Annotated in this window: 211 protein-coding genes, 2 pseudogenes and 1 riboswitch (1 of these 214 cut by a window edge); of the genes and pseudogenes, 106 read left to right on the forward strand and 107 right to left on the reverse strand. The window is 66.8% G+C overall.

All coding sequences use genetic code 11. The features are described 5' to 3' along the window. Both ACODSM_RS00005 and pobA read right to left on the reverse strand, forming a co-directional pair. Positions 1-288 (reverse strand): AAA family ATPase (locus ACODSM_RS00005; protein ID WP_488803903.1); only part of this gene is annotated, 288 nt, incomplete at its 3' end. Between the two features lie 581 nt (positions 289-869). Next, positions 870-2042: a 4-hydroxybenzoate 3-monooxygenase gene (gene pobA, locus ACODSM_RS00010; RefSeq protein ID WP_488803904.1), complete on the reverse strand. Its 1173-nt coding sequence runs from the start codon at positions 2040-2042 to the stop codon at positions 870-872. Positions 2043-2145: 103 nt separating this feature from the next. Between pobA and ACODSM_RS00015 the strand changes: the two genes are divergently transcribed. From ACODSM_RS00015 to ACODSM_RS00025, 3 genes are all read left to right on the forward strand, one after another. Continuing rightward, positions 2146-3027, forward strand: coding sequence for a helix-turn-helix domain-containing protein (locus ACODSM_RS00015; RefSeq protein ID WP_488803905.1), 882 nt, complete (start codon positions 2146-2148; stop codon positions 3025-3027). 99 nt (positions 3028-3126) lie between these two features. Continuing rightward, entirely contained in the window at positions 3127-3504 is a 378-nt protein-coding gene (locus tag ACODSM_RS00020) for a VOC family protein (protein WP_343734223.1), read from the forward strand. A 37-nt stretch (positions 3505-3541) separates the two neighbouring features. After that, positions 3542-3970, forward strand: a complete 429-nt coding sequence (locus ACODSM_RS00025) for a VOC family protein (protein ID WP_343734222.1) — start codon at positions 3542-3544, stop codon at positions 3968-3970. 8 nt (positions 3971-3978) lie between these two features. Here ACODSM_RS00025 and ACODSM_RS00030 read toward each other — a convergent pair whose 3' ends face one another. After that, positions 3979-4428, reverse strand: a complete 450-nt coding sequence (locus tag ACODSM_RS00030) for an Lrp/AsnC family transcriptional regulator (RefSeq protein WP_488803906.1) — start codon at positions 4426-4428, stop codon at positions 3979-3981. Between the two features lie 101 nt (positions 4429-4529). Between ACODSM_RS00030 and ACODSM_RS00035 the strand changes: the two genes are divergently transcribed. Both ACODSM_RS00035 and ACODSM_RS00040 read left to right on the forward strand, forming a co-directional pair. Beyond that, on the forward strand, positions 4530-5150 hold the full coding sequence (locus ACODSM_RS00035) for a LysE family transporter (RefSeq protein ID WP_488803907.1): 621 nt from the start codon (positions 4530-4532) through the stop codon (positions 5148-5150). A gap of 99 nt (positions 5151-5249) precedes the next feature. Further along, the gene (locus ACODSM_RS00040; RefSeq protein WP_488803908.1) at positions 5250-5789 is read left to right on the forward strand and encodes an EVE domain-containing protein; all 540 of its coding nucleotides are present in this window, start codon (positions 5250-5252) and stop codon (positions 5787-5789) included. A gap of 405 nt (positions 5790-6194) precedes the next feature. Here the strand turns inward: ACODSM_RS00040 and ACODSM_RS00045 are convergent, their stop codons facing one another. The 12 genes from ACODSM_RS00045 to ACODSM_RS00100 form a co-directional block, all read right to left on the reverse strand. Next, complete coding sequence (locus ACODSM_RS00045; protein WP_488803909.1) at positions 6195-6905, reverse strand: hypothetical protein; 711 nt, start codon at positions 6903-6905, stop codon at positions 6195-6197. 126 nt (positions 6906-7031) lie between these two features. Then, positions 7032-10784: a molybdopterin cofactor-binding domain-containing protein gene (locus ACODSM_RS00050; RefSeq protein WP_488803910.1), complete on the reverse strand. Its 3753-nt coding sequence runs from the start codon at positions 10782-10784 to the stop codon at positions 7032-7034. Continuing rightward, positions 10781-11287, reverse strand: coding sequence for a (2Fe-2S)-binding protein (locus ACODSM_RS00055; RefSeq protein WP_488803911.1), 507 nt, complete (start codon positions 11285-11287; stop codon positions 10781-10783). The genes ACODSM_RS00050 and ACODSM_RS00055 overlap by 4 nt, the downstream gene beginning before the upstream one ends. A 21-nt stretch (positions 11288-11308) precedes the next feature. Next, the gene (locus ACODSM_RS00060) at positions 11309-12481 is read right to left on the reverse strand and encodes an ABC transporter substrate-binding protein (RefSeq protein WP_488803912.1); all 1173 of its coding nucleotides are present in this window, start codon (positions 12479-12481) and stop codon (positions 11309-11311) included. 130 nt (positions 12482-12611) lie between these two features. Further along, positions 12612-13355 carry an ABC transporter ATP-binding protein gene (locus ACODSM_RS00065; protein ID WP_116750242.1) on the reverse strand — a complete coding sequence of 248 codons (744 nt, stop codon included), beginning with the start codon at positions 13353-13355 and terminating at the stop codon, positions 12612-12614. 2 nt (positions 13356-13357) lie between these two features. Further along, positions 13358-14143, reverse strand: a complete 786-nt coding sequence (locus ACODSM_RS00070) for an ABC transporter ATP-binding protein (RefSeq protein WP_056643242.1) — start codon at positions 14141-14143, stop codon at positions 13358-13360. Next, a complete protein-coding gene (locus tag ACODSM_RS00075; protein ID WP_488803913.1) occupies positions 14140-16047 on the reverse strand; it encodes an ABC transporter permease in 1908 nt (635 codons plus the stop codon). Before ACODSM_RS00075 ends, ACODSM_RS00070 begins: the two co-directional genes overlap by 4 nt. A 167-nt stretch (positions 16048-16214) precedes the next feature. Continuing rightward, a complete protein-coding gene (locus tag ACODSM_RS00080; RefSeq protein ID WP_488803914.1) occupies positions 16215-17426 on the reverse strand; it encodes an ABC transporter substrate-binding protein in 1212 nt (403 codons plus the stop codon). 80 nt (positions 17427-17506) lie between these two features. Continuing rightward, a complete protein-coding gene (locus ACODSM_RS00085) occupies positions 17507-18091 on the reverse strand; it encodes an amino acid synthesis family protein (RefSeq protein WP_110960507.1) in 585 nt (194 codons plus the stop codon). Positions 18092-18146: 55 nt separating this feature from the next. After that, on the reverse strand, positions 18147-18788 hold the full coding sequence (locus tag ACODSM_RS00090) for an amino acid synthesis family protein (RefSeq protein ID WP_488803915.1): 642 nt from the start codon (positions 18786-18788) through the stop codon (positions 18147-18149). Between the two features lie 21 nt (positions 18789-18809). Beyond that, positions 18810-19730 carry a UPF0280 family protein gene (locus ACODSM_RS00095; RefSeq protein WP_488803916.1) on the reverse strand — a complete coding sequence of 307 codons (921 nt, stop codon included), beginning with the start codon at positions 19728-19730 and terminating at the stop codon, positions 18810-18812. Between the two features lie 12 nt (positions 19731-19742). Continuing rightward, positions 19743-21362: a 6-hydroxynicotinate reductase gene (locus tag ACODSM_RS00100; RefSeq protein WP_488803917.1), complete on the reverse strand. Its 1620-nt coding sequence runs from the start codon at positions 21360-21362 to the stop codon at positions 19743-19745. A gap of 175 nt (positions 21363-21537) precedes the next feature. Between ACODSM_RS00100 and fdxA the strand changes: the two genes are divergently transcribed. From fdxA to ACODSM_RS00120, 4 genes are all read left to right on the forward strand, one after another. Next, positions 21538-21867 (forward strand): ferredoxin FdxA, encoded by a 330-nt coding sequence (gene fdxA / locus ACODSM_RS00105; protein ID WP_488803918.1) that lies wholly within the window; start codon positions 21538-21540, stop codon positions 21865-21867. 76 nt (positions 21868-21943) lie between these two features. After that, entirely contained in the window at positions 21944-22720 is a 777-nt protein-coding gene (locus ACODSM_RS00110; RefSeq protein ID WP_015012048.1) for a ferredoxin--NADP reductase, read from the forward strand. Between the two features lie 50 nt (positions 22721-22770). After that, positions 22771-23493 carry a TetR/AcrR family transcriptional regulator gene (locus ACODSM_RS00115; RefSeq protein WP_309827493.1) on the forward strand — a complete coding sequence of 241 codons (723 nt, stop codon included), beginning with the start codon at positions 22771-22773 and terminating at the stop codon, positions 23491-23493. A 130-nt stretch (positions 23494-23623) separates the two neighbouring features. Further along, positions 23624-24811 carry an amidohydrolase family protein gene (locus tag ACODSM_RS00120; protein ID WP_488803919.1) on the forward strand — a complete coding sequence of 396 codons (1188 nt, stop codon included), beginning with the start codon at positions 23624-23626 and terminating at the stop codon, positions 24809-24811. An 84-nt stretch (positions 24812-24895) separates the two neighbouring features. Here the strand turns inward: ACODSM_RS00120 and ACODSM_RS00125 are convergent, their stop codons facing one another. Together ACODSM_RS00125 and ACODSM_RS00130 are read right to left on the reverse strand one after the other, a co-directional pair. Continuing rightward, positions 24896-25693 carry an outer membrane lipoprotein gene (locus ACODSM_RS00125; RefSeq protein ID WP_488803920.1) on the reverse strand — a complete coding sequence of 266 codons (798 nt, stop codon included), beginning with the start codon at positions 25691-25693 and terminating at the stop codon, positions 24896-24898. Positions 25694-26011: 318 nt separating this feature from the next. After that, the gene (locus ACODSM_RS00130; RefSeq protein ID WP_488803921.1) at positions 26012-27016 is read right to left on the reverse strand and encodes a YihY/virulence factor BrkB family protein; all 1005 of its coding nucleotides are present in this window, start codon (positions 27014-27016) and stop codon (positions 26012-26014) included. 300 nt (positions 27017-27316) lie between these two features. Here ACODSM_RS00130 and ACODSM_RS00135 point away from each other — a divergent pair, with 300 nt between their 5' ends. The 4 genes from ACODSM_RS00135 (at position 27317) to ACODSM_RS00150 (ending at position 32095) form a co-directional block, all read left to right on the forward strand. Beyond that, the gene (locus ACODSM_RS00135) at positions 27317-28090 is read left to right on the forward strand and encodes an SDR family oxidoreductase (RefSeq protein ID WP_056057149.1); all 774 of its coding nucleotides are present in this window, start codon (positions 27317-27319) and stop codon (positions 28088-28090) included. A gap of 172 nt (positions 28091-28262) precedes the next feature. After that, positions 28263-29954: a long-chain fatty acid--CoA ligase gene (locus ACODSM_RS00140; RefSeq protein ID WP_488803922.1), complete on the forward strand. Its 1692-nt coding sequence runs from the start codon at positions 28263-28265 to the stop codon at positions 29952-29954. Positions 29955-30061: 107 nt separating this feature from the next. After that, complete coding sequence (locus ACODSM_RS00145; protein ID WP_343734202.1) at positions 30062-31231, forward strand: serine hydrolase domain-containing protein; 1170 nt, start codon at positions 30062-30064, stop codon at positions 31229-31231. Positions 31232-31552: 321 nt separating this feature from the next. Further along, entirely contained in the window at positions 31553-32095 is a 543-nt protein-coding gene (locus ACODSM_RS00150) for a shikimate kinase (RefSeq protein ID WP_422848353.1), read from the forward strand. Positions 32096-32163: 68 nt separating this feature from the next. On the opposite strand, the gene ACODSM_RS00155 is transcribed toward ACODSM_RS00150, so the two are convergent. Both ACODSM_RS00155 and ACODSM_RS00160 read right to left on the reverse strand, forming a co-directional pair. After that, the gene (locus tag ACODSM_RS00155) at positions 32164-32541 is read right to left on the reverse strand and encodes a hypothetical protein (protein WP_488803923.1); all 378 of its coding nucleotides are present in this window, start codon (positions 32539-32541) and stop codon (positions 32164-32166) included. Positions 32542-32705: 164 nt separating this feature from the next. After that, entirely contained in the window at positions 32706-33635 is a 930-nt protein-coding gene (locus ACODSM_RS00160; protein WP_476016441.1) for a LysR family transcriptional regulator, read from the reverse strand. A gap of 158 nt (positions 33636-33793) precedes the next feature. Between ACODSM_RS00160 and ACODSM_RS00165 the strand changes: the two genes are divergently transcribed. Further along, the gene (locus ACODSM_RS00165; RefSeq protein WP_488803924.1) at positions 33794-34195 is read left to right on the forward strand and encodes a RidA family protein; all 402 of its coding nucleotides are present in this window, start codon (positions 33794-33796) and stop codon (positions 34193-34195) included. Between the two features lie 72 nt (positions 34196-34267). On the opposite strand, the gene metH is transcribed toward ACODSM_RS00165, so the two are convergent. The 3 genes from metH to ACODSM_RS00180 form a co-directional block, all read right to left on the reverse strand. Further along, on the reverse strand, positions 34268-37018 hold the full coding sequence (metH, locus tag ACODSM_RS00170; protein ID WP_488803925.1) for a methionine synthase: 2751 nt from the start codon (positions 37016-37018) through the stop codon (positions 34268-34270). A gap of 20 nt (positions 37019-37038) precedes the next feature. Next, a riboswitch (S-adenosyl-L-homocysteine riboswitch) is annotated at positions 37039-37140 on the reverse strand. Between the two features lie 42 nt (positions 37141-37182). Further along, positions 37183-37881, reverse strand: coding sequence for a hypothetical protein (locus tag ACODSM_RS00175; protein ID WP_488804233.1), 699 nt, complete (start codon positions 37879-37881; stop codon positions 37183-37185). A gap of 151 nt (positions 37882-38032) precedes the next feature. After that, positions 38033-38488 carry a PACE efflux transporter gene (locus ACODSM_RS00180; protein WP_015012034.1) on the reverse strand — a complete coding sequence of 152 codons (456 nt, stop codon included), beginning with the start codon at positions 38486-38488 and terminating at the stop codon, positions 38033-38035. Between the two features lie 74 nt (positions 38489-38562). Here ACODSM_RS00180 and ACODSM_RS00185 point away from each other — a divergent pair, with 74 nt between their 5' ends. Next, positions 38563-39504 (forward strand): LysR family transcriptional regulator, encoded by a 942-nt coding sequence (locus ACODSM_RS00185; RefSeq protein WP_488803926.1) that lies wholly within the window; start codon positions 38563-38565, stop codon positions 39502-39504. A 34-nt stretch (positions 39505-39538) separates the two neighbouring features. Here ACODSM_RS00185 and ACODSM_RS00190 read toward each other — a convergent pair whose 3' ends face one another. Then, positions 39539-40375, reverse strand: coding sequence for an MBL fold metallo-hydrolase (locus tag ACODSM_RS00190; protein ID WP_488803927.1), 837 nt, complete (start codon positions 40373-40375; stop codon positions 39539-39541). 98 nt (positions 40376-40473) lie between these two features. Between ACODSM_RS00190 and ACODSM_RS00195 the strand changes: the two genes are divergently transcribed. Both ACODSM_RS00195 and ACODSM_RS00200 read left to right on the forward strand, forming a co-directional pair. Continuing rightward, on the forward strand, positions 40474-41463 hold the full coding sequence (locus ACODSM_RS00195) for a GlxA family transcriptional regulator (RefSeq protein WP_488803928.1): 990 nt from the start codon (positions 40474-40476) through the stop codon (positions 41461-41463). Positions 41464-41613: 150 nt separating this feature from the next. After that, the gene (locus tag ACODSM_RS00200; RefSeq protein ID WP_488803929.1) at positions 41614-42525 is read left to right on the forward strand and encodes a PPK2 family polyphosphate kinase; all 912 of its coding nucleotides are present in this window, start codon (positions 41614-41616) and stop codon (positions 42523-42525) included. A 57-nt stretch (positions 42526-42582) separates the two neighbouring features. On the opposite strand, the gene ACODSM_RS00205 is transcribed toward ACODSM_RS00200, so the two are convergent. Then, the gene (locus ACODSM_RS00205; RefSeq protein ID WP_488803930.1) at positions 42583-43329 is read right to left on the reverse strand and encodes a hypothetical protein; all 747 of its coding nucleotides are present in this window, start codon (positions 43327-43329) and stop codon (positions 42583-42585) included. A 277-nt stretch (positions 43330-43606) separates the two neighbouring features. Between ACODSM_RS00205 and ACODSM_RS00210 the strand changes: the two genes are divergently transcribed. From ACODSM_RS00210 to ACODSM_RS00220, 3 genes are all read left to right on the forward strand, one after another. Next, complete coding sequence (locus ACODSM_RS00210; RefSeq protein WP_488803931.1) at positions 43607-44914, forward strand: Glu/Leu/Phe/Val family dehydrogenase; 1308 nt, start codon at positions 43607-43609, stop codon at positions 44912-44914. Between the two features lie 301 nt (positions 44915-45215). Then, positions 45216-46904 (forward strand): class I adenylate-forming enzyme family protein, encoded by a 1689-nt coding sequence (locus ACODSM_RS00215; protein WP_488803932.1) that lies wholly within the window; start codon positions 45216-45218, stop codon positions 46902-46904. 8 nt (positions 46905-46912) lie between these two features. Further along, positions 46913-48427, forward strand: coding sequence for an MFS transporter (locus ACODSM_RS00220; RefSeq protein ID WP_488803933.1), 1515 nt, complete (start codon positions 46913-46915; stop codon positions 48425-48427). A 192-nt stretch (positions 48428-48619) separates the two neighbouring features. On the opposite strand, the gene ACODSM_RS00225 is transcribed toward ACODSM_RS00220, so the two are convergent. Continuing rightward, positions 48620-49789: a hypothetical protein gene (locus ACODSM_RS00225; RefSeq protein WP_488803934.1), complete on the reverse strand. Its 1170-nt coding sequence runs from the start codon at positions 49787-49789 to the stop codon at positions 48620-48622. 172 nt (positions 49790-49961) lie between these two features. Between ACODSM_RS00225 and ACODSM_RS00230 the strand changes: the two genes are divergently transcribed. After that, positions 49962-50498: a HEPN domain-containing protein gene (locus ACODSM_RS00230; RefSeq protein WP_488803935.1), complete on the forward strand. Its 537-nt coding sequence runs from the start codon at positions 49962-49964 to the stop codon at positions 50496-50498. Between the two features lie 9 nt (positions 50499-50507). Here the strand turns inward: ACODSM_RS00230 and trhP are convergent, their stop codons facing one another. The 3 genes from trhP to ACODSM_RS00245 form a co-directional block, all read right to left on the reverse strand. Further along, entirely contained in the window at positions 50508-51947 is a 1440-nt protein-coding gene (gene trhP, locus ACODSM_RS00235) for a prephenate-dependent tRNA uridine(34) hydroxylase TrhP (RefSeq protein WP_488803936.1), read from the reverse strand. Positions 51948-51983: 36 nt separating this feature from the next. Next, positions 51984-52871, reverse strand: coding sequence for a tRNA 2-thiocytidine(32) synthetase TtcA (gene ttcA / locus ACODSM_RS00240; RefSeq protein ID WP_488804234.1), 888 nt, complete (start codon positions 52869-52871; stop codon positions 51984-51986). Positions 52872-53106: 235 nt separating this feature from the next. Next, a complete protein-coding gene (locus tag ACODSM_RS00245; RefSeq protein WP_291443351.1) occupies positions 53107-54171 on the reverse strand; it encodes a homocysteine S-methyltransferase family protein in 1065 nt (354 codons plus the stop codon). A gap of 185 nt (positions 54172-54356) precedes the next feature. Between ACODSM_RS00245 and recQ the strand changes: the two genes are divergently transcribed. After that, on the forward strand, positions 54357-56216 hold the full coding sequence (gene recQ / locus ACODSM_RS00250) for a DNA helicase RecQ (protein ID WP_309828985.1): 1860 nt from the start codon (positions 54357-54359) through the stop codon (positions 56214-56216). Between the two features lie 121 nt (positions 56217-56337). Here the strand turns inward: recQ and ACODSM_RS00255 are convergent, their stop codons facing one another. Together ACODSM_RS00255 and ACODSM_RS00260 are read right to left on the reverse strand one after the other, a co-directional pair. Continuing rightward, positions 56338-56766: a hemerythrin domain-containing protein gene (locus ACODSM_RS00255; protein WP_291443353.1), complete on the reverse strand. Its 429-nt coding sequence runs from the start codon at positions 56764-56766 to the stop codon at positions 56338-56340. A gap of 71 nt (positions 56767-56837) precedes the next feature. Then, a complete protein-coding gene (locus ACODSM_RS00260) occupies positions 56838-59120 on the reverse strand; it encodes a nitric-oxide reductase large subunit (protein WP_488803937.1) in 2283 nt (760 codons plus the stop codon). A 278-nt stretch (positions 59121-59398) separates the two neighbouring features. On the opposite strand from ACODSM_RS00260, the gene norR reads away from it, so the two are divergent. The 5 genes from norR to ACODSM_RS00285 all read left to right on the forward strand — a co-directional run bounded on the left by norR (position 59399) and on the right by ACODSM_RS00285 (position 65518). Then, positions 59399-60976 carry a nitric oxide reductase transcriptional regulator NorR gene (norR, locus tag ACODSM_RS00265; protein ID WP_488803938.1) on the forward strand — a complete coding sequence of 526 codons (1578 nt, stop codon included), beginning with the start codon at positions 59399-59401 and terminating at the stop codon, positions 60974-60976. 121 nt (positions 60977-61097) lie between these two features. Further along, positions 61098-62297 (forward strand): threonine ammonia-lyase, encoded by a 1200-nt coding sequence (locus ACODSM_RS00270; RefSeq protein WP_488803939.1) that lies wholly within the window; start codon positions 61098-61100, stop codon positions 62295-62297. Positions 62298-62385: 88 nt separating this feature from the next. Beyond that, positions 62386-62532, forward strand: coding sequence for a hypothetical protein (locus tag ACODSM_RS00275; RefSeq protein ID WP_203422270.1), 147 nt, complete (start codon positions 62386-62388; stop codon positions 62530-62532). A gap of 95 nt (positions 62533-62627) precedes the next feature. Continuing rightward, positions 62628-63338, forward strand: coding sequence for a 7-cyano-7-deazaguanine synthase QueC (gene queC, locus ACODSM_RS00280; RefSeq protein ID WP_488803940.1), 711 nt, complete (start codon positions 62628-62630; stop codon positions 63336-63338). Between the two features lie 308 nt (positions 63339-63646). Beyond that, on the forward strand, positions 63647-65518 hold the full coding sequence (locus tag ACODSM_RS00285) for a phosphoenolpyruvate carboxykinase (GTP) (protein ID WP_488803941.1): 1872 nt from the start codon (positions 63647-63649) through the stop codon (positions 65516-65518). A 215-nt stretch (positions 65519-65733) separates the two neighbouring features. Here ACODSM_RS00285 and ACODSM_RS00290 read toward each other — a convergent pair whose 3' ends face one another. Further along, entirely contained in the window at positions 65734-66174 is a 441-nt protein-coding gene (locus ACODSM_RS00290; RefSeq protein WP_015012002.1) for a hypothetical protein, read from the reverse strand. Positions 66175-66311: 137 nt separating this feature from the next. On the opposite strand from ACODSM_RS00290, the gene ACODSM_RS00295 reads away from it, so the two are divergent. The 5 genes from ACODSM_RS00295 to ACODSM_RS00315 all read left to right on the forward strand — a co-directional run bounded on the left by ACODSM_RS00295 (position 66312) and on the right by ACODSM_RS00315 (position 70334). After that, the gene (locus ACODSM_RS00295) at positions 66312-67289 is read left to right on the forward strand and encodes a LysR family transcriptional regulator (RefSeq protein ID WP_488803942.1); all 978 of its coding nucleotides are present in this window, start codon (positions 66312-66314) and stop codon (positions 67287-67289) included. A 25-nt stretch (positions 67290-67314) separates the two neighbouring features. Further along, complete coding sequence (locus ACODSM_RS00300) at positions 67315-68160, forward strand: metallophosphoesterase (protein WP_015012000.1); 846 nt, start codon at positions 67315-67317, stop codon at positions 68158-68160. Between the two features lie 113 nt (positions 68161-68273). Continuing rightward, positions 68274-68696, forward strand: coding sequence for a universal stress protein (locus tag ACODSM_RS00305; RefSeq protein WP_015011999.1), 423 nt, complete (start codon positions 68274-68276; stop codon positions 68694-68696). A 188-nt stretch (positions 68697-68884) separates the two neighbouring features. Further along, the gene (locus ACODSM_RS00310; protein ID WP_015011998.1) at positions 68885-69340 is read left to right on the forward strand and encodes a fasciclin domain-containing protein; all 456 of its coding nucleotides are present in this window, start codon (positions 68885-68887) and stop codon (positions 69338-69340) included. Positions 69341-69395: 55 nt separating this feature from the next. Further along, on the forward strand, positions 69396-70334 hold the full coding sequence (locus ACODSM_RS00315; RefSeq protein ID WP_488803943.1) for a fasciclin domain-containing protein: 939 nt from the start codon (positions 69396-69398) through the stop codon (positions 70332-70334). Positions 70335-70436: 102 nt separating this feature from the next. Here ACODSM_RS00315 and ACODSM_RS00320 read toward each other — a convergent pair whose 3' ends face one another. Together ACODSM_RS00320 and ACODSM_RS00325 are read right to left on the reverse strand one after the other, a co-directional pair. Continuing rightward, positions 70437-71060 (reverse strand): TetR/AcrR family transcriptional regulator, encoded by a 624-nt coding sequence (locus tag ACODSM_RS00320; protein WP_108626237.1) that lies wholly within the window; start codon positions 71058-71060, stop codon positions 70437-70439. Positions 71061-71189: 129 nt separating this feature from the next. Continuing rightward, positions 71190-72101, reverse strand: a complete 912-nt coding sequence (locus tag ACODSM_RS00325; RefSeq protein WP_108627198.1) for a LysR family transcriptional regulator ArgP — start codon at positions 72099-72101, stop codon at positions 71190-71192. A gap of 176 nt (positions 72102-72277) precedes the next feature. Here ACODSM_RS00325 and ACODSM_RS00330 point away from each other — a divergent pair, with 176 nt between their 5' ends. Together ACODSM_RS00330 and ACODSM_RS00335 are read left to right on the forward strand one after the other, a co-directional pair. Then, positions 72278-73615 carry a D-amino acid dehydrogenase gene (locus tag ACODSM_RS00330; RefSeq protein ID WP_488803944.1) on the forward strand — a complete coding sequence of 446 codons (1338 nt, stop codon included), beginning with the start codon at positions 72278-72280 and terminating at the stop codon, positions 73613-73615. Positions 73616-73682: 67 nt separating this feature from the next. Continuing rightward, complete coding sequence (locus ACODSM_RS00335) at positions 73683-74258, forward strand: flavodoxin family protein (protein WP_488803945.1); 576 nt, start codon at positions 73683-73685, stop codon at positions 74256-74258. A 2-nt stretch (positions 74259-74260) separates the two neighbouring features. On the opposite strand, the gene ACODSM_RS00340 is transcribed toward ACODSM_RS00335, so the two are convergent. Together ACODSM_RS00340 and ACODSM_RS00345 are read right to left on the reverse strand one after the other, a co-directional pair. After that, a complete protein-coding gene (locus tag ACODSM_RS00340) occupies positions 74261-75019 on the reverse strand; it encodes a YdcF family protein (protein ID WP_488803946.1) in 759 nt (252 codons plus the stop codon). Positions 75020-75080: 61 nt separating this feature from the next. After that, positions 75081-75872 (reverse strand): alpha/beta fold hydrolase, encoded by a 792-nt coding sequence (locus tag ACODSM_RS00345; RefSeq protein WP_309827568.1) that lies wholly within the window; start codon positions 75870-75872, stop codon positions 75081-75083. A gap of 104 nt (positions 75873-75976) precedes the next feature. Between ACODSM_RS00345 and ACODSM_RS00350 the strand changes: the two genes are divergently transcribed. Continuing rightward, complete coding sequence (locus ACODSM_RS00350; protein ID WP_015011990.1) at positions 75977-76498, forward strand: flavin reductase family protein; 522 nt, start codon at positions 75977-75979, stop codon at positions 76496-76498. Then, positions 76495-77085: an MOSC domain-containing protein gene (locus tag ACODSM_RS00355; RefSeq protein ID WP_488803947.1), complete on the forward strand. Its 591-nt coding sequence runs from the start codon at positions 76495-76497 to the stop codon at positions 77083-77085. The genes ACODSM_RS00350 and ACODSM_RS00355 overlap by 4 nt, the downstream gene beginning before the upstream one ends. Positions 77086-77125: 40 nt before the next feature. Here ACODSM_RS00355 and yccS read toward each other — a convergent pair whose 3' ends face one another. The 4 genes from yccS to minC form a co-directional block, all read right to left on the reverse strand. After that, positions 77126-79324, reverse strand: coding sequence for a YccS family putative transporter (gene yccS, locus ACODSM_RS00360; protein ID WP_488803948.1), 2199 nt, complete (start codon positions 79322-79324; stop codon positions 77126-77128). A gap of 169 nt (positions 79325-79493) precedes the next feature. Continuing rightward, a complete protein-coding gene (gene minE, locus ACODSM_RS00365; protein WP_015011987.1) occupies positions 79494-79760 on the reverse strand; it encodes a cell division topological specificity factor MinE in 267 nt (88 codons plus the stop codon). A 2-nt stretch (positions 79761-79762) separates the two neighbouring features. Beyond that, on the reverse strand, positions 79763-80578 hold the full coding sequence (gene minD, locus ACODSM_RS00370; protein ID WP_015011986.1) for a septum site-determining protein MinD: 816 nt from the start codon (positions 80576-80578) through the stop codon (positions 79763-79765). 43 nt (positions 80579-80621) lie between these two features. Continuing rightward, entirely contained in the window at positions 80622-81398 is a 777-nt protein-coding gene (gene minC, locus ACODSM_RS00375; protein ID WP_110960550.1) for a septum site-determining protein MinC, read from the reverse strand. 170 nt (positions 81399-81568) lie between these two features. Here minC and ACODSM_RS00380 point away from each other — a divergent pair, with 170 nt between their 5' ends. Beyond that, positions 81569-82489: a DMT family transporter gene (locus ACODSM_RS00380; RefSeq protein WP_488803949.1), complete on the forward strand. Its 921-nt coding sequence runs from the start codon at positions 81569-81571 to the stop codon at positions 82487-82489. A gap of 24 nt (positions 82490-82513) precedes the next feature. Here ACODSM_RS00380 and ACODSM_RS00385 read toward each other — a convergent pair whose 3' ends face one another. Next, positions 82514-83677 carry a GGDEF domain-containing protein gene (locus ACODSM_RS00385; protein WP_291433234.1) on the reverse strand — a complete coding sequence of 388 codons (1164 nt, stop codon included), beginning with the start codon at positions 83675-83677 and terminating at the stop codon, positions 82514-82516. 182 nt (positions 83678-83859) lie between these two features. Between ACODSM_RS00385 and ACODSM_RS00390 the strand changes: the two genes are divergently transcribed. Beyond that, positions 83860-84741 carry a LysR substrate-binding domain-containing protein gene (locus tag ACODSM_RS00390; RefSeq protein ID WP_488803950.1) on the forward strand — a complete coding sequence of 294 codons (882 nt, stop codon included), beginning with the start codon at positions 83860-83862 and terminating at the stop codon, positions 84739-84741. A gap of 120 nt (positions 84742-84861) precedes the next feature. Here ACODSM_RS00390 and ACODSM_RS00395 read toward each other — a convergent pair whose 3' ends face one another. Together ACODSM_RS00395 and pssA are read right to left on the reverse strand one after the other, a co-directional pair. Next, a complete protein-coding gene (locus ACODSM_RS00395) occupies positions 84862-85704 on the reverse strand; it encodes a PhzF family phenazine biosynthesis protein (RefSeq protein WP_488803951.1) in 843 nt (280 codons plus the stop codon). A 42-nt stretch (positions 85705-85746) separates the two neighbouring features. Further along, positions 85747-86373: a CDP-diacylglycerol--serine O-phosphatidyltransferase gene (gene pssA, locus ACODSM_RS00400; RefSeq protein ID WP_488803952.1), complete on the reverse strand. Its 627-nt coding sequence runs from the start codon at positions 86371-86373 to the stop codon at positions 85747-85749. A gap of 232 nt (positions 86374-86605) precedes the next feature. Between pssA and ACODSM_RS00405 the strand changes: the two genes are divergently transcribed. Both ACODSM_RS00405 and ACODSM_RS00410 read left to right on the forward strand, forming a co-directional pair. Then, positions 86606-88555 carry an acyl-CoA synthetase gene (locus tag ACODSM_RS00405; RefSeq protein WP_488803953.1) on the forward strand — a complete coding sequence of 650 codons (1950 nt, stop codon included), beginning with the start codon at positions 86606-86608 and terminating at the stop codon, positions 88553-88555. Between the two features lie 90 nt (positions 88556-88645). Next, the gene (locus tag ACODSM_RS00410) at positions 88646-89647 is read left to right on the forward strand and encodes a Bug family tripartite tricarboxylate transporter substrate binding protein (RefSeq protein WP_110960556.1); all 1002 of its coding nucleotides are present in this window, start codon (positions 88646-88648) and stop codon (positions 89645-89647) included. Positions 89648-89736: 89 nt separating this feature from the next. On the opposite strand, the gene ACODSM_RS00415 is transcribed toward ACODSM_RS00410, so the two are convergent. Continuing rightward, positions 89737-91809 (reverse strand): acetoacetate--CoA ligase, encoded by a 2073-nt coding sequence (locus tag ACODSM_RS00415; protein WP_488803954.1) that lies wholly within the window; start codon positions 91807-91809, stop codon positions 89737-89739. Between the two features lie 507 nt (positions 91810-92316). Between ACODSM_RS00415 and ACODSM_RS00420 the strand changes: the two genes are divergently transcribed. The 3 genes from ACODSM_RS00420 (at position 92317) to ubiM (ending at position 95924) form a co-directional block, all read left to right on the forward strand. Next, positions 92317-93897, forward strand: a complete 1581-nt coding sequence (locus ACODSM_RS00420) for a BCCT family transporter (protein WP_488803955.1) — start codon at positions 92317-92319, stop codon at positions 93895-93897. Between the two features lie 144 nt (positions 93898-94041). Beyond that, positions 94042-94473 (forward strand): hypothetical protein, encoded by a 432-nt coding sequence (locus tag ACODSM_RS00425; RefSeq protein WP_488803956.1) that lies wholly within the window; start codon positions 94042-94044, stop codon positions 94471-94473. Between the two features lie 179 nt (positions 94474-94652). After that, a complete protein-coding gene (ubiM, locus tag ACODSM_RS00430; protein WP_488803957.1) occupies positions 94653-95924 on the forward strand; it encodes a 5-demethoxyubiquinol-8 5-hydroxylase UbiM in 1272 nt (423 codons plus the stop codon). A gap of 80 nt (positions 95925-96004) precedes the next feature. On the opposite strand, the gene ACODSM_RS00435 is transcribed toward ubiM, so the two are convergent. Together ACODSM_RS00435 and ACODSM_RS00440 are read right to left on the reverse strand one after the other, a co-directional pair. Beyond that, the gene (locus ACODSM_RS00435; protein WP_488803958.1) at positions 96005-96916 is read right to left on the reverse strand and encodes a class I SAM-dependent methyltransferase; all 912 of its coding nucleotides are present in this window, start codon (positions 96914-96916) and stop codon (positions 96005-96007) included. Between the two features lie 175 nt (positions 96917-97091). Continuing rightward, positions 97092-97838, reverse strand: a complete 747-nt coding sequence (locus ACODSM_RS00440) for a zf-TFIIB domain-containing protein (RefSeq protein WP_488803959.1) — start codon at positions 97836-97838, stop codon at positions 97092-97094. Between the two features lie 151 nt (positions 97839-97989). Here ACODSM_RS00440 and ACODSM_RS00445 point away from each other — a divergent pair, with 151 nt between their 5' ends. The 5 genes from ACODSM_RS00445 (at position 97990) to ACODSM_RS00465 (ending at position 102815) form a co-directional block, all read left to right on the forward strand. Continuing rightward, positions 97990-99279 (forward strand): solute carrier family 23 protein, encoded by a 1290-nt coding sequence (locus ACODSM_RS00445; protein ID WP_309827597.1) that lies wholly within the window; start codon positions 97990-97992, stop codon positions 99277-99279. 142 nt (positions 99280-99421) lie between these two features. Then, positions 99422-100963 carry a succinyl-CoA:acetate CoA-transferase ScpC gene (gene scpC / locus ACODSM_RS00450; RefSeq protein WP_309827599.1) on the forward strand — a complete coding sequence of 514 codons (1542 nt, stop codon included), beginning with the start codon at positions 99422-99424 and terminating at the stop codon, positions 100961-100963. Positions 100964-101184: 221 nt separating this feature from the next. Further along, the gene (locus tag ACODSM_RS00455) at positions 101185-102048 is read left to right on the forward strand and encodes an ABC transporter substrate-binding protein (protein ID WP_488803960.1); all 864 of its coding nucleotides are present in this window, start codon (positions 101185-101187) and stop codon (positions 102046-102048) included. Positions 102049-102054: 6 nt separating this feature from the next. Then, a complete protein-coding gene (locus tag ACODSM_RS00460) occupies positions 102055-102306 on the forward strand; it encodes a hypothetical protein (RefSeq protein WP_488803961.1) in 252 nt (83 codons plus the stop codon). A gap of 86 nt (positions 102307-102392) precedes the next feature. Continuing rightward, positions 102393-102815 (forward strand): hotdog fold thioesterase, encoded by a 423-nt coding sequence (locus ACODSM_RS00465; protein WP_015011965.1) that lies wholly within the window; start codon positions 102393-102395, stop codon positions 102813-102815. A 199-nt stretch (positions 102816-103014) separates the two neighbouring features. Here ACODSM_RS00465 and ACODSM_RS00470 read toward each other — a convergent pair whose 3' ends face one another. Both ACODSM_RS00470 and ACODSM_RS00475 read right to left on the reverse strand, forming a co-directional pair. Further along, positions 103015-103584, reverse strand: coding sequence for a cob(I)yrinic acid a,c-diamide adenosyltransferase (locus ACODSM_RS00470; RefSeq protein WP_309827603.1), 570 nt, complete (start codon positions 103582-103584; stop codon positions 103015-103017). Positions 103585-103770: 186 nt separating this feature from the next. Further along, a complete protein-coding gene (locus ACODSM_RS00475) occupies positions 103771-104211 on the reverse strand; it encodes a hypothetical protein (RefSeq protein ID WP_295942699.1) in 441 nt (146 codons plus the stop codon). A 331-nt stretch (positions 104212-104542) separates the two neighbouring features. Here ACODSM_RS00475 and ACODSM_RS00480 point away from each other — a divergent pair, with 331 nt between their 5' ends. Next, complete coding sequence (locus tag ACODSM_RS00480; protein WP_488803962.1) at positions 104543-104911, forward strand: EF-hand domain-containing protein; 369 nt, start codon at positions 104543-104545, stop codon at positions 104909-104911. Positions 104912-105042: 131 nt separating this feature from the next. Here the strand turns inward: ACODSM_RS00480 and ACODSM_RS00485 are convergent, their stop codons facing one another. From ACODSM_RS00485 to ACODSM_RS00530, 10 genes are all read right to left on the reverse strand, one after another. Continuing rightward, complete coding sequence (locus ACODSM_RS00485) at positions 105043-105837, reverse strand: amino acid ABC transporter ATP-binding protein (protein WP_488803963.1); 795 nt, start codon at positions 105835-105837, stop codon at positions 105043-105045. Then, complete coding sequence (locus ACODSM_RS00490) at positions 105821-106474, reverse strand: amino acid ABC transporter permease (RefSeq protein ID WP_488803964.1); 654 nt, start codon at positions 106472-106474, stop codon at positions 105821-105823. The genes ACODSM_RS00485 and ACODSM_RS00490 overlap by 17 nt, the downstream gene beginning before the upstream one ends. Before the next feature lie 6 nt (positions 106475-106480). Next, on the reverse strand, positions 106481-107155 hold the full coding sequence (locus ACODSM_RS00495; RefSeq protein WP_488803965.1) for an amino acid ABC transporter permease: 675 nt from the start codon (positions 107153-107155) through the stop codon (positions 106481-106483). Positions 107156-107223: 68 nt separating this feature from the next. Then, the gene (locus ACODSM_RS00500; protein ID WP_309827613.1) at positions 107224-108045 is read right to left on the reverse strand and encodes a transporter substrate-binding domain-containing protein; all 822 of its coding nucleotides are present in this window, start codon (positions 108043-108045) and stop codon (positions 107224-107226) included. Further along, entirely contained in the window at positions 108042-108836 is a 795-nt protein-coding gene (locus ACODSM_RS00505; protein WP_488803966.1) for a GntR family transcriptional regulator, read from the reverse strand. Before ACODSM_RS00505 ends, ACODSM_RS00500 begins: the two co-directional genes overlap by 4 nt. Positions 108837-109105: 269 nt before the next feature. Next, entirely contained in the window at positions 109106-109570 is a 465-nt protein-coding gene (locus ACODSM_RS00510) for a DUF2752 domain-containing protein (protein ID WP_488803967.1), read from the reverse strand. Then, the gene (locus ACODSM_RS00515) at positions 109542-110114 is read right to left on the reverse strand and encodes a hypothetical protein (RefSeq protein ID WP_015011955.1); all 573 of its coding nucleotides are present in this window, start codon (positions 110112-110114) and stop codon (positions 109542-109544) included. Before ACODSM_RS00515 ends, ACODSM_RS00510 begins: the two co-directional genes overlap by 29 nt. A gap of 109 nt (positions 110115-110223) precedes the next feature. Continuing rightward, positions 110224-111732: a carboxylesterase/lipase family protein gene (locus ACODSM_RS00520; protein WP_488803968.1), complete on the reverse strand. Its 1509-nt coding sequence runs from the start codon at positions 111730-111732 to the stop codon at positions 110224-110226. Further along, complete coding sequence (locus ACODSM_RS00525; RefSeq protein ID WP_488803969.1) at positions 111729-112727, reverse strand: Bug family tripartite tricarboxylate transporter substrate binding protein; 999 nt, start codon at positions 112725-112727, stop codon at positions 111729-111731. The genes ACODSM_RS00520 and ACODSM_RS00525 overlap by 4 nt, the downstream gene beginning before the upstream one ends. Positions 112728-112823: 96 nt before the next feature. Further along, a complete protein-coding gene (locus tag ACODSM_RS00530; RefSeq protein WP_488803970.1) occupies positions 112824-113498 on the reverse strand; it encodes a TetR/AcrR family transcriptional regulator in 675 nt (224 codons plus the stop codon). A gap of 170 nt (positions 113499-113668) precedes the next feature. On the opposite strand from ACODSM_RS00530, the gene ACODSM_RS00535 reads away from it, so the two are divergent. The 3 genes from ACODSM_RS00535 (at position 113669) to ACODSM_RS00545 (ending at position 116377) form a co-directional block, all read left to right on the forward strand. After that, entirely contained in the window at positions 113669-115093 is a 1425-nt protein-coding gene (locus tag ACODSM_RS00535) for an FAD-binding oxidoreductase (RefSeq protein WP_488803971.1), read from the forward strand. Between the two features lie 118 nt (positions 115094-115211). After that, positions 115212-116003 (forward strand): hypothetical protein, encoded by a 792-nt coding sequence (locus ACODSM_RS00540; protein WP_488803972.1) that lies wholly within the window; start codon positions 115212-115214, stop codon positions 116001-116003. Between the two features lie 68 nt (positions 116004-116071). Next, positions 116072-116377: a hypothetical protein gene (locus tag ACODSM_RS00545; protein ID WP_488803973.1), complete on the forward strand. Its 306-nt coding sequence runs from the start codon at positions 116072-116074 to the stop codon at positions 116375-116377. Between the two features lie 142 nt (positions 116378-116519). Here the strand turns inward: ACODSM_RS00545 and ACODSM_RS00550 are convergent, their stop codons facing one another. Both ACODSM_RS00550 and ACODSM_RS00555 read right to left on the reverse strand, forming a co-directional pair. Beyond that, complete coding sequence (locus tag ACODSM_RS00550; RefSeq protein WP_488803974.1) at positions 116520-116876, reverse strand: antibiotic biosynthesis monooxygenase family protein; 357 nt, start codon at positions 116874-116876, stop codon at positions 116520-116522. Then, complete coding sequence (locus ACODSM_RS00555) at positions 116873-117217, reverse strand: NIPSNAP family protein (protein WP_488803975.1); 345 nt, start codon at positions 117215-117217, stop codon at positions 116873-116875. The genes ACODSM_RS00550 and ACODSM_RS00555 overlap by 4 nt, the downstream gene beginning before the upstream one ends. A 79-nt stretch (positions 117218-117296) precedes the next feature. On the opposite strand from ACODSM_RS00555, the gene ACODSM_RS00560 reads away from it, so the two are divergent. Together ACODSM_RS00560 and ACODSM_RS00565 are read left to right on the forward strand one after the other, a co-directional pair. Beyond that, positions 117297-118025: an ArsR/SmtB family transcription factor gene (locus tag ACODSM_RS00560; RefSeq protein WP_488803976.1), complete on the forward strand. Its 729-nt coding sequence runs from the start codon at positions 117297-117299 to the stop codon at positions 118023-118025. Beyond that, positions 118019-118345 (forward strand): YnfA family protein, encoded by a 327-nt coding sequence (locus ACODSM_RS00565; protein ID WP_488803977.1) that lies wholly within the window; start codon positions 118019-118021, stop codon positions 118343-118345. The genes ACODSM_RS00560 and ACODSM_RS00565 overlap by 7 nt, the downstream gene beginning before the upstream one ends. 50 nt (positions 118346-118395) lie before the next feature. On the opposite strand, the gene ACODSM_RS00570 is transcribed toward ACODSM_RS00565, so the two are convergent. Then, positions 118396-119985: an ABC transporter substrate-binding protein gene (locus tag ACODSM_RS00570; protein WP_488803978.1), complete on the reverse strand. Its 1590-nt coding sequence runs from the start codon at positions 119983-119985 to the stop codon at positions 118396-118398. A gap of 165 nt (positions 119986-120150) precedes the next feature. Further along, positions 120151-120690, reverse strand: coding sequence for a BON domain-containing protein (locus tag ACODSM_RS00575; protein WP_476016500.1), 540 nt, complete (start codon positions 120688-120690; stop codon positions 120151-120153). Between the two features lie 314 nt (positions 120691-121004). Here ACODSM_RS00575 and ACODSM_RS00580 point away from each other — a divergent pair, with 314 nt between their 5' ends. From ACODSM_RS00580 to ACODSM_RS00600, 5 genes are all read left to right on the forward strand, one after another. Continuing rightward, the gene (locus ACODSM_RS00580) at positions 121005-122066 is read left to right on the forward strand and encodes a ligase-associated DNA damage response exonuclease (protein ID WP_488803979.1); all 1062 of its coding nucleotides are present in this window, start codon (positions 121005-121007) and stop codon (positions 122064-122066) included. Next, the gene (locus ACODSM_RS00585) at positions 122063-123760 is read left to right on the forward strand and encodes an ATP-dependent DNA ligase (RefSeq protein ID WP_488803980.1); all 1698 of its coding nucleotides are present in this window, start codon (positions 122063-122065) and stop codon (positions 123758-123760) included. Before ACODSM_RS00580 ends, ACODSM_RS00585 begins: the two co-directional genes overlap by 4 nt. Next, positions 123757-126477: a ligase-associated DNA damage response DEXH box helicase gene (locus tag ACODSM_RS00590; protein WP_488803981.1), complete on the forward strand. Its 2721-nt coding sequence runs from the start codon at positions 123757-123759 to the stop codon at positions 126475-126477. The genes ACODSM_RS00585 and ACODSM_RS00590 overlap by 4 nt, the downstream gene beginning before the upstream one ends. Positions 126478-126482: 5 nt before the next feature. Next, positions 126483-127220 carry a ligase-associated DNA damage response endonuclease PdeM gene (gene pdeM / locus ACODSM_RS00595; RefSeq protein ID WP_488803982.1) on the forward strand — a complete coding sequence of 246 codons (738 nt, stop codon included), beginning with the start codon at positions 126483-126485 and terminating at the stop codon, positions 127218-127220. A gap of 241 nt (positions 127221-127461) precedes the next feature. Next, positions 127462-129696: an NADP-dependent isocitrate dehydrogenase gene (locus ACODSM_RS00600; RefSeq protein WP_110960585.1), complete on the forward strand. Its 2235-nt coding sequence runs from the start codon at positions 127462-127464 to the stop codon at positions 129694-129696. A 139-nt stretch (positions 129697-129835) separates the two neighbouring features. Here the strand turns inward: ACODSM_RS00600 and ACODSM_RS00605 are convergent, their stop codons facing one another. The 3 genes from ACODSM_RS00605 to ACODSM_RS00615 form a co-directional block, all read right to left on the reverse strand. Further along, positions 129836-131227, reverse strand: a complete 1392-nt coding sequence (locus ACODSM_RS00605; protein ID WP_488803983.1) for a hypothetical protein — start codon at positions 131225-131227, stop codon at positions 129836-129838. A gap of 176 nt (positions 131228-131403) precedes the next feature. Next, entirely contained in the window at positions 131404-131916 is a 513-nt protein-coding gene (locus tag ACODSM_RS00610; RefSeq protein ID WP_488803984.1) for a DUF1993 domain-containing protein, read from the reverse strand. A gap of 306 nt (positions 131917-132222) precedes the next feature. Further along, entirely contained in the window at positions 132223-133491 is a 1269-nt protein-coding gene (locus ACODSM_RS00615) for an MFS transporter (RefSeq protein ID WP_488803985.1), read from the reverse strand. A 65-nt stretch (positions 133492-133556) separates the two neighbouring features. Between ACODSM_RS00615 and ACODSM_RS00620 the strand changes: the two genes are divergently transcribed. From ACODSM_RS00620 to ACODSM_RS00630, 3 genes are all read left to right on the forward strand, one after another. Continuing rightward, positions 133557-134498, forward strand: coding sequence for an AraC family transcriptional regulator (locus tag ACODSM_RS00620; protein ID WP_488803986.1), 942 nt, complete (start codon positions 133557-133559; stop codon positions 134496-134498). Between the two features lie 84 nt (positions 134499-134582). Next, positions 134583-136127, forward strand: a complete 1545-nt coding sequence (locus ACODSM_RS00625; protein ID WP_488803987.1) for a hypothetical protein — start codon at positions 134583-134585, stop codon at positions 136125-136127. Between the two features lie 157 nt (positions 136128-136284). Next, on the forward strand, positions 136285-136920 hold the full coding sequence (locus ACODSM_RS00630) for a flavin reductase family protein (protein WP_488803988.1): 636 nt from the start codon (positions 136285-136287) through the stop codon (positions 136918-136920). Here ACODSM_RS00630 and ACODSM_RS00635 read toward each other — a convergent pair. The 15 genes from ACODSM_RS00635 to mnmG form a co-directional block, all read right to left on the reverse strand. Next, positions 136898-138007: an alpha/beta hydrolase gene (locus tag ACODSM_RS00635; RefSeq protein ID WP_488803989.1), complete on the reverse strand. Its 1110-nt coding sequence runs from the start codon at positions 138005-138007 to the stop codon at positions 136898-136900. The genes ACODSM_RS00630 and ACODSM_RS00635 overlap by 23 nt on opposite strands. A 6-nt stretch (positions 138008-138013) precedes the next feature. Then, positions 138014-138976 (reverse strand): hypothetical protein, encoded by a 963-nt coding sequence (locus ACODSM_RS00640; protein WP_056056992.1) that lies wholly within the window; start codon positions 138974-138976, stop codon positions 138014-138016. Between the two features lie 20 nt (positions 138977-138996). Then, positions 138997-139614: a penicillin-binding protein activator LpoB gene (gene lpoB, locus ACODSM_RS00645; protein ID WP_488803990.1), complete on the reverse strand. Its 618-nt coding sequence runs from the start codon at positions 139612-139614 to the stop codon at positions 138997-138999. A gap of 40 nt (positions 139615-139654) precedes the next feature. After that, positions 139655-140062: a YcfL family putative periplasmic lipoprotein gene (locus ACODSM_RS00650; protein ID WP_488803991.1), complete on the reverse strand. Its 408-nt coding sequence runs from the start codon at positions 140060-140062 to the stop codon at positions 139655-139657. Positions 140063-140097: 35 nt separating this feature from the next. Then, positions 140098-141639 carry a COG3014 family protein gene (locus ACODSM_RS00655; protein ID WP_488803992.1) on the reverse strand — a complete coding sequence of 514 codons (1542 nt, stop codon included), beginning with the start codon at positions 141637-141639 and terminating at the stop codon, positions 140098-140100. 333 nt (positions 141640-141972) lie between these two features. After that, positions 141973-142716, reverse strand: coding sequence for a class I SAM-dependent methyltransferase (locus ACODSM_RS00660; protein WP_060984339.1), 744 nt, complete (start codon positions 142714-142716; stop codon positions 141973-141975). Between the two features lie 12 nt (positions 142717-142728). Beyond that, positions 142729-144084: a hypothetical protein gene (locus tag ACODSM_RS00665; RefSeq protein WP_488803993.1), complete on the reverse strand. Its 1356-nt coding sequence runs from the start codon at positions 144082-144084 to the stop codon at positions 142729-142731. A gap of 237 nt (positions 144085-144321) precedes the next feature. After that, complete coding sequence (locus tag ACODSM_RS00670) at positions 144322-145239, reverse strand: ParB/RepB/Spo0J family partition protein (protein ID WP_110960593.1); 918 nt, start codon at positions 145237-145239, stop codon at positions 144322-144324. Between the two features lie 40 nt (positions 145240-145279). Beyond that, positions 145280-145576, reverse strand: a complete 297-nt coding sequence (locus ACODSM_RS00675; protein ID WP_116748482.1) for a cupin domain-containing protein — start codon at positions 145574-145576, stop codon at positions 145280-145282. Positions 145577-145601: 25 nt separating this feature from the next. After that, the gene (locus tag ACODSM_RS00680) at positions 145602-145871 is read right to left on the reverse strand and encodes a hypothetical protein (RefSeq protein ID WP_110960595.1); all 270 of its coding nucleotides are present in this window, start codon (positions 145869-145871) and stop codon (positions 145602-145604) included. Next, positions 145868-146410 carry an RBBP9/YdeN family alpha/beta hydrolase gene (locus ACODSM_RS00685; RefSeq protein ID WP_343734109.1) on the reverse strand — a complete coding sequence of 181 codons (543 nt, stop codon included), beginning with the start codon at positions 146408-146410 and terminating at the stop codon, positions 145868-145870. The genes ACODSM_RS00680 and ACODSM_RS00685 overlap by 4 nt, the downstream gene beginning before the upstream one ends. 34 nt (positions 146411-146444) lie before the next feature. Further along, entirely contained in the window at positions 146445-147257 is an 813-nt protein-coding gene (locus ACODSM_RS00690) for a ParA family protein (protein ID WP_488803994.1), read from the reverse strand. 36 nt (positions 147258-147293) lie between these two features. Continuing rightward, positions 147294-147908, reverse strand: a complete 615-nt coding sequence (locus tag ACODSM_RS00695) for a LysE family transporter (RefSeq protein ID WP_291471770.1) — start codon at positions 147906-147908, stop codon at positions 147294-147296. A gap of 118 nt (positions 147909-148026) precedes the next feature. Further along, positions 148027-148707: a 16S rRNA (guanine(527)-N(7))-methyltransferase RsmG gene (gene rsmG / locus ACODSM_RS00700; protein WP_488803995.1), complete on the reverse strand. Its 681-nt coding sequence runs from the start codon at positions 148705-148707 to the stop codon at positions 148027-148029. Further along, positions 148704-150689: a tRNA uridine-5-carboxymethylaminomethyl(34) synthesis enzyme MnmG gene (gene mnmG / locus ACODSM_RS00705; RefSeq protein ID WP_488803996.1), complete on the reverse strand. Its 1986-nt coding sequence runs from the start codon at positions 150687-150689 to the stop codon at positions 148704-148706. The genes rsmG and mnmG overlap by 4 nt, the downstream gene beginning before the upstream one ends. A gap of 327 nt (positions 150690-151016) precedes the next feature. Here mnmG and ACODSM_RS00710 point away from each other — a divergent pair, with 327 nt between their 5' ends. The 6 genes from ACODSM_RS00710 (at position 151017) to gstA (ending at position 155523) form a co-directional block, all read left to right on the forward strand. After that, entirely contained in the window at positions 151017-151613 is a 597-nt protein-coding gene (locus tag ACODSM_RS00710; protein WP_295940915.1) for an NADPH-dependent FMN reductase, read from the forward strand. 12 nt (positions 151614-151625) lie between these two features. After that, positions 151626-151892: a YkgJ family cysteine cluster protein gene (locus ACODSM_RS00715; protein ID WP_116748475.1), complete on the forward strand. Its 267-nt coding sequence runs from the start codon at positions 151626-151628 to the stop codon at positions 151890-151892. 175 nt (positions 151893-152067) lie between these two features. After that, complete coding sequence (locus ACODSM_RS00720; protein WP_116748474.1) at positions 152068-152943, forward strand: RNA polymerase sigma-70 factor; 876 nt, start codon at positions 152068-152070, stop codon at positions 152941-152943. A gap of 229 nt (positions 152944-153172) precedes the next feature. Further along, on the forward strand, positions 153173-153628 hold the full coding sequence (locus tag ACODSM_RS00725; RefSeq protein WP_015011913.1) for a carboxymuconolactone decarboxylase family protein: 456 nt from the start codon (positions 153173-153175) through the stop codon (positions 153626-153628). A gap of 246 nt (positions 153629-153874) precedes the next feature. After that, positions 153875-154648 (forward strand): class II aldolase/adducin family protein, encoded by a 774-nt coding sequence (locus ACODSM_RS00730; protein ID WP_488803997.1) that lies wholly within the window; start codon positions 153875-153877, stop codon positions 154646-154648. 266 nt (positions 154649-154914) lie between these two features. Further along, a complete protein-coding gene (gstA, locus tag ACODSM_RS00735) occupies positions 154915-155523 on the forward strand; it encodes a glutathione transferase GstA (protein ID WP_056643538.1) in 609 nt (202 codons plus the stop codon). Between the two features lie 8 nt (positions 155524-155531). On the opposite strand, the gene ACODSM_RS00740 is transcribed toward gstA, so the two are convergent. Then, positions 155532-156758, reverse strand: a complete 1227-nt coding sequence (locus ACODSM_RS00740) for a YbfB/YjiJ family MFS transporter (RefSeq protein ID WP_488803998.1) — start codon at positions 156756-156758, stop codon at positions 155532-155534. A gap of 173 nt (positions 156759-156931) precedes the next feature. On the opposite strand from ACODSM_RS00740, the gene ACODSM_RS00745 reads away from it, so the two are divergent. After that, positions 156932-158035, forward strand: a complete 1104-nt coding sequence (locus tag ACODSM_RS00745; RefSeq protein ID WP_110960607.1) for an alkene reductase — start codon at positions 156932-156934, stop codon at positions 158033-158035. A gap of 24 nt (positions 158036-158059) precedes the next feature. Here ACODSM_RS00745 and ACODSM_RS00750 read toward each other — a convergent pair whose 3' ends face one another. The 3 genes from ACODSM_RS00750 to ACODSM_RS00760 all read right to left on the reverse strand — a co-directional run bounded on the left by ACODSM_RS00750 (position 158060) and on the right by ACODSM_RS00760 (position 162930). Next, the gene (locus tag ACODSM_RS00750) at positions 158060-158647 is read right to left on the reverse strand and encodes a hemerythrin domain-containing protein (RefSeq protein WP_488803999.1); all 588 of its coding nucleotides are present in this window, start codon (positions 158645-158647) and stop codon (positions 158060-158062) included. Between the two features lie 154 nt (positions 158648-158801). Continuing rightward, entirely contained in the window at positions 158802-160469 is a 1668-nt protein-coding gene (locus ACODSM_RS00755) for a methyl-accepting chemotaxis protein (protein ID WP_110960609.1), read from the reverse strand. Between the two features lie 118 nt (positions 160470-160587). Continuing rightward, the gene (locus ACODSM_RS00760; RefSeq protein WP_488804000.1) at positions 160588-162930 is read right to left on the reverse strand and encodes a heavy metal translocating P-type ATPase; all 2343 of its coding nucleotides are present in this window, start codon (positions 162928-162930) and stop codon (positions 160588-160590) included. 167 nt (positions 162931-163097) lie between these two features. Between ACODSM_RS00760 and ACODSM_RS00765 the strand changes: the two genes are divergently transcribed. Both ACODSM_RS00765 and cueR read left to right on the forward strand, forming a co-directional pair. Beyond that, complete coding sequence (locus ACODSM_RS00765) at positions 163098-163304, forward strand: heavy-metal-associated domain-containing protein (RefSeq protein WP_056742486.1); 207 nt, start codon at positions 163098-163100, stop codon at positions 163302-163304. 57 nt (positions 163305-163361) lie between these two features. Beyond that, complete coding sequence (gene cueR / locus ACODSM_RS00770; RefSeq protein WP_488804001.1) at positions 163362-163880, forward strand: Cu(I)-responsive transcriptional regulator; 519 nt, start codon at positions 163362-163364, stop codon at positions 163878-163880. 65 nt (positions 163881-163945) lie between these two features. Here cueR and ACODSM_RS00775 read toward each other — a convergent pair whose 3' ends face one another. Then, the gene (locus tag ACODSM_RS00775) at positions 163946-164827 is read right to left on the reverse strand and encodes a TetR/AcrR family transcriptional regulator (RefSeq protein ID WP_488804002.1); all 882 of its coding nucleotides are present in this window, start codon (positions 164825-164827) and stop codon (positions 163946-163948) included. Between the two features lie 155 nt (positions 164828-164982). On the opposite strand from ACODSM_RS00775, the gene ACODSM_RS00780 reads away from it, so the two are divergent. The 10 genes from ACODSM_RS00780 (at position 164983) to ACODSM_RS00825 (ending at position 174795) form a co-directional block, all read left to right on the forward strand. Then, positions 164983-165825: an ABC transporter ATP-binding protein gene (locus ACODSM_RS00780; protein WP_488804003.1), complete on the forward strand. Its 843-nt coding sequence runs from the start codon at positions 164983-164985 to the stop codon at positions 165823-165825. Then, positions 165822-166712 (forward strand): branched-chain amino acid ABC transporter permease, encoded by an 891-nt coding sequence (locus tag ACODSM_RS00785; RefSeq protein WP_488804004.1) that lies wholly within the window; start codon positions 165822-165824, stop codon positions 166710-166712. The genes ACODSM_RS00780 and ACODSM_RS00785 overlap by 4 nt, the downstream gene beginning before the upstream one ends. Positions 166713-166722: 10 nt before the next feature. Then, the gene (locus tag ACODSM_RS00790) at positions 166723-167760 is read left to right on the forward strand and encodes a branched-chain amino acid ABC transporter permease (protein ID WP_488804005.1); all 1038 of its coding nucleotides are present in this window, start codon (positions 166723-166725) and stop codon (positions 167758-167760) included. A 17-nt stretch (positions 167761-167777) separates the two neighbouring features. Continuing rightward, the gene (locus ACODSM_RS00795; protein ID WP_488804006.1) at positions 167778-168959 is read left to right on the forward strand and encodes an ABC transporter substrate-binding protein; all 1182 of its coding nucleotides are present in this window, start codon (positions 167778-167780) and stop codon (positions 168957-168959) included. Positions 168960-168972: 13 nt separating this feature from the next. Continuing rightward, positions 168973-169791 carry an ABC transporter ATP-binding protein gene (locus ACODSM_RS00800; RefSeq protein ID WP_488804007.1) on the forward strand — a complete coding sequence of 273 codons (819 nt, stop codon included), beginning with the start codon at positions 168973-168975 and terminating at the stop codon, positions 169789-169791. Then, complete coding sequence (locus ACODSM_RS00805; RefSeq protein ID WP_488804008.1) at positions 169788-171587, forward strand: AMP-dependent synthetase/ligase; 1800 nt, start codon at positions 169788-169790, stop codon at positions 171585-171587. Before ACODSM_RS00800 ends, ACODSM_RS00805 begins: the two co-directional genes overlap by 4 nt. An 86-nt stretch (positions 171588-171673) precedes the next feature. Next, positions 171674-172507 (forward strand): enoyl-CoA hydratase/isomerase family protein, encoded by an 834-nt coding sequence (locus ACODSM_RS00810; RefSeq protein ID WP_488804009.1) that lies wholly within the window; start codon positions 171674-171676, stop codon positions 172505-172507. An 86-nt stretch (positions 172508-172593) separates the two neighbouring features. Then, on the forward strand, positions 172594-173001 hold the full coding sequence (locus ACODSM_RS00815) for a hypothetical protein (RefSeq protein WP_488804010.1): 408 nt from the start codon (positions 172594-172596) through the stop codon (positions 172999-173001). Between the two features lie 232 nt (positions 173002-173233). Then, positions 173234-174007 (forward strand): pirin family protein, encoded by a 774-nt coding sequence (locus tag ACODSM_RS00820; protein WP_488804011.1) that lies wholly within the window; start codon positions 173234-173236, stop codon positions 174005-174007. 32 nt (positions 174008-174039) lie between these two features. Further along, complete coding sequence (locus ACODSM_RS00825) at positions 174040-174795, forward strand: gamma-glutamylcyclotransferase (protein WP_488804012.1); 756 nt, start codon at positions 174040-174042, stop codon at positions 174793-174795. 28 nt (positions 174796-174823) lie between these two features. Here the strand turns inward: ACODSM_RS00825 and ACODSM_RS00830 are convergent, their stop codons facing one another. Then, the gene (locus ACODSM_RS00830) at positions 174824-175894 is read right to left on the reverse strand and encodes a recombination-associated protein RdgC (protein ID WP_488804013.1); all 1071 of its coding nucleotides are present in this window, start codon (positions 175892-175894) and stop codon (positions 174824-174826) included. 334 nt (positions 175895-176228) lie between these two features. Between ACODSM_RS00830 and ACODSM_RS00835 the strand changes: the two genes are divergently transcribed. Further along, positions 176229-176810 carry a Spy/CpxP family protein refolding chaperone gene (locus ACODSM_RS00835; RefSeq protein ID WP_488804014.1) on the forward strand — a complete coding sequence of 194 codons (582 nt, stop codon included), beginning with the start codon at positions 176229-176231 and terminating at the stop codon, positions 176808-176810. A 1317-nt stretch (positions 176811-178127) separates the two neighbouring features. Here the strand turns inward: ACODSM_RS00835 and ACODSM_RS00840 are convergent. Beyond that, entirely contained in the window at positions 178128-183020 is a 4893-nt protein-coding gene (locus tag ACODSM_RS00840) for an EAL domain-containing protein (protein ID WP_488804015.1), read from the reverse strand. Positions 183021-183330: 310 nt separating this feature from the next. On the opposite strand from ACODSM_RS00840, the gene ACODSM_RS00845 reads away from it, so the two are divergent. After that, positions 183331-183789 carry a MerR family DNA-binding transcriptional regulator gene (locus ACODSM_RS00845; RefSeq protein ID WP_488804016.1) on the forward strand — a complete coding sequence of 153 codons (459 nt, stop codon included), beginning with the start codon at positions 183331-183333 and terminating at the stop codon, positions 183787-183789. A gap of 101 nt (positions 183790-183890) precedes the next feature. After that, a complete protein-coding gene (locus ACODSM_RS00850) occupies positions 183891-184322 on the forward strand; it encodes a PaaI family thioesterase (RefSeq protein ID WP_488804235.1) in 432 nt (143 codons plus the stop codon). An 18-nt stretch (positions 184323-184340) separates the two neighbouring features. On the opposite strand, the gene ACODSM_RS00855 is transcribed toward ACODSM_RS00850, so the two are convergent. The 4 genes from ACODSM_RS00855 to leuA form a co-directional block, all read right to left on the reverse strand. Further along, entirely contained in the window at positions 184341-185441 is a 1101-nt protein-coding gene (locus ACODSM_RS00855) for a 3-deoxy-7-phosphoheptulonate synthase (RefSeq protein WP_488804017.1), read from the reverse strand. A 187-nt stretch (positions 185442-185628) separates the two neighbouring features. Next, on the reverse strand, positions 185629-186135 hold the full coding sequence (locus ACODSM_RS00860) for a C40 family peptidase (RefSeq protein ID WP_488804018.1): 507 nt from the start codon (positions 186133-186135) through the stop codon (positions 185629-185631). 122 nt (positions 186136-186257) lie between these two features. Continuing rightward, positions 186258-186761, reverse strand: a complete 504-nt coding sequence (locus ACODSM_RS00865) for a GNAT family N-acetyltransferase (RefSeq protein ID WP_488804019.1) — start codon at positions 186759-186761, stop codon at positions 186258-186260. 11 nt (positions 186762-186772) lie between these two features. Continuing rightward, the gene (gene leuA / locus ACODSM_RS00870; protein WP_488804236.1) at positions 186773-188461 is read right to left on the reverse strand and encodes a 2-isopropylmalate synthase; all 1689 of its coding nucleotides are present in this window, start codon (positions 188459-188461) and stop codon (positions 186773-186775) included. A 449-nt stretch (positions 188462-188910) separates the two neighbouring features. On the opposite strand from leuA, the gene ACODSM_RS00875 reads away from it, so the two are divergent. From ACODSM_RS00875 to ACODSM_RS00905, 7 genes and pseudogenes are all read left to right on the forward strand, one after another. Beyond that, complete coding sequence (locus ACODSM_RS00875) at positions 188911-189264, forward strand: YciI family protein (RefSeq protein ID WP_488804020.1); 354 nt, start codon at positions 188911-188913, stop codon at positions 189262-189264. Positions 189265-189435: 171 nt separating this feature from the next. After that, positions 189436-189852, forward strand: a complete 417-nt coding sequence (locus tag ACODSM_RS00880; RefSeq protein WP_488804021.1) for a YciI family protein — start codon at positions 189436-189438, stop codon at positions 189850-189852. A 23-nt stretch (positions 189853-189875) separates the two neighbouring features. Continuing rightward, a pseudogene (locus ACODSM_RS00885) lies at positions 189876-190025 on the forward strand (polyketide cyclase); the annotation flags it as partial. A gap of 249 nt (positions 190026-190274) precedes the next feature. Next, positions 190275-190658: pseudogene (locus ACODSM_RS00890) on the forward strand (SRPBCC family protein); the annotation flags it as partial. Positions 190659-190734: 76 nt separating this feature from the next. Then, positions 190735-191142 carry a VOC family protein gene (locus ACODSM_RS00895; RefSeq protein ID WP_488804022.1) on the forward strand — a complete coding sequence of 136 codons (408 nt, stop codon included), beginning with the start codon at positions 190735-190737 and terminating at the stop codon, positions 191140-191142. A 6-nt stretch (positions 191143-191148) separates the two neighbouring features. After that, positions 191149-192441: an RNA polymerase sigma factor gene (locus ACODSM_RS00900; protein WP_488804023.1), complete on the forward strand. Its 1293-nt coding sequence runs from the start codon at positions 191149-191151 to the stop codon at positions 192439-192441. Between the two features lie 48 nt (positions 192442-192489). Then, a complete protein-coding gene (locus ACODSM_RS00905) occupies positions 192490-193017 on the forward strand; it encodes a GFA family protein (RefSeq protein WP_309827742.1) in 528 nt (175 codons plus the stop codon). A 21-nt stretch (positions 193018-193038) separates the two neighbouring features. On the opposite strand, the gene ACODSM_RS00910 is transcribed toward ACODSM_RS00905, so the two are convergent. The 4 genes from ACODSM_RS00910 to ACODSM_RS00925 all read right to left on the reverse strand — a co-directional run bounded on the left by ACODSM_RS00910 (position 193039) and on the right by ACODSM_RS00925 (position 195353). Further along, positions 193039-193536, reverse strand: coding sequence for a ribonuclease HI family protein (locus ACODSM_RS00910; protein WP_108497116.1), 498 nt, complete (start codon positions 193534-193536; stop codon positions 193039-193041). Continuing rightward, positions 193533-193796, reverse strand: coding sequence for a DUF3297 family protein (locus ACODSM_RS00915; RefSeq protein WP_056742544.1), 264 nt, complete (start codon positions 193794-193796; stop codon positions 193533-193535). The genes ACODSM_RS00910 and ACODSM_RS00915 overlap by 4 nt, the downstream gene beginning before the upstream one ends. Positions 193797-193874: 78 nt before the next feature. Continuing rightward, the gene (locus tag ACODSM_RS00920) at positions 193875-194456 is read right to left on the reverse strand and encodes an NnrU family protein (RefSeq protein WP_108499866.1); all 582 of its coding nucleotides are present in this window, start codon (positions 194454-194456) and stop codon (positions 193875-193877) included. A 285-nt stretch (positions 194457-194741) separates the two neighbouring features. After that, positions 194742-195353, reverse strand: a complete 612-nt coding sequence (locus ACODSM_RS00925) for a 3'-5' exonuclease (RefSeq protein ID WP_488804024.1) — start codon at positions 195351-195353, stop codon at positions 194742-194744. A 145-nt stretch (positions 195354-195498) separates the two neighbouring features. On the opposite strand from ACODSM_RS00925, the gene ACODSM_RS00930 reads away from it, so the two are divergent. Next, a complete protein-coding gene (locus ACODSM_RS00930; protein ID WP_488804025.1) occupies positions 195499-196908 on the forward strand; it encodes a serine hydrolase domain-containing protein in 1410 nt (469 codons plus the stop codon). 157 nt (positions 196909-197065) lie between these two features. Here the strand turns inward: ACODSM_RS00930 and ACODSM_RS00935 are convergent, their stop codons facing one another. The 3 genes from ACODSM_RS00935 to dinG form a co-directional block, all read right to left on the reverse strand. Next, positions 197066-197569, reverse strand: a complete 504-nt coding sequence (locus ACODSM_RS00935) for a pyridoxamine 5'-phosphate oxidase family protein (protein WP_015011857.1) — start codon at positions 197567-197569, stop codon at positions 197066-197068. A 162-nt stretch (positions 197570-197731) separates the two neighbouring features. Beyond that, positions 197732-198100 carry a zinc ribbon domain-containing protein YjdM gene (locus tag ACODSM_RS00940; RefSeq protein ID WP_476016547.1) on the reverse strand — a complete coding sequence of 123 codons (369 nt, stop codon included), beginning with the start codon at positions 198098-198100 and terminating at the stop codon, positions 197732-197734. Between the two features lie 62 nt (positions 198101-198162). Then, positions 198163-200325 carry an ATP-dependent DNA helicase DinG gene (dinG, locus tag ACODSM_RS00945; protein ID WP_488804026.1) on the reverse strand — a complete coding sequence of 721 codons (2163 nt, stop codon included), beginning with the start codon at positions 200323-200325 and terminating at the stop codon, positions 198163-198165. Between the two features lie 165 nt (positions 200326-200490). Here dinG and ACODSM_RS00950 point away from each other — a divergent pair, with 165 nt between their 5' ends. Further along, positions 200491-200790 carry a hypothetical protein gene (locus tag ACODSM_RS00950; RefSeq protein WP_291443576.1) on the forward strand — a complete coding sequence of 100 codons (300 nt, stop codon included), beginning with the start codon at positions 200491-200493 and terminating at the stop codon, positions 200788-200790. Positions 200791-200891: 101 nt separating this feature from the next. Here ACODSM_RS00950 and ACODSM_RS00955 read toward each other — a convergent pair whose 3' ends face one another. From ACODSM_RS00955 to ACODSM_RS00965, 3 genes are all read right to left on the reverse strand, one after another. Next, entirely contained in the window at positions 200892-202760 is a 1869-nt protein-coding gene (locus tag ACODSM_RS00955; RefSeq protein WP_488804237.1) for a B12-binding domain-containing radical SAM protein, read from the reverse strand. Positions 202761-202890: 130 nt separating this feature from the next. Next, positions 202891-203469 (reverse strand): gamma carbonic anhydrase family protein, encoded by a 579-nt coding sequence (locus ACODSM_RS00960; RefSeq protein WP_488804027.1) that lies wholly within the window; start codon positions 203467-203469, stop codon positions 202891-202893. Positions 203470-203591: 122 nt separating this feature from the next. Continuing rightward, entirely contained in the window at positions 203592-204263 is a 672-nt protein-coding gene (locus ACODSM_RS00965) for a TetR/AcrR family transcriptional regulator (RefSeq protein ID WP_488804028.1), read from the reverse strand. Positions 204264-204436: 173 nt separating this feature from the next. On the opposite strand from ACODSM_RS00965, the gene ACODSM_RS00970 reads away from it, so the two are divergent. Genes ACODSM_RS00970 through ACODSM_RS00990 form a run of 5 tightly spaced genes read left to right on the forward strand, consistent with a single transcriptional unit; the run spans position 204437 to position 210308 of the window. Further along, positions 204437-205681: a branched-chain amino acid ABC transporter substrate-binding protein gene (locus ACODSM_RS00970; protein ID WP_488804029.1), complete on the forward strand. Its 1245-nt coding sequence runs from the start codon at positions 204437-204439 to the stop codon at positions 205679-205681. Between the two features lie 40 nt (positions 205682-205721). Then, a complete protein-coding gene (locus ACODSM_RS00975) occupies positions 205722-206507 on the forward strand; it encodes an SDR family NAD(P)-dependent oxidoreductase (protein WP_488804030.1) in 786 nt (261 codons plus the stop codon). Positions 206508-206535: 28 nt separating this feature from the next. After that, entirely contained in the window at positions 206536-207354 is an 819-nt protein-coding gene (locus ACODSM_RS00980; protein WP_488804031.1) for an SDR family NAD(P)-dependent oxidoreductase, read from the forward strand. A 51-nt stretch (positions 207355-207405) separates the two neighbouring features. Further along, positions 207406-209061, forward strand: a complete 1656-nt coding sequence (locus ACODSM_RS00985) for a class I adenylate-forming enzyme family protein (RefSeq protein WP_488804032.1) — start codon at positions 207406-207408, stop codon at positions 209059-209061. Positions 209062-209075: 14 nt separating this feature from the next. Next, positions 209076-210308 carry an acetyl-CoA acetyltransferase gene (locus ACODSM_RS00990; protein ID WP_488804033.1) on the forward strand — a complete coding sequence of 411 codons (1233 nt, stop codon included), beginning with the start codon at positions 209076-209078 and terminating at the stop codon, positions 210306-210308. A 24-nt stretch (positions 210309-210332) separates the two neighbouring features. On the opposite strand, the gene pdxR is transcribed toward ACODSM_RS00990, so the two are convergent. After that, positions 210333-211769 (reverse strand): MocR-like pyridoxine biosynthesis transcription factor PdxR, encoded by a 1437-nt coding sequence (gene pdxR, locus ACODSM_RS00995; RefSeq protein ID WP_488804034.1) that lies wholly within the window; start codon positions 211767-211769, stop codon positions 210333-210335. A 99-nt stretch (positions 211770-211868) separates the two neighbouring features. Here pdxR and ACODSM_RS01000 point away from each other — a divergent pair, with 99 nt between their 5' ends. Together ACODSM_RS01000 and ACODSM_RS01005 are read left to right on the forward strand one after the other, a co-directional pair. Next, on the forward strand, positions 211869-212348 hold the full coding sequence (locus ACODSM_RS01000; protein WP_015011844.1) for an OsmC family protein: 480 nt from the start codon (positions 211869-211871) through the stop codon (positions 212346-212348). Between the two features lies 1 nt (position 212349). After that, entirely contained in the window at positions 212350-212985 is a 636-nt protein-coding gene (locus ACODSM_RS01005) for an FMN-binding negative transcriptional regulator (protein WP_488804035.1), read from the forward strand. A gap of 112 nt (positions 212986-213097) precedes the next feature. Here the strand turns inward: ACODSM_RS01005 and ACODSM_RS01010 are convergent, their stop codons facing one another. From ACODSM_RS01010 to ACODSM_RS01020, 3 genes are all read right to left on the reverse strand, one after another. Continuing rightward, positions 213098-214489, reverse strand: a complete 1392-nt coding sequence (locus ACODSM_RS01010; protein ID WP_488804036.1) for a homoserine dehydrogenase — start codon at positions 214487-214489, stop codon at positions 213098-213100. A gap of 122 nt (positions 214490-214611) precedes the next feature. Next, positions 214612-214761 (reverse strand): hypothetical protein, encoded by a 150-nt coding sequence (locus ACODSM_RS01015; protein ID WP_295940959.1) that lies wholly within the window; start codon positions 214759-214761, stop codon positions 214612-214614. An 81-nt stretch (positions 214762-214842) separates the two neighbouring features. After that, positions 214843-215088, reverse strand: a complete 246-nt coding sequence (locus ACODSM_RS01020; RefSeq protein ID WP_488804037.1) for an ATP-binding protein — start codon at positions 215086-215088, stop codon at positions 214843-214845. A 68-nt stretch (positions 215089-215156) separates the two neighbouring features. On the opposite strand from ACODSM_RS01020, the gene ACODSM_RS01025 reads away from it, so the two are divergent. Then, on the forward strand, positions 215157-215459 hold the full coding sequence (locus tag ACODSM_RS01025; RefSeq protein ID WP_488804038.1) for an acylphosphatase: 303 nt from the start codon (positions 215157-215159) through the stop codon (positions 215457-215459). On the opposite strand, the gene ACODSM_RS01030 is transcribed toward ACODSM_RS01025, so the two are convergent. The 3 genes from ACODSM_RS01030 to ACODSM_RS01040 form a co-directional block, all read right to left on the reverse strand. Continuing rightward, positions 215437-216249, reverse strand: a complete 813-nt coding sequence (locus ACODSM_RS01030) for a DUF72 domain-containing protein (RefSeq protein WP_488804039.1) — start codon at positions 216247-216249, stop codon at positions 215437-215439. The two genes, ACODSM_RS01025 and ACODSM_RS01030, sit on opposite strands and share 23 nt — an antisense overlap. Before the next feature lie 61 nt (positions 216250-216310). Beyond that, complete coding sequence (locus tag ACODSM_RS01035; RefSeq protein WP_488804040.1) at positions 216311-217630, reverse strand: ATP-binding protein; 1320 nt, start codon at positions 217628-217630, stop codon at positions 216311-216313. Continuing rightward, a complete protein-coding gene (locus ACODSM_RS01040) occupies positions 217627-218394 on the reverse strand; it encodes a response regulator (RefSeq protein WP_488804041.1) in 768 nt (255 codons plus the stop codon). Before ACODSM_RS01040 ends, ACODSM_RS01035 begins: the two co-directional genes overlap by 4 nt. Before the next feature lie 179 nt (positions 218395-218573). On the opposite strand from ACODSM_RS01040, the gene ACODSM_RS01045 reads away from it, so the two are divergent. From ACODSM_RS01045 to ACODSM_RS01065, 5 genes are all read left to right on the forward strand, one after another. Then, positions 218574-219086, forward strand: a complete 513-nt coding sequence (locus ACODSM_RS01045; RefSeq protein ID WP_488804042.1) for a DUF2147 domain-containing protein — start codon at positions 218574-218576, stop codon at positions 219084-219086. After that, a complete protein-coding gene (locus tag ACODSM_RS01050; RefSeq protein ID WP_488804043.1) occupies positions 219083-219805 on the forward strand; it encodes a cytochrome c biogenesis CcdA family protein in 723 nt (240 codons plus the stop codon). Before ACODSM_RS01045 ends, ACODSM_RS01050 begins: the two co-directional genes overlap by 4 nt. Before the next feature lie 37 nt (positions 219806-219842). Next, positions 219843-220415, forward strand: coding sequence for a thioredoxin family protein (locus ACODSM_RS01055; protein WP_488804044.1), 573 nt, complete (start codon positions 219843-219845; stop codon positions 220413-220415). A 71-nt stretch (positions 220416-220486) separates the two neighbouring features. Beyond that, the gene (locus ACODSM_RS01060; RefSeq protein ID WP_488804045.1) at positions 220487-221809 is read left to right on the forward strand and encodes a serine hydrolase domain-containing protein; all 1323 of its coding nucleotides are present in this window, start codon (positions 220487-220489) and stop codon (positions 221807-221809) included. A gap of 47 nt (positions 221810-221856) precedes the next feature. Next, on the forward strand, positions 221857-222742 hold the 5' portion of the coding sequence (locus ACODSM_RS01065; RefSeq protein WP_488804046.1) for an AMP-binding protein. Its footprint extends 755 nt past the window's final position; 886 of the gene's 1641 nt are visible here — the first part of the coding sequence; it begins with the start codon at positions 221857-221859; its stop codon lies beyond the right edge, outside the window.

The raw sequence follows: 222742 nt of genomic DNA on the forward strand, positions 1-222742 counted from the left end.
ATTCATGCTCCTTGTTGACATGCTATGCCTTACACACAAAGTTTCTGACAGGCTCCTAAAAACAATTGAATCGTTCGCGACAGTGCTGACGAAGTCGAAAGTGCCGTTCGCCTTCTTTCCACGGAAAGCAGCTTGCAGGATTGATACGCCTAGCTGTGCAGCCTGGAGCGCACTGCTCTTTCCGCTGGTGTTTCCCCCCACCAAAGCAGTGATAGGTTGGAGATCTATTTCAAGGGTCTCGATACGTTTGAAGTTGTTTACGGTGAACTTATCCAACCGGAATTTCATGCCTACCCCCCTGCGAGTTCGAATTTTTTCGATCGTAGCTGACATCTAACGATGTCCCACTGCGCGGCACCTCAAAACTATCACAGGGCATTAGCCCTACTCCGACGCGCCCGGCTTGCGCTCAGCAGCCCTTGGCGTTCTGCTAGTTTCTTTCGCCTTCTTCCCTTGGTCGTAATGCCACTTGATGGCGAAGAACATGCCGGTGCCAAACACGGCCACCTTGAAGACAATGAAGACTATCGGGACCCAATCCATCTTTGAGATTTTCCTGGCTGTTGATTGGCACTGTCGAGTGTGAAGTGCACTGCCTCAAAACGCTGCGTCGGCAGCTTCATCGTGTTCAAGCCATCGTCGAATCGCACATCGACAGCACTGGGCAAATGATCTGAAAACTTGGTGCGATGCTATCGGGCCTGCTGTGCGGGCGTAAGCATCAGTTCCGCCTAAATTTTGCGTAGCAGATGGAGACCGCTGCCCAACGCGACTGCCTGCACTGAGCGCCGATCTGGGCGCAAAAAAAGGCTTGCAGGAGGAAACCCCATGCAAGCCTTTGACTGGCTAGCAGTGCTACCGCAGGGTGCTCAGAACGGCAACCCCACGTAGTTCTCTGCCAGCGAGCCCAGCGCCTTTTCGGACGAGAACAGATACGCCAGGTCCGTGTCCTGTAGCTTCTGGTCGTAGGCCAGCGACTCGGGGAAGGTGTGCAGCATGGTCGTCATCCACCACGAGAAGCGCTGGGCCTTCCACACGCGGGCCAGGGACTTTTCGGAGTATTTGTCGAGGCCGGTGCTGTCGCCATCCTTGTAGTGCGCCACCATGGCGTGGTACAGGTAGTAGATGTCGGATGCGGCGCTGTTCAGGCCCCGTGCGCCGGTGGGCGGCACGATGTGGGCGGCGTCGCCGGCCAGGAACAGGTTGCCGTAGCGCATGGGCTCGGCCACAAAGGAGCGCAGGGGGGCGATGGACTTTTCGATGGATGCGCCCGTAATCAGCTTGTCGGCCACCTCGGCGGGCAGGCGGCGCTTTAGTTCGTCCCAGAAGGCCTCGTCGGACCAGTCTTCCACGTTGTCGGTCAGCGGCACCTGAATGTAGTAACGGCTCAGCACCTGCGAGCGCAGCGAGCACAGCGCAAAGCCGCGCTCGTGCTTGGCGTAGATCAGCTCGGGCGAGACGGGCTTGGTGCGCGAGAGCACGCCCAGCCAGCCGAAGGGGTAGACCTTTTCATATTCCTTGAGCACGTCGCGCGGGATGGACTTGCGGCTCACGCCGTGGAAGCCGTCGGCGCCGATGACGAAGTCGCAGTCGATGCGCACCACCTCGTCGCCACTGCGGTAGGTCACATACGGGTTGGCGCTTTTCAGGTCGTGCGGCTGCACGTCTTCGGCGTTGTGGATGACGACGCCCTTCATGCGGTCGCGCGCTTCGTACAGGTCGCGTGTCAGTTCGGTCTGGCCGTAGACCACTACGGAGCTGCCGCCGCTGTACTTGTGCAAATCGACCCGGTCCATTTGGCCGTCGTGGGCAATGATGAAGCCGTCGTGGATCTCGCCTTCCTTGTCCATGCGCTCGCCGCACTGGGCCTCGCGCATGAGTGCGGCAAAGCCGTGCTCCAGCACGCCGGCGCGAATGCGGCCCAGCACGTACTCGCGGCTTTGGCGCTCCAGCACGATGGTGTCGATGCCCTTGAGGTGCAAGAGCTGCGAGAGCATGAGGCCCGAGGGGCCTCCGCCAATGATGCAAACCTGGGTTTTCATAGCGTCTCCAGTAGTGGTTGGTGTGTTCATGACATGGGTCAAACGGACCACCCAAAGATACGTGGCACAGTCGCCGCGTTGAATGGACGGATGGAGCCAGAACATGCACTTTTCGAACATCGATGGCATCCGCTCTTACAGCCTGTTCGGCGAGTCGCAGCACCTGCCCGATGTGCTGCACTGCGAGACGATTGCCGAGCGGTCGGCGCTGCACGACTGGGAGCTGGCGCCGCACCGGCACACGCGGCTGCACCAGGTGCTGCTGATCACGTCGGGCGGGGGCGTGGCGCACCTGGACGGCGAGCGGGTGCCGCTGTTTGCGGGGGCGCTCATCAACGTGCCGCAAGGGCATGTGCACGCGTTTCGCTTTACGCAGCACACGCAGGGCTGGGTGGCCACGCTGGCGGATGAATTGATGGACGAGATTTTTGTGCGCGTGGGCGATGTGCGGCGCGACCTGGCGCGGCCTGCCGTGGCGCCTGCGCCGCCACAGCTGCACCAGGCCATGGCCCAGGTCTGGCAGGAGTTCTCGGGCCGCGCCAAGGCGCGTGCGCTGGTGCTGCGGGGCCTGAGCGCCACGCTGCTGGGCTGGGTGGCGCGCGCGATGGAAGACCACAGCCCGGACGACACCCACGCGCCAGAGTCCAGCCTGGTGCAGCGGCTGGAGGCGCTGATCGAGGCGCATTTTCTGGAGCACTGGCAGGTGGCCGACTACGCGCGGGCGCTGGCCGTGTCGCCCACGCACCTGAGCCGCGTGGCGCGGGCTGCCACGGGCGTGTCGGCCCAGCGGCTGATTGAGGCACGGCTGATGCGCGAGGCGCGGCGCAACCTGGCCTACACGCACCTGGGTGTGGCCACCATTGCCTACACGCTGGGCTATGCCGACCCGGCGTACTTCACCCGCGCTTTCACGCGCGATGCGGGGCTGTCACCGCGCGCGTTTCGGGCGCAGGTGGCGGCGTCGGCGCCCGCCCCGGCGATGTGATGCCGCGTGACAGGCTGCTGACACGCCGCTGTCAGCAGCCCCCGCTCACCATCGGGGCTTCTTTCTTTCCATCACCCATTGAACGACAAGGAGCCTTTCATGAAAAACGCCATCGCCTGGTTTGAGATCCCCACCACCCAGTTGGACCGCGCCCAGGCCTTTTACGAAGCCGTGCTGGGCCAGCCCATGCGCCGCGAGAACATGGGCCCGAGCGAAGGCGCCGTGTTTGCCTACGACCCTGATGCCGATGGTGCAGGCGGTGCGCTGATGATGGGCCCCACGGCGCCCCAGGTGTCGGGCAGCGGCACACTGGTGTACCTGGATGCATCGCCCTCGCTCGACGCCGCGCTGGAGCGCGCGGTGGCCCACGGCGGCCGTGTAGCGCTGCCGCGCCAGGCGCTGCCACCGGGCATGGGGTTCTTTGCGCACATCCACGACCTGGATGGCAACCGTGTCGGGCTGCATGCCCCCGATTGAGACCTGGCACCGATCCCTCTCACCGAAAGGAGACTCCATGGAAGCACAGGAACTGCACCGAGGCCGGCTGATCGACCACATCCAGCTCGTGGTGCGCGACCTCGCCGCCAGCCGCAGGTTCTACACGGCCGTGTTCGACGCACTGAACGTGCCCATGGGCGGCACGGCCGAGGACTACTTCTGGGCGGATGAGCTGTTTGTCTCCACCGTCGACAGCGTGGCCGCGCAGGGGCACCTGACAGGCCGGCACCACCTGGCCTTTCAGGCGCAAGACCGGGCGATGGTGGATGCGTTCTACAAGGCGGCCGTGGCCCATGGCGGTACCGACAACGGCGCACCGGGTGAGCGGGCTTACCACCCCGGCTACTACGCGGCGTTTGTGCTGGACCCGGACGGCAACAACATCGAGGCCGTGTTCCATGGCGACGCACAGCGCAGTGCGGCGTCGGTGAAGATCACGTTCTGAGAGGTGGGTCAGCCCGCCTCCGGGCGGGCCAGGCCACGCAGCGGGATGGGCGTGGAGAACACGACGGACGTGCGTGTTTCACCATAGCCGTTGATGTCGCCCAGAAAGCGCTCCAGATCGGGCAGGTCGCGCGCCACGACCTGCATCACATACGAGTCGTTGCCGCTCACGTGGTGGCATTCAAGCACCTGGGGCGACTGGCGCAGCTTGTCGATCAGCGCCTTCTTGCCGGGCTGCGGCACATTGATGCCCACCACCGCGCGCACGCCGTAGCCGACCTTGGCGGGGTCGATGTCGGCATGCACGCCGCGCACCACGCCCGCCTCTTGCAGACGGCGCAGGCGCTCCAGCGTGGCGGGCACCGACAGGCCCACGGCCTCGGCCAGTTCCTTGAGCGAGGCGCGGCCATCGGCCTGCAGCGCGCTGATGAGGCGCCAGGCTTTGTCATCGATATCCATACAAGCCTTTATCGATTGGCACAGAAAAAAGCGAAGCCCAATGCGGGATTCGCCGAATTTTCTGCATTCTCTACCGCCCACCGCCGCCCTAGCATCGGTGCATGGACTTCACTTCAATCACCGTGTTTCTGCAAGCCGCCGTCATCGGCGTGCTCATTGCGGCCCCTGTGGGCCCCATTGGCCTGTTGACCATGCAACGCACCCTGGAGCGCGGCCTGGCGGCCGGGCTGGCCACCGGCCTGGGCGCCGCTGCGGCCGATGCGGTGTATGGCGCCGTGGGCGCCTTCAGCGTGCGCTGGCTCATCGATGGGCTGACGCAGGCCAAGACGCCGCTGGCGCTGGGCGGCGGCGCACTGCTGCTGGTGCTGGCCTGGCGCACCTGGCACGCGCCGGTGGCCCACACCGCCGCACCAGCCCGCGATGCGCGGGGGCTGCTGGGCCTGGCGGCCGGCACGTTTGCGCTGACGCTAGCCAACCCGGCCACCATCGTGTCGTTCATTGCGGTGTTTGGCTCGCTGGGCGGCGGGCGGCCCAGCCTGCCGTCGCCGCTGTGGATGGTGGCGGGCGTGCTGGTGGGCTCTGCCGCCTGGTGGCTGCTGCTGACCAGCGCGATTGCCTACCAGCGCCAGCGCTTTACGCCCGCGTGGCGCCAGCGCATCAGCCGGGCGTCGGCCCTGCTGCTGGGCGGGTTTGCGCTGTGGCAGTGGGGGCAGCTGGTCTGAGGTGTTGCGTTACGCACAGGGATGCTGCAAAGGTACTGACACTGCGGTGTCAGCAGCAGGCCCGCACCATCGGTGGCTTCTTTGACCAGGAGCTTTTTCATGACCGACGCCGTGCTGCAACACCCCCTTTGGCCGGATACCGAGCCTGCGCGCAGCGACATGCCTGTGTCGGCAGCTGCCTCTGCGGCCACCACGCGCCGCAACTGGATCGCCGTGGCCTGCGCCCAGCACGCCCGCCGGGGCTGCGCCACGCCGGGCGCTGGTTACATGCAGGTGTGCCATGGCAAGGTGGCGCCTCTGCAGCGCATACGCCCCGGCGACCGCGTGGCGTACTACGCGCCGACGGTGACCATGGGGGGCAAGGACCGGCTGCAGGCGTTTGTCTCCATCGGCATCGTGTTGCCGGGTGCGCCGTATGCGTTTGACATGGGCGGCGGGTTTGTGCCGTCGCGGCGGGATGTGGCCTATGTGCCAGCACGTGAGGCGGCGATTGCGCCGCTGCTGGACGCGCTGGAGTTTGTGGACGACCGCCAGCGCTGGGGCAGCAAGTTCCGCTTTGGGCTGTTTGCCATCAGCGACCACGACATGCGCCTGATTGCGCAGTTGATGCAGGCCGAACTGCAGTTACTACATTTTTGATAGCAACTTAGGCAATCTGCACTAGCGCATCCGGCCCATAAAGCTTCAAAGGGCTCCGAACAGCCCGCAGGCAGCTGTCAGCACACCGCCATCAGCGTGTCCACCACCCGGCGTTGGGCGGCGGTCAGGGCGGCATAGCCTTCGCGCAGCAGTCGCAGCACGATCGTGTGGATTTCAATTTCGCTAGCGGGCATGGTCTTCTCCTTGAACGGCAACAGTGGGCGGCCGCCGCGTGGCGGGCCGATGACATGGGCACCTGCCACGACACAAAGAGGCGGGCGCCCGGGCCTGCCCCACCATGGACCAAGCCCCGATGCCACTGTGCCGAGGTGGCAACGCAGGCGGTAGCGCGATAAACGGGGAAGTTCGCGGCTTTTTTCGCGCGCCGCTCTGCAACCAAGGGGCTTATGGAGAGGTGGCCCCGGGCACGTAGGCGTCGATGACCGGCGGCTCGCTGTCCCCCGCTGCGGTGCGGGCCAGCTTGAACCAGGTCCAGGTCTCCACATCGGGCGCGTCGTAGCTTCCGTAGGACTGCCCGCCCCACGAAAAGTACGAGCCCTTGTTGCCCGTGGTGAGGGTGCGCTTGCCCACCGCCAGGCCGCCGTCTTTGAGCAGCGCCAGCCGGAACCCCTGCAGCTTGCCAGAGGTCCCCGGCTCGTTGCCGGACGGCGCGGTCTGCGGAGCCAGGTCGAGCATACCGGAGCTGCAGCGGGCCTGCGCGCCGCTGTAGGTGACCAGGCTCCACTGCCGGGTGAGCGAGGTGCGCACGTTGCGCGCGCGGTTGATGGTGCGCGTGCGCAGCGTGGTTTCGCCGCGCTGCTGCTGCACCCAGACCTGCATCTCGGCCGAGCCGGTAAAAAACGGCAGGCTGCCCCGCACGCCACCGGGCTCCACCGGCGGCCAGGCGTACACCCCTTGCAGGGACGGGCAGCCAAACCAGCTGCTCTGCACGGGGCCAAACGCCGGGGGCGGCTTGGGCGACCCCTGCACCTCCGGCCCGCAGGCCGTGAGGGCCAGGCAACACAGGGCCAGCGTTGCGGCGCCGCCTGTGCGCTGCACGCGCCGGTGCGGGGTGCGCAAGGCGCTGTGCGATGGCAAGGGAGCGGCATCTGTCATGGTGTCTGGGCGGTGGTGCAGCCCGATTGTCGGGCTGAACACGTTGCCTGTAATTGCTGCATTTTTGATAGCAGCTTGCGCTTATCCCACCTGCACTATAGCCTCAAAAGTCTCTAAAAGACTGTGCTAAGGATGCGCAGGCCCCGCCCGCACTCGCGCCAACGCCTCGGGCACATCGCGCCACGCCGGGCGGCCGGGGGCGTAGCGCTGGCGCATGTAGCCCGCCAGCTCGGTGATCTGCGCATCGCTGAGCGCGTGGCCGAAGCCGGGCATGAAGCCGATGTCCCGCGCGGCGGGCTCGCGGATGCCGTGCACGATGACCTGCAGCAGGTTGTCGGGCCGGTCGCTGTGCAGGTTGCTGTTGAGCGCCAGGGGCACGTTCACGCCCAGCAGCTTGGGGCCATCGCCGTCGTGGTGGCAGGCGGCGCAGGCACCGTCGAACAGGCGCTGGGCCTGACCGGGCTGCGGGGCCAGCGCGGCGGCCTGGGCCACGGCGGTTTGGGCGCGCTGCTGCGGATCAGACACAGGCAGTGTGGCTGGCTGGGTAGCCGCTTCCGCATCGGTGAACGAGGCCAGGTAACTCGCCATGGCGCGGATGTCGTCGTCGGGCAAGTGGGCCAGCTCGCGTACCACGGGCGCCATGGGGCCGGAGGCGCTGCCGTGCTGCGGGCTGTGGCCGTGGCGCAGGTAGCCATACAGCGCATCGGCCGTCCAGGGCACGGGCGCTTTTGAGAGGCCCGTGAGTGCAGGTGCCTCCCAGCCATCAATCATGGCGCCTGACAGAAACGCAGCCCCGCCCAACTCGGCCCCCAGCGCATTGCGCGGCGTGTGGCAGGCGCCGCAGTGGCCCACGCCCTGCACCAGGTAGGCACCCCGGTTCCATTCGGGAGGCCGTGACGGGTCCGGCTTGAACGGCGTGGCGTCGTGGAACAGCGCGTTCCAGCCTGCCATGAGGGGGCGCACGCTGAACGGGAAGGCCAGCTCGGTCTTCGGCACCTCGGCCCGCACCGCGGGCTGTGCCATCAGGTAGGCGTACAGCGCGGTCAGGTCGTCGTCGCTCATCTTGGCGAACGAGGTGTAGGGGAACGCGGGGTACAGATGTTTGCCGTCGCGCGAGATGCCTTCGCGCATGGCGCGCTGGAAGGCGCTGAAGGACCACTGGCCGATACCCGTCTCTGCGTCGGGCGTGAGGTTGGTGGTGTAGACCTTGCCGAACGGCGTTTCCATCGCGCGGCCGCCCGTGTTGGGCGTGCCGCCTGGGGCGGTGTGGCACACCACGCAGTCGCCCGCAGCGGCCAGCAGGCGGCCGCGCTCGATGGTGGCGGCGTTGTATACCGAGGCACCCGCCGTCTGCACCACGGGCGCGATGGAGGGGCGCCAGCCCAGCAGCGCTGCACCCATGGCGATGCCACCAGCGGCCAGGGCCAAGGCGCGCGCCCAGGGGCTGCGTTTTGCGGGCCATGTGGCGCTGGCGGGCACGGTGGACAAACTGGGGGATGGCAGCTCCAGCGTGGGCAAGACCTCGGCGGGCTCGGTGGGTGGGGTCCCGTCTGCAGCCGCCTCGCCTGCGCCACCAGGCAAGGGGTTGAGCCCAGCGCGCACCACCTCGGGCGTGAACGGCGGCGCGCGAAAGCGCACACCCGTCGCATCAAAGATCGCATTGGCAATCGCCGCTGTGCCCGGCACAGAAGACGACTCGCCCGAGCCCAGCGGCGCCTCATCCTGCCGGGGCATGTGCATGACCTCGATGACCGGCACTTCGCGGAAGCTCAGGATGGGGTAGCTGCCCCATTCGCGGTTGTCCACCGCCTGCTTGACGGGCTCGAACGTCACCTGCTCCTTGAGCGCGCGGCTCGTGGTCTGCAGCACGTTGCCGTGCACCTGCTGCTCCACGCCGGCGGGGTTCACCATCAGGCCCGCGTCGTGCCCCACGACCACGCGGCGCACATGCACCTCGCCGGTCTTTTTGTTGACCTCTACATCGGCCACCCACGCGGCCCAGGCCGCGCCAAAGCCAGGCCATTTGCTGTGGATGTAGCGGGCGTAGGCAAAGCCCTGGCCTTGGACCCAGTCACCGTTGAGCTCGCGCTGCTGCGGGCCGGTGCGTCGAATCCAGCCCGCCTTTTCGGCCGTGGCCTGCACCAGCTCGGCCGCGCGCGGGTCGTTCAGCAGTTGCAGGCGAAACTGCACCGGGTCCACACCCGCCGCCGTGGCCAGCTCGTCCACATAGGACTCGTGCGCAAACGAGTTGGGCAGGGCAGACACGCCCCGCAGCCACGATGCACGCACGATGGGCGGCATGTCGTTGACGGCCACGCGCAGGTTGTCGTACTGGTAGGGCGGCCGGGCTGTGCGGTCGCCCATTTCGTAGGCCTGGGCCACGGGCTCGATGGTGCGGGTGAGCAGCAGGGCCAGCGTGGGCGCGCCGTTGGATGGGTAGGACGTTTCAAAGTCGTACGCCGCCACAGTGCCATCGGCCTTGAGCCCGCCGCGCACCTGCATGAGCTGCGCCGTGCCCTTGGGCTCCCACAAATGCTCCTGCTCGCGCGTGAGCTGCACGCGCACCGGGGCGCCCACGGCGCGCGAGAGCAGTGCCGCATCGGCCGCCACATCGTCGGCACCGTTGCGGCCATAGCAGCCTGCGGCCTCCATGCGGATGAGGTCGATGTCCACATCGGCCAGGCCCATCAGCCGGGCCAGGTCAGCGCGCAGCACATGGGGGTTTTGCGTGCCCGCCCACACGGTCATGCGTGGGCGGCCCGTGCTGTCATCACCGCGCCATTCGGCCACCGCGCACGACGGGCCGATGGAGCCATGCATCTGGTACGGCCACACGTAGGTGCGCGGCATGGGCTGGCCGTCGGCAGACAGCGCGGCCAGGGCGCCCTCCACATCGCCCTCGTCCACCAGGCGGCGCTGGGTGGCGGGGTTGGCGCGGATGGCTTGTTCCAGCGCCTCGGCGCTGTCCTGGCGCGGAAAGCCGGGCCAGTCCTTCCAGCGTACTTTCAGCTCGCGCAGGGCCTGCTCGGCCTGTTCCTCACGCTCGGCCACGATGCCCACAAAGTCGCGGATCACCACCACAGCGCGGATGCCGGGGATGTCGGCGATGGACTGCTGGTCTACCGATTCGAGCGTGTTGCCGATGAAGTCGCCATGGTCGGCCCCCGCATACGGCGGGCGCACCACGCGGCCGTGCAGCATGCCGGGCACACGCATGTCGTGCACAAACACCAGCTCGCCACTGACCTTGGCGGGGATGTCCACGCGCGGTACGGACTGGCCGACCACGGTGTAGTCAGCGGCGGCCTTGGTGGGTGTGGCGTCCATCAGCTCCAGCGTGGTGTGTGCGCCCGCCAGCAGCGCGCCGTAAGCCAGTTGGCGCGACGGGTTGGCCGTGACCTGCACCACCCCCGCGCGCACCTGCAGTGCCTCCACCGGCACACCCAGCCGCTCTGCGGCCCGGGCCACCAGCCAGTGGCGGGCCTGCGCGGCGGCGGTGCGCAGGGGCTTGGCGTGGATCTGGATGGACGCACTGGCGATGGTGGCGCCCTGGTTGGGCGCGCGGGTGGTGTCGCCCAGCACCATGTTCACCTGCGCCAGCGGCACATCGAGTTCTTCGGCCACGATCTGTGCGAGCGCGGTGCGGATGCCGGTGCCCAGGTCCACATGGCCGTTGAGCGCGGTCACGCTGCCGCCGTCCCACACGGCGATCAGTATCTCCACGCCCTCGGCCGGGTTGCCTGCCACCAGCGCGGGCTGGCCCTTGACGGGCGGTGGCGCGGGCGGTGGGTTGCGCACCACCAGCAGCACGCCCTGGGCGGCATGGAAGTCGGCGCGGGTGAGCGGGCTATGGGCGCGCAGGGATGGAGGCGTGTTCATGCCTGGGCCTCGCGCATCAGCTGGGCCGCGCGCAGCACAGCGCGGATGATTTCGACATGCGTGCCGCAGCGGCACAGGTTGCCCGACAGCTCGCGGCGCACTGCCGCTTCGTCGGGGTCAGGATTGCGCTCCAGCAAGGCCACGGCCATCATCACCATGCCGTTCAGGCAGTAGCCACATTGCGCGGCCTGCTCATCCACAAAGGCTTGCTGCACCGGGTGAAGTCCTGCGGTGCGGCTGCAGCGCCCGGGCAGCCCCTCCAGCGTCGTCACCTCACGGCCTGCCACGCCCTGCGCCGGGATCACGCAGGCCCGCGCGGCAATGCCATCGACCAGCACCGTGCAGGCGCCGCACTGCCCCAGGCCGCAGCCGTATTTGGGGCCGTTGAGGGCCAGGTCGTTGCGCAGCACGTGCAGCAGCGTGGCGCTGGCCAAGGTGCTTTGCGGCACGGCAAACGGGCGGCCATTGACGACGACCGGGGAGGGTGAAGCGGGCGCGTGCATGTCTCGGTGGGTTGTTCTCAGTCAGCGTCGCAGCGACCCGCTGCGCGTGTACATCTCCAGGTCCACAAAGTTGGAGCCATTGTGGTTGCCCGGGCCATACACCAGCGGAAAGTCGCCGATCTTGGTGGTGCCCATGTCTTCCATGGCCTTGATGAAACCTTCGCGCGTGAGCGCTTTGCCTGCGCGCTTGACCCCCTCTACAAACACGCGCGCGGCGATGTAGCCCTCCAGCATGGTGTAGCTGTCGATCTTCTCGCCCGCGTCCGCGCGGTCCTTGCGGTAGTCGGCGACGATGGCCAGGCGGCTGGCCTGCGGCGAGGGCACGATGCTGGCCGTGACCAGCCCTTCGATGCCGCCGTTCAGCCGCTGCGCGGAGCCCGGTGCGTCGGTGATGCCCACCGAGATGGTGTACAGCGGCGATGCCGCACCCGCCGCCCGGTAATCGCGCAGGAACACCTCCACCATCTTGCCCGCCATGATCATCACCACCGCGCCCGGCTGGGCCTTGGTGAGCTGCGCGACCTGGGGCTTGGCGTCGGTCGCGGCGATCTCCATCGGCACGGAATCGACCACCTTGACCTTCAGGCCCTGGGCGATCTGCAGGCAGGTGTCGAGGTTGGATTTGCCGAACGCGCTGTTCTGGTAGATGACGGCGATGTTGTTGATGCCCAGCGTGGCGAGGTGCCCCACGATCTTGCGCAGCTCGGTCTCGTAGCTGGCGCGCACGTGGAACAGGTAGCGGTTGTGCGTGGTGCGGAAGGACGTGGTGCCCACCAGCGGCGCGAACATGGGCACGCCGGCCTTCTCTGCAAGGGGCATGGCGGCGATGAGGTTGCCGGTGGCCACGTAGCCGATCAGGGTAAAGACCTTGTCTTCGTCAATGAGCTTGGCCGTGTTTTCGGCCGTCTTCTTGGGTTCGTAGGCATCGTCGTGCGACACCAGCTCCAGCGTGCGCCCGTTCACGCCGCCGGTCTTGTTGACCTTGTCGAACGCCAGCGCAATGCCGGCCTTGTAGTCCACCCCGAAATCCTTGGCCGGGCCGGTGAACACGGCCGACTGCCCCACCTTGATGCGGGTGTCGGTCACACCCGTTTCGGCAGCCGCTGTGCCTGCCCAGGCCATCCCTGCCGCCGCCAGGCCCACCATGGCGCTGCGGCGGTCGATGCATCCATCCTCCACTCCTCGACACTTCATGTAGTGCTCCTTACATCAAAAGCCAAAGTTTCCGTGCGAGGGCAAACATCGTGCAAGTGCTTGTAGAGGTGTTTTTTGTAACCAACGGCACACGTGGGCCACACACCACACGCGCGCGTTGACAGCGGGTTCAGACGCTGAGGTAGGCGCGGCGCACCTCTTCGTTGGCGGCCAGCTCTTCCATGCTGGCCTGGTAGCGGATCTGGCCCTTTTCGAGCACATAGGCGCGGTCGGACACCAGTTCGGCAAAGTGCATGTTCTGCTCGGACAGCAGAATGCTGACGCCCTGCTCCTTCAGCTCCAGAATCATGTGCGCCATCTGCTCCACGATGACAGGGGCCACGCCTTCGGAGGGCTCGTCCAGCAGCACCAGATACGGATTGCCCATGAGCGTGCGGGCCACCGTGAGCATCTGCTGCTCACCGCCACTCATGCGGCCGCCGGGGCGCTGTGGCATCTCGCCCAGGTTGGGGAAGAGCTTGAACAGGCGCTCGGGCGTCCACACCGGGGCAGCCGTGCCGTCGGGCCAAGTGCGGGCGGGCTGGCGGCCCACTTCCAGGTTCTCCATCACCGTGAGGTCGGTGAACACGCGGCGGTCTTCGGGCACAAAGCCCAAGCCCAGGCGCGCGGCGTCGTGCGGGTCGGTTTTGGAGATGTCGCGGCCCATGAACTGGATGCTGCCCTTGCGCTTGGCCAGCATGCCCATCAACGTCTTGAGCGTGGTGGACTTGCCCGCGCCATTTCGGCCCATCAGCGCCACGACTTCGCCACGGCGCACGTCCAAGTCCACGTCGTAAAGGATTTGCGCGGCACCGTACCAGGCCTGCAGGCCCTTGGCCTGGAGCAGCAGTTCTTTGGGGTTGTGGGTCGTCATGGTCATGCGGCCTCTACAGCAGCGGCTGCCGCTTTCTTCTCGAAGGTCTTACCAGTGCCGAAGTAGACCTCCTGCACCTTGGGATGGTCGCGCAGCTCCAGCGGCTTACCCTCGGCAATCAGGCGCCCGCGCGCCAGCACGATCATGCGGTCGGCATAGGCAAACACCACGTCCATGCTGTGTTCGGTAAAGAGCACGGCCATGTGGCGGTCGATCACCAGCTGCTTGGTCAGCGCCATGAGTTCGTTGCGCTCCTTGGGCGCCATGCCGGCGGTGGGCTCGTCCATGAGCAGCAGCTTGGGCGAGTTGGCCATGGCAATCGCCAGCTCCACACGCTTCACATCGCCATAGGCCAGCACGCTGCAGGGGCGGTCGGCCTGCGACTTCATGCCCACTTGGTCGAGCAGCGCCAGGGCTTCGTCGCGTTTGTGGTCGGCAGCCCTGCGCCACATCGAGAACAGCAGACCGTCGTTGGAGATCAGCGCCATCTGCACGTTCTCCACCACCGTCAGCGACGCAAAGGTTTCAGCGATCTGAAAGGTGCGGCCCACGCCCATGCGCCAGATGTCGCGCGGCTTGCGGCCCACCAGCTCCTGGCCATTGAGCTGGATGGAGCCTGCATCGGCAGGCAGCTGGCCGTTGACCATGTTGAAGGTGGTGGACTTGCCCGCGCCGTTGGGGCCGATGAGCGCCAGCAGCTCACCCGCAGCGAGTTCGAAGTGGATGCCATCCACCGCCTTCACGCCGCCGAACGATTTACCCAAACCGGAGACTTTGAGGAGGCTCATGCCGTGCCCTCCTTGATGTTCTTGGCGTTGCGCATGTTGTCAAAAATCTGCTTGATGGTGCCCGCGATGCCCTGCGGAAACAGCAGCACCAGGATGAGGATGATGGCGCCCAGCATGGCGCGCCAGTAGTCGGTGTTGCGCGCCACGGTGTCGTGCAGCCAGGTGAAGGTGACCGCGCCCACCACGGGGCCCGCCAGCGTCTGGATGCCGCCCAGCAGCACCATCACCAGCCCGTCCACCGATTTGCCCACGGACAGCGACTCTGGCGAAATACTGCCCTTGGAGAACGCATACAGCGCCCCTGCCAGCCCTGCCGCCGTCCCCGCCACCACAAACGCTGCCCACTGCATGCGCTTGACGTCAATGCCAATGGCATCGGCCCGCAGCACAGAGTCGCGCCCCGCGCGCAGCGCATAGCCAAACGGCGAGAACAGCACGCGGCGCAGCCACCACACCCCTGCCCCCACCAACGCCAGCGTGAGCCAGTAATACATGCGCTTGTCTGCCAGCCAGGCCGCAGGCCACACGCCTGTGAGGCCGTTGCTGCCCCCCGTGAAACTGTCCCACTGGTAGGTAATGGCCCAGGTGATCTGGGCGAAGGCCAGCGTCAGCATGGCCAGGTACACCCCCGACAGCCGCACTGCAAACCAGCCGTAGACAAACGCCCCGGCGGCGGCCACCAGCGGCGCCACCACCAATGCGAGCTCCATGGGCAGCCCGAGCGAGCGCACCAACAGGGCCGCGCCATAGGCGCCCAGCCCGAAGTAGGCGGCATGGCCGAAGGAGTGCATGCCCGCTGGCCCCATGATGAAGTGAAGGCTGGCCGCAAACAGCGCTGCGATCAGCAGGTCGATCAGCAGCACCGTGGTGTACGGCGACTGCGCCGTGAGCACCGGTGCTGCTGCCAGCAGCAGGCCCAGCACGGCAGCCGCCACCAAGTAGGCCTTACCTGGCCGACGCAGCGGCTCCTCCTGCATGCCCACGTAGCGGCTGGGTGCCTGCGGCCGGCCGAACAGGCCCCACGGGCGCCAGACCAGCACCACCGCCATCACCAGAAAATCCACCACCAGCGTCAGCTTGGAAAACGAAACACTCAGGCCGAACACATCGACCACACCCAGCCAGATGCAGATGGCCTTGATCTCGGAGATCAGCAGGGCTGCGGCGTACGCGCCCGGGATGGAACCCATGCCGCCCACCACCACCACCACGAAGGCGGCACCGATGGTGTGCAGGTCCATCTCCAGCGTGGCGGGCTCGCGCGGCAGCTGCAGTGCGCCACCCAGCCCAGCCAGCATCGCGCCCAGCGCGAACACGGCCGTGAACAACCAGGCCTGGTTGACGCCCAGGGCGCTCACCATCTCGCGGTCTTGTGTAGCGGCGCGCACCAGCGTGCCAAACCGGGTGCGCGTGAGCAGCAGCCAGACGGCGCCCAGCACCAGCGGACCGACCACGATGAGGAACAGGTCGTAGCTGGGGAACTGCCGCCCCAGCAGGCTCACGGACCCCGACAGGCCCGGCGCGCGCGGGCCCAGCAGTTCGTCAGGGCCCCAAAGCCACAGCACCGCGTCCTTGATGACCAGCACCAGGGCAAACGTGGCCAGCAGCTGGAACAGCTCGGGCGCCTTGTAGATGCGGCGCAGCAGCACCACTTCGATCAGCGCCCCGAGCACGCCGACGATCAGCGCGGCGAGTGGCAAAGCCACCCAGAAGCCCAGGGCACCGCTCAGGCGCTCGACCAGCGAATACGCGACGTAGATGCCCACCATGAAGAACGAGCCATGGGCAAAGTTCACGATGCGCGTCACGCCAAAGATCAGCGACAGACCCGCCGCCACGAGGAACAGCGACGACGCGCTCGCCAACCCGTTGATGAGCTGGACGATGAAACCCGAAAAACTCATGTTCGAAAAACCCTCAAGTCATCACCACCCGTGTTGCGCATCACTCGCAGCACATGAAAGAAGCCAGGCGCGCCCCCGCCAGCGCCACCAGAATTCCGGCTGTGCCGGACGGCCGGTAGCGTCTGCCGGGACCGAGGCGCGGCGGGCGCCTCAGACCTCAGAGGGAATCAATCAGCGCTTCGCGACTTCTTCACGTCGGCAGCGGACGGCTGGTACTTGGCGTCGGCGCCGTCCATGTACACATAGTCCACCATCACGCCCTTGCCCCCTTCGTTCTTGGTGCGGCCGACAAACGCGCCCATGGTGGCCTGGTGGTCTTCAGGACGGTAGGTGATCTTGCCGAACGGGGTGTCTACCTGCAGACCCTTGAAGGCTGCGACCAGCTTGTCGGTGTCGGTGCTCTTGGCTTTGGTAATTCCGGCCGCAGCCGACTTGATCATGCTGTAGCCCACCACCGAGCCCAGGCGCGGGTAGTCCTTGAACTTGGCCTGGTAGGCCTGCTCGAACGCCTTGTGTGCGGGGGTGTTGATGCCATACCAGGGATAGCCGGTCACCAGCCAGCCGTTGGGGGCCTCGTCTTTCAGGGGGTCCATGTATTCGGGCTCGCCCGTCAACACGCTGACCACCTCGATGCCCTTGAAGAGGCCGCGCGTGTTGCCTTCGCGCACGAACTTCGACAAGTCTGCGCCAAACAGCACGTTGAAGACCGCGTCGGGCTTGGCATCCGACAGCGCTTGCACGACGCTGCCGGCGTCCACCCGGCCCAGCGGCGTGGCTTGTTCGGCCACAAACTCCACGTCGGGCTGGGCTGCCTTGAGCAGTTGTTTGAAGGCCGCCACGGCAGACTGCCCGTATTCGTAGTTGGGGTAGACCACAGCCCAGCGCTTTTTCTTCATCTTGGCGGCCTCAGGCACCAGCATGGCGGCCTGCATGTAGGTGCCAGGGCGCAGGCGGAAGGTGTATTGGTTGCCTCCTTGCCAGGTCATCTTGTCGGTCAGCGGCTCGCCCGCCAGGAAGAAAAACTTCTTCTGCTTGGCGAAGTCGGCCACCGCCAAGCCGGTGTTCGACAGGAAGGTGCCCGCCAGCACATCGACCTTCTCGCGCGACACCAGCTCTTCGGCCACGCGAACGGCGTCGCCGGGGTTGGCGTTGTCGTCGCGCGTGATCAGTTCGATCTTCTTGCCATTGACGCCGCCCGCAGCGTTGATCTCATCGACCGCCAGCTCCATGCCTTTCTTGTAGGGCTCCAGGAAAGCAGGCTGCGCCTTGTAGCTGTTGACCTCGCCAATCTTGATCACGCCCTGGGCAAACACAGGGGCCAGGGTGAGGGCCAATGCAGCCGCAGCCGTGGCACGCATGAGGTTTCGTCGCATCGTCATGGGGAGACTCCTGAAGGATGGTTGGAGAGAGATCGAACGGGGGTAAGACAGGACAGGTGTGTGTTGTGCGCGCGCCGGGCTCAGCGCAGGCCGTCAACACCCTTGATTTCAGAGGCCGTGAGGCCGCCGACACGTGGTAACGGCCGCCCGCTGTCCGTCACGACAACGGCCACCACGATTTCATTGGCCCGTGGGGCATCGGCCACACGGGCTTCCATGGCGTCGAAATGGCTGCGCACATAGGCTGCGTCCTTGTGGCCCAGGGGAACGTCGATGGCCGTGCCCAGGCCTCCCATCTTCTTGCTGGATGGGACCAGAGCGGCGCCCTTCTCGACCGCCACACGCAGGGGGGCGCCCAGCTTGGGGTGCAGGATAGCGGCGGCGTGCTCCAGCTCGCCCGCCTCGCCCACGATGGCGGCCTTGCCGTAGCTCTGGGCCTGGCCGGGTTCAATGCCCAGGGCCTGCACGCAGCGAGCGCCCAGAAGGCCGCCCAGCTCCTCACCGATGGCGATGAGTTCGTCCAGGTTTTCCACATAACGTCCGGCAAAGGGGTTCTCGATCACGGCCATGGCCAGCGCCTTGCGCACCGGGGGTTGAACGTCACGCCCCATTTCCACACGGACTTCGTCGGTCTGGACGATGATCTTTCGAATCTTGGCTGGCATTTTTTGGCTCCTTGGGATCTTGTCTTGTTCGAGGGTGTGCGGGCTGGCGTGCGGCTCAGCGCAGGCCGTTCCACTGGCTGATGTCTGCCGCCTTGAGCCCACCGACGCGAGCGTGGATGCGCGGGCCCGTGGTCATGGCGAGTATGAACACGATCTCATCGGCAGAGGGCGCGCCCGGAACACGCACTTCGATCGCGTCGAAATGGCTGCGCACATAACTGGCGTTGATATGGGTCAGGGGCACATCCAGCGCCGCGCCGGGGCCGCCCACTTTCTTGGTGGAGGGCACGATGGACAACGCGTTGGCGGGCTGCCCCGTCTTCTCCTCGGACTGGCCTTTGGCGTAGGCGTTGCGGTCACCTTTCCAGCCCAGCAGCTCACGCATGGCGTAGCCACCGGGCACATGCCACAGCGCGCCGTGTTCCAGCTCACCCGCCGCGCCCACAATGGCACCCTTGCCATAGGTCTCGATGCGCTCGGCCGGCACCGCCATGGCCTTCAGGAGGCGCTGGGCCATGTCCAGCCCCACATCCTGCAGCGCGTCCATCATGGGGAGGATGTCGGGCTCGTACCGACCCGCAAACGGGTTGGTCAGCACCGCGCCGATGGCACCACGCAGCAGCGGCACATCGGCCACCGGCCCGAATTCGTGCTGGATTTCCTCAAGATGGGTGAAAACGCGTCGTATCTGGATCATTTTGGAGACCTGTGCAATTCGTTAAGCAAATACTGAACCAACTTCCGATTCCGCCACCGCATTCCGGGGCCACACCGCGTTCGCCAGCGTCTGGGGTGCCGAGGTCGCCACAAACTGCCCCTGACAGGCCAGCAGTGCAAACCACAGCAGGCCGCTGGACTGCAATTCTTGCGCTTTTTGCAGCCCCTGGTGCAAGGCCCGGCGCACCGACTCTTCAGGCAAAGCAGGAACATCCACCGTGACGGGAATGGCCCCCAGGTCACTGTCGTCCCGCATCTGGTATGCCGGCCTGCGGACAATCCGCGCATCGGCCACATTCACCGCGTTGGCCACGATGGTCGCCGCTGCATCCGCCTGCGCCGCCGTGCGCGCCAGCACCGTCACGCTGTCGGCAATGCCGAGCGACTGGCTGCGCCCCCGCCAGCCGCTGGTGGCCACACCGCGCACCGGCATGGCGCTGTCGATGCGGATCTGTCCATCCAGTACCAGGCCGTTGCGCAACTGTGCAGCATTTAGTGCAGCAATGTCAGCGTACACCCCCACCGTGACCGACTGGCCCAGCGCCAGGTGCAGCGCAATGTCGCCGCCGTTGTTGACCCAGGCGCGGTCTATGCCCGGCTGCTCGTAGCAAGCCAGAATCTCCTGCGCCACCGCGCCCGCCACCGCCGCCATCGATGTGATGAAACCTGCGCGATAAGGGTTGCAGGCGGCCCACATGCGGCGCGCCACCACGCCCTGCAACGCGCAGTGCGCACCCACCGGCGCCCGCAGGCCGGGGAGTTCATTCACCAGCTCCTGGAGCAGCCCTTCAAAGCGCTGCCACGCGCGCTCATGCGCCAGGGCCACGGCGTCTCGCGCCCCTTCGGCCTGGAGGATAAGGTCCATCGGGCCATGCTGGAAATGCCAGCGGCCATCGGACAGGGGATTGCGGCAAGCGTTCACGGCGCGATCCACTTAACCCAGCAGAGGTGGGCGACCCAGCGGCCACGGGTTGGCCGCGGGCAAGGTTTGCCACACGCGCGTCTGCGGAGCACCGTCGTTGTGCCACGCGCCGCGCTCCAGCACTTCGCGCAGGCTACGGATCTGCTCGCTGTGGCCGCCCAGCGCTTCGTAGTCTGCACGGCGCATGCTGAACTCGATGGGCGCCACGATGGCGGGCGTGGGCACGGTGCCAAAGCTGTTGTCGGGCATGCGCAGCACGTCGGCCATCACGGTGATACCGCCGCCCGGCCACACATAGGCGGGGGCACCGCCACAGGTCACATTGACCAGCGCGTTCTTGATGGAACGCGTGAGCAGCACCGGGTTCTCTGTCACCCCTGCGCGCAGGCTGCCGCCTGCACCGCCGAGGAACAGCACGGAGGCCAGCGAGGGCTCGCAGTTTTCGCCGATGCGGTCCACGATGCGACGCACTTCGGCGGGCATCTCGGCCTCCACCGGATGGAGTTGCGCGTCCAGCACGTACCAGGACGCATGCTCCCCGGTGGTGGAGGTCATCAACAGGCGCAGCCCCGGCCAGGCGACAGATTCGTCCCAGCCCTCGATGATGGACAGCGGGTCGGCAATGTCGGTACCGCCCCAGCCGGTGCCCGGGTTGGCCACCTGAAAGTAGCGGCCCGGCGTGGACTTGCGCCCGCGCATCTGGATGCCCGAGGGCTTCATGTCCAGGCAGCGGCCCGCCTGGTGCTCGGTGAGCACGCCGGTGATGTGGTCGTCCACCACCACCACCTCGTCTGCATGGCCAAAGAACTGGCGCGCAAAGATGCCGATGGCCGCAGAACCGCAGCCCACGCGCATGCGCTGCTCGGCCACACCGTTGACGATGGGCGCGCGGCCGGCCTGGATCACGAGCTGCGAGCCACCGTCGATGGTGAACTCCACCGCCTGCTTGTTGCCCAGCGCCTGCATCATCTCGGCGGTGATGCGGCCTTCCTTCTTGGTGCCACCCGTGAGGTGGTGCACGCCACCCAGCGACAGCATCTGCGAGCCGTATTCGGCCGTGGTCACATGGCCCACCACCTCGCCCTTGCAGCGCACGTTGGCCTGTTCGGAGCCGAGGAAGCGGTCGGTGTCGATCTTCACCTTGAAGCTGCAGTAGCTGAAGATGCCCTCGGTCACCACGGTGACCATGTCCACGCCATCGGTTTTGGAGCCCACGATGAAGGGCGCGGGCTTGTAGTCCGGGTAGGTGGTAGACGAGCCCACGCCTGTCACAAACACCTCTTCCGACAGCAGCAGGTCGCCGTTCCATGCGGGTTCAGGAGCCACCTCCGTCCCTGCACCTTCTGCAGCCTCAGCGCGGCCCGCAAAGGGCACCAGCGTGGCCTCGCCTGCCTCCAGCGTCTTGCGCAGCAACACCACCGGGTCCAGCCGCACCAGCACGCCCGCCTGGTTGGCGTAGCGGTCGCAAGCGCCTGCGCGGCCTTCGGAAATCTGGCACAGCACCGGACACGCATTGCACTCGACCTTGGCAGCGTTCATGCGCTCGTTGCGCGGCCGGGCGCGCTCCAGCACCTGCGGCAACTCTGGCGCATCCATACCCGGCAGCCCATCGGTCTTGGTGTGTTCAGTCATCGTGGCGACCCATTCATTGCATTGTTGCAAGTGCTTGTACGCGCATTGCATTTTGTGTAGCATTCACTTAACTTAAATGTTGTGAACACTACATTTCGTGTCAATGTAGCGGAATCAACCAGACTCTGCAATGGTGTTTTCGCACCCCCAAAAACGGTGCACGAGGAGCCCCAAAATGACGCACGTTGTGACGGACGCATGCATTCGGTGCAAGTACACCGACTGCGTCGATATGTGCCCGGTCGATTGCTTCAAGGAGGGGCCGGAATATCTGGTCATTGACCCAGACGAGTGCATCGACTGCGCGGTGTGCATTCCAGAGTGCCCGGCCAATGCCATCTATGCCGAAGACGATCTGCCCGAAGGCATGGAAATCTTTCTGCAGTTCAACAAAAAGCTGGCGCCCACGCTACCCACAATCACCAAAAGAAAAGCGGCTTTGCGAGATGCGGAACAATGGAGGGTTGTGAGCCACAAGCTTTCAGGCCTGAACATTGCGCTGTAGAGCGCATGGGGCCCCGAATCTGAGCCAGCTTCAGCCAAATTCCTTATTTGCTTCCAACTTTTCCATCTAACGCACCATGAGCGCCTTTCTTGACGAACGCGTCCTGACGGTCCACCACTGGACGGACCGCCTTTTCTCCTTCACCACCACGCGCGACACCGCGCTGCGCTTCTCCAACGGCCATTTCACGATGATTGGCCTGCGCGGTGAGAACGGCAAGCCCCTGCTGCGCGCCTACAGCATCGTGAGCCCCAACTACGAAGAGCACCTGGAGTTCCTGTCCATCAAGGTGCCCGATGGCCCGTTGACCTCGCGCCTGCAGCACATCAAGGTGGGTGACACCATCGTGGTCGGCAAAAAACCCACGGGCACGCTGCTGATCGACTACCTGCTGCCTGCCAAGCGCCTGTACATGCTCTCCACCGGCACGGGTGTGGCACCGTTCCTGAGCCTGATCCGCGACCCCGAGACCTACGAGAAGTTCGAGGAAGTCATCCTGGTGCACGGCGTGCGCGAGGTGAAGGAGCTGGCCTACCACGACTACATCACCGAAGAACTGCCCAAGCACGAGTTCTTGGGCGAGATGGTCAGCAAGCAGCTCAAGTACTACCCCACCGTGACGCGCGAGGCCTTCAAGCACCAGGGCCGCGTCACCACGATCATTGAGAACGGCCAGCTGGCGCGCGACCTGGGCCTGCCCGCGCTCAACCCCGCCGAAGACCGCGTGATGATCTGCGGCAGCCCCGAGATGCTGCGCGACCTCAAGCACATGATGGAAGAGCGCGGCTTCAATGAAGGCAACACCACGAAGCCGGGCGACTTCGTGATCGAACGCGCGTTCGCAGAGCAGTGATCCCCGGCGGGCCCCACTCCCGGGGCCCGCGTCATCCACCAGGACCCGCCATGTCTGCCACCCCCACCAAGACCCGGACCGCGTCCCCCCGCGCAGCCTCTGCCCGCAAGACGGGCGTGCGCGAGCAGGCCGCACAGACCACGCGCGACAACATCCTGAAGGCGGCGACCAAGGTGTTCGCCCGCTACGGCTACGAAGGAGGCAGCGTGGAGAAGATCTCTAAGGCGGCCAAGTCCTTCGACCGGATGATCTACTACTACTTCGGCAGCAAGGAAGGCCTGTTCATCGAGGTGCTGGAGGAAACCTACCGGCGCATGAACGATGCGGAATCAAAATTGGACCTGGACACCGCCAAACCGGTCGAGGCACTTCAGGCCGTGATCCGCTTTGTGGTGGGCTACTACCGCAAGAACCCCGAGTTCATCACGTTGCTCAACACCGAGAACCTGCACAAGGGCAAGCACATTTCCAAGTCGATGCGCGCCCGTGAATACTCGTCGCCCGCCATCGAGGTGATCCGCCGCGTGCTCGAAAGCGGCCAGGCGCAGGGCCTGTTCCGCAAGGACGTATCGGCGCGCGATGTGTACCTGCTGATCGCCGCCACGGGCTACTTCTACATGTCCAACCGGCACACGCTGTCGGCCTTCCTGGGCGAAGACCTGGAAACGCCTGACGCGCTGGCGCACTGGGAGTCGTTCGTCATCGACACCGTGCTGCGCACCGTGGCGCCAGGCCCCCACCTGCCCAAGGGCAAGGCGGCAGCAGCGGCCTGAATCGACAAGATCAATAAGAACGTGTTTACGATCTTTGCAGGGCCCCGAAAAGATCGTCAACACGTTCTAAGAGATTTTTCCCTGCGGAGTGCCGCGTGGCACCCCGCCCACCACCCCACGAGGAGAATCCATGGCAGAAGCAGCAGCAGGCGGCAAATCGGGCAAGGTCGTCATCCATAACATCGGTCTTTTGTTATCGGGCGACCTGGACCGCCCCATCCTCGACGCCGACACCATCGTGGTGAACGACGGCCTCATCGTGGCCGTGGGCCGCTACAAGGACTGCGATACCGACCACGCCAACACCGTGATCGACGCACGCCAGACCTGTGTGGCGCCGGGCCTCATCGACAGCCACGTGCATCCAGTGTTTGGCGACTGGACGCCGCGCCAGAACCAGATCGGCTGGATCGACTCGACCATGAACGGCGGCGTCACCACCATGGTGTCGGCCGGCGAAGTGCACCTGCCCGGCCGCCCCAAGGACATCGTGGGCCTGAAGGCCCTGGCCATCACCGCGCAGCGCGCATTCGACAACTTCCGCCCGGGCGGGGTGAAGGTGATTGCAGGCGCCCCGGTCATCGAGAAGGGCATGACCGAGCAGGATTTCAAGGACATGGCCGATGCGGGCGTGACCCTGCTGGGCGAAGTGGGCCTGGGCTCCGTCAAGGCGGGCTACGAGGCCCAGCAAATGGTGGCGTGGGCGCGCAAGCACGGCATCCAGAGCACCATCCACACGGGCGGCCCGTCCATCCCGGGCTCGGGCCTGATCGATAAGGACGTGGTGCTGGAGGCCGATGCCGACGTGATCGGCCACATCAACGGCGGCCACACCTCGCTGCCCTGGAAGCATGTGTGCGAGCTGTGCGAGAAGTCGTCCCGCGCGATCGAGCTGGTGCACAACGGCAACGAGAAGATCGCCATCCAGGCCGCGCGCGCGGCCATCGAACTCAAGTGCCCGCACCGCGTGATTTTGGGCACCGACGGCCCGGCCGGCTCGGGCGTGCAGCCGCTGGGCATGCTGCGCATGATTGCGCTGATCTCGAGCTTTGCCGACATCCCGGCAGAGCTGGTGTTCTGCTTTGCCACCGGCAACACGGCGCGCATCCGCAACCTCAACTGCGGCCTGATCGAAGTGGGCCGCGCGGCCGACTTTGTGTTCATGGACCGTGCCCAGCACACCGCAGGGGCCACGCTGCTGGAGAGCGTGCAGCTGGGCGACATCCCGGGCATTGGCATGGTGATGATCGATGGCCTGGTGCGCTGTGGACGCAGCCGCAACACGCCGCCTGCGACCGAGATCCCGGTGGTGCTGTAACCCGCCAACCAGCCACCAGCAACCAACAGCGACAAAAACAAAAGCCCGCATTGGCGGGCTTTTGTTTGGAGGGAAGCAACGGGCTCAGTAGGTGTCCGACACCCGCACCGCACCTGGCTGGGGCTGTGGCTGCGCATAGGGGTCTGCCGCCCGGGCCGAGCCGCCCTGGTCCACGCGGAAGCCCTTGCCCTGCAGCACCACGGGCGTGCCCACTGCCGTGGGTTCTGCGCGCTGGAAGTGGCGCAGCGAGCCGTCTTCCATGCGCACCGCCACCTGGTACACCGTGTGGGTGCGGGTGCGCTCTTCGACCTTGTGGCCCACGTAACCACCGCCCACTGCGCCCAGCACGGTGGCGGCGGTGCGGCCGCTGCCCTTGCCGATCTGGTTGCCCACCACGGCACCCAGCACGCCACCAGCCACAGCGCCTACGCCCGTGGCGGGCGCGGCTTGCTGAACGGCCTGGACCGATTCAACGCGGCCACAGCTGCGGCACACGGGCGCCGCCGCACGCACGGGCTGGGCCACACCCCCGGGGGCCATGCCGCCCGCCATGTCGCCGGATCGGCCTGTGCTGCCGCCCGGTTGCGGACGGTAGTTTGCTCCGCTATTCATAGCATTCTGGGTAGGTGCGACCGGCGCTTGGGCGCGTTTTTCTTCAATGATCTCGGCCTCAGGCGTGCGAGGGGCCGCTGCCAGGGTGGCGGGGGCTGCCGCATCGGCTGCCGCCGGTGCCCGGTTTTGCATCACCAGGGTGGCGCCCAGGGCCAGCACGCTCAAGCCCAATACACCAATGGCTGCCCACATCCATTTCAGGGCCGGGCCGGCGGTGGCCGCAGCAGGGATCGACGCAGGCGGGGTGGGAGAAGAAACCGTCAGGTTCATGGTCATTTCCTTGTTCGTATCGGAGAAATCCGCAGGGGGCGGGTGTGCAGAGAAAACGCTGTGCGCCCGCTACGGGATGGAGCCGTGATGTTTCAACGGACCAGATGAGCGAAAGGTACACAGCGCCGGACGCTGCGGTGTGGCCGGTTTGTAAGCGGCAGTAAGCAGCGGTAAACCCCTTTTGACCGCATTTGTGCCAAAGGGCTTGGCGCAGAACCCCTGCTGCCCCAGCCTGACAGCGCACCGGGCGCCGTCGCGACAGTGGCCTCGACGAGGCCCGTGCCAACCCATCTGTGTAGTGGGCGCTGTTGCCAACATTTACAGCTCCTGCACCCGTGCCCGGGCAGATGCCGCCCAGCGCGCCAAGGCCGCTGGCCGGCGGGGGCCGGAACGCAAGGCATCCTCCAGCGCCTGCGCACAACTCGCGGAAAGCAGCAGGATGGCCGACGAAAAATAGATCCACATCAGCAACACCACCAGCGAGCCCGCCGCCCCGTAGGCCGACACCACAGCGGCGGTGGACAGGTACCAGGCCAGCAGCTGCTTGCCCACCGTGAACAGCGAGGCCCCCACCACGGCGCCCATCACCAGATAGCGCAGCGACGGCTTGGGGCCCGCGCCGATGCGCATGAGCCCCACAAACAGCGCCACGGCCAGCCCGAAGGCAATGGCTTCGTTGACAAGCTGCAGCAGCGGCGCCAGGGGCGCCAAAACAGGCAGGTGGCCCGCGGCCAAATGCTGCCCGGCCCAGCCCGCCAGCAGGTGGATCAGGGTGGACAGTGCCAGCGACACCAGCAGCAAGAACCCCAGCGCGAGCACATAGGCCAGCCCCCGCAACCGCAGCGACGCCATGCGCCACCACGCGGCGCGCTGGGGCGGCGTGTCATCGTCGCGGCGCCAAAGCCGCTCCAGCGCGGACTGCAGCTCCACAAACACCCCGGTGGCGCCCGAGACCAGCACCACAAATCCGATGACCGATGCCAGCCGCCCCTCTGACGGCGCCTGCGCGCTGGCCAGGGCCTGGCGCACCACGTCGGCCACCTGCTGGCCCATTACCGATTGCACCTGCGCGACCAGGCTGCTCTCCAGGTAGCCGCGGTCCACCCACCAGCCCAGCACGCCCACCAGCAACAGCAGCAGGGGCGCCAGGCTCAGCATGCCGTAGAACGACATGGCCGCACTCATGCGCAGCCCGTCGGCGTCCAGCCACATCTGCGCCGCACGCCAGAACGGCTGCACCAGGCGCCACAGCGGCTGCAGGGGCTGGGCCATGCGGGCAAGCCAGGGGGTGGTTGTCGCCAGGGGCGGGGAAGACTCGTTCATCCCTGCGAGCCTAGGGCCAGGGCGCGCATCCGTCCATCCGCCGTGGCCGCAAGTGCGGGTAGGCGCCATCCCACACGCGGCGGGGAAGGCGGCAGCGCGCAGAGTTTCAAAGGTGACAGCGGCGGTTTTACACCGGGCGGGCGCGGGGCTAGCATGAAGCGCTGACCGACCGGCTTGCACGGCGGCCACCGCCGCCTTCCCTGCACCCCTTCGCCCCACCCGGCGCGCCACGAGCCACCGGGACCCAGGATCGGGCATTCATTCACCTTCACCCTCTCTCTGCACGAAAGCGTTTTCTCCATGAGCGTCAAGCAACTCTTCGATCTCACCGGCCAGGTCGCCCTGGTCACTGGCGGCTCGCGCGGCCTGGGCCTGCAGATGGCCGAAGCCCTGGGCGAAATGGGCGCCAAACTCGCCATCACCGCGCGCAAGGCCGATGAGCTGGCCGAGGCCAAAAAGCACCTGGAAGGCATGGGCTACGAGGTGCTGACCGTGGTGAACGACCTGCAAAAGACCGAGGACATCCCCGGCCTGGTGGACCAGGTGGTCGAACGCTTTGGCACCATCGACATCCTCGTCAACAACGCGGGCGCCACCTGGGGCGCCAAGGCCGAGGACTACCCCGACGCCGCCTGGCACAAGGTGATGGACCTGAACGTGAGCGCGCCATTCTTCCTGTCGCGCGAAGTGGGCAAGCGCTGCATGATCCCGCGCGGCAAGGGCTCGATCATCGTCACGGCCTCGGTGGCCGCGCTCAAGGGCACGCCCCCTGGCATGAACACCATTGCCTACAACACCTCCAAAGCCGCCGCGCTGCACTTTGCGCGCACGCTGGCGTCCGAATGGGGGCACTACGGCGTTCGCGTCAATGCGATCTGCCCCGGCTTCTTCCCCAGCAAGATGGCCAGTGGCCTGATTGAAAAGCTGGGCCCTGCGATGATTGAGCGCACGCCCCTGCGCCGCATTGGCGGCGAAGAGGACCTCAAGGGCGCGGTGGTGTTTCTGGCGTCCAACGCCTCGCGACACATCACGGGTGAGTCCATCGTGGTGGATGGTGGCGCCAGCTTGATTTGAAGCCCCCCTGAGGCGCTGCGCGCCTTCCCCCCCGCTCTCGCTGCGCTGCGCTTGCGGGCAGGGGTACGACGCCCTCGCTGCGGGGCGGCCCTTGCTTGGCGTCCCTCGCCTGGGCCGCGCCAGTTGCATAGCGCAATGCCCGAATCGACCACTGAGAAGAGAGGCCCATCCCATGTCCGACCGCCACCTCGCCCACTGGCCGCCCGGCCTGTCGCGCCACCTCACGCTGCCGCAGACGCACCTGTTCCACAACGCCGAGGTGTCGGCCGCGCGCTACCCAGACAAGCCGTTTCTAGTGTTCTACGACACGCTGGTGACCTTCCGCCAGTTCCAGCAGCAGGCGGAGCACATCGCGGGCTTCTTGCAGCAGGTGTGTGGCGTGAAGGCGGGCGACCGGGTGCTGCTGTACATGCAGAACAGCCCGCAGTGGATTCTGGCGTTCTACGGCATCCTGCGCGCCAACGCGGTGGTGGTGCCGGTGAACCCCATGAACCGCACCGACGAGCTGCGCCACTACGTGCACGACAGCGGCGCGACCGTGGCCTTTGTGCCGCAGGACCTGCATGCGCAGGCCCAGCCTTTGGTGGATGCTGCTGGCGGCGAAGGCAAGCTGAAGCACCTGATCGTGGCCACCTACAGCGACTACCTGCAGGTGCCCACCGACCTGCCCGTGCCCGCTTTCGTCAGCGCTCCGCGCCAGGCGATTGATGCCCCTGGCGTCACGCTGTGGAGCGACATGCTGGCGCAGCAGCGCACCCCGGGCACCATCACCACCGGGCCCGACGACCTGTGCGTGATGCCTTACACCTCGGGCACCACGGGCCACCCCAAGGGCTGCATGCACACGCACCGCAGCGCCATGAGCACGCTGGTGGGCGGCGTGCAGTGGTTTGCGCGCACGCAGGATTCGACCTACCTCGCGGTGCTGCCGCTGTTCCACGTCACCGGCCTGTCGGGCAGCATGAACGGGCCGCTGTTTGTGGGCGCCACCGTGGTCGTGCTGCCGCGCTGGGACCGTGACGCCGCCGCCCAGCTCATCCAGCGCTACCGGGTCACCATCTGGCAGGCCATCTCGACCATGGTGGTGGACTTTCTGGCCAACCCGCGCATCGCCGACTACGACATCAGCAGCATCCAGGCCATACGCGGCGGCGGCGCGGCCATGCCCAAGGCCGTGGCGCAGCAGCTGAAGGACCTAACCGGGCTCGACTACGTGGAGGGCTACGGCATGTCCGAGACCATGGCCGCCACCCACATCAACCCACCCCACCGCCCCAAGCCGCAGTGCCTGGGCATCCCGGTGTTCGACGTGGATGCGCGCGTGGTGGACCCGGCCACGTTCGCCGAACTGCCCCCGGGCGAGATTGGCGAGATCGTGGTGCACGGCCCGCAGGTCATGCAAGGCTACTGGAACAACCCGCAGGCCACCACCGACAGTTTTGTGATGCTGGACGGCAAGCGCTTTCTGCGCACGGGCGACCTGGCGCAGGTGGACGAGGACGGCTACTTCTTCATGGTGGACCGGCTCAAGCGCATGATCAATGCGTCGGGCTTCAAGGTCTGGCCTGCCGAGGTCGAGGCCATGATGTACGCCCACCCCGCCATCCAGGAGGTGTGCGTGATCGCCGCGCACGACGAGCGCCGGGGCGAGACGGTGAAGGCCCTGGTCGTGCTGCGCGACGCCTTCAAGGGCCAGGTGAGCGAGCAGTCCATCATCGACTGGAGCCACGAACACATGGCCGCCTACAAAAGCCCGCGCATCGTGCAGCTGGTGGACAGCCTGCCCAAATCCGGCACGGGCAAGGTGCAGTGGCGCGAGCTGCAGGAGCAGGAGCGCAGCCGCGCCGCCAATGCGACGCCCTGAAGCCACCATGGAAGGCCTGCGTCATACGCTCTGTTTTTGATAGCTACTAGCGCAATGTGCACTAGCGCAACCAGCCAAAATCACCTCAAAACCCACTTCCCACTGCCATGAACCCCACTGCCCTCGCCCGCCTGCGCTCCGTGCTGCAAACCCATGTGGACCAGGGCCTGCTGCCCGGTGCCGTGGCCCTCATCCACCACCAGGGCCACACGGTGCTGCACACGGCGGTGGGCCACCAGCGCCCGCCCAGCGCCGAATCGGCGGTGCCCGCCATGGCGCCGGACACGTTGTTCCGCATTTATTCCATGACCAAGCCCATCGCCTCGCTGGTGGCGATGATGCTCATGGAAGAAGGCCGCCTGCTGCTGTCGCACCCCGTGGCGCACTACCTGCCCGCGTTTGCCGGCCAGCGCGTGTACGACGAAGCCACCGGCACCACCGCCCCCGTGCAGCGCGAGGCCACGGTGCACGACCTGCTGCGCCACACCGCCGGCCTCAGCTACGCGTGGGAGGCGGGCACCGTGCCCGACGCCTACCGCGCCGCCCGCGTCGGCTCGCGCCGCCACAGCAATGCGGACCTGGTCGCGGCACTGGGCCCGTTGCCCCTGGTCCACCAGCCCGGCACCCGCTGGGAATACAGCCGCGCCACCGACGTGCTGGGCGCCGTGCTGGAGGTGATCGAGGGCGAAAGCCTGGGCGCCATCCTGCAGCGCCGCGTGTTCGGCCCGCTGGGCATGCACGACACGGGCTTCTCGGTGCCCGCCGCGCAGCAGCACCGCCTGGCCGAAGCCTTTGAACGCGACCCGCAGACCGGCATCGGCATGCCTCTGATCGACGTGACCGCGCCGCCCGTGTTCGAGTCGGCCGGTGGCGGGCTGGTGTCTACCGCCAGCGACTACGCACGCTTTCTGCAGCTCATGCTGGGCAGGGGCACTGCCCCCGGGCAGGACGGCCCCAGCGGCCTTGGCGCCCCCGTGCACCTGCTGGGCCGCGCCACGGTGGACTTCATGACCGCCGACCACCTGGGCAACCTGCCCGTGGCGGGCGACATCCTGCCCACCGGCTATGGCTTTGGGCTGGGCGTGGCCGTGCGCACCGCCACGGGCCAGGCCACCCGCCCCGGATCGGCCGGGCACTACAGCTGGAGCGGCTTGGGCGGCACCTTCTTCTTTGTGGACCCGGCAGAAGACCTGTTTGCCATCCTGCTCACGCAGGCGCCCGGCCAGCTGCGGTATCTGTGCGAGCTTTATCCGGCGCTGGTGTATGCCGCACTGTGATTCGGACACCCCCCTGAGCGCGCGCCACGGGGCAGCCGCCAGAGGCGGCAGCTCTTCAGGCCGTCCAAGCCTGCGCAGGCAGGCTTGGAGCCGCGGCCCTCAGCCCCCCGCTCTCGCGCTGCGCGCGGGCAGGGGGACGACGCCCTCGCTGCGGGGCGGCCCTTGCTCGGCATCCACTGGTCTGGGTCGCGCCAGTTGCTAAGGCCGTGCCTGAGATGCGGTGCGCGGGGGCAGGCTTACACTCAACGCCCAGTCAAGGCACGCGACACAGCCCCACCCGCAGTGCGCAAGCCCGTCCCCCCAGACCTCTTTCTTGAACCTATGCAGATTCGCTGCGCACTGGTCGGCATGCCCGGCTCGGGCAAATCCACCGTCGGCCGGCAACTGGCCCACCGGGCGGGCGTGCCCTTCATTGACCTGGACCACCGGCTGGAACAGACCCTGGGCACCACCATCCGCAGCTTCTTCGAGGCCGAAGGCGAAGCCCGCTTTCGCGACATCGAATCCCAGGTGCTGGCCGACGTGGCCCGCCAGCCCGGCGGCATGGTCCTGTCCACCGGCGGCGGCGCCGTGCTGCGCCCCGAGAACCGCGAGGTGCTGCGCCAGTTCGGCAACGTGCTGTACCTGCGCGCCTCGCCCGAAGAAATCTTCAAGCGCGTCAAACACGACAAGACCCGCCCCCTGCTGCAAGGCGGCAACCCCATGGACAAGCTGCGCGACCTCTACGCCCAGCGCGACCACCTGTACCGCGAGACCGCCCACTACGTGATCGAGACGGGACGGCCCTCGGTGCATACGCTGGTCAACATGGTGATGATGCAGCTGGAGATGGCGGAGAGTGCGGGTGGGTCGGGGTCGCACTGAGGCGATAACGCCTTGGTCCCACCCTGATCACAGGGCACCGTGCTGAACTGCAAGTCGTCTGGCTTTTCTCAGCAGATGTTGCCCCCGATGCTTTTCCCGTCTTTCAGATCAAAGCCGAAATAGCAGCTGTAGTCGGAAGGGGAATAGCGGATGCACTGAAGTCGGTCCCGGGCTCGTACCCGCGTTTTCGGGTCGGACCCGCACTCAGTCTTCTCATCGGGCCCCATGCGGTCAAACAAGTCGCGGACCGCTTTACCCTGCACATGGAATGACACTTTGGCGTCGTGGGCTGTGGGCGCCGTTGGGTCACCCAAACCTCCAGAATAGATTGCCATTTGCGCATTGACTGGCTTGAATTCAAATGCCCAGTTTGCTGCCATGGCGCATGCCCCCATCCACATCAGCGCTCCCATGAGCACGATTGATTTTCCCGTCCCTTTTTCCATCCCAGCCTTCCCACTCTCTTGTGAATAACGGAGCATAGCCCTCGGCAGAACGCGACATTGATGGACACGCGCTATCAATGCGGTGCGCATGGCGTGTGCAAGCGCCTGCCGGGCAGGCAGTCTCTTCCGGCATTCCATGAACGGTTTCTGTGGTCGAAGGTTTCCTATAGCGTCGTCGAAGTACGCTGAAGCGGCGCATGCAGCGCCATCAACCCCGCCACCCATTCAATGAACACCCGCACCTTGGCGCTCACATGCCGTTGGGGTGGGTAGGCCACGTACAGCGGCATGGGCGCAAGCGTCCAGTCTTGCAGCAGGGGCACCAGCTCGCCGGTGGCCACGTGGGGGCGGGCCATGTAGTCGGGCAGCCAGAGCACGCCCAGGCCCGCCAAGCCTGCGGCCAGGTAGGCGTTGCCGTCGTCCACGGCGCAAACATCGTGGCCCTGGGCGCGCACGTGTTCGGTGCCACGGCGCATCTCGAACGGCAGGGGCTGGCCGGTGCGCGCCCACAAAAAGCCTACGGTGCGGTGGTGCGGGCCTTCCAGCGCCTGCGGATGCGCGGGCGTGCCCGCACGCTGCAGGTAGCTGGGGGCGGCGTACACGCGCAATTGCAGGTCGCCCACATGGCGTGCGACCAGCGCGGGGTTGGTGAGGGCGCCGCCGCGCACCACGCAGTCCACGTTGTCGCCCACCATGTCCACGGGGCGGTCGCTCACCCCCATGTGCAGGAGGATGTCGGGGTACTGCGCGTGGAACGCGGGCAGCGCGGGGATCAGTATCAAGCGGGCCAGCGGGCTGGGCACATCCACCCGCAGGCGGCCCCGGGGCGCGGCGGCGGCGGTGGATACGCTGGCGTCGGCATCGTCCAGATCGGCCAGCAGGCGCACCACGCGCTCGTAGTACGCAGCGCCGTCGGGCGTGACCTGCACGCGCCGGGTGGTGCGGTGCAGGAGCTTCACACGCAGGCGTGCTTCGAGCTGCTGCACCAGCTGGGTGACGGTGGTGCGGCTCAGGTGCAGGGTGAGGGCGGCCTTGGTGAAGCTGCCGGATTCCACAACGCGGGCGAAGGCCTGCAGGGCGTCAAAACGGTCCATGGCGTAGAGGTAGTTGGGGCGTGCCGAAAGGGCGACATGTCCGCCATTGTTTGGCGATCAGGAACAGTGGTGCACAGATTAGCGTGTTTATCAGAACAACGCGCGCTTCTACAGTGCCTGCATCGCAACCCTCTGCCCTGCAGAACGAAAGGATTTCTATGCCCCAACGTGATGTTGTCTTCCCCGCAGGCCGCCAGGCGCTGTACGAGCGCAACCGCTATTCGCCCGCCGTGCGTGCCAACGGTTTCCTGTTTGTCTCCGGCCAGGTGGGCAGCCGCGAAGATGGCTCGCCCGAGCCCGACCTGGCCGCGCAGGTGCGCCTGGCGTTCAGCAACCTCAATGCCGTGCTGCAGGCAGCGGGCTGCACGTTTGATGATGTGGTGGATGTGACGATGTTCGTGGTCAACCCCGAGGCGAACTTCGAGACCGTCTGGGGCGTCGTGCCCGAATTCTGGGGCGAGGCGCCCTACCCCACGCTGACGGGCATCGGGGTGACCTGGCTGTACGGCTTTCAGTTCGAGATCAAGGTGATTGCGAAGCTGCCGGAGAGCGCGGTTTGATGGCCGATTTTTGAATCAAATAGGCCGCTAGCGCTTGTTGGTCAAGCGCTAGCAGCTATTTCATTCATAGCATCACAGATTCGGCGCCAGCAGCCGCTCCAGCACCTTCTCATCCATGCCCCGGCGCTGGGCCATGTCGTGCAGCTGGTCTTCGCCGATCTTGCCGACGTTGAAGTAAACCGCGTCGGGGTGGCCGATGTAGAAGCCGCTCACGCTGGCCGCAGGGGTCATGGCCAGGCTCTCGGTCAGGCCCATGCCGATTTCTTCGGCGTTCAGCACGCGGAACAGGTCGGTCTTGGCGCTGTGGTCCGGGCAGGCGGGGTAGCCGGGCGCGGGGCGGATGCCGCGGTACTTCTCGGCAATCATCTCGTCGTTGCTCAACTGCTCGCCCGCCGCATAGCCCCACAGGTCGGTGCGCACGCGGTGGTGCAAGCATTCGGCAAAGGCTTCGGCCAGGCGGTCGGCCAGGCTCTTGAACATGATGGCGGAGTAATCGTCCAGCGCGTCGATGAAAGCCTTTTCCTTCTTCTCCACACCCAGCCCGGCGGTGACGGCGAACAGACCCGCGTAGTCGGCAATGCCACTCTCCTTGGGGGCCACAAAGTCGGCCAGGCAGCGGCTGGGGCGGGTCACGCCGTCGATGGTGTGCTTCTCGGCCTGTTGGCGCAGGCCATACCAGGTCATGGCCACCTCGGTGCGGGTGTCGTCGGTGTAGAACTCGATGTCGTCGCCCACGCTGTTGGCGGGCAGCAGCGCCATCACGCCGCTGGCCGTGAGCCACCGGCCTTCGATGATCTTTTTCAGCATGGCCTGGCCGTCTGCAAACACGCGCGTGGCTTCCACGCCCACGATCTCGTCCGTAAGGATCGCGGGGTACGGGCCGGCCAGGTCCCAGGTCTGGAAGAACGGACCCCAGTCGATGTACTTGGCCAGCTCGGCCAGGTCGAAGTTCTTGAACACGCGGCGGCCCAGCGCGCGGGGCACGGCAGGCTGGTAGGCCGACCAGTCGATCGGCGTCTTGTTGGCGCGGATCTTGGCCAGGGGCCACAGGGGCGTGGCCTTTTTGTTGGCGTGCTGGGTGCGCACTTTTTCGTAGTCGGCGTTCAGCTCATCCACATAGCTCTGCACACCGTCGCCCAGCAGGCTTTGCGCCACGCTCACGCTGCGGGAGGCGTCGGGCACGTAGACCACGGGGCCTTCGTAGTGCGGCGCGATCTTGACGGCGGTGTGCACGCGGCTGGTGGTGGCGCCGCCAATCAGCAGCGGGATTTTCTTGACGCGGAAGTGGTCGTCCTTCTGCATCTCGCCGGCCACGTACTGCATCTCTTCGAGGCTGGGGGTGATGAGGCCCGACAGGCCCACGATGTCCGCGCCCTCGACCTTGGCCTTGGCCAGGATCTCGTGGCAGGGCACCATCACGCCCATGTTCACCACCTCGAAGTTGTTGCATTGCAAGACGACGGTGACGATGTTCTTGCCGATGTCGTGCACGTCGCCCTTGACGGTGGCAATGACGATCTTGCCCTTGCTGCGCACGTCGCGGCCGGCCAGTTCGTCCTGGCGCTTTTCTTCCTCGATGTAAGGAATCAGGTGGGCTACGGCCTGCTTCATCACGCGAGCGCTCTTGACCACCTGCGGCAGGAACATCTTGCCTGCGCCAAACAGGTCGCCCACCACGTTCATGCCGTCCATGAGCGGGCCTTCGATCACATGCAGCGGACGGCCGCCCTTGGCCAGGATCTCGCGGTAGGCCTCTTCGGTGTCTTCGGTGATGAAGTCGGTGATGCCGTGCACCAGCGCGTGCGACAGGCGCTCGCCCACGGTCTTGGGGTGCTCGGGCGTGCCGCGCCATTCGAGCTTCTTGCTCTCGTCCTTGGCGCCGCTCTTGGCCGTCTCGGCGATCTCCACCAGGCGCTCGCCCGCGTCCGGGCGGCGGTTGAGCACCACGTCCTCCACGCGCTCGCGCAGCGTGGGCTCCAGGTCGTCGTACACGCCCACCATGCCCGCGTTGACGATGCCCATGTCCATGCCGGCCTTGATGGCGTGGTACAGGAACACGGTATGGATGGCCTCGCGCACGGGGTCGTTGCCACGGAAGCTGAACGACACGTTGGACACACCGCCCGACACCTTGGCGCCCGGCAGGTTCTGCTTGATCCAGCGCGTGGCTTCGATGAAATCGACCGCGTAGTTGTTGTGCTCTTCGATGCCCGTGGCCACGGCAAAGATGTTGGGGTCGAAGATGATGTCTTCGGGCGGGAAGCCCACCTCATCCACCAGCACGCGGTAAGCGCGTTCGCAGATCTCGATCTTGCGGGCATAAGTGTCGGCCTGGCCCACCTCGTCAAACGCCATCACCACGGCGGCAGCGCCGTAGCGCTTCACGAGGCGCGCCTCGTGCTTGAACTTCTCCACGCCCTCTTTCATGCTGATGGAGTTGACGATGCCCTTGCCCTGAATGCAGCGCAGCCCGGCCTCGATCACCTCCCACTTGGAGCTGTCCACCATGATGGGCACACGCGCGATGTCGGGCTCGGACGCGATGAGCTGCAGAAACCGCACCATGGCGGCCTTGCTGTCGAGCATGGCCTCGTCCATGTTGATGTCGATGACCTGCGCGCCGTTCTCCACCTGCTGGCGCGCCACGGCCAGGGCTTCTTCGTACTGGCCATTCAGGATCATGCGCGCGAACGCCTTGGAGCCGGTGACGTTGGTGCGCTCGCCGATGTTGACGAACAGCGTGCCCTCGCCAATGGAGACGGGCTCCAGGCCAGACAGCTTCATGGGGGGCAGGGACGGGGCAGACGCGGACATAGGACTCACCTGTGCAGGGGCAGCAGAAAAACAGGTGAGCGTCGTTGCGGTGGGGCTTGAATAGCTTGTGGAGTGCCCAAGCCTGACGGCTTCACCATGGCGGTGGGGCCGCTGCAACGCTCCTTGGGCAAGGGACGGATTTTACCGGGTGATACGAGCAGGCGTTCGCCGCATCAGCGCACGGGCAGGAACTGCAAGAAGGTGCCGCCCACAATGCCCTGCACATAGCTGATGGCCGCGCGGCGGTACTTTTCGGTGGTGAAGGCGGCCAGCAGATCCAGCCGCGCGATGATCTTGCCGAACTCGCGCTCAAAGCTCAGGTTGCGGCCCTGGGCGCCGATCTCGTCGGCCAGCAACAGCGGCTGGCCCTGGGCGTTGCGGCGCTGCGCCAGCAGCCACACGGCGGTCTCGACGTTGCGCGCGGCGTTGTAGAGGTGCTGGGCATCCATGCCGTCGAGCAAGAAGAACTCCGTCTTGCCGCCGTGGGCGGTGATGATCATGTCGGCCGTGGCATGGATGAAGGCCGCCACACGATCGCCCCCGAACTCGGGCGCCAGCGCCAGCGCCATGGCGGCGATGTCGCGGCGGCCCTGCAGCGGGCCCCAGGGCTGGCGCTGCAACACGGCGGCGCGCAGCTGCTCCAGCGCCTGCTCGCGGCTGGTGGCAGTGCCCTTGCGCCATTCGGCGGGGTTGCGGCGGTAGAGCTTGTCGGCCAGGCGCAGCAGGCCTTCCAGGTTCTCTTGCATGGCCAGGGTGGCCATGCGGTTGGCGTCGGACTGGGCCAGCTCGGCGGCATGGGTGGGCGAGCCCTTCACCTCGCCGCGCGGCGTGGGGGCGTTGCTGGCACAGCCTGCCAATACGCAGCAGGACATCGCCACACCGGCCCACCGGCCCGGCAATCCCCGCAGCTGCAACAACAAAAACGGCCCTCTCATGGGGCCGATTATGGGTGGCGGCTGAGCGCCCCTGCCCGCCGGTGAAGGGCGGTTGACATTGTTTGAAGAAGCGGGTCTTGGACCCTTGCTACGACGCCGCCATGGCCGATGCGGGCAGGCCGAACAGGTGGTCAAACACCCAGTTGAAGACAAAGGTGTAGCCAAGGAAGAACACGATGAGCCCCAGGTCCATCACAAACGCGTGCCACAGGCTCACACCGAACCACCAGGCAAACAGCGGCACCAGCGTGAACACCAGGCCGCCCTCGAACCCGATGGCGTGTGCCACACGCCGCGCCACGCTGCGCCCGCGCACGGGCTGGCGCGCCTCCCAGCGCTCGAACGCCCAGTTGAAGACGATGTTCCAGACGATGGCGATCGCCGAAGCTGCCACCGCCACCACGCTCGAATGCCCCGCGCCCTGGCCCGTGAGCAGCGCCAGGCCCACCGTGGCGGCGCCGATGGCGATCAGTTCGTACAGGGTCACGTAGATCACGCGGCGCTTGACGCCTTGCAGGCCAAAAAGAGTGGGTGTCTTGTCCATGGCCGGTACTTTATATTCGCCACACTGACACATAAAGTCAGCTTGTTTCAGTTTTATTGATAGATCAAACCGCCATGGCCTTCAACTCCGACAGCGTGCAGGTGTTTCTGACCGTGCTCGACCACGGCTCGTTCTCGGCCGCCGCTCGGGCGTTGTCGCGTGTGCCGTCGGCCGTGAGCATGACCATTGCCCACCTGGAGGCCGAACTGGATGTGCAGCTGTTTGACCGCAGCGGACGCGAGCCCCGGCCCACCGCCGCCGCCCGCGCGCTGGAGCCCCAGGCCCGGCTGCTGGCGGGGCAGCTGCAGCAGCTCAACGCCCAGGCGCTGGCGCTGACCCAGGGGCTGGAGGAGCGGCTCACGCTGGCCATTGCGCCCGAGCTGCTGGCCTCGCGCTGGACGGACGCGCTGGCGGCACTGGCACAAGAGCACCCGCTGCTGCAGATCGAGGTGCTGGCCGCGCCGCAGGTGGACGCGCTGGCACTGCTGCACAGCGGCCGCGCGCAGCTGGCGCTGGTGTTTGAGCGGCCCAGCATCGACGGGCGCGAGGGCTTTCAGGAAGTGGGCACCGAAACCCTGGTGGCGGTGATGGCGCCGCAGCACCCGGTGCTGGTAGCCGCCCGCGCCGCCGCCCAGGCGCGCGGTGCACCGCCCAAGGACGCCATGCTGCGCGAAGAGCACCTGACCACCACGCGCCAGATCGTGGTGGCCAGCCGCGACCTGGCGCAGACCGACCCGCGCTTTGTGTTTGCCCGCCACCACTGGCGCACCGACAACCACCTGGCCGCGCTGGGCCTCATCGAAGCCGGCCTGGGCTGGGGCTGGCAGCCGCGCGCGCTGGTGCAGTCGCGCATCGAGGCAGGGCGGCTGGTGGAAATGCCGTTCGAGAACCTGAGCAACGGCGCCGCGCTGTGGGTGGACGTGGTGTGGTCCAAGGAGCGGCCGCTGGGCCTGGGCGCTGCGCGGTTTGTGGCGCTGATGCGCGACCAGCGCGCGCTGGAGGCCGAGCTGGCGTGATTTGCGGTCCTTTTTGGGCGGTAGCGCTAGTCGATCATGCCTCTGCAGCTACTGAATTCATAGCGTTGTTTTCAGCGGTGGGCCCGGGGTAATCCCGGCACTCGCCGTCCTCGGGCACCCACAGGCGGTGCGCCCACCCACCGCGCTGCGCCAGGGCGCGCACCTGGGCGCGGGTGGTGGGGCAGTGGTCCAGGGCCTCCAGGTGGTTGACGACCACCGCGCCGGTCGTCAGCGCGGCGGCCTGCGCGACCTCGGCAGCGTCCATCAGGATGTCCGCGCCCAGGTCAAACCGGGCGCCACCGGCGGGCAGTACGGCCACATCGGGCTGCAGGCGCTGCAGGCAGTCGCGCACCGGGGGCGTCAGCACGGTGTCGCCCGCCAGGTACACGCTGGGCTCGCCCGGCAGCTCCAGCAGGTAGCCGTGGCCGTGCTCCATGAAGCGCGCCACCCAGCCCCGGCCGTGGGTGCAGGCCACGGGCGTGACCTGCCCGCCCAGCGCAAAGGGCTGGCGGCCCTCGCCCGGGAGCGGCTGCACCTGCAGGCCGCGCTGCGCCAGGTAGGCGGCGTCGTGTGGCGTGCAGAAGACGGGAATCTGGCGCTCGCGCAGAAACTGCTTGCCCGCGCGGTCCAGGTGGTCAAAGTGCCCGCGCTGGCAATGGGTGATGAGCGCGTGGGTCACGCGCTGCAGCGCGGCGTCGGCCTCGGCGGGCAAATCCACCAGGGGGTTGCGCTGGCGCCGGGTACCCAGGTAGCGCAGCGCGGGCAGGCTGCCCCGGGGCGCGAGCATGGGGTCCACCAGCAGGCCGACGGGGCGGCCCGCGCGCTGGAACTCCAGCAGAACGGTGGCGTTGCGCAATTGAGTGATGAGCATGGGGTGCTTTCAGTGGAATGGAGTGTTGCCATTGTTGAAAAGCAGGCCGCTCACGAAAATGGCGCAGATTGACAATTTCTTGCTTTTTTGTGCCACTCATGATTTCTCCAACCTCCGCACCCCAGCCGCCCCTGCGTGTGGCGCTGCTGCTCTACCCGGGCTGCATGCCGGCGGGTCTGTTTGCGGCGGCAGACATGGCACGCGCCGCCAACCTGCGTGCCCAGACCAGCGTGATGGACATCTGTTGGGCGGGGGTGGACCGGTCGCCCGTGCCCACCTGGCAAGGCCCCGCGCTGACCCCCACCGTGGCGCTGCAGCAGGCCGAGGCCGATGTGGTGCTGGTGCCGGGCCTGTGGCTCTCGTCGCCCGACCAGCTGCAAGCGCCGCTGCAGCAGCTGGCCCCGGTGGTGCAGGCCTTGCGCGCGCTGCCCCGGCGCACCCAGGTGTGGAGCTACTGCGCGGGCGTGGTGCTGGTGGCCGCCAGCGGGCGGCTGCGCGGCCAGGGCGCCACGGCCACCTGGTGGTTGCGCGCCGCGCTGGAGCAGCAGTTTGCGCAGGTGGACTGGCGCTTTGACGAGCCGCTGGTGGCCGGCCCCACCGCCACCACGGCCGCCGGGGCCAACGGTTACCTGCCGCTGATGCTGCACGCGCTGGCCGCCCGCCTGCCACCCCAGGCATTGAACGACCTGCAGGAGCTGCTGATGCTGCCCCGCCCCCGCACGGCGCACCCGGCATTTGCCGGGCACGATCTGATGACGCTGGCAGACGCCGACCTGCGCCGCGCCATGCTGTGGGTGCAGCGCAGCCCCGCCACCAACCTTCGACTGCCCGCGCTGGCCCAGGCGCTGGGCCTCTCGCCCCGCACACTGGCGCGGCGGGTGCAGGCCCACACGGGCCTGACGGCGGCCCTGTGGATGCGCCGCATCAAGCTGCGCCAGGCCAGCGAGGCGCTGTGCGACACGCCGCTGCCGCTCAAGCGCATCGCCGAAGACCTGGGCTTTGCCAGCGAGGCCGGACTGCACCGCGCGTTCCGCCAGGCCACGGGGCAGACGCCGCTGGCCTACCGCATGGCGCATGGGGCGCGCTGAGCGGATTTTGCGGCCAGTTTCAAGCCCCACAGGCCTCAAGCGCTAGTGAATCATGCGCTAACAGCTATGATTTTGGTAGCGTCTGAATTTTGAAGGAAGAGGATACTGCGCCCGCGCCGCTGACGTACGATGGCCTATCGAGGAGCCCGCATGAACCACCCGTTTCACAGCAGCAACAAAGACGTGGCCCAGCGCTGGTCGCAATGGCAGCCGGACGCGCCGCAGCATGACGATGACAAGCGGCCCGACGGCCAGCCCGAGCGGCGCAAGGCCGGCAAACACCGCCGCACGGTGTCGCTCAAGGACTTTGACCCGTCGGCCAAACCTTTTTCGCTGGGCGACAAGCTCAGGGACAAAGCCGTCACCGAGTCCATTGCGCAAGAGCTGGACACACTGCAGAACCTGTTCTACGCCGACAAGCGCTACAAGCTGCTGGTGATCCTGCAGGGCACCGATACATCGGGCAAGGACGGCACCATCCGGGGCGTGTTTGGCCGCATGAGCGCGCTGGGCGTGCACGCCGTGGGCTGGAGTGCCCCCACCGAGGCCGAGCGCGCCCACGACTACCTGTGGCGCATCCACCAGAAGGCGCCCGGTGCGGGCGAGATCACGGTGTTCAACCGCAGCCACTATGAGGACGTGCTGGTGCCCGCCGTCAACGGATGGATCACGCCCGAGCAGCACCACCAGCGCTTTGGGCACATCAACGACTTTGAGCGCATGCTCACGCACACTGGCACCATCGTGCTCAAGTTCATGCTGCACATCAGCGCTGACGAGCAGCGCGAACGCCTGCAGGAGCGCCTGGACGACCCGGCCAAACACTGGAAGTTCTCGATGAGCGACATCGAGGCCCGCAAGCAGTGGAGCCAGTACCAGAAGGCCTACGAAATGCTGCTAGCCGCCACGCACACGCCCTGGGCGCCGTGGACCATCGTGCCCGCCAACTCCAAGACCCACCGCAACCTGATGATCGCCACGCTGGTGCGCGAGGTGCTCACCGGCCTGGACCTGCGCTACCCGCCGGGCGACCCGGCGCTACAAAAGATCCGCATCGAATAGGCCCCGCCCCGCAGCGGGCCCGGCAGTGCGGGGTGCGGAAAAAAACTGCGCGGGCCGTCACTGGCCCGGCGGGCATTCGGGGATGCGGCCCCAGGCGTCGCCGCAGAAGTTCTGCCGCGTGCGGGTGAGGCAGCTCGCGCGCGACAGCTCGTTGTTCATGGCCGCGCACTGGGCCAGCGCGCCGCGCAGGCGGGCCAGGCTGTCGCCGGGCGACGGCACGGGTGCTGCGGGGGGCGGCCAGGGTGCGTCGTCGGCCGGTGCCGTCGTGCGGGGTTTGCCGGTGGCGGGCAACGATGCCGCGTCGGCCACGCGGGGCACGGTGACGGGGGTGAACGGCGGTGCAGAGGCTGCCGCTGCGGCTGCGGGCGAGGGGGCGGCAGTGGCGCTGTCTGGTGCAGATGCAGTGGCCGCCGGGCGTGCGCGTTGGGATTCGATGATTTCTTCCACCGGCTCGGGGCGCGCGGGAGCGGACTCGGCAATGCCCGGGGTGCGAGGCGCGGCTACTGGGGACTCGACAGCCGGGGCCTGCTGCGCGGGCGGCGCAGCATTGGGTCGCCCCAGCAGGTACCAGGCTGCGGCGCCCGCCACGGCCAGCACAGCCACGGCGGCGCCTGCGTAGGCCATGGGTCGCTGGCGCGGCGGGGTGCCGGTGGGGTGCTCGTCGTCATCGAACACAAATTCCATCGGCGCCGGGGCGGCGGGGGGCGCCTCTGCCTCCAGCGGGTGGGCGCACTTCACGCACCAGCGCGCCGTCGGGTGGTTGGGCGCCTGGCATTGCGGGCAGGGGGTCTGGGTCACGCTCATGATTTCCCTCTCTTTTTTCGTGGCCCCCGCTTTCTGGGGGACTTGGCGCAGCGCCCGGTGCTGTGCCAGGCTGGCTGAGTCTAGAGGCAACCGGCGCCGGGCAAGGGCCGGAGCCAGCGGCCGCTATCGCGCCCGCACATTGCCGCACCGCAGCATGGAATGCGTCTTTGTCAAACTATGCATCAGACGCATAACCCACAAACACACCGGCCTTGGACAGTGCCCAAGCCCAGGCATAAGCTTCGCAGCCTGAACTGATCCCACAAGGAAATTCACCATGTCAAACCCCGTCGGCGCCCCCGCCGCACAATCCCACCCCCTGCCCTCGTACCTGCAGGCCGACCACCTCGGCCCCTGGGGCAACTACCTGCAGCAGGTGGACCGCGTCACCCCTTACCTGGGCAGCCTGGCGCGCTGGGTGGAAACGCTCAAGCGGCCCAAGCGCATCCTGATCGTGGACGTGCCGATCGAGCTGGACAACGGCACCATCGCCCACTACGAAGGCTACCGCGTGCAGCACAACCTGAGCCGCGGCCCCGGCAAGGGTGGCGTGCGTTTTCACCAGGACGTGACGCTGTCTGAAGTGATGGCCCTGTCGGCCTGGATGTCGGTGAAGAACGCGGCGGTGAACGTGCCTTACGGCGGCGCCAAGGGCGGCATCCGCGTGGACCCCAAGAAGCTGTCGATGGGTGAGCTGGAGCGCCTCACGCGCCGCTACACCAGCGAAATCGGCCTGCTCATCGGCCCGTCCAAGGACATCCCCGCACCCGACGTGAACACCAACGGCCAGGTCATGGCCTGGATGATGGACACGTACTCGATGAACGTGGGCGCCACCGCCACCGGCGTGGTCACCGGTAAGCCTGTGGACCTGGGCGGCTCGCTGGGCCGTGTGGAAGCCACCGGCCGCGGCGTGTTCACCGTGGGTGTGGAAGCCGCCAAGCTGACCGGCCTGGCGCTGGACGGCGCCCGTGTGGCCGTGCAGGGCTTCGGCAACGTGGGGGGCATTGCCGCCAAGCTGTTTGCCGAAGCCGGTGCCAAGGTGGTGGCTGTGCAGGACCACACCGGCACCATCTTCAACAGCAAGGGCGTGGATGTGCCCGCACTGCTGGCACACGTGAAGTCCCGTGGCGGCGTGGGTGGCTTTGCCGGCGCCGAAGTGATGAAGGCCGAGGAGTTCTGGGGCGTGGACTGCGAGATCCTGATCCCCGCCGCGCTGGAAGGCCAGATCACCAAGGACAACGCGGGCCAGATCAAGGCCAAGCTGGTGATCGAAGGTGCCAACGGCCCCACGACCACCGAGGCCGACGACATCCTGAACGACAAGGGCGTGCTGGTGCTGCCCGACGTGATCGCCAACGCTGGTGGTGTGACGGTGAGCTACTTTGAATGGGTGCAGGACTTCTCCAGCTTCTTCTGGAGCGAGGACGAGATCAACGCCCGCCTGGTGCGCATCATGCAAGAGGCCTTTGCGGGCATCTGGCAAGTGGCGCAAGAGCACAAGGTGAGCCTGCGCACCGCCACCTTCATCGTGGCCTGCCAGCGCATCCTGCACGCCCGCGAAATGCGCGGCCTGTATCCATAAGCCCTCGACGCCCACCCCCTCGACCCCGCCCCTTACCCGGGGCAGGCCGTCAGACCACCGCCAGCCGCTGCGATCCAGCCCTGGCGGTTTTTCTTTGCCCTCACCCCGCCCAACCCCCCGGCGGCTGTTGCGCCGTGGCGACGCGACCATGCCATGCGCCAGCCGTTCAAGAGGCCAAAACGACCGCGCAGCAGCTGCAGAAACCAAAAGATACGTACACATACAAATGGTGATCTTTGCCCCGGACCTTGCGTGAAAAACTGCCTGGACTTCGCATTCACGCCGTCTTCGGGAGATTCCGGTGGCCCTTCCATCCCTGCGCAGCCTGCTGGCGCGCTTTCTGCTCAGCCGCCTGCGCACCGCGCGCTCTGTGGCCCGTCTGGCGTACCGCCTGCACCCCCACAAACCCGCGCTCATCGACCGGCGCGGCACCCTCACCTATGCGCAGTTGCAGGATCGCGTGTACCGCCTGCAGGCCTGGATGCAGGCCCAGGGCGTGAAGAAAGGCGACGTGGTCTTCACCTGGCTGCCCGAAACCGGCGAGCAGTACGAAACCCGGCTGGCCACGTTCGAAAACGGCACCATCTTTGCGAGCTTTCACAAGCACCTGCCGGCCGAGGCAGCGCTCACGACCATGGGCCGCGTCAAGCCCACCGTCTTCATCCACGACCCGCTGCTGAGCGCGCCCATCCTGCAGGCCGTGCGCGAGCAGTTGCCCGGCTTGCGCGTGCTGGCGCTGGGGGATGAATACGAGCGAGCCCTGGCGCAGCAGCCCCCCTCTGCGGGAGCGGCCGACGTGCACGAGGACGATGTGTTTGCGCTGCACATGACCTCGGGCACCACGGGCCTGCCCAAGTCCATCGGCTACAGCAACCGCAAGTACCTGGACAGCGTGCGGTTGATCTCGCGCGCCATCGACTTCAAGCCGCCCGCCAACGGGCCGGACGTGAACATGCTGGGCCTGCCGCTCACCGGCCCGGGCTCGGGCCTGGTGCTGCCTACGCTGCTGGCGGGTGCGGCGCTGGTGATGCCCGAGGACTTTCGTGCCACCACGCTGGCCGGGCTGATCCAGAAGCACCGCGTGTCGCGCGCTTTCCTGTCGCCCTCGGCCATCATCGACCTGCTGGACGAGCCCACGCTGGGCCAGTACGACCTGTCGTCGCTGACCCATGTGCCCTACGGCTCGGAGATGATGCCCGCGCCCAAGATCGCCGAGGCCATCCGCCGCTTCGGGCCCATCTTCCAGCAGGGCTACGGCTGCCTGGAGGCCCTGCCTCCCATCACCTGGTTGCTGCCCCACGAGCACGTGGACGCGCAAGGCCAGCCACTGGGCAACGACATCCTCTCCACCGTCGGCCGCGTGATGCCGGGTGTGGACGTGGTCATCCGCGACGAGCAGTTTGCGCCGCTGCCGCTGGGCCAGATGGGCCTGATCACCGTGCAGACACCGGTGCGGTTTGATGGCTACTGGCTGGACCCGGAAAAGACCAGCGAGACCCTGCGCGACGGCTGGGTGGTGATGGGGGACCTGGGCTACTTCGACGCCGCCGGTTACCTGCATGTGCTGGGCCGCAGCGCCGACCGCGTGGTGCGCAATGGCCACGCGCTGAACCCGCGCGAGATCGAGGAAGTGGCGCACTGCCACCCGGCCGTCAAGGAGGCCTGCCTGGTGCAGCATGGCACCGCCGCCGTGCTGGTGGCCAGCCTGCGGCAAAGCTGGCGCAACGACCGGGGCACCCAGGCCCTGGAGCACGACCTGGCAGAGTTTCTGGTGCAACACCTGCCGCCCGAGATGCGGCCCGACGATGTGCGCCTGGTCACCGAGATTCCGCGCAGCTTCCTCAACAAGATGCTGCGGCGCGAGGTGCGCCTGATGCTGGAGGCCATGCCGCCGCGCAGCAGCGCGGCGCACACGGCACGCGCAGAGCCTGTGGCGGGCTCGATGGCGACTGCTCCCCGGGCCGAAGCAATGGCATCCGCACACCCATGACAGCCCCCATGAACATGCAGCACACCCCACACATCCGGCTGAGCCTGGGCACCAAGCTCGGCTACGCCGTGGGCAACGTCGGCCTGCAGATGCTGATTGCGGCCATGAGCTTCCTGCTCATGATCTTCTACACCGATGTGGCCCTGGTGCCTCCGGCCGTGGCCGGTGCGGCGCTGTTGGTGGGCAAGGTGTGGGACACCATCAACGACCCGTTGTTTGGCTGGCTGACCGACCGCACGCGCTCGCGCCACGGCCGCCACCGCGTGTACCTGATCTACGGCGCCCTGCCCCTGGCGGTGGTGGCTGCCGCCGTGTGGATGGTGCCGCCAGGCCTGAGCCCCTGGGCAGCGTTTGTGTGGATCGCCGTCACCTACACCTTGTTCGACACCGTGATGACGCTGGTGCAGCTGCCCTACCAGGCCATGGCCGCCAACATGACGCAGGACTACGACGAGCGCACCAGCCTCACGGCGTTCGCATCCATGGGCGCCCTGCTGGGCTTTTTTGCGGGCAGCGTGTTCATGCCGCTGCTGGTGCGGGCCGCGCCGGATGCACGCACGGGTTATGCCCTGGCGGGCGCCTGTTTTGGGCTGGCCGCCGGGGTGGCCGTGGCCGTGGTGGCCTGGCGCGTGCACGAGCCCGCCACCACCAGCCACACGCCCGCCACCCCCACCACCGAAGCAGCCGCACCCGGCTGGGCATCGGTCCGCAGCACCCTGCTGGCCACGCTGCGCAACCGTCCGTTTGTGATGCTGGTGAGCGCAGCCGGGCTGGTGCGCCTGGGCCTCACGCTGGTGCAGGCCTCGCTCGCGTATTTCGTCATCTACCAGCTGCAGGGCGACAAGGGCGACCTGCCGCGCTTCATGGGCATCCTGCTTGCGGTGGTGGGCATCTCGCTGTTCGTGTGGAAGCGCGTGGTGGACCGGTGGGAGAAGAACCTGGCCTACATCCTCGGGCTGGTGTTCTGCTGCGCAGGGCTGGTGGCGCTGTACTGGGTGGGTCCGGGCCAGCAGGCCCTGGTGACGGGCATCCTGGTGGTGGTGGGCATCGGCATGGGCGCGCACTGGATCGTGCCGTTTGCCATGGTGCCCGACACCATCGACCACGGCCACATGCAGGCGGGCGAGCGCCAGACCGGCATGTACTACGGCCTGTACGGCCTGGTGGACAAGCTGGCGCGCACCCTGGCCACGGTGCTGGTGGCCGGCATGCTGGAGCTGACAGGCTATGTGCCCAACGTGGCCCAGTCGGCCCAGGCGCTGCAGGGCATCACGACCATGACGGGACTGCTGCCAGCGCTGTGCCTGGTGCTGGCCATTCCGCTGCTGCTGGCCTACCCCATCACCCGCGCCCGCCACGCAGACCTGGTGCGCAGCGTGAGCGCTGCCGCCACGGCCGAGGCGGTCAGTACGACCGCAGTGGCCGCAACCCCTGCCCGCCAGAGCGAACACACCTCCCGCCCTGCGTGGGCGCCCTCTCGCACCCTGCCCAGTGGTGGGCACGACTTCGCACACAGCCGCTAGGGATCCTCTGCACGAATCGAGCGGTAAGTGGGCACTGCGGATCGGGAGGGACGGCAAGGCGCAAAACGCAGCAAAAGCCGTAGCTATTGCGAGGCTTTGCAACGCCGCAGACCGCCCGAGACCGCAGATGCACACGGCGCGGTGATTCGTGCAGAGGGTCCTCAGAGAGTTAGAGAGCTTGCAGACGCGCCCTCAGGCAGATGGCGCTGGCCCCACGGGCTCGGGCGGTAGCACACCGCGCATCGCGAGGCAGAAGGGCTGCACGCACTCGGCCCGCGCGGCGTAAGGGCAGCCCACCGTCTCGCACAGGCCTGACGCGCCATTGCGCGCCTTCTCCTCTTCTCGCGGCACCTGGCCGCTGGCCTGCAGCACGGCCATCTGGGTCCAGGGGTCCAGGCGGCCGGTGGCCTGCTGCAGCATGTCGCGGCCATACACGGTGGCGGCCAGTTGCGGCTGCAGGTCCAGCACCAGCAGCGCGCTGGTGCGCGGCGCGGCAGCATCCATGCCCTGCAACACCAAGGCCATCACCCCCGATTGCAACGCCTGGCCCCCGCCCGCAAAAGGCACCTGCAGCGCACCGCTCGCAGCGGTGGCGCCCGCGCCCAGGCTTGCGCCAGCTGGCACCGTCACCGCGCCCGCAGCGGCGGGCGACGCCTGGGCTGCCAGCCAGGGCACTGGGGCACGCAAGGTGAGCGCCAGCCCGCGAGGCCCCTCAGGCGTCGCCACCACACCCTGGCGCACCAGCCAGGTTTGCAGCGGCGGCTGGTCGGCATCCAGCGCACCACTCTCCAGCGCCTGCGCCATGCCGATGGGCCAGGGCTGCGCGGCCACCACGCGCTGCGGCACCCCGGCCTGCGCGGTGACCTGTGCCACCAGGGCACTCACCATCCGCAGCAGCGGTGCGCTGAGGCCCGACGCAGGCCAGGCGGTACCGCCCGTGGCGGACGCTGCGGACGCCGATGCATTGGCTGGCGCAGCCGTGGGGGCACCACGCGGCAGCAGCGCCGACGCCCCCGCTGACGCGGCCCGCGCGGCGCCCTCGCCCCTTGTGCCCGGCCAATTGCCATCGGCCCCACCCGGCCGGCGCGGGTCAAAGCCCGCCGCCAACTGCTCGCGCGCCTGGGGCGAGATGCTGGCCTGGTCTGCCGGTGTGGGCAGCGGCCCGCCAGGCGGGCTGGGGGACGCGACGAAGGGCGGCGGGGCGCTGGGGTCTGCGGTGTGCAACGGCGCGGGGGCGGTGGGTGCAGCAGGTTTGGGCTTGTCCAGCCCCAGCAACGCCGTCTGCCGCTGCAGCGCCGCCTCGGCCAGAAACTGGGCCACGGGCGGCAGCGGGCCACGAGTGGGGTCGATGGGAAGGGCCATGCGGGATTCTGGAGCGGATCAGACGGGTTGAACAGGCATTCGAGTGCCTGCGCCTCCAATCCATAATCCCTACATCTCGCGCCATGGCTGTATGCCTATGCAGCTTTTCGGATGCTCAATCGATAGGTGCTGCGAGATACTGCAATTTAGGCAACACAAAACATTGCACAGTATGTCCCGCGCCTCAAATACGTTCCTTAGTTCCATCGAGGATGCAACCACGCTTCTCGCTCATTTTGACGCCCTTCACAAGCAGAACGCGGAAACTGCCGAAGTGCTAAAGCGGGCTGGCCTCGTCATGGCACTCACAGCGTGGGAGACCTATGTTGAAGATAGAGTGATAGAGGCTGTTGCAGCGAGGCTCAAGGCAGTGAACGGTAGTCCAATCGGCACCTTTGTCAGCAACAAGCTCAACGAGGAACTGAAACGCTTCCACAACCCAAACGCAGAGAAAACGCGCAAGCTGTTCCTGGACTATTTACAAGTCGATGTCTGCGCTGGCTGGAAGTGGCTGCACCACGATCCGGTCACCGCAAAGAAGACGCTGGATGAACTCATCGGCCGCCGTGGTGATGCGGTCCATCGTTCCAAGCCGATTTCCACTGGAGCGCCAGCGCCACACTTGGTCAAGCGCGACGACTTGGAGAAAGCGATTCGGTTCCTCAAGGGGTTGGTAGAGGCCACTGACCGCGCGCTCGACGGTGAATGACGGAAGCGCTCACGCAACCAAAGTAGGCTTCGCGTGCTCCGCCGAGGGCTGGGCCTCCACCACCCGCGCTAACAACGCCCCCGCATACAGCGCAGGCAACTGAATCCACACACGCACGGGGCTGCCTTGGGCGACCTGCACGGGCTGGCCTTCCACGTTGCGCATTTCGTGCAGGCGCACGGTGGTGTTGCCGCTGGGGTGCACGACCTCGATCAGGTCGCCCACGGCAAAGTGGTTCTTGGTTTCCACCTGCACCCAGTCGCCTTGCAGGCCCACATCCGCCAAGCCCTCGGTGCCCAGCACCTCGCCCACGTACTGGCTGCGCTGGGTGACGGAGTGGCCGCTGATGTAGTTCTGGTAGTCGTTGCTGGGGCGGCGCTCCAGCAGGCCGCCGGTGTAGCCGCGGTTGGAGAGACCTTCCAGCTCGATCAGCAGCTCGGGGTTGAAGGGGCGGCCCGCCACGGCGTCGTCGATGGCGCGGCGGTACACCTGGGCGGTGCGCGCCACGTAGTACAGGCTCTTGGTGCGGCCTTCGATCTTGAGCGAATCCACGCCGATCTGCGTCAGGCGCGCCACATGCTCCACCGCGCGCAGGTCCTTGCTGTTCATGATGTAGGTGCCGTGCTCGTCTTCCATGATGGGCATGAGCTGGCCGGGGCGGCCTGCTTCTTCGATCAGGTACACCTTGTCGGCCTTGGGGTGGCGCTGGCCGCTGCCGGTGGTGGAGGCAAAGGCCTGCTCGGCCTTTTGCTGCGCGGCCTCGAAGTTGAAGTCGCCTTCCATCTTCTGCGCGATGGCTTCGCCGGTGGTGGGGTCGATGTCGGCGTCGTGCGTGGCGTAGTTCCAGCGGCAGGCGTTGGTGCAGGTGCCCTGGTTGGGGTCGCGGTGGTTGAAGTAGCCGCTGAGCAAACACCGGCCCGAGTACGCAATGCACAGCGCGCCGTGCACGAACACTTCCAGCTCCATGTCGGGGCATTCCTGGCGGATTTTTTCGATCTCGTCCAGGGCAAGCTCGCGCGAGAGGATGATGCGAGACACACCCATCTTCTGCCAGAACTTCACCGTGGCCCAGTTGGTGGTGTTGGCCTGCACGGACAGGTGGATCTCCGTCTCCGGCCACTTCTCCTTCACCATCATGATGAGGCCTGGGTCGGCCATGATGAGCGCGTCCGGCTCGCAGTCGATCACGGGCTCGATGTCGCGCAGGTAGGTCCGGATCTTGTCGTTGTGCGCAATCAGGTTGCTGGTCACGAAGAACTTCTTGCCGCGCGCGTGGGCCTCGTCAATGCCTTGCTTGATCTGCTCCAGGCGGAACTCGTTGTTGCGCGCGCGCAGCGAGTAGCGCGGCTGGCCGGCGTACACCGCGTCGGCGCCAAAGTCGTAGGCGGCGCGCATCTTGTCGAGCGAGCCAGCGGGCAAGAGGAGTTCGGGGGCTTTGAGCGTGGTCATGGGGTGGCCCAATCTAAAAATCGTCGGAGGTCGGGTTCAGCGGGGCATCAGGGGCAGGCCGCCGAGCATGCCCACGGCCTGGGCTGGAAACTCTTCGGCATCAAACGCCTTGTCGCCATCGGCGTCCTGCACACCGTTGGGCACCAGGCCCTTGAAGTCGAACTGGCGCGGGTCCATGAAGTGCGAGGGCACCAGGTTGCGCAGCGCCACGGCCATGTTCTCGATGCGGCCGGGGTAGAGCTGTTGCCAGTCGCGCAGCATCTGGCCGATCTGCTTGCGCTGCAGGTTCTCCTGGCTGCCGCACAGGGTGCAGGGGATGATGGGGAAGTTGCGGATCTCGGACCAGCGGGTGAGGTCGTCTTCGGCCACGTAGGCCAGCGGGCGGATGATGAGGTGGTCGCCCCGGTCGCTTTGCACCTTGGGCGGCATGCCCTTGAGCTTGCCGCCAAAGAACATGTTCAAAAAGAAGGTCTGCAGCATGTCGTCGCGGTGGTGGCCCAGCGCGATCTTGGTGGCACCCAGCTCATCGGCCACGCGGTACAGAATGCCCCGACGCAGGCGGCTGCACAGGCTGCACATGGTCTTGCCTTCGGGAATGTGCTCCTTGACGACGCTGTAGGTGTCCTGCGTTTCGATGTGGAAGGGCACGCCCACCTGCGTCAAATACTCGGGCAGCACATGGGCCGGAAAGCCTGGCTGCTTCTGATCGAGGTTGACGGCGATCAGCTCGAACTTGTTGCCGTTGCGCTGCTGCAGCATGCGCAGCACGTCCAGCATTCCATAACTGTCTTTGCCGCCCGACACGCACACCATCACCTTGTCGCCGTCTTCGATCAGGCCAAAGTCGCCAATGGCCTGGGCCACCTGGCGCACCAGGCGCTTTTCGAGCTTGAGCGCTGCGTGCGCGGCAGCCTTGGCGGCCATTGCGGCTGCGTCGTCGCCCTCCACAAAGGAAGAGGCGGGCGGGGTGGCGGTATCAAGCATGGAGTAGACGGACCGGACGGCGAAACGGGAAAGCGCAATGAAGGGGGATTCAAGGTTGCCGCACCCGGCGGCGCCTTGCAATGGGCTGCCGCACTGCGCTGGTACGGCATTCACTACTTTTTTTATAGCTGATCGCGCTTATTGAATAAGCGCTAGAGGCCGATTTGACTCAAATTCAGGCTTCTGCGGGGTAGAACATCTTGCGCGTGGGCACATCGGCTACCGCCTTGGCAATGGCGCCGATGTGGTCTGGCGTGGTGCCGCAGCAGCCGCCCAGGATGTTGACCAGCCCCTCGGCCGCGAACTCGTGCACCAGGCGGCTGGTGATCTCGGGCGTTTCGTCAAAGCCGGTGTCGCTCATCGGGTTGGGCAAGCCGGCGTTGGGGTAGCAGCTGATGAAGGTGTCCTCGGCCACGCGGTTCAGCTCCTGGATGTAGGGGCGCATCAGCGTGGCGCCCAGGGCACAGTTCAGACCAATGGCCAGAGGGCGCGAATGGCGCACGCTGTGCCAGAAAGCCGTCACCGTCTGCCCACTCAGGATGCGGCCGGAGGCATCGGTCACCGTGCCGCTGATGATGAGCGGCAGGCGCTCGCCGCTCTTTTCAAAGAACTCGTCAATCGCGAACAGCGCGGCTTTGGCGTTCAGGGTGTCGAAGATGGTCTCGACCAGCAGCACGTCAGCGCCGCCTTCGACCAGCGCTTCGGTCTGCTCGTAGTAGGCAGCGCGCAGGGTTTCAAAGTCGATGTTGCGCGCACCGGGGTCGTTCACGTCGGGGCTGATGCTGGCCGTCTTGGGCGTGGGGCCCAGGGCGCCGGCCACAAAGCGTGGCTTGTCGGGCGTCGAATACTTGTCGCACGCGGCGCGGGCGAGCTGGGCCGAGCGCAGGTTCATCTCGCGCGCCAGGTGGGCCATGTGGTAGTCCTCCTGCGCCACGGTGGTCGCGCCGAAGGTGTTGGTTTCGATGAGGTCGGCCCCGGCCGCCAGGTAGCGCTCGTGGATGTCGCGGATCACGTCGGGGCGGGTGATGCTGAGCAGCTCGTTGTTGCCCTTCACGTCGTACGCAAAGTCCTTGAACCGGTCGCCCGCGCCATCGGGGCCGGTGTAGCCCTCGCCCCGGTACTGCGCCTCGCCCAGCTTGAAGCGCTGGATCATGGTGCCCATGGCGCCGTCGAGGATGACGATGCGTTGGGCGAGGATGTCGGGCAGTTGCGCGGCGCGCGTGTAGTGGAGGGCTTGCATAGGGCGCTATTGTAGAAAGCCAGCCCCTCGCCCTCTCGCAGCGCACAATATGCGCCTGCCGCGCACGGGGCCAAGCCCGGGCACGGCAAAGGATTTTGGCCTTATTGGCACCAAGCGCTGGATTCGTATGCGCTGGCAGCTATCAATTTCAGAGTATTCGTTTGTCTCCTCGCCTGTCCCCCGCACTGTCCCCTGCCCATGCCGTTTTGCAGGACGTTTTTGGCTACGAGCAGTTTCGCGGTCCCCAGCAGGCCATCGTCGAGCATGTGATCGCGGGCGGCGATGCGCTGGTGCTCATGCCCACGGGTGGCGGCAAGTCGCTGTGCTACCAGGTACCTGCCATCGTGCGCCAGCAGCAGGGGCGTGGGGTCACCATCGTGGTCTCGCCCCTGATTGCGCTGATGCACGACCAGGTGGGCGCGCTGCACGAGGCGGGGGTGTCCGCCGCGTTTCTCAACTCCACGCTGAGCTATGACGAGACGCAGGACGTGGAGCTGCGGCTGCAGACAGGCGACATCACGCTGCTGTATGCCGCGCCCGAGCGGCTGAACACGCCCCGGTTCCTGGGCTTGCTCGACAGTCTGTACCACGGCGGGCACCTGTCGCTGTTTGCCATCGACGAGGCGCACTGCGTGAGCCAGTGGGGCCACGACTTCCGCCCCGAATACCGCGCGCTCACGGTGCTGCACGAGCGTTATGCGGGCGTGCCCCGCATTGCACTCACGGCCACGGCCGATGCGCTGACGCGCGCCGACATCGTGGAGCGGCTGCAGCTGGAGGGCGCGCAGCACTTCGTGAGCAGCTTTGACCGGCCCAACATCCGCTACCGCATCGAAGAAAAGAAGGAGCCGCTGGCGCAGCTGCTGCGCTTCATCGAGCGCGAGCACCCGGACGACGCAGGCGTGGTGTACTGCCAGTCGCGCAAGCGCGTCGAGGAAATGTCGGCCGCGCTGGTGGATGCGGGCCTCAAGTCCCTGCCCTACCACGCAGGCCTGCCCGCCGAGGTGCGCCAGCAGAACCAGGACCGCTTCCTGCGCGAGGAAGGCATCGTGATGGTGGCCACCATCGCGTTCGGCATGGGCATTGACAAACCCGACGTGCGTTTTGTGGCGCATGTGGACATGCCCAAGAACATCGAGGGCTACTACCAGGAGACCGGCCGCGCGGGCCGCGACGGGCTGAACGCCGACGCCTGGATGGCCTACGGCCTGCAGGACGTGGTGAACCAGCGCCGCATGATCGACGAGAGCCCCGCGAGCGAGGAGTTCAAGCAGGTGATGCGCGGCAAGCTCGACGCGCTGCTGGCCCTGGCCGAAGCCACCGATTGCCGGCGCGTGCGGCTGCTGGGCTACTTTGGCGAGCACTCCACGCCCTGCGGCAATTGCGACAACTGCCTGAACCCGCCCGCCGTGTGGGACGGCACGGATGCCGCCCGCAAGCTGCTGTCCACCATCTACCGCGTGCAGCAGGCCAGCGGCCTGAGCTTTGGCACCGGCCACATCATGGACATCGTGCGCGGCAAGGACACCGAGAAGGTGAAGCAGTTCGGGCACGACAAGCTGTCCACTTTCGGCGTGGGCAAGGACTATTCCGAAGCGCAATTGCGCGGCGTGCTGCGCCAGCTGCTGGCCACCGGGGCCGTGGGGCTGCAAAAGGTGATGCTGGAAAGCGGACACAGCTTCGACACGCTGAGCCTCACCGAAGGCTCCCGCCCCGTGCTCAAGGGGGACGTGCCCGTGCTGCTGCGCGAATCCACGGCCAGCGCGCCCGCCAAGCGCACGCGCCGCAGCACGGCACCGCCCGCCGCTGCCGCCAACCTGGGGCCCGATGCCCAGGCACGCTTCATCAACCTCAAGGCCTGGCGCGCCGAGGTGGCACGCGAGCACAACCTGCCCGCATATGTGATCTTTCACGACGCCACACTGGCTGCGATTGCCGAGCGCAACCCCGCGTCCCTGGACGACCTGCAGGGTATCAGCGGCATGGGGGCGAAGAAGCTGGAGGCTTACGGGGCGGAGGTGCTGAGGGTGTGCCAGCAAGGCTGACGCTCTGCGCTAAAGACCGAGTCCGCAACAAAAAAACCGGCCTCTGGGGCCGGTGAAGGGAGGTGCCCTCAGGCCCTACCGATGGATGGGGAACGGCTGGAGCGCCCAGCCATTGGGCCTATCAATGGCAATCAGCGGTTTCTTCCTCTTCGATGCGTGGATAAAAGTCGTGGTCCTCGCGCTGCATGCGTTCAAACACGCGGCGCAGCACCACATTGGCTTCACTGCGAAAGCCCTCGGCATCGCGCCGAACCTGTTCGGCAGTGTTCCAGCGGCGTGCGAAGGCGTCGTAGGCGCTGGCAATGGAGGCCATCTCGCTCTGGTACTGGCGCCCCATGCGCGCCAGGTCTGCATTGCCGCCGCGCTGCAGTGCGGGGTACAGCACCTGGTCTTCCACGGCCAGGTGCAGCTTGATGGTGCCGCTCATTGCAACGATGCCCTGGGCGATGGCCGTGGCGTTGGCCTCCACGCCAGCATGGGCCAAGGCGCGCAAGGTGGCGATGCTGCGCAGGATGTCGGTGTGCTGGTGCTTGAATTTGTCGAGGTTCATGTTCGCTCCTTGTGGGATGAATAAGGGCCTGCGCTGCCGCCGGGGATGGTGAAGGCAGCGCATGGCGCGGGTCAGCGGCGGGTCTCCGCCAGGGTGGCGCCCGCAGGAACGACCGGTGCACGCGAGCCCAACACACCGCTCACCACCTGCCAGGCCACGGCGAGCGCGCCGACGATAAAGACCACGTCGCCGAAGGTGCGCACCCAGCGCAGCGTCTGGATGAAGGGCTGCTGCATGAAGGCCTCGCCCCGGGCGTACCACAGGCCTTCGCTCACGCTGGCGTGGAACTGGAACAGGCCGATGGGCAGCAGGCTGGTGGCAATCATCAGCACCAGGCCCGCGTTGAGCCACCAGAAGCCCGTGGCCATGAGCCGGTCGCTGAATACCAGCTGCGGCCGGATGTAGCGCAGCACCAGCAGCGTGAAGCCCAGCGCCAGGAAGCCGTACACACCGAACAGCGCGGCATGCGCATGCACGGGCGTGGTGTTCAGGCCCTGCACGTAGTACAGCGAGATGGGCGGGTTGATCATGAAGCCAAAGACGCCCGCGCCCAGCATGTTCCAGAAGGCCACGGCGACGAAGCACATGAGCGGCCAGCGCAGCCGAGCCATCCAGGGCGCGCGGTGTTGCAGGCGCCAGTGTTCCCAGGCCTCATGGCCCAGCACGACTAGGGGCACGACTTCGAGCGCGCTGAAGGCCGCGCCCACGGCCATCACCGGCGTGGTGGTGCCGGCAAAGTACAGGTGGTGGAAGGTGCCGGGCACGCCGCCCAGCATGAACAGCGAGGCCGAGGCCAGGCTGGCCGTGGTGGCCATGCGCACCGACACCAGCCCCAGCGTGGAGAAAATGAAGGCCAGTGCCGTAGTGGCGAAGACTTCGAAGAAGCCCTCGACCCACAGGTGCACCACCCACCAGCGCCAGTACTCCATCACCGACAGGTGCGTGCGCTCGCCATAGAAGAAGCCGGCGCCGTAAAACAGGCCGATGGCGATGACCGATGCAGACAGCAGCGCCAGCAGGTTCTTGTCGCCAGGCTGGCGGAACGCGGGCAGGATGCCGCGCAGCATCAGCACCAGCCAGAAGGCCACGCCAGTGAACTTGCCGATCTGCCACAGGCGGCCCAGGTCCACGTATTCATAGCCCTGATGACCCAGCCAGAAGTTCCACTCGGGCGGCATGATCTGCGCAATGGCCAGGTAGTTGCCCGCGAACGAGCCCACCACCACGACCACCAGCGCCCAGAACAGGATGTCCACGCCCAACTTCTGGTACGACGGGTCTTTGCCGCCGTTGATGAGCGGTGCGAGGAACAGGCCGGCCGCCAAAAAGCCCGAGGCGATCCAGAACAGCGCGCTCTGGATGTGCCAGGTGCGCACCAGCGAGTACGGGAACCACTGCGACACGTCGATGCCGTAGAACTGCTGGCCTTCCACCGTGTAGTGCGCCGTGAAACCGCCCAGCAGCACCTGGAAGCTGAACAGCGCGACGATGAGGAACAAATACTTGCCCAGAGCACGCTGCGAGGGCGTTAGCGGCACGCGCGACAGCGGGTCGTGCTGGGGCGGCTCGGGGTCGGCCTCGTCGTGCTTGCGCAGGAAGGCCCAGCCCCAGACGAGAAATCCCACGCCCGCCATCATCACGACCACGCTCATCACCGACCACACCATGTTCTCCGCGGTGGGCTTGTTGCCGATGAGCGGTTCGTGTGGCCAGTTGTTGGTGTACGTTGCTGTCGTACCGGGGCGCTCGGTGGCGGCTGCCCAGGCCGTCCAGAAGAAGAAGCCCATCATCTGCGCGCGACGCTCGGCGCTGGGCAGCGTGTTCTCCTTCATCGCGAAATGCTCGCGGGTCTTGTGCAGCGCGGGTGCATCGCTGAAAAGCTGGTCGTAATACAGCGCCGTTTTTGCGATCGCATCGGCCCGCGTGGACGACACCATGGCCACGCCCGTTTCTGGGTTGTAGGTGTTGGTGCGGTACTCGGTCTTCATGCGGTCGCGCAGCACGGCCTGGGCGGCGGCGTCGATGTCGGCAAACGGTTTGCCGTGCGCGCGCTCGGCCGCGACGTCGAGCCAGTTGAGCAACTCGCGGTGCAGCCAGTCAGCCGTCCAGTCGGGCGCCTGGTAGGCACCATGGCCCCAGATGGAGCCCAGCTGCATGCCGCCCACCGACTGCCAGGCGGTCTGGCCGTCCAGGATGCTGTCGTGGGTGTAGAGGACTTCGCCCCCGGCCGTTTCAATCTTGGCGGGAATGGGCGGTGCGGTGCGGTACACCTCGGCGCCGTAGTAGCCCAGCAGGCTGAAGGTGACGATGAGCACGCCGATCAGCGTGAACCAGAGCTTGCGGTAGTTACCCATGGCGGGCCTCCTGCTTCGATGAAACGGCGAACGGGCGGGGCCAGCGAGGGCGGGCCACAGCGAGACAGGCGGCGTGATGGACCGCCCGGAGGGCCAGGCAGGCCGCAGGTGGACAGGATGTGATGATCATGGTGAGGTAACGAGTGAATCGGTCCACCCCCTATTGCAAGCGCCTGGCCAGCGACAGCTCCCAATAAAATCAAGTGCTTACGAAGTTCATGGTATTTATTACCCCAGCAGATTGGGGTTAAATTCACCCATATGAGGTAAAAAGCACCATGGATCACCAACCCCTGCTGGCCGACCTGTCCACCGATCTGCCGCAGGCCGTGCGCCTGCAGCGGCTGGTAGACCATCTGCGCGCCCGCTTTCACTGCGGTGCTGTGGCACTGTTGCAACTGGAACAGGACCACTTGCGACCCGTCGCCGTGGACGGCCTGGGGCGCGAGGCGCTGGGGCGCCGCTTTGCAGTCAGCCAGCACCCGCGGCTCGCGGCCATCCTGGCGCGGCGGGAGGTGACCTGCTTTGACCACGACAGCACCCTGCCCGACCCCTACGACGGCCTGCTCGACACCCTGGTGGGCGAGCCCCTGCCCGTGCACGACTGCATGGGCGTGAGCCTGCAGGTGGACGGTCAGCCCTGGGGCGTGCTTACGCTCGACGCCCTGCAGACCGGCACCTTTGGCGAGGTCGCACGCGCTGCGCTGGCCGACTGCAAGGTGCTGGTGGAGGCCGCGGTGCGCATCTCACGGCTGGAGCGCGAGGTGCAGGCGCTGCGCAGCGCCCCCCACACCCGTGGTGCAGAGGATGAGCGCCCCACCCGTGCAGGCGAGGGCGACATGGAGATCGTCGGCCAGAGCGAACCCCTGCTGCGCCTGCTGCACGAGCTGGAGGTGGTGGCGGGCTCGGACCTGCCCGTGCTGCTGCTGGGCGAAACCGGCGTGGGCAAGGAGCTGTTTGCGCGCCTGCTGCACCGCCAGTCGCCGCGCGCTGCACGCCCGCTGGTGCATGTGAACTGCGCGGCGCTGCCGGAGTCGCTGGCCGAGAGCGAGCTCTTCGGCCACGTGCGCGGCGCGTTCTCGGGTGCGGTGACCGACCGGCCCGGTCGCTTTGAGGCCGCCGAGGGCGGCACGCTGTTCCTGGACGAGGTGGGCGAGCTGCCGCTGGCCGTGCAGGCCAAGCTGCTGCGCACGCTGCAGAACGGCGAAATCCAGCGCCTGGGCGCCGACCGGCCACGCCGTGTGGACGTGCGGGTGGTCGCCGCCACCAATCGCAACCTTCGCGAGCAGGTGGCTGCGGGCGACTTTCGCGCTGACCTGTACCACCGGCTCTCCGTGTACCCCGTGCCCATCCCGCCGCTGCGCGAGCGGGGCAACGATGTGCTGCTCATTGCGGGCCGGTTTCTGGAGTTGAACCGTGCGCGCCTCGGTCTGCGCAGCCTGCGGCTGTCGGCCAGCGCGCAAGAGGCGCTGCGCCGATACCCTTGGCCCGGCAATATCCGCGAGCTGGAGCATGTGATCAGCCGGGCCGCCCTCAAGGCGCTGAGCCGGGGTGTGAGCCGCACCGACATCGTGACGCTGGAGCCCGTGCTGCTGGACCTGGACGCCCACGCCGCCAGCGCAGCCCCAGCCCCGCTGGACGCGAGTGCTCCCGCTCAGGCCACAGAGCCACCCGCGACTGCCTCCACGACGGACACAGCCGGCAGCCCGCTTCGCGACGCCGTGGATGCTTGCCAGCGGCACGCCATCACCCAGGCGCTAGCGCGCCACCAGGGCAACTGGACCCAGGCCGCGCGTGCGCTGGAGGTGGATGCGAGCAACCTGCACAAGCTGGCGCGCAGGCTGGGTCTCAAATAGATCATCAAAATTGATAGCTGCTAACGCATGATCCTCTAGCGCTTGGAGTACTTTTCACTCCATTTTTCGGCCTGCACCCGCCGCCGCGCTCCAACGGCGCGCATTGCGCCACAATCGGCCCATGCTGACCCTTCAAGACATCCGCGACGCCGCCACCCGCTTACAAGGCCAGGTGCTGGACACCCCCTGTGTCGAATCCAAGACGCTCTCGCAGATCGTGGGCGCGCAGGTGTTCCTCAAGTTCGAGAACCTGCAGTTCACCGCGTCCTTCAAGGAGCGCGGCGCCTGCAACCGGCTCACGCTGCTGACCGACGAGGAGCGTGCGCGCGGCGTGGTGGCCATGAGCGCCGGCAACCATGCCCAGGGCGTGGCCTACCACGCACAGCGCCTGGGCCTGCGCGCAGTCATCGTGATGCCGCGCTTCACGCCCGGCGTGAAGGTGGAGCGCACGCGCGGATTTGGCGCCGAGGTGGTGCTGCATGGCGACACGCTGGAAGAAGCCCGCGCCCATGCCTATGCGCTGGCAGACGCGCAGGGCCTGACCTTTGTGCACCCGTATGACGATGAAGGCGTGGCTGCGGGACAGGGCACGCTGGGCCTGGAGATGCTGCAGGCCGTGCCCGACCTGGACACGCTGGTGATTGCCGTGGGCGGCGGCGGATTGATCTCTGGAGTGGCCACGGCCGCCAAGGCGATCAAGCCGGGCATCGAAATCATCGGTGTGCAGACCGCGCGCTTTCCGGCCATGGTCAACGCCGTCAAGGGCACGCACCACCCGCAGGGCACGTCAACAATAGCCGAGGGCATTGCCGTGGGCACGCCGGGCAAGATCACGCAAGAGATCGTCAAACGCCTGGTGGACGACCTGGTACTGGTGGACGAGGGCGACATCGAGCAGGCGGTGCTGATGCTGCTGGAGATTGAAAAGACCCTGGTCGAAGGCGCAGGGGCTGCTGGCCTGGCCGCTCTGGTACGCTACCCCGAACGCTTCAAGGGCAAGCGCGTGGGCCTGGTGCTGTGCGGCGGCAACATCGACCCGCTGCTGCTGGCGGCCATCATCGAACGCGGCATGGTGCGCTCGGGGCGCCTCGCGCGCATCAAGGTCAGCGCACGCGATGTGCCCGGCGTGTTGGCGCACATCACCGCCACCGTGGCCGACGCGGGTGCCAACATCGAGGAGGTGCACCACCAGCGCGCCTTCACCATGCTGGCCGCGCAGAACGTGGAGATTGAGCTGGTGCTGCAAACCCGGGGCAAGACCCATGTCGATGAGGTGCTGGGACAGCTGCGGGCGGCGGGCATGCAGGCCGACCTGATCTGAGAGCCTGTGCATAGAGACCACAGGGTTTTGCCCCTGCACAGGTTCTCGCGGCTAGAATTGCGCAAGTTTTAAGCATCTGGAGCCCACCATGTCTGACCACAACACTTCGCACGCCTCTGCAACGCCATCGAACGACCCCGTGGAAAACGTCGTTCACGTGGTCCCCGTGGTGCTGCCAGTGGTGGGCGGCATCATGATGTTCCTGCTGGCGTTCATCGCCGTGATGATGGCCTGACCGCTCCGGCAGGCATCACCCCCACAGCCCCGCAGTGCGGGGCTTTTTTTCGTCCAGCCCCCCACATTCCATCCTCGTTTGACCTGGAGAACCCCATGAGACCCGGACACGCACTCGTCCTCTTTTCCGGAGGCCAGGACTCCACCACCTGCCTGGCCTGGGCCCTGGAGCACTTTGCCCATGTGGAAACCATCGGCTTTGACTACGGCCAGCGCCACCACATCGAGCTGCAGGCGAGGCAGACGGTGCTGGCGTCGCTGCGCGCGCAGTTTCCGCAGTGGAACGCCCGGCTGGGCGACGACCACATGCTCGACCTGGCGGTGCTGGGCCACATCAGCGACACCGCGCTGACCAGCGACGCCGAGATCCAGATGACTGCGGCCGGCCTGCCCAACACCTTTGTGCCGGGGCGCAACCTGCTGTTTTTCCAGCTGGCGACCGCCGTGGGTTACCGGCGCGGGCTGCACACCCTGGTGGGCGGCATGTGCGAGACCGACTTCTCCGGCTACCCCGACTGCCGCGACGACACGCTCAAGGCGCTGCAAGTGGCGGTGTCGCTGGGCATGGGCCAGCGGTTCACGTTCGAAACGCCCCTCATGTGGCTGGACAAGGCCGAGACCTGGGAGCTGGCGCGGACCCTGGGTGGGCAAGCACTGGTCGATCTGATCGTGAACGACTCGCACACCTGCTACCACGGCGTGCGCGACACGCTGCATGCCTGGGGCTATGGCTGTGGCACCTGCCCGGCCTGTGCGCTGCGCAAGGCGGGCTTTGAGCGCTGGAGCGGTGCGGCGACCCGTCCCTAGCGCCACAGCCCGGCGCCTGCCGGGCGTCGGATCACATGCATAACCCTATGTTTTTTTTGCATGGTTTTGACCCCTGTCTGACAGACAAATGGGCGGCAGATTCATAAAATTGACATCCCAGCCGACCCGCGGAATCCGTGGAACTAGCCTCCACCCGTGGGGCTGACACACGCTCCCGCCCGCCGACTGAGCACGAAAGCCGTTTTTTCAAAGGCAGCGCTCAGCACCGCAATTGCGCCAGGCCTCGCCGTGACCCGTTCGGTCCGCTTCCTTTGGAAAAACGTTTTTTCAACTTAGGAAGCTCCCCGATGAACGCACCCACGATGCAGGGCCTGAATCTCAACGCCCCCGCTTACGTCAAAAACGCCCGGCTGCTCGCCTGGGTGGCCGACATGGCCGCCCTGTGCAAGCCCGACAGCATCTACTGGTGCGATGGCTCCCAAGAAGAGTACGACCGCCTGTGCCAGCAACTGGTCGATGCCGGCACCTTCAAGAAGCTGAACCCCGCCAAGCGCCCTGGCAGCTTCCTGGCCTGGTCCGACCCATCGGACGTGGCCCGTGTGGAAGACCGCACCTACATCTGCTCGGCCGCCAAGGAAGATGCCGGCCCCACCAACAACTGGATGGACCCCGCTGAAATGCGCGCCACGCTGCAGCCCCTGTTCGACGGCTGCATGAAGGGCCGCACCATGTACGTGGTGCCGTTCAGCATGGGCCCGCTGGGCAGCCACATCGCCCACATCGGCGTGGAACTGACCGACAGCGCCTACGTGGCCGTGAACCAGCGCCTCATGACCCGCATGGGCAAGGCCGTGTACGACGTGCTGGGTGTGGAAGGCGAGTTCGTGCCCTGCATGCACACCGTGGGCGCGCCCCTGGCCGCTGGCGAGAAAGACACCACCAGCTGGCCTTGCAACCCCAAGGTCAAGTACATCGTGCACTACCCCGAAACGCGCGAAATCTGGTCGTACGGCTCGGGCTACGGCGGCAACGCCCTGCTGGGCAAGAAGTGCCTGGCCCTGCGCATCGCCTCCACCATGGGCCGCGACCAGGGCTGGCTGGCCGAGCACATGCTCATCCTGGGCGTCACAAACCCCGAAGGCAAGAAGTACCACGTGGCAGCAGCCTTCCCCAGCGCCTGCGGCAAGACCAACTTCTCCATGCTGGTGCCACCCGAGGCCGGCTTTGCAGGCTGGAAGGTCACGACCATCGGCGACGACATCGCCTGGATCAAGCCCCATGCCGACGGCAAGATGTACGCCATCAACCCCGAAGCGGGCTACTTTGGCGTGGCCCCCGGCACCAACATGCACACCAACCCCAACTGCATGCGCAGCCTGGACAAGGACGTGATCTTCACCAACGTGGCCCTGACGGACGACGGCGACGTGTGGTGGGAAGGCATGGAAAAGGACACCGGCAAGCTGCCCGACCACCTGATCGACTGGCAAGGCAAGGACTGGACGCCCCAGATCGCCAAGGAAACCGGCGCCAAGGCTGCCCATCCGAACTCGCGCTTCACCGTGGCTGCCACCAACAACCCAGCGCTTGACCCCCAGTGGGACGATGCCAATGGCGTAGCCATTGACGCCTTCATTTTCGGCGGCCGCCGCTCCACCACCGTGCCGCTGGTAACCGAAGCCCGCACCTGGACCGAAGGCGTGTACATGGCAGCGACCATGGGTTCCGAAACCACCGCCGCCGCCTTTGGCGCCCAGGGCGTTGTGCGCCGTGACCCCTTCGCCATGCTGCCGTTCTGCGGCTACAACATGAGCGACTACTTCCAGCACTGGCTGAACATGGAAGGCCAAATTGCCGCCACCGGCAAGGCGCTGCCCAAGGTGTTCTGCGTGAACTGGTTCCGCAAGGACGAAGCCGGCAAGTTCGTCTGGCCCGGTTATGGCGACAACATGCGCGTGCTCAAGTGGATGATCGACCGCATCGAAGGCCAGGCCGCCGGCCAGGAAACCATGTTCGGCGTGGCCCCGCAGTACGCCGAGATCAACTGGACCGGTCTGGATTTCAGTGCCCAGAAGTTCGACGCCGTGACCAGCATCGACAAGGCCGCATGGACGGAAGAGTTCAAGCTGCACACCGCCCACTTTGAGCAGCTGGCCTACCACCTGCCCCAAGCGCTGCTCGATACCAAGGCGCAACTGGAAAAGCGCCTGGCGGCCTGATACGCCCATTCGATCCAGGAAGCTCCCCCACTCAAAGCCGTCCCGCCCTCGCGGGGTGGCTTTTTTTCGCCTCCGCGCTGCAGCTACAGCAGCGGCCTGGAGCACCAGGAATGGGGCATGTGGGGCTGACAAACGCAGACACAAAAAAAGCCGTGGCGTCTGCCACGGCTTAAATTCGCTGGATTGCGCAGCGTGTGCTGCGCTAAACCCTCAGTTCAGTAGTACTTGCGAATGCTGTCCACGGTGGGAATGCCCATTGCGTGGTTCAGCTCGGCCATGATGCGGGGGTCCTTCAGGGCGACTTGCCAGGTGCGCTGGTCTTCAGCGGCGCGGCGACGGCTTTCGGCCCAAGCCAGCGCGGAACCGCGCAGCGCCACACCGGCGCGACGGGCAGGGCTGGTCAGCAGGGCCAGCGCGGCGAAGGCCACGAGCCACAGCACCATCCAGGCAGCCAGCAGGTGGCCTTCGGTCCAAGTGTCGATCACCTGGTTGGCAACCACCAGCAGCGCGGAGACCACGGCGGCCAGCAGCAAGGAGGCTGCGCCACGCGCGCCGTCAAAATGGGCGGCAGCGCTCTTCAGGGCGGCGGCAGCGTTTTCGGCGCGGACAACGCCGGGGTGTTCGGTGGGGTACTCAACGTGTGCAAAGGCGGTCATTTCGGTTTCCCTTTTCTAACGCTTGTGGCGAGATTGCCGGGCGATGGGGTGATATTAGGGTTTACCCTTTGCATGTTCAAGTTTATATTTTGAATCATTGATATTCATATCAGTGATGAATATGCTGTAGGGTCACCATGACCCCTCTGAACTTCCGCTCCCTGGACCTGAACCTGCTGCGCGTCTTTGACGAGGTGATGGCTGAGCGCAGCCTTACCCGGGCCGCGCACAAGCTCTCCATCACCCAGCCGGCCGTCAGCAACGCCATGCGGCGCCTGCGGGACGTGGTGGACGATGAACTGGTGGTGCGCAGCGGCCAGGGGGTGGAGCCCACGCCGCGCGCACTGGCCCTGTGGCCGCCGGTGCGCGAGGCCCTGGCCCATTTGCAGGAGTCCCTGGCGCCCGGTCACTTTGACCCGGCAACGGCCGAGTCCACCTTTGTGCTGGCCATGGCCGATGCCACGGCGGCGACGCTGGTGCCCGCCCTGGTGGAAATCATCGAGCGCGAAGCCCCTGGCATCTCCATTCGCGTGCTGCCGCTCACCACGCGCGACCCCCGGCGCCTGCTAGAGGAAGAGGCGGCCGACATGGCCGTGGGCTACTTTCCCGCAGCGCTGGCCGACCTCACCGCGCGGGCGCAATCGGGCGGCGTGGTGGCCTTTGAAAGTCGCCGACTGTACGACGGCGAATACGTGTGCGTGATGCGCCAGGGCCACCCTTTGGCCGACGCCCCGCTGACGCTGGACACCTACTGCGCCGCGCGGCACATGCTGGTGAGTTTTTCGGGCCGCCCTTTTGGCTTCATCGACGAAGCCCTGGCGTCGCTGGGCCGCGAGCGTAAGGTGGTGATCACGGTCAATCAGTTTTTCACGGCAGGGCGGGTGGTGTCGGGCTCGGACCTGTTGACCGTGCTGCCACGCCACTTTGTGCCGGTGACCGGCATTGCCGACGCCCTGGTGCAACGGGCCCTGCCGCTGGACGTGCCCGCCGTGCACGTAGATGCCCTGTGGCGCCGGCGCGGCCCCCAGCAGGCCGCGATGACCTGGCTGCTGCAGGCCCTCGCGCGGTCAGCGCGACGCACCTTCCCCGGGCAGGACCTGCACGGCACGCCGTAGACTGCACCCATCTGCGCCCAATCTGATGAATATCCAGCTTCTCTCCGACCTCCATCTGGAGGCTCACCCGCACTTTGTGCCCGAACCCGCCCCCGGCGCCGATGTGCTGGTGCTGGCGGGGGACGTGGGCTCCTACCAGCAGGGCTCTCAACTGGACGACGACGACTTCGGCCTGGCCCGGTTTTCGACGTTGCCCCAATATGCAGGCTGGCCGACCCCCGTGCTGTTTGTGCCCGGCAACCACGAGTACGACGCCCAGGACTTCGATGCCGCGCACCTGCGCCTGCGCCAGACCTGCGAGCGACTGGGCATTGTGTGGCTGGAGCGCGAAACCCTGGTGCTGCAAGGCGTGCGTTTTGTCGGCACGACGCTGTGGAGCGATTTCGACGCACTGGCCGACCATGAGGGCACGACCGACCTCACGCGCCGGCTCAAGCTGCGGGACAAGGCCTTTCGCGCGGCCAACTTCTACCTGCGCAAGACCGGGGGCACGCGCCACACAGAGCCGTTTCTGGCCGAGCCCATGCGCGAGCAGGCGCTGGTCTGCCAGCAGTGGCTGCGCGATGTGCTGCAGCAGCCTTTTGACGGCCCCACCGTGGTCGTCACCCACTTTGCGCCCAGCCTGCGCAGCGCCGACCCCCGCTACGGTCTGGTGCCTGGCACAGCAGGGTTTTGCAACGCACTGGACGACCTGCTGATGCACACCCCGCTGTGGCTGCATGGCCACCTGCATGCGCCCAGCGACTACACCGTGCAGGGCCAGCGCAGCGACGGATCGCCCTGGCAGTGCCGGGTGGTGGCCAACCCGCTCGGTTACGCACGCAAGGGCGAGCAGGCAGCGTTTCAGCCGCGCTGCGTGGTCACCGTATGATCAGCATGCGGTTCGTACGAATCCGCCACGCGCCGAACAGAACAACATGACCCAGGTCAAGACAACAGGCACCCGCGCAGAGTAGTCTGCCCCATCCCTTTTCGGAGAACACCATGAACATCCTGCTTGCTGTCGATGGCAGCGCCTACACCAAGAAAATGCTGGCCTACCTGGCCACCCACGAAGAACTGCTGGGCGGCACCCACACCTACACCGTGCTGACGGTGCAGGCCCCGCTGCCTCCCCGCGCCCGCGCCGCGCTGGGCAAGGAAGTGGTGGACAACTACCACGCCGAAGAAGCCGAAAAAATCCTCGCCCCGGTGTGCAAGTTCCTGGGCCGCCACGGCGTGGATGCCAAGCGCAGCGTCAAGGTCGGCGCGGTGGGCGAAACCATCGCTAAGGTGGCAGACACCGGCAAGTTCGACCTGCTGGTCATGGGTTCGCACGGCCATGGTGCCATCGCCACGCTGGTGATGGGCTCGGTGACCACCCAGGTGCTGGCGCACAGCAAGGTGCCGCTACTGATCGTTCGCTGAACGTCCAGCTCCGCTGCGCAACCGCGCAACACCATCCAAAAGCCCTGCCTTGCAGGGCTTTTTTTCATCTCGTTACGACTAAGTGGTTATTGAATAACCAATCAGTTTACTTTCGTACCAAATGGTTATACATTCGCGCCACGCCCATCTTGGCGTGTCAATTCCATCGAAACCGAGAGGAACGACCCATGAAGAAGACCCTGATTGCACTCGCTCTGACCGCTGGCGCCACCTTCAGCGCCATGGCGCAAGACATCGTCGATACCGCTGTGAAGGCGGGCAACTTCAAGACCCTGGTGGCCGCCGTGCAGGCCGCCGGTCTGGTGGACACCCTCAAGGGCCCCGGCCCATTCACGGTGTTTGCTCCCACCGACGAAGCCTTCGCCAAGATCCCCAAGGCCACGCTGGACGGCCTGCTGGCCGACAAGGCCGCACTGACCAAGGTGCTGACTTACCACGTGGTGCCCGGCAAGGTCATGGCCAGCGACGTGAAGGCCGGCAAGGTCAAGACCGTGCAAGGCCAGGAACTCACCGTGAGCACGAGCATGGGCGTGATGGTCGACCAGTCCAAGGTCATTGCCACCGACGTGGCCGCCAGCAACGGCGTGATCCATGCGATCGACACGGTGCTGATGCCCAAGTAAGCCACTGGCACCACCGCTCTTTTCAGCCACCTTCCATTCACGAGGAGAAGCCGCCATGAACACTGTATTCAATCGCCGCACCGTCCTGATGGCTGCCGCCCTGGGCGCCAGCACCACCCTGCTGCAAGCCTGTGGGGGCGGAGACGACGAGCCCCAGCGCAACATCGTCGAGCTGGCCCAAAACACCCCCGAGCTGAGCATCCTGGTCGAAGCTGTGGTCGCCGCCGGCCTCGCGCCCACGCTGAGCACGGGCACGCTCACCGTGTTCGCGCCCACCAACGCAGCGTTTGCCGCGTTGCTGACCGAACTGGGCGTGACCAAGGAAGCGTTGTTGGCCAACAAGCCCCTGCTGACCGCCGTGCTCACCTACCACGTGCTGGGCAGCAAGGTGATGCGGGCCGATGTGCCCCTGGGCAAGGCGATCACGCCGGTGTCGGGCGGCTACTTCAAGATCGAGTCGAACAACGGCCTGAAGATCACCGACGGCCGCAATCGCGTGAGCACCATCACCAGCACCGACATCCAGGCCAGCAACGGCGTGGTGCATCTGGTGGACAAGGTGCTGCTGCCCGCCGACAAGGACATCGTGGCCACTGCCTCGGCCCTGCCGGACTTCAGCATCCTCGTCGAGGCCGTGGTGGCCGCCGGCCTGGTGAGCACATTGCAAGGCGCTGGCCCCTTCACCGTGTTTGCCCCCACCAACGCGGCGTTTGCTGCCTTGCTGACCGAGCTGGGCGTGACCAAGGACGCGCTGCTGGCCAACAAGACCCTGCTCACCCAGGTGCTGACCTACCACGTGGTGCCCGCGCGCGTGCTGAAGGCCGAAGTGCCTGTGAACACCGCCATCACCACCGTGCAGGGCCAGACCTTCACCATCAACTCCAGCTTGGTGATCACCGACCAGAACATGCGCACCAGCAACATCGTGGCGACCGACGTGTTCACCAGCAATGGCGTGATCCACGTGGTGGACAAGGTCATCCTGCCGAAGTGACAGGACCCCAGGTGCTGCGCGCCCCCACCGGCGCAGCACCCACACAGCAAAAAGCCCGGCGTGCCGGGCTTTTTTATCGATGCGGCTTATCGTGCCGCCATGTCAACGCGCTGCCAGTCCGTCAAAACAGGTGCGCACCACCAGGTCCACGATTTCGGCGTCCGAATACTGCCCGCCTTCCTTGAGGAAGCTCACCACCGGGTCGCACGCACGCGCATACAAGGTGTACAGCACAACCAGCGGCGGCAGCGTGGGGCTGATCACCCCCTGTGCCTGGGCCTGGGTGATCCACTCCCCGATCTGGTCGCTCACCGCCACCAGTCCGTTCAGGTAGTCCTTGTTGGCCATGAGCACCGCGCGCAGCGTGGAGTTGCGGCTGGGCAGCAGGGGCATCTCGTTGGTCAGCAGACGTTCCAGCGACCAGCGCACCAGCGCATGCAGCTTCTCCAGCGGCGGCATGTCCGCGGGCAGGCCCGCCAAGTAGGTCTGCACACGCCCCAGGATCTGCACCATGGCGGCACTGCACAGTTCTTCCTTGCTGCAGAAATGCTTGTACAGGCTGGCCTTGGCGATGCCGACGGCGTTGGCCACGTCGTCCATGGTCATGGCGTCGAAGGCCTTTTCACCCAGCAGGCGGCAGGCGGACTGGAGGATGGCATCCTCGCGGGCCTGGTGCATCTGCTCCTTGAACGAAACTTTGGGTTGCGGCGTTTGCATGGCGTCCATTTTATACATTGCAGTAAAAAAATAAATGACGAAGTTGCAATGCAACTACGTCGTTCACGTTTTTGACAGCACAAAACGTGCCGCGCACCCCGCCGCAGGGGCGCAGCCAGACGGCCTTTGAACAGGTTCTTAGGACACCAGCGCCTGGGCCGCAGCGCTCGTCAGTGCCGACGACAACGCATCCAGCAACTCGGACTCCAGGTTCCAGCAATGCCAGTACAGCTGGATGGGCAGCGACCGGCCGGGAGCCAGGTCCACCATGCTGCCGTCGGCCAGCGCCTGCCGCGCCATCAGCTCGGGCATCACCCCCACGGCCCAGCCAGCGGCCACTGCGCGCATCTGCGCCTCGGAGCCCGGCACAAACAAGTGGTTGAGCGCCACGCGCTTGAGACCGAACGCACGGGCCACAAACTCGGCCGCCATGTCGTCCTTGCGGTTGAACGACAAAAACGACACATCGCGGAAGTTGTGGGGCGTGAGCCCCTGGGGCAGGTACTGCTGTGCGTAACTGGCCGACGCCACCGCCACATAGGGCATGGCCCCGAGCGGCACCATCTTGCAACCACGCAGCGCCTGCTTGAGCGTGGTCACGCAGCCCAGCACCTGGCCCGAGCGCAGCCATTCCTGGGTAAAGTCCTGGTCGTCCACGATGATTTCGAGCGGCAGGCGCTGGCGAACCAGGTCGTGCAGCGCGCCCATGGCCCAGGTGGCGATGCTGTCGGCGTTGATGGCGATCGAGATGCGCTCGTCCTCGCGCGAGCCCCCCGGTGCACTGGGCGCCAGCTCCTGCAGGTCGCGCTCCAGATCGGCGCGCAGCAGGCGCATCTGCTTGGTGTGCTTGAGCAGCAGCTGGCCGGCCGACGTGGGCCGCAGCGGGCGGCTGCGCACGATGAGCACCGAGCCCACCTGCGCCTCCAGCGCGCGCAGGCGCTGCGAGACGGCCGACTGCGTGACGTTCAGGCGCTGCGCAGCGCGCTCGAAGCCGCCCTCTTCAACGATGGCGGCAAGGCATTCCAGGGCGGCGGGATCGTAGGTGCTCATGGTCTCGGACTCGAACAAAAGAGGGTTGTCTCCGCAGCTCTATTCATTAGGCGCGCTGATGTTTTTGGAGTAAGTTTAATTTTGCTTTTAGTTGAATGCAATGTCGCGCACACTGCGCCCCATCGTGTCCCGCACTGGGGCGTGTGGCACACAAAGGCTCACAAGGCATTCCGCATATGAAAACCATTGTTCTCGGCGCCGGCATCATCGGCATCAGCACAGCGTGGCACCTGCTGGAACGCGGTCACGAAGTCATCGTGATCGACCGCCAGCCCGATGCAGCACTCGAAACCAGTTTTGCCAACGCGGCGCAGATCTCGGTGAGCTACTGCGAGCCCTGGGCCAACCGCGAGGCGCCGCTCAAGGCGCTCAAGTGGATGTTCGACAAGGAGGCGCCGCTGCTGTTTCGCCCGCAGATGGACTGGCAGCAATGGCGCTGGGGTCTGCAGTTCCTGGCGCAGTGCAACGACGCGGCGTTCGAGCGCAATGTGCAGCAGATTGTGGCGCTGGGCGCCTACAGCCATGCCGCGCTGAAGGACCTGGTGAAAACCACCGGCATCGAATACAACCGGCTCGAACGCGGCATTGCCCACTTCTACACCGACCAGAAATCGTTCGACGCCGCAGGCCATGCCGTGGAGCTGATGCGCAAGCACGGCGTGCAGCGCCGCTTGGTCAGCCGCGACGAGCTGCTCAAGATCGAACCGGCCTTCAAGGCCTACGGCGACAAGATCACCGGTGGCACCTACACCAGCACCGACGAGAGCGGCGATGCGCGGGTCTTCACCCAAGAACTGGCCCGCCGCTGCGCGGCACGGGGCGTGCAGTTCCTGTACGGCCACGATGTACTGCGTCTGAACAAGATTGGCAACGCTATTGATTCAGTAGCAGTCATGCCAAATTCCACTATCGCAAGCGGCAAAAAAGACTTCATATTGAAGGCGGACGCCATTGTGGTGGCCTGCGGCTCGTACAGCGCGCCGCTGCTGCGCAGCGTGGGCGTGGACCTGCCGATCTACCCCGGCAAGGGCTACAGCGCGACCTTCCCGCTGCTCAAGCCCGAGGGTGCGCCCATGGTCTCCACCATCGACGACGGCAAGAAGATCGCCATGAGCCGCCTGGGCAACTTCCTGCGCGTGGCGGGCACCATCGAACTGAATGGCTGGGACCTGACCCTCGACAGCTCCCTGGCCCGCGCCCGCTGCCACATGCTCTCGCGCCGCATCGAGGCCATCCTTCCCGGCGTGTGCGACACCCGCACGCCCGAGGAAGGCGGCAACCCGCAGTACTGGACCGGTCTGCGCCCCGCCACGCCCACCAACATCCCGTTCATCGGCCGCACGCGCGTGGGCAAGCTTTGGGTGAACGCGGGCCACGGCACACTGGGCTGGACGCACGGTGCGGGCTCGGGCAAGGCACTGGCGGAGCTGATCAGCGGCGAACAGCCTGCGATGAACTTCGGCTTTCTGGGGGCCGAAGCCGTGCGCGCGCCGCGCACCGTGGTCGCGGCCTAAGATCGTGAACACGTTCTAAGGGGCGGCTCCCACAGCGCGCCTGCAGACAAGGGCCGGTCCCGCTACGATGCCGGCCATGTCTGCACCCCATTACCTCTTCCTCACCACCTCGACCCGCGAACCCGGCCACCTCGGCAACACCGAATGGCTGGCACGGCAGGCCGCAGCGGCCTTGCCCTCAGGCACGGAGCAAACCTGGCACCACCTGGCGCGCATGCAGTTGCCGCCCTTTGTGGACCAGCGCCACACCACCGGCACCTACGCACCGCCTGAGGGCGACATGAAAACCTTGCTGGACGCCACGCTGGCCGCCAGCCATATCGTTTGGGTGGCCCCGGTGTACTGGTACAGCATCCCCTCGCCGCTCAAGACCTACCTTGACCACTGGAGCGCCTGGATGCGCGTGCCGGGCCTGGACTTCAAGGACGCCATGGGCCGCAAGACGCTGTCGCTCATCACCACCAGCGGCGACCGCACCAAGGCCCAGCCCATGATCGATTCGGTGGCGCTGAGTGCGCAGTTCCTGTCCATGACCTGGGGCGGTGCGCTGTGGGGCAAGGGCGGCCCCCCGGGCGCCGTGCAGGCCGATGCGCAGGCGGTGGAGGCGGCCAGCCGCTTCTTGACTACGCCCGCTGCGGGCTGATCTCAGCGGTCCAGCGAAGCACGCTGGGCCAGTATGCCCAGCCACTCATGCAGCGCCAGGCTGCTGTCGGACAGCGCCGAGGCGCGCGGCAGCACGCGATACAGCTTGCGCGCCTGCCCCCCTTTGAAGCTCATGGGCGCCGGCAGCACCTGCAGCCCGGCCTGCTCAAAGTCCCGGGCGGCACGCACCATGTGCCAGCCGTGGGTGACGAGCGCGATGCGCTCGATGCCTGCGGCCTTGAGCAGGACGGCCGACCTGGTGGCGTTGTTGCGGGTGTCGAGGGACTCCACTTCGGTCCAGCGCACCCGGCCCTTGAACTCCCGCTCCACCACATCCTTCATCACCAGCGCCTCGGCCCGTGTGCCGCCTGTGGAGCCCCCCGTGGCCAGGATGGGCAAGCCCGTCTGATGCTGCAGGTAGGCGGCATAGCGAACCCGTTCGCGCACACCCCGGCTGAGCACGTCCACCCCGTATTCGGGCGCCACGGTGTCGGCACCGCCGCCCAGCACCACGATGGCCTGTACCTTCGACTCGGGCAACTGGCGCGGCGTGACGGCGGGGTAGCGCTCGAGGCTGCGCACCAGCGCGTCCGACACCGGCGGCCAGGACAGCACCAGCACCGACAACAGCGACAGCACCACCAGCGTGTTGCCCGTGCGGCGGTGGTAGCGCGCCAGCCACAGGCCGAACAGCGCCAGCACAATGCTGGACACCGGCGGCAACAGCAGCGCAGACAGAATTTTCTTGAGGGCAAACAGCATGAAGAAAAAAGGCAGCGTTCATGCCCGGGCGCGGCGGCTGAGCAAAGCGGGGTCCAAAGGGTCAGTGCAGCGTGCGCCGCTGGGCCAGAAAATCGAGCAGCGCTGCGTCAAAGCCTTCGGGGTCTTCCAGCTGGGGCCAATGCCCCACATGCGGCAGCAGCACCGTTTGCGCATCGGGCAACACCTGGGCCAGCGCCTGCAGGGCTGCCGGAGGAGTGCACCGGTCTTGATCGCCGCCCACCAGCAGCACCGGCATGGCCAGGTGCGCCAGCGCGGCAGCGCCCCGGTCAAACGTGGGCAGGGCCTCCAGGGCGCGGCGGTAAGCGCCCGGGAACACCTGGCCCAGCGCGTGGCCCGCCAGGCGCACGCCTTCGGGCAGAGCGCCGGTGCCGATGCACTGCGGCACCAGGGTCTGGGCCAGTTGCTCCATGCTGCCGCCCGCGTCCAGGGCCTTGAGGGCCTGCTCGCGCGGTGCCACCCAGTCCTGCACGGCCTGGGCATCGAGCGCCGGACCGCCCGCGCACAGCACCATGCGGCGCACCTGGGACGCGTCCCGCACGGCGGCCTCCAGCGCCACCATGGCGCCCATGCCGTGGCCGACCAGCGTGACGGGGCCGCAGCGCAGCGCATCGATCAGCGCCAGGCAGCTTTGTGCCAGCGCCTTGAAGGTGTAGGGCTCCACGGGCGCGCTGCGGCCATAGCCGGGCATGTCCCAGGCCACGGCCCGGTAGCCGGCGGTGGCCAGGGTCTCCACCTGGGGCGCAAAGGTGAGGTGGTCGCCGTCCGCGTCGTGCAGCATGAGCACGGTGGGGCCGGAGCCGAGGGTGGTGAAGGTGGGAAGCAATGCGGCCATGCGGTGAAAAGCAGATGTAAACCCCGCAACAGCGCGGCGGAGGGTGGCGCCTGATAATAGGTCCTGTCGCTTGCCCCCACGCCGCCACCGCTGGCGCCGCTTTTGTGAACCCTTCGCTCCCCCGCCCCGCCCTCGCCCTGCCGCCGAGCTTTTCGACCCGCGAATTCCGCAATGCGCTGGGCATGTTCGCCACGGGTGTGACCATCGTGACCGCGCGTAATGCGGCGGGTGAACTGGTGGGGCTCACGGCCAGCTCGTTCAATTCGGTGTCGCTGGAGCCCCCGCTGGTGCTGTGGAGCCTGTCACACGGCGCCAGCACCATGCCGGCGTTTGCCAACGGCTCGCACTACGCCATCCATGTGCTGGCAGCGGACCAGAAGGACCTGGCCGAACGGTTCGCCACCCGCGGCATTGACCGCTGGGCCGGCCTGGAGCACCGTCCCGGTATCAGCGGCGCGCCGCTGCTGGCCGGTGCCGCCGCCACGTTCGAATGCTTCAACCGCAGCCAGTACAAGGAGGGTGACCACACCATCTTCGTGGGCGAGGTGGAGCGCTGCGAGCACCGCGAGGGCGCATCGCCCCTGCTGTACCACGGCGGCAAGTTCTACACCGAGCACCCGCTGTGACGGCGCCCGCCATCGTCGTGCGCCACGTGAACGTTGGCACCGCCCGGCGCCTGAAGGTGGGCGAGCGGTCGGTGCTCACCGCCATCGGCAAAACCTCCGTCACGGGCCCCGTGGCCGTGGGCCCGCTGGGGCTTGCGGGGGACGAGCAGGCCGACCTGAGCGTGCATGGCGGGCTGACCAAGGCGGTGTATGCCTACCCCGCCGCGCACTATGCGTTCTGGCAGGCCCAGCGGCGCGAGCGGGGCGTGAGCCTGTTCGACGAAGCGCTGCCACCGGGCTTCATGGGCGAGAACCTCACCATTGACGGCCCACTGGAGCATGAGGTGTTTGTGGGCGACGAGTGGCATTTCCCGGACTGCGTGCTGCGCGTGGCGGCGCCTCGCGAACCCTGCTTCAAGTTCAATGCCGTGATGGGCTTTGCCCAGGCCGGCCGCGCCATGGCGGTGGCGGGCTGCTGCGGCTACTACCTGGCGGTGGACCGGCCCGGCACCATCGCCGCCGGGCAGACTGCGACGCTGGTCGCGGGGCAACGCGGGCTGAGCATTGCCCAGGCATTTGCGGGCAAGTTCGCCAAGCACGCACGTTGACCTGGCTGCGGCACGACTCCCGCACCGCACTCCGCCCAACCTATTCCGTGGTCACCAGCTGGCGCGCCTGCGCCTGCAGCTGCGGAAACACCTTGCCCACCAGCTGCAGCTGCGCTGCCATGAGGCTGTGCGCGCTGGGCGCTGCCGGCACCGTGCCCCACTCGCCCAGCACCTGGGCCACCGCCGGGGCGCTGTGGGTCTTACGCACCCTGCCGGAGTGCTGCGCGCGCTCCAGTTCCAGCGCCAGCTGCTGCAGGGACGCCAGCAGGCTCTGCGCCAGCTCACGCGTAGCCTCGTCCATGGGCTGAGCGGCTGTGCCACCGCGCTGGGCGCCCAGCGCCGACAGGTAGTTGAGCTGGGTGTGCGACAGGCACAGGAAATTCCCTACCACCTCGGCGTTGCCACGCACATGCAAGGGCTCCTTGAGCATGGCGCTGTACGAGTTGGACAGCGCGGCATCCGCGTTGTGGGCATTGCGCCGGGCCAGGCGGTAGGCCAGGTGGTCGCACTTGCCGCCCTGGTACTGCGCCAGGATCTCTCGCAGGTACAGCGCCTGGGTCTGCAGCACCTGGGCGGCCAGCCGGGGCCAGTGGCGCGACTGCCACGACGGCAGCACCAGCCACGAGGCCACGGCCGCGATCACGCAGCCCACCACGGTATCGAGCAGGCGCGCAGAGATCACGCCGCTGGCCGCGCCCATCTGGTGAAAGCTGAGCAGCAGCAAGGTGGTGACCGCCGCCGTGGCCAAGGTGTAGCGGGTGTGCCGTGCCCCAAAAAACACCGCGCCTCCCAGCACCAGCAATGCGGCCTGCACCAGCTCGCCCGGAAACAGCTGGATCACCGCCCACCCGAGCGCCAGCCCCATCGCCGTGCCCTTGGCGCGCTCCATCAGCCGCGTCTGCGTGGCCGCGTACTGCGGCTGGCTCACGAACACAATGGTCAGCAAGATCCAGTACCCGTGCGGGTCGGCCGTGGCCTGCATGAGCGCAAAGCCCACCATGAGGGACAGGCTCAGCCGCAGGCTGTGGCGCAGCCAGGGGGACTGCAGCTGCCAGTGCGAGCGCAGGCGCGCCCAGGCATCGCGCAGGCTGCGGGGCTCTCGGTCAAACAGGGCGTGGTCCACCGCCGCTTCCGCGGTGTGGGCGGGCAGCGCCAGCGCACCGGCAAACACCCCGGCCAGTGCGGTCAGGTTGTCGGCCAGCGCCTGCAACGACCGCAACGCCCGGGACTGGGCAGGCAGGGACGCAGCACCAACGGACTGCGGCTGTGACGCCAGGTGCGCCACGGCGGCCTGCATGTCCTCGATGGCACGGGCCGTCACGCCCCAGTGCTGGGGCACCGTCTGCGCCTCGATCGCCACCGACAGCTTGAGCGCCTGTTCACCCAGCAGCGTGAGCACCCGCTGGCAGCGGTACAACACGTCGCTGTGAAAGAACGACTGGGCAAGCAGGTCGTAATGCTCGTGGGACGAACTCACGCGCTCGTGCACGTCCTGGGCCGCCAGGTACTGCTGCATGGCCGTTTGCAGCCACAGCGGGGGCGTACCCCGACCCATGCGGCTGATCAGGCTCTCTTTGGTGGCGTTGAGGGCGTCCACCACGCGGCCGTTGTGCAGCGCCAGCGCCATGCGGCGGCGTTCCAGGTCCACATCCCGCACGGGTTCGAGCAGCAGCGCTTTCAGGCGCAGGTATTCGCCCAGCATGGCGTAAAGCTTGGCCAGGCGGTAACGCACTGGCGCGCGCGGCAGCACGGCATGCCACAGCACCGACACCACGCCGTACCAGGCCGCGCCCGCCAGCATGCGGGGGATCGCGTCACCCGCGCCCGCACGGCTGCTGTGGGCGGCCAGCCCCGCATAGATGAACAGGATGAGCGAGCCGAAGGCAATGGCGCGGTAGCGCTCACTCAGCGCCCCCAGCATGGTGATGCCAAAGGCCAGCAACGCCATCACCCCCATCAGCACCCAGGGCCAGGACACCGCCGCCCAGACGGCCCCGGCCATGAGACCAAAACACGCCAGCGCCAGGCACTGCGCCCGCAGGCGCCCGCGCCAGCTGTCGTCAGTTTCGGTGAGTGCGCTGGCGATCACGCCCAGCAGCACCGGCATCAGCTCAGCCTGCCAGTCGGCCCACCAGCCATAGGCCAGCACGGCGGCCAGGGCGACCAAGGCACGCGCGCCGCGCGTGACGCCCTCATGGTTGCGTGCACGCTGCCAGCTGAGTTTCCAGGTTGTGTCCACAGGAGCCTTGTTGCCGAGAGATTAGGGATTACCCTAGTACATCCAGCAATTGTCGGGCCAAATCAGGTCCCACCAGCCCAAAAAGAAACCCTGCCACGCAGGTTGCGGGGCAGGGTCTGGGGCGACGCGGGGGCGCGATGGGAGTGCGCGGCCCGGTGGCCGTGGCGGCCTATCGCACGGTATCGGGCAGCTCGATCTTGACTTCCAGCACTTCCAGGTTGTCCTGGCGCTCCAGGTGCACCTTGAGGTCGTCGGGGTTGATCTTGACGTACTTGGAAATCACCGCCACCAGCTCGCGCTGCAGCGCGGGCAGGTAGTCGGGCTCAGACGCATTGCGGCCGTTGCGCTCGTGCGCCAGGATGATCTGCAGCCGCTCCTTGGCAACGCTGGCGGTTTTTTTCTTCTCGCCGAGCAGGAAGGACAGGAAAGAAGCCATGGCTATTTGCTCCCGAACAGGCGTTTGAAGAAGCCGGGCTTTTCAGCGTCAATGAAACGCAGCGGCTTGTCCTGTCCCAGGAAGCGGTCGATCACATCCTTGTACGCCTCGCTCACATCGCTGCCCTGCGCGTGGATGGCGGGCGTGCCCTGGTTGGAGGACTGCAGCACCACTTCCGACTCGGGAATCACGCCGATCAGCTTGATGCGCAGGATGTCCTGGATGTCTTCCAGGCTCAGCATCTGGCCGTCCTGCACGCGGCTGGGGTTGTAGCGCGTGATGAGCAGGTGTTCCTTGATGGGCTCGCCGCCTTCGATGGCACGCTTGGTCTTGCTGCCCAGCATGCCCAGGATGCGGTCGGAGTCGCGCACCGAAGACACCTCGGGGTTGGTCACCAGCAGCGCCTCATCGGCAAAGTGCATGGCCATCAGCGCGCCGCTTTCGATACCGGCAGGCGAGTCGCAGACGATGTATTCAAAGTCCATCGCGGCCAGGTCCTTGAGGACCTTCTCGACGCCATCTTGCGTGAGCGCGTCCTTGTCGCGCGTCTGGCTGGCGGCCAGCACGAACAGGTTGTCGCACTGCTTGTCCTTGATGAGCGCCTGGTTCAGGTTGGCCTCGCCCTGGATCACGTTGATGAGGTCGTACACCACGCGGCGTTCGCAGCCCATGATGAGGTCCAGGTTACGCAGGCCGACGTCAAAGTCGATCACGGCGGTCTTGTGGCCGCGCAGGGCGAGGCCGGTGGCAAAGCTGGCGCTGGTGGTGGTCTTGCCCACGCCACCTTTGCCGGAGGTCACGACGACGATTTTGGCCATGTGTTGCTGATTCTCTGTGGGTTGGTACGAATGAAATGGGGGCTCAGGCGAGCGGCTCGATCAGGAGCTTCTCGCCTTCCAGGCGCACCTGGGCCGGCTTGCCGCGCACCTCGGCGGGCAGCTCGGTCTCGGTGGTGCGGTAGATGCCTGCGATGGAGACCAGTTGCGGCTCCAGGCAGGTCGAAAAAATACGGGCTTCGGTGTTGCCGCGTGCACCGGCAATCGCGCGGCCACGTAGCGGGGCATAGACGTGGATGTTGCCGTCGGCAATCACCTCGGCGCCAAAGCTCACCACGGCCATCACCACCAGATCGGCGCCACGCGCATACACCTGCTGGCCGGAGCGCAAGGGCTTGTCCACCACCACGGTGCCGGGGCCGGGCATGGGCACCTGCACCGGGACTTCGCGTACCACTTCCACCTCGACCTCGCGGATCACCTCGCGCACCACTTCCTGCACCGGCGTGGGCGCCTCGGCACGCGCGGGGGGGGCATCGGGCGCTGCGGCCAGGCCTGCAGCACGCGCTGCCTCCATCTGGGCGGGGCTGCCGCCGCGCACGGCCACAGGCAGGGTGTTGTGCTGGCGCAGCGCGGCTGCGATGGCGGCAAAGTCGATGGGCGCTTCGGCCTCACGCACGGGCGCCAGGTCGATCAATACAGGGTCGTTGTCAAAAAAGCCCGGGGCATCGGCCACGCGCTCGGCCAGGTCGGCTACGAACTGGGCGGCGTCGGTGGTCTTGAGCAGCACCGCCACCACCGGCAGCGAGGCGCTCTTGAGGTCAAAGCTGGAGCGGGACTGCGCCGCCGTCGTAAGGGCCATGAGGGGATAGGAAAAGGAGCACGGGAACCTGTTTCAGAAGGCGCAAAGTGTACCGTGGGCCTGTGTAAGCGTCCGTATGCACCTTTCCGATGTGCGCAGGGGCCCGCAAGGCGGCCAGCGGATGCACCGAGGCGACCGGCAGAGCAGGCGCGCCCTTTGATAATGCACCGATGCCTTCCACCCGCAAAACACACATCGACGCCCTCGCCATCTCCCTGCTGCTCGCCTGCTGCATGTTCTGGGGCTTCCAGCAGGTGCTGGTCAAGGCCACGGTGGCCGAGGTGGCGCCGGTGTTCCAGGCCTTTGTGCGCTTTGCGCTGGCCACGGTGGCCGTGGCGGCCTGGTGCCTGTGGCGTGGTATCAGCCTTTCCGGCGTGGGCGAGCCCGCCGGAGCCACACGCGCCGGACTGCTGGCGGGGGCGCTGTTTGCCGGCGAGTTCGCGTGCATCTACCTGGGCCTGCAGTACACCACCGCGTCGCGGCTCACGGTGTTTTTGTATGCGTCTCCCTTCTGGGTGGCATTGCTGCTGCCGCGTTTCATCCCCGGTGAGCGCCTGCAGGGCTGGCAGTGGTTGGGCCTGGCCGCGGCCTTTGTGGGCGTGGGGCTGGCGCTGGGCGACGGGCTGCTGGGCCACGCCAGCACAGCGCTGCCACAAGGCTGGCTGGGAGATCTGCTGGGGCTGGCGGCAGGCCTGATGTGGGCGCTGACCACGGTGGTCATCCGCACCACGCCCCTGGCGCGTGTGGCGCCTGCCAAGCAGCTTTTCTATCAAGTGGCGGTAAGCACCGCGGTGCTACCGGTACTGTCGCTGGGCCTGGGCGAGGCCTGGGTCTGGCAGTTCAGCGGCTTTGCCTGGGGTTCGCTGCTGGTGCAGGCGCTGGTGGGTGCGTCTGTGAGCTATCTGGCCTGGATGTGGATGCTGGCGCACTACCCAGCCACCAAGATCTCGGTGTTCGTATTTCTCACGCCCGTGTTTGCGCTGCTGTTTGGCGCGCTGTGGCTGGGTGAGCCTGTGACGCCCGGGCTGGTGGCTGCGCTGGTGCTGGTGGCAGCGGGCATCGTGCTGGTGAACCGGCGGCCTGCGGGCTGAGGCACTGCGACCTGTGCAGCAGCCCTAACGCCATTCGACGCGGTTTCTGCCCGCGTTCTTGGCGGCATACAACGCCTCGTCGCTGAGTCCGATCTGCGCGTCCAGGGCCCGGGGGGAATCGTCTGGAATGCCGGCGTGCACGCCGACGCTGAGGGTGATCGGCACCATGGCGTTGGCCAGCCGCACGGGCGGCGACTCGATGGCCTTGCGCACATGCTCTGCCAGGCGCAGTGCGCCGGCTTGGTCGGTGGCAGGCAAGACCGCCAGAAACTCTTCTCCGCCATAGCGGGCGACCACGTCGGCCTGGCGCAGCCGCTGGCGAATGCGCAGCGCCACCTCACGCAGCACGGCGTCTCCGGCCAGGTGGCCATAGGTGTCGTTGACGCGCTTGAAGTGGTCAATGTCCAGCATCAGGAAAGCCAGCGGTTCCCCCTGGCGCCGAGCACGCGCGCCCAGCGCTGGCAGCAGGTCTTGCAGGGCACTGCGGTTGTACAGACCGGTGAGGCTGTCGTGCGTGGCCAAGGCGTGCTGCTGCTCCAGGGCGAATTCCATCTGCATCAGCACAAAGCCCATGCTGTTGACCAACAGAACGGCCATCACCGCAAAATAGGTCAGCCCCTGCACCTGGCCCGGCACGTTGTAGACGGCATCCCAATCGGACGCCCACACCATGTAAGCGGTGCGCACGACCAGCGTGAGCACCAAGCCCGCGCAGCCGGCAATCAGGACCCAGCGGCCCGTCAGGCGCCGCTCGACCAGCGCGGGGCCCCAGGCCTGGTACAGCAACATGCCGGCCATCACGCTCTGGATGCCGGCGACCAGGATGTTGCGCCAATGGTCGTCCCGCATGAACCACAGCACCACCACCATGTTGACGGCAAGGGGCAACCACACCAGCGCCGAGCGCACAGGCTGCGCGCGGTGCCGCTGAAACGACGCAATCGCCAGGGTATGCAGCACCAGCGTCAGGCCGCTGAGCAGGTTGGTTGCCAGGATCGACACTTCGGTCCAGCCGAATGCCCGCAGGCCGAACGCTGGGTAGGACAGCGCATTGACCACCAGCCCCAGCCCCCACAACGCCAGCCCCCGGTGCAAGCGGGCACGCAGGGCCACAAACACAATGGGCAGCGCCTGGGCGGTCGCAGCGGCCATGGTGGCGGCCAGCAAGGTGGCAAGGTCGAGCGTCATGGGCAAGGTGCAGGGGTGGGGCCAACCGCCGGCAACGGCAGCGCGGGCCATTCGGTCCGGGCAGTCTAATGCGCGCCGGGCTGGGATACCTTGATCCGACGAGGCCATAGGGCGCTTTGGCAGCCTGCACCGCTGCGGCAGCAACCGCAGAGTGCCAAAGCCCGCGTGTGAAAATCCCCCGCATGCCACCCCGCCTGCCCCCGCTGAACGCGGTCCGCGCCTTCGTGGCGGCGGCGCGGCACCAGAGCTTTACCCACGCAGCGCTGGAGCTGCACGTCACCCACAGCGCCATCAGCCGCCAGATCAAGGCGCTGGAGACCCACCTGGGCGTGGACCTGTTCGAGCGCAAGACGCGGCAGGTGCTGCTCACGGCGGCGGGCCACCAGTTCCACGCGCAGGTCGGCCCTGCGCTCGCGCAGATCGGCGCCGCCGCCCAGGCGCTGCGCGGCGACGCCGGGCTGCGCAGCGTCAAGATTAATGTGCGGCCCAGCTTTGCGGTGCGCTGGTTGATTCCCCGGCTGCCGGGTTTTGTGGCCCAGCACCCGGACATCGAACCCCAGGTCATCACCAGCACGCTGGCGCCAGACCATGCCACCGAAGCCTTCGACCTGGCCCTGCGGCGCGGCCCGCGCGGGTGGCCGCCGGGCATGCAGGTGCAGCCGTTTCTGGAGGATGAGGCGCTGGTGGTGGGCGCGCCCGCCCTGTTCGCCCAGCGCCCGGTGGCGCAGCCCGAGGTGCTGTCGGCCCATGTGCTGCTGCTGTCCAAATCGCGCAGCAAGGACTGGGAGAGCTGGAAGAAGCTGGTGAGCGCCCCCGCGCTGCAACCCGCCAGCTGCCTGCAGTTTGACCACCTGCACTTTGTGCTGCAGGCCGCCCTGGACGGGCTGGGCTTTGCGGTAGCGCCGGTGTCGCTGATCACCCACGACCTGGCCTCGGGGCGGCTGGTGTCGCCGCTGCCCAGCTTGCGGCTGCCGCTGACGCGGCACTACCTGGGCATGGCGCCGGACCCGTCACCGGAGACGCTGCGTTTTGTGCAGTGGCTCCAGGACGAGATCAGCGCCTGAGCGGGAGGCAAGGCAGGGCGGGCAAGGCCCCCAACGCGCCGGTTTTGCCCGATTTCTGCACAAATCAGGCAGTAGCGCTAGTGCATCATGCGCTAGCAGCTATATTTTCAATAGCAGAACTCATTCGCTGTCATCCATCCACCGCGCCGTGCCCGACACGCGGATGGAGCTGCCGGGCGCGGGCCCGATCTCGGCCCGCAGGCGCGAGCGCATGCCCATGTCCTCGCCCTGCACCACGTCGATGGCGCCGCCGTGCGGCCAACCCAGGTCACGCAGGTAGCCCGCCAGTGCGGCCGTGGCAGCGCCCGTGGCCGGGTCTTCCAGCACGCCGCCCGAGGCAAAGGCATTGCGGGTGTGCAGCAGGCGGTCCGACTCCACCCACACCAGCACGATGGTGACGAGCTTGGCATTCACCATCAGCGTGCGGCCAACGTCCAGCGCGTAGTGCATGGCCGCCAGCGCAGTACGGCTGCGCAGCGCCAGCACCAGGTGGTCGGCCCCGCCGTGGATGAGCGCGGGCGGAATGCGCGGGTCCAGATCGGCCGCGCTGAGGCCAAACAGGGCCAGCGCATCGGCCAGCAGCCCAGCCGACACAGGCCCGCTGCGCGTGGGGGGCGACTGCAGCGCTGCCTGCACCAGATCGCCCGCGCGGCGGCCTTCGACCGTGATCTCGGCCTGGCTCAGCGACAGGGCAAACACGCCGTCGCCCTCGCGCTGCGCGAGCGCGGCGCCCAGGGCAATCGTGGCGTGGCCACAAAACGGCACCTCGCTCTCGGGCGCAAAGTAGCGCACCCGCCAGCGGCCATCGCCCAGCGGCGCGGCAAACGCGGTTTCAGAAAAGCCGACTTCGGCAGCAATGCGCTGCATGTCGGCGGGGCTGGGCAGCGCGTCACCGATCCACACACCGGCGGGGTTGCCGCCCTGGGTGCCGTCGGAGAACGCTGCGATTTTTTGGAGTGCCATGGGGTTCGACGTTCAGAAAGACGGGACGAACCCGCGAGTGGCTCAGAGCTTCGGAATCCGAATCCGGCTGATCATCAGCGACCCCGACAGCGCAAACAGCAGCACCAGCGGGTGCAGCGTGAAGCCGCCGATCAGCAGCTTGCCAAACCACAGGTTCTCGCGCACCGCACCCAGCCAGGCGGCCAGGGCCAGCAGGCCCACCAGCACGATGGAGGTGGGAATGGGCGTACCCTCGAAGTATTTGACCTTGCCGTCGTCGCCCGACAGTGTTTCGGCCGTGACGTTGTAGCGTGCCAGGCGCGACACGCCGCAGGCCACGAAGTAGGCCAGCACGATGCGGTCGTACAGGCCCTGCATGCCGCAGCCATACGCAATGATGGCCGGGGCCACGCCGAACGAGATCACGTCGGCCAGCGAGTCCAGCTCGCGGCCCATGGCCGAGCTTTTCTGGCGCCAGCGGGCGATGCGGCCGTCCAGCACATCAAAGATCAGCGCGGCCAGCACCAGGGCACATGCAAAGTACAAGTGCACCACATTGCTGGTCTCCAGGTACGACATGACCGAGAACAGCGCGCCCACGCCGCAGACCGCATTGCCCAGCGTGAACCAGTCGGCCAGGTGGAACTCACGGATCATCGAAAAACGTTTGGGCGGTTGCGGAGTGTTCATGGAGGAAGGGCGCGCGGAGGCGCGCGCAGTGGCAATCAACAAGGTCCATTATGGGTGTGCCGCACCGCAGGGGATCGTTAACCCTCTCTGACATCTGCGTGACTGCTTTTGCGCGGACACACAGACAGACTGTGGCCACGCGGCGGGCGCGGCAGGGTAGGACGATGCCGCATCCGCCCTGTGACCGACCCGACCTCCCCCACAAGACCCGAGATAAGACCCGAGACACGCCATGCGCCTCCCTCAGATGCCCCCGCTCCACCTGCCTTTTGCCCCCGGTGCCCCGGTGCGCAGCCTGCAGGACGTGGAACGGATCGAAGCCCGCCCCCTGGCCGAGGCGCTGCCGGTGCAGAGCACCTACGAGATTATTGTGAACTCGGCGGCAGCGTTTGGCGACAAGACGGCGCTGACCTTTTTGCCCACCGCCGACCCGGCAGTCGAGCCCATCCGCTGGTCGTACGCCCAGCTGCTCACCGGCATCCACCAGACGGCCAACCTGCTGCACCACCTGGGCGTGGGCCCGCAAGACGCGGTGGCCGTGCTGCTGCCCGGCTGCCTGGAATACCACCTGGCCCTGTGGGGCGGCGAAGCGGCGGGCATCGTGCAGCCGCTCAACCCCATGCTCACCGACGAGAAGATTGCGGCCATGATGACCTTGGCCCGCGCCAAGGTGCTGATTGCCTACGGCGGCGAGGGCGACCTGGGCTACTGGAGCAAGGCCCTGCGCCTGCGCGCCCTGGTGCCCACGCTGCAGACAGTGCTGCGCGTGGCACCGCACGATGAGGCGCCGGGTGCCGCGCCCGCCCTGCCCGCTGGCGTGCTGGACCTGGCCGCGCGCCACCAGCACCCGAGCGACCACCTGGTGAGCGGCCGCCGCATCGCAGCCACGGACATCGCCGCGTACTTCCACACCGGCGGCACCACCGGCGCGCCCAAGCTGGCCCGCCACAGCCATGGCGCGCAGGTGTTCACCGCCTGGGGCAGCGTGCAGATGCAGGGCATACGGCCCGAGGACGTGGGCATCAACGGTTACCCGCTGTTCCATGTGGCGGGCGTGCTGCCGGGCTCGCTGGCGGCGCTGTCGGCGGGGGTGGAAACCATCATCCCCACCACCGGCCTGTTCCGCAACCGCGAGGTGATTGCCAACTACTGGCGGCTGGTGGAGCGCTACCGCTGCACCTACCTGTCCGCCGTGCCCACGGTGCTGGCAGCGCTGGCCAATGTGCCGCTGGACGGGGCCGACATTTCCACCCTGCGCTACTGCCGCACCGGCGCGGCCATCCTGGCGCCCGAGCTGGCGGCGCGGTTCGAGCGCCTGTTCAACCTGCACATCCACGAAAGCCTGGGCATGACGGAGATGGCGGGCATCTCCACCATCACGCCCCCCGGCGTGAACGCGCCCGCAGGCTGCGTCGGCTGGCGGCTGCCCTACACGCAGTTGCGCGTGGTGGCGCTGGATGCGCAGGGCAATGCCTCCGACCAAGACCTGCCGCCGGGCCAGCCGGGCATGGTGCTGTTCCAATCGCCCAACCTGTTCTCCGGCTTTCTGGACGCGGCCGATACCGCCAAGGCGTTCACCCCCGACGGCTGGCTGGCCACGGGCGACCTGGGTTTTGTGGACGACCAGGGCCGCCTGCACCTGAGCGGCCGCTCCAAGGACCTCATCATCCGCAGCGGCCACAACATCGACCCCAAGGTGATCGAAGACGCGCTGGGCGCCCACCCCGCCGTGCAGCTGTGCGCCGCCGTGGGCGCGCCCGATGCCTATGCGGGCGAGCTGCCTGTGGTGTACGCCACGCTGCGGCCAGGTGAGCAGGTGACCGAAGCAGAACTGATGGCCTTTACCGCCGAGCGCGTGGACGAGGCTGTGGCCCGCCCGCGGTGGGTGCAGGTGATCGAGACCATGCCCGTGACCAACGTGGGCAAGATCTACAAGCCCGAGCTGCGCCAGCGCGCGGCCTGCCACACGGTGCAGGCGCTGGTGGATAGCGTGTGCGCAGAAGCCCCGGGCAGCCCCCGCCCCCAGGTACAGCCCGAGGGCGACAGCGCAGTGCGCGTGACCGTGGCTCCAGGCCCCGGCGCAGACGCGCTGCAGGCCCGCCTGCGCGAAGTGCTCGCGCCCCTGCCCCTCACCGTGCGGGTCACCACCGCTCCCGCCGCAGGGAGCCCCCAGACCGCATAAGCCCATGGCGTGACAGCCAGGCCCCGGCCCGCCACCATGCATCGCGGAGCCCGCAGAGTGATTTTTATAACCATGACAGGAGACAAACCCATGCCCTTCCACGCCCTCACCCGCCGTTCCTGGCTCGGCGCCGCCGCGCTGGCGGCTGCCACCACCTGCACCGGCACCGCCGCCTGGGCGCAGGCCGCCTATCCCAACAAGCCCATCAAGGTGGTGGTGCCCTTCGCCCCCGGCGGCGCCACCGACGTGCTGGCGCGCGTGCTGGCTGAGAAGATGGCCGTGGGCCTGGGCCAGCCCATGGTCATCGACAACAAGCCTGGCGCGGCCGGCATCATCGGCACCGACGCGGTGGCCAAGGCCGCACCGGACGGCTACACCCTGCTGCTGGCGCTGAGCAACTCCATGCTCACCAACCAGTTCCTGTACACCAAGCTGCCCTACAGCCCCGAGAAGGACATCGCGCCCATCTACCAGATCGCCATCGCGCCCCTGGTGCTGGTGGCCCACCCCAGCGTGCCGGTGGCCACGGGGCCTGAGCTGCTGAAATACATCGCCGCCAACAAAGGCAAGGTGGCCTACGGTTCGTACGGCACGGGTGCCTACCCGCACCTGGCCGGTGCGTACATGAGCCAGTCGCAGAACGCCGACATGAGCCACGTGGCCTACCGGGGCGAGGCGCCCATGGTGCAGGACCTGCTGGGCGGGCAGATCCAGATTGCTTTTGCGAGTGCACTGCAGGTCAAGGCGCACATCGACGCCGGCAAGCTCAAGGCCATTGGCGTGAGCGGCGAGCGCCGCATGGGCACGCTGCCCAACGTGCCCACGCTGGGCGAACAGGGCCTGAACGACGAGGCCTACCGCGTGGCGGGCTGGCTGGCGTTTGGAGCCCCCGCAGGCACACCGCCCGCCATCCTGGAGCGCGTTGCGGCCGAGGTGCGCAAGGCCACCGAGCATCCTGATGTGGCCCAGCGCATCACCGCCATGGGTTTTGACGTGCAGAAGAGTTCACCAGCGTTGTTCACTGCCGCCATGAACAAGGAACGCCCGGTGTGGGAGCGGCTGATCAAGGCGTCTGGCGCGAAGCTGGACTGACCCCCCTGAGGCACAGTGCGCCTCGGTGTCGCACCCACATTTGCATCTAAGCAAGGCTCTAGCGCTTATTAAATAAGCGCTAGCAGCTATTATTTTTGCAGCACGCTCGCCCGCTGTGCCGCTAACGCCACATACCAGTCCAAGCACCCTGGGTTGGCCATTGCGTCCTTGTTCACCACCTTCTCGATGGGCTGACCCAGCAACAGTTTCTTGATGGGCAGCTCCTGCTTTTTGCCGCTCAGCGTGCGTGGCACCTCGGCCACCGCAAAGATGTCGTCGGGCACAAAGCGTGGGCTCAGCGCTGTGCGCACGGCGCCGTTGATGCGCGCGCGCAGGGCGTCGTCCAGCGCGTAGCCAGGGCGCAGCACGACAAACAGCGGCATGTAGCTCTCGCGGCCCAGGTATTCCAGGTCCACCACCAGGCTGTCGAGCACTTCGGGCAGAGCCTCCACCGCGCTGTAGATCTCGCTCGTGCCCATGCGCAGGCCGTGGCGGTTGATGGTGGCGTCAGAGCGGCCATAGATCACGCAGCCGCCGTTGGCGCCGATCTTGAGCCAGTCGCCATGCCGCCAGACCGCGCCCATGCTGGCGGGGCCGTCGCCACCGCCGGGCTGGCGGCCGTGGCCTGCGGGGTACATGTCGAAGTAGCTCGACAGATAACGCGAACCGTCCTTGTCGCCCCACAGGTAGAGCGGCATGGATGGAATGGGCTGCGCGCAGACCAGCTCACCCACCGCGTCCTGCACGGGGCGGCCCTCGGCGTCCCACGACTCTACGGCCGCGCCCAGCATGCGGCATTGCATCTCGCCGGGCACCTGCGGCATCTCGCGGTTGCCGCCGATGAAGGCGCCGCAAAAGTCGGTGCCCCCTGAAATGTTGTTCCACCAGATGTCGTGCGTACCAATGGCTTCAAACTGCGCCGTGCCCCACTGCTGTACCTCAGGCGACAAGGGCGAGCCCGTGGTGCCCAGCGCGCGGATGCGGGTGAGGTCGCCATAGTCGCTGAGCGTGATGCCCGCCTTCATGCAGTTGGCAAAAAACGCCGCGCCCGCGCCGAAGAAGGTCACGCCCGTATCGGCCGCAAAACGCCACAGCACGCCCCAGTCGGGGTGGTCCTTGCTGCCGCCGGGGTTGCCGTCGTAGATCACGCAGGTGGTGCCCGACAGCAGGCCGCTGAGCTGCGCGTTCCACATCACCCAGCCGGTGGAGCTGTACCAGTGGTAGCGCTCACCAAAGCTGTTGGCCTCGTAGCTGCAGCCGATGTCGTTGTGCAGCACCTTGAGCTGCAGCGCCACCAGCACTGTGCCGCCGTGGCCGTGCACGATGGGCTTGGGCAGGCCGGTGGTGCCGCTGGAGTAGACGATCCACAGCGGGTGGTCAAACGGTAGCCACATGGGCTCGAAAGCCACCGTTTCAGCGTCATTTCGGGCGGTAGCGCCAGTCCAGCTTGCCCATCCAGCTATCGAAACAGAAGCATCCAGATTGCCGAGCAGCACCGCGTGCTGCACGCTGGGCAGGGCTTCGCGCAGCTCGGCCAGCACGGGGCGGCGGTCGTGGTCGCGGCCGCCGTAGGTCACGCCGTCCACACCGATCAGCACCTTGGGCTCGATCTGCCGAAAGCGGTCGAGCACCGCATGCGTGCCCATGTCGGGCGCGCAGATGCTCCACACACCGCCGATGCTCACCGTGGCCAGAAAGGCGATCATGGCCTCGGGCACGTTGGGCAGGTAGGCGGCCACGCGGTCGCCCGGCATCACGCCCTGGGCCTTGAGGTGCAGGGCCAGCGACGCGACCTGGCGGCGCAGCTCGGGCCAGCTCAGCTCGCGGTGCTGGCCTTTTTCGTTGCGGCTGATGATGGCGGGCAGGCCCGCCGCGTGAGCAGCATCCACGTGCCGCAGCGCCTGGCGTGCGTAGTTGACCTGGGCGCCAGGGAACCATTGCGCGCCGGGCATGGTGTTCTTGGCGAGCACGGCGGTGTGGGGCGTGGGCGACTGCAAATCAAAGTAGTCCCACACGCTTTGCCAGAACGCATCCAGCTCGGTGGTGGACCAGCGCCACAGCGCGTCATAGCTGTCGAACTGCAGGCCGCGCGTATCGCGCAACCAGTTCTGGTACAGGCGGATCTGGGGGATGTAGGGCGGGGTTGTGTGTGTTGTCTCCATGGCGACGCAGCGTACCAGCGGGCCCATCCACTGACCATGCTGGCACGTCTCCAAATTGACAGCGTCCCTGCGCTTGACTGCGGTATTTCCCGCAGCTGTTGTGGGGTGTTACATAAAATTGCGGCTTCTCCCTCTCTGCGTGCAGCTTCTTTGCTGCCTGACGGCCGCCTTTCCTGGCGCATTCGTCCGCAGATAAACCGCCTTGCCGCGCCACCGCTGCGCGCATCGGCATGGAGGCATCCGTACCCCGGTCACCCGGGTGTGCGTGGGCCTCCAGGGCCACGCATTGCTGCGTCGGGCCCGCCTTTTTTTCGTGATGTGTTTCGGCACGCTCCTGTCTGCCCCCTTGGCTGCGCGTTGTCGCGCACCAGGCAGCCCGGGAGACCGCCTTTCGTCGTCTTTGCGCGACGGAGTCTGCCGGGTTTTGCCGCTGGTACTGAACAGCGCGCCGGTGCCTGATAGCGCCCGGCAGCACATCCTTTGTTGATCTTCGAGAAAGGTGACTCCATGGAACTTCTCATCTCGGCGGGGCTGATCCTCGCCATCGTGCTCTGGGGCGTGGTTGCGCCCGATTCGCTGGGCACCGTGTTCGACACGGCCCTGGCGGCCATCACGCGCAATTTCGGCTGGTTCTACCTGTGGGTGGTTCTGGGCCTGGTGGTGATGGCGCTCATCCTGGCCTTCAGCCGCTATGGAGACCTGAAGCTGGGCCAGGAGGACGACGAGCCCGAATTCTCCATCGGCGCGTGGTTTGCCATGCTGTTTGCGGCGGGCATGGGCATCGGCCTCGTGTTCTGGGGTGTGGCAGAGCCCATCTCGCACTACGGCACGCCGCCGCCCGGCATCGCGCCGAATACACCCGAAGCCGCCAACGCGGCCATGCGCTACAGCTTCTTCCACTGGGGCCTGCACCCCTGGGCGGTGTACAGCATCGTCGCGTTGGCGATTGCGTTTTTCCAGTTCCGCCGGGGCGGCTCAGCGCTGGTCAGCACGGCGGTGATGGCGCTGCCCTGGGCGCCGCTGCAGCGCATCGGGCCCGTCGTGAACATCCTCGCGGTGATCGCCACGGCCTTTGGCGTGGCCGCCTCGCTGGGCATGGGCGCGCTGCAGATCAACAGCGGCCTGGCAGCCACGATGGGCGTGCCGGTGAACGAGGCCTGGCAGGTGGGCATCATCGTGGTGACGACGGTGCTGTTCCTCACCTCGGCCGTGTCGGGCGTGGCGCGGGGCATCAAGTGGCTGTCCACCATCAACCTGGTCATGGCCGCACTGCTGGCGCTGGCGGTGTTCGTGCTGGGCCCCACGGTGATCATCATCGACAGCTTCACCAACACGCTGGGCAGCTACCTGAGCGAGTTCGTGCGCATGAGCCTGCGCATGACGCCGTTCCGCGACAGCGGCTGGGTGAGCGGCTGGACGGTGTTCTACTGGGCCTGGTGGGTGAGCTGGTCGCCCTTTGTGGGCCTGTTCATCGCACGCGTCTCGCGCGGGCGCACGATTCGCGAATTCATCCTGGGCACCGTGCTGGCGCCCACGCTGGCCGCGTTTGTGTGGTTCTCGGTGTTCGGCGGTACGGCCCTGCATCTGGAGATCATGCAGGGCGTGCCTCTGTCGGAAGCCGTCAAGGCCGATGTGTCCACCGCACTTTTTGCCATGTTCAACGCGCTGCCCTGGGGTGCCGTGATGTCGTTCGTGGCCACCGTGCTGGTGCTCGTGTTCTTCGTCACCTCGGGGGACTCGGCCACGCTGGTGCTGGGCATGATGAGCACGGGCGGCAATGAGAACCCGTCGGCGCGCGTCAAGATCACCTGGGGCGTGCTGGTGTCGGGCATCGCCATCAGCCTGCTGCTGGCCGGGGGCGTGAAGGCGGTGCAGACCGCCACCATCGTGTTCGCGCTGCCGTTCACTGCCGTCATCCTGCTGATGGCACTGGCACTGTGGCGTGGCGTGAAAGCCGACTGGGAAGCCGACGACCGCCGCGACCGCGCCCTGCGCCGCCGCATGCGCGAGATGGTGGGCCCAACGCACCACGCAGGCCACCCGGCCGCCGCCAACACCTCAGCGCCCCGGCCAAACGCTCCACGCTGACGGAGACTGGCCCACCCTTGCGGCCGGCGTGGAGATGCGGTCTGACACACAACCGCCCCCAGCCGGGGGTGAAGGTGGGTCTATCATCCGCAGCCACATTGGTGGTGCGGCAATGGGCCGCAACACATCTCGACGTCGCTGCCCATGAAAATGCTCTTGTCCGCCTGGCCCGCCCTGGCCCTGTTGTTGCCCGTGCTGTGGCTGGTGTCGGTCATCGTGTTCCTGGCCAAGGGCAACCGGCGCGCGGTGGCGCAGCTGATGGCCCTGCTGGCGTGCTTTCTGATCGGCGCGCTGCTCATGGAGTTCTTCACCTTCATGGGCGCCCTCATGGCCCGCTCGGGCAGCCAGCACGCCACGCCCACACTGGGCACCGGCACGCGCCAGTTGCTGGAGACCATTGCCAACCCCCGCTCCATCACCGCGCCGCCGCTGTCGCTGGCGGCCTGGGCGGCGTACAGCATCCCGGCGGGCTACCTGTGGCTGCTGGTGACGTGGGTGCTGCATCTGCGCGGCAAGAAGGCGGGTCCGGCCAAAAAGAAGTCCGCCAAAAGCCCGCGCAAGGCTGCCAAAGACTGAGTTTTGCAGGTTTTAGCCCCCAGGCGCTAGAACCACATGCCTGAGTAGCTATTTTTTGGATAGCAGTACCACACCATGGCTTGACGCAGGGCAAAGCGTGCCCCAACCCGCCCGCCCACAATGGCGCGCTGCCTCCCCGTCCCGGGGCGGGCACCTTGTCACCCTGCATTCCTCCCGCCATGACCACCCACCACAGCGACGTCCTCATCGTCGGCGCAGGCCCGGCGGGCCTGTCGCTGGCAACCTCCCTGGCGCAAGCCGGGTTCACCGCCACCGTGGTCGAGCAGCAGAGCGACAGCGCGCTGGCCGCGCCCGCGCCGGACGGCCGCGAGATCGCGCTGACCCACCCCAGCCGCGACACATTGCAGCGCCTGGGCAGCTGGGGCCTGCTGGCCGCGCATGAGGTGGGCACTATCTGCGAAGCCCAGGTACACGACGGCCCGCTGGGCCAGCACAGCGCGCTGCAACTGAGCACCCCGCAGACCCCGGAGGGTGCAGCGCCCGGCGCGCTGGGCTTCATCGTGCCCAACCATGCGCTGCGCCGCACCGCCTACGCCGTGGCGGCGCGCACGCCGGGGGTTCAAATCGTCACCCAGGCCCAGGTCACGCGCGCAGCCACGCTGGCCGGGCATGCAGAGCTGGACTATGTGCCGGCTGGTACCCCTGACGCCCCACCCCAACGCCTGACGGCCCCGCTGCTGGTCGCCGCCGACAGCCGCTTTTCGGCCACGCGCCGCCAGCTGGGCATCGGCGCGCAGATGACTGACTTTGGCCGCACCGTCATCGTCTGCCGCATGCGCCACGCCCTGCCCCATGGCAACGTGGCGCACGAATGTTTTGGCTACGACCGCACGCTGGCCGTGCTGCCCCTGCCCGATGACCCACAGGCGGGGCACGCGCTGTGCTCGGTGGTGGTCACAGCGGGCGCGGCCGACGCAGCGGCGCTGATGGCCCAAAGCCCCGAGGCCTTTGCCGCCCAGGTGCAGGCCCAGTTCAACGACCGGCTGGGGGCTATGGCGCTGGTGGGCGAGCGGCACGCCTACCCGCTGGTGGCCGTGTATGCCCAGCGCTTTGCGGGCCACCGCTGCGCGCTGCTGGGTGATGCCGCCGTGGGCATGCACCCGGTCACAGCCCACGGCTACAACCTGGGCCTGGCCGGGGTGGAGCGGCTCACGGCCGCGCTGGTCAGCGCGCGCCAGCGCGGGCAGGACATGGGCAGCGCCGACGCGCTGGCCCCTTACGCCCAGGGCCACCACCGCAATGCCTGGCCCATCTACCAGGGCACCAACGCCATCGTGCGGCTGTACACCGACGCCCGCCCGGTGCCGCGCCTGCTGCGCCAGCTGGTGCTGCAAGGCGCGCGGCGCCTACCGCCCCTACAGGCGGCCATCGTGGGGCAGCTGACGGGCCAGCCACCCCAATGGATGCGCGCACTGGCGCTCAGGCCGTAGCCGCGCCCTACAACAGGCGCAGCGGGAGTAACGGGTAGCCCCCACTGCGGGCAATTCGCCAAAGACGACTCAGTGGGACTTCATTCCCCGATTCCCAGCGTCGCCAGGCCATACAGCGGCGCACCCAGCCAGGGGCGCCACAGCAAGTCCATGGCAATGCCCGGCCAGCCATAGCCCTCCGCCACGCTTTGCTCACGCAGCAACTGCAGGCGCGGGTGCATGGCCTCCAGCTCCGCCATGCGGCCCACGCCCCAGCGGAACTCTGCACCCGTAGCCCGCACGCTGGCGTGGCGGGCCGCGCAGCCCACGGCCCGGCGCGTCATCACGTCCAGCACCATGCGCGAGCCTGGCGGCGCATGCTGCGCAAACTCGGCCAGCACGGCATGCACCTGCGCGGGCGGCAGGTACATCAGCACGCCTTCGCACACCAGCAGCACCGGCGTGGCGCTGCGCTGCGTGGGCAGCCCCAGCCGCTGCCACCAGCCGGGGTGTGACAGGTCCAGATCGGCGTGGCGCATGCGCGGGCACGGCGGCGGCAGCAGCGGCCGGCGCAGCGCCATCACCTCGGGCAGGTCGGCATCGAGCCACTGGTTGGCCCCCCCGTCCAGCCACTGGAAATAGTGGGTCAGCCCACACCCCAGGTTGACGCCCAGGGCCTGCGGATGCGCGGCAAAAAAGGCGCGCCCCGCCGCCTGAATGGCCCTGGTGCGCCACAGCACATGCAGCACCGTGGGCAGGTCGTCCAGGGTACCGCTCACATCGGCATCCATCTGCGCCAGCAGCGCCGGGGCCACGGCATCGTGGCAGTCCAGCAAGGGGAAATAGCGCCCCCCATAGGCACGCGCCGCCAACGGGATGAGCAGGGTGCTGGGGACGGGCGGCAGCTGCGCGCGCTGCAACGGCAGGCTGACAGCGCAGCGGGTCACGCCCTCTGCGGGCGCAGCGCTGCGCGGCGGTCGGACAACACGGCGTCGGGGAAGGGACTGCGGCACGGGGCGCTCCTCCGGTGGCAGCGGGCGCCACGGTTGGGTGGGATGCGGGGGCCCAAGGTCAGGGCAAGGGCCTGCGACCATTCTGAAGGGTCGGCCTCAGTCTGTCGTGAATGACCGCAGCGCGTACTGCGGTATGTCAATGCGCTGGCGGGCCCCTCAGCACGTGTTCACGTTCTCAGTCCTTCATCAGCGCCCACACCAGCGCCACCCCGGCCGCCAGCAGATCGCCGGTGAACGAGCTGTCATTGGCGTCGCTGCTGGCCGTGGTGAATGCGCGCTTCTGGCGCTCGCGCTCGGCCCGGGCGCGGTCGCGCTCCAGGGCCACCAGGGCGTCGCCAATGTCCACGGGCGACGCCGACGCCACCGGTGCCTTGGCGCTCGCGGCGGCATAACCCTCCATGGCGCGCACCACGGCATGGGGGTCGATGAGGGAGAACGCGGCGCGGCAATAGGGGCAGGCGTGGTCTTTGCGGATGTCCACGGGCGCGCCGCAGCTGGTGCAGTAGATGGCGCCCACCCGTTGGGCCAGGTCGTCAATCTCGGGGCGCGTCATGTGTCGCACAAAGCCCTTTTCGACCATGAAGGACGAGAAGCTGCTGAAGCGCCCATGCTGGCGCCCGCAACGGTAGATCATGTAGCGGCCGCTGCGCACCACGTCGAAGCCTTTGGCCAGGCTGGTGTTGCAGCGCGGGCAGGCCATGCTCTCGGACAGGGGCTGGTGCTGGTCGGTGCGGTGCTCGTGCAGCAGGCGAAACAGCTCGACCACCGACTGGGGCGAGAGCTTGAGGTTTTCGTGCCGGTCAAACCACAGGCCCTGGCAGGCAAAACAAATGTCCAGCTCCAGCGCGTGCCCCTGGTTGCTGGTGAACCGGTGCGCCTCCATGGGCTGGCGGCAAGAGGGGCAGGACGGCTGAGGGTGCATGGCGGCGGTGGCTGTGGCAGGCAGAGCAGAGGTTGGCGCAGATGCTAACCCGGCACAACGCGGGTGAACGCCTGGCAACTGACGCGCAGGTTCACGGCAAGGCCATCCCCATCCACTAGCATTCGCGCCTCAACAACAAGGAACCAACAAGATGGGATTCATGAACTGGCGCGTGAAAAGCGCTGAGGTGTTGCAACAAGGCGGCGTGATCGCGCCGGACGAGCGGCTGCCCTGGCCGCAGACGGCGGTGATGGGCGTGCAACACGTGATTGCGATGTTTGGCGCCACGGTGCTGGCGCCCATCCTGATGGGCTTTGACCCGAACGTGGCCATCCTGATGAGCGGCATCGGCACGCTGATCTTCTTCCTCGTCACCGGCGGCAAGGTGCCCAGTTACCTGGGGTCGAGCTTTGCGTTCATCGGTGTGGTGATCGCGGCCACGGGGTATGCAGGCCAGGGAGCCAACGCCAACATCGGCGTGGCGCTGGGCGGCATCATTGCGTGTGGCCTGGTCTACACGCTCATCGGCGCGCTGGTGCAAGCCATCGGCACGGGCTGGATCGAGCGCTTCATGCCGCCCGTGGTCACGGGCTCGGTGGTGGCGGTGATCGGGCTGAACCTGGCGGGCATCCCCATCAAGAACATGGCGGCCGGCAACTTTGACAGCTGGATGCAGGTGGTGACCTTTGTGAGCGTGGGCCTGGTGGCCGTGCTCACGCGCGGCATGGTGCAGCGCCTGTTGATCCTGGTGGGGCTGATCGTGGCCAGCATCATCTATGCAGTGCTGACCAACGGCCTGGGCCTGGGCAAGCCCATGGACCTGACCGCACTGGCCAACGCTGCGTGGTTTGGCCTGCCGAACTTTGCGGCCCCGCAGTTCAGCGGCAATGCCATGCTGCTGATCGCACCCGTGGCCATCATCCTGGTGGCCGAGAACCTGGGCCACGTGAAGGCCGTGACGGCCATGACCGGCCAGAACCTGGACCGCTACATGGGCCGCGCGTTCATCGGTGACGGCATTGCCACCATGGTCAGTGGCAGCGCAGGCGGCACGGGCGTGACCACCTATGCCGAGAACATCGGCGTGATGGCGGCGACCAAGATCTATTCCACCGCCGTATTCCTGCTGGCGGGTGTGTTTGCGCTGGTGCTGGGCTTTTCCCCCAAGTTCGGCGCACTGATCCAGACCATTCCGCTGCCGGTGATGGGCGGGGTGTCGATCGTGGTGTTTGGCCTGATCGCGGTGGCGGGCGCCAAGATCTGGGTGGACAACAAGGTGGACTTTTCGCAGAACAAGAACCTCATCGTGGCGGCCATCACCCTCATCCTGGGCACGGGCGACTTCACGCTGAAGTTCGGCCAGTTTGCGCTGGGCGGCATCGGCACCGCCACGTTCGGAGCGATCCTGCTGTACGCGCTGCTCAACCGCAAAGCGGCGTAATCTGTGGATGAGACCGGGCTGAACCGCATTTGTAAGGGTTAACCCTTAACTTGTAAGGAACGAAGGCTAGCATCTTGGGTTTTGTCCACAGGGCCATCCGCTCACCGGGCGGGTGGCCTTTTTCTTTTTGCGGAGTTTGTTCATGTCCCTGGCCGATCGGGTGCTGTACCCCGACTTTCTCTCCCGCACCATGACCGCCGACGAGGCGGCCGCCCTGATCCCTGCCGGCGCCCATGTGGGCATGAGCGGATTCACCGGCGCGGGCTACCCCAAGGCCGTGCCCGGCGCGCTGGCGCGCCGCATCGAAAGCCTGAACGCACAGGGCCATGGCTTCAAGATCGGGCTGTGGACGGGCGCCAGCACCGCGCCGGAGCTGGACGGCGCGCTGGCCCAGGTGGACGGCATCGAGATGCGCCTGCCCTACCAGTCCGACCCCACGGTGCGCCGCCAGATCAATGCGGGGCAGATGCAGTATGTGGACATCCACCTGTCGCACGTGGCGCAGTTTGTGTGGTTTGGCTTTCTGGGCAAGCTGGATGTGGCGGTGGTCGAGGTGGCGGGCGTGTTGCCCGACGGGCGCCTGATCCCCTCGTCCTCGGTGGGCAACAACAAGACCTGGCTGGACCAGGCCGACAAGATCATTCTGGAGGTGAATGCCTGGCACAACCCGGGTCTGGAGGGCATGCACGACATCTACTACGGCACCGACCGGCCGCCACACCGCAAGCCCATCCCCATGACGCGGCCCGACGAGCGCATTGGCGAGCCCTACCTGCGCTGCGACCCGAACAAGGTGATTGCGGTGGTGATGACCAACCAGCCCGACCGCAACAGCGTGTACGCCGCGCCCGATGACACCTCCAACCGCATCGCGGGCCACATCATCGAGTTCCTGCAGCACGAGGTGAAAAAGGGCCGCCTGCCCAAAGACCTGCTGCCGCTGCAGTCGGGCGTGGGCAACATCGCCAACGCGGTGCTGGCCGGGCTGAACAACGGCCCGTTCGAGAACCTCACGGCCTACACCGAGGTGCTGCAGGACGGCATGCTGGACATGCTGCGCTCGGGCAAGCTGGCCAGCGCCTCGGCCACGGCGCTGTCGCTGAGCCCTGCAGCGATGCAGGACTTCAACGACCGCATCGACTACTACAAGCAGCGCATCGTGCTGCGCCCGCAGGAGATCAGCAACCACCCCGAGCTGATCCGCCGCATGGGCCTGATCGCGATGAACGGGATGATCGAGGCCGACATCTACGGCAACGTGAACTCCACGCATGTGATGGGTTCGGCCATCATGAACGGCATTGGCGGCTCGGGCGACTTTGCGCGCAACGCGTACCTGTCGATCTTCATGACGCCCTCGCTGGCCAAGAACGGCAGCATCTCGTGCATCGTGCCCATGGCCTCGCATGTGGACCACACCGAGCACGATGTGCAGATCCTCGTCACCGAGCAAGGCCTGGCCGACCTGCGCGGGCACTCGCCCTCGCAGCGCGCCGAAATCATCATCGACCGCTGCGCACACCCGGACTTCCGGCCCGCGCTGCACGACTACGTGGCCCGCGCCAAGCGCGGCGCCGTGGGTCAGCACACGCCGCACCTGCTGAACGAGGCGCTGTCGTGGCACCAGCGGTATGTGGAGACGGGCAGCATGCGCGCGCCTGCAGGCCCTGCCAGCGCGGGGTAAAGAGCGAAGGGCGTGATGGGCGTGAGAGGACGCGGCTCTCACCCCAGAGCCCGCAGGCCTTTGACAGCCAATTGCCAGCCTGGGCAGATAAAATCAGGGTTAACCCTAGGTTTAACGACCTCCCCTGTTCAACATCCACCAGCCCCTGCCCGGGGCTGGTGGCTTTTTTGCCTGCGAGTTTTTTTATATCCCTGCATCGCCGTCAGTTCACCCAATCCCTCGTGGCCGCCAGCGCCAGCCTGCTGTTCGCTCCCCTGTCGCGCGCCGTGGGCGTGCAAGACCCGATGGACGCCAAGAGCGTGACCATTGGCTGCTCGCTGGTTGCCACGGGCGCGCTGGCCAGCCTGGGCAAGGAACTCAAGCAGGGCCTGGACGCGGGCTTTGCGCAGGCCAACGCCAAGGGCATCCACGGCCGCGAGATCAAGCTGCTGGCCCTGGACGACGGCTACGACGCTGCGCGATCGGAAGACAACGTGCGCAAGCTGATTGCCGACGCCAACGTGGTGTCGCTGATCTCGTGCATGGGCACGGCCAACAACCAGCGCATCCTGCCGCTGGTGGATGAGGCGCAAATCCCCTATGTGGCCCCACAGAGCGGCGCCACATCGCTGCGCAAGGCCGAGTACCGCTCGGTGTTCCACGTGCGCGCGAGCTACACCGATGAAGCCCAGCGCCTGGCCCAAAAGCTGGTGTCCATGGGCATCACCGAGCTGGCCGTCGTGTACCAGGACACCGCCTTTGGCCGCGAGTTTCTGGCCGATGTGAGCAAGGCCATGGCGGCCGCCAAGCAGCCCGCGCCCAAGGCCTTCAAGCTCGACGCCCAAGGCGCCCAGGTGGCCGACGTGGTGGGCAAAGCCGTGGCCGCCAAGCCCAATGCGGTGCTGCTGGGCACGGCGGGCGACATCACCGCCACGCTGGTCAATGAGTTCAAGAAAGTCTCGCTCAGCACGCCGCTGGCCGCCACCAGTGTGGCGCTGTCGGGCGACAACCTGCGCCAGCTGGGCGGCAAGGCCTCGGGCATTGCACTGTCCATGGTGCTGCCCGATGCGGCCCGCACCAGCTATGCCGTGGTGCGCGACTACTAGAAGGCCATGCGCGCGCTGGGCTACCAAGAGTTCTCGGCCCGTAGCTTTGAAGGCTATGTGAACGCCCGCGTGCTGGCCGAAGGCCTGGAGCGCGCCGGCCGCGACCTGACCCGCGCCAAGCTGCGCAACGCCCTCGCAGGCATCCGCAGCAATGACCTGGGCGGCCTGTCCATCGACTACGCCAGCGGCGCGCCGTATGTGGGATCGCGCTTTCTGGACCTGGGGGTGATGGGCGCCAACGGGAAGTTTGTGGGCTGAGGCCAGACGCGTGCGGCACAGGGCGGCGCCACGGGCCTTGGCACAATCAGCGGCTTGCACTGACTTGGCCCTGCCCCGTGAACATCATGCCCATCTGGAAGAAACCCATCGACCTGGCCCTGCTGAAGGCCGCCAACCGCAACACCGCCGTAGAGCACCTGGGCATTGAATTTGTCGAGGTGGGTGACGACTTTCTGCGCGCCCGCGTGCCGGTGGACCACCGCACCATCCAGCCTTTTGGCCTGCTGCACGGCGGCGTCAGCGTGGTGCTGGCCGAGTCCATGGGCTCCACCGGCGCTTACTACGCCCTGCCCGAGGGCTACCGCGCCGTGGGACTGGACATCAACGCCAACCACCTGCGCTCTGCCACCAGCGGCTGGGTGACCGGCACGGCGAAGCCGGTGCACATCGGCCGCACCACGCATGTGTGGCACATCGATCTGCACAATGAAGCGGGTGAGCTGACCTGTGTGTCGCGCCTCACCATGGCGATCCTTGCCCCCCGGTAGGGGTCATCCCCCTGAGCGGCTTCGCCGCTTCCCCCTTCTCTCGCATCGCTAGCGCGCTCCGGGAAGGGGGACACCGCCAGCGCGGCGGGGCGGCCCTTGCGCGGCGGTCCTGGTCTGGCAACGCGCCCGTGGCAAAAGCTGGAGGTGTTTTTTGATGAAATCGGCCCCAAGCGCGAGATGAATATGCGCTGTCTGCTATCTATTCAGTAGCGTTCTGCTGCGCCAGGCGCTCGCTTTTCCAGTACACGTCATCCCCGCCATCCATGCGGTTGAGCACGCGGGCCAGCACGAACATCAGGTCGGAGAGGCGGTTGAGGTACTGGCGCGGCGCGTCGTTCAGGGCCTCTTCGTTGCCCAGAGCGACGACGGCGCGTTCGGCGCGGCGGGCCACGGTGCGGCAGATGTGGGCCTGGGATGCGGCGCGGGTACCCGCGGGCAGGATGAACTCCTGCAGGCGCGGCAACGCGGCGTTGTGGTGGGCCAGGGCGTCGTCCAGTGCCAACACCGCGTCGGCCTTGAGCAGTTCAAAGCCCGGAATCGACAGCTCGCCGCCCAGGTTGAACAGCTGGTGCTGCACCTCGACCAGCAAGGTGCGGACTTCATCGGGCAGGGGCTCGCACAGCAACAGGCCGATGTGCGAGTTGAGTTCATCCACATCGCCCATCGCATGAATGCGCAGGCTGTTTTTGGAGACGCGCTGGTTGTTGCCCAGGCCGGTGGTGCCGGCGTCGCCGGTGCGCGTGGCGATCTGTGAAAGTCGGTTGGCCATGTGAATGGATGCGGGTCAGCGAACGGAAGATGCCGGATTGTCCCCCGAGCGGCCATCCCCCTTTTGCCCGCACGGTCGAGACACCAAAGAAGCGCCCCTGCGCCGCGAGACGCAGGGGCGCTTGGGGGCGTGGAGAAGTTTCCCCACAGGTTTCCCCACAGTTGGCAGGCCAAGCCGCCACGATCATCAGTGGGTTGCCGGCGTGCGGTTCAGCTTGTCGATATCTGCCGTGGATACACCCGTGTTGGTGGGCTGCATCTGGTTCCAGGCCTGTGCGTGGTAAGCGTCCCATTCAGCGCGCGACACCATACCGTCGCCATTGGTGTCCATCAGCCGCGCGTTCACGCGCATGTCGGCCTTGGCAGCGGCCTTGCCGCCAGCTGCGCTGGGGTTGATCTCTGCCACGGGGGCTGCACGGCCATTGCCGGCAGCGGGGTCAGCGGGAGCCGCTGTGCTGCGGCTGGCGCGCTGGTCGACCTTGTTCTGGGCCGCAGAGGCTGCCACTCCGCCCGATGCCGTGGGATTCACTTCAGAGGGTGGGCGGGCCGTGTTGTTGGCAGGCGCCTGGGCCAGTGCGGCGGTGCAGGCGAAGGCAGCGAGTGCAGCGAGAACGGTTTGCTTTTGCATGGAATGGCTCCTTGGTGGAAGTTGAACAACAGCATCCCGGAGGACACATGCAGTCCATTGTTGGAAGGAGCGCGGGCAGAAGCTGTAGGACACGCGCGGGCCTGCCGGTCATCCCCTCATCGTCCCGGCACGTAGGGCGCAGCGCGGAACGAGGCCCTGGTTTGCGCCTACTTTTGGCTACATCCGCGGCGCGCCCAGACACAAAACACGGCCGCCGCGTTACACAGCGCAGGCAAATGTAGAGCGAGGCAACAGCAGGCAAGAGTGCTGGCGTGGGGCCGCTGGCTGCGGTGCAATGCAAGCCTGTTCAACTTCAAAGGAGCTTCGCTTCATGAAAGCACTGCAACGACGCAACTACTCGTTCGACACCCGCAGCGTGATGCTCTTCGCCGCGCTCTCCCTGGGGGGTGTGGGTGCCTTGCAGGCACAGACCTCCTTCTCTTCCTCTCCTCCCCAATTTGGCCCTGCGAGCAAGGGCACTGCGCAGTCAGGCTCAGGTTTTTCGGTGGGGCCCAGCAGTGGTGGCGTCTCCACCGCAGCGGCCGCCGCCTTTGACAAGGCCGACAGCAACAAGGACGGCCAGTTGAGCGCACAAGAGGCCGCTACGCTGCCCGCCATCAGCCAACGTTTCAAGGAAATCGATACGGACAAGAACGGATCGCTGTCCCGCACAGAATTCGACAAGGGGGTGGAGTCCTGACCCAGCCCCCCGCTTGCCTGCCATGAGCCAGAGGCCGGGGTGGGCGCAACTACCAAAGTGCAAAGCCTGCCCGCGCTGGAACTCCAGGGCGCGGGCAGGCCTTTGTGCGTACGAACCGCGACAGATCGATTTCAGTCGTGCAACGACGACAAGAACTGCTGCAGTTCCGGCGTCTGCGGGCAGCCAAACAGCTGAGCAGGTGTGCCTTGCTCGTGCACCCGCCCCTGGTGCATGAAGATCACACGGTCGCTCACCTTGCGGGCAAACGCCATCTCGTGCGTGACCATCATCAGCGTCATGCCTTCCTGCGCGAGTGACTCCACCACGCGCAGCACCTCGCCCACCAGTTCAGGGTCCAGCGCCGAGGTGATCTCGTCGCACAGCAGCACCTGCGGCTCCATGGCCAGGGCGCGCGCAATCGCCACGCGCTGCTGCTGGCCGCCCGAGAGCTGGTCGGGCATGGCGTCAAACTTTTCGGCCAGCCCCACGCGCGCCAGCAGCTGGCGCGCCTGCGCCTCGGCCGCCTTGGCATCGCGCGCCTTCACCAACGTGGGCGCGAGCATGATGTTGCGGCCCACGCTGAGGTGCGGAAACAGGTTGAAGCTCTGGAAGATCATGCCCACCTGCTGGCGCAGCGCGCGCATGGCCGTGGGGCTGTCGTGCAGCAGCTTTTGGCCGTTGACGCTGAGCGCGCCTTCCTGGAACTCTTCCAGCCCGTTCACGCAGCGCAGCAGCGTGCTCTTGCCCGAGCCGCTCTTGCCGATGATGGCAATCACCTCGCCGCGCTGCACCTTGAGGTCAATGCCCTTGAGCACTTCATTGCTGCCGTAGGACTTGCGCAGGGCGGTGATGTCCACGATGGGGGGCTCGCCCACCACGATGCCGTCGTGCGCGGGGACCGGGGTGGGTTCAACGGCGGTTGCCATGGAGTTTCCTTTCAAGCGATTGCGCCACCAGGCTCACGGGGAAGCACAGGGCAAAGTACAGCAGCGCCACGCAGGCGTAGACGAGGAAGGGCTGGTAGGTGGCGTTGGAGATCATGCTGCCCGCCTTGGTCAGCTCCACAAAGCCGATGACCGAGGCCAGTGCCGTGCCCTTGATCACCTGCACCAGAAAACCCACCGTGGGCGGCACCGCAATGCGCAAGGCCTGCGGCAGCACCACATGGCGCAGCTGCTCGCCAAAGTTGAGCGCCAGGCTCTGCGCGGCCTCCCACTGCCCTTTGGGAATGGAGGCCACACAGCCGCGCCAGATCTCGGTGAGGTAGGCGCTGGTGTAGAGCGTGAGCGCCACGGCAGCGGCCGTCCACGGCGAGGTCTTGATGCCGAACAGCGCAATGCCAAAGTACGCGAGGAACAGCTGCATGAGCAGCGGCGTGCCCTGGAACACCTGCACATAGGCGCCCACGGCGCGGTCCACGCCTCGCAGCTTGGACACGCGCAGTACCAGCAGCACCAGGCCCACCAGGCCACCACCGATGAAGGCGATGAGGGACAGGGACACCGTCCAGCGCGCTGCCAGCAGCAGGTTGCGCAGGATGTCCCACAGAGAGAACTCGACCATAGCGGCTTACCGCCCGACCAAGAAACGCGCCCCCACCCACATCAGCAGGCGGCGGGTCAACATGGACAGCACCAGGTACACGACAGTGGCCAGGATGAAGGCCTCGAATGCGCGGAAGGTGTTGCTGGAGATGAGGTTGGCGGCGTAGCTCAGCTCGGGCGTGGAGATCTGCCCGCACACGGCCGATCCCAGCATCACAATGATGATCTGGCTGACCATGGCGGGCCACACCTTTTGCAGCGCCGGCGGCAGCACCACACGGCGGAAGGTCTGGCCTGGCGTAAGCGCCAGGCTGTGTGCGGCCTCAATCTGGCCACGGGGCGTGGCCTCGATGCCCGCGCGGATGATCTCGGCCGAATAAGCGCCCAGGTTGATCACCATGGCCAGCACCGACGCGAACTCGGGCGAGAGCTTGAGCCCCAGCGCCGGCAGGCCAAAGAACAGGAAGAACAGCTGCACGATGAAGGGCGTGTTGCGCACCAGCTCCACATAGCTGGCCACGGCCCAGCGCAGCGCAGTGGGCCGGTGGCCCAGGTTGCGCGCACGCGCCCAGGCGCAGGCCGTGCCCAGCAGCAGGCCCAGCACGGTGCCCACAATGGCGAGGCCAATGGTCCAGACCACGCCGCGCACCAGCAACGGCCACGACGCGAGGACGGCAGAAAAATCGAGCGCAATCAGCATGCTTGTGCCCTGCGCCGCTTGTCGCGCCGCAGGCCCTTGAGTTTCAGTAATTCATCCTGTGCTCCACATCACAGGGGCAGGTCGCCCGCAGGGCGGCCCAGCCACTTGCTGGACAGCTTGTCGATGTCGCCCGACTTGCGCGCCTCGGCAATGATTTCATTCACGCGCAGGCGCAGCTTGTCTTCGCCCTTGGCCACGCCGATGAAGTTGGGGCTGTCCTTGAGCAGCAGCTTGTATTCGGTCTGCAGGTTGGGGTTTTTGACCATGATGGTGCCCGCCGTCGATGCACTGGTGGCAATGGCCTGCGTCTGGCCCGACACAAAGGCCGCAATGCTGGCGGCGTGGTCTTCAAAGCGCTTCAAGTCGACGCCGGGGGGCGCGACCTTGGCCAGCTCCTGGTCTTCCATCGCGCCGCGCGTCACGGCCACCGTCTTGCCCGCCAGGTCGGCAAAGCTCTTGATGTTCAGGCTCTTGCTCGCAAACACGGCCTGGAAGAACGGCGCGTAGGCGGCGGTGAAGTCGATCACCTTCTCGCGCTCGGGGTTCTTGCCCAGCGTGGAGATCACCAGGTCGGCCTTCTGCGTTTGCAGGTAGGGGATGCGGTTGGCGCTGGTCACGGGGATCAGCTCGACCTTCACGCCCAGCTTGGTACCGATGTAGTTGGCCATCTCCACGTCCAGCCCCTGGGGTTTGAGGTCCGTGCCGACAAAGCCGTAGGGCGGGTAGTCGGTGGGAATGGCGATCTTGATTTCCTTGGCCTTGAGGATGTTGTCCAGCGCGTTCTGCGCGTGGGCGGCAGGTGCCATCAGGGCCGCTGCGAGGCCGGTGGCGACAAGCACGCCCAGGGTCAGGCGGCGGGTGGACGAAGTGACGGTGCGGACGGTGGTCATAGCAGGGCTCCTAGGTAGGTGGATGGGTCGGCAGGTGCGTCTGGGTCAGACGCTGGGGGGATGGAACTGGGGGCTGCGCGGGGCTTGCGCGCGCGGACTGTTGGGGTGGCCTGAGCGGGGCTTTTGCGCACCGGCGCCAGCGCATCGCGTAGCCCGGCCAGCGGGTCACTGCTGGCCTGCAGGCGCAGGGCCGACTGCACGGTGCCGATGTGCTCGGACATGAGTGCCTCGGCGCCGGCAATGTCGCCCGCCTCCAGCGCCTCGACGATGCGCACATGGTCGGCGCAGCTCTGCGCCGCATCGTGCGATGACTGGTAGAGCATGGCGATGAGCGTGGTGCGCGCCGTGAAGTCACGCAGCGTGTCGGCCAGCAGGCTGTTGCCCAGGCATTCGGCCAGGCACACATGGAAGTCGCCCAGCAAAAAGCTGCGCATGCCCACATCGGTGCCGGCCAGCGCGGCTTTTTCGCGCTGCAGGTGGCTTTTGAGCTGGCGCAGCGCCGCTTTGTCCACCACCTTGAGCTGGTGCAGCAAACCCAGTTCGATCACGCGGCGCGCCTCGAAGGCCTCGCGCGCTTCGTCCTGCGAGGGCTCGATCACATACCAGCCGCGCCGGGCACTCACGGTGACGATGCCGCGTGTGGCCAGCCGCGTGAGCGCCTCGCGCACGATGGTGCGGCTGCAGTCGAACAGCATGGCCAGCTGCTGCTCGCCCAGGCGCGAGCCGGGCGCGAGCTTTTGCGCCATCACGGCTTCGATGATGCGGTTGCTGATCTCGGTGGCGGTGGTCATTGCCTGCGGTATCGCAGGTTCCGTGCCAACTGGTATACAAGCTCAATGCACCAGCCTGGCGCACGGAGGCTGTGCACCATGGGGGCGGCCTGCCCCGCAACGAGGCGCGGGGCTGCGCCAAGCCGACCCAAAGGGATGCTGGTGCATGGATGTGGTGCAGCCCCTGGCGCTGGCGGGCCACTAACTACGCACGGCGCCCTAACGGCCGCAGAAAGCTATCGCTTTTGCCTGTAGGGAAGCAACAAAGCCCCTCCGGGCGCAGCAAGCCGTTATACGAGTCCGGCCAGGCGCAAGACCCAGGACACCGCCAGCCCACCGCCCACTGCGGCCAACACCGCTGGGTGCCACCACGGCCAGCGCGCCACGCGGCGGCGGCCTTGGGCGCCTTCAACCACCGCCTGGCCCGCCAGCAGCACCAGCCACAGCAACAACACCAGCGCGCCCGGGCTGGCGGCCCAGGCGGCCGCCCAATCGCCCTGGACCAGGGCCGCACACGCGTGCGTGCCGCCGCACAGCGGGCAGGGCATGCCCGTCAGCGCGCGAAACCCGCAACCCAGACCCAGCCCACCCTGCCCCAGCCACGATGGCGTAGCAGCCATGGCCAGGGGCCAGCCCAGGCCGAACGCCAGCCGCAACCGCCGCGCGCTCCCGTCCAGCGGTTGCCAGGCGGGCGGGCTGCCCAGCGGCGCCACCGCGGGGCCGGGGTCAGAGGGGAGGCAGTGCGACCGGTTCATCGCCCACCAGCTGGCGTGCCATGTAGTAGGAGCCGATGGTGGACAGCGGTAGCGTCAGCAGCGCACCCACCCAGCACAGCAGGAAACCCAGCGAGCCCACGATGCCCAGCACCAGCGAGCAGAAGAAGGCCGAGCCCAAGTTCTTGGTCACGATGCTCCAGGCCTGGCTGAAAGCGGCCACACCGTCGCGCTCACCGCGCGCCACCAGAAACAACGCCACCGGGGGCAGCGCCATGATCAGCAGGCCGGGAATGAAACACAGCATGAAGCCCAGCGACACGACCAGCGAGCTGATGAGCCCCGCCACAAACGCGGGCACAAAGTCATCAAAGCCCCGAAAGACATCGCCGATCTGCACCGCTTCGCCGCGCGTCTCGCGCTCGATCATGCGCATGTAGCCCACCATCATGGGCCCGGCCAACAGGCCCGCGCTGATGCCGGCGACCACCATCACCAGCAAGGTGCAAACCACATGGGTGAGCACGTTTTTCTTGAAGGTGCCCCAGGCTCCCGACAGGCAATCTCCCACACTGGCTGAAGCCATGGCAATCCCTCTCTCTGTAGTTGGTTGGTCGCGCACAAGCGCCGGCCCAGTGTAGCGAGCCAGCTGCTGCTGTGGTACCCCCTGGCGAGGGGTCCCAGTGAGCGGATCGCTACAGCACGCCCTCCCACAGCGCGAACCGCTCAGGCTGCGTGTGGGGCGCACAGAACAGTGTCTTGCCCACATGCTGTACCGGCGGCTCTACGCCGGCATACGGCGCCCATCCAGGGTGGCCATCCCGCGCAAACGCCACCCAGCGCTGCTGAAGCGCCTCGGACAACGCAGCGGGCGGCGCGGGCCCTGCCAGCTCCTGCCCCGTGGGCGTGTGAAGATTGCCGAACACAAATGGCAGCTCCACACCGTGCGCTGCGCCCAAGCGCCCGCGCCACTGCGGCGAGGGCCAGGTGAACTCATAGCCATAGGCGCTGCGGGCCCAGCGGCTGGCCAGCGCGGCAATGCGCTGAGCGGGCACGCGGTAGTAGTAGTCGGACTGCAGCGCGCACAGCCACTCCCCGTGCGTCTGCTGCGCGGGCGGCAGCATGTGGCGCAGAGCTTCTGCGGCATCGGTGGTCAAGTCCACGTCCTGCGCAAAGGCATGGACCTGCGCCTCCGTCACCCGGTCGATGGCGCCGCCGGGCACGTGGTAAAGGCGCATCTCCTGCGCGTTGCTGCCCACCAGCACCTGCAGGTCGGGCGACTGGGCCGCCCACTGCTGCGCCAGCGCCTTCAGCGGTGGTGCAGTGAGCACTTGGCCATCAACCACGGGCCGCAGAGGAAAGAAGTTGCGCCCGCCCAGCCCGTGCTGTTGCCGCAGGGGCGGCTCGGACGCCAGCCGGTGCACGGCGTGCAGCACGGCGGTCTGCGGCGCTCCTGCAAATGCAGTCAGGGTGGGCTCCACCCCGGCCAGCGTGGCTACGGCACGGCGCGCGGCGGCGGCTTCCTCCAAGGTCTGGCAGGCCACGCTGGGGCTTTGCAGAATGGCGCGCTGGAACAACCCGCGCGACGCGGGCATGCCCATCAGGCAGGCCAGGGCCCCGGCACCGGCCGACTGACCAAACACCGTGGTGCGCGACACATCGCCGCCCCAGGCGTGGATATGGTCCCGCACCCACTGCAGTGCCAACATCAAGTCCAGCAGGCCGCGATTGGCAGGCGCAGCCTGCTCCTCGCCCTCGAAGTGCAAAAAACCGTCTATGCCCAGCCGGTACTGCACCGACACCAGCACCACGCCCCGCCGCGCCAGCGCCGCGCCGTCGTACAGGGGCTCGCTGGCCGCACCGCGAAAGAAGCCGCCGCCATGCACCCACACCATCACGGGCAGATGCGCACCAGGTTCAGCGGGCGGCGCCCACACGTTGACGGCCAGGCAGTCGTCGCCCCCCAGCATGGGCGCATCGGCACGCGCGGCGCGGGGCAGCTGCGGTGCCATGGGCGCGAACGCAGTGGCATCGCGCACGCCGGACCATGGCGAGGCAGGCACCGGCGCAGCAAAGCGCAGCGCGCCGCGTGGCGCCTGCGCGTAGGGCATGCCGCGGAAGACACGTACGCCCTCCTCCCACAGGCCGCGCAGCTGCCCGCCGTGGGCCAGCGTAACCCGGGGCTCCGCAGTGCCCACCGTCATTCGGTGGCCAAGCCCAGCTTGTCTATCAGTGGGCGCCACACGGCGGCATCGCGTGCCGCCCAGGTGCGCGCATCGGCCGGCGCGGTGGCAGTGAGCGTGACGTTCATCGCTTCGAGGCGGGACTTGTACTGCGCATCGCCGCCTCGGCATTTCTCTGTGGCGGCATTGAGCCGATTCAGCAGCTCGGGCGGCGTGCCGGCCTTGGCCACCACGGCAATCCACGCGGGCCGCGCCAGATCGCTGGCGGCGGGCAGGGCTTCGGCGATGGTGGGCACATCGGGCAGCAAGGGCGAGCGCTGCGCACCAAACAGCGCCAGAGGCACCAGCTTGCCCGCCTTGACCTGCGCGGCCGCCGTGCCAATCACCAGCGTCATCGCGTGGATCTGCTGGCCCATGAGCGCGGTGAGGCCCGCGCCTTCGCCCACAAAGGGCACATGGGTGCCCGGCACGCCCAGCTTCTCCACCAGCGCCGAAGTGAGCAGGTGCGCCGGGCTGCCCTTGCCCGGCGACCCGAAGTTGATACCGCCTGGTGTGGAGCGCGCCAGCTTCTGCAGATCCGCCAGACTGGCAATGCCCTGCCCCGCTGGCACGGCCAGCACCAGCGGTGACGTGCCCAACACAGCCACGCCGTCAAAGTCGCGCAACGGGTCGTAGGGCTGCTGCTTGTAGACGTAGGGCGTGATGGTCATCTGCGACATGCCGATGCTCAGCAGGTTGTAGCCATCGGCCGGCTGGGCCTTCAGGTAGTTGACGGCCAGGATGCCGTTGGCCCCGGGCTTGTTCTGCACCACCACGGGCTGGCCCAGCTCGCGCGCGGCGCAACCAGCCCACACGCGCGTCATCGCGTCCGAACCGCTGCCCGGCGGCTGCTGGGCGATGAGCTGGATGGGCTTGGCCGGGTAGGCTGCGGGCTGCTGTGCCAGGGCGCTGCCGGCCAGACAGGCGAGTGCGGCCAGTGCAACCGTGCGTGGAACGCGCGTGAATGCTGAGGTCATGGTGTGTCTCCTAGTGATTTTTTTCGATGGATGTACGCGTTGCGTGGCGTGCAGGCGGGAGATGCCGCACACCACAACAAGCAGACAAATGGGGGATCAGCGGCGGCGTGTGCGCGCCTTTGGAGGCGCTGCAGCGGCTTCGCACCGGGCGGCAATCCATTCGGCCAGGCAGTCCAGTTGCGCCTGCTGGGCAGCATCGGTCACTGCGGGCGGTGCGGGGGCAAACAACTGCAGCAGCCCGAGCCCGCGCAGCGACGACAGCACCAGGCCCAGCAGGCCATCGCGGTCGGGCTCTGCCGCCAGTTCGGGGAAGGCTTCAAAAAAGCCTTCGTGCATGCGCGCCTGCACGCTCTGGCGCAGCTCGGCAATGTGACCCAGCACCTCGGGCTGGTTGCGACAGCCCAGGTAGATGTTCCAGGCCACGATAAAGCGCGGCTGCGCATAGACCAGGCTCCACGCGGCATGCACAAACTTCGTAGCCCGTTCGCGCGCTGGCAACGCGGCGCTGGGCCAGAGTTCGCCCGAGCGCACGGTGGACTCGATCAGCTCGCTCAGCACATTCATCATCAGCACCGCCTTCGACTCGAAGTGGTGCTGCACCGCGCCCGAGGTCATGCCCGCTGACTTGGCCAGCTCGTGGATGGACATCTCCTCCAGGCTGCGGTGCTGGATCACGTCGATGGCCGTGGCGATCAGGTGCTGGCGGGTGGCGGCGCTGCGCTCGGCATGGGTGCGGCGCACCCCGGCCTTGGGGGAAACACGGTGGTTCATAGCGCTTTCACAATATACATTTCGAACGTAATGTATTTATGCAGACGCAGACCCACAAGCCCGTGAATACCCGCATCCCCACCCGGGCTCAAGATGGCCCAGCCAGGACCTGTCCACGGGGCCGAACCTAGAATGCTTCTCACTGACCGCACCCACCGGAGACACACACCATGAACGCCCCCACCGCTGCCGCCCACCTGCTGCCCGAAATCCAACTGCGCGACGTGCCCCAGACCCTCATCGATGCACTGCAGGCCCGCTTCGGCGCGCAGTGCTCGCTGGCCCAGGCCGTGCGCGAGCAGCACGGGCGCGACGAGGGCTCGCTGCAGGCCCCGCCGCCCAGCGCCGTGGTGTTTGCCGAAAGCACGCAGGACGTGGCCGACGCGGTCAAGCTGGCCAGCCAGTACGACGTGCCCGTGATCCCCTACGGCGCGGGCTCGTCGCTCGAAGGCCACCTGCTGGCCGTGCAGGGCGGCATCAGCATCGATGTGAGCCGCATGAACCAGGTGCTCAGCATCAACGCCGAAGACCTCACCGTGACGGTGCAGCCCGGCATCACGCGCAAGCAGCTCAACGAAGCGATCAAGGACACCGGCCTTTTCTTCCCCATCGACCCTGGCGCCGACGCAAGCATCGGCGGCATGAGCGCCACGCGCGCCAGCGGCACCAACGCTGTGCGCTACGGCACCATGCGTGAAAACGTGCTGGCGCTGGAGGTGGTGACCGCCAGCGGCGAGGTCATCCACACCGGCACCCGCGCCAAGAAAAGCAGCGCGGGCTACGACCTCACGCGCCTGATGGTGGGCAGCGAAGGCACGCTGGGCATCATGACCGAGATCACCGTGCGCCTGTACCCGCTGCCCGAAGCGGTGAGCGCCGCCATCTGCTCCTTCCCCAGCATCGAAGCGGCCGTGCGCACCACCATCCAGATCATCCAGATCGGCGTGCCGATTGCGCGCGTGGAACTCATCGACCACCACACCGTGCGCATGGTGAACGCGCACAGCAAGCTGACCCTGCGCGAGGAACCCATGCTGCTGATGGAGTTCCACGGCTCGCCCGCCAGCGTGAAAGAACAGGCCGAGATGGTGCAAGACATTGCCAGCGAATTTGGCGGCCAGGCCTTTGAATGGGCCAGCACGCCCGAAGAACGCACGCGCCTGTGGACCGCGCGGCACAACGCCTACTTTGCCGCCGTGCAAAGCCGCCCTGGCTGCCGCGCCATCAGCACCGACACCTGCGTGCCCATCAGCCGCCTGGCCGACTGCCTGCTCGAATCGGTGGACGAGGTCGAAGCCAGCGGCATCCCCTACTTCCTCGTGGGCCACGTGGGCGACGGCAACTTCCACTTCGGCTACCTCATCGACCCGAACAGCGCCGAGGAACGCACCAAGGCCGAAGCCATGAACCACACCCTGGTGGCCCGGGCCCTGAGCATGGGCGGCACCTGCACCGGTGAGCATGGTGTGGGCATCCACAAGATGGGCTTCTTGCTGGACGAAACCGGCACCGGCGCGGTGGACATGATGCGCGCCATCAAACGCGCGCTGGACCCGAAGAACATCCTGAATCCGGGCAAGATTTTTGCGATGTGAGGGCATGGGGCCGTCCCCCGGGACGGCGGAACCCATGGCCGATCGAGCCGCAAAAAGATGGCGGGGGTGCCACCGGGTGCATCTCCGTACCCATCAATGAACAACAAGAGAGGTCAACGTGGGTGCTTGGGGAGCGGGTCTCTTTGCCAACGACACAAGCTGTGATGTTCGCGACGACTATGTCCGGCACCTGACGCACGGACTCTCTGCCGAGGAGGCTTGCCAGAAGATCCTGGCCCAATACGGCGATCTGCTCACCAACACGGAAATCGCCTGCCTCGTGTACCTCGCCCTGGCCGACACCGCATGGCGCTATGGGCGACTGGATCAGGCACTGAAAGATAAGGCCCTTTCGCTGCTGCAGTCGGGTGGGGATGTCGATGTGTGGGAGCGGGATGCACCTGACGACGTCGCGTCGCGCCGCAAAACCCTCCAGGCACTGAAGGCCCGCCTCCACACGCCCCAACCGCCTGAAAAGCCGATCCAGGTTTCACAACCAAAACCAAAGAAGATCCGGACCACAGCCCCTGTGGGAACGGTTTTCTCTTTGGACCTGCCCCTGGGAGGCTCGGCCCTGCTGGTGCTGGTGGGGTTTGCGGAGCTGGAGAACAGCGTGGATCCCGTCTTTTCGGTCCTCGGCCAGCGCTTTGCCTCGCCATCAGAGATGCCCGCACAGATTACCGTGAGCGATGCGACGCTGGTGCTTTCAAAGACCTCTTATCAGCCCTATCAACACGTCGCCATTCTTCCCAAGGACGAAAGAAAGAACATACTTTCCGGGCTTGGCCAAACCAGTATCCCGGTGGCCGGCGCCATGCCTTACCAACGCGAGCGTACGGTGTGGTTGGCCCTGGGGCGCATTGCCAAAGAAATCGACGCGCACTTGGCTACCGAGCCTGCGCGTGCATAGCACCACGCCCCTGCCCCTGACGTGTGTTGCGTCCGTGCGAGCGCGTTTTGACAGTGCACAGAAAGCCTATGCCATTTGACATGTACGCCAACGACCAGCACGAAGCCATCCAGCACCAGGAAGAGTTCATCTTTGCGCTGGCCCAGGCCAACGCTCCTCAGTTCCCGGCACTTTCAGCGCTATGGGAGGCGTACTACGACGATCCCCGTATCTCATCCGCACAAGCCAACGCACTGTTGCATGAACTGATTGCGCTGCTGGCTATCAACGGCGGTAGCGCCAACAAGTCCCTGGTGAACACCGTCGTTCGTTTGTTGCCATTTTTCAGCATGGCCAGCCAAGGCGGTCATGAGATCAGAACGCAGAGTGACTGAGAAGATGTGCCCGCGCATCTAGAAAGCGCAGAAGCGGGCATGGAGTTGCGCCGGTCACCCGGTCTGCCGCTGCTGGACGAGTGCGGGGCGCTAACGTGAAGGTCACCAAGCGATTCATGTACTTTCGGCCGAATGCAACGATTTACGGCATGCCGGTTTCCAGCGTGGCGCGCGAATCCGGCGGCGCCTCTTCCCGGTCGTGCATGCCGTAGTCCCGTACCACAGCGGCCACACGCAAACGGTAGTCACGGAAAATGCTGGCGCGGCCCAGCCGCTGGGTGTGGCGGTGGGCTTCCATCTGCCGCCAACGGGCCACGGCTTCCTCGTCGCGCCAAAAGGACAGCGACAGCAGACGGCCTGGCTCGGTCAGGCTCTGAAAGCGCTCAATGGAAATGAAGCCATCCACTTGCTCCAGCAGCGGACGCAGTGCTGCAGCCGCTTGAAGGTAAGCGTCCTGCTGGCCGGGCGCTGGTTGAAATTCAAAGATCACGGCCATCATGCAGCAGGCTCCTGGCGGTGGGCGGGCAAGCCCAACGTGCCTTCCACCCCCTGCGTGAACGTGCGCTCCTCGCGCAAGATGAAGCGCTTGTCCTGCGCCAGCGCAAAGTTGGCGCGGCCTTCGGGGTCGGCGCGCAGGCGGACGCGGTAGGCCTCGTAGGCGGCCAGGGAGTCAAAGCCGACCAAACCCCAGGCCTCGTAGTTGCTGCCTTCGTGGGGCAGGAAGTAGCCCAGCAAATGGCCGCCGCAGCGGGGAATGATCAGGCCCCAGCGGCGCGCGTATTCGGCGAACAGCTCGCGCTGGAAGGGGTCGATTTCGTAGCGGATGAAGCAGGTGATCATGGTGTTCCAAAGTCTGGGGTTGGCAAGGCCTTCACGATAGGCGGTTGACGGGCAGAGATGGTTCGCCCAAGATCGAACCATGAAAGACGGCCCCCACATCGCGCGCATTGCCGCGCTCATTGGCGACAGCGCGCGCGCCGAAGTCCTCACCGCCCTGATGACGGACCGCGCGCTCACGGCCACCGAGCTGGCCGACATTGCAGGCGTGACCAAGCAGACCATCAGCGCCCACCTTGCCAAGCTGCTGGATGCGGGCCTGATCGCCGTGGAGAGCCAGGGCCGGCACCGCTACTTCCGGCTGGCAGACCGGGATGTGGCGCACTTGCTGGAGTCACTGATGAACGTGGCGTTTCGCGCCGGTGCCGTGCGGCTGCGCGCCAGCCCCCGGGAGCCTGCGCTGCGCCGCGCACGCATGTGCTACGACCACCTGGCGGGTGAGGTGGGCGTGCAGTTTTATGAAGCGCTGGTGCACCAGGGCATGCTGCAGGCCACACCCCAGGGCGCGGCCATCACGCCCGCTGGCGCGCAGTGGTTTGCGCATGTGGGTATCGACACCTCCACGCTGGCGCAGCAGCGGCGCATGGTGTGCCGCCCCTGCCTGGACTGGAGCGAGCGCCGCCACCACCTGGGGGGCGCCCTGGGCGCGGCGCTGCTGCAACGCCTCTTCGACGGGGGATGGGCCCAACGCGCACACGGCTCGCGCGTGGTGCACTTCACTCCCAAGGGCGAGCTGGCGCTGCGCCAGTGGCTGGCCACCCATTCGGATGCCGCGAACCCCAGCGCCGCACAAGGCCCCGGACCATGCTGAAAACATTGCTGCTTTTTATCGCCACGGCCCTCGCTGAAATCGTGGGCTGCTACCTGCCCTGGCTGTGGCTGAAGCAAGGCAAGCCGGCGTGGCTCCTGTTGCCTGCTGCAGCGAGCCTGGCGCTGTTTGCCTGGCTCTTGACGCTGCACGACACCGCTGGCGCAGGCCGCGTGTATGCGGCCTACGGCGGGGTCTATATCGGGGTGGCACTGGTATGGCTGTGGGCGGTAGATGGCATCCGCCCCACGCCGTGGGATGTGGCGGGAGTGCTAGTGGCGCTGGCCGGCATGGCGATCATCATGCTGCAACCTGCGCGCTGACGCAGACTTGCGCCGTGGGCCGGGCGCAGACCAGCACCTCAGGAAGCGACTCAGTTCACCTTGATCAAACGCCAGTCGATGCGGTTGTCCGGCCGCTGCACCAGCTCCACGTTTTTCTTCATGGCCCAGGCCAGCATCTGGTTGTGCAGCGGGATGTGGACCACATCATCGTTGTGCAGTTGCAGGCCTTCGGTCAGCAGGCGGTTGCGCACGGGCAGGTCGGTCTCGGTCTTCACGCGGTCCACGATGTAGTCCATGCGCTCGTTGCTGTAGCGGCCCAGGTTGTAGCTGCCATCGGCACCGGTGGTCTTGGTGCGTGCCAGCGACTGCAGGGTGTACAGCGCATCGAACGTGGGCACACCCCAGCTCAGCAGCGCAATACTGGCCTCGTGCCGCTGGGCCATGGGGTAGTAGCTCACGGCTGGCATGGTGCGCAGCTTGGCCTTGACGCCGATGCGTGACCACATGGCGGTGATCGCCTGGCACAGTTGCTCGTCCTGCACAATGGCGTTGTTGCTGCAGGCAAAGTCCACCTCAAAGCCATCGCTGTAGCCGGCCTGCGTCAGCAGCTCTTTGGCGGCATTGGGGTCGTAGGGCAGACGCTTGTCTACCGCGTCGGTCCACCCGTTGACCAGGGGCGACACCATCGCACCCGTGGGTTTGGACATGCCGCGCATGGTCACGCGCTGCAGTGTTGCGCCATCGATGGCCTGGTACAGCGCCTTGCGCACGCGCAGGTCCTTCAGCGGGTTCTTGCCCTTGATGTTGCTGCCGGGCAGCTCGTCGCGGAACTGGTCCATGGCCAGGTACACGGTGCGGTTCTCCACCATCTCCATGACCTTCAGCTGGGGGTTGGCCTTGAGGCGCCCCAGGTCCTGGATGCTGGTGTCGCGCACCATGTCCACCTCGCCAGACAGCAACGCGGCAATGCGCGTGGCCTCGGACTTGATGGGCAGGTAGGTGATCTCGGTCACGTTGCCTTCCGCCTTGCCCGCGTTCCACCAGCCCGGGTTTGCGGCAAACACGATCTTCTGGTCGGGCACCCATTCCTTGAGCACGAACGGGCCGGTGCCCATGGCATTGCGGTGCGAATAGGTTTCGTCCTTCGCCTTGATGTCCTTGGGCTCCACTGCGTTGTTCTTCTCGGCCCAGGCGTTGCTCATCACGCGCAGCTCGGTCAGCTGGTTGAGCAGCACGGGGTTGGGGTTCTTCAGAAAGATGTCGATGGTCTCGCCATCCACCTTGGCAATGCGGTCCATGCCCTGGGTGTAGATGGCGTAGGTGGACGTCCTGCTCATCGCGCGCTGCAGCGAATAGACCACATCGTCCGCCGTCATGGGCGAGCCGTCGCTGAACTTCACGCCCTGGCGCAGCTTGAAGCGCATCTGCGTGGGGCTGACCGGCTGCCACGACGTGGCCAGCAGCGGCTCCACCCTGAGCGTGCGGCTGTTGAACATCACCAGCGATTCATACACCGCCGCATGGATGCCGTTGCCCAGAGCGCTGTTCTGCGAATGGATGTCCATGGTCTGGATGTCACTGGAGCCGGACCACTTGAAGGGTTTGGCCGACACGGCGGGGGAAACAACGACTGCCAGGGCCAGGGTGGCTGCCGCTGGCAATGAAAACTTGAATGGCATGAAAACTCCCTCATCAATGAAGCGTTACGAACCGGCAATATGCAGCAGGACGCGCACCAGCCCAAGCGCTTGGCAAGCGGTGTGGTGCCGGTGATTCATCGCTGGCGCCAGGACCATCGCGCAATCACTGCGCCTGGGATACGCGCCGCCAACTGGCCGCGCATGTCACGGCTTTTGCGGCAAGGCCAGCGGGTACCGCGCCGCCGCTGCATCCGTCCCCACCTGCAGCAGGTTGATCACCCCCATCACATCGTCCACCAACCACACTGCCTTCTCCAGCGAGTCGGACTGCGCCTGCGACTGCACGCATCCCTTGAGCGTCACCAGCCGCCGCTCGCCCAGCACCCACACGCTGGTGTCGTCAAAGCGGCCGTCCTGCTGGATATAGCGCTGCACTCGCGGGATGATCTCGGCGTCGTACAGGTAGGAGTTGGGCAGGCGACAGCGCCCCACGCGATGACAACTGCCGCCATGTTGGGAGCGCACATGCGCTAGCTCGCGCACCTCGGCCTCGGTGTACAGCGGCCCCTCGGGCACAGGGCACTCGGCGATGGCATGGGTCACCTGAACGAAAGGGTCGTTGAAGGCGTTGGTGCGCGGCGGGCCATCGGCAGGGGCCTGGGCGGCGCCCCCTGCAGCGCACAGGGCCATGGCCGATCCGCCCAGCAGGGCACAAAGCGACCGATACGACGGATACAAGCGCATGGATGAATCCCCGGCTGCGGGCCAGCGCCGCAGGCGACGCCATCCTACGGGCGTGGTGTTCTGCAGTAAAGACAGACGCAGGTACGCAGAACGCGGCGCAGTCCTGCAGACGGCGCAATCCACAACGGGATGATGGAGGGCATGCTCCGGCAGCGGGACGACCCCGCAGACCAAACGCTTCACTATTGATAGCAAACAAGGCACATGAAACCTGCGCATGCAGCAGATTGAATGCCCAAAAGGCCTGTAACAGCCCGCCGCGCAAACCCGGGCGGCCCCACCGACTTTGGCTTGCCGCCTACGATGCCACACGCATGCTCCGCAATGACTTGATCGTCCACCGCCCCGAAGGCCTGTACTGCCCGCCTGGCGACTTCTACATCGACCCCTGGCGGCCGGTGGAGCGGGCCGTGATCACGCATGCCCATTCAGACCACGCACGCATGGGCTCGGCCCACTACCTGGCACACGAGGGCAGCGCGGGCACGCTGCGCAACCGGCTGGGGGCGGACATCGCACTGCAGACGCTGGCCTACGGCGAGACCATCGACCACCATGGCGTGCGCCTGTCGCTGCACCCTGCGGGCCATGTGCTGGGCTCGGCCCAGGTGCGCATCGAACATGGCGGCCAGGTGTGGGTGGCCTCGGGCGACTACAAGCTGGAAGACGATGGCACCTGCACGCCGTTCGAGCCGGTGCGCTGCCACACCTTCATCACCGAATCGACCTTTGGTCTGCCCATCTACCGCTGGCCGTCGCAGCCCACGCTATTTGCCGACATCAATGCCTGGTGGGCGGCCAATGCGGCGGCGAGCAAGGCCAGCGTGCTGTATGCGTATGCCTTCGGCAAGGCGCAGCGGCTGCTGCACGGGGTGGATTCCAGCATCGGGCCCATTGTGGTGCATGGCGCGGTGGAGCCGCTCAACGCGGTGTACCGTGCGGCCGGTGTGGAGCTGCCGCCCACGCTGCGTGCGACGGACCCGGGCCTGACCAAGGGGGACCTGAAACGCGCACTGGTGCTGGCCCCGCCATCGGCTGCGGGCACACCGTGGCTCAAGCGGTTTGGCGAACACTCCGACGCGTTTGCGAGCGGCTGGATGCTGGTGCGCGGCGCGCGCCGCCGCCGGGGCGTGGACCGGGGCTTTGTGATGAGCGACCACGCCGACTGGCCGAGCCTGCAGAAAGCCATTGGCGCCACGGGCGCGGAGCGCGTCATCGTGACGCACGGCAGCACGGCCGTGATGGTGCGCTGGCTGTGCGAGCAGGGGCTGGACGCCAAGGTGTTCGCGACCGAATACGGTGCCGATGACAACGAGGACGATGCAGGCGCTGCGCCCGAACCAGGCAGCGAGTCCGCACCCGAGGCGACGGCATGAAGGCTTTTGCCCATTTGTTCCAGGCGCTCGACGCGACCACCGCGCAGTCGGCCAAACTCGCGGCGCTGGTGGCTTACCTGCGCGTGGCGCCGCCCGCCGATGCGGCTTGGGCCACGTACTTTCTCGCAGGCGGCAAGCCCCGCCAGATGGTGCCCACCAAGCGCCTGAAGGCGCTGGCGCAAGAGGCTGCAGGCCTGCCCGAGTGGCTGTTCGAAGAAAGCTACCAGGCCGTGGGCGACCTGGCCGAAACCCTGGCGCTGTTGCTGCCCCCGCCCGCCCAGCCCACCGAGCTGGCATTGGCCGAATGGATGGCCCAGCTGCTGCTCCTGCGCGCCCTGCCGCCCGATGAAGCGGATAACCGCCTGCGCACGCAATGGGACAGGCTGGCGCCCGAACAGCGCTTTGTGTACTTCAAGCTCATCACCGGCAACTTCCGCGTGGGCGTGTCGCGCTTGCAGGTGACGCAGGCGCTGGCCACGGTGAGTGGGCTCGACCCCAAGCGCATCGCGCACCGGCTGATGGGCTACACGCAGATCGGCCGGCAGCCGCAGGCCAGCGACTATCAGGCGCTGATCGCGCCGGTGGACGACGATGCGAATATGCAGGATGCTGCCGATGCAGGCCAGCCCTACCCGTTCTTTTTGGCCCACCCGTTCAACCAGCCCGTGGCCGAGATGCCCACACTGCTGGGCGCACCCGGCGACTGGCTGGTGGAATGGAAGTGGGACGGCATCCGCGCGCAGATCGTGCGGCGCGCGGGCGCGGTGTGGGTGTGGTCGCGCGGGGAGGAACTGGTGACCGACCGCTTCCCTGAACTGGCCGAAGCCGCGATGGCACAAATGCCCGATGGCACTGTGGTCGATGGCGAGATTCTGGTGTGGCTGCCGGGCGAGCCCCAGCCCCGCCCTTTTGCCGACCTGCAAAAGCGCCTGGGCCGCAAGACCCTGGGACCGAAGCTGCTGCGCGAACTGCCCGTGGTACTGGTGGCCTACGACTTGCTCGAACACGCCGGGCAAGACCTGCGCCAAGAGCCGCAGCAGGTCCGTCGCACGCTGCTGGAGGCCACGCTGCAACGGCCTGACGACACCACCATCGCACCCGCAGCGCACAAGACCTTGCGCCGGAGCGAGTTGCTGCACGGCGCCGACTGGCCGGACCTAGCCCGCCAGCGCGAGGCCGCGCGCAGCATGGGCACCGAGGGCTTCATGCTCAAGCACCGCAGCGCGCAGTATGGCGTGGGCCGCACCAAGGACGTGGGCGTGTGGTGGAAGTGGAAGATCGACCCCATGAGCGTGGACGCGGTGCTCATCTACGCCCAGCGCGGCCACGGCCGCCGTGCCAGCCTGTACACCGACTACACCTTTGCCGTGTGGACCGGCCCGCAGGACGACCCGCAGCGGCAACTGGTGCCGTTTGCCAAAGCCTATTCGGGCCTGACGGATAGCGAAATTGCGCAGGTAGACGCCATCATCCGCAAGACCACGCGCGAGAGCTTTGGGCCCGTGCGCAGCGTGGACGCGACGCTGGTGTTTGAGCTGGGCTTTGAAGGCATCGCAAAGAGCCCGCGCCACAAGAGCGGCATTGCCGTGCGCTTTCCGCGCATGCTGCGCTGGCGGAAGGACAAGCCCGTGGCCGAGGCCGATACCCTGCAAACGCTGATGGCACTGCTGCCCGGGCAGGACGTTGCGGCATGAGCACCACCCGTCGCCCGCGCAAGCCCCTGCCCCCGGTGGCACCGAGTGCCGCAGCCGCCTGGATGGCGGCGCGCGGGTGGCAGCCCTTCGGTTTCCAGCAAGACGTGTGGCGCGCGATGGGCGAGGGCCGCTCGGGCCTGCTGCATGCCACCACGGGCGCGGGCAAGACCTATGCAGTGTGGCTGGGCGCGCTGCAACACTTGGCGCAGGCCGATGCTGCACCTGCACCTGCGCCTGCAGAAGCACCCAACGCCCGCACCACCCTGCGCACGCGCCGCGCTGCGGCACCGCCCCTCACCGTGCTGTGGATCACGCCCATGCGCGCACTCGCTGCCGATTCGCTGCGCGCCCTGCAGGCACCGTTGCCCGACCTGGCCCCCACCTGGACCAGCGGCCTGCGAACCGGAGACACCGCCAGCGGCGAGCGCGCCGCGCAAGATCGCCGCCTGCCCACGTTGCTGGTGACCACGCCCGAAAGCGTCTCGCTGCTGCTGGCCCGCGCCGATGCGCGTGAGCGCTTGGCCAGCGTTCGCCTGGTGGTGGTGGACGAGTGGCACGAGCTGGTGGGCAACAAGCGCGGCGTGCAGGTGCAGCTGGCGCTGGCGCGCTTGTCGGGCTGGAACCCGGCGCTGCAGGTGTGGGGCATGTCGGCCACGCTGGGCAACCTGGAGGAGGCCCTGCACACCTTGCTGCCCCAACCTATGCCCAGCGCGCCGCAGCCTCCGCCCGCCGTGCTGGTGCAGGGCCGCATCGACAAGCGGCTGGAGGTGCAGGTGATGCTGCCCGCGCGGGCCGACCGCTTTGCGTGGGCGGGCCACATGGGGCTGAGTCTGCTGCCGCAGGTGGTGCAGTCGATCGAAGCGGCCGCGTCCACCTTGGTGTTCACCAACACCCGGGCGCAAGCCGAGCGCTGGTACCAGGCGCTTCTGGAGACGCGGCCCGACTGGGCGGGCACCATCGCACTGCACCATGGGTCGCTGGGGCATGAGGTGCGCGACTGGGTGGAGCAAGGCCTGAAGGCCGGGCAGCTCAAGGCCGTGGTCTGCACATCGAGCCTGGACCTGGGCGTGGACTTTTTACCGGTGGAACAGGTGCTGCAGATCGGCTCGGCCAAGGGCGTGGCGCGGCTGGTGCAGCGCGCGGGCCGCTCGGGCCATGCGCCGGGGCGCAGCTCCAGCATCACACTGGTGCCCACGCACAGCCTGGAGCTGGTGGAAGCCGCCGCCGCGCGCCATGCGCTGGCGCAGGGCCGCATCGAAGACCGGCACACGCCGCGTGCGCCGCTGGATGTGCTGGTACAGCACCTGGTCACCGTGGCGCTGGGCGGCGGCTTTGTGCCCGATGCACTGCTGGCCGAAGTGCGCCGCGCACCGGCCTATGCCGCGCTGACCGATGCCGACTGGCAGTGGGCGCTGCAGTTTGTGCGCCAGGGCGGCGCATCGCTGGCCACCTACCCGGACTTTCATCGCGTGGTGCCGGACGACGAGGGCGTGTGGCGCGTGCCCGATGCCCGTCTGGCGCGCCGCCACCGCAGCAACATCGGCACCATCGTGAGCGACGCCGCCATGCAGGTGCAGTTTGTGAGCGGCGGGCGCCTGGGCTCGGTGGAAGAGAGCTTCATCGCGCGGCTGCGCAAGGGCGATGTGTTCATGTTCGCGGGCCGCCTGCTGGAGCTGGTGCGCACCCAGCAGATGACGGCCTATGTGCGCATCGCCCCCAAGGGCAGCGCCGCCCTGCCGCGCTGGAGCGGCGGGCGCATGCCGCTGTCGAACACGCTGGCCGATGCAATGCTCGAGCAGCTGGCGCAGGCGGAGCGCGGCGAATTCAGCACGCCAGAGATGCGCTGCGCCCAGCCGCTGCTGGAGCTGCAGCAGGCCTGGTCGGCGCTGCCCACACCCAGCCGCCTGGTGGCCGAGACCCTGCACACCCGCGAGGGATGGCACCTGTACCTGTACCCGCTGGCGGGGCGCCTGGTGCACCTGGGCCTGGCCGGTCTGCTGGGCTGGCGCGCGTCGCAGCAGGTGCCCAACACCTTCTCCATCGCAGTCAACGACTACGGGCTGGAGCTGCTGTCGGCCAAGCCCGTGGACTGGGCCACACTGCTGCCGCGCCTGATTGGCGAAGGCACGCACACCACCATGGGCAGCGGGCTCGAAGAGGAAGTGCTGGCCAGCCTGAACGCCACCGAGATGGCGCGCCGGCGGTTTCGCGAGATCGCGCGCATTGCAGGGCTCATCTTTCAAAGCCACCCGGGCGAGCAGCGCAGCAGCCGCCAGCTGCAGGCCTCGTCGTCGCTCTACTACGACGTGTTTGCGCAGTACGACCCGGGCAACCTGCTGCTGGCGCAGGCCCGTGCCGAGCTGCTGGCGAACGAGCTGGACATGGACCGCCTGGCGCACACACTGCGCGGCATGCAGGCGCAGACCCTGTCCATCCACGCGCTGGAACGCCCCACCCCATTCGCCCTGCCGCTGATGGTGGAGCGCTTTCGCGAACGCCTGAGCACCGAGACCCTGGCCGACCGGCTGGCGCGCATGGTGCAAGCGCTGGAGCAAGCGGCCGACGCCACCACGGGCACGCACCTGGCGCAGCACGCCGTGCAGCCCACGGACATGGTGTGGGACCTGCCCGAAAGCTCTGGGCGCCGCACACCACGCGCGCGCCAGGCTGCGGCTGGGGACGCCCCCCGCCGCGCCCGCAGACGCCACGGATTCTGAGCACGATGACCACGCTTCCCTTTCACATATCCACCCCCGAGACGCAGGCCGTCCCTGCGCTCCCCATGGGTGCGCATGCCATCACCCTGCCCTGCGGCACGGCCCTGCAGCTGTTGCCCCAGCGCGCGCTGTGGTGGCCCGCGGCGCGCATGGTGATGGTGGCGGATGTGCATTTCGGCAAGGCGGCCACCTTCCGCCGCGCGGGCCAGCCGGTGCCCCATGGCACCACGGCCGACAACCTGGTCCGGCTGGATGCGGTGCTGGCTGCCACTGGTGCTGACCACCTGGTGTTCTTGGGGGATTTTCTGCACGCGCGCAGCGGCGCTGCCGATGCGCTGTGGCAGCAGTTGCTGCCCTGGCGCCAGCGCCATGCGCATGTGGCGATGACTCTGGTGCGCGGCAATCACGACCAGCACGCGGGCGACCCGCCGGCGGCGCAGGCTCTGGCGCTGGTCAACGAGCCCTGGTTGCCCTGTGCCGATGCGCCGGTGCTGGCCTGCCACCACCCACAGGCCGTGGCGGGCCACACGGTGATTGCCGGGCACCTGCACCCCACGCTGCGGCTGCGCGGCCCGGCGCGGGATGCGCTGCGGGCGCCTTGCTTTGGCTGGGGTGACGGGCAGTTGGTCCTGCCCGCCTTCGGGGCCTTCACCGGCACGGCGCCCGACACCCTGCCCGCGCACTGGGCGCAGTTTGCGGTGCTGCCGGGCCGGGTGGTGGCTGTTCCAGGGACTTTGTCGTAGGGTCTGCAGGGGGTGGCGCGCGGGCGCCAAGACGATCAAACTGCAGGGGGCCGCAGGGTGATTACCACCTATTTGGTGAAAAAAAGTGCCCTGGACTTATGATAATTTTGCATTGTGAGATTCGATTGCAAAAATAGCGGGCTGTGACAGCCCCGAGCAAGGAGAATCAGAGAGCATCCGCGTTTGGCCCCGCTGCGACGCAGCCGGGGGCATCTACCTACTCTGTTTCGTGAGACAAGCCATGACGACCCAGCAACCTTCCATCATCTACACCCTGACCGACGAGGCACCCCGTCTGGCCACGGCTTCCTTCCTGCCCATCATCCGCACGTTTGCGGCGCCGGCAGGCATCAACGTGCTGGAGAGCGACATCTCGGTGGCGGCACGTATCCTGGGTGAGTTCCCCGACTACCTGACCGAAGAACAGCGCGTGCCCAACAACCTGGCCGAGCTGGGCAAGAAGACGCTGCAGCCCGATGCCAACATCATCAAGCTGCCCAACATCTCCGCGTCCGTCGCGCAGCTCAAGGCCGCCATCGCCGAGCTGCAGTCCAAGGGCTACGCGCTGCCTGACTACCCCGACCAGCCCAAGGACGACAAAGAGAAAGAAATCAAGGCCCGCTACAGCAAGTGCACCGGCTCGGCCGTGAACCCTGTGCTGCGCGAAGGCAACTCCGACCGCCGCGCCCCCAAGGCCGTGAAGGAATACGCCCGCAAGAACCCGCACAGCATGGCCGAGTGGAGCCAGGCATCGCGTTCTCACGTGTCGCACATGCACGCTGGCGACTTCTACCACGGCGAAAAGTCCATGACGCTGGACAAGGCGCGTGACGTGAAGATGGAGCTGATCACCAAGAGCGGCAAGGCCATCGTCTTGAAGCCCAAGGTCAGCCTGCTGGACCGCGAAGTGATCGACAGCATGTTCATGAGCAAGAAGGCGCTGCTGGAGTTCTACGAGAAGGAAATCGAAGACGCACGCAAGACGGGCGTGATGTTCTCGCTGCACGTGAAGGCCACGATGATGAAGGTGTCCCACCCCATCGTGTTCGGCCACTGCGTACGCATCTTCTACAAGGACGCATTCGCCAAACACGCCAAGACCTTTGAAGAGTTGGGCGTGAACGTGAACAACGGCATGGTGGACCTGTACACCAAGATCGAGACGCTGCCGCAAAGCCAGCGCGACGAGATCAAGCGGGACCTGCACGCCTGCCACGAGCACCGCCCCGAGCTGGCCATGGTCGACTCGGCCAAGGGCATCACCAACTTCCACTCGCCCAACGACATCATCGTGGACGCCTCCATGCCCGCCATGATCCGCAACGGCGGCAAGATGTGGGACGCCAACGGCCGCCTGAAGGACGTGAAGGCCGTGATGCCCGAATCGACCTTCGCCCGCATCTACCAGGAGATCATCAACTTCTGCAAGTGGCACGGCGCGTTCGACCCCAAGACCATGGGCACCGTGCCCAACGTGGGCCTGATGGCGCAGCAGGCCGAAGAATACGGCTCGCACGACAAGACCTTCGAAATCCCTGAAGACGGCGTGGCCAACATCACCGACCTGGCCACTGGCGAAGTGCTGCTGAGCCAGAACGTGGAGCAAGGCGACATCTGGCGCATGTGCCAGGTCAAGGACGCCGCGATCCGCGACTGGGTGAAGCTGGCCGTGAACCGCGCCCGCAACTCCGGCATGCCCGTGGTGTTCTGGCTCGACTCGTACCGCCCGCACGAAGCGCAGCTGATCACCAAGGTCAAGATGTACCTGCACGAGCACAACACCACTGGCCTGGACATCCAGATCATGAGCCAGGTGCGTGCGATGCGCTACACGCTGGAGCGCGTGATCCGTGGCCTGGACACCATCAGCGCCACCGGCAACATCCTGCGCGACTACCTGACCGACCTGTTCCCCATCATGGAACTGGGCACCTCGGCCAAGATGCTGTCCATCGTGCCGCTGATGGCCGGTGGCGGCATGTACGAAACCGGTGCGGGCGGCTCGGCCCCCAAGCACGTGCAGCAGCTGGTGGAAGAAAACCACCTGCGCTGGGATTCGCTGGGTGAGTTCCTGGCACTGGCCGTGTCGCTGGAAGACCTGGGCCTCAAGAACAACAACCCCCGCGCCAAGCTGCTGGCCAAGACGCTGGATGCCGCCACGGGCAAGCTGCTGGACAACAACAAGAACCCCTCGCCCAAGACCGGCCAGCTGGATAACCGCGGCAGCCAGTTCTACCTGGCCCTGTACTGGGCGCAAGAGCTGGCCGCGCAGACCGAGGACGCCGAACTGGCCGCCAAGTTCGCGCCCTTGGCCAAGCAGCTGACCGAGAACGAGCAGAAGATCGTGCAAGAGCTGAACGCCGTGCAGGGCCAGCCCACCGACATCGGTGGCTACTATCTGCCCGACGTGGCCAAGCTGGACGCCGTGATGCGCCCCAGCGAGACGCTGAACAAGGCGCTGGCTTCGGTGGCCTGATCCTTTTCGGCCGCTCCAACGCAAAGGCCCCGCAGTGCGGGGCCTTTTTTATTTCGGGACCTGGGAGTTAGCGCGACCACCGAGGGCCGTGCGTAGCAGTCGATGCTCCGTCTGCCGCGCAGCCCCCAGAGCCACGTTCTCAGGGCCGGTCGCGGTCTGCCACGCGGCTGCTCAAGGGCTTGGGCACATAGGCCGGCACAAAGGCGCAGCCCTTGCCAAAACGCGCCTCGTTGGCCGGGCACTGCTGGGCAATGCCCTCGGGCGTGGGCTTGGCGCCCTCGTCCACCCAGCGCAGCAGCGCGGTCATCAGCGTGGGGTAGGTGGGGTCGCTCAGGTAGCTGTGGGTGTTGTGCTGGGTGAAGGTCTGCACCAGGCGCTCCGCGCTGCCGCCTTGCGCCATGGTGGCCTGAAAGGCCGCGTCCAGTTCGACAAAGGCCGTGGGGTCGTCCACGCCCTTGACGGTGAGCACCGGCACGGGGATGCGGCCGGTCAGGTCCGTGTCCTGCGCAAAGCGGGCCACGGCAGCAGGGTCGGCCCGGTAGCGCAGCACGGCGGCGTTCAGCGCGGCATCGTCGGGCGAGCCCCGGTACAACACGCCCCGGTTGCCAAACGGGCTGGCGCCGCCCGTGCGATGCTGCACCACGTCGCGGAAGTGGAAGGTGGCCCAGTTCATGTGGCCCTGGATGGAGCTGGCCGGGATGCGGATCACGTCCACGATGGTTTGGACCTTGCGCTGCTGCTCGGGCGTGCGCTCGGCCACCGGCTTGTTCAGCGCCAGGCATTCGTTCACGCGTGCGGCCAGGTCCGCCTGCGTCATCGCCGCGTCGGCGGGCAGGCCGATGTTCAGCGGGTACTGCGCCTCGGTGGGCCGGGGGTGGTTGTTGCACAGGTACTGGTAGACCACGCGCAGGTCGGTGCGGAAGTCGTACGAGCGGGTGCCGCCCGCCAGCACGCCGCTGGTGAGCAGCACGGCGTCATACGGGCGCTTGCCATCGGCCGTGGTCTGGAACATCTCGGCCCCCTTGGCCGCCACGCTGGCGCCCCAGGACTGGCCGTGCAGGATGGTGCGCTTCGGCAGGGCCACATGGCGCACGAAGATCTGGCGCAGCCGCTCGGTGTCCTCGGCGGCGGCACGCACCTCGACGCCGCCCTGGCGGAAGGTGCTGCCCGCCCACGCGTACCCCGCGCGGACCATGATGGCCCAGCGCTCCAGGTCTTCCACCGACAGCTCCATCTTCGGCGCGCCCAGGGCCGGGCCGCCGTGGGCGTGCAGCACCAGGTGGCCGTTCCACTGCTGCGGCACCGCCACCAGGTAATACGCACCGGCCGAATCCTTGCCCGACAGGCAGCGGGCGATGGGCGCCAGGTCCTTGGGGCACGGGGTGGCCGTGGGCGCAGCCTCAGCAGCGGCACTCACCGGCGCCGAGGCTGGTGGTTGTACAGGCACCGGCGCGCAGGCCGAAAGCAGGCAGGTCACGCCGGCCAGCGCCAGGGCTGGCAGGGTGCGTGGTGTGGCATGGAGGATAGGCATGGGTCGGGTCTCCGTTCTCTTTGTTGTCCGCGCTGGGCGTCGTGTCCAATACTACTATTTTGATAGCACATCAGGCATGTTTCACTAGCGCTACGGGCCATTTTGGCCCATTCTGCATGCTTGGCCCCGCACGGCAGCCCCCAGGGCACCTTGGCGCCCCGGGACAGGGCCCAGGGTCAGAACTTGCCCATGTAGTCGCGCTTGCCCAGCTCCACGCCGTTGTGGCGTGCGATGGCGTAGGTTGCGTTCACGTGGAAGAAGAACTGGGGCAGGCCGTAGTGCAGCAGGTAGTGTTCGCCCACAAACTGCTTCTCGCGCGGCGTGCCGGGCTGGATGGTGATCTGGCGCGTGGCGGCCTCGGCAAACGCGGCTTGCGGAAGGCTGTCGATGAACGCCAGCACGGTGCTGATGCGCTCGTTCAGGTCGGCAAAACCGGGGCGCTCGGCGTCGGGCAGCGAAGGCACCTCCACACCGGCCAGGCGCGCGGCCACGCCCTTGGCAAAGTCGCAGGCGATCAGCACCTGGCGGGCCATGGGGAACATGTCGGGGAACAGGCGGGCCTGCAGCAGCGCTTCCGGCTCGATCTTGCGTGCCGTGGCATGGGCCTCGGTCTTGGCCAGGATGTCCTGGAGCGAGCCCAGCATCTGGCGAAAGACAGGGATGCTGGCGTTGTACATGGGGTTCGTCATGGGCGAGGTCCTGGAAGTGTGTTGAAAACAGAGGGCGCCGCTCTAGTGTGGTGTTGCGCGCTGGATGGCACATTGAAAACCGATGGATTTTTGGTCGGGGCAAGGCGCAAACCGCAGCGATACCCGGAGGTATCGCGAGGATTTGCAACGCAGCCCTGGCCAAAAAGACGCGGTTTTTAAGTGCCAGATAGCGTGCAACACCACACTAGGCCCTGCCAACCAGGGCCCCGGCGCCACCGACCGCGATTGCAACACAGGCACCAGCAACGTGCTGGCCGATGTCCAGAGTCCCCACCCCGGGGCCTTTCAGGCCGCCGCAGGCACAGGCCGCGCCGCCCGTGCGGCCACGCCCACCCCCACCAGCGCCGCCGACACCACGCTCAGGCCCAGGGTCACGGCCGAGCCGTAGAAGATGCCCGCCGTCATGCCGTGGTCCAGCATGGCGCCAAACACCGGGGCCGCCAGGCAAAAGCCCAGGTCCAGCCCCGAGTACACCGTGCCATACACGCGGCCCGTGGCGCCGGGGGGGGCCGCGCGCTTGATCAGCATGTCGCGCGAGGGGCCGGCCAGGCCTGTGCCCAACCCTGCCACCGAGGCCACCACCAGCGCCACCATGCCCGGCAGCAGCCCCGAGGCCACCACCACCAGCAACGCGGCCGAGCCCAGCAGGCACACGGAGATGATCTTCTCCAGCCGCTGCACGCGGCCCACCAGAAAACCGCCCACCAGCATGCCCGCCGCGCCACATAGCATGTAGCCCGTGACCACCATGGCCGTGATGCTCAGCGGCAGGCCGTACATGGACTGCAGCGCGGGGCTGGCAAAGCTCTGGATGGCGCTGAGTGCGCAGGTGCTCCAGAAGAAGAACGAGAAACACAGCCACACCGACGGCAGCTTGAGGAAGGCCATGGGGTGCTCGGGCTTCGCCGCCGCTGCGCCGCCCTTCGCCTGGTGCGCCCAGGCGCCCTGGCGGTCGTCAATCGCGTCGCGGTTCCACACCATGATGGCCAGCACCGTGAAGGCCAGCAGGCCGCCGCACAGGCAGGCCGTGCGCCACGAGCCCGTGGCGGTGGCAATGCCCGCCATGAACACCGGCGCCGTCGCCCAGCCCAGGTTGCCGCTGATGCCGTGCACCGAAAAGCCATGCCCCAGGCGCTGTGGTGACACGCGTTTGTTCAGAATCGTGAAGTCCACCGGGTGGAACGGCGCATTGCCCAGCCCGGCCAAAGCCGCCGCCAGCAGCAGGCCCGTGTAGCCCTGCGCCGTGCCCGCCGCCAGGCCTGCGGCCGCAAAACTCGACAGCGCAAAAAACATCACCGGCCGCGCGCCCACGCGGTCCACCAGGAAGCCCGACAGCGCCTGGCCCACGCCCGAGATCACGAAGAACACCGACACCAGCAGGCCCAGCTCGGAATAGCTGAAGCCGAACTCCCCGATCAGCCACGGAAACAGCGGCGGCAGCAGCATGTGAAAGAAGTGCGAGCTGCCGTGGGCCAGGCCGATGAGGCCAATGGTGCGGGCGTCCTGCCGCAAGGGGACAGGGTTGGCGAGGGTGCTGGAGGAAGAAGCAGTCATGGGCTCGATCTTAGGCAGCATGGCCTCGGCAGGTTTACGATAGGCAGACAACTTCTATCGCAAACATGCCAAACCCGCCCACCGAACTCGCCGTGCCCGCCGAACCGGGGGTGGAGCACTTTGCGGCCCAGGCCGTGTCCCGCGCGCCTGCCGGCAAGCCGCGCGGCATGTCGTACGTGGACTCGCTCACGCCCGAGCTGTTTGTGCCCACAGCCGCCCGCCCGGTGCGCGCCAAGCTGCGCTGGCTGGCCGCCGACACGCAGGTCATGCCCCACAGCCACCCGTGGGCGCAGGTGGCGATATCGACCACGGGCGTGATCCGCCTCACGGTGAACCACGGCACCTACATCGTGCCGCCATCGCGCGCGCTGTGGATTCCGCCCGGCGTGGAACATGCCGTGACCATGGTCGAAGACGCCGACCTGCGCACGCTCTACTTCCACCAGCCCCGGGGCCGCTGTGGCCCCGGCGTGCCGCGCGACCAGGAAGACGCCTGGCGCCAGTGCCGCGTGCTGGAGGTGTCCGACCTGCTGCGCGCCCTGGTGCGCGAGATGCCCACCACGCCCGACGGCGGCCCCACGATCAGCACCGCCGACCTGCGGCGCGAACAGCATCTGAGCGCCCTGGTCAGGGGCGAACTGGCCCGCGCCGCCGCCGTGAAGCTGGGCGTGGACCTGCCCCAGGACAAACGCTTGCGCCACCTGTGCGAGGCCGTGCTGGCCGACCCCACGCGCCACGACACCCTGGCCGACTGGGCGCAGGACACGGGTGCCAGCCCCCGCACCGTGGCGCGGCTGTTCCGCTCCGAGCTGGGCAGCACCTTCACCCAATGGCGCCAGCAGGTCATCCTGGCCAAGGCCGTGTCGCTGGCCGCCGGTCGCATGCCCATGGGCCAGATCGCCGCCGAACTGGGCTACAGCGCGAGCGCCTTCAGCGCCATGGTGCGCAAGTCGGTGGGGCAGCCGCCGGGGCGGTTTCTGGGGCAGCAGCAGCCGGTACCGCAGTGAGGGAGGTGAGTACAGGGTGCCAGTGCATCGGTACCATGGAACAACATGACACCCCTTCGCACTCCACGCACTCTTCGTTCCCTGATGTTGGTCGCGCTGGTGTGCGCGCCCCTTGCACTGGCCCACGCCGCGTCGCTGGACGTCACACCCGACACGCTGATCGAACGCGCCAACCTGCTGCGCGACGCCCGCGAGCGCCCCTGGGACCCGGCCACGGGCCGGCTGGGAAACTTGCGGCATGTGCACATCATCGCCAACGACTGCACGGTGCGCGTGGTGTCGGGTGCGGAGAACCGGCTGTTCCTCGGGCGAGGGACGTTCCAGATCGCCGACACCACCTACAGTGCGGACCGCCACGGTAGCAGCCGCCCCAGGCCGTACGACGTGACGATCAGCGCCGCGCAGGGCGCGTCGGCCGTTCCGCGCGTGGGCGCTGACAACACTGCAGTGTGCTTCACGCTGCAGCTGGCCACAGCCCACGAACTGTTGCTGCGCGGGGACAACCTCAACGTGCTGTTTGACCGGGTGGACTTGCCGGTGCTGCGCATGTACGTCAACCCCAGCCATGGCGTGAAGCTGTGGTTTCACGACGTGCGCCTGGGCCTGCTGAGCGTGAGCTCGAACGCATCGGTCGTGGCGGGTGGCACGGGCCAGGTGCAGTGGCTGCAGCTGGCCAGCTCGCAAAGAAACACAGCGCTGCTGTTCCACGACATGGACGTGCGCCACGCGGGCGTGACCGCCACCACCACCCGGGTACGGTTTTCCATCCGCATTGGCGCAGACACAGACGCAGGCTACTACCAACCGGCCAGCGCGCCGGGCAAGATCGCACTGGAGTACCCGATCTGGATCGACGGCCCCGTCAGCGCGCTCAAAGTGCCTGCGGGCCGCGTGAACCCCATGCCCCTGACCAGCGCCCTGCGCGATGAAACCCGCGCGCTACAGCAGGACGTGATGGGCCTTGCGGGCCGTCGGCCGGTGCTGCCAGCGCCTGACCCGGGCTCTGCGCCGCCCCCAGGGGCGCAGGCTGCCAGCGGTGAGCCCGTCTCGCCGCGCCAGCGGGTCAGCAATGTGCTGCAGCCGCTGCTGCCCAGCGGCATGACCCTGGGCAAGATCGACCTGTGGAAGGACGGCGCAGCGCTGGAGGGCCGAGCGCCCGATGACGCGGCCGTGCGCCAATGGGTGCAGGTGCTGGAGCGCTCGGGCGAGGTGCGCAACCCGCAGGTGGCCTGGGTCCGGCGCGAGGGTGACCAGGTGGCCTACCGCGTGCTCGTCAACTTTCTGTGCGCGGCGCCGGGCGAGCGCAGCGTGTGCCTGCCAGCCACGGGCAGCGCCTACACCCAACAGCAGGTGGAAGACGCTCTGCGCCCGGTGCTGGGCAACGGGGTGACCCTGACCAAGCTGGTGCTGCGCGACGGCAAGCGCGGCCAGCTGGTCGAGCTGGAGGGAAGCGGCAGCGAGGCGGAGGTCCGCGCGGCGCTGGAGCGCGTGCGCCAGCAGGTCTCCTGGTTGACGGCGTCGAGCTATGGCATTGGCCAGGGCTCGTTCTCTGCCCTGCTGCGCATGGTGTGTGCGGTGCCTCCGCCCGCCACCCCCGGCATCTGCGCCGCGCCCAGCCCGACCCGCTGAGCCAAGGGTCGGTGCTTCAGCACTCCAACAAGCCCTTTCCGCCCATCCAACAAGCGTTAACAGCTATTAAAAGGTGAGCGCATTGATACCCCCGTGACCGCAGCGTGCTGCGTCTACCGCTAAGGTACTGGCTGTCTGTCACTGCCCGCAAAGCCCCATGACCACCCCACCGCCCGCACGCACCTTCCACAGCTACGAACCCCGCCAGGGCCACGGCCTGCCACACGACCCGTTCAACGCCATCGTGGGGCCACGCCCCATTGGCTGGATCTCCACGCAAAGCGCCACCGGCGCCACCAACCTAGCGCCCTACAGCTTCTTCAACGCGTTCAACTACGTGCCGCCCATCGTGGGCTTTGCCAGCATTGGCTACAAGGACACGGTGCGCAACGTGCAGGCCACGGGCGAGTTTGTGTGGAACCTGGCCACCCGCGACCTGGCCGAGGTGATGAACCAGAGCTGCGCCGCTGTGCCACCTGAAGTGAGCGAGTTCGACCTGACCGGCCTCACCCCTCTGCCCTCCACCCGCGTGCGCCCGCCGCGCGTGGCCGAAAGCCCGGTCACCTTTGAATGCCGCAGCACACAGATCCTGCAGCTGCAGGGTGTGGATGGCGCACAGGTGGACACCTGGCTGGTGCTGGGCGAGGTGGTGGCCGTGCACATCGATCAGGCGCTGCTGAAAGACGGTGTTTACGACACCGCAAATGCGGGGCACATCCTGCGCGGCGGCGGCCCGGCGGACTATTTCACAGTAGGGCCGGAGCAGTTGTTCAGGATGTACCGGCCGCGCTAGGAGCCTGCTGCTCTCGCAGCAGTCGCAGTGGCGCACACAGCCCGGCGGCCGGTTGACGGGCCCATTGCTCGGTCCAGGCCCACACCTGCTGCACGCCGTCCCTCCCTGCGGCGGCACGCTGCAGGCCGTGGTCGGCACCGTCGATGCGCCGCGTGCAGTAGGGTGCGGTGCGCAAGGCAGCCAGCTCCGCAAAACGTGTGTAGGCCACGGCGGGCACCAGCGCATCGTCGCTGCCCCACACCTGCAGCAGCGGCCAGGGACCTCGCAGCAGGGGCAGGGTCAACGGCCAGTTCCACAGGTCGCGCCAGTAACCCAGGCTGCGCCCCTGTACCACCACGCTGTCGTGCGGAGCGCCCGCCACGATCTGGCCCAGCGCTACCCAGTCGCCCTCCACGCCCAGGCGGTGGGCCTGCAATGCCCCGGCCTCCTGCGGGTCCAGCCCGCTGGCGCCAATGAGCACCAATCCGGCCAGGTGCGGTACCTCAGGGGCCAGCGCGGGCAGCAGCTCAGCCCCTTCAGAGAGGCCCACCAGCAGCTGCGACACGGCTGGCTGGCCCTGACGCTCCGAGGCATCGGCACGCAAGGCCGCACGGGCGTGTGCGAGCCAAGTGGAATGCCGGTCCAGCGAAACAAAGCTGTGCGGGCAGTCGGAGGGGGCGGTGCGGGCTCCGGGGTCTACGCCCGGCTTGTGCAGCACCAGCACCTGCGCGTGCAGCAGGCCCGCAAAGTAACGGTCCGCGATGGGCCCCATGCCCGCGCAGCCCGAGCCAGGGATGACGATCACGCGATAGCGCAGCGGCGCGGTGCGCTCCGCGCGCTGCAGGGTCTGGAGCACAGCGCCGCGCGCACCCGGCACGGCCCGCTGGATAAATCCAGCGCCCGGCGCCAGGCCCTGTTCTATGGCGGGCATCGCAGGGTCCGGCTGTGCCGCACTCGCGCCCCCGTGTGCGTGGGGGGCCACGCAACCCGTCAGCGTCAAGGCCAGGGCGGCAGACGCAACAAAGGCCAGCGCAGGGCTGGCCTTGGGGAGGGCAGGCACCGCACGGGCCGGGGCCCGCGAGGGCTGCGAGTGCACGGTGGGGCGCACGGCGGCTTACTTGAGGATCAGCACCTGCTCAGGCTGCTGCGGTTGCGGCACAGGCATGGGCTGGCCGCCCTGCTGGTACACCACCGGTGGGCGCACGCCGCGCGCCAGATTCGCGTCGGTGTAGCCCAGTTGCACCGCGAGCTGCTGGTACACGTCCTGCGCCAGCGACAGCGAGGTTTCACGCATCACCTTGGCCCGGTTGGGAGGCGCAATGTCGCCACGGATCGAGAGGATCTTGGTGTCGTTGCCTTCGCCCTGGGCGGAGAACGCGGCCTTGATCTCGTAGGTCTTGGTGTTGATGAGCGAGAAGTCGGCCAGCAGTTGGAGGCCGTACTGGCGCGTGGCGCTGGTGGTGCCCTGCAGGGGCGAGAGCGCATCGGTGAACTCGATGCTGGACACCACGCCAAACAGCACGTAGTCGGCGCCGTTGAACTCACCCTTCTTGATGCGGGTGATCACGTCGTTGACCTGGGGCTGCGCCTGGGGCGTGGCCATCTTGCCGCCCTGCACCTGGTTGAGCACCTGCTCGGCCTTGCTGGGCTGGGGCTTGCCCGCGTCAAAGCCCTTGCCCTGCACGAGGCGGAAGTACGTGCCCTGCAGGATGGCGCCCTTGATGTCGTTGGTGTAGCCGCCCAGTTCACGCTGCTCGATGTAGCTGTAGCGGCCCGCCACGTAGGTGCCGCTGGCCTGCTCGGAGGCCTGCATGGACTGCTGGCCAGAGTACGAGCCCCCGCCGCCGTACATGCCGTGGCTGTGGCTGCCGCCTTGGCTGCCCTGCGCGCTCATCTGGCTGCTGCGCTGGTAGGTGCCGGCCATGAAGTACTCGGACACACGCTGAGCGTAGGCCAAGTCGGTCACGGCGATCTTGGGCGCGGCGCCGGGCTGCTGCGCCTGCGCGCCGGTGCCCCAGGCCAGCGTGGTGGCCGCGATCACGGCCAGGGCCGTGTGGAGGGTGATTCTGCGTTGCATGGTGTGGTCCTTGGGGCAGATCAGCGCTTGCTGGTCTTTCTGATTTCTTTCTCGTCCTGCCATTCGATCGTGCCTTCCTGCACATCAAACAGCTTCAGCGTGAACTTGTAGTACACGTCCTTGGTGGTGTTGTTCTGCTTGACGATGCTGGTCAGCTCGCCTTCCATGCTGTACTTGGCGGCGGTCATCTGGCCGACCTTGGCGGTGGTGCCCTGCTTGTACAGGCCGCTCTGGTTCTGGCGCTGCAGCTCGTCCACGCCGGCCTGCATCTCGTTGATGGAGCGCACAAAGCGCACCTTGCCCGACTTGACCAGCGCGGTCTGGATGGAGTTCATCACGTTGGTGGTGTCGATGTACTCGCTGGTCTTGTTCTTGACGGTGGAAATGGTCACCGTGGGGCGGCCCTGGAAGATGCCGGTTTCGAGCAAGCCGCCAGTCATCTTCTCGGCAATCATCTGCAGGTCGGTGGAGCCGAATTCGTTGGTCACCAGCTCGACGGCCTTGGCATCGCCGTAGTTGACCTGGCGGTCAAAACGCACGGTGGGCGACGACAGGTTCTGGCAGGCCGACAGGGCCAGGGTACTGGCCGCAAAGGTCAGGATCAGCGCGCTGCGCTGGATGCGGTTCTTGGTTGTCATGGTTTTACTCCTCACTCGAACAGGGATTGGCGCGGCGCGATCAGCGCGGCTCCACATTCATTTCCAGGCGCAGGTCCACGGCGGCGCTGGTGGGCGCCACGCTCTTGACGGTCTGCTGGCCCAGGCCCAGCACGGTCATCTGCTTCCAGGACTCGCCGTCGCCCACCTGGTTGCCCACGTTGTCCAGCCACTTGAAGCGGTAGAACACGGTGCGGTCGGTGCGGCCCATGTTGGCCATATCGGCCTGCACCACCAGGATGTCGTTCTTGCGCACGATGCGCATCTCGCGCACGGCGATGCTGTTGGCCTCGCCGCGCAGGGCCACCTTGGCGGCCACGGCCAGCGGTGTGGCAGGGTCATGCAGTTGGGCGCTGGCGCCGCCAGCCAGGGTCATCAGGGCCGCGCACAGCACGGCAGGGATCGCGGCGGGGACAAAACGGGTTCTCATGCCAGAGGCTCCTCGAATGGGGTCAGAAACAGGGGTCAGTTCTTGGCGGCCGCAGCGGGCTGGGCGGCCGTGGGCTTGACGGTGGACGAGGGCACGGTGCGGGCGCGGTTGTTGTTGGTGGTACGCACCGGAGCGGCGGGCGCCGCAGCCGCGGCAGTAGGAGCCGGCTGGGGTGCCGCCGCCACCGTGGGCAGCTGGCCCAGCATGGCCACGTCGCCGATCAGCACGCTGTTGTCATACATGCGCAGGGGCACCAGGGCGTACTGGCCGTCGATCTTGATCGGCTGGGGCAACTGGCGGCCGTTGATGGAGACGGTGTGTTCGCCAGGGGGCAGGTAGCCACGGGCCACATACACGCGGCCGGGCAACATGCGCCACATGCGGTCGTCGGCCTGCTCTGTGGCCACCGAGGCTGCGGCGCCAATCAGGCCGCCGATGAGGCCGCCACGCTTTTGCAGCTCGTTCTGCAGCACGCCCTTGGCCACGGCGCGGGTGAAGCCGCGCAGCACCATGCCAGGCATTTCGTCCTTGAGCGCACGGCGGGCCATCACATTCACGTCCACCACTTTTTCGAGCTTGAGGTCGGTGCCGGCGGCCGACACCACCGTCAGGGGCGCGTCCTTGGAGGGCTCGATCACGGGGTACGAAATGCTGGCGGTGACCATGCCCCGGCCGGTGGGCACAGGGAGGGTGAAGGCCTTGGGCTTGCGTGCAGGCGCGTCACCGGCCTCGACGATGAAGAGCACGTCGGTCATGCGCTGGCGGCGCTTCCAGGTGAAGCCGGTGCGGTTGTCCAGGCCGCGCAGGCCTTCTTCCAGCACGGGGGTGTCGGGCTTGAGCTCGATGGCCTTGCGGTAGCCGGGCGCAGCCAGGCCAGGCTCGTTGAGCATTTCGTACAGGAAGCCGGCCAGGTAGTGGGACAGCGCGTTGGAGTAGCCGTTCTTGAGGGCCAGCACTTCGGGGTCGTTGAGCGTTTCGACCGGGTAGCCATTCAGCTCCTTGCCGCCCGATGTGGCGCCCTTGGACTTGGCCTCTTCTTCGGCCGCCAGGGTTTCCTTGGCGCGGAACTCGGCAATGATGGCTTCGCGCTCGTGCGTGCGCTTGATGTCCACACGGGCGTTTTCAAAATCGCCCACGGCCATGCGGTTGAGCGCCAGGCGGGTGGTCAGCCACACCTTTTCATAGTCCTGGCCTTCGTAGACCTTCAGGCGCTCGCTCACCAGGGCCGCGCCCACGGTGCCCATCAGCTTGGAGGGGTTGGTCTTGGCGGTTTCTTCCCATTCCTTGACCTTGTTGTCGGCCAGCAGGAAGGCGTTGGTGCTGTCGGGGTACCGGCGGTCCATGCGCAGCAGCTCACCGCGCTCCATGTTGAAGAGCAGCGCCGTTTTTTCTTCTTCGGTCTTGGCCGTGCTCTCCAGGCTGGCCAGCGCGGCGGGGATGCCGCCACTGCGCCCGGCGGTCTGCATGTCGGTGGCCGTTTTGTCGTGGCTCTGCATGGTGGCGCAGCCGGTGAGGGCAGCGCTCAGCGCCAGCACCCACAGCAGGCGCGGACGGAAACGGGATGGGTGGGCGGTCATGGATGCTCCTTGCAGATCGGTCGGTTGCTCACCAGAAACACCCCGCGCTTCCCACGCGCAGCCGCGCAACAGCCCCGCCCAAAGGAGGGTGCAGCGAATACGGCGCGCATGGTGGAAGTCCGGTCAAGGCGGGTGCTGGCAGCCCGTGCGCCCCCTCCCGGCGCGGTTACGTGCTGTGTGCGACCCCCTCTGGCTGTGAGTTTCTTGGTTGTTGTGTATGGGGTTGTAGCCAGCCGCGCAATGTAGCAAAAGCTTGTATCTTTTCTGTAACCGTGTGGGGCCGGCGACACAGGCGGACACAGGTGCGGGCGCATGGATTGCATGGTGGGCATGTCATCCCTCCTGCGGCTGGCGCGGCATGCGGTACAGCCACACCACCCGACCACCGGGCGCGCGCAGCTGGGCACTGGGCAGCCAGCCGGGCACCGCAAACTCCAGGCTCACCAGCCAGGCACCGGGCGCCAGCTCGGCCTGGGCCTTGGCGGCCGCGCGGGCCATGCTCTCGGGCCGCTGGAACAGGTACACCATCTGGTAGGCGCTCCAGTCGGCCTTCCACATGTCGGCACGCTGCACCCGCGCCCAGGGGCAGCGCAGGGCGCACAGCAGGCGCAGCGGCCAGCTCCACTCCAGCCCGTCGAGCTGGGCGGCAGGGTAAGCATGGCGCAAGGCCTTGAGGCCATCGCCCAGGCCACAGCCTGCGTCGAGCACGCGCGCGCCCAGCGGCAGCGGCGCCTGCACGGCCAGAGACTGCAGCGCGTGGCGCGGCGTGGGGAACAGGGGCGCATCGCGCCACGCATTGAGTGGGTAGACCAGCAGCAACAGCGACAGCGGCACCAGCCACGCCCAGGTAGGCAGGCTGGCCGCCCCCAGCAGCGCCAGCGACAACGGGAACCCGGCGGCAATCAGCCCGCGCCGCCACCAGCTGTCGCCCAGCACGCTGGCAGCCGTGCCAAGCAGGCAGGCGACCAGCAAAGCGGCCACCGGCGGAACCGCCCGCTGCAGCGCCACAAAGATCAGCCACGCGCACGCCCACGCCGCCAGTGCGGGCAGGGGCCAGGGCATGCGCAGGGCGAGCATGGTTCTCCGTTCTCAGCGGCCAAAAATGCCGCGCAGCAGATTGACGGGGTTGACCACGTTGCCCGCGTCCGTGCCGCCGTCGCCTGCGGGCGGCTGGCCTGCGGGCGCACCACCCATGCCGCTGGAATAAGCGCCTGTGCCGCCCAACGGTGCAGCGGGTGCTGCGCCCATGCCGCCACGGCGCCCCTGCATCTCCTCGCCCAGCATGGCCATGGTGTGCGACTTCACACGCACGCGCACCGACCATTCAGGCTCCCACGCGGCCTTGGGGTCGGCCGGACGGGGTGGATACACGATGTGGCTCTCGCCACCGTAGGCCATCATGCGCAGCATGGGCGTGGCATCGCGCCCGCCGCCAGCGAAGATGCCCTGGGGGATCGCGCACTGCGTGGTCTCGGGCTGCAGCAGCACTCGCTCCTTGAGCCAGCGGTCGATGGTGGCGGGCGAGAGGTAGTCGAACAGACCCATGCCGGTGTCGGGCGTCTCGGCGCTGGACCACATGATGAGGTCGTCCCCGCTTTGCGACATGGCGTGCAGGTAGTAGGCGCGCGCATTGCGCACTGGCTGCCAGCTGGTGCCCATGCTGTCCTGCGGCTTGCCGGTGGTGCGCAGGTCGATGGCGGGCATCAGGTCCTGCGCCGCGCCCAGCGTGAACTTCATCGAGGCAGGCACACCGTCGCCCCGCACCTGGTGCTCGCCCACCACCGAGCTGTCCCGCGACAGGCTGACCTGGTTGCGCTCGTTGGGGTACAGCGCATAGGCCGGGCCCACGCGCGGGCCCCGGTCGGGCACGGCGCGGCCTGCAAAGGCCTGCGCGTAGTCGGAGGGCTTGGCACGCGCCAGATCGATGACGCGGGGCTGGCCCGCACGCACCGCGCTACCGCAGCCCCAGTACAGCAGGATTCGGCCCTTGGGCTGCTGTTGCTGGTACTCACGGGGCACTTCGCCCGGCTCGGTCTGGGTGGGCTGGGCGCGCGGGGGGATCAGAGGCAGGGACTCGCCCATGCGCATGCCAGGCGGGATGGACTGGCTGGCTTCTACGCCGGGGCGCAGGCTGTTGTGCAAGGCGATATCAATAACGCGCGGCGGCATGATGGACATGGCGCGTGCGTTGCCGTATGACGTGTTGCTGCCGCCCCCCATGCCCGGCGCTGCGCCGCCGCCCATGCCCCCCATGAGGCCGCCGAGCATGCCGCCGCCACCGGGCAGGCTGTCCATCTCGGGCATGCCGGCCATGGTGCCGGTGGACAGGTCCATCCACAGCTGCACCTTGGGAGCCTTGGTGGTTTGGGCGTGGGCGCCCAGGCTGGCAATGCACAGGCCGGCGGCCAGGCAGGCGGGGGTCAGGTAGCGCAAAGGGGTTGTCATCGGGTCTGCTCCAGGAGATACGTGGATCACCCGGCAAACCATCGTGGGCCGCAAAGCGGCTTTGTCGCCGCCCTGTGAAGAGGCCTTGCGGTCAACCCGGGTGTGTTGAACGCAGCGCAGTGTAGGCCCCGCAAGGACGCATTTTGCCCGTGCAAGTTACTTGTGGAAACCGTTTCTGTGCGCTATTTCACGCCATCTTGCGCGGCGACAACGCCGCGCCCCGGAGCGACGAGCGGGTCAGCCGCGCAGGCGGTCGATCAGCCCGTTGAGCGCCTCCAGCGACCCGAACTGGATCGCCAGCTCGCCCATGTCCTCCACCCGGCCGTTGCGCTTGACGCGCTTTTTGACGCGCACTTCGACCTCGGCCATCAGCAGGTCCGACAGCTCTTCTTCCACACGCTTCAAGTCGCGCGACTTTTCCTTCTGGGGCTTTTGCGGCACCAGGCTGAACTCGGCGCCGATCTTCTTGACCAGCGCCTCGGCCTCGCGCACCGACAGCTTCTTGGCCGCGATCTGGTTGCCGGCCGTGATCTGTGCGGCGCGGTCCAGCGACAGCAGTGCGCGCGCATGGCCCATGTCGATATCGCCCGCCATCAGCATGGTCTGCACCGGCTCGGCCAGGTTCAACAGGCGCAGCAGGTTGCTGGCGGCGCTGCGCGAGCGGCCCACCGCCTGCGCGGCCAGCTCGTGCGTGAGGCCAAACTCCTTGACCAGGCGCTGCAGGCCCTGGGCTTCTTCCAGCGGGTTGAGGTCTTCGCGCTGGATGTTTTCGATGAGCGCCATGGCAGCGGCCGACTCGTCGGGCACATCGCGCACCAGCACCGGCACCTCGGCCAGGCCCGCCAGGCGCGAGGCGCGAAAGCGCCGCTCGCCCGCGATGATTTCGTATTTGCCCGCGTGCTCCCCGCCCGTGAGCCGCCGCACCAGGATGGGCTGCATGATGCCCTGGGCCTTGATGGACTCGGCCAGCTCGTACAGCGCGCCCTCGTCCATGCGCGTGCGCGGCTGGTACACCCCCGGTACCAGTTCGGACAGCGGCAGGCTGCTGGGCAGGCCCGCTTCGGCGGCCTGGGCCTGTTCCACTTTGTCTTCGACCTTGGGGCCCAGCAGGGCTTCCAGGCCTCGGCCGAGGCCCTTGGGTTTTTTGGTGACCATGAAATGCGTCTCGCGAAAGGAAAAAGGAAAGGGGGAAGAATCAGCGGTCGATGATGACCAGCGTGCCGCGGCTGCCGGGCGCCACGGCGTGGGGCACGCCTGCGGGCACGATGAACACCTCGCCCGCGTTCACCTCGGTGACCTGCCCTTGCAGGTCCAGGCGCATGCAGCCGTCCAGCACCAGCAGGGCTTCGTCAAAGTCGTGCGACTCGTCGGGGTAGGCCGCGTCATCCATGCGCAGCACCTTGAGGTTGGCACCCGCAGCGCGGCCCACCACCGTGGAGTTCCAGGCGCGGGGCAGTTGGTCGGCAAGGGCAGACAGGCTGATCTTGGTCATGGGTCGTTGGCCAGGGTTCAAAACGTCACAGTGCGGAGCGGCTCGCCACGCGGCGCCGCTTGCGACTGCGCCACAGGCGCAACCACACACCGAAGGCCACCGCGAGCAGCACGAGGGCCAGCATGAACTGCCCCAGCGCGCCCACCACCACCGCGCTGCTGGGCAGCAGCCAGGCAAGCACCACCTGCAAGGCGTCGCCAAGCCAGTAGAAGTCAGCCGTGACCCGCCGAGGTGGAGGGACAGCGCCGTCCGCCATCACCGGCGGGCGCTTGCGCCAAAAAACCCAGCGGCTCATGCCGGAGTGGCGAGCTGCATCAGCCAGCCCCGCCCCTCTTCCCAGTCGCCCAGCCCGGATTCGGCATTGATGTGCCCGCGCTCGCCATAGTCCACAAACCGCGCACCCCAGGCCTGCGCCAGCCCCTCGGCACGCTCGAAGCTGCAGTACGGGTCGTTGCGGCTGCCCACCAGCACGGCCGGGAACGGCAGCGGCTGGCGCGCAATGGGCGCCCAGCCGTGGATCTGCGCGGCCAGGTCCGGCCGCTCCACATCGCCCGGCGCCACCAGCAGCGCGCCGCGCACCTTGGCCGCATGGCGGGTGTGTGCCGCCCACCAGGCCGTCAGGATGCAGCCCAGGCTGTGCGCCGCCAATACCACCGGGCCGTCGGCATCGGCCACGGTCTCTTCCAGGCGCGCAGACCAGTCGCCGCGCAGCGGGCGCATCCAGTCGTGCTGCTCCACGCGCTGGTAGCCGTGCGCGGCCTCCCAGCGGCTTTGCCAGTGGTCGGGGCCAGAGTTCTGCCAGCCGGGCAGCAGCAGGATGTTGGAGGCTTTCATTACTATCAATTTAATAGCTAGCAGCGCATATCATTCAAGCGCCTGCGGCCATTTTGGCCATGGAGGCTGCGGCTGGGGGCATGGTTTTCACACGCGCAACCATCTCCTCGGCAAACTCCACAAAGGCCTGGCTGCCCTTGGCGGCCGGGTCGAACACCACACCGGGCAGCCCGTAGCTGGGCGCCTCGGCCAGGCGCACGTTGCGCGGGATCACGCTGTTGAACACCTTGTCGCCAAAGTGGCCCTTGAGCTGGTCGCTCACCTGCTGCTGCAAGGTGATGCGCGGGTCGAACATCACGCGCAGCAGGCCGATGATCTGCAGGTCGGCATTGAGGTTGGCGTGCACCTGCTTGATGGTGTTGACCAGGTCGGTCAGGCCTTCCAGCGCGAAGTACTCGCACTGCATGGGCACGATCACGCCGTGGGCGCTGCACAGGCCGTTGAGGGTGAGCATGCTCAAGGACGGCGGGCAGTCGATGAGCACGAAGTCGAAGTCGGCATCCGCCTCGGCCAGCGCGGCCTTGAGGCGCTTTTCGCGGTGCTCCAGCGTCACCAGCTCCACCTCGGCGCCCGCCAGTTCGCGGTTGGCGCCCAGCACCCAGTAGCCACACTTCTCCGACAGCACGGCCGCCTCTTTCACCGAGGCAGATTCGAGCAGCACGTCGTACACCGTGAGGTCGAGGCTGCGCTTGTCCACGCCCGAGCCCATGGTGGCGTTGCCCTGCGGGTCCAGGTCCACCATCAGCACGCGTTGGCCAATCTTGGCCAGCCCGGCGGCGAGGTTGACGGTGGTGGTGGTCTTGCCAACGCCACCCTTCTGATTGGCAACGCAAAAGATCTTGGCCATGGGGAGTGTGCGGTCCGTGTGGTGGTTGTCGTTGTTTTACTTGGAGATGGCCAGCTTGATGCCAAAGCCGATCAGGAAGATGCCGGCCACTTTTTCCAGCGCGCGACCGATGCGGGGATTGGCGCGCATGCGCTCGGCCAGAAAGTGCGTGAGCAGTACAGCGACCAGGCCATAGAGAAAGGTCAGCGCCGCCACCGTGGCCGCCATCACGCCAAAGGTCAGCATGCCCTGGTGGCGGGCCGGATCGACGAACAGCGGGAAAAACGCCATGTAAAACACGATGGCTTTGGGATTGAGCAGGGTGATGAGCCCCGCCTGCTTGAAGTAGTGACGGGGCTGGATGTTCAGAATCGGCTGCGCGCCCGGCTTGGCCGTGACCATCTTGAAACCCAACCAGGCCAGATAGGCCGCGCCCAGCCACTGCACCGCATTGAACGCTGCGGGGTAGGTGGCCAGCAACGCGGCCACACCGGCTACCGCAGCCCACATCAGCACCTGATCGCCCGCGATCACACCCATGGTGGCCGCCAGTCCACCGCGAATACCGCCCTTGCTGGTGGAGGTGATGAGCGCCAGATTGCCGGGGCCTGGAATGAGCAGGAACAACACAATGGCGGCGACAAAGGCGCCGTAGTCTGCGATGCCGAACATGATCTCTCCCGGTGTGCTGGATGGGTGCGCAGAATGCATGCACCCGAAGTGAGGAGCCGAGTTTACGCGACCACCCTGCCATGACCGTGAAAAAGCCAGCGACTGGCAGCCAAAGCGCTCAGGCGGGCTTCATCCAGATGATGCAGCGCTCTGCATCCAGGCCCGGCACGGCCAGCTGTTCCACGTGAAACACCGACACATCTGCAGGCAACGCTGCGATTTCGTCATCCGGGTGTTTGCCCTTCATGGCCAGCCACGCACCATAGGGCGCAGCCAGCGCGCTGCGCGACCAAGTGACGAAGTCGGGCAACGAGGCAAATGCGCGGCAGCTGATGATGTCGAAAGGGGATGTCAGGGTCTCGACCCGCGCATGCACCCCATGCAGGTTGCGCAGCTTGAGCGCCACCGCCACCTGCTGGATGAACGCGGCCTTCTTGCCCACTGTGTCCACGCAGCTCACATCCACATCCGGGCAGCAGATGGCGAACACCACGCCGGGCAGGCCACCGCCCGATCCGACATCCAGCAGCTTCACCGCTGCCACCGCACCACCCTGCTGCAGGCCTGCCACATGCCTGCGCAGCGGCGCCACGGCGGCCAGGCTGTCCAGCAGGTGGTGCGTCATCATCTCCTGCGGGTCGCGCACAGCCGTCAGGTTATAGACCTTGTTCCACTTCTGCAGCAGCGCCAGAAAATCCATCAACAGCCCGACCTGCGCATCGCTCAAGCCCAGCGCCAGGGCGTCGGCCCCGGCTTGCAGTTGCTGGCGCAGGCTGTCGTTGCTCACGGACATCGTCATGCTGCCACTTCGCCTTCTGCCTTGGTGGCCGTTGCCGGCGCCACGGCAAACTCCTTGAACCCGCCCTTCTTCAGATGCACCATCAGCAGCGAGATCGACGCAGGCGTGATGCCCGTGATGCGCGAGGCGTGGCCCAGCGTTTCCGGACGGTGGCGATTCAGAACCTGTCGGGCCTCGATGCTCAGGGCCGTGACCTGCATGTAGTCCAGGTCGGGCGGCAAGCGCAGTTTCTCGAAATGCGCGGCACGCTCCACCTCGCCCTTCTGGCGGTCGATGTAGCCCGCGTACTTGGCGGCAATCTCCACCTGCTCCAGCACCGGGGCGCTCAGGTCGCCCAGGGTTTCACGTGAAACATCCGCCGATGCGTACTTGCCACCGTCCATGGACATCAGGTTGGCATAACTCACATCGGGGCGACGTAGCAGTTCAAACAGGTTGTATTCGTGCTCGATGCTCTTGCCGAGCACGCGCTCGGATTCGGCGGCGGGCAGGTTGCGCGGGTTCACCCAGGTGGCCTTCAGGCGTTCTGTTTCACGTGAAACCGCATCGCGCTTGCGGCTGAAAGCATCCCAGCGCGCGTCATCCACCAGGCCCATCTGGCGCCCCACTTCCGTCAGGCGCATGTCCGCATTGTCCTCGCGCAGCTGCAGGCGGAACTCGGCGCGGCTGGTGAACATGCGGTAGGGCTCGGTCACGCCCTTGGTGATCAGGTCATCCACCAGCACGCCCAGGTAGGCCTCGTCCCGGCCGGGCAGCCAGGGCGCATCGCCCCGGCACTGCAGCGCGGCGTTGATGCCCGCGAACAGGCCCTGGGCCGCAGCCTCTTCGTAGCCGGTGGTGCCGTTGATCTGCCCGGCAAAGAACAGCCCCTGGATCTGCCGCGTCTCGAAGCTGCTCTTGAGCGAGCGGGGGTCGAAGTAGTCGTACTCGATGGCATAGCCGGGGCGCAGGATGTGCGCGTTCTCCAGCCCGGGCATGCTGCGCACCAGGTCGTACTGGATGTCGAACGGCAGGCTGGTGCTGATGCCGTTGGGGTAGAACTCGTGTGTGGTCAGGCCCTCGGGCTCCAGGAAGATCTGGTGGCTGTCCTTGTCGGCAAAGCGGTTGATCTTGTCTTCCACGCTCGGGCAGTAGCGTGGGCCCACACCCTCGATCTTGCCGGTGAACATGGGGCTGCGGTCAAAGCCGCTGCGGATGATCTCGTGCGTGCGCTCGTTGGTGTGGGTGATCCAGCAGGGCACCTGCTGGGGGTGCATCTGCGCATTGCCCATGAAGCTGAACACGGGCACCGTGCCCTCGTTCACGCCGCCGGGCATGCCGTCACCGGGCTGCTCGGTGCACTTGGAAAAGTCGATGCTGCGCCCGTCGATGCGCGGGGGCGTGCCGGTCTTCAGGCGCCCTTGGGGCAGCTTCAGCTCCTTGAGGCGTGCCGACAGCGACACGGCGGGCGGGTCCCCTGCCCGGCCCGCAGCGTAGTTATTCAGGCCCACATGGATCTTGCCGTCCAGGAAGGTACCCGCCGTCAGCACCACCGTGCGGCTGCGGAAGCGGATGCCCACCTGCGTCACCGCGCCCACCACCCGGTCGCCCTCCACCATCAGGTCGTCCACCGCCTGCTGGAAAAGCCACAGGTTGGGCTGGTTCTCCAGCATGCGGCGGATGGCGGCCTTGTACAGAATGCGATCGGCCTGTGCCCGCGTGGCGCGCACCGCAGGGCCCTTGGAGCTGTTGAGAATGCGGAACTGGATGCCGCCCTCGTCCGTGGCCAGCGCCATCGCGCCGCCCAGCGCATCCACTTCCTTCACCAGGTGACCCTTGCCGATGCCGCCGATGCTGGGGTTGCAGCTCATCTGCCCCAGCGTCTCGATGTTGTGGGTCAGCAGCAAGGTTTTGCTGCCCATGCGCGCAGCGGCCAGCGCGGCCTCGGTGCCTGCATGGCCACCGCCGACAACGATCACATCAAATTCCTGGGGATACAACATGGGGACACTCCGGGGCCACGGTGGGCCCGACATTCAAAACCGTCTGCCGACCTGCAACGGCCCCACAAGGGCGGGTCGCACGGCAGCAGGCTGCGCCACCGCCAGCCCATCGGGGCAGCAAGGGTGCAAGGGGAAACCCGCGATTTTCCCACCTTTGCATGCTTTTTGTGCAAAGCCCGGGGCACAGCGGCTACACCATGCGCCGGCAGCGCAGCAGACAGCTGGTGCCTGGGGCAGATGTTCCACGTGAAACAAGCACTCCCCGCACGCGCCGGCGAACGGCAGCTTGCAGTATTCCTGCCCCGGCTTTGTGCTCCAATGGTCTGCATGACCACCCAACTTCTCATCTTCGCGGGCAGTACCCGCCAACAGTCCTTCAACCGCAAACTGGCCCACGCCACCGCCGCCATCGCGCGCGATGCGGGGGCCAACGTCACGCTGATGGAGCTGTCGGACTTCAACATCCCGCTGTACAACGCCGACCTCGAAGCCCAGGGCACGCCCGCCGATGTGATTCGCCTCAAGGAAATCCTCTGGCAACACCCGGCCTGGATCATCTGTTCGCCCGAGTACAACGGCAGCTACACCGCCCTGCTCAAGAACACGATCGACTGGGCCTCCAGCCCCGTCAAGGGCAACCCGGACTGGCAAGACGGCGGCAAGAGTTTTCGCGGCAAGGTCGTGGGCATGCTGAGCGCTTCGCCCGGCGCCCTGGGCGGCCTGCGCTCGCAGAGCCACCTGGCTCCCCTGCTGATCAATGCGGAATGCTGGCTGGCACCCAAGGCGTTTGCCCTGGGCTCGGCCGGCAGCGCGTTTGACGACAGCGGCAACCTCATCCAGCCAGCGCACCGCGACCGCGTGCGTGCCGTGGTGGACCAAGTGCTGTGGGGTGCCAGCCGCCTGCAGCCTGCTGGCGGTCAATAAGGCGGCCCGCCCGTGGACTGCCGCCCCGGTTGCGGCGCCTGCTGCACCGCCCCCTCCATCAGCTCGCCCATCCCCGGCATGCCCCAGGGCAAACCGGCCGGGGTGCGCTGCATTCAGCTGGGGGACGATGCGCGCTGCCGCATCTTTGGCCGACCCGAGCGCCCGGCGGTGTGCGCAGGGCTGATGCCCTCTGCCGAGATGTGCGGCAGCAACCAGGCGCAGGCCCTGCACTACCTGTCGCAGCTGGAATCGCTCACGCAACCGGCCCCGCGCTCATAGCCGGTCTTGCGGGGCCCCGAGAAGCAATGCAGGTGTTTCAAGCCCCAAAGTGACCTCAAGCGCTAGTGCCACATGCGCCAGCAGCTATCAAAATAGTAGTTGCAAGCGAGGCTGTCACAAACTGCAGGTATGCGCCGTCTGTGCTTCACTGAAGCACTCCAACGCCGCCATTGCCATGACCACCACCGACCCCTTCACCACCCTGCGCCCTCGCCTCTTTGGCATTGCCTACCGCATGCTGGGCGTGCGGGCCGATGCCGAGGATGTGCTGCAGGACGCCTGGCTGCGCTGGAGCCGCACCGACGCCAGCACCCTGCAGTCGGCCGAGGCCTGGCTGGTGACCATCGTCACGCGGCTGTCCATTGACCGGCTGCGCGCGCTCAAGGCCGAGCGCGAGGCCTATGTGGGCTGGTGGCTGCCCGAGCCGCTGGTGGAGCTGGACGCGCACACGCCCGAGTCGGCCGCCGAGCTGGCGGGCGAGCTGTCGGTGGCCTTTCTGTACGTGCTGGAGCGGCTGGGGCCGGAGGAGCGCGCGGCCTTCTTGCTGCGCCAGGTGTTCGACTACGACTACCCGGAGATCGCCGCCCAGCTGGGCAAGACCGAGGCCAGTTGCCGCCAGATGGTGCACCGCGCCAGCGAGCGTGTGCAGCAGGCGCGCACCCGCTTCGAGGTGCCGCAGGCGGTGCACCACCAGTTGCTGCAACGCTTCATGAAAGCCGCCCAGAGCGGTGACCGCCACGCCATCGAGGCGCTGCTGAGCGAAGACGCCCAGCTCATCGGCGATGGCGGCGGTGTGGTGCCCTCATTCCCCAAGCCGCTGGTGGGGCCGTTTCGCATCACCAACCTGTACTGGGCGCTGTTCCGGCGCCTGGGCGCACAGGTGGTCTACCGCATGGCGCTCATCAATGGCGAGCCGGGCCTGCTGCGCTACGTGGACGGGCGCATCGAGTCGGCCCAGGCGTTTGTGACCGATGGCGAGCGCATCGTGGCCATCTACGCGGTGCGCAACCCGGACAAGCTGGCGGGCATCCCCGCCACGCTGCCGCTGTAAAGACACGGGCACAGCGCTGCTCGCGCGAACCGCTGCGCAGGCGGCCCCGGCAAGCGCGCCTGGGGAGAAAAAACAAACGCCTCCTGTCACAACCCGGCACGGCGCAGCGTCTTGATGGGTATGGAAGACGGCAATGCAGCCACATGGCGACATCGCCACAAGGCCCCGCACCAGCGCCGTCTTTCACCACCGTCATCAACAACCCTTTGCCATCACCCAGGAGATTTCCATGTCGCAACACAGCGCCCGCCTGCCCTACCACCAACTGTCGTCCAAGGCCTTCATGGGCCTGGTCAACGTCTCTGAAACCATCAAGAAAGGCCCGCTGGGCACCCGGCTGGCCGAGCTGGTGTTCCTGCGCGTTTCGCAGATCAACGGCTGCGCCTACTGCATGGACATGCACTGGAGCGCGCTCGTCAAGGACGGCGCCGACCCGCGCCACCTCAACGCCGTGGCCGGCTGGCGGGAGGCGCCGTTCTTCAGCGAACGCGAACGCGCCGCCTTCCGCTGGGCCGAGATCATTACCGCCACGCCCCACAGCGACGCGAGCGATGACGAATACGCCAAGCTGAAGGCCCTGTTCTCCGACGCCGAGATTTCCGACCTGGGCTTTGCCATCGCCGTCATCAACGCCTGGAACCTGCTGAACGCGGGCATGCGCGCCCCGATCCCGCAGGCCGGCTGAGCGCTGGCAGATGAGGGGTACGGGCCGGTGGAAGACACATCGGCCCGTGGAGCCTGCCTAAGACGACAGACACCAAAAATCGGGGAGAAACGGCTGGTAGCGCCAGTAGATAATGCCTTCATTGCTATCAATAGTGAAGCACAAACATCCGACACATGGCCACGGGTGTAGCCTGCCTGACAGACCCGGCCACCGCCCCGCCCTACAGTGGTGTGTTCCCATCCACAACACCGGAGACACCCACCCATGCTCAACATCCCCTCGCTGCAGGGCAGCGTCAGCCCTGAAGAATGGCAGCTGCGCTGCGATCTGGCCGCCTGCTACCGGCTCGTAGCGCTGTACGGCTGGAGCGACCTCGTTTTCACCCACATCAGCGCCAAGCTGCCCGAGTCGGTGTCGGGCCCGGGCGAACACCATTTCCTCATCAACCCCTACGGCCTCATGTTCGACGAGATCACGGCTTCGAGCCTGATCAAGGTGGACATGCAGTGCAACAAGCTGCACGAATCGCCCTTCCCAGTGAACCCCGCAGGCTTCGTGATCCACAGCGCCGTGCACGAGGCGCGGCCCGAGGCGGGCTGCGTGCTGCACACCCACACCCGCGCTGGCGTGGCCGTGAGCGCGCAAAAGGGCGGCGTGCTGCCCATCAGCCAGCAAAGCACCTTTGTGCTGGGCTCGCTGGCGTACCACGAGTACGAAGGCGTGGCCTTCCGCGACGAGGAAAAGCCGCGCCTGCAGGCCGACCTGGGCGATGCCAACTTCCTTATGCTGCGCAACCACGGGCTGCTGACGGTGGGCAAGACCATTGCCGACGCCTTCCTGTCCATGTACACCTTCGAGAACACCTGCCGCATCCAGATCGACGCGCAGGCTGGCGGCGAACTGACGCAGGTGAACCCGCAGATCGTGAGCGGCGTGGCCCAGGCCATGCGCGTGCAGACCGGCGGCCTGGGCGGTGCCTTTGCCTGGCCCGCGCTGCTGCGCAAGGTGCAGCGCGACCTGCCGGGCTACGACACCTAACCCCCTGTGTCGCCTTCGGCGCCTCGGTGCCGCCGCCAGAGGCGCCAGCTCTTCGGTCACGTCCAAGCCTGCGCGGGCAGGCTTGGAGCCGCGGCCCTCAGCCCCCAGGGGGACGCCGCCCGTGCGGCGGGGCGGCCCTCGCACGGCGGCACTGACTTGGGCCGTGCCAGTTTCCGCCTCCGGGGCCTGTGCAGCGTAGGCGGCCAGCAAGAAAGCTGCGCAGCGCATAGGATCGGCGGTTTCCGACCGTTTTCAAGGACCGATCCATGAAGCTTTACTACTCCCCCGGCGCCTGCTCCCTGTCGCCCCACATCGCCCTGCACGAAGCCGGCCTGGCCCACACCCCCGTGCTGGCCAGCACCAAGAGCCACAAGCTCCAGGACGGCACCGACTACTACGGCATCAACCCCCTGGGCTACGTGCCCTTGCTGGAGCTGGACAACGGCGAGCGCCTGCGCGAAGGCCCCGCCATCGTGCAGTACATCGCGGATCAAGTGCCCGACAAGCAGCTGGCCCCCGCCAACGGCACCCTGGCGCGCTACCGCCTGCAAGAGTGGCTGACCTTCATCGGCACCGAGCTGCACAAGGGCTTCAGCCCCCTGTTCAACCCCGCCACACCGGAAGACTACAAGCCCATGGTGCGCGAGCGCCTGCTGCAGCGCCTGCAGTGGGTGGACAGCCAGCTCGCCGGCAAGCAGTACCTGATGGGCGACCAGTTCACCGTGGCCGACGGCTACCTGTTCACCGTGACCAACTGGACGCAACCCACCAAGCTCGACATCTCCGGCCTGGCCAACCTGGCGGCCTACCGCGAACGCGTGGGCGCCCGCCCCGCAGTGCAGGCGGCCATGAAGGCCGAGGGCTTGCTGAAGTAAGGCTGGGGCTACAAGGGGCGCTGCCGCCACGCCACCAGCGCCCCCACCCACAACGCGCAGGCCGAGAACACCAGCCCACGCGCCAGGCCCCCGGGCCCGTCGGCGATCCAGCCCACCACCGTGGGCCCCACGATCTGCCCGGCCGCAAACACGATGGTGAACGCGCTGATGCCGCTCGCCCACAGCGCCTGCGGCAGGTTGTGCCGCACCAGCGCCGTGGTCGATGCCACCACCGACAAAAACACCCCGCCAAACAGCAGCCCCGAGGCCAGCACCACCGGCCACGCGCCCGTGATGGCGGGCAGGATGGTGGCCACGCCCAGCAGCGCATTCAGGCGCGCCAGCGCCTCACCGCCCCGGCTGCGGTCCAGCAGCCCGGCCCAGATGCGCGACGACAGCACCACGGCCAGCCCCAGCAGGGCGTAGAACAGCGTCACCTCGCCCGCACCCCGGCCCTGCTCGCGCAGCAGCGCCACCACAAAGGTCATGTAGCCGATGTAGCCCACGCCAAACAGGCCGTAACCCAGTAGCGCAGGGGCCAAGGCCCGCCAGCGCACGTGGTCGGGCACTGCAGCCGACGGTGTGGTCCCGGATGCAGCAGCCACAGGTGCAGCCAGTCCGCTCAACACGCGCGCCGGCCACAGCAGCGCCAGCGTGGCCGCCACGCAGGCCAACGCCAGCGCCCACCAGGCCCAGGTCCAGCTGTGCGGTGCGGGGGCCGCTGCCAGCACCGCAGGCACCAGCAAGGCCGACAGGCTGATGCCCCAGCCCGTGCCGCCGTAGTACAGGCCCAGCAGCAATCCGCTGCGCCCCGGCACCTGCGCACCCAGCCGCGCCGCGAGCAAGCCCCCGGCAATGAACACCAGCGCACTGGCCCCGCCGGCCAGCAGGCGCTGCGCCAGCAAGGGCGTTGGCTGCGTGAAAAACCCGCTCAGGCCCATGAACACCGTGGCCATCACGGCGCCCACCAACAGCACCGCCCCAGGGGCCGCGCGCCGCAACAGCCAGGGCGTGGCCAGAGCGCCCAGCAAGTAGCCCAGCGCATTCGCCGTGTTCATGCCCCCTGCCAGCGTGTACGACCAGCCCAGGTCTTCTCGCATGGGCGGCAGCAGCAAGGCATAGGCAAACCGCGTGATGCCCAGCGAAATGGCGGCCCCCATCGACAGGGCCACGGCGAGCCACAGGCTACGCAACGGAGAGATGGAAAGGGATGCGAGTGGCGGTGGCGAGGGCATGGCGGTCCATTCTCATGCAACCGCATCCGCGCCGCTTGCGCCGCCAGGACAGCACGGGGTTAACACAAAACCGGAGCCCTTGTTGACGCCAGTGTGCTGCACGTTTTGCGCTGCAGCATTAAGCTGCAGGCCTGCTTTTTTTGGCACATCGCCTTTCTCCAGGACTTCTCACCATGACCTCTTTGTTTGAACCCACCCGCGCGGGCGACCTCCAGCTGGCCAACCGCATTGCCATGGCGCCGCTCACGCGCAACCGCTCGCCCGAGGCCATCCCCACCGACCTGGTCGCCACCTACTACGCGCAGCGCGCCAGTGCCGGTCTCATCATTTCCGAAGCCACGGCCATCAGCCCGCAAGCCCAGGGCTATGCCGATGTGCCGGGCCTCTATGGCACCGAGCAGCTGGACGGCTGGAAGAAGGTGACCCGCGCCGTGCACGACGCCGGCGGCAAGATCGTGGTGCAGCTGTGGCACGTGGGCCGTGTCTCGCACACCGACCTGCAGCCGGGCAACGCTGCACCCGTCGCACCCTCGGCCGTGCAGGCCAACACCAAGACCGTGCTCATCAAAGACGGCGTGCCCACCTTCACACCCACCTCGATGCCCCGCGCACTCGATGCCGAAGAGATCCCCGGCATCGTGCAGGACTACCGCCACGCCGCACGCAACGCGATTGCATCGGGCTTTGACGGTGTGGAAATCCACGCAGCCAACGGCTACCTGATCGACCAGTTCCTCAAGACCGGCGCCAATCAGCGCACCGACGACTACGGCGGCAGCATTGCCAACCGCGCTCGCCTGCTGCTGGAAGTGACCCGCGCCATCGTCGAGGAAATCGGCGGCGGCCGCACCGGCATCCGCCTGTCGCCCGTCACCCCCGCCAACGACATCGTGGACGCCGATCCGCAGCCGCTGTTCGACCATGTGGTGCGCCAGTTGGCGCCCCTGGGCCTTGCCTACATCCACGTGATCGAAGGCGCCACCGGCGGCCCGCGCGAAGTGGAAGGCCGCCCGTTTGACTACGCCGCCCTCAAGGCCGCCTACCGCGCAGCGGGTGGCAAGGGTGCCTGGATGGTCAATAACGCCTACACGCGCGAACTGGCCGATGCCGCCCTGGCCAACGGTGCCGACATCGTGGCCTTTGGCCGCCCCTTCATCGCCAACCCCGACCTGGTGGCGCGCCTGAAAGCCAACGCCCCGCTCAACGAGGTGAACCGCGCCACGCTGTACGGCGGTGGCGCCGAGGGGTACACGGACTACCCGGCGCTAAGCGCCTGAGTCCCCACCGAGCGGCGCAGCCGCTCAAGAGGGTGAACCGAGCCCGATCGGGCTCGGCGCGCGCATCACGATGCGGGTGAACAGCCGGTCATACGCCGCATCGCGCGGCTTGCCCGGGGCCAGCGGGCTGGTGTTGCTGGCAAAGGCCGCGTCGATGGCGGTCCAGTCGCCCGGCTGCAGGGCCTCCTGCGCGGCGGGCAGCACCACGGTTTCTTCCAGGCGCATGTGCTCCAGGTAAAAGCGGATGTAGCGCTCCAGCGCCAGCGCAAACGCCTCGCGGCGCGCATCGCCCATCAGCTCCCAGCCCAGCAGCAGGTGCTGCAGCTCGCGCACCGCGGCCTCGCCGCCGGCATGGTCTCGCTCCAGCTGGGCGATGGCCTCGGCCGCCTGGGGTGAGCGCTCGGCCACCTTGGGGAACAGCCACTGCGACTCCTTGGGGTGGTGCTGCCGCTCGGGAAACTCATCGATGTAGAACAGCATCGCCCGCATCACGTCAAAGAACGCAGCGGGCTCGTCACCCGGGCCCTGGTCCAGCATCAGGCGCAGCGAGTGCAGCACCGCTGCGAGCGACGCATGCTCCTCGCGAATGGTTCGCAGACTGATCGACGGCATGGCGCACTCCCCAGGTTCAACAAGGCCCCAAGGGTGCCACGCGCTCCCCGGTGCGCCCATGACGCAGGTCAATAAACCGCCGGGCAGCGCCGCCCACAAAAAAGCCCCGCAGACCAGGCCTGCGGGGCTCGTCGAAAGGAAAGGCCTGGCGCGGTCAGTGCGTCAGGCGTGCCTGCGCAGGGCCTGCAGCCAGCGCCTGGGGCGCCTGGTCTGCATAGGGGGCAGCCACTGCGCCGCCGTGGCCATAGCCACCGGCCGATTCGGCCAGACGGAACTGCTGCACCACGTGCGACAGGCGCGCGGCCTGCTCGCGCAGCGACTCGGCAGCGGCGGCGGACTCTTCCACCAGCGCCGCGTTCTGCTGCGTCATGCGGTCGATCTCGCCCACGGAGCTGTTCACCTGGCCAATGCCGGCCGATTGCTCGGACGCTGCGGCCGTGATCTCGCCGATGATGTCGCCCACGCGCTGCACGCTGCTCACGATGTCCTTCATGGCCGTGCCCGCTTCTTCCACGTGGCGCACGCCGCCGTCCACGGCCGTCACGCTGCTCTGGATCAGGCCCTTGATGTCGCTGGCCGCCGCCGCACTGCGCTGCGCCAGGCTGCGCACCTCGCTGGCCACCACCGCAAAGCCCCGGCCCTGCTCGCCTGCGCGGGCCGCTTCCACGGCCGCATTCAGCGCCAGGATGTTGGTCTGGAAGGCAATGGAGTCGATCAGGCCGATGATGTCGCCGATCTTTCGGCTCGATGTCGAAATCTCATGCATGCTGGCCACGGCCTGCTGCACCACACCGCCACCGTGGGTGGCCATCTGCGAGGCCGACGCGGCCAGCTGGTTCGCCATCTGCGACGACGACGCCGTCTGTTGCACCGTGGACGTGAGCTGCGACAGAGAAGACACAGCTTCTTGCGCATTGCTGGCCGTCTGCTCGGTGCGTTGCGACAGGTCCTGGTTGCCCGTGGCGATCTCCTGGCTGGCCGTGGCGATGTTGCCGCTGGCATCCCGCACTTGCGCCACCAGTGCGCTCAGGCCTTGCTGCATGTCGCGCAGCGCGCGCTGCAGGTCGGCCACTTCGTCCTTGCCCTCGGCAGCAATGTGCTGCGACAGGTCGCCGCCCGCAATGGCCTGGGCCATCTTGCGTGCTTCTTCGAGGGGCTTGCAGATGGAGTTCATGTTCATCAGCGTGGTGGGCACCACCACCACCACGGTGATCAGCACCGCCAGCACAAACAGCCACTTGGTCTGGTTGGACACCTCGCTCTGCTGCGCCACCGACTTGGACACCTCGGCGCGCAGCACCGAGTCCAGCTCGGCCATCAGCTTGTCGGCCTCGGCAAACTCGGCCACGGCCTTGCCGCTCATGCGGTTGGCAATGGTGGCGGTGTCGTAGCCGCCCGCCTCCAGCTGGCGCGCCACGTGCGCAAACAGCTCGCGATAGCTGTCCAGGCGCTTGACGATGTTGCGCACCACCGCGTTGTCAGAGTCTTCCCCGCCTTCCAGGAACTTGTTGGCAATCTTCTTGGCCTTGTCCTGGCTCTCCACCCACTTGGCATGGGCAGCCTTCACGGCTTCGGGCTTCTCGTAGCCAATGATCATGTCCTTCTCGTACTGGCGGATGGCCCCCATCTCGCCCCGCAGCTCGGCCATGCTGCTCACCTTGGCGAACGAATGGTCCATGAAGTTCTGGCTCATGTCGTTGATACGGAACATGCCCAGCATGCCCGCGCCACCCAGCAGCCCCAGCAGGCCCAGCACCACGCCAATGGCACCCAGCATGCGCAAACGTATGGTGAACTGCCGCATGAGCGAGAAGAGATTCATGATCTGTCGTCCTTGATATAGCTATGCCGATGCGGTGACCGCACCTCCCCCGAGGCCACGGATTCGCAACAAATCGTTGCAGTTTGCCAGACATCGATGACCGTGCTGTACGTATTTATCACATGCGCCACCGCTTGAGTAAGAGGGCATTCGCCATCACGCTGACCGAGCTGAGCGCCATGGCCGCCCCCGCCACCACCGGGTTCAGGTAACCCAGCGCCGCCAGCGGAATGCCCGCCACGTTGTATGCAAACGCCCAGAACAGGTTCTGGCGGATCTTCATCACCGTGCGGTGCGAAATATCCAGCGCCGCTGCCACCAGCATCGGGTCGCCGCGCATCAGCGTGATGCCCGCTGCGTGCATGGCCACATCAGTCCCGTTACCCATCGCCATACCCACATCGGCCGCAGCCAATGCCGGGGCATCGTTAACGCCGTCGCCCACCATCGCCACAATATGGCCCCCACGCTCCGCCGCTGCGCTGGGTCGCTGCCCCCCGAGGGGGCTTTCGCGCCTTGGGGCGGCCCGGCGGCGCTCATGGTGCTTGCCATCGGGCCCTTGTTGCAGCGCCGCCACCTTGGCGGCCTTGTCGCCCGGCAGCACCTCGGCCATCACCTCGCCCGCCGCTGGGTCCAGCCCCAGGCGCCGGGCCATGGCCTCGGCCGCGCCCCGGTTGTCGCCCGACACCATCACCGTGCGGATGCCACGCGCCTTGAGCGCCGCCAGCGCTTCGCGCGCACCCGGCTTGGGTTCGTCGCCAAAGGCCATCAATGCCCGCAGCGCCAACCCTTCCGTGACCCGTTGGGCCACGGCGGACACCGTGGCGCCTTCGCGTTGCAACGCTTCCGCGCGGTCTGACAACGGGCCCAGGCCCACACCCAGCTCCTGCATCCAGCGCAGGCTGCCCACCAGGTAGCTCTGGCCGTCCACCTCGCCCTCGGTGCCGCGCCCGGGCACGGCGCGCACGTCCTGCGCGGTGGCCACGTTAATCTGCCGCTCGCCTGCAGCCGCCACCACTGCGCGCGCCAGCGGGTGTTCGCTGCCGCTTTGCACCGCCGCCACGGCTGCCATCACTGCCGCCTCATGAAGACCCGGTACCACCTCAAACGCCGTGAGCCGGGGCTGGCCCACGGTCAGCGTGCCGGTCTTGTCAAAGGCCACCGTGTCCACCTTGTGCGCCAGCTCCAGCGCCTGCACGTCCTTGATGAGGATGCCGTGTTTGGCCGCCACACCCGTGCCCGCCATGATGGCTGCGGGCGTGGCCAACCCCAGCGCACAGGGGCAGGCAATCACCATCACGGCCACGGCGTGGATCAGCGCCGCCTCCAGCCCAGCGCCCATGGCCAGCCAGCCCGCCAGGGTCACCAGCGCCACCACCAGCACCACCGGCACAAAAATGGCCGACACCTGGTCCACCAACCGCTGGATGGGCGCCTTGGCCGCCTGGGCGTCTTCCACCAGCCGGATGATCTGGGCCAGCACCGTCTCAGCGCCCACGGCCGTCACCGCCATCACGATGCGGCCATCGCCGTTGATCGAGCCGCCCGTCAGCGCCGCGCCCACATCGCGCGCCACCGGCAGGGGTTCACCGGTCAGCATCGATTCATCCACCTGCGTGTGGCCCTCGTGCACCGTGCCGTCCACCGGGATGCGCTCGCCCGGCCGCACCACCAGCTGGTCGCCCACCAGCACTTCCGACACCGGCACATCCACCTCGCCCTGCTTGGTGAGCAAATGCACCACATCGGGCCGCAGCGCATGCAGCGCACGGATGGCCGCCGTGGTCTGGCGCTTGGCGCGCGCCTCCAGCCACTTGCCCAGCAGCACCAGCGTGACCACTACGGCCGAGGCCTCAAAGTACAGATGCGGCACATGCCCCGGGTGGTCCGTGGGCGCCGTGAGCCACAGCCACATCGAGAGGCCCCAACCCGCGCTGGTGCCCAGCGCCACCAGCAAGTCCATGTTGCCGCTCAGCGCCTTGGCCGCATGCCAGCCCGCCTTGTAAAACCGTGCCCCCAGGATGAACTGCACCGGCGTGGCGAGCACAAACTGCACCCAGGACGGCAGCATCCAGTGCTGGCCGAACAGGTCGCCGATCATCGGCAGCACCAGCGGCGCCGACAGCAGCAGGCCAATGCCCACGGGCATAAAGCCGGCCCAGGACGACAAGTCCTCAGGCGCGTCCCCCTGCCCCGCCGCACGCGGCTCGTAGCCCGCATTGCGCACCGCGCGCCGCAGCACCGCCTCCATGGCGGCAGCGTCGGCGCCTACCTGCGTGACAAAGGCAATGCGCGCAGACTCGGTCGCCAGATTGACCGAGGCCTCCTGCACGCCCGGCACCTTGCGCAGCGCGCGCTCCACACGGCCCACGCAGCTTGCACAGGTCATGCCAGAAATGCCCAGGTCCAGCGAGTGCACAGACCCGGGCGCGGTGTTGAGGGGGGTGGTGATGGTGTTCATGGCCGGGATGCTGATCCTTGACGTGATGGCAAGGTCAAGCATTGATATTGATCAACCCTCACATCATGAGTGTCTTGAGCGGTGTTTGACTCTGCCACGATGTCAAGCTTCAACATTCGCTTCGGTCGCATCCACGGCCACATTTCCAAACCCAACAAGGACACCCCATGGCAACCACCACCACAACCTTCCAAGTACAGGGCATGACCTGCGGCCACTGCGAACGCGCCGTCACCCAGGCCGTGCAGCAGGTAGACCCCAACGCCCAGGTGCGCATCGACCGCGCCAGCGGCAAGGTGGACGTGGACAGCACCGCCCCCCGCGAAGCCCTGGCCGCCGCCATTGCCGAAGAAGGCTACACCGTCGCGGCCTGAGAGGCCGAAAGTCTTTTGCCTCTGAGCGCCGCGCCGCCACACAACGAGGGCCACACCATGACCACGCCCCAGTCCGTCAATACCGCGTCGACTGCGCGCACCAAGGCCGCAGCGCCCCGCGCCATCGCCTGGCCCGTGCCCATCGGCGTCGCCGCCCGGCGCGCCGGCATCTCGGCACGCATGGTGCGGCACTACGAATCGCTGGGCCTCATCAGCGGTGTGGCGCGCACCGATAGCGGCTACCGCCAGTACACCGAGGCCGACGTGCACGCCCTGCACTTCATCCGCCGCAGCCGCGACCTGGGCTTTTCGATGGAAGAAATCGCCGAACTGTTGGGCCTGTGGCACGACCGCAGCCGCGCCAGCAGCCAGGTCAAGCGCATCGCGCAACAGCACATCGACGACCTGAGCGAACGCATCGCCCAGATGCAGGCCATGCAGCGCAGCCTGCAAACGCTGGTGTCCTGCTGCCAGGGCAACGACCGGCCGGACTGCCCCATCCTGGACGACCTGGCCTCCGGGCAGGCAGAGCAACACGCACCCCGGGCCTTGCGCAAAACGCTACCAAATCAATAGCTGCTTGCGCATATTCCACTGGCGCTTGGGGCAGTTTTTGCTTGAAACCTGCGCTGCCAAGCCCTTCAGGCGCCCGCCGACCGCGCAGGGGGTTTGGCTTTGCCAACAGCCGCCTTGCGGCGTGCTGGCAGCGCAGGCGCAGTCCCCGCCTCGGCCGTTGACACCGGAGTCTGCCCAGGCCGCCGCAACACCCCATCACACAGCGTCGCAATGCACTGCTGCGCCACCTGCTCGGGCGTGTATTCGCCATCGGGCTGGTACCAGCGGCCGATCCAGCTGAGCGCTCCGGCAATCACAAAGGCCGTCATCTTCGGGTCGCAGGGCTGCAGCGATCCTTCGGCCACGCCCTCGGCCACCAGGCGGCGGAACTCCTGGTCGATGGCGGACTTCAGGCGCCGCAGTTCCTTGCGGCTTTCGGGGGGCAGCTGCTCGTCGCCCACGCGGATCAGGCACATGCCGAAGTCCATGGTGACGATGCGCGCATACACCTGCATGCAGGTCATGAGCTGGTCAATGGCCTTGCCGCCCGCAGCGCGCGAAGCGTCAATCCCCTCCAGCATCATCGTGAGCCCCTTGCTCACGCACTGCAGCAGGATCTCGTCCTTGTTTTTCACGTAGTAATACAGCGTGGGCTTGGTCACGTTCAGGCGCGCGGCGATGTCGTCGAGCGAGGTCGCGTGAAAGCCGCGTTCGTTGAACAGCTGGGCCGCCGCCTGCAGCACCGCATTGCGCTTGGCCTCGCGCTGACGCTCGCGGTGCGACACCGGGGGCCACGGAGACGCCGCAGCGGTCGGGGCTGGCGCAGGGGCGGCTGGGGCCGACTCAACCTTCGCGGTTTTTTTGACCGGCTTGGCCAGCTTGGTCTGTTTGGCAGCGGGTGCAGAAGACGGCGCTGCGGCGGTGGGGGTGGCGCTGCGGCGGCGGATTGCCACTTTGGCGTGGGGCATGGATGGCAGTTCCTCGGGAAAGTACGGATGCTGATGAGGGTCGCGGCTTCCAGAATCTACTTGCGAGTAAACAGTTTACGCACAAGTAGGAAATTTGCGCTGGGTTCCATCGAAATTTCTGTCAAAAGCTGCAGTCAACCCGTATTAGAAAGCCAATGGAGACAACCCCTTCCGGCCCCGCTGCTGCCACGCCCCTGCTACAGGTGCAGGGCGTGACCCTGGCGTTCGGTGGCGTGAAGGCGCTGACCGGCGTGGGGTTCGATGTGTTGCCTGGCTCCATCACCGCCGTCATCGGCCCCAACGGTGCGGGCAAGACCTCGCTGTTCAACACCATCTCGGGCTTTTATCGGCCCAGCCAGGGCTCCATCCGCTTTCAGGGGCAAGACATCACCCGCGTGCCCGCACCGCAGCGCGCCAAGCTGGGCCTGGGCCGCAGCTTTCAAAACATCGCGCTGTTTCGCGGCATGACAGTGCTCGACAACATCAAGCTCGGCCGCCACGCGCACCTCAAGACCAACGTGCTCGACGCACTGTTCTACCTGGGCCGCGCACGCCGCGAAGAGGCCGAACTGCGCCGCGACATCGAGGAACGCATCATCGACTTTCTCGAAATCGACCACATCCGCCACGCACCCGTCTCGGCCCTGCCCTACGGCCTGCAAAAGCGCGTGGAGATGGCCCGGGCCCTCGCCATGCAGCCGCAGATCCTGATGCTGGACGAGCCCGTGGCCGGCATGAACCGCGAAGAGACCGAAGACATGGCGCGCTTCATCCTCGATGTGCGCGAAGAATGGGGCGTGACAGTGCTCATGGTCGAGCACGACATGGGCATGGTGATGGACCTGTCGGACCACGTGGTGGTGCTCAATTTCGGCCAGGTCATTGCCCAGGGCACACCCGCCGCCGTGCAGGCCAACCCCGAGGTCATCCGCGCCTACCTGGGCACGGGCGATGTGGGCGACCTGCGCGCCAAGCTGCAGGGGGTGAGCACCGCATGACTGGCAACTTCGACTGGGCCTACCTGTTTGAGATCAGCCTCACCGGCATCGCCGGTGGCGGTCTCTACGCACTGGCCGCACTGGCTTTCGTCATGGTCTACAAGGCCACCCGCGTAGTCAACATCGCCATTGGCGAGCTGCTGATGGTGGGCGCCTACCTGTTCTTCACCTTTGCATCGATGTTCGCACTGCCGCTGTGGCTCGCCATCCCGGCTGCGGTGCTGGGCACAGGCTTGCTGGGCGCAGTGATCGAGCGCACCATGATCCGCCCGCTGCTGGGCGAGCCACCGATCTCCGTGTTCATGGTCACCGTGGGCCTGGCTTCGGTGCTGGTCGGTCTGGTCGAAATGATATGGACGGCCGATCAGCGCCGCCTGCCCGACTTCATGCCCACGCAGCCCATCGTGGTGGGGGATGCCTTCCTCGCGCCCAAGGTGTTCTGGGGCGCGTTGATTGCCATCCTGTTCATCGCGGCAGTGCTGGTGGTGTTCCGCTTCTGGCGCGGCGGCGTGGCTCTGCGCGCCACGGCCAGCGACCAGGCGGCCGCGTACTCGGTGGGCATCAACGTGCCGCGTGTGTTCTCGCTGGCCTGGGTGGCCTCGGCCATGCTGGCAGCCATCTCCGGGATCATCGTGGGCTCGATTGGCGGCATCTCGTCCAGCATGGGCGTGTTCGGGCTGTCGGTGCTGGTGGTCGTCATCGTGGGCGGGCTCGACAGCGTGCTGGGCGCGCTCGTCGGGGGCATCCTCATCGGCCTAATCGAGGCGCTGGCCGGGGCCTATCTGGGCGGCGAATACAAGCTGCTGGCCACCTTCATCGTGCTGGTCGCAGTGCTGCTGGTGCGGCCGTACGGCCTGTTCGGCACCCACGAAATCGAGAGACTGTAAGGCCGACCCCATGCGCATCGGAACCCTCAAGGAAACCTACATCGCCGACGCGGCGCTGTTCGACTCGCGCACGCAAAAAGTGTGGTTGGCCGTGGGCGCTGCGCTGCTGGTGCTGTTCCCCTTCATGGCCAGCGACTACTGGCTGTACCTGGCCTGCCTGGTCAGCATCAATGTGGCAAGCAGCACAGGCCTCAACATCCTCACGGGCTACACGGGCCTCGTCAGCCTGGGGCAAGCGGCCTTCATGGGCCTGGGCGCCTACACCGTGGCCGTGCTGGAAACCAAGGTGGGCATGCCCTTTGTCCTCAACCTGCTGGCCGGTGGCTTTGTCGCCATGTTGGGTGGCATCGTGGTGGGCATCCCTTCGCTGCGCGTGAAGGGGCTGTACCTGGCAATTGCCACCATTGCCGCGTCGTTCATCGCGCACTTCATCTTTGCCAACTGGAAGTTCACCGGTGGCACCGGCGGCCTGAGCGTGCCGCCCGCCAAGCTGTTCGGCATGGCGCTCGACACCTCGTTCCGCCTCTACTGGCTCATCGTGCCGGTCACGATCCTGATGCTGCTGAGCGCGGCCAACCTGTTTCGCACGCGCGTGGGCCGTGCGTTCATCGCGATTCGAGACCGCGACATCTCGGCCGAGGTGCTGGGCATTCCGCTGCTGCGCTACAAGCTGCTGTCGTTTGGTCTGTCGTCGTTTTACGCGGGCGTGGCAGGCGGGCTGTGGGCGTACTTCTTTCGCGTGGTCACGCCCGAGAGTTTTCCGCTGCTCCTGTCCATCTTTTTCCTGGCGGCCATCATCGTCGGCGGCATGGGCTCCATCCTGGGCGGCATTCTGGGCGCGGTGTTCATGACCATGGTGCCCGAGCTGCTCAAGCTCGTGGTGGACATGCTGCCGGGTGGCAGCGAACTCACGGTGTTCCTCTCGCCCGTGCGCACGGTCATCTTTGGCCTGCTCATCATCGGTTTTCTCGTCTTCGAGCCCCATGGCCTGGCCGAAGTGTGGCGGCGCATCCGCCGTTTCTTCCATCTCTGGCCCTTCCGCAACTAAATCAAATGGAGACAACTATGGACACACCACGCACTTCCATCCAGCGCCGCCAACTCTTGCTCGGGGCCGCTGGCGCCGCTGCCCTCACCAGCCCGCTGTCGGTGCTGGCACAAGGCGCTGAAGAGATCGTGATCGGCGGCTCCATCCCGCTCACCGGCGTGTTCGCGTTTGCGGGGGTCGGCATCAACGCGGGCATGGGCGACTACGTGAAGATGCTCAACGACGCGGGCGGCATCAAGGGCCGCAAGGTCAAGTACGTGCCCGAAGACACGGGCTACAAGGTCGATGTGTCGGTAGCGGCGTTCAAGAAGATCACCAGCCAGAACAAGGTGAACCTGTACTACGGCGACTCCACAGGCTTCTCCAAGACCATCAATCCCGAGCTGGACCGCAACGGCAACATCCTCATGGCCGGCGCATCGTTTGCCACCGAACTCAACGACCCCAAAAAGTACCCCAACCAGTTCCTGGTCGGCCCCGACTACACCGAGATGTTCGGCATTCTGCTCAAGCACATCGCCAAGGAAAAGCCCGGCGCCAAGGTCGCCTTCGTCTATTCCGATTCGGAATTCGGCCGCGACCCCATCGAGAAAAGCGAGGCCGAAGCCAAGAAGCTCGGCCTGTCGGTGCCCATCAAGATCATGACGCCTGCCGGCAGCGTGGACGTGTCGGGCGAGGTCATCAAGCTGCGCCGCGCGGCGCCCGACTACACCATCTTCCACGGCTACATCCTCGCGCCCATCCCCGAGTTCATCACCCAGGGCAAGCAACAGGGCATGACCAGCAAGTGGATGGGCACGTTCTGGACCATGGACAGCTCCACCGTCATGAAGATGGGCGACGCCGCCGACGGCTTCATGGGCGTGATGCCCTACCGCTACTACTACGACACCGAGAAGGCGCCCATGCTGGAGAAGATCCGTGCCATGCGCCCCGAGTACCAGAGCACGGCCTACATCCAGGGCTTTCTGGCCGCCATGCTGTTCACCGAATCGGCCAAACGCTGCCTGGATGCGGGCAAGCCGCTCACGGGAGCCAACCTCAAGGCCGCGCTCAACTCCATCAAGGACTTCGACACGGGCGGCCTGATCGGCGTGCCGATCACCATCAGCGGCAATTCGATCCCCGTGGGGCGTGTGTACCGCGCAGATATGAAGGCCCAGAAGATGGTCGCCGCCTCCGACTGGATCAAGCTCTGACCTTGCTGTTGCCATGACCCAGCCAACCCCGGCCCACGTCCTCGAAGTCAACAACATCGAGGTCATCTACAACAAGGTGGTGCAGGCCCTGCGCGGCCTGTCGCTGGCCGTGCCGCGGGGGCAGATCGTGGCGCTGCTGGGCAGCAACGGGGCGGGCAAAAGCACGACGCTCAAGGCCATCTCGGGCCTGCTGGCGCTGGAGGATGGTGTGGTCGAAAGCGGCAGCATCCACTTCAATGGCCAGCCCACGGCCGCCGTGGCCCCGCAGCAGCTGGTGCGCAGCGGCCTGAGCCATGTGATGGAAGGCCGCCACGTGTTTGAAGACCTCACGGTCGAAGAGAACCTTGTGGCAGCGACCTATGCACTCACGGGGCGCAAGGATGCGACGCCGGATTTCGACCTGGTCTACAGCTACTTTCCGCGTCTGCATGAGCGGCGCAAGGGCCTGGCCGGGTACCTGTCGGGTGGCGAGCAGCAGATGCTGGCGATTGGCCGCGCGCTGATTGCGCAGCCCCAGCTCATCCTGCTCGACGAGCCCTCACTGGGCCTCAGCCCCAAGCTGGTCGAAGACATCTTCACCATCATCGCGCGCATCAACGCCGAGCGGGGCACCAGCATGCTGCTGGTGGAGCAGAACGCCACCGTGGCGCTGGCCGTGGCGCACCGGGGCTACATCATGGAGAACGGCAAGATCGTGATCGACGGCACGGCAGAACGCCTGGCCAACGACCCGGATGTGCGCGAGTTCTATCTGGGCATGGGTGGTGGCGGCGAGGCCAAGAGCTTCAAGGACATCAAACACTACAAGCGCCGCAAGAGATGGCTGTCATGACGCTCCCCGACCTCACCCTGCCCCAGATGCTGCGTGATCGCGCACGCACCGACGCGCAGCGCATCGCCATCCGGCAAAAGGACTTCGGCATCTGGAAGCCCTTCACTTGGGCGCAGTACCACCAGCGCGCCAGCCACTTCGGCCTGGGCCTCAAGGCGCTGGGCCTGCCTGCGGGCGGGCATGTGGGCGTGATTTCCGAGAACCGCATCGAATGGGTGCTGGCCCAGATGGGCGCGGGCCTGGTGGGCGCCGTGACGGTGGGTGTGTACCCCACCAGTCCCACCAACGAGGTGGCCTATGTGGTCGGCCATGCCGACATCGAGATCATGGTCTGCGAAGACCAGGAGCAGACCGACAAGCTGCTGGCCGCACTGCCCGAGCTGCCGCGCCTGAAAAAGATCGTGGTCATGGAGACCAAGGGCCTGCGCAGCTTTGCGCCCGAGGTGCGCCAGTTCATCACCACCTTTGACGAGGTGGAGCAGCTGGGCGCGGCGTCGGGCCAACAGGCGGTCATCGACGATGCCCTGGCACGCCAGCGGCTCGACGATGTGGGCCTGATGATCTACACCTCGGGCTCCACCGGCAAGCCCAAGGGCGCGATGATTTCGTACCGCAACATCCGGGGCGTGGTGCCCGGCATCGTGGACCGGCTGGAACTGTCGCGCGAGACCACCCACCTGTCATACCTACCGCTGTGCCATGTGGCCGAGCAGATGCTGACCAGCTTTGTTCCCGTGTACATCGGCTCGCAGGTGAACTTTGGCGAATCCATCCGCACCGTGCAGGAAGACCTGCGCGAGGTTGCTCCCACCATGTTCCTGGGCGTGCCGCGCATCTGGGAAAAGCTGCACGCCGCCATCCACATCAAGCTGCAAGAGACTGGTGACCTGCGCCGCGCGCTGTTCCACAAGGCCTACAACGCCTGCAAGCCGCTGGCCGAGAAGCCGCGCAGTGCCTGGAGCGCTGCCGACAAGCTCACGTATGCCGCCAGCTACTGGCTGGTGTTCCGCGCGCTGCAGAACTTCATCGGCCTGCGCAATGCCCATGTGGCACTCACCGGCGCCGCGCCTATTCCGCCCGACGTGGTGCGCTTTTTCCGCGTGCTGGGCGTGCCGCTCATCGAGGTGTATGGCCTCACTGAATCGACCGGCATGGTCACGGGCCACCGGCTCGATCATGTGGTGGTGGGCACCGTGGGCGTGCCCACGCTGGGCGTGGAGCACCGCATTGCCGACGACGGTGAGCTGCAACTCAAAGGCGACATGGTGTTTGCGGGCTACTACAAGAACTCCGAGGCCACGGCCAGCAGCATCGTGGATGGCTGGCTGCACACGGGCGACGTGGTGCGCGAAGAGCAAGGCCAGATCAAGATCGTGGACCGCCTCAAGGACATCATGATCACGGCCGGCGGAAAGAACCTCACGCCGTCCGAAATCGAGAACACGATGAAGGGCAGCCCCTTCATCAAGGAATGCATCATCGTGGCCGAGGCGCGCAAGTTTGTCGGTGCACTGGTGATGATCGACTACGAGACCGTGGGCAAGTGGGCCGAGGCGCGGCGCATTCCGTTCACGCACTACCGCTCGCTGGTGGAACACCCGGAGGTGCGCGGTCTCATTGACGCCGAAATCAACCAGGGCAACCAGCGCCTCGCGCAGGTCTCGCAGATCCGCAAGTTCCACCTGCTCACCAAGGAACTGGACCACGACGACGGCGAGGTGACCGCAACGATGAAAGTGCGCCGCGCAAGCATCTACAAGACCTACGCGGCCGAGATCGAGGCGCTGTACCAATAGCCCAGGGCTCAGCGCATGGGGACCTATTCACTATTAAAACAGGAGCTGATAGCGCAATATCCACTAGCGCTTGAAGCGGATTGGACATGAAAAATACCGCCACAGACCCTGCAGCAGCCGCTACCGCACCGTCCGCGCCCGCCCCACAGCCGCCCCTGCTGCTGGAGCGCCACGGCGCCATCGCCACGCTGCGCTTCAACCGGCCCGAGGCACTCAACGCCATCGACGTGCCCATGGCCAATGCCTTCCTCGCCGCCGTGCAGGCCATCGCTGCCGACCCCGGTGTGCGGGCCGTGGTGCTGCGTGGCAACGGCCGGGGCTTCATGGCCGGGGGCGACCTGGCCACGCTGCGCGCCGACCCGGTGCAGGGCGCCATCGACATCCTCACGCCGCTGAACCAGGCACTGCTGCTGCTGGCGCAGATGAACGCGCCCGTCATCGCGCAGGTGCACGGTGCGGCCGCCGGCGCGGGGTTGAGCCTGGTGCTGATGGCCGACTATGTGATCGCTGCAGAAGGCACACGCTTCAACCTGGCCTACATCAACCTCGGCACCAGCTGCGACGTGGGTGCATCGTGGGCGCTGCCGCGCATCGTGGGCTTGCGCCAAGCGCTGGAGATTGCGTTACTGGGCGAGGCCTTCACCGCGGACGATGCGCTGCGCCTGGGCCTCGTCAACCGCGTGGTGCCCGGCGCCGAGCTGGACAGTGCCACCACCGCCCTCGCCCAGCGCTTGGCCAGCGGCCCCACACTGGCCTACGGTGCGATGAAGCGCCTGATGCGCGCGTCGATGGACCACACGCTGCCAGAGCAACTGGCCGCTGAAAAGGGCGCCTTTGTGCACTGCGCGGGCACCGAAGACTTCCGCGCGGGGGTGGAGGCGTTTCACCAGCGCCAGAGCCCGCAGTTTGTGGGGCGGTAACGCAAGCGCAACTGCATCGCCGGCAGCCGCTTTCTTGTCTTCAAGCAAAGCCCTTACACTCCCGCCAAAACGGAGGGAGAGAGGGTATGAAGCCATCACGCCAACAAGGCAAGCTGCTGTTCAAAATCGCGGGCGTCCTCGCCGGGGTCGTGTTCGTTGCTTTTGGAATGCAGGAGCGGTCCGAGCTTTCCAGAACGCTCAAGCTCGGCAAACACACCGTGGTCGAGCCCATCACGCAGTACACAGAGTTCAAGAAAAGCGGTTCTTCCACCTACACCGCCGAGTTCCACTACCAGACCGACAGCGGCCAGCAAATGGTGGTGAAACACAGCTTCCCGGAAGAGATCCTGGCCGAATTCAAGGCCCATCGCCCGGTCGAGACCGCCTACATGCCCAACGACCCTAGCAGTTTTGTTTTTGTGAAGCAGCAGTCTTCATGGACGCTCGTGGCGGTGGGCGGTGCATTGATGCTGGCAGCCCTGCTGCTGGCCTGATCGACGGTTCGACCTTCCGCACGACACGCTCCTTGTGCAAGGGTCGGGCTGGGTGAACGCCCCGACCCACAGCATTGGACTGAATCGCGGAACAGTGAGTTGAGCCGCCAGCCATTGATGGCGAACCCGTCGGCCCTTAGAGTGACGCCATGGCGACGACCACCTACACGGCTCCACGCACTCTCTGGCCCCTGCGGCGCAACGCGGGGACGGGCACCCCAGCAACCAGGCCATGATCACCGTCCGTCCCTCCTCCGAACGGGGCCGGTCTTCCACCGGCTGGCTGCACAGCGCCCACAGCTTTTCGTTTGGCGACTACTTTGACCTGCGCCACCAAGGCCATGGCAATCTGCTGGTGCTCAACGACGACACGGTGGCGCCCGGCAAAGGCTTTGGCACACACGGGCACCGCGACATGGAGATCGTGAGCTATGTGCTCGACGGCGCCCTCGCTCACCAGGACAACCTGCACGAACGTGCCGGCCAACAACCTGGGGCCCCAGCGGCCTCGGGGGCGCCAGGGGCTGATTCGGTGGCGGCTCCCACCGGCATCCTGCACCCGGGCGACGTGCAGCGCATCAGCGCAGGCTGGGGCGTGCGCCACAGCGAGTTCAATGCGCTGGCCGACCAACCCACCCATTTCCTGCAGATCTGGATCAAACCGCTGTTCACCGGCATACGCCCCAGCTACGCGCAAAAACACTTCCCGCCCGCAGACCGCCGGGGCCGCCTGGTGCGCATTGCCTCGCGCGGGGGAGAAGACGGCTCGGTGAGCATGAACGCCGACGCCTCCATCTGGGCAGGCCTGCTGGATGGCAGCGAAACCGCCACCCAAGTGCTGAACCCTGAACGCCTGGCCTATGTGCACGTGGCGCGGGGGGCGGTGCAGGTCAACGGCATCGCGCTGTCTGGTGGCGATGGCGTCTTGCTGGACGGCGAAAACTCGCTGGCCCTGCACAAGGGCCACCACGCCGAGGTGCTGGTGTTTGACCTGGCGCGGCGTTGAAACACGTCACCCCAACGCATGGAACTGGCCCCATGACCCCCGACATAGCCTTCCTTCACCTGCCTGAGCTGCAAGGCCGGCTGACCCCCGCCCATGCCTCGGGCCTGCGCCTCACCGACGAGGTGCTGGCCGAGTGGGACGCCCAGGCGCGCTACCAGGGCCTGCCCGCCCACTGGCGCCTGCCAGATATCGAGGTTGAGCAATCCCGCCGCGAGGTACTTGCCGCCATCACGGCACAGCAGCAGGATCTGTGGGTGTTTGCCTATGGCTCGCTGATGTGGAACCCCGGCTTTCACTTTGGCGAAGTGCGCCGCGCCTGCTTGCCCGGCTTTGCACGCCGCTTTGCGCTGAGCACCACCATCGGCCGGGGCACGCCCGATTGCCCGGGCCTGGTGCTGACCTTGCAGCGCACGAACGACGCTGATCAGGTGGGCTGCGAGGGCCTCGCATTCCGCATTCCGGCACCGCTGGTGGAGGACGAGTCCCGCATGCTGTGGCGGCGCGAGATGATCACGGGTGCCTACTGTCCGCAACTGCTGCCGTTACCAACGCCACAAGGCGAGGTGCAGGCGCTGGTGCTGGTCGCCAACACGGCCCACGCCCATTACCGGGGCGACCTGTCCCTGCAGGCCACGGCCGCAACCATTGCCACCGCCTGTGGGCGCATTGGCAGCAACCGGGACTACCTGGAGCAGCTGGTACAGCAGTGCGAGGTGCTGGGCATTGAAGACACCTATGTGCGTGAACTGGCGGCGTTGGTGGATGCCGCCTGCGGCCGCAGCCGGTGAAGCCACCATGGCCCGGCGGGCCACGGTGTCAGAACGGTGCCGAGTCCGGGTCGGTATCGACGGGCACTTCACGGGGACCGGTCACCGCGCCACCCCCAGCCACTTTGCGCGCCGGGGCAGAGGGTGCTGGTGCAGCCATCGGTGGCCGTGATGCCGCTGGAGCAGTTTCAGCCCGGTCGCTGGCCACGGCCTGCGCTGCGCTTGCCACCCCACTCTCCGACTCTCCTCCCAGCGCCTCGATCAGGTCCGGAATCAGCTTGACCAGTTCGCCCGTGGCGATCGCCACGTCAGTGTCAAAGCCGCCATCGTCTGCCTTGGTGCCTTCAAACACCGTGTCCAGGAACAACACTTTCTTGATCTGCAGGCCTTCGGTGAGCATGAAGCTCACGCGGTCGTCCCAGGTGAGGGCGAGCTTGGTCGGCAGCTTGCCGGCGTCGATGTGGGCCTGCACCTCCTCGATGTCCAGTGGGTGGCGGGCGTAGCGCACCACGGCTTTTTCTTCGTTGGCGCTTTTCAATTCGCACTCGCGGTCCACCGTGAAGCCCACGGGCGGCTCCTGCTCCTTGAGCCAGTGGGCCATGGCGGCCTGCGGGCTGGTCTGGGTGTCGAGCAGCGACACCGACAGGCCGGGCAGCGATTCGACCAGCAGGGTCACCACTTCATCGGCGCGGCCCTGGCTGGACGTGTCCAGCACCAAGAGGCGCGAGGCCGTATCGATCCAGATCCACATCGAGCCTTGTTTGGTGAAGGCCATGGGCAGCAGGTCCAGCTTGGCCTCGTCTTTGAGCTCCTTGCTTTCCTTCTTGCCGGGCTTGCGGCCGGTTTCCTTTTCGATGCGTTCGGCCTTCTCCTTGACCTTGCGCGCCAGCACGCTGCCGGGCAGCACCTTGGTCTCGACCATGAAGCGCAGGATCCACTGCCCGCCCACCGATTCGACCAGGGGGCCATGCAATTCACCCCGGGGGGGCACCCAGCCCAGCGACTTCTCCTGCGTGGCGCCACATTCCTGGAAAGGGGCCTTGGCCAGCGCTTCTTCCACTTGCGTCAACTCGACCTGCCATTGCGGAGCAATGCGGTACACGATCATGTTCTTGAACACGGAAAACCTTTGGTTGGGGTCGCTGCGAACAACGACACGGACACGGAACCCGCCATTGTCGGCGGTCGCCACCCTGGCGCCGGGCCGCTGGGGCACGGACAGCCCTTGGAGGACTGAAAACGCTACACAATCAATAGCAATCAGGGCATATGGCACCAGCGCATCGTCCACTATTTGCCCCAAATGATTCTGGAGGCGGCTTTGCAAGCGTTCGCCGCAACTTTACACAGCCTCACCCAACGCGCACGGTGGCGATACGTGGGCGGCAGACACTGGACTCCAATCGCTGAAACGGTCGTTGCAGCGAGCTCACCACCGCGAAAGGACTTCCAACATGGCCTCCCGTTTATCTCACCCCCTCTCCCACCGTATTGCTGCCACTGCCCTGCTCGCCGCCATGGCCTTGCCTGTGCTGGCCCAGCAACCCCCTGCAGCGCCTGCAGCACCCACCGCGCCCGCCAAGGCCGCCGAAGGCCGCCATGAACGCCACCACGGCGACATGGCGCAGCGCCACGCCAAGCGCCTGGCAGACCTGAAAGCCCAGCTCAAGCTGACCCCTGCCCAGGAATCGGCCTGGACCACCTTCACCTCGGCCATGCAGCCCGGCGAACGCCCCGCCCGCCTGGACCGCCAGGACATGGACAAGCTGACCACGCCGGAACGCATCGACCGCATGCGCGCAATGCGCGCCCAGCATGCCGCCGAAGCCGACCGCCGCGGCGAGGCCACCAAGGCCTTCTATGCCACGCTGACGCCCGAGCAGCAAAAGACCTTTGATGCCCAGGCCCACCGCGGCCGCCCCATGGGGGGCATGCGGGGTGGTGAAGGCCGCCACGGGCATGGTGACCACCATGGCGGCATGCGGGGGGGCGAAGGCCGTCCGGGCCCTGCCCCCACGCCTGCACCCGCCAAGTAAGGCATAGCCCTGAACTGGGGCGACAGGCGCTGGAGCCTGTAGTCGCCCAGGGACTGTTTCAAGGCCCTCCGCCGCTTCCTCCCCCGCCAACCCGGCGTTCTACAAAGAACGCCGGGTTTTTTCTTGGACGGTCCCGCTCCGGAGGGTGCCTTACGGGGCCATGAGACGAGCCAGGGAGCGCAACTCTATGCCGCTGTGGATAACCCTGGGCACATTTTTGGCACAACCAGGCAGTTATCCACACAAAACGCCGCCGCCCGAAAGTTGTTGTCGGCGAGCCCCGCACTTAGCGCGCGCCGCCCCACATACTTTGCAGCGACGCAAGTGCGCGCCAGCGTTGAAGAAAAAGCGCTTGTCCACACAAACAGGCGTTCTCTACTACTACTGCTATTTATATATAAAGCCTTTAAAGAATAACCAGAACTCCCAATCTGGGCACCTTTCCACCGCCGGTGACCGGCCCATCGGCCGACTGGACAACCTGACAGACAGGCGATTGCTGCCGGAATGGGGCAGTAACGGCTCAGCCTGTGCGGTCCTGTCCGGTGGATCGCTCACACCGTTGAGAGGCTGCAAAAGAAGTTGCTGGTGGGGTCCGATGCCTTTCACGCCACACCAGCGGATGCAATGCTTCCGCCACCTGGGGCACCCCATCCGCCTTCAGCCAGGAGGGAGGGCCCTGTCCCACCAGCTTCGCCCGAACCCTTGCAGCCAAGGAGAAGGAGCATGGTTTCCACTCATTTGCTATTAATTAATGAGCATTCAGGGCATGAAGCTGTAGCGCTCCCCGTCGTTTTGGGTCCATTTCCTGCCACAGATGCCCGCGGTGCGTAAAACTGGGGATAGTTTTGGCACAACCGGGTGCTTATCCACAAAAAACTGCGTGGCACCGCTTTTGTCCCCGCTCGGGAGACAACGGGAGCAGGGCGGGGTACACAGGGTTGGCAGCGGACTAAGTGCGCGCCAGCGCTGGCAAAAATGCAGTTGTCCACACGCCGGGCCGCCCTCTACTACTACGACTATGTATTTATAAAAGACATAAGAAGAAGAAGACAGAGGACAACTGGGGCCACGCACACGGCGGGGTTGGATGAAAGCCGCACCCACATGCCGGGCGTACCAGTGCTGGCCCAGGATCCAAGATGCGATCTGGAACCGCCCAGAAGGCCGTGGACGGCCTTGGGCGCAAAAGCAGGCCCAGGGGGCCGAAACAGACCCACAGGCCGCTCACGGGCCTCCTGAGGCCCTCAGAAGGGAGTTAGGGGGTTAAGAGGCTTGGGATGTGGACAAGCGCCGGGAACACCCGGCGGGCGCCGCTTACGCCTGCGAGGTGCGCAGGAAGCTGTCCAGGACGTCCACCGACAGCGCCTTGCTGAACAGGTAGCCCTGGTAGAGCTGACAGCCGGCGCGGGCCAGCAGCTCACATTGCTCGGGCGTTTCCACGCCTTCGGCGATCACTTCCAGCCCCAGGCTGCGTGACAGGCCGATGATGGTGTCCACAATGGCGGCGTCGTTGGGGTCGGTCAGCAGGTCGCGCACAAAACTCTGGTCGATCTTGAGCTGGTCGAGCGGCATGCGCTTGAGGTAGCTCAGGCTGGAGTAACCTGTACCAAAGTCATCCAGCGAGAAGCCCACCCCATACGACCGCAGCGCGGTCATGGTGGCGATGGTGGTTTCCATGTCTTCCACCAGCAGGCTTTCGGTCAGCTCCAGCTTGAGCTGGGCCGAGGGTGCGCCGGTGATGGCCAGCACGCGGGCCACGTCGTCCACAAAACTGGCATGGCGGAACTGGCGCGAACTCACGTTCACGGCCATGGTCAGGTGCGACAGGGCCGGGTCGCTCTGCCAGCTGGCCAGCAGCTTGCACGCGGTGTGCAGCACCCAGCGGCCCAGTGGCAGGATCAGACCCGTTTCTTCGGCCAGCGGAATGAACTGTGCGGGCGACACCATGCCGCGCTGCGGGTGGGCCCAGCGCACCAGCGCCTCCACCCCCACGCAGCGGCCCGACTGGTGGATCTGCGGCTGGAAGTGCAGCAAAAACTCTTCCTGCATCAGCGCCGAGCGCAGGTCGGTTTCCAGCCCCGCGCGCGCCGTGACCACGGCCTGCATGTCGGGGTCAAAAAAGCGCAGCGTGTTGCGGCCCGCCGTCTTGGCCTGGTACATGGCCAGGTCGGCCTGCTTGAGCAGCTCGCCCACCGTGGTGCGCTCGCCGGTGAAGGGCGCAATGCCGATGCTGGGCGTACTGCGGTACTGGTAGCCCTGCAGCGCATAGGGCACGGCCAGCATGGCCAGGATCTTTTCACCCACGCCCCGGGCGTGCAGCGCCAGCTCGTGCGGCTTGGGGCTGAGTTCTTCCAGCATGACCACAAACTCGTCACCCCCCAGCCGGGCCACCGTGTCCACGCTGCGCACGCAGGTGTTCAGGCGCTGCGCTACCTGTTGCAGCAGCAGGTCGCCCTGGTCGTGGCCCAGGGTGTCGTTCAGGGTCTTGAAGTTGTCGAGGTCGATGAACAGCAGCGCCCCGCCCTGCTGGCGCCGCTGCGCGGTGGCCAGGGCCTGGTGCATGCGGTCCATGAGCAGCATGCGGTTGGGCAGGCCGGTGAGCGCGTCGTAGAACGCCAGGCGCTGGATCTCGCGCTCGCTGGCCTTGCGCTGGCGGATATCGGTGTTGATGGCCAGGATGGACTGCGGCTGGCCGTCGTCGCCGCGCACCAGCGTCCAGCGGCCTTCCACCTCGATGGTGCTGCCATCGCGGTGGCGCTGCACGATCTCGCCCGTCCACTCGCCCTGCTCCAGCACCGTCTGCGTGGCGTGCCGGAAGTGCGTGGGGTCGTCGTACAGCAGCGTCTCGATGGACTGCCCCAGCGCCTGCAGCTGCGACCAGCCGTACAGGCGCTCCGCGCTCTTGTTCCAGAAGATGATGCGGTGGTCCAGGTCGCGCACCAGGATGGCGTCCTGCGCCTTGTCCAGCAGCGAGGCCTGGTGGCGGATGCGGATATCGGCCAGCTGCCGCTCGATCTCGGCCGACGCGCGCGAGGCAAAGATCTGCAGCGTGGAGGTGATGAAGTCCGTGTCCGCAATCGCGTGGCGGAACAGCACGAAGACGATGCCCACCACCTCGCCGTCGGCATTGCACAGCTGCTGGCCCACATAGGCCTGGGCACCCACCGCGCGCAGCACGGGGGCTTCGGGGTACAGCTGCTGCACCTTGTCGGTCACCACATGGGTGCGTTGCGACATCAGCAACAGACTGGGTGTGCCATCCAGGCTGTATTCGTCGTTGGGCAGCATCTGGCCGTCGAGCACGGCCGCCAGAGTGACCACCCGGGGCGCCTGGCCCTGGGACTGCGGCAGCAGCCGCACCACGCAGCCGCCTTGCGCATCCAGCGCATCGGCCATGTTGCGCACCAGCTGCACAAAAAATTCGGTGCCCGTGCTGGCCGACACGGCGGCCGCCACCTTGAGCACCGAGGCCTGCAGCCGCTGCTGCGCCTTGTGCGCGCGCAGGCTGGTGATGCCGATGGCGAGGTCGTTGGACAGCTCCTGCAGCAGCGCGGCCTCTTCGGGGCTGATCTGCAGCACGTCGGGAGCGTACAGGTACAGCAGGCCAAAGCTGCGCTCTTGTGCATGGTCGCGCGCATGCTCGCGCAGCGGCAGGCAGATCACGCCGTGAAAGCCATGCTCCAGCATGCGCTCGGTCCAGTCGGCAAAGTCCCCTTCGGTGCGGATGTCCTGCACGATCACCGGCTGGCCGGTGCGCACCGCAATGCCCGCCGGGCCCCGGCCATAGGGATCGTCGGCCGACCAGCTCAGGTGCAGGTTTTCCAGGTAGTTCTGGTTGTAGCCCGCATGGGCCACCGGGCGGATGGATTTGCGCTCGTCGTCCATGGCAAACCCCACCCAGCCCATGCGGTAGCCACCGATGTCCACCGCAATCTGGCAGATGGCCTGCAGCAGTGCGGTCTCGGACGTGGCGCGCACCAGGGTCTCGTTGCACGCGCTCAGCAGGCGCTGGGCGCGGCCCATGCGTGCCAGCTCGCGTTCGGTGCGCAGGCGTTCGGTCACGTCGGTGGCCAGCACCTGGCGGGCCGGGCGCCCATTGAAGCTGATGCTGCCCGCCGTGATCTCCACATCCATGAAGCTGCCGTCCTTCTTGATGTGGCGGCTGATGACGGGCTTGTTGCGCTGGTCCATCGGAACGGCGCGGATGTTGGCCTCGACGTTGGGGCGCCGGTCAGCGGGCCACAGATCCAGCATCGACATGGTCAGCAGCTCGGACTCGGTGTAGCCGTAGTGGCGCTCCATCGATCGGTTCACGGCCTGCAGCTGCAGGGTTTCGCGGTCGTACACCCACATGGGATGCGGGTGCTCGTCAAACAGCATGCGGTATTGCTGCTCGGACGCATGCAGTTGCCCGGCCACGTGCCGCAGCTGCACCATGGCACCCAGCGACTCGGTCAGGATCTCCAGGTGCGCCACATCGCGGCGTGAAAACGCATTGACCTTGTCCGATGTGACCTTGAGCGACCCGACGATGGCGTCGCCACTGCGCAGCGGCACCGCCATCACCGACCGCACGCCGTGGCGGTGGGGCATCGACGCCATGTCCCAGCCCTCGGCCTCGGTGTCGTTGCACACCACGGTCTGGCCCTTGCTGAGCGCGGGCCAGAGCAGGCTCTGGTCCACCGCCAGCAGGTTGCCCACCGGGCGCACGTGGTCACCGGCCGACGCCTGCGCCACCAGCTGGCGGCCTTGCAGCAGCTCCACCATGGCGCCGCGCGCTTCGGTCTGGCGCAGCACGGTGCTGGCCACCAGCTGCAGCACCTCAGGCAGCGGCATGTCCAGCGACGAGATGCGCTGCTGCACCTGCAGCAGCTCGGCATGGTTCTGTGCGTCGCGCTGGGCGTCCAGGTCGGCCAGCTTTTGCGCGCTGATGTCGGTCATGCCGCCCACCATGCGCACGGCCTTGCCCTGCAGGTCGCGGATGAGGAAGCCCCGGTCTAGCACCCAGGCATAGCTGCCATCCTGGCGGCGAAACCGATATTCGTCCGACCAGTGGTTGGCCGTGCCGTCGATGGCTGCATGAATGCCTTCGAGCACTTCTTCGCTGTCATCGGGGTGCAGCCGCAAGGTCCACGAGGTGCTGTCCGGCGGCAACTGGTCGAGCGGCACGCCGAACAGGGTCTGCATGCCCTCGTTCCACCACATGGCATCGGTGTGCAGGTTCCAGTCCCACACCGCGTCGGCCGTGGCGCGCGAGACCAGGTGAAAGCGCTCTTCGCTTTCACGGCGGGCCTGCCGGGCCTGGTGCTGGGCCGAGATGTCCTGAAACGCCCCCTGAACCCGCATCATGCGGCCTTCGGCATCGCGCACCGCCTGCCCGGTGGTGCGCACCCAGAAATGCCGCCCTGCCGGTGTGACGAGTTCGGCCTCCAGGTCAAACGGTGTGCCGTGGCGGATGCAGCTCTCAAACGCTGCCTGCATGGCCTGCCGGTGCGGGGGCAGGTACAGCTCCATGATCTGTTCCACCGAGCCCACACGCCCCGCAATGCCGAAGGCTGCGGCGATCTCCTGCGACCAGTTCAGCTGCAGGCTGGGCAGCTCCACAATCCAGCCGCCAATGCGGGCCATCTGCCCGGCCACGCGCAGGGTCTCGCTCTGGGCCAGCAGTTCGGCATGCATCTTGTCGCGCTGCTGCACCAGGTCGGCCAGCACCTGCTTTTGGCGGCGCAGCTCCAGCTGCACCATGGCCTGCTCGGCCAGTATGCGCAGGCCCTCCAGCTGCTCGGCCTCGATGTGCCGGGGGATGGAGTCCAGCACCGCCAGCGTGCCCAGCGCCTGCCCTTCGGGCGTGACCAGCGGCACGCAGGCATAAAAGCGCACATGGGGGTCCTGCGTGACCAGCGGGTTGTGGGCAAAAACCGGGTGCTTGTGCGTGTCGTTGACCACCATCGGCTCGCGACTGCCGCTCAGCGCATGTGCGCAGAACGCTATCGCGCGCTCGGTCTCCCTGAACGGTACACCGACTGCGGCCTTGAACCACTGCCGGTCGCTGTCCACGAAGTTGACCACCGCCATGGGGCACTGGCACACGCGCGCGGCCAGCGTGGCCAGCTGGTCAAAGCTGTCTTCCGTCGGGGTGTCGAGGATCGCGTAAGACTGCAGTGCCTGGAGCCGTGCGGCCTCTGCGGTGGCTTGCGCTGGTGGCATGGTCAGTCCACCGTGGCGCCGCTGCGCACGCAGCGGCCCAGCCTGGTCAGTGCGACCAAGCCATGGGTGGCAGGGCGGAGTAGCGTCGGCAAGGCAATCGGGCAGTAGAGGGAGCGTGCAATGCGGCTGCACCGCGCGCTCAGGTTCACAGCGCCACAGGCACTGTGGCAAAGAGTGTGAATGCTACACCGCACGGCCCTTGCTGGCGACCTGCGCCCATGGGGGTTTGCCCCAAAAAAACACAGTGTTCTGACCTTGCGCAGTCACCCAGGCAACCTTCGCGCAACGCGAGGCTTGCTAACGTGGCCCCATGCAGATTTCCGAACTCGCACAACAGGCCTCGGTGTCCGTCCACGCGCTGCGCCACTACGAGCGGCTGGGCCTCATCCGCCCGGACCGCCGGGCCAACGGCTATCGCGACTACCCGGCCCGCATGCGGCGCGAGGTGGTGTTCATTGCCATGTCGCGGCAGCTGGGCTTCAGCCTGCCGCAGATAGCGCTGCGCCTGGACGAATACCGCGCCGGCACCCTGGGCATTGATGACATGGTGCAGGCCTTGCAGGAGCGTGTGGACGCGATCGACCAGCAGATCGCTGCGCTGCAGTCCCAAAAATCCACCGTGCAGGCGCACCAGGCCTGGTTGCGCAACCCGTTGCGCCAGCAGCCGCAGCGGTCGTCATCTGCGGCGCGGCAAACCCGCTCGGGCACCGCCACAACACCCGCCAGACCCTGGCCGCGTGTGCGCGGACCGGCAGCCCGCAAGCCCTAGCCCACGGGCCTGCACAACCCCCTCAGCAGGAGACAACCCCCATGACTGTTCCACCGACACCCCAGTCCAGCGATACCGACTCCCACCCACCCCAAGCCATGATGGAAGCCTTGAAAGGCATGGTGCTGGCCATGCCCATGGCCCGCATGCTGGGGCTGCGCTTTGTGCATGCCGAGCCCGGGCGGGTGGAGGTGGAGATACCGGTGAGCGAGGCCTTCAGCTTTCGCCCCGGTCAGTTGCAGGCCACGGCCGTGTTTGCGGTGGCCGACTTTGCGGCGGTGGCCGCGGCAGGCAGTGTGTTGCCGCCCGGCTGGACCAATGCCACCGTGGACACCACCCTGAAAATTGTGGCCCCCGCGCAGGGCGAATGCCTGCGGGCGCGCGGCCGTGTGGTGGATGCGGGGCGCCTGCTCACCGTCTGTGCTGCCGATGTGTGGGCAGTGGACGGCAGCGGCAAGGAGCGGCTGTGCGCCACGCTGCTCGCCACAGCGCGCAACATCGACACCGGCGCCCCACGCCCGTCCCGGGGCTGACCGCTGCTGCGGTGCCCGTCAGGCTTTCTGGCGCCGTGCCCGCACGGCCGCGGCCAGCCCTTCGAGCACTGGCACGGTCTGCGCCATGCTGATGCAGGCATCGGTCACCGACACGCCTTGCGCCAGCTGCTGGCCGGGCACGATGTCCTGGCGGCCTTCCTGCAGGTGGCTCTCGATCATCAGGCCGGTGATGCGTGCGTCGCCAGCGGCAATCTGCTGCGCCACTTCTGCCGCCACGGTGATCTGGCGCTGGTGCTGCTTGCTGCTGTTGGCATGGCTCACGTCGATCATGACCTGCTCGCGCAGGCCGGCGGCCTTGAGCACAGCGCAGGTCGCATCTACATCGGCAGCGCTGTAGTTGGGCTGCTTGCCACCGCGCAGGATCACGTGGCAGTCCTGGTTACCGCGCGTTTCAAAAATCGCGGCCTGGCCCATCTTGGTCATGCCCATGAAGGCGTGCGCGGCGCTGGCCGCCAGGATGGCGTCACTCGCCACCTTCACGCCGCCATCGGTGCCGTTCTTGAAGCCCACGGGGCAGCTCAACCCGCTGGCCAGCTGGCGGTGGCTCTGGCTCTCGGTGGTGCGCGCGCCGATGGCGCCCCAGCTCACCAGGTCACTGATGAACTGCGGCGAGAGCAGGTCCAAAAATTCGGTGCCCACCGGCAGTCCCAGCGCCAGCACATCCAGCAGCAGCGCACGCGCCATCTCCAGCCCTTCGTTGATGGCAAAGCTGCCATCGAGGTGCGGATCGTTGATGTAGCCCTTCCAGCCCACGGTGGTGCGCGGCTTTTCAAAATACACGCGCATCACGATGAGCAGGTCGTCCTGCAGCGCATCGGCCTGCACCTTGAGCTGGCGCGCGTAGTCCATGGCCTGGCCATGGTCGTGGATGGAGCAAGGCCCCACCACCACGATCAGCCGGTCGTCCTGCCCATGCAGGATGCGCGAGATCGCAGCGCGGCTGGATTCAACCAGGGTCAGCGCCGCATCGGGCGTGGGCAGCCACTCTTGCAGCAGCGCAGGCGTGATCAATGGGCGCACGGCCTTGATGCGCGTGTCATCAATGCGGGTGGTGTCGTGGGTGGAGATGGGGGTGGCGGAGCGGTGTGCGTGGGTCATGGTGGTCCCGATTGTCGCGGAGCCCGGTCACAGGCCGAATTGGGCCACCTGCCAGATACCGGCGCGGCCCAGGCCAGAGACGCAGAGCAAGAGCCGCCCCGCAGCGAGTGCGTCGTCCCCCTGCCCGCAGCGCGCAGCGGTGCGAGAGGGGGGGAAGCGGCGTAGCCGCTCAGGGGGGTGTCCGAATTCAAGGTCTGCGGAACGCCGCATTCTGCCGCGCCCAGTGGCGCGACTGCAGGTGGTCCATGCGCACCGTGCCGCCCGTGGACGGCGCATGCACAAACCGCCCTTCGCCCACATAGATGCCCGCATGGCTGGGCTGGCGGCCCGTGCCAAACACCACCAGGTCGCCCGCGCGCAGCTCGCTGCCGTCGATGGGATAGCCCCAGGTATTGAGCTGCGCCACCGTGCGCGGCGGTGGTGTGCCCACCTGGTTGCGGTACACGTAGCCGATCAGCCCGCTGCAATCAAAACCCGAGTCTGGCGTGTTGCCGCCGTAGCGATACGGCGTGCCCACCAGGCCCAGCGCGTGGATGGCGATGTCGTGTGCCTGCTCCGGCGTGAGGGGCGGCGCCGTGCGTGTGGAAGCCTGCGGTGGCGACGAGGGGGACGGAGGCCGCGATGTACTGCAACCGGCCAGCACAAGCAGGGCGGCGGTGCAGGCGGCAAGGCTCAGGCTGTGAAAGGCGCGCATGGGCCCGAGGTTACTGGACTTACGCGGCTCCCTGCACTTTACCAAGGCTCCCCAAGGTCTTTGCGCGCCAAGCCTTGCGCAGGCCGTTGGCAGTGCCTGAGAAAACCCCCTGTCGATCCCCGTCAGAACGGGGTATTCCCTGCGGCCTGTTTGTACGCCATGCTGGATGCATCGCTGGCGCGCCGCATCGGAATGAATGCAACCCCGTGGGTTTCCACCCTGGGACCCGTTGCCAAAAAACCCATGCGCTCATAGAAACCCCGGGCATGGGGTGTCGCGTTGACTGTGATGCCCGGTGCAGGGCCGGTAGCGATATGGGACAGGGCGTGTTGCCACAGTTGCTGCCCGTAGCCAAGTCCCTGGAAAGCCTCGGCCACAAACAGATGGAACAGGTGGCAGTCCTCCCGCACCACCACGACGCCCGCCAAGGTGTTGTCGCATGTCCACCCCACCCAGGTCTTGAACGACGGACTCTGCAGCCGTTGCGCCACCGCCTCCGGCTGCAGAGTCTGTAAAAACACCTCCGCACCTCGCCCGTCTTTGTCCAGTGTGAAGAAGTGCGCCACCGACAACGCAAGCGCGCTGATGGCGGGCGCATCCCGGGTCGATGCGGTAAGGATTTCCATGCGGGTTTCGGTCACACGGCCAGGGACGTTGCTTCTGGATGCAACGCAGGCCGCCGCGCCATCAACCGGTTGGCCACGCTCACAATCGCTTGCACCGAGGCGGTCACGATGTTGTGGCTGGCGCCTGCCCCAAAGGTGGAACCTGCCACGCCGTCCATGGCTGCTTCCACAATGGCCAGCGCCTGCGCGTTGGCGCCCGTGCCGGTGGCGCGTTCCTCGTAGTGGTCCACCCGCAATGGCAGGCCGAGGGCGTCCACCGTGGCGGCAATCGGCCCGTTGCCCTGGCCGCGCAGAGTCTGGCGCGTGCCGTCGATGGTAACGTCCAGCTCGATGCCCTGGCCGTCTTCATCAATGTGGTGGCTGTGGCAGGTGATGGCGTTCTGCGCGGAGCCGTGCAGGTAGGTGGCCTGGAACAGGCTCCACAGCGCATCGCCCGTCATCTCGCTTTCGCTCGCGTCCGTCTGGCGCTGCACCACGGCACTGAACTCCACCTGCATGCGGCGCGGCATGACCACGCCATGTTCACGTTCGAGCAAGAAGGCAATGCCGCCCTTGCCCGACTGGCTGTTCACCCGGATCACGCTGTCATACGTGCGGCCGAGGTCGGCCGGGTCGATGGGCAGGTAGGGCACTTCCCACAAGGCGTTCGGGTCTTGCGCAGCAAAGCCCTTCTTGATCGCGTCCTGGTGCGAGCCCGAGAACGCGGTGAACACCAGGTCGCCCGCATACGGGTGGCGTGGATGCACGGGCAGTGCGGTGCATTCTTCGGCAATGCGCGCGACCGAGGTGATGTCCGAGAAGTCGAGGCCCGGGTGTACGCCCTGCGTGTACATGTTGAGCGCCAGCGTCACGATGTCCACATTGCCGCAGCGCTCGCCGTTGCCGAAGAGGCAGCCTTCCACGCGGTCGGCGCCGGCCATCATCGCGAGTTCTGCCGCCGCCACGCCCGTGCCCCGGTCGTTGTGCGGGTGTACCGACAAGACGATGTGCTCGCGCGGGCTGAGGTGCCGGTCCATCCACTCGATCTGGTCGGCAAACACGTTGGGCGTGGCGTTCTCCACCGTGGTCGGCAGGTTGATGATGATGGGGCGGCCAGGGCCTGCGCCCCAGGTGGAGATGGCGGTCTGACAAGCCTTGAGCGATACGCTGAGTTCGGTGGCGCTGAAGGTCTCGGGCGAGTACTGCAGGGTCCACTGCGTTGCGGGCTGGGCGTCGGTGAGCTGCTTGAGGTAGCCCACGTGGTGGCCGATGAGCTGCATCACCTGCGTCACGTTCATACCAAACACGATGCGCCGCCATGCGGGCGCGGTGGCGTTGTAGAGGTGCACGATGGCGCGGGGTGCGCCTTTTACCGCTTCCACCGTGCGGGCGATCAGGTCCTCGCGCGACTGGGTCATGACCATGATGGTCACGTCGTCGGGGATCAGGTTCTCGTCGATGAGGCGGCGCACAAAGTCAAAATCGATCTGCGACGCGGCTGGAAACCCGACCTCGATCTCCTTGAAGCCGATGCGCACCAGCTCGTGAAAGAGCTTCATCTTGCGCTCGCCGTTCATGGGCTCGAACAAGGCCTGGTTGCCATCGCGCAGGTCGGTGGAGAGCCAGATGGGCGCCTGGGTAATGCTGCGGGTGGGCCATTGGCGGTCGGCGAGCGCAATGGGGGCGATGGGCTGGTACTTGGTGGCGGGCTTGGCAATCATGAGTGGCTCCACGAACGGTGTGTGCGGTGTGCCCATCAGGCACGGTGCACGGGTCAATCGGAATCGAAAGAAATCAAAACGAATGACATCCCCTGCAGCCCTTTGCGTGTGCAAAGGCTGGTTCGCGGGCCGGGGTCAGGGGGAGATCAGGTGTTGCGCTGAGCGAATCAGGCAACGAGGGTGGCGAACGCAGGCAGACCCCGGCCAGGCACTAGGCCTAGCGATAGGGTGGATAGAAGCATGCTGCGTTGCATAGGGAGCCGAAGATAGCACAGCGATGCCGCAGCGCGCAACCCTTTGCATGAAATCTGTCGATGGCGCTGGTCATACATGCCCTATTAGCTATTGAAAACAGAGCAAACAAGGCTGTTAGCATGGCACCTTTGAATGCCCCAGCGCTGCCACCGCCAAGGGCGGCTGGCACGATGGGCTCTGATCCAGGAGACCCCATGCCTTACCTCTTGCTCATCATGGAACCCCACGGCCAGCGTGCTGAGCGGGGCCTGGCCGGTGGCCAGGAGGCCTATGCGCGCATGCAGCGTTTTGGGGCGGGTCTGCAGGCTCGCGGCCTGTTGCGCGCCAGCGAGTCGCTGGCCTCGACCGAGCAGGCCGTGCGGCTGCAGGTGCGCGATGGGCAGACCCGCCTGACCGACGGGCCGTTTGCCGAGACCAAGGAAATGGTGGGCGGCTTCTTTCTCATCGACTGCGCCACGCGTGACGAGGCGATTGCCATCGCCCGCGACTGCCCAGCCGCCGAGTGGGCCACGGTGGAGGTGCGCGAGCTGGCGCCCTGCTACCAGTAAGCGAGCAAGCGCAGTCCCGGCGCAGCGGCGCCCCGGCAGCAGGCCGCAAAAAATTTTCCGGAATTTTCCGGATCGCTGTCGAAAACGCGAGACCCCGTTCGTCGTACAGAGGAAGGCCATGCATTGCGCTGTGGCCCGACCTTGTATCCACGACTTCTGGAGGACTTTCCCATGCGCTTCATGATCATCATCCAAGCCACCGCCGAATCCGAACAAGGCTGCATGCCGACCGCAGCCCTCATGACCGCGATGGCCCGCTACCACGAAGAACTGGCACGCGCGGGCGTGCTACTGGACGCCAGCGGACTGCAGCCGACCGCCAAAGGCTGGCGCGTGGGCTACGGTGCCAGCGGCACGCGCACTGTCACCGACGGCCCGTTCACCGAGACCAAAGAGCTGATCGCGGGCTACACGTTGATTCAGGTGCGCAGCCGTGACGAGGCGCTGGAATGGACCCGCCGCTTTCCCAATCCGCGCGGCGAGGGCCTGGAAGCCGAGATCGAAGTGCGCCAGCTCTATGAGATGGAAGACTTTGCCGGCGTGGATGGCGTCGAACAGTTCCGCGACCTCGAAGCCCTGCGCGGCTGATGCCCAGCGTGAAGGACATTTCCATGATCAAGACCATCGCCCTCGTGTTGCTGGCGGCCCTGGCGCTGCTGCTGGCCTTTGCAGCCACCCGCCCCGACACCTTTCGCGTGGAACGCAGCCGCGTCATTTCGGCGCCGCCCGAGCGCGTATTCGGCCTCATCCACGACCTGCGTTAGGGCCTGTTCACCTTATTTTTGCCAGATGCGTTGCGATGCCCAAGGGCCAGGCGCAAGGCGCCAAACGAAGCTTGGCAACGCCGCGGATGGCCCTTGGGCATCGCAACCCGGAGGGAAGGCCTCCCCCGCCACACCACTCGTCGTTGCGGTCCTAGCCAAGGCCCCGGCCTTGGCGTCGTCGCGCGCCTAGATTGGCATGACGGGAGAGGCCTTCGCACTGGCAAAAATAAGGTGAACAGGCCCTGGTTCAACACCTGGAACCCGTATGAACGAAAAGACCCGGCCATCCAGGGCCAGTACAGCGCCGCCACCAGCGGCCCCGGCGCCCGCTACGCCTGGCAGAGCAACAAGGTGGGCGTGGGCAGCATGGAGATCGTCGAGGCCACCGCGCCCCGCCGCGTGGGCATGAAGCTCGACTTTGTGAAGCCCTTAGAAGCGCACAACCAGGTGGAATTCACCCTGCAGCCCGAAGGCACAGAGGCCACCCGCGTCACCTGGGCCATGCAGGGCCCCGTGCCCTACCTGGCCAAGATCGCCCACCTGGTGTTCAACATGGACCGCATGGTGGGGCAGGACTTTGAGGAGGGCCTGGCCAACCTGCAGGCCGTGGCGCAGAAGCCCGCCCCATGAACGCGTGCCACCGCTGCTTCCCCTTTGCCAAACCCTTCGTTTCCATTTACCGTCATCACCCTTCTGGAGAGTCGTCATGCATGCACAGATTTTCGTGAACCTGCCCATCGACAACATGGCCCGCTCGCAGGCGTTTTTCCGCGCCCTGGGCTACGAGTTCAACCCCCAGTTCACCAACGACCAGGGCGCCTGCCTGGTGGTGGGCGAGAACCTCTTCGTGATGCTGCTCGTCAAGAGCTTCTACCAAACCTTCACCGACAAAAAGATTGCCGATGCACGCACCACGTCGGAGGTGCTGGTGTGCCTCTCGTGCAGCAGCCGGGAAGAGGTCGATGCTCTGGTGGACAAGGCCGTGGCCGCAGGCGCCACCACGCCGCGCCCGGCGCAGGACCTGGGCTTCATGTACTCGCGCAGCTTTGACGACCTGGACGGCCACACCTGGGAGTTTGTGCACATGGTGGACGCGAGCCAAGCCCTGGGCTGACGGCCGGTGAGCGCGCCCGCCCTGCCCGACCGCGATGCCCTGCACCGCAGCATTGACTCGGTGTGGCGCATCGAGGCCGCACGCATCATTGCCAGCGTGGCGCGCATGACGCGCGACGTGGGCCGGGCCGAGGAGCTGGCGCAAGACGCCCTGGTCGCCGCGCTGGAGCATTGGCCCCAAGACGGCCTGCCCGCCAACCCGGCCGCCTGGCTCATGACCACCGCCAAGCGCCGCGCCATCGACCACCTGCGCCAGCAGGCCCTGCACCAGCGCGAGCACGAGGCCCTGGGCCACGACCTCGAAGCGCTCGAGGCGCAGTACGCGCCCGATGTGGTGGACTCCCTCATGCATGCCGAGCAGGACGACATCGGAGACGACCTGCTGCGCCTTATCTTCACCGCCTGCCACCCCGTGTTGCCCACCGAGGCGCGTGTGGCCCTCACGCTGCGGCTGCTGGGCGGCCTCACCACGGCCCAGATTGCACGCGCCTTTCTGGTGCCCGAGCCCACCGTGGCCCAGCGCATCGTGCGCGCCAAGCGCAGCCTCACGGCCGCGCAGGTGCCGTTTGAGGTGCCCGGCGCGGGCGAGCGCGCGCCGCGCCTGGCCTCGGTGCTGGAGGTGATCTACCTCATCTTCAACGAAGGTTATGCCGCCACGGCGGGCGACGACTGGATGCGCCCCGCGCTGTGTGGCGAGGCCCAGCGTCTGGTGCGGGTGCTGGCCAGCCTGGCGCCCGACGAGCCCGAAGTGCAAGGCCTGGTGGCGCTGCTCGAAATCCAGGCCTCGCGCCTGCCCGCGCGCACCGACGCACAAGGCCAGCCCGTGCTGCTCATGGACCAGGACCGCGCGCGCTGGGACCACCTGCTGGTGCGCCGAGGCCTGGCGGCCCTCGACAAGGCCGAGAAGCTGGCGCGCACCGGCAAGCCCTGGGGGCCGTATGCGCTGCAGGGCGCCATTGCCGCCTGCCACGCACGCGCCAAGCAGGCGCAAGACACCGACTGGCCCCACATCGTGGCGCTGTACGACGCACTGCTGCAGGTGGCGCCCTCGCCCGTCGTAGCGCTCAACCGCGCCGTGGCCGTGGGCATGGCCGAAGGGCCCGCAGCCGCGCTGGCGCTGGTGGATGCGCTGGCGGGCGACCCCCTGCTGCGCCATTACCACTGGCTGCCCAGCGTGCGCGGCGACTTGCTGGCCAAGCTGGGCCGGGGGGATGAAGCGCGTGCGGAGTTTGAGCGCGCGGCCAGCCTGACCCGCAATGCGCAGGAAAAGGCGCTGCTGCTGGCCCGTGCCTGCGGCTGAAGGCCGGTGTTGCGCCCACCCTCACCCCGCTGCAAGGACACCATCGCTATGCCCCAACCTGCCCCTGAATACCCGCTGGACGGCGGCTGCACCTGTCGCCATGTGCGTTACCGCCTGCTCACGCCTCCGCTGTTTGTGCACTGTTGCCACTGCCGCTGGTGCCAGCGCGAAAGCGGCGCAGCCTTTGCGCTGAACGCGATGATCGAGGCCGACCGCGTAGAACTGCTCGCAGGTGCCCCGGCGATGGTGCACACCCCGTCAGAAAGTGGCCTGGGCCAAAAGATTGCGCGTTGCCCGCACTGCCAGGTGGCGGTCTGGAGCCACTACGCAGGTGCGGGCCCGGTGATGGCCTTTGTGCGCGTGGGCACGCTGGATGTGCCGGACCACCTGCCGCCCGACATCCACATCTTCACGGCCTCCAAACAGCCCTGGGTGGTGCTGCCGCCGGGGACACCCGCCGTGGCGGAATACTACGAACGCGAGGGGTTGTGGCCCGCGCAAAGCATCGCCCGTCGCCAGGCGGTGTTGCCGCGCATCCAGGCCTACCGTGCGGCGGCGGGGCTCGACCCGGCCTGATGGCGTGTGCAGAGCGGGGGCTCACCGCCTGCGGCGTTTTTTGAATGTCTGCCCCTGCGGAGTGGGGGCCTTGGGTGCCAGCCCCAACGCGGCACGCGCCAGCGTATCGGCCGCGCCATTGCGGTGGCGGGGAATCCACAGGACCTGGGCTTGTGGGAACTGCTGCAGTGCCTCGCGTGCTTCGTCAAACAGCGTCGCCAGCCGCTCAATCGGTGCCTTGGGATGGTTGCCCAACTGCTCCACCAGCACACTGTTGTCGCTGAAAACCTGCACCGGGGTTGAGCTTGCAATGCCCTGCTGCGCCAGCCACTGCAGCGCCAACATCAGCGCGCGCAACTCGGCCTCGTTGTTGCAGCCGGTGAAGGTGGTGGCTTCAGAGATCTGGTGCTGCACGGTGCCGTCGGGGCCCGTCAGCACCGCGCCCAGGCCCATGCGCCCGGGGTTAGGCCAGGCGCTGCCATCGCAGTGAATCACCCAGGCACCAGGGGCGAGCGGCGCGGCCGCCCGTGCAGCGGTCACTTGTAGAACGCTTCGACCGTGCCCTTGATCTTGATGAGCAGCGGCTGGCCCTTGCGGTCCACCGTCTTGCCGGCGGGCACCTTCACCCAGCCTTCGCTGATGCAGTATTCCTCCACATCAAAACGCTCCTTGCCGTTCAGGCGGATGCCGATGTCGTGCTCGAACACGGCGGCCACGTGGTGCGGGCTGCGGGGGTTGACCGACAGGTGGTCGGGCAGGGGCGGCTGGGCGGGGGTGTTGGGGGTGGTGGCTTCGGTCATAGAGGTCTCAGCGAGAAAGGAAAAAACGCAAAGCGCGGATTCTCCGGCATTTGCGTTGCGGGTCATCCCGGCGTTCGATCACCGCCCCAGCGGCGCCACGCCGATCAGCCATGCATGGCCCCAGAACGCAAAGCCCGCCCAGGCCACTGCACCCACCACCACAGCCGCCGCCGTGCCTGCAGCGCTGCCTGCCGCGTACACGGTGCCCTGCGCCCGGTCGCGCTGGCGCGCGGCGCGAAAGCTCAGCACGGCCCACAGCAAAAAGCTGCCAAACAGCAGCACGTCGGCCAGGTTGCCGTTGGACAACACATGCGCCAGCGCCCACACCTTCACGCCCAGCACCATGGGGTGGTGCAGCCGGGCCTTGATGGCATTGCGCGGCACATAGGTGGCGACCAGCAGCACAAAGGCAATCAGCGTCAGCAGCGCCGCAGCGTGCCGCATGCCGATGGGCGGCACCCACAACACCACGGGCTGCTGCCTCGCCAGGCCATAGCCCCAGACGATGAGCACCAGGCCCACGGCCGACACCAGCGAATACAGCCCTTTCCAAGGCATCTCGCCCATGCGTGCCAGCGTCTGCGTGCGCCAGCCATCGGCCACGATGCGCACCGAGTGCACGCCCAGAAACAGCACCAGTCCCAGTACCAGATACCCCATGGCCAAGCCTTTCATGTTGTCGTCGTGAACAGGTTTTGAGGACGAAGGCGGGGCTGCGCCACCGGTGGCAAAGCTCCGTCGTGCAAGTCCTGATCGATTATCGGCAGAGCAGGCGATTGCACCCGTTGCGGAGGGACTTGCGCGGCCCCTGCAGACGAATGCTCTGGAGAACGGTCGTCAGCCCTGTATTCAAGTCAAAAGTGCCGCAAGCGATAGTGAATCATGCGCTGGCAGCTATCAATTCAATAGTAAAAGTGCAGCGACATCGCCAGCGGGCAGGTCGGATCAGGCGCCCGCATGCTGCGCCAGCAGCGCCCCTATCTTGGGCTTGGCGCAGCGCTGCAGCGTTTGCAGCAGTGTGTAGCTGGGCTCGGCCACGCGCCAGCGGGTGCGCAGGTCGTGCTGCATGCGGGCCAGCAGCGCGGCAGCCATCTCAGCGTCGGCCAGCGCCCGGTGGGCCTGGCCCGTGCGCGGCAGGCCGTGGTAGTCCACCAGCGTGCCCAGCTTGTGGCTGGGCGCCTCGGGGTACAGGCGCCGCGACGGCAGCACCGTGCATGCAAACGGCTGCGGTGCAGGCAGCCCGGCGAGGGCCAGTTCGGCCTGCCAGAACTTGCTGTCGAACGACGCGTTGTGCGCCACCATGGGCGCGTCGCCCACAAAGCGCGCGGCGTCCTGCATCACCTGCGCCGCATCGGGCGCGGCGTTGACCATCGCGTTGGTGATGCCGGTGAGCTGGGTGATGAACGACGGAATCCACACCCCGGTCTTCATCAAACTCTGGAACCTGTCCACCACCCGGCCGCCCTCCAGCAGCACGATGGCCACCTCGGTCGCACGCGCGCCCTGGCCGGGCGAGACGCCGGTGGTTTCAAAGTCGATGACGGCGATGGGGGACATGGGCTTGCGTGCGAAAAGGAAGGATTGTGCCGCCGCCCCGCAGACCATCCTGTGCGCCCAGGGTGTCTGTGTGCCTCTGTGCTTATCCAGTGCGTGGCCTACACTGCCGCACTCCTTTTCTTGGATGCATGGAGCCGAGCACACCATGAAGAAAAACGCCACCTCACCGGCCTGGCTGCGCGCCGCGCTGGACTACCTGCCGCAATGGCTGGACCTGCAACTGGAGCGCTTCCGCCAGCCCGGGTGTTCCGTGGCTATCGCGCGCGGCGGCGAAACGGTGGCAGAGCTGGCGCTGGGGGTGGCCGACATGCGCACCCACCAACCCCTCACGTCCCGGCATCGTCTGCGCATTGCCTCGCACTCCAAGACCTTCACGGCAGCGGGCGTCATGCTGCTGCGCGAGCAGGGCCAAGTCGGGCTGGACGACCCCATTGGCCGCTATGTCGATGGCCTGCACAAGGACCTGGCCCGCGCCCGCATTGGCGAGCTGCTGTCGCACAGCGCAGGCGTGACGCGCGACGGCCCCGATGCCGGCCAGTTTCTGGACCGGCGGCCGTTTCTCTCGCGCACCGAGCTGCTGGCGGATTTGCGCGCCAAGCCGCCGCTGGAGGCGGGCGTGCAGCTCAAGTATTCCAACCACGGCTACGGGCTGCTGGGGCTGATGATGGAGCAGGTGACCGGCACGGACTACGCGCGCTGGATGCAGCGCCACGTGATCGCCGCCGCCGGCCTGGAAGAGACCGCGCCCGACATGCCCCACCTGCCCCGGCGCGCCCCCCTGGCCGTGGGCCACAGCAGCGAGTTTCCGTTCGGCCAGCGGCTGATCGTGCCGGGCGACAACCCGTGCGATGCCATGGCCCCGGCGGCTGGGTTTGTATCCACTGCATCGGATGTGGCCCGCTTCTTTTCGCAGCTGGCGCCGGACAGCCCGCAGAGCATCCTCTCGCCCGCCAGTCGCCGCGAGATGGCGCAGCGCCGCTGGCGCGACCCCTGCAACCTGTTCGAGTCCCACTACGGCCTGGGCACCATGCTCAGCGCGCCGGGACCGCGCGAATGGATGGGCCACACCGGCAGCCTGCAAGGGTTCCTGTCGCGCACGGCGCGGTATCCCGCGCTCGACCTCACGGTGACCGTGCTCACCAATGCGCAGGACGGCTTGTCCACCGAATGGGTGGAAGGCATTGCCAGCATCCTGTTTGCGTTCCAGCAGCATGGCGCGCCGGGCAAAAAGGAAGCCGCCTGGGCGGGGCGCTGGTGGAGCCTGTGGGGCGCCAGCGACCTGGTGCCCATGGGCAAGGTGGTGTGCCAGGTGGCGCCCGCCATGTTCGTGCCGTTCAACGCGGCCACCACCGAGCTGGTCGTCACCGGGCGCGACACCGGCGTGGTCCAGAAAGCCTCGGCCTATGCCAGCCCCGGCCAGCCGGTGCGCCGCGTGCGCGATGCCAGCGGCACCGCCACCGAGCTGTGGGTGGGCGGCACCCAGCTGTTGCCCAAGGACGCAATGCTGGCCGAGGCCACCCGGCGCTATCGCAAGGCGCGCAATGCGCCGCGATGACGCTGGCTGCGCCTTTCGGTCAAGGGGGTGCTATTGATTGTGTAGCTGCCAGGGCATGATGCACTAGCGCTACGGGCCGATTTGGCTGATAAATCCTGTGCAGGAACCGGTGCGTGGGGCCCGGCATGCCAAGCCCAACGTTGCCGCTCCGCGCCGCTCAGGACAAGGTCAGTTCCTTGTGCTCGCCCAGGTGGCGCGGGGGCTCCCCGGTGATCGCGGCCTTGGCCATCTGGAACAGTTGCACCATCTTGCTTTCGTCCACATTCCAGTACTCGGCATGGCGGATGCGCACTGCGAGCAGCGCCAGGTCCGGGTCGGACACACCGCCCGGGAACCAGGCCTTGGCCATGGGTGACCACAGGGCTTCCTTCAGCGCGCGGTCCTCCACAAACCGCGCCTGGCCGGACACGGACACATAGCTGTCTTCGTCCGGGTCGGCATACGACACGTTCACTTCGCCGTCGGTCAGCAGGCGCTCGTACAGCTCGCCCGACTGGGAGATGAAGAAGTACAGCTCGGCCTGCTCATCCAGCTGCCGGTTCTGGGTGGTCAGCGGGTGCGCGTGCAGCATGCCCGTGGACGTGCGGTGCGTGAGCATGCCAAAGCGGATGTCCTTGATGAGCTTCCACAGGGTCTCGTGGGCGGGGGATTCAGTGTGCATGGGGCCTCCAGCAGGGGGTGGGGAGTCGAAAGGGTCCGCGCCATTCGGGTGTTCGCGCGGCCATCCGTGGACTCTAGGCACCCTTCTTGCGCCCTGGCGTCGGCGTGCAGCGCCGATGCCTGTGGGTGCTTGTCTGACACGGGGCGCAGCGCCCCGCGCCGCTCAGGCCTTCTTGAGAAACTCTGACTTGAGCAGCATGCTGCCCAGGTCCGTCTTGCAGTCCACGTTGTGGCCGTCGGCACCATCGACCAGGCGAATGCTCTTGATCTTGGTGCCCTTTTTGAGGGTGGACGACGAGCCCTTGACCTTGAGGTCTTTCACCAAAATCACCGCATCGCCATCGGCCAGTGGGTTGCCGTTGGCATCACGTACGGCATCGCGCACGATGCCGTCGCCTGCATCGGCGTCGGCTTCTGCGGCATCGGCCACTTGCGGCCATTCAAACGCGCAGTCGGGGCACACGTAGTTGCTGCCATCGGGGTAGGTGTTTTCCAGGCCACATTGGGGGCAGGCAGGTACGGTGTGGGGCATGGGGGTCCTCTCTGGGGTTGTTGTAGTGGTTATGGAATCGAAGGGGGCAAAGTATCACCGCTTCACAGCGGCGCACGTTGCTCCAGCGCAAACGGCGGCAGCCCTTTGAGCAGGCGCTGCCCGTAGCTGGTGCGCGTCAGGCGCTTGTCGTAGCAGTACACATGCGCCATGTCTTCCTCGGTGCGGATCGCGCGGCCCACCCATTGCGCCAGGCGGATGGCGGTGGCGGGCACCACCAGTTCGCTGAAGGGGTCGCGGCCCACGGCGCGCAGCCACTCGGCGCGGGCCTCGCCCACCGGGTCGTCGGGCGGGGCAAAGGGCAGTTTGGTGATGAACACCGATTCGCACAGCCGCCCCGGCAAATCCAGCCCCTCGCCAAACGACTGCATGCCGAAGATGACCGAAGGCTCGCCGTTCTCCACCCGCTCGCGGTGGCGCTTGAGCAGCTGCGTGCGCGGCAGTGCGTTCTGCACCAGCACCACGCTGCGCATGGCGGTGGGCAGTGCATCCACGGCCTGGCGCATCTGCTCGCGCGAGGTGAACAGCACCAGCGCGCCGTACTCCACGCGGGCAATGTCGTGCAGCAGCGCTTCGACCATCTCGGTGGTGAACTGCGCGGCGTTCTTGGGGTCGGCGCGCGTCTCGGCGGCAATCAACGTGCCCTGTGCGGCGTAGTTGAAGGGGCTGGGCACTTCCAGCGTGGTGGTGGCCTCATCGCCATGCAGGCCCGCCTCGCGCAGGAAGAAATCAAAGTGCCCGCAGCTGGTGAGCGTGGCCGAGGTGAGCACGGCGCCGCGCACCGCGCTCCACAGGTGGTTGCGCAGCGTGGTGCCGGGCAGGATGGGGCTGGCGTGCGCCTTGACCACGATGAAGTCGCCATCTACCTCCAGCGTGAACCACTTGGCGGCGGGCACTGTGCCCTCGGGGGCGTCCTGCAGCAGCAGTTGCGCGGTGGCGTGCAGCTCTTCCAGGCGCGGGGCCAGCATGCCGATCTGCGCATACAGCGTGGACAGGCGCTTGGCTTCATCGGGCTTGTCGCGCATCTCGGCGCGCAGGGCTTTGCTGATGGCGCGCAGAGCATCGAGGAAGCCCTCGGCGCTGGCGGCCAGCAGGCCCAGCGGAGCGATCAGCGGTTCGGGCAGCTCGCCCCTGGGCACACGCACGCGCGCCGGGCCCCAGGCGCTGGGCTGGCTCTTGAGTTGGGCGCCGTACACGTCCATCACGATGCGCGCCAGGTCCTGCAGCGTTTGCCGCAGCTGGGCCGAGTGCTTGGGGATGTCGGCAATCTCCTCCACCTCCAGCAGCGCACCAATGCGCAGGCCGCGGCTGGCAAGGCGCTCGATCCAGGTGATGCGCGAAAGGTCCATGCTGCACGCGAATTGATCCAGCGCGGTCGATGGCAGGTGGTGGGCTTCGTCCAGCACCAGCAGGCAGTTGTCCAGCTCGGGCAGCACGCGCGCGCCCAGTGACGACAGCAGCAAATCGTGGTTGGCCACGATCACCTGCGCACCCACCAGCTCCTTGCGCTTGTCGTAGTAGGTGCACTGGCTGAAGGCCGGGCAGTGCTTGCCGGTGCACGACGCGCCCTCGGCCGCCACGGGGCTCCACACCTCGGGCTCGGGCGGTGTGTCGAGGCTGTCGCGGTCACCATCCCACGCGCCCTTCGACAGCGTCTGCGCCATCGTCGAATAGAACTGGATGCGCGCCTCGGTCTCATGCCGGGGGCGCTTGGCGCGGGCGGCGGCTTCTTCCTCGGCAAACAGGTCGTCGTCGGCCTCTTCCTCGGCCTCCCCCGTACCCGCCAGGCGGTCGAGCTTGAGCTTGCACACATAGCGCCCGCGTCCCTTGGCCAGCGCAAATTTGAAGGGCTGGGGCATCAGCGCGGCCAGGGAGGGCAAGTCTTTGTTGACCAGTTGCTCCTGCAGCGCCACCGTGGCGGTGGAGATCAGCACCCGCGTGCCGCGCGACAGTGCCAGTGCAATGGCGGGTGCGCAATACGCCAGCGACTTGCCCACCCCCGTGCCCGCCTGAATGACGGCAATGGAGCGCGTGGGCGCGGCCTCGCCGCCTTCTTCATCCACCTTGCCCAGCGTGGCGCTGCTGAACGTGCGCGCTACCTGCTGCGCCATCAGCCGCTGGCCTGCGCGGCTGCGAAACCCCTCGGTGGCCTGCACCACCGCATCGAAAGATTCAAGGGCCTGCGCGGCCCACACCTGTTGAGACATACAGTAGTGTCGCATGGCTTGGAGGGCCCATCGCTCCAAAGGCGTGTGCACGCCATCTCCATCGCCCGTCGGGTAGATGGCCTGTGGGCCTACAAGACGGTGACAGGGCCGTTTTTACGATCCATGGAATGTGACCCGCTGTGGTCCAAACCCAAGGAGACCCCCATGCCCCGCAACACAAACCCCGACGAGCCCACTTCGACCCCTACCGGACCCGAACCTTCGGTAGACACCACCAAGCGCCAGGCCCCCGGCCCCCACACGCAGGGGCCGTTGAAAGCGGGCCCTGCGGCCGCCAAGGAAGAAAAGCCCAAGCTGCCCCATGAGCGTGACGAGTCGGTGGACATGACCCATGGCAAACCCGACGCTCACATCGAGCAGGCGTACCGCGATGTGCAGCGTGGGTTGCAAGACACCGACCGGGGGCCGCCGGCCGACAAGGCTTACCAGAAGCAAAAGCGTTGATCGGCTTCTGGTTGCTTCACTTTTGATAGCTGACGGCGCATATTTAACCGGCGCTATCGGCTATTTTTGCTTGAAAGCAGCCGCTGCATCGCCCGTTGTGTTCATCCCCGCTCGCGCAGCGCCCGCTCGATCCGGTCCCGCCGCACCGTCGTCTTGGGCACCTTGAACGGGAACCACATGCGCACGTCCTCTTCCAGGCCGATGCCGTGCATGTAGTTGTAGATGGCCTTCTTCAGGCCCGCGCCCAGCGCGTCGTGGTCCACGCCCGTAGGGTCGATGAAGGCCACGTCGTTCTTGGCAAAGTCGCCCGGTGGCAGGGGCGCCAGCGTCACGCCGTATTCCTCGGGGTTTTGGCCCACGGGTGAATGCACGGTGCAGGCAAAGCGGTGGAAGAAACCACTCTGGATGCAGCCATTGGCGAACAGCTGGCGCACGTATTCGAGCGCGTCCACCGTGTCTTGCACCGTCTGGGTCGGGAAGCCGTACATGAGGTACGCATGCACCAGGATGCCGGCGTCGGTGAAGGCCTTGGTCACGCGGGCCACCTGGTCTACCGACACACCTTTTTTCATCAGGTTGAGCAGCCGGTCTGACGCGACTTCCAGCCCGCCGGAGATGGCGATGCAGCCGCTGTCGGCCAGTAGCTCGGCCAGATCGGGGGTGAAGGTTTTTTCAAACCGCACATTGCCCCACCAGCTGATGCCCGCGTTGCGCGCAATCAGTTCGGTGGCCAGGGCCTTGAGGGCCTTGGGCGGTGCGGCCTCGTCCACAAAGTGAAAGCCCGTCTGCCCCGTCTCGCGCACGATGGCTTCGATGCGGTCGGCCAGCACGGCGGCGCTGGCGCCCTCGTAGCGGCTGATGTAGTCCAAGCTCACGTCGCAGAAGCTGCACTTCTTCCAGTAGCAGCCATGCGCCACGGTCAGCTTGTTCCAGCGCCCGTCGCTCCACAGCCGGTGCATGGGGTTGAGCATGTCCAGTAGCGACAGATAGCGGTCCAGCGGCAGGCCGTCCCAGGTGGGTGTTCCCACCTCGGCAAAGGCGATGTCGGCTTCCATCATGTTGATGTACTGCACCGCGCCATCGTCACCGCGCACGAAGGTGCGCACCAAGCGCTGGCGGCCGCGTTCGCCGCGCAGGTGTTCCAGCAGCGCCAGCAATGGGCGTTCACCCGCGTCCAGCGTCACATAGTCAAAAAAGTCGAACACACGCGGGTCGGCCAGTTCGCGCAGTTCGGTATTCACAAACCCGCCGCCCAGCACGGTGGCGATGTGCGGGTGCCGCGCCTTGATGGCCTGCGCAATGCGGAACGCCGCATACACGGACCCCGGAAACGGCACGGACAGCAGCACCACGCTGGGCTGGTGCTTGGCAATCGCTTCGTGCGTGAGCTGCTCCAGCAACTCGTCTACCAGCGTGGGCGGCGCAGCGAGTGCTTGGGCCAGCGGGTCAAACGTGGGCTGGCTGCCGGCCAGCGATTCGGCATAGCGCACAAACTCAAAGCGCTCGTCCACCGCGTCGCGCAGCACATCGGCCAGGTCGTTCAGGTACAGCGTGGCCAGGTGCTTGGCCTTGTCCGTCAGGCCCAAAGCGCCAAAAGCCCAGCCCAGCGGGTCGCCGCCTTCGTCATCCACGTACACGTCGAGCGTGGCAAAACGCGACCCCTCGGGCAGGTAGTTGCGGCCCACGATGCGGTGGGCCAGCGTGCTGTCGCGGCCTTGCAAGAAGGCAATGGCGGGGCCGATGGTGGCGAGGTAGCGGTCCTTCTGCGCCGCAAAACTTTGCACGGCGGGGCTCTGCTTTTTGGCGGGCAGTGCGTCCACCTTGGCGGCCACGGCCTTCAACCCTTCGGGCGAGAGCAGGCGCAGCACCAGGGCCAGCGCCAGGTCTTCCTGCACCGCCGTCATGCCGCGCGAGCGCAGAAAGCCCGTGAGGTAGGCGGTGGAGGGGTACGGCGTGTTCAGCTGCGTCATCGGGGGGATGACGGAGAGCACGCGCTGGGCAGTGGAGGCGGGGGCGACGGCAGACATGGTGGAAACAGGCAATGGGGCGATGCGGTGCCGCCGCAGGGGGCGTGAAACCCCCGATTATCCCGGCCCGGCTTTATCCCTGGTGGGCTGGGGGCGCAGGGGGTACCGGAGCCCCTTGGGGCGTGCCCGCCAAGTAATTGTTCTTCACCCGCACATAGTGCACGGCCGAATACTTGAGGTACGTAATCTCCGTATCGGTCAGCGCGCGCTGCCGCACTGCGGGGCGGCCGATGTAGAGGTAGCCGCTTTCCAGCACCTTGCCGGGCGAGACCAGGCTGCCTGCGCCCAGCATCACGCGGTCTTCGATGATGGCGTCATCCATCACGATGGAGCCCATGCCGATGAGGCATTCGTTGCCAATGCGGCAGCCGTGCAGGATGACCGAGTGGCCCACCGTCACGTAGTCGCCAATCACCAGCGGCGAGCCTTCGGGCTTGCTGGCATTGCGGTGTGACACATGGCCCATGGTCAGGTCCTGCACGTTGCTGCACACGCCCACGGTGATGCGGTTCACATCGCCGCGCAGCACGGCGTTGCACCACACCGAGCTGTCGCGGCCCATCGTGACGTCACCGATGACCTGGGCAGAGTCGTGGATGAAAACGCCGGTGTCCAGAACCGGTGCGGTGTCGAGGTAGGGAGCGATGGGCATCGTGGTTTCAGGCTGCGTGGAAAGAACGGGCGAGCGTAGTGCAAATCGCCCAGCGCCGGCGTGCTGGCCGGTGTAGTTGCTTTGACCAGCATTCTGAGTCCTCCACGCGATGCTGAGTATCCCTATGGCGCGCGGCGGACACGAGTTTTTTTGACCTCGTCGGGTGGTCTTGTGGGCAGCGGCGAAAGGCACGCGATGGCATGTTCCGCGAAAGCCTGGGCGATCTGGTCGCCAGCGAGGGGGCCATCTTCGGTGAACCAGCGGTTGATATTGTTGATGGCGCCCATGAAGAAGAACACTGCCAGTTTGGGATCGCACGGGGCAATCTGTCCTTCGTCGATGGCCCGTTGTACCAGGGTTCGCAATTCCTTGTCCAGCAATCTACGGCGTCGCTGGATGACAGCTGTGTGTTCCGGAGTCATCGAGTAGTACTCGGTCAGCACGACGCAGGTCCCGAGTTCGCTGGTCATCTTGCGGATGTAGAGCGCGACGAATTCGCGCAGCTGCGCCAGGGGGGCGGTAGTGCTTTGCTGCGCTTCTGCCATCGAAGTCTCTGCCATGTCCACGGCCATACGGTGGCACTCAAACAGGATCTCGTGCTTGTTCTCCACATAACGGTACAGCGCTGGCTTGGTGACTGACAGCGCCTGGGCAATGTCGTCCAGCGTGGTGTTGTGAAAGCCTTTGGTGCCGAACACGCGGCCAGCCGCCACGATCAATGCACGCTTGCGTACTTCGCGTGCGTCAGGGACTTCGGCGAGTGCGTTATTCCAGCGGGCAGGTTTGTTCGTCACTTGGCAGTCGGAGGTGGGCTATGGAATGCGCCAGCTGTGTCGCTGACGTGTCAATTTTGCAGTTGACGCTGCACATTGTCGCTCATATCATTCACCACAAGTTACCAAAGAGTAACTGCAAGTTTATCTTCGGTAAACAAAGGCCCTGATGGGTCGCAACAGGAGACAAATCCATGAGCATTCTTCGCGCTACCTGCGTCGCAGCCGTCATGGCGTGCAGCGCACTCGCTGCGGTAGCCCAGTCGGCACCACCCATTCGCATTGCACATATCGACACCTTCTCGGGCCCCACCGCTTCGACGGGCACCACGGTGGCCAAGACCTTGCTGTATGCAGTGCACCTCATCAACGAGCGCGGGGGCGTGCTGGGCCGCAAGCTTGAAGTGGTGCAACTGGACAACGCAGGCGATTCCAACAAGGCCGTGGCCATGCTGACCAGCACCGTGGACCAGAAGATCAACTTCATGGTGCAGGCGGGCAACTCAGGCATTGCAGGCTCGCTGCTCACCGCGCTCGACAAGCACAACCAGCGCAATCCCAACGCGCGCGTGCTGTTCCTGAACTACGGTTCGGCGCTGCCCGATCTCACCGAGTCGAAGTGCAACTTCTGGTTCTTCCGATTCGAAGCCCATCAGAAAATGAAGATGCATGCGGTGGCTGAATACGTAGCCAACAACCCGGACATCAAGAAGATCTACCTGATCAACCAAGACTACAGTTTTGGGCATGAGGTCAGCGCGGATGCCAAAGCGATCATCAGCAAGGCCCGGCCAGACATCCAGTTCGTGGGCGACGAGTTCCACCCCTTTGGCAAGATCAAAGACTTCTCGCCCTACGTGCTAAAGATCAAGCAGTCTGGCGCCGATACAGTTCTCACGGGCAACTGGGGTAACGACTTGGCGCTGCTGGTGCGTGCCAGCAAGGACTCGGGCCTGAGCACTAAGTACATCACTTACTACGGCGGCCTGTTCGGCGTTCCTACATCCATTGGCGCTGCGGGCGAGAACACCGTGTTCCAGATCTCTTCATGGCACCCCAATGCGCCGGTGGAAGACAAGATGCCAGAGCTGGAGAAATACCAGCGCGATTTCAAGGCCAAGTTTGGTGAGGACCTGTACTACACCTCGATCCTGGTGCAGATGGACATGCTGGCCAAGGCCATCGAGAAGACGGGTAACACCACCGATCTGGTCAAGATTGCCAAGGCACTGGAGGGCATGGAGCTCGACTCGCCATTCGGCAAGATCAAGATGCGCGCCCAGGACCACCAGGCCAGTCACCCGATCTACATCAACCAGCTGGTCAAGGGTGTGAAGTACGACGCCGAGGGCCTGGGCATGGGCTGGAAGACGGTGGCCAAGGTGCCTGGCGACAAGACCATACTGCCCACCACCTGCAAGATGGAGCGACCAAGTTGAGTCCCGCGCAACAGTCCACTGGCGCCTGGGAGCGCCAGCCATGAATGTGCGTGACAAGGTGGCTGTGGTCACCGGGGGCGCTTCGGGCTTGGGTTATGCCAGCGCCGTAGCCCTGGCCGCTGCGGGTGCACGTGTAGTCGTCCTTGACCGTGATGCGCAAGCCGTGGCCTCTGTAGTGCAGGCCTTGGGCCAGGGCACAGCGGGGCAGGTGCTGAATGTTACGCAGGACGCTGCTGTGGAGCAGGCCTTCGAACAGATCGAACGCACCGTAGGTCCCGTGTCGGTGTTGGTGAACTGCGCGGGAATTGCCGACCCTGGCAACGTGGTTCGGCAGGGTCAGGTCATGCCCTTGGCCGCGTTTGAGCGGGTAGTGGCTGTGAACCTGCTGGGCACCATCAACTGCATCCGCTGCGCTGTCCCGCAGATGATCAATGCACGCAGCGATGCTGGCGCGAAAGCCGACACCGAGGCGGGCGTGATCATCAATACGGCCTCAATTGCAGCCTTCGATGGCCAGATCGGCCAGGCCGCGTACGCCGCCTCCAAGGGCGGTGTGGCGGGCATGGTACTGCCCCTGGCCCGCGAGCTGGGCGATTACGGTATCCGGGTGCTGGGCATTGCACCGGGTGTGTTCGAGACGCCTATGACCCTGGGCCTGCCACAGCGTTCACGCGATGTGGTGTTTGCAGCCTTGCCGCCCTACCCGCAGCGCCCCGGGCAGCCGCAGGAGTTTGCTCAACTGGTGCTGGCCATGCTGGGCAACCCTATGCTCAACGGCGAAGTGGTGCGCCTGGACGGTGCGCTGCGCATGCCCGCCCGCCTGTGACCATCTCTCGCTTCAACCAAGGAATGCCATGAAATTGCAGGGAACCGTGGCCGTAGTGACCGGCGCTGCATCGGGGCTGGGCCGTGCCTGTGTGGAGATGCTGCTGACCGAAGGCTGCAGCGTGGCCGCCATTGATCTGACCGTGGCCGAAGACCCTGGCGCCTGGAGCGGCACGCTGCGCCTGTTACGCCTGGCTGGGGATGTGAGCAGTGCCAACGACATGGAACGTGCGTTTGCCACCATTCAGCGCGAGCTCGGCACGCCAGGCATTTTGGTCAACTGTGCTGGGGTGTTGGGTCCGGCCCGGGTGTTTCGCACCGACAAAGCCACGGGGCGTGCGGTGCCTCGCCCTATGGAGCTGTTTCGCCGGGTGATCGATATCAACCTGGTGGGTACGTTCAACACCGTTCGGCTTTTCGCCCAGGGTCTGGCCCAGGCGGGGCCGGTGCAGGGTGACGAAGACCGTGGGGTCATCATCAACACAGCATCGGTGGCGGCCTACGAGGCCTTGTCGGCACAGACGGCCTATGGCTCCTCGAAGGCAGGCGTGGCGAGCATGACGCTACCGCTGGCGCGGGAGTTGGCGCACTACGGTATCCGCGTCATGGCGCTGGCCCCGGGCACGTTTGAGACCGGCATGTACGAGGTGGTACCCGACCACACCCGCCGCACGTTGATCAGCGACGTACCCTTTCCAACCCGGCCCGGCCGTCCCGCCGAGTTTGCCCACATGGCCAAGGCCCTGATCGAGAACTCCATGATGAATGGCTCGGTCGTTCGCATCGACGGCGCCGTGCGCATGCGCGAGCCCCAGGCGTTCGGCCATTCGTACCCAGCTGGGCATTGATGAGCGGCCATCGCGCCAACGAACCTTCCACCGCCATACCGCCATACCGCCATGAACGAGCCCATTGCCACTGAAGAACACGCCCTGCGCATGGAGGCGCTGTACCAGGACCGCCTGGTGCCCTGCTACGTCCACCGGCCCGCGCACCTGGATGGCATGTTCCGTGCATCCGTCCAGCGCCGCGCGCAGGCGCTGGCGCTGGAGGAGGGAGCACACAGCCTGACGTATGCGCAGCTGGACGCGCAGGTGGGCCGCCTCGCGGCGGGTTGGGCGGCGCGCGGCATCGGGCGTGGGGACCGCGTGGCGCTGTTTCTGGGCAACCGCATGGACTTTGTCGTGGCCCTGCTGTCGCTGTGGCGCCTGGGGGCCGTTGTGGTGCCCATTGGTATCCGTCAAAGCGTGGCCGAGCTGGAATACATGCTGGGTCAATGCGGTGCGTGTGCGCTGGTCTTCGAGGGGACGCTGGTCGACAGGCTGCCCCAGCCCGACCGCATCCCGGGCGTGCGCCTTTTTGTGCACTGCCTGGATGCTGACGAAAGTCCTGGCGTGCTCCAGGCGGCGCAGCTTTCGAGCGTGGCCCTGGCCGACATTGCGTGCGAACCCGCGCTGGCGGCTTGCGCGGACGACTTCAGCGACCAGTCGCCCGCCTGCATCATGTACACCTCGGGCACCACGGGCCACCCCAAGGGGGCGGTGCTGTCGCACCTGGGCTTCTTCCACACAGCCAGGCATTACATCCACCGCTTTGGATACCGCCCGGACGACCGCATGTTGCTGGTGATACCCGGCAGCCATATCTCGGGCCTGCTGGCCGCTGTGGTCGTGACCTTGCAGGTGGGCGGTTGCTTGGTGTGCATGCGCCAGTTCGATGCGCCCAACGTGTTGCGGACGATGCAAGACCGAAACATCACAGCCACCGTGATGGTGCCTGCGATGTACAACCTGTGCCTGCTGCAACCAGAGATCGGCACCTACGATCTGTCGGCCTGGCGCATCGGGCATTTCGGTGGTGCGGCCATGCCGGAGGTCACCATCGAGCGGCTGGCGCAGGTGCTGCCCGCACTGCAGCTGTACAACGGCTTTGGCGCTACCGAGACCACCTCGGCCGTCACGCTCACCGAGCGCGGCGACGCCGCCCGCTATCCCGACTCCGTCGGCACCGTGCTGCCGTGCATCGACATCCGCGTGCTGGACCCCGAAGGCCGAGAGGTGCCTCCTGGCGGTCCCGGCGAGCTGTGGATTCGCAGCCCGGGCAACGCCATCGGCTACTGGAACCAGCCCGAGGCCACGCGGGCGACCTTTGTCGCAGGCTACTGGCGATCGGGGGACATCGGCAGCGTGGACGCCGCGGGCTACCTGCGCGTGTTCGACCGCATCAAGGACATGATCAACCGCGGTGGCTACAAGGTCTACTGCGTGGAGCTGGAGAACTGCATCCAGCGCTGCGAAGGCGTGGTCGAAGCCGCGGCCGTGGCCAGCCCCTGCCCGGTGCTGGGCGAGCGCATCCATGTGTTCGTCTATGCCCGCACTGCGGTGGATGCCGAGGGCATTCGCCAGTTCTGTCGCAGCCAGCTGGCCGACTACAAAACGCCGGACTTCATCACCATCTGCGCCGAACCACTGCCACGCAACCTCAACGGTAAGTTGGTCAAGGCACCGCTGCGCGAGGCCGCGCGTGCTGCGGCCCTGCCATCCACCGACCGCTGACAAGGAGTGCCACCATGGGCCAAGACACCATTTACATCCTGGGGGGCGACCAGACCGACTTCGCCGTCAATGCATCCCGCCAGGGAGAAGGCATTTTTGAGCTGCTGCAGCAAGCCGTCCAGGGGGCCTTGCACCACGCAGGCGTGGAGGCGCGCGAGGTGCAGGGCGGCCACATCGGCAACTTTGTGGGCGAGCTCTTTACGGGGCAGGGCCAGCTGGGTGGCATGTTCGCGGCCATCGACCCTGCGTTCTACGGCATGCCCGCAGGGCGGCACGAGGCAGCCTGTGCATCTGGCAGCATTGCGGCGCTGGCAGCGACGGCCGAGATCCAGGCGCAGCGCTACGACTGCGTGCTGGTGGCCGGTGTGGAGCTGGAGCGCAACGTGCCCGGTTCCGTGGCTGCGCGCCACCTGGGCGCTGCCACCTGGGTGGGCCAAGAGGCGCAGGACGTGCGTTACGCCTGGCCCCACATGTTCCACCTGGTGGGCCAGGAGTACGAGCGCCGCTACGGCCTGAAGTATGAGCACCTGGGTCGCATTGCCGAGATCAATCTGACCAATGCCAGGCGCAACCCCAAGGCACAGACGCGCAGCTGGAGCTACAGCCCGCGCAGCTTCACGGCCGATGACGAGGCCAACCCCGTGATTGAAGGCATGATCCGGCGCCAGGACTGCGGCCAGGTCACCGACGGGGCGGCCGCTGTGGTGCTGGCCTCCGAGCGCTTTGCCACTCAATGGGCAGCACGCCACGGGCGAACACTTGACAGCATCCCGCGAATTACCGGCTGGGGCCACCGCACCGCGCACCTCAAGCTCGATGTGAAGCTCCAGGCCAGCGCGCAGCAACCCTATGTGTTTCCGCATGTGCGCGACACTATCCAGGACGCATTCCGGCGCGCGGGCATCCACGATGTGTTCGAGCTCGACGGCATCGAAACCCACGACTGCTTCACCACCACCGAATACATGGCCATTGACCACTTTGGCATCACCCCCCCGGGGCAGAGCTGGCAGGCCATTGAGGACGGCACCATCACCATGGGTGGACGGTTGCCCATCAATGCAAGCGGCGGACTCATTGGCCTGGGTCACCCGGTGGGTGCCACGGGGGTACGCATGCTGCTGGATGCAATGCGACAGGTGTCGGGCCAAGCGGGTGATTGCCAGATCGAGGGTGCTCGCCGTTGTGCCACGCTGAACATTGGCGGCAGCGCCACTACTGTGGTCAGTTTCGTGGTGGAGTGCTGAGAAGTTCTACTTCCACCACCCAGGTCATCGCGCCAGCGCACCCACTACGCGAGCGGCCGCGTGGATCTCTGCATCGTCAAACCCCGCATAGCCCAGCAGCCAGCCCCGGCGCGCCGACTGCATCGCATAGCGCGACAGCGGCGCCAGCATCACGCCCGCCGCCAGCGCCTGGCGGCTCAGGGTTTCGTCGTCGGTGCCGGGGGCTACCTCGTGCAGCAGGTGCATGCCGCGATCGCTGGCGGCCAGTTGCCAGGCGCCGTTGCTGGCCTCGGCCAGTGCGGCGCGCAGCGTGTGTTGCCGCCGCAGGTACAGCTCGCGCATCTGCCGCAGGTGGCGCAGCAGGTGGCCTTCGGCAATGAAGCGCGCCAGCACCGCTTGCGCGTCGCCGGGTGCGTGCCGGTCGGTGATAGCGCGGGCCATGGCAAAGGCCTCCACCAGCGCGGGCGGCACCACCACAAAGCCCAGGCGCAGGCCGGGGTGCAGCGTCTTGCTGAAGGTGCCCACGTACAGCACGCGCTCCGAGCCCGGCAGGCTGCACAGCGCCGGTACCCGCTGGGCAGCGCCGCCGTACTGGAACTCGCCGTCGTAGTCGTCCTCGACCACCCAGGCGTCGTGCGTGCGCGCCCACTGCAGCAGCGCCTGCCGCCGCGCCAGGCCCATGCACACGCCGGTGGGGAACTGGTGCGTGGGTGTGACGACGGCCATGCGCGCGTTCGGCCATTGCGCCGCAGCGGTGTCGATGCGCAGGCCGTCTCCATCCATGTCCACCGGCCGCGCCAGCGCGCCGTGGCCCAGCAGGCTGGCGCGGATGCCGGGGTAGCCGGGGTCTTCCACCAGCACCTCGTCGCCCACGTCCAGCAGCAGCCGCGCAATCAGGTCAATGCCCTGCTGCGAGCCCGAGCACACCACCACCTGCGCCGCATCGCAGCGGATGCCGCGCGAAGCCCACAGCCATTGCGCCACGGCCTGGCGCAGGTCGGGGTCGCCGGCCGGGTCCAGGTACTGCGCGCGGTGGCTGCGCTGGCTGGTGCTGGCCTGGCGGGTCAGGCGGTCCCACAGCGCAAACGGAAAGGTGGCGACCTCGGGCGCTCCAATGCGAAATGCCTGGGCCGCCGCCAGGGGCGGGCGCCAGCGCGCCGCCGTGTCGGCGATCATCTGCCCCCGGCGCGACAGGCCCCGGGGCGGCGCCACCAAGCCTTGCGCTGCGGGCAGTGTGGCGGCCACGGCCTGCGACACATAGGTGCCGTCGCCCACGCGGGCTTCCACATAGCCCTCGGCCTGCAGGCGCTGCACGGCCCACAGCACGGTGTTGCGCGACACGCCCAGGCTGGCCGCGTGCTCGCGCGAGGGCGGCAGGCGGGTGCCTGCGCGCAGGCTACCCTGCTCTATGGCGCGGCGCAGTTGCGCATACACCTGCTGGCGCAGGGTGGCGGTGGTTCGATTGGCTCCGGGGCTGGGCACGAATTGGCCCTTTCAATGGGGCGTTGCACTCATAAACTGAAGAACCATTGTAAAAACCCGGGCCGCAGCTTGCCGGCCTGATCCTCTTGAAAGCACCCCATGGCCGAGCACACCGCCACTATCACCTGGTCCCGTGGCAACGATGACTTTCTGGACAAGCGCTACCACCGCGCCCACACCTGGCAGTTTGATGGCGGCGCCACCGTGGCCGCGTCGTCGTCGCCCCATGTGGTGCCGCTGCCGTATTCCGACGCGGCGGCGGTGGACCCGGAAGAAGCCTATGTCGCCGCGCTGTCGAGTTGCCACATGCTGTGGTTCATGGACTTTGCCAGCCGCGCGGGCTATCGGCTCAACCACTACACCGACGCGGCCGTGGGCACCATGGCCAAGAACGCGGAGGGCCAGCTGGTGGTCACCCATGTGCAGCTGAGGCCCGTCACGCGCTTTGACGCGGCGCACGCGCCCAGCGCTGCACAGCTGGACGAGCTGCACCACCGCGCCCACACATCCTGCTTTCTGGCCAACTCGGTCAAGACGCAGATCGACTGCGCCCCGGTGCTTGAAGTGGAAGGGGGCTGACATGGCCAACCCCAACCGGCAGTTTCAGGTGGCCGACGCCGCAGCCCAGCAAGCCCTGGTGCGTGCCCAGCCGTTGGCCACGCTGGTCATCGCGCAGGAAGGCTCGTTGCACGTCAACCACATCCCGCTGTACCTGGACCCGGCGCGCGGCCCGCAGGGCACCCTCATTGGCCACGTGGCCCGCGCCAACGCGCTGTGGCCGCTCTTGCCCCAGCAGGCGGTGGCGGTGTTCCACGGCCCGCAGGCCTATGTGTCGCCCTCGTGGTATCCGTCCAAGGCCCTGGACGGCAAGCAGGTGCCCACGTGGAACTACGCCACCGTGCACGCCCACGGCGCTTTGAGCGCGTTTGACGACCCCGAACGCCTGCGCGCCATCCTGCACACCCTGAGCGAGCAGCACGAGGCCCACCGCGCCGACCCCTGGCGCATCGACGATGCACCGCCCGACTACATCGACAAGCTGCTGCGCGCCATCGTGGGCATCGAGCTGGCTGTGGAGCGCTGGGAGGGCATCTGGAAGGTCAGCCAGAACCGCACCGACACCGACCGCGCCGGCGTGGTGCAGGGCCTGATGGCGGAGGGCACCAGCGCGGCCGAGGACATGGCGGCGCTGGTGCTGGACCGGTTGATAGGCTGAGGGATGCCATCGGCAGGGGCTATCAAGATTGATAGCAGCCCAGGCCTGATGCACTGGCGCTACCGCCCGATTTGGCTCCAAAACATCGCACCAACGCGTTTTCAGGTGGCGCTCACCCCTCCAGCGTCTCCACCCGCAGCGTGACCACCGGGCCGGCCACCGCCGGGTGCGCGGCCAGTGCGTGTACTGCCAGATCTACCGTGGCTTGCGCGACGGCATCGGTCAGCACCAGCACCTGGTTGCCGCTGCCGAGCGGCAAGGCCTTGTCATGCGCCAGTGCCACCTGCAGCACCGGCACCTGCTGCGCAGCCAGCCAGGCGCCCACGGCCTCGATCTGCTGCGCGCTGTGCACCGGCACGCGCAGGTAGTGGCGTGTGTGCACGGCTGCACGCGGCAGCACCGCCAGTTGCTCGTCCACGGCGTGGGGGTGGAAGCCCAGGTGTGGCACGCGCTGCGCCGCGTGGGTGCCATCGAGCCGCGCCACATCCACCAGGTCGGCAATCACGGCCGACGCGGTCTGTTCCGACCCCGCACCCGCGCCGTAGTACATCGTCACGCCGGAGGCATCGCCCTTGACCATCACGGCGTTCATGGACCCGTTCACATGCGCCAGCAAATGCGTGGCGGGCACCAGCGCGGGCTGCACGCGCAGCTCCACCCCTTCGGTATCACCCTCCTTGCGACGCTTGGCCACGCCCAGCAGCTTGATGCGGTAGCCCAGTTGCTCGGCGCAGGCCACGTCCAGGCCCTGCAGCGTGGTGATGCCCTCCACCTGCGCATCGGCAAAGCGCACCGGCATGCCAAACGCATTGGCGGCCAGCAGCGAGATCTTGTGCGCGGCGTCCAGGCCCTCGATGTCAAACGTGGGGTCGGCCTCGGCATAGCCCAGCGCTTGGGCCTGGGCCAATGCTTCGGCAAAGCCCACGCCTTCGTCGCGCATCTTGCTCAGGATGAAGTTGGTGGTGCCGTTGATGATGCCTGCCACCCACTCGATACGGTTGGCCGTGAGGCCCTCGCGCAGCGCCTTCACGATGGGGATGCTCACGGCCACAGCGCCTTCGTACGCCACGGCCACGCCGTGCTGGCGCGCGGCGGCAAAGATCTCGTTGCCATGCTCGGCCAGCAGCGCCTTGTTGGCGGTGACCACATGTTTGCCCGCGCGGATGGCGGCCAGCACCCAGTCGCGCGCGGGGCCGGTGCCGCCTGCGGCCTCCACCAGCACATCCACGTCGGGGTGGGTGGCGACCTGCATGGGGTCGTTGGTCAGCGCCACGTCCTTGCCCACCACACTCATGGCGCGGGCCAGACTGCGGGCGCAGACCAACACCAGCTTGATGCCCCGGCCCGCGCGGGCGGCAATCAGCGCCTGGTTGCGCGCCAGCACGCGAAAGGTGCCCGCGCCCACGGTGCCAATGCCAATGATGCCCACGCGCAGGGGGCGCATGGCCGTGGCGGACGACGGCAACAACGGGGCTTCGAGGGACTGGACGGGATCGCGGTACATGGACTTCTCCGGCTAACGAACAAACAAAAAAACCCAGCTGCCAGAGCTGGGTTTCGTGCATTCGTCTTGGGGGAGAAGAGAGCGATCACCAGGTGGCTGCCGAGACGGCCACCTGCGCGTGCTCAGGTGGCCGCGGTGGTAATGGTGGTAATCATTCGTGCACCCAGTGCCCGCTGTTCACCATTGGCCCGCGTGGAGGCGGGCGGCATCATGCCCATGCCTTGGAAGGCAGTGGCGCGTGCGGTGGTGATGGGGAGGGAGGTGAACGACATGAAGGGCGCAGTGTACCGGATGCGGGCCAGGGCCTGTCAACCCGCATGTACGCACCTTTGTTGGCCTGTGGCGCAACGGCCTCACTGCGCCTGGGTGGCCGCCACGCGCACCATGCGGATCGCATCGAACGGGCAGCGCACCGCACACAGCGCGCACCCGGTGCAGCCCGGCGCGTCGTGCAGGGTGGAGCACTTGGGGCCCCAGGGCCACGTGCCCAACACCTGCAGCGACAGCACATGCGGCGGGCACACCGCCACACACCAGCCGCAACCGGTGCAGCGCTGGGGGTCGATGGTGGGCAAGGCCTTGGGGCTTGTGGTGGTCATGGGGTGCCTGGTGCTGGCAGTGTGCCCCTGGAGCGGGCTCCCCACAAGGCGCGCGCTACAGTGCTCCCATGAATGCAGAACCCAATTCCATCTTCACCCGCCATCTGTTGATCACCGGCCATGTCCAGGGCGTGGGCTACCGGTGGTCCATGGTGCAGGCCGCCGAACGCCTGGGCGTGACGGGTTGGGTACGCAATCGCCAGGATGGCCGCGTGAAGGCCTGCGCCTGGGGCCCGGAACCCGCCGTGCTGGCGCTGATCGACTGGGCGCACCAGGGGCCGGAGCATGCGCGGGTGGACCGCGTGGTGGTGGGCAACGTGCCCGATGGTGGCGAGGCGCCGCAGGGCTTCACGCAGCGCGAGACGGTGTAGCGCCCAGCTGCCTGAGCAACTCCATTGCCCCGGCAGGCGCTCGCTCCTTGGCCCCGTTGATGAAGTACACAAACACATCGCGTGGCCGCGCGCCGCTGGTCCAGGTGCGCACGCCCTGCGCCCATTGCGCAATCGCCTCGGGCGTGTAGCCCATGGGTACATCGGCCTGGCTGCGCATCAGCCGCAGGTAGGCAAAGTCGGCCTCTGCATCTGCGATGGCCGGAAATTGGTCGGAGTCGGTGTACACAGGCACGCAGCCATACCGGCGCGCCAGCGCCACAAACGCGGGCGTTGCAAAACTAGGGTGGCGCACATCCAGCGCGTGGCGCAGCCGCAGGCCGTCCACCTGCTGTGGCAGCAGTGCCAGAAAGGCCTCGAAGTCGCCCGGATCAAACGCCTTGGTCGGCATGAACTGCCACACGATGGGCCCGAGCTTGTCCTTTAGTTCCGAGATGCCACTGTCGACAAACCGCGCGATGGAATCGCCAGCGTCTGCAAGCACACGGCGGTGGGTCGCAAAGCGGTTGGCCTTGAGCGAGAAAGTGAAGCCTTCGGGCGTTTCATCACGCCATTTGGCAAAGGTGGGTGGTTTGAAGGTGCTGTAGTAGGTGCCGTTGACCTCGATCGCCGTGAGCTGTCGGCTGGCGTACTGCAGCTCCCTGCTGTGCGCAAGCCCTGCGGGGTAGAAGCTGCCGCGCCAGGGCTCGAAGGTCCAGCCGCCGATGCCGACGCGGATGCGTGGGTTGCTGGCGCTGATCTCGCTCTGCGGGATGCTGACAGGTGTGTCCACGGCGTTGCCCTTTTGAGAGTCCACGGAGCGGCCACTGTAGCAGCGGCGCTGGCGCGCATGCCTATGCCGGGAGCGCCTCTGGCAGCTCCACCCGCGCCTCCAGTCCCTGGGCGCCATCTGCACGCGGCCCCAGCACCAGCCGCCCGCCCAGGGCCTTGGCCAGCTCGCTGGCAATGGCCAGGCCCAGACCGGTGCCACCGGTGCCCCGGTTGCGCGAATCTTCCAGCCGCACATAGGGCTGTAGCACGGCGGCGAGATCCGCCGGGGGGATGCCAGGCCCATGATCGATGACACTCACCAGGCACTGGCCTGGCCTTTCTGCCTCCAGCGTCAGCTCGGCGGCGCCTGCAAACTTGAGCGCGTTGTCCACCAGATTGCACAGCAGGCGGCGCAGGGCCTGGGGGCGGGTGTCGCAGGTCACATCCACTGCCTGCAGCACTTGTACCGGCAGGCCGGCATCGGCGTAGTCGCGCGCAATGCTCTCCACCAGCGCGCGCAGGTCCACGCGCTGCGGGGGCTCGCGCACGGCCTGCGATGAGCGCGCGTAGGCAATGCCCTCTTCCACCAGCGACTGCATCTCGGCCAGGTCGGCGTGCAGCTTGTCCCGCAGCGTGGTGTCGTCCAGCAGATCCGCGCGCAGGCGCAGCCGGGTGATGGGTGTTTGCAGGTCGTGCGAGACGGCGGCCAGGATTTGCATGCGTTCCTGAAGATGCGCCTGGATGCGCTGCTGCATGTGGTTGAAGGCAACGGCGGCGCGCACCACTTCGCGCGGGCCGTCTTCAGCCAGCGGCACGGTGGGGCGGTCGGCGCCCAGCGCATCGGCTGCATCAGCCAGCGTGCTCAGGGGCCGCGTGGCTGCACGCACGGCCCACGCGCACAGGCCCACCAGCAGCGCCAGCTGCAGTGCCAGCGCGCCCAGCACCCAGGGCGATATCTGCAGCCGGGGCTCGTCCATGTCCACGGCCAGGGGCGTACCGTCGGCCAGGCGCAGTTGCAGCCGCAGCTCGATGCCCGGCACATGGGGGTCGATCACCTGCACCGGGCGGTCAGTGGGCAGCGTGGCAGCCACAGCGCTGGCGACCAGGCGTGCGAGCTGGGACGGGTCGGCAGGTGCGTCCAGCGGTTCGGCCAGTGCAAAGCGGTAGTTGCGGCGCGCCAGCCGGTCCACCCACTGTGCGCGCTCGGTGGCGGGCAGGCGCTCCAGCATGGCGACTGAGCTGGCCACGTCACTGGCGAAATACGACACCATGGCCCGCCGCATGGTCATGCTGCGCTCGGTGAACGCGAGCACAAACGTCAGCGCATGTGCCAGCGCCAGGCCCAGTGCCATCACCAGCAGGATGCGCCCAAACAAAGAGCGCGGCCACCAGCGCAGCGTCATGGCGCGGCTCCTGCGGGTGCTGCCGCAGCTTGCACATCGGCGCAGAACACATAGCCCTCGTTGCGCACGGTCTTGATGTAGCGCGAGCCGCGTGCGCCTCGTGCGTCGTCTCCCAGCCGCTGGCGCACGCGGCTTACCAGCAGGTCGATGGAGCGGTCGAACACATCGGCATCGCGCCCCTGTGTGAGCTGCAGCAGCTGGTCGCGTGTGAGGATGCGCTGCGGGTGGTCCAGCAGCACACGCAGCAGACGGTATTCGGCGCCCGACAGCGCCACCACTGCGCCCGTGGCATTGAGCAGGTGGCGTGCGGTGGTGTCCAGCCGCCAGTCCCCAAACGTGAGGTGGCGCGCGGGCTCGGCCTTGGCCAGATTGGGCGGCAGCATGCGCGTGCGCCGCAGCACCGCGTGGATGCGCGCCAGCAGCTCGCGCGCAGCAAAGGGTTTGGTCAGGTAGTCGTCTGCACCCAGCTCCAGGCCCAGGATGCGGTCAGCCTCGTCGCTGCGCGCGGTGAGCATGATGATGGGCAGCGGCGGCGCGCCGGGACTGCGCAGCTCACGGCACAGGGTGATGCCGTCGGTACCCGGCAGCATCAGGTCCAGCACCAGCAGATCGATGCGCTGCGTGGCCAGCACCTCGCGCATCTGCCGCCCGTCGGCGGCCACGCTCACCTGCAGTCCCTGGCGCTGCAGGTACTCGGCAGCCAGTTCGCGGATGCCGGCGTCGTCATCGACGATCAGGATGTGGTCGGGCGGGGGCGTCGTCATGGCGGCCATTGTCCGGGCTTTGGCGTGCGCGCGGTGGGGCGACTTCGGGCCCGTATGTATCTGAACTTGTCTGCACCGTGCATCGACAAGCGTGCATACCAAAAGCCCCTGGCCAGACAAATCGCCGATACCTGCGCTGGCTTCAATGCGGTCTTCCTGAACTTCACGAGGACCTTGCCATGAAACCATCCATCGCCGTGACTGCCCTGCTGACCCTGGGCCTGGCGCAGGCAGCCAGCGCGCAAGAGGCTGCGGCAGCGCCGCCAGCCGCTGTGGCGCCTGCACCGGGTGCAACCCACCCCAAAGCCCCCTTGGGCCGCTGGATCACCGAGAGCGGCAATCTGGAAGTGAACATCGCCCCCTGCAACCCCGCCGGTGGCAACACCCTGTGCGGCAAGGTGGTGCGTGTGCTGGCCAACCGCTCCATGAGCGCGCCGGGCGCCGACATGGCGGCGGCCGACGCGCGGCCTGCGCTGGGCATGACCCTGCTGTCGGGCCTGCGCCCGGCGGAGGGCGGCAGCAGCGAGTACCAGGGCGAAATCTACAACCGCGAGAACGCCAAGACGTACCGCGTCAACCTGACGCCGGCCGAGCCGGAACAACTGCTGGTGCACGCATATGTGGGCATTCCGCTGTTCGGCAAAACCCAGGTGTGGCGCCGTCCGGCGGCCGAGCAGGGGAGCGGGCAATGACCATGGCCACCACCTCACCCTGGCTGGCCGTGGCCGCCGGCATGCTCACGGTGGGCGCGCCCTGCGTGTTGCCCATGCTGCCCGTGGTGCTGGGGGCCTCGGTGAGTGGTACCGACTCAGCGCAGCGCACACGCCCGCTGTTTATTGCCCTGGGCTTTGCACTGTCGTTCGCGGCCGTGGCGCTGTTGTTCAGCAGCTTCACGCAGGTGCTGGGTGTGTCGCAAGAAGGCCTGCGCCGCTTTGCCGCCGTGATGCTGCTGGTGTTTGGCGTGCTCACCGTGTGGCCCCGGCCGTTCCAGTGGCTCAGCCAACATGCGGGCGGCGTGCTCAACCGCTTGGCCAGCCTGGGCATGGGCAGCGGGGGCGGCAACTGGGGCGGGCTGCTGTTGGGCCTGAGCCTCGGTGCGGTCTGGACGCCCTGCGCCGGGCCCGTGCTCGCCTCCATCCTCACCCTCATCGCCACGGAGCCTGCGGGCGTAGGCACCGCCGTGCTGCTGCTCGCGTATTCCACCGGCGCAGCGCTGCCCATGCTGGCCATCGCCTATGGCGGCCAGGCTGCTGCCACCCATGTGCGTCGCATTGCCCGCCATGCGCACCGCGTGCAGCAGGTGTTTGGCGTGGTGGTCATTGCCGTCGCGCTGGCCATGCTGTGGGAGGTGGATGGGCAGATCACCGCCTGGCTCACGCAGTTTTATCCCTCGGGCTGGGGCGGCCTGTAAGGGGCGACACCCCACCCGATTGCAAGGAGCTTTCACCATGACATTGCACCCCTCTTCCCCACGCTTTTCCGAGCGCCGCGCTTTCCTGGCGTCGATGGCCGCTGCACTGGCGGCCCCCGGCTTGGTGTATGCAGCCGGCCCCGCCAGCCCCGCCGCAGCGTTGCCCGACTTGGGCGCTGCACCGGAGTTCACTGGCATCGAGCGCTGGCTCAACTCCGAACCGCTGAGCCTGGCGCAGTTGCGCGGCCGCGTGGTGCTGGTTGACTTCTGGACGTACGCCTGCATCAACTGCATCCGCACCCTGCCCCATGTGAACCGCTGGGCCGAGCAATACACGCCCCAAGGGCTCACCGTGGTGGGCGTACACACGCCAGAGTTTCCGTTCGAGCGCCCGACCGCCAATGTGGAAGCCGCCATGCGCCGCCACGGCGTCAAGCACCCCGTGGCACAGGACAACCGCTACGGCACCTGGAAGGCCTACAGCAACCAGTACTGGCCCGCCACCTACCTCATCGATGCGCAAGGCCGCATTCGCTACAAGCACTTTGGCGAAGGCGAATACGAGCGCACCGAAGGCGTGATCCGCACGCTGCTGGCCGCGCGCGGCTGATCGGCCCGACCGATTCCGTTTCCTTTTTTGTTCTTCCCCACCCCACGTTTCTTGACCGAGGTCTTTTCACCATGCGCTCTTTTACTCGCCATATCACCTCCTCCTTCACCGCCGTCGCCCTGGCTTGCACCCTCCTGGGGGTCGTGCCTGCCAGCCAGGCCCAGGCCCCCCAGCTGCCGCCGCCAGACGCCACCAACCCCGTGACCCTGCAGCTGATGCAGGGCTTCCCTCCGGCGCCCGATAAGATTGTGCGCCTGGCCAACATCCTCAAGTACCCCAACGTGCGCTGGGCCGCGCAGCACCTGCGCGAACTGGGGCCCACGGCCACCATCTGGCGGGGTGCCGCAGCGCCCAGCGCACTGCCCGCAGCGCCGCGCGCGTTGCCCGATACCCTGGCGTTTGCCGACGACAAGGGCGCGCCCACCACGCTGGCCGACTGGCAGAAGGCCACCTACACCGACGCCCTGCTGGTACTGCACCGGGGCCGTGTGGTGTACGAGCGCTATCACATCGGCATGCAGCCGCAGCAACCGCATGTGCTGTGGTCCATGAGCAAATCGCTGGTGGGGCTGCTGGTGACGGAGCTCATCCAGGAAGGCGCCATCGACGCCGGTGCGCGCATCGTGCGTTACCTGCCCGAACTGGCCAACAGCGCCTGGGCCGATGCCACCGTGCAGCAGACCCTGGACATGACCACCAGCGTGAAATACGCCGAAGACTTTGCGGACCCCACCTCCGGTGTCTTTCAGTACCTGGCCGCTGCGGGCCTGCAGCCTGCGCGCCCCGGCAGCAATGGGGCCAAGAGCATGGCCGAGCACCTGCCCACTGTGCAAAAGGACGGCGAGCACGGCACCGCATTTGCCTACAAGTCGGTGGACACGGAAGTGCTGGGCTGGCTGCTGCAGCGCTTGACGGGCAAGAGCTACGCCACGCTGCTGTCCGAGCGCATCTGGTCCCAGCTGGGCACGCAAGAGGACGCCTATGTGTTTGCCGACGCCAACGGCGGCCAGGCCACCAGCGTGGGCGTGAACGCCACCCTGCGCGACCTGGGCCGCCTGGGCGAGATGCTGCGATCCAACGGACGCTTCAACGGTCAGCAGATCGTCTCGCCCGCCACCATTGCCGAGCTGCGCAAAGGGGCCGACCCCGCCCAGTTCAGCAAGGCCCCGGGCACGGCCATGCGCGCGGGCTACTCGTACCACAACCAGTGGTGGATACCCCACGATGCCGATGGCACCTTTGAAGCCAAGGGCCTGATGGGCCAGCACATCCACATCAACCCGGCGGCCGAGCTGGTGGTGGTGAAGTTCTCCACGCACCCCGTGCCCAACACCGCCTTCACCCACGCGCTGGACCGGCAAGCCTTTGCCGCACTGGCCAAGGCCGTGCGCTGAGCCTGCCCGCACGTTGCTGCTTCACCCCCCACGAGGACCGTTTCACCATGTCCCCCCAACCCTGGCTGGCCAGCTATGGCGCTATCCCTGCCCACATCGATCCCGACAGCCATCCCAGCATCGTGCACCTGCTGTGTGCCGCCATGCAGCGGTACGCGCACCGGCCCGCATTCACCTGCCTGGGCCAGACGCTGACCTATGCGCATGTGGACCAGCAATCCTGCGCGTTTGCGGCCTACCTGCAGAACGTGCTGCGCGTGCGCAAGGGCGACCGCATTGCCGTGATGTGCCCGAACCTGATGGCGTTTCCCATCGCCATGCTCGGCATTGCGCGCGCGGGCTGTGTGCAGGTGAACGTGAATCCGCTGTACACCCCGCGGGAGCTGGAGCACCAGCTACAGGACGCGGGAGCCAGGGTGATGGTGATCTATGCAGGGTCTACTGCGACCCTGGCTGCCATCCAGGACCGTGTGGAACTGCACAGCATCATCACCGTGGCGCCCGGCGACGGCACCGCAGCCGACCTGCCTGGGCCGCCTGTGGATGCCCACCTGCACACCACCACCTCGTTTGCGCGCGCCCTGGCCGAGGGCGCCACCCTGCCTTTTGCGCCACCTGTGCTGGAGGGGGGCGACCTGCTGTTCCTGCAGTACACCGGGGGCACCACGGGCCTGTCCAAGGGCGCCATGCTCACGCACCGCAACCTGGTGGCCAACGTGGAGCAGTTCAAGGCCTTCGTGCCCGATGCCCTGCGCCCCGCGCAAGAGGTCATCGTCACGGCCATTCCGCTGTATCACATCTTCGCGCTGATGGTGAACCTGATCAGCTACTTTGCGGTGGGCGCACGCAACTGGCTGGTGCCCAACCCGCGTGACCTGGACGCGCTGATCGATGTGTTGAACGCCGCGCGCCCCAGCGTGTTCATGGGGGTCA

Source organism: Acidovorax sp. FG42, from assembly GCF_057809195.1.

Excerpts from the sequence above, each read along its gene's own strand:
- ACODSM_RS00020 (WP_343734223.1), top strand. The coding sequence starts at position 3,127 with ATGAAAAACGCCATCGCCTGGTTTGAGATCCCCACCACCCAGTTGGAC.
- ACODSM_RS00420 (WP_488803955.1), top strand. The coding sequence starts at position 92,317 with ATGGAACTTCTCATCTCGGCGGGGCTGATCCTCGCCATCGTGCTCTGG.
- ACODSM_RS00330 (WP_488803944.1), top strand. The coding sequence starts at position 72,278 with ATGAAAACCATTGTTCTCGGCGCCGGCATCATCGGCATCAGCACAGCG.
- ACODSM_RS00150 (WP_422848353.1), top strand. The coding sequence starts at position 31,553 with ATGCAGATTCGCTGCGCACTGGTCGGCATGCCCGGCTCGGGCAAATCC.
- ACODSM_RS00230 (WP_488803935.1), top strand. The coding sequence starts at position 49,962 with ATGTCCCGCGCCTCAAATACGTTCCTTAGTTCCATCGAGGATGCAACC.
- ACODSM_RS00660 (WP_060984339.1), bottom strand. The coding sequence starts at position 142,716 with ATGCTCGCCCTGCGCATGCCCTGGCCCCTGCCCGCACTGGCGGCGTGG.
- ACODSM_RS00165 (WP_488803924.1), top strand. The coding sequence starts at position 33,794 with ATGCCCCAACGTGATGTTGTCTTCCCCGCAGGCCGCCAGGCGCTGTAC.
- ACODSM_RS00555 (WP_488803975.1), bottom strand. The coding sequence starts at position 117,217 with ATGATCACCTGCTTCATCCGCTACGAAATCGACCCCTTCCAGCGCGAG.
- ACODSM_RS00345 (WP_309827568.1), bottom strand. The coding sequence starts at position 75,872 with ATGGCCGCATTGCTTCCCACCTTCACCACCCTCGGCTCCGGCCCCACC.
- ACODSM_RS00080 (WP_488803914.1), bottom strand. The coding sequence starts at position 17,426 with ATGACGATGCGACGAAACCTCATGCGTGCCACGGCTGCGGCTGCATTG.
- ACODSM_RS00785 (WP_488804004.1), top strand. The coding sequence starts at position 165,822 with ATGACTGGCAACTTCGACTGGGCCTACCTGTTTGAGATCAGCCTCACC.
- ACODSM_RS01000 (WP_015011844.1), top strand. The coding sequence starts at position 211,869 with ATGGCCGAGCACACCGCCACTATCACCTGGTCCCGTGGCAACGATGAC.
- ACODSM_RS00985 (WP_488804032.1), top strand. The coding sequence starts at position 207,406 with ATGAACGAGCCCATTGCCACTGAAGAACACGCCCTGCGCATGGAGGCG.
- ACODSM_RS00865 (WP_488804019.1), bottom strand. The coding sequence starts at position 186,761 with ATGGAAATCCTTACCGCATCGACCCGGGATGCGCCCGCCATCAGCGCG.
- mnmG (WP_488803996.1), bottom strand. The coding sequence starts at position 150,689 with ATGTTGTATCCCCAGGAATTTGATGTGATCGTTGTCGGCGGTGGCCAT.
- ACODSM_RS00145 (WP_343734202.1), top strand. The coding sequence starts at position 30,062 with ATGAACCCCACTGCCCTCGCCCGCCTGCGCTCCGTGCTGCAAACCCAT.
- ACODSM_RS00600 (WP_110960585.1), top strand. The coding sequence starts at position 127,462 with ATGACGACCCAGCAACCTTCCATCATCTACACCCTGACCGACGAGGCA.
- ACODSM_RS00640 (WP_056056992.1), bottom strand. The coding sequence starts at position 138,976 with ATGCAACGCAGAATCACCCTCCACACGGCCCTGGCCGTGATCGCGGCC.
- norR (WP_488803938.1), top strand. The coding sequence starts at position 59,399 with ATGGATCACCAACCCCTGCTGGCCGACCTGTCCACCGATCTGCCGCAG.
- trhP (WP_488803936.1), bottom strand. The coding sequence starts at position 51,947 with ATGACCACGCTCAAAGCCCCCGAACTCCTCTTGCCCGCTGGCTCGCTC.
- ACODSM_RS00425 (WP_488803956.1), top strand. The coding sequence starts at position 94,042 with ATGAAAATGCTCTTGTCCGCCTGGCCCGCCCTGGCCCTGTTGTTGCCC.
- ACODSM_RS00535 (WP_488803971.1), top strand. The coding sequence starts at position 113,669 with ATGAACGCCCCCACCGCTGCCGCCCACCTGCTGCCCGAAATCCAACTG.
- gstA (WP_056643538.1), top strand. The coding sequence starts at position 154,915 with ATGAAGCTTTACTACTCCCCCGGCGCCTGCTCCCTGTCGCCCCACATC.
- ACODSM_RS00940 (WP_476016547.1), bottom strand. The coding sequence starts at position 198,100 with ATGCCCCACACCGTACCTGCCTGCCCCCAATGTGGCCTGGAAAACACC.
- ACODSM_RS00975 (WP_488804030.1), top strand. The coding sequence starts at position 205,722 with ATGAATGTGCGTGACAAGGTGGCTGTGGTCACCGGGGGCGCTTCGGGC.
- ACODSM_RS00510 (WP_488803967.1), bottom strand. The coding sequence starts at position 109,570 with ATGAACCGGTCGCACTGCCTCCCCTCTGACCCCGGCCCCGCGGTGGCG.
- ACODSM_RS00655 (WP_488803992.1), bottom strand. The coding sequence starts at position 141,639 with ATGACCGCCCACCCATCCCGTTTCCGTCCGCGCCTGCTGTGGGTGCTG.
- ACODSM_RS00565 (WP_488803977.1), top strand. The coding sequence starts at position 118,019 with ATGCTGAAAACATTGCTGCTTTTTATCGCCACGGCCCTCGCTGAAATC.
- ACODSM_RS01005 (WP_488804035.1), top strand. The coding sequence starts at position 212,350 with ATGGCCAACCCCAACCGGCAGTTTCAGGTGGCCGACGCCGCAGCCCAG.
- ACODSM_RS00750 (WP_488803999.1), bottom strand. The coding sequence starts at position 158,647 with ATGCCGTCGATCAGTCTGCGAACCATTCGCGAGGAGCATGCGTCGCTC.
- ACODSM_RS00015 (WP_488803905.1), top strand. The coding sequence starts at position 2,146 with ATGCACTTTTCGAACATCGATGGCATCCGCTCTTACAGCCTGTTCGGC.
- ACODSM_RS00840 (WP_488804015.1), bottom strand. The coding sequence starts at position 183,020 with ATGCCACCAGCGCAAGCCACCGCAGAGGCCGCACGGCTCCAGGCACTG.
- ACODSM_RS00225 (WP_488803934.1), bottom strand. The coding sequence starts at position 49,789 with ATGGCCCTTCCCATCGACCCCACTCGTGGCCCGCTGCCGCCCGTGGCC.
- ACODSM_RS00675 (WP_116748482.1), bottom strand. The coding sequence starts at position 145,576 with ATGACCAAGATCAGCCTGTCTGCCCTTGCCGACCAACTGCCCCGCGCC.
- ACODSM_RS00205 (WP_488803930.1), bottom strand. The coding sequence starts at position 43,329 with ATGAGCGTGACCCAGACCCCCTGCCCGCAATGCCAGGCGCCCAACCAC.
- lpoB (WP_488803990.1), bottom strand. The coding sequence starts at position 139,614 with ATGACAACCAAGAACCGCATCCAGCGCAGCGCGCTGATCCTGACCTTT.
- ACODSM_RS00960 (WP_488804027.1), bottom strand. The coding sequence starts at position 203,469 with ATGCCCATCGCTCCCTACCTCGACACCGCACCGGTTCTGGACACCGGC.
- ACODSM_RS00260 (WP_488803937.1), bottom strand. The coding sequence starts at position 59,120 with ATGGGTAACTACCGCAAGCTCTGGTTCACGCTGATCGGCGTGCTCATC.
- ACODSM_RS00335 (WP_488803945.1), top strand. The coding sequence starts at position 73,683 with ATGCCGGCCATGTCTGCACCCCATTACCTCTTCCTCACCACCTCGACC.
- ACODSM_RS00805 (WP_488804008.1), top strand. The coding sequence starts at position 169,788 with ATGACGCTCCCCGACCTCACCCTGCCCCAGATGCTGCGTGATCGCGCA.
- ACODSM_RS00505 (WP_488803966.1), bottom strand. The coding sequence starts at position 108,836 with ATGACCACCGCCACCGAGATCAGCAACCGCATCATCGAAGCCGTGATG.
- ACODSM_RS00950 (WP_291443576.1), top strand. The coding sequence starts at position 200,491 with ATGCCCCGCAACACAAACCCCGACGAGCCCACTTCGACCCCTACCGGA.
- ACODSM_RS00210 (WP_488803931.1), top strand. The coding sequence starts at position 43,607 with ATGTCAAACCCCGTCGGCGCCCCCGCCGCACAATCCCACCCCCTGCCC.
- minC (WP_110960550.1), bottom strand. The coding sequence starts at position 81,398 with ATGGCCCTTACGACGGCGGCGCAGTCCCGCTCCAGCTTTGACCTCAAG.
- ACODSM_RS00480 (WP_488803962.1), top strand. The coding sequence starts at position 104,543 with ATGAAAGCACTGCAACGACGCAACTACTCGTTCGACACCCGCAGCGTG.
- ACODSM_RS00285 (WP_488803941.1), top strand. The coding sequence starts at position 63,647 with ATGAACGCACCCACGATGCAGGGCCTGAATCTCAACGCCCCCGCTTAC.
- ACODSM_RS00625 (WP_488803987.1), top strand. The coding sequence starts at position 134,583 with ATGTTGGTCGCGCTGGTGTGCGCGCCCCTTGCACTGGCCCACGCCGCG.
- ACODSM_RS00445 (WP_309827597.1), top strand. The coding sequence starts at position 97,990 with ATGGGATTCATGAACTGGCGCGTGAAAAGCGCTGAGGTGTTGCAACAA.
- ACODSM_RS00915 (WP_056742544.1), bottom strand. The coding sequence starts at position 193,796 with ATGACCGAAGCCACCACCCCCAACACCCCCGCCCAGCCGCCCCTGCCC.
- ACODSM_RS01040 (WP_488804041.1), bottom strand. The coding sequence starts at position 218,394 with ATGACGACGCCCCCGCCCGACCACATCCTGATCGTCGATGACGACGCC.
- ACODSM_RS00500 (WP_309827613.1), bottom strand. The coding sequence starts at position 108,045 with ATGACCACCGTCCGCACCGTCACTTCGTCCACCCGCCGCCTGACCCTG.
- leuA (WP_488804236.1), bottom strand. The coding sequence starts at position 188,461 with ATGATTGCCAAGCCCGCCACCAAGTACCAGCCCATCGCCCCCATTGCG.
- ACODSM_RS00620 (WP_488803986.1), top strand. The coding sequence starts at position 133,557 with ATGCCAAACCCGCCCACCGAACTCGCCGTGCCCGCCGAACCGGGGGTG.
- ttcA (WP_488804234.1), bottom strand. The coding sequence starts at position 52,871 with ATGGCCGCCAAGGCTGCCGCGCACGCAGCGCTCAAGCTCGAAAAGCGC.
- ACODSM_RS00290 (WP_015012002.1), bottom strand. The coding sequence starts at position 66,174 with ATGACCGCCTTTGCACACGTTGAGTACCCCACCGAACACCCCGGCGTT.
- ACODSM_RS00845 (WP_488804016.1), top strand. The coding sequence starts at position 183,331 with ATGCAGATTTCCGAACTCGCACAACAGGCCTCGGTGTCCGTCCACGCG.
- ACODSM_RS00160 (WP_476016441.1), bottom strand. The coding sequence starts at position 33,635 with ATGGACCGTTTTGACGCCCTGCAGGCCTTCGCCCGCGTTGTGGAATCC.
- ACODSM_RS00875 (WP_488804020.1), top strand. The coding sequence starts at position 188,911 with ATGCCTTACCTCTTGCTCATCATGGAACCCCACGGCCAGCGTGCTGAG.
- ACODSM_RS00790 (WP_488804005.1), top strand. The coding sequence starts at position 166,723 with ATGCGCATCGGAACCCTCAAGGAAACCTACATCGCCGACGCGGCGCTG.
- ACODSM_RS00810 (WP_488804009.1), top strand. The coding sequence starts at position 171,674 with ATGAAAAATACCGCCACAGACCCTGCAGCAGCCGCTACCGCACCGTCC.
- ACODSM_RS00315 (WP_488803943.1), top strand. The coding sequence starts at position 69,396 with ATGAACACTGTATTCAATCGCCGCACCGTCCTGATGGCTGCCGCCCTG.
- ACODSM_RS00650 (WP_488803991.1), bottom strand. The coding sequence starts at position 140,062 with ATGAGAACCCGTTTTGTCCCCGCCGCGATCCCTGCCGTGCTGTGCGCG.
- ACODSM_RS00485 (WP_488803963.1), bottom strand. The coding sequence starts at position 105,837 with ATGGCAACCGCCGTTGAACCCACCCCGGTCCCCGCGCACGACGGCATC.
- ACODSM_RS00670 (WP_110960593.1), bottom strand. The coding sequence starts at position 145,239 with ATGGTCACCAAAAAACCCAAGGGCCTCGGCCGAGGCCTGGAAGCCCTG.
- ACODSM_RS00300 (WP_015012000.1), top strand. The coding sequence starts at position 67,315 with ATGAATATCCAGCTTCTCTCCGACCTCCATCTGGAGGCTCACCCGCAC.
- ACODSM_RS00520 (WP_488803968.1), bottom strand. The coding sequence starts at position 111,732 with ATGACGGTGGGCACTGCGGAGCCCCGGGTTACGCTGGCCCACGGCGGG.
- ACODSM_RS01055 (WP_488804044.1), top strand. The coding sequence starts at position 219,843 with ATGACATTGCACCCCTCTTCCCCACGCTTTTCCGAGCGCCGCGCTTTC.
- ACODSM_RS00935 (WP_015011857.1), bottom strand. The coding sequence starts at position 197,569 with ATGCACACTGAATCCCCCGCCCACGAGACCCTGTGGAAGCTCATCAAG.
- ACODSM_RS00720 (WP_116748474.1), top strand. The coding sequence starts at position 152,068 with ATGACCACCACCGACCCCTTCACCACCCTGCGCCCTCGCCTCTTTGGC.
- ACODSM_RS00075 (WP_488803913.1), bottom strand. The coding sequence starts at position 16,047 with ATGAGTTTTTCGGGTTTCATCGTCCAGCTCATCAACGGGTTGGCGAGC.
- ACODSM_RS00740 (WP_488803998.1), bottom strand. The coding sequence starts at position 156,758 with ATGCCCTCGCCACCGCCACTCGCATCCCTTTCCATCTCTCCGTTGCGT.
- ACODSM_RS00775 (WP_488804002.1), bottom strand. The coding sequence starts at position 164,827 with ATGCCCCACGCCAAAGTGGCAATCCGCCGCCGCAGCGCCACCCCCACC.
- pobA (WP_488803904.1), bottom strand. The coding sequence starts at position 2,042 with ATGAAAACCCAGGTTTGCATCATTGGCGGAGGCCCCTCGGGCCTCATG.
- ACODSM_RS00310 (WP_015011998.1), top strand. The coding sequence starts at position 68,885 with ATGAAGAAGACCCTGATTGCACTCGCTCTGACCGCTGGCGCCACCTTC.
- ACODSM_RS00855 (WP_488804017.1), bottom strand. The coding sequence starts at position 185,441 with ATGACCCACGCACACCGCTCCGCCACCCCCATCTCCACCCACGACACC.
- ACODSM_RS00470 (WP_309827603.1), bottom strand. The coding sequence starts at position 103,584 with ATGGCCAACCGACTTTCACAGATCGCCACGCGCACCGGCGACGCCGGC.
- ACODSM_RS00580 (WP_488803979.1), top strand. The coding sequence starts at position 121,005 with ATGCTCCGCAATGACTTGATCGTCCACCGCCCCGAAGGCCTGTACTGC.
- ACODSM_RS00175 (WP_488804233.1), bottom strand. The coding sequence starts at position 37,881 with ATGTCCTGCTGCGTATTGGCAGGCTGTGCCAGCAACGCCCCCACGCCG.
- ACODSM_RS00085 (WP_110960507.1), bottom strand. The coding sequence starts at position 18,091 with ATGCCAGCCAAGATTCGAAAGATCATCGTCCAGACCGACGAAGTCCGT.
- ACODSM_RS01050 (WP_488804043.1), top strand. The coding sequence starts at position 219,083 with ATGACCATGGCCACCACCTCACCCTGGCTGGCCGTGGCCGCCGGCATG.
- ACODSM_RS00665 (WP_488803993.1), bottom strand. The coding sequence starts at position 144,084 with ATGACAACCCCTTTGCGCTACCTGACCCCCGCCTGCCTGGCCGCCGGC.
- ACODSM_RS00115 (WP_309827493.1), top strand. The coding sequence starts at position 22,771 with ATGTCTGCCACCCCCACCAAGACCCGGACCGCGTCCCCCCGCGCAGCC.
- ACODSM_RS00925 (WP_488804024.1), bottom strand. The coding sequence starts at position 195,353 with ATGTCCCCCATCGCCGTCATCGACTTTGAAACCACCGGCGTCTCGCCC.
- dinG (WP_488804026.1), bottom strand. The coding sequence starts at position 200,325 with ATGTCTCAACAGGTGTGGGCCGCGCAGGCCCTTGAATCTTTCGATGCG.
- ACODSM_RS00525 (WP_488803969.1), bottom strand. The coding sequence starts at position 112,727 with ATGACCTCAGCATTCACGCGCGTTCCACGCACGGTTGCACTGGCCGCA.
- ACODSM_RS00410 (WP_110960556.1), top strand. The coding sequence starts at position 88,646 with ATGCCCTTCCACGCCCTCACCCGCCGTTCCTGGCTCGGCGCCGCCGCG.
- ACODSM_RS00860 (WP_488804018.1), bottom strand. The coding sequence starts at position 186,135 with ATGCGCGCCTTTCACAGCCTGAGCCTTGCCGCCTGCACCGCCGCCCTG.
- ACODSM_RS00630 (WP_488803988.1), top strand. The coding sequence starts at position 136,285 with ATGACCACCCCACCGCCCGCACGCACCTTCCACAGCTACGAACCCCGC.
- ACODSM_RS01045 (WP_488804042.1), top strand. The coding sequence starts at position 218,574 with ATGAAACCATCCATCGCCGTGACTGCCCTGCTGACCCTGGGCCTGGCG.
- ACODSM_RS00025 (WP_343734222.1), top strand. The coding sequence starts at position 3,542 with ATGGAAGCACAGGAACTGCACCGAGGCCGGCTGATCGACCACATCCAG.
- ACODSM_RS00440 (WP_488803959.1), bottom strand. The coding sequence starts at position 97,838 with ATGCACCCTCAGCCGTCCTGCCCCTCTTGCCGCCAGCCCATGGAGGCG.
- pssA (WP_488803952.1), bottom strand. The coding sequence starts at position 86,373 with ATGAACACTCCGCAACCGCCCAAACGTTTTTCGATGATCCGTGAGTTC.
- ACODSM_RS00125 (WP_488803920.1), bottom strand. The coding sequence starts at position 25,693 with ATGAACCTGACGGTTTCTTCTCCCACCCCGCCTGCGTCGATCCCTGCT.
- rsmG (WP_488803995.1), bottom strand. The coding sequence starts at position 148,707 with ATGACGATGTCCGTGAGCAACGACAGCCTGCGCCAGCAACTGCAAGCC.
- ACODSM_RS00970 (WP_488804029.1), top strand. The coding sequence starts at position 204,437 with ATGAGCATTCTTCGCGCTACCTGCGTCGCAGCCGTCATGGCGTGCAGC.
- ACODSM_RS00320 (WP_108626237.1), bottom strand. The coding sequence starts at position 71,060 with ATGGACGCCATGCAAACGCCGCAACCCAAAGTTTCGTTCAAGGAGCAG.
- fdxA (WP_488803918.1), top strand. The coding sequence starts at position 21,538 with ATGACGCACGTTGTGACGGACGCATGCATTCGGTGCAAGTACACCGAC.
- ACODSM_RS00415 (WP_488803954.1), bottom strand. The coding sequence starts at position 91,809 with ATGGAGACAACACACACAACCCCGCCCTACATCCCCCAGATCCGCCTG.
- ACODSM_RS00195 (WP_488803928.1), top strand. The coding sequence starts at position 40,474 with ATGATTTCTCCAACCTCCGCACCCCAGCCGCCCCTGCGTGTGGCGCTG.
- ACODSM_RS00305 (WP_015011999.1), top strand. The coding sequence starts at position 68,274 with ATGAACATCCTGCTTGCTGTCGATGGCAGCGCCTACACCAAGAAAATG.
- ACODSM_RS00325 (WP_108627198.1), bottom strand. The coding sequence starts at position 72,101 with ATGAGCACCTACGATCCCGCCGCCCTGGAATGCCTTGCCGCCATCGTT.
- ACODSM_RS00610 (WP_488803984.1), bottom strand. The coding sequence starts at position 131,916 with ATGACGAACCCCATGTACAACGCCAGCATCCCTGTCTTTCGCCAGATG.
- ACODSM_RS00905 (WP_309827742.1), top strand. The coding sequence starts at position 192,490 with ATGCCCCAACCTGCCCCTGAATACCCGCTGGACGGCGGCTGCACCTGT.
- ACODSM_RS00695 (WP_291471770.1), bottom strand. The coding sequence starts at position 147,908 with ATGTTCGGCATCGCAGACTACGGCGCCTTTGTCGCCGCCATTGTGTTG.
- minE (WP_015011987.1), bottom strand. The coding sequence starts at position 79,760 with ATGGCTTCTTTCCTGTCCTTCCTGCTCGGCGAGAAGAAAAAAACCGCC.
- ACODSM_RS00385 (WP_291433234.1), bottom strand. The coding sequence starts at position 83,677 with ATGACGCTCGACCTTGCCACCTTGCTGGCCGCCACCATGGCCGCTGCG.
- ACODSM_RS00560 (WP_488803976.1), top strand. The coding sequence starts at position 117,297 with ATGAAAGACGGCCCCCACATCGCGCGCATTGCCGCGCTCATTGGCGAC.
- ACODSM_RS00475 (WP_295942699.1), bottom strand. The coding sequence starts at position 104,211 with ATGCAAAAGCAAACCGTTCTCGCTGCACTCGCTGCCTTCGCCTGCACC.
- ACODSM_RS00765 (WP_056742486.1), top strand. The coding sequence starts at position 163,098 with ATGGCAACCACCACCACAACCTTCCAAGTACAGGGCATGACCTGCGGC.
- ACODSM_RS00070 (WP_056643242.1), bottom strand. The coding sequence starts at position 14,143 with ATGAGCCTCCTCAAAGTCTCCGGTTTGGGTAAATCGTTCGGCGGCGTG.
- queC (WP_488803940.1), top strand. The coding sequence starts at position 62,628 with ATGAGACCCGGACACGCACTCGTCCTCTTTTCCGGAGGCCAGGACTCC.
- ACODSM_RS00795 (WP_488804006.1), top strand. The coding sequence starts at position 167,778 with ATGGACACACCACGCACTTCCATCCAGCGCCGCCAACTCTTGCTCGGG.
- ACODSM_RS00760 (WP_488804000.1), bottom strand. The coding sequence starts at position 162,930 with ATGAACACCATCACCACCCCCCTCAACACCGCGCCCGGGTCTGTGCAC.
- ACODSM_RS00050 (WP_488803910.1), bottom strand. The coding sequence starts at position 10,784 with ATGAACACGCCTCCATCCCTGCGCGCCCATAGCCCGCTCACCCGCGCC.
- ACODSM_RS00515 (WP_015011955.1), bottom strand. The coding sequence starts at position 110,114 with ATGGCTTCAGCCAGTGTGGGAGATTGCCTGTCGGGAGCCTGGGGCACC.
- ACODSM_RS00100 (WP_488803917.1), bottom strand. The coding sequence starts at position 21,362 with ATGACTGAACACACCAAGACCGATGGGCTGCCGGGTATGGATGCGCCA.
- ACODSM_RS00930 (WP_488804025.1), top strand. The coding sequence starts at position 195,499 with ATGAAGAAAAACGCCACCTCACCGGCCTGGCTGCGCGCCGCGCTGGAC.
- ACODSM_RS00220 (WP_488803933.1), top strand. The coding sequence starts at position 46,913 with ATGAACATGCAGCACACCCCACACATCCGGCTGAGCCTGGGCACCAAG.
- ACODSM_RS00920 (WP_108499866.1), bottom strand. The coding sequence starts at position 194,456 with ATGGGGTATCTGGTACTGGGACTGGTGCTGTTTCTGGGCGTGCACTCG.
- ACODSM_RS00780 (WP_488804003.1), top strand. The coding sequence starts at position 164,983 with ATGGAGACAACCCCTTCCGGCCCCGCTGCTGCCACGCCCCTGCTACAG.
- ACODSM_RS00820 (WP_488804011.1), top strand. The coding sequence starts at position 173,234 with ATGATCACCGTCCGTCCCTCCTCCGAACGGGGCCGGTCTTCCACCGGC.
- ubiM (WP_488803957.1), top strand. The coding sequence starts at position 94,653 with ATGACCACCCACCACAGCGACGTCCTCATCGTCGGCGCAGGCCCGGCG.
- ACODSM_RS00585 (WP_488803980.1), top strand. The coding sequence starts at position 122,063 with ATGAAGGCTTTTGCCCATTTGTTCCAGGCGCTCGACGCGACCACCGCG.
- ACODSM_RS00140 (WP_488803922.1), top strand. The coding sequence starts at position 28,263 with ATGTCCGACCGCCACCTCGCCCACTGGCCGCCCGGCCTGTCGCGCCAC.
- ACODSM_RS00955 (WP_488804237.1), bottom strand. The coding sequence starts at position 202,760 with ATGACGCAGCTGAACACGCCGTACCCCTCCACCGCCTACCTCACGGGC.
- ACODSM_RS00545 (WP_488803973.1), top strand. The coding sequence starts at position 116,072 with ATGCCATTTGACATGTACGCCAACGACCAGCACGAAGCCATCCAGCAC.
- ACODSM_RS00980 (WP_488804031.1), top strand. The coding sequence starts at position 206,536 with ATGAAATTGCAGGGAACCGTGGCCGTAGTGACCGGCGCTGCATCGGGG.
- ACODSM_RS01010 (WP_488804036.1), bottom strand. The coding sequence starts at position 214,489 with ATGTACCGCGATCCCGTCCAGTCCCTCGAAGCCCCGTTGTTGCCGTCG.
- ACODSM_RS00615 (WP_488803985.1), bottom strand. The coding sequence starts at position 133,491 with ATGACTGCTTCTTCCTCCAGCACCCTCGCCAACCCTGTCCCCTTGCGG.
- ACODSM_RS00680 (WP_110960595.1), bottom strand. The coding sequence starts at position 145,871 with ATGAGCCGCTGGGTTTTTTGGCGCAAGCGCCCGCCGGTGATGGCGGAC.
- ACODSM_RS00180 (WP_015012034.1), bottom strand. The coding sequence starts at position 38,488 with ATGGACAAGACACCCACTCTTTTTGGCCTGCAAGGCGTCAAGCGCCGC.
- ACODSM_RS00060 (WP_488803912.1), bottom strand. The coding sequence starts at position 12,481 with ATGAAGTGTCGAGGAGTGGAGGATGGATGCATCGACCGCCGCAGCGCC.
- ACODSM_RS00990 (WP_488804033.1), top strand. The coding sequence starts at position 209,076 with ATGGGCCAAGACACCATTTACATCCTGGGGGGCGACCAGACCGACTTC.
- ACODSM_RS00590 (WP_488803981.1), top strand. The coding sequence starts at position 123,757 with ATGAGCACCACCCGTCGCCCGCGCAAGCCCCTGCCCCCGGTGGCACCG.
- ACODSM_RS00295 (WP_488803942.1), top strand. The coding sequence starts at position 66,312 with ATGACCCCTCTGAACTTCCGCTCCCTGGACCTGAACCTGCTGCGCGTC.
- minD (WP_015011986.1), bottom strand. The coding sequence starts at position 80,578 with ATGGCCAAAATCGTCGTCGTGACCTCCGGCAAAGGTGGCGTGGGCAAG.
- ACODSM_RS00690 (WP_488803994.1), bottom strand. The coding sequence starts at position 147,257 with ATGGCCAAGATCTTTTGCGTTGCCAATCAGAAGGGTGGCGTTGGCAAG.
- ACODSM_RS00270 (WP_488803939.1), top strand. The coding sequence starts at position 61,098 with ATGCTGACCCTTCAAGACATCCGCGACGCCGCCACCCGCTTACAAGGC.
- ACODSM_RS00255 (WP_291443353.1), bottom strand. The coding sequence starts at position 56,766 with ATGAACCTCGACAAATTCAAGCACCAGCACACCGACATCCTGCGCAGC.
- ACODSM_RS00090 (WP_488803915.1), bottom strand. The coding sequence starts at position 18,788 with ATGATCCAGATACGACGCGTTTTCACCCATCTTGAGGAAATCCAGCAC.
- ACODSM_RS00465 (WP_015011965.1), top strand. The coding sequence starts at position 102,393 with ATGCCCATCTGGAAGAAACCCATCGACCTGGCCCTGCTGAAGGCCGCC.
- ACODSM_RS00065 (WP_116750242.1), bottom strand. The coding sequence starts at position 13,355 with ATGACGACCCACAACCCCAAAGAACTGCTGCTCCAGGCCAAGGGCCTG.
- ACODSM_RS00710 (WP_295940915.1), top strand. The coding sequence starts at position 151,017 with ATGACCACCCAACTTCTCATCTTCGCGGGCAGTACCCGCCAACAGTCC.
- ACODSM_RS00185 (WP_488803926.1), top strand. The coding sequence starts at position 38,563 with ATGGCCTTCAACTCCGACAGCGTGCAGGTGTTTCTGACCGTGCTCGAC.
- ACODSM_RS00850 (WP_488804235.1), top strand. The coding sequence starts at position 183,891 with ATGGAAGCCTTGAAAGGCATGGTGCTGGCCATGCCCATGGCCCGCATG.
- ACODSM_RS00685 (WP_343734109.1), bottom strand. The coding sequence starts at position 146,410 with ATGAAAGCCTCCAACATCCTGCTGCTGCCCGGCTGGCAGAACTCTGGC.
- scpC (WP_309827599.1), top strand. The coding sequence starts at position 99,422 with ATGTCCCTGGCCGATCGGGTGCTGTACCCCGACTTTCTCTCCCGCACC.
- ACODSM_RS00725 (WP_015011913.1), top strand. The coding sequence starts at position 153,173 with ATGTCGCAACACAGCGCCCGCCTGCCCTACCACCAACTGTCGTCCAAG.
- ACODSM_RS01060 (WP_488804045.1), top strand. The coding sequence starts at position 220,487 with ATGCGCTCTTTTACTCGCCATATCACCTCCTCCTTCACCGCCGTCGCC.
- ACODSM_RS00605 (WP_488803983.1), bottom strand. The coding sequence starts at position 131,227 with ATGCCTATCCTCCATGCCACACCACGCACCCTGCCAGCCCTGGCGCTG.
- ACODSM_RS00530 (WP_488803970.1), bottom strand. The coding sequence starts at position 113,498 with ATGAACCACCGTGTTTCCCCCAAGGCCGGGGTGCGCCGCACCCATGCC.
- pdeM (WP_488803982.1), top strand. The coding sequence starts at position 126,483 with ATGACCACGCTTCCCTTTCACATATCCACCCCCGAGACGCAGGCCGTC.
- ACODSM_RS00405 (WP_488803953.1), top strand. The coding sequence starts at position 86,606 with ATGCGCCTCCCTCAGATGCCCCCGCTCCACCTGCCTTTTGCCCCCGGT.
- ACODSM_RS00245 (WP_291443351.1), bottom strand. The coding sequence starts at position 54,171 with ATGCAAGCCCTCCACTACACGCGCGCCGCGCAACTGCCCGACATCCTC.
- ACODSM_RS01020 (WP_488804037.1), bottom strand. The coding sequence starts at position 215,088 with ATGACCACCACAAGCCCCAAGGCCTTGCCCACCATCGACCCCCAGCGC.
- ACODSM_RS00570 (WP_488803978.1), bottom strand. The coding sequence starts at position 119,985 with ATGCCATTCAAGTTTTCATTGCCAGCGGCAGCCACCCTGGCCCTGGCA.
- ACODSM_RS00120 (WP_488803919.1), top strand. The coding sequence starts at position 23,624 with ATGGCAGAAGCAGCAGCAGGCGGCAAATCGGGCAAGGTCGTCATCCAT.
- ACODSM_RS00815 (WP_488804010.1), top strand. The coding sequence starts at position 172,594 with ATGAAGCCATCACGCCAACAAGGCAAGCTGCTGTTCAAAATCGCGGGC.
- ACODSM_RS00200 (WP_488803929.1), top strand. The coding sequence starts at position 41,614 with ATGAACCACCCGTTTCACAGCAGCAACAAAGACGTGGCCCAGCGCTGG.
- ACODSM_RS00155 (WP_488803923.1), bottom strand. The coding sequence starts at position 32,541 with ATGGAAAAAGGGACGGGAAAATCAATCGTGCTCATGGGAGCGCTGATG.
- ACODSM_RS00755 (WP_110960609.1), bottom strand. The coding sequence starts at position 160,469 with ATGAATCTCTTCTCGCTCATGCGGCAGTTCACCATACGTTTGCGCATG.
- ACODSM_RS00055 (WP_488803911.1), bottom strand. The coding sequence starts at position 11,287 with ATGCACGCGCCCGCTTCACCCTCCCCGGTCGTCGTCAATGGCCGCCCG.
- ACODSM_RS00045 (WP_488803909.1), bottom strand. The coding sequence starts at position 6,905 with ATGACAGATGCCGCTCCCTTGCCATCGCACAGCGCCTTGCGCACCCCG.
- ACODSM_RS00030 (WP_488803906.1), bottom strand. The coding sequence starts at position 4,428 with ATGGATATCGATGACAAAGCCTGGCGCCTCATCAGCGCGCTGCAGGCC.
- ACODSM_RS00340 (WP_488803946.1), bottom strand. The coding sequence starts at position 75,019 with ATGCTGTTTGCCCTCAAGAAAATTCTGTCTGCGCTGCTGTTGCCGCCG.
- ACODSM_RS00035 (WP_488803907.1), top strand. The coding sequence starts at position 4,530 with ATGGACTTCACTTCAATCACCGTGTTTCTGCAAGCCGCCGTCATCGGC.
- ACODSM_RS00895 (WP_488804022.1), top strand. The coding sequence starts at position 190,735 with ATGCATGCACAGATTTTCGTGAACCTGCCCATCGACAACATGGCCCGC.
- ACODSM_RS00040 (WP_488803908.1), top strand. The coding sequence starts at position 5,250 with ATGACCGACGCCGTGCTGCAACACCCCCTTTGGCCGGATACCGAGCCT.
- ACODSM_RS00880 (WP_488804021.1), top strand. The coding sequence starts at position 189,436 with ATGCGCTTCATGATCATCATCCAAGCCACCGCCGAATCCGAACAAGGC.
- ACODSM_RS00275 (WP_203422270.1), top strand. The coding sequence starts at position 62,386 with ATGTCTGACCACAACACTTCGCACGCCTCTGCAACGCCATCGAACGAC.
- ACODSM_RS00550 (WP_488803974.1), bottom strand. The coding sequence starts at position 116,876 with ATGATGGCCGTGATCTTTGAATTTCAACCAGCGCCCGGCCAGCAGGAC.
- ACODSM_RS00800 (WP_488804007.1), top strand. The coding sequence starts at position 168,973 with ATGACCCAGCCAACCCCGGCCCACGTCCTCGAAGTCAACAACATCGAG.
- ACODSM_RS00730 (WP_488803997.1), top strand. The coding sequence starts at position 153,875 with ATGCTCAACATCCCCTCGCTGCAGGGCAGCGTCAGCCCTGAAGAATGG.
- ACODSM_RS00110 (WP_015012048.1), top strand. The coding sequence starts at position 21,944 with ATGAGCGCCTTTCTTGACGAACGCGTCCTGACGGTCCACCACTGGACG.
- ACODSM_RS00190 (WP_488803927.1), bottom strand. The coding sequence starts at position 40,375 with ATGCTCATCACTCAATTGCGCAACGCCACCGTTCTGCTGGAGTTCCAG.
- ACODSM_RS00395 (WP_488803951.1), bottom strand. The coding sequence starts at position 85,704 with ATGGCACTCCAAAAAATCGCAGCGTTCTCCGACGGCACCCAGGGCGGC.
- ACODSM_RS00460 (WP_488803961.1), top strand. The coding sequence starts at position 102,055 with ATGCGCGCGCTGGGCTACCAAGAGTTCTCGGCCCGTAGCTTTGAAGGC.
- ACODSM_RS00490 (WP_488803964.1), bottom strand. The coding sequence starts at position 106,474 with ATGGTCGAGTTCTCTCTGTGGGACATCCTGCGCAACCTGCTGCTGGCA.
- ACODSM_RS01015 (WP_295940959.1), bottom strand. The coding sequence starts at position 214,761 with ATGTCGTTCACCTCCCTCCCCATCACCACCGCACGCGCCACTGCCTTC.
- ACODSM_RS01035 (WP_488804040.1), bottom strand. The coding sequence starts at position 217,630 with ATGACGCTGCGCTGGTGGCCGCGCTCTTTGTTTGGGCGCATCCTGCTG.
- ACODSM_RS00130 (WP_488803921.1), bottom strand. The coding sequence starts at position 27,016 with ATGAACGAGTCTTCCCCGCCCCTGGCGACAACCACCCCCTGGCTTGCC.
- ACODSM_RS00835 (WP_488804014.1), top strand. The coding sequence starts at position 176,229 with ATGGCCTCCCGTTTATCTCACCCCCTCTCCCACCGTATTGCTGCCACT.
- ACODSM_RS00495 (WP_488803965.1), bottom strand. The coding sequence starts at position 107,155 with ATGCTGATTGCGCTCGATTTTTCTGCCGTCCTCGCGTCGTGGCCGTTG.
- ACODSM_RS01025 (WP_488804038.1), top strand. The coding sequence starts at position 215,157 with ATGAATGCAGAACCCAATTCCATCTTCACCCGCCATCTGTTGATCACC.
- ACODSM_RS00380 (WP_488803949.1), top strand. The coding sequence starts at position 81,569 with ATGCCTTCCACCCGCAAAACACACATCGACGCCCTCGCCATCTCCCTG.
- ACODSM_RS00390 (WP_488803950.1), top strand. The coding sequence starts at position 83,860 with ATGCCACCCCGCCTGCCCCCGCTGAACGCGGTCCGCGCCTTCGTGGCG.
- ACODSM_RS00135 (WP_056057149.1), top strand. The coding sequence starts at position 27,317 with ATGAGCGTCAAGCAACTCTTCGATCTCACCGGCCAGGTCGCCCTGGTC.
- ACODSM_RS00825 (WP_488804012.1), top strand. The coding sequence starts at position 174,040 with ATGACCCCCGACATAGCCTTCCTTCACCTGCCTGAGCTGCAAGGCCGG.
- ACODSM_RS00575 (WP_476016500.1), bottom strand. The coding sequence starts at position 120,690 with ATGCGCTTGTATCCGTCGTATCGGTCGCTTTGTGCCCTGCTGGGCGGA.
- ACODSM_RS00745 (WP_110960607.1), top strand. The coding sequence starts at position 156,932 with ATGACCTCTTTGTTTGAACCCACCCGCGCGGGCGACCTCCAGCTGGCC.
- cueR (WP_488804001.1), top strand. The coding sequence starts at position 163,362 with ATGACCACGCCCCAGTCCGTCAATACCGCGTCGACTGCGCGCACCAAG.